The 226,803-nt window shown below is 60.9% G+C and carries 218 protein-coding genes and 2 tRNA genes (1 of these 220 running past the window's edge); 101 read left to right on the top strand and 119 right to left on the bottom strand.

Features of this window, described 5'->3' with window-relative positions; all coding sequences use genetic code 11:
• Positions 1-353, top strand: a 353-nt coding sequence (locus BW967_RS09305; RefSeq protein ID WP_139327821.1) for a transposase, incomplete at its 5' end; no start/stop codon positions are given.
• 243 nt (positions 354-596) lie between these two features.
• Here BW967_RS09305 and BW967_RS09300 read toward each other — a convergent pair.
• The 5 genes from BW967_RS09300 to BW967_RS09280 are packed head-to-tail and all read right to left on the bottom strand — an operon-like array spanning position 597 to position 5,480.
• Positions 597-896, bottom strand: a complete 300-nt coding sequence (locus tag BW967_RS09300) for a PAAR domain-containing protein (RefSeq protein ID WP_076484775.1) — start codon at positions 894-896, stop codon at positions 597-599.
• Positions 896-1,681, bottom strand: coding sequence for a PoNe immunity protein domain-containing protein (locus BW967_RS09295; RefSeq protein ID WP_076484774.1), 786 nt, complete (start codon positions 1,679-1,681; stop codon positions 896-898). The genes BW967_RS09300 and BW967_RS09295 overlap by 1 nt, the downstream gene beginning before the upstream one ends.
• Positions 1,678-3,024 carry a hypothetical protein gene (locus BW967_RS09290; protein WP_076484773.1) on the bottom strand — a complete coding sequence of 449 codons (1,347 nt, stop codon included), beginning with the start codon at positions 3,022-3,024 and terminating at the stop codon, positions 1,678-1,680. The genes BW967_RS09295 and BW967_RS09290 overlap by 4 nt, the downstream gene beginning before the upstream one ends.
• 3 nt (positions 3,025-3,027) lie before the next feature.
• Positions 3,028-3,405 (bottom strand): hypothetical protein, encoded by a 378-nt coding sequence (locus tag BW967_RS09285; RefSeq protein WP_076484772.1) that lies wholly within the window; start codon positions 3,403-3,405, stop codon positions 3,028-3,030.
• Between the two features lie 8 nt (positions 3,406-3,413).
• Positions 3,414-5,480, bottom strand: a complete 2,067-nt coding sequence (locus BW967_RS09280; RefSeq protein ID WP_076484771.1) for a type VI secretion system Vgr family protein — start codon at positions 5,478-5,480, stop codon at positions 3,414-3,416.
• A 413-nt stretch (positions 5,481-5,893) separates the two neighbouring features.
• Between BW967_RS09280 and BW967_RS09275 the strand changes: the two genes are divergently transcribed.
• From BW967_RS09275 to BW967_RS09250, 7 genes are all read left to right on the top strand, one after another.
• Positions 5,894-10,246, top strand: a complete 4,353-nt coding sequence (locus BW967_RS09275; RefSeq protein ID WP_076484770.1) for an NACHT domain-containing protein — start codon at positions 5,894-5,896, stop codon at positions 10,244-10,246.
• Positions 10,237-11,634: a hypothetical protein gene (locus BW967_RS09270; protein ID WP_076484769.1), complete on the top strand. Its 1,398-nt coding sequence runs from the start codon at positions 10,237-10,239 to the stop codon at positions 11,632-11,634. The genes BW967_RS09275 and BW967_RS09270 overlap by 10 nt, the downstream gene beginning before the upstream one ends.
• Positions 11,635-12,130: 496 nt before the next feature.
• Complete coding sequence (gene rsgA / locus BW967_RS09265; RefSeq protein WP_076484768.1) at positions 12,131-13,165, top strand: ribosome small subunit-dependent GTPase A; 1,035 nt, start codon at positions 12,131-12,133, stop codon at positions 13,163-13,165.
• 357 nt (positions 13,166-13,522) lie between these two features.
• Entirely contained in the window at positions 13,523-14,866 is a 1,344-nt protein-coding gene (locus tag BW967_RS09260; RefSeq protein ID WP_175610436.1) for a calcium-binding protein, read from the top strand.
• A gap of 51 nt (positions 14,867-14,917) precedes the next feature.
• On the top strand, positions 14,918-15,091 hold the full coding sequence (locus BW967_RS18710; protein WP_175610435.1) for a hypothetical protein: 174 nt from the start codon (positions 14,918-14,920) through the stop codon (positions 15,089-15,091).
• Between the two features lie 74 nt (positions 15,092-15,165).
• Complete coding sequence (locus BW967_RS09255; RefSeq protein ID WP_139327820.1) at positions 15,166-16,197, top strand: phosphoenolpyruvate carboxykinase (ATP); 1,032 nt, start codon at positions 15,166-15,168, stop codon at positions 16,195-16,197.
• Positions 16,198-16,205: 8 nt separating this feature from the next.
• Positions 16,206-17,351, top strand: coding sequence for a nucleotidyltransferase family protein (locus BW967_RS09250; protein WP_083952079.1), 1,146 nt, complete (start codon positions 16,206-16,208; stop codon positions 17,349-17,351).
• Positions 17,352-17,938: 587 nt separating this feature from the next.
• Here BW967_RS09250 and BW967_RS09245 read toward each other — a convergent pair.
• The 3 genes from BW967_RS09245 to BW967_RS09235 are packed head-to-tail and all read right to left on the bottom strand — an operon-like array spanning position 17,939 to position 18,830.
• A complete protein-coding gene (locus BW967_RS09245) occupies positions 17,939-18,295 on the bottom strand; it encodes a hypothetical protein (RefSeq protein ID WP_139327819.1) in 357 nt (118 codons plus the stop codon).
• Positions 18,250-18,525 carry a hypothetical protein gene (locus tag BW967_RS09240; protein ID WP_076484763.1) on the bottom strand — a complete coding sequence of 92 codons (276 nt, stop codon included), beginning with the start codon at positions 18,523-18,525 and terminating at the stop codon, positions 18,250-18,252. The genes BW967_RS09245 and BW967_RS09240 overlap by 46 nt, the downstream gene beginning before the upstream one ends.
• Positions 18,522-18,830 (bottom strand): hypothetical protein, encoded by a 309-nt coding sequence (locus BW967_RS09235; RefSeq protein ID WP_139327818.1) that lies wholly within the window; start codon positions 18,828-18,830, stop codon positions 18,522-18,524. Before BW967_RS09235 ends, BW967_RS09240 begins: the two co-directional genes overlap by 4 nt.
• Before the next feature lie 36 nt (positions 18,831-18,866).
• Between BW967_RS09235 and BW967_RS09230 the strand changes: the two genes are divergently transcribed.
• From BW967_RS09230 to BW967_RS09210, 6 genes are read left to right on the top strand one after another with little or no spacing between them, the layout of a single operon-like run.
• The gene (locus BW967_RS09230; protein ID WP_076484761.1) at positions 18,867-19,376 is read left to right on the top strand and encodes a hypothetical protein; all 510 of its coding nucleotides are present in this window, start codon (positions 18,867-18,869) and stop codon (positions 19,374-19,376) included.
• On the top strand, positions 19,369-19,662 hold the full coding sequence (locus tag BW967_RS09225) for a DUF2312 domain-containing protein (RefSeq protein WP_076484760.1): 294 nt from the start codon (positions 19,369-19,371) through the stop codon (positions 19,660-19,662). Before BW967_RS09230 ends, BW967_RS09225 begins: the two co-directional genes overlap by 8 nt.
• Positions 19,662-19,853, top strand: a complete 192-nt coding sequence (locus BW967_RS09220; protein ID WP_076484759.1) for a hypothetical protein — start codon at positions 19,662-19,664, stop codon at positions 19,851-19,853. The genes BW967_RS09225 and BW967_RS09220 overlap by 1 nt, the downstream gene beginning before the upstream one ends.
• Positions 19,850-20,047 carry a hypothetical protein gene (locus BW967_RS09215; protein WP_076484758.1) on the top strand — a complete coding sequence of 66 codons (198 nt, stop codon included), beginning with the start codon at positions 19,850-19,852 and terminating at the stop codon, positions 20,045-20,047. Before BW967_RS09220 ends, BW967_RS09215 begins: the two co-directional genes overlap by 4 nt.
• A 12-nt stretch (positions 20,048-20,059) precedes the next feature.
• On the top strand, positions 20,060-20,806 hold the full coding sequence (locus BW967_RS18940; protein WP_245826497.1) for a hypothetical protein: 747 nt from the start codon (positions 20,060-20,062) through the stop codon (positions 20,804-20,806).
• A gap of 47 nt (positions 20,807-20,853) precedes the next feature.
• On the top strand, positions 20,854-21,708 hold the full coding sequence (locus BW967_RS09210) for a tyrosine-type recombinase/integrase (protein ID WP_245826496.1): 855 nt from the start codon (positions 20,854-20,856) through the stop codon (positions 21,706-21,708).
• Between the two features lie 55 nt (positions 21,709-21,763).
• Here the strand turns inward: BW967_RS09210 and BW967_RS09205 are convergent.
• The 9 genes from BW967_RS09205 to BW967_RS09165 all read right to left on the bottom strand — a co-directional run bounded on the left by BW967_RS09205 (position 21,764) and on the right by BW967_RS09165 (position 29,524).
• Positions 21,764-21,840 (bottom strand) — tRNA-Arg (locus tag BW967_RS09205).
• A gap of 88 nt (positions 21,841-21,928) precedes the next feature.
• Complete coding sequence (locus BW967_RS09200) at positions 21,929-23,149, bottom strand: cysteine desulfurase (RefSeq protein WP_076484756.1); 1,221 nt, start codon at positions 23,147-23,149, stop codon at positions 21,929-21,931.
• 12 nt (positions 23,150-23,161) lie between these two features.
• The gene (locus BW967_RS09195; RefSeq protein ID WP_076484755.1) at positions 23,162-23,752 is read right to left on the bottom strand and encodes a YIP1 family protein; all 591 of its coding nucleotides are present in this window, start codon (positions 23,750-23,752) and stop codon (positions 23,162-23,164) included.
• Positions 23,749-24,252: a hypothetical protein gene (locus BW967_RS09190; RefSeq protein ID WP_076484754.1), complete on the bottom strand. Its 504-nt coding sequence runs from the start codon at positions 24,250-24,252 to the stop codon at positions 23,749-23,751. Before BW967_RS09190 ends, BW967_RS09195 begins: the two co-directional genes overlap by 4 nt.
• 10 nt (positions 24,253-24,262) lie before the next feature.
• Positions 24,263-25,525: a Fe-S cluster assembly protein SufD gene (gene sufD / locus BW967_RS09185; protein ID WP_076484753.1), complete on the bottom strand. Its 1,263-nt coding sequence runs from the start codon at positions 25,523-25,525 to the stop codon at positions 24,263-24,265.
• Entirely contained in the window at positions 25,525-26,295 is a 771-nt protein-coding gene (gene sufC / locus BW967_RS09180) for a Fe-S cluster assembly ATPase SufC (RefSeq protein ID WP_076484752.1), read from the bottom strand. The genes sufD and sufC overlap by 1 nt, the downstream gene beginning before the upstream one ends.
• Before the next feature lie 69 nt (positions 26,296-26,364).
• A complete protein-coding gene (gene sufB, locus BW967_RS09175; protein ID WP_076484751.1) occupies positions 26,365-27,879 on the bottom strand; it encodes a Fe-S cluster assembly protein SufB in 1,515 nt (504 codons plus the stop codon).
• A gap of 28 nt (positions 27,880-27,907) precedes the next feature.
• Positions 27,908-28,984, bottom strand: coding sequence for a cysteine desulfurase family protein (locus BW967_RS09170; RefSeq protein ID WP_076484750.1), 1,077 nt, complete (start codon positions 28,982-28,984; stop codon positions 27,908-27,910).
• Positions 28,985-29,065: 81 nt separating this feature from the next.
• Positions 29,066-29,524 (bottom strand): Fe-S cluster assembly transcriptional regulator IscR, encoded by a 459-nt coding sequence (locus BW967_RS09165; protein ID WP_076484749.1) that lies wholly within the window; start codon positions 29,522-29,524, stop codon positions 29,066-29,068.
• A gap of 238 nt (positions 29,525-29,762) precedes the next feature.
• On the opposite strand from BW967_RS09165, the gene BW967_RS09160 reads away from it, so the two are divergent.
• From BW967_RS09160 to BW967_RS09145, 4 genes are all read left to right on the top strand, one after another.
• On the top strand, positions 29,763-30,422 hold the full coding sequence (locus BW967_RS09160) for an alpha/beta hydrolase (RefSeq protein WP_076484748.1): 660 nt from the start codon (positions 29,763-29,765) through the stop codon (positions 30,420-30,422).
• Position 30,423: 1 nt separating this feature from the next.
• On the top strand, positions 30,424-30,651 hold the full coding sequence (locus BW967_RS09155) for a hypothetical protein (protein ID WP_076484747.1): 228 nt from the start codon (positions 30,424-30,426) through the stop codon (positions 30,649-30,651).
• Positions 30,648-31,244 carry an HD domain-containing protein gene (locus tag BW967_RS09150; protein WP_076484746.1) on the top strand — a complete coding sequence of 199 codons (597 nt, stop codon included), beginning with the start codon at positions 30,648-30,650 and terminating at the stop codon, positions 31,242-31,244. The genes BW967_RS09155 and BW967_RS09150 overlap by 4 nt, the downstream gene beginning before the upstream one ends.
• An 85-nt stretch (positions 31,245-31,329) precedes the next feature.
• Entirely contained in the window at positions 31,330-32,544 is a 1,215-nt protein-coding gene (locus BW967_RS09145) for an NADP-dependent isocitrate dehydrogenase (protein ID WP_076484745.1), read from the top strand.
• 70 nt (positions 32,545-32,614) lie between these two features.
• On the opposite strand, the gene BW967_RS09140 is transcribed toward BW967_RS09145, so the two are convergent.
• Positions 32,615-32,851: a hypothetical protein gene (locus BW967_RS09140; RefSeq protein WP_076484744.1), complete on the bottom strand. Its 237-nt coding sequence runs from the start codon at positions 32,849-32,851 to the stop codon at positions 32,615-32,617.
• A gap of 422 nt (positions 32,852-33,273) precedes the next feature.
• Here BW967_RS09140 and BW967_RS09135 point away from each other — a divergent pair, with 422 nt between their 5' ends.
• The 4 genes from BW967_RS09135 (at position 33,274) to typA (ending at position 36,782) form a co-directional block, all read left to right on the top strand.
• Positions 33,274-33,891, top strand: coding sequence for a YitT family protein (locus tag BW967_RS09135; RefSeq protein WP_076484743.1), 618 nt, complete (start codon positions 33,274-33,276; stop codon positions 33,889-33,891).
• A 51-nt stretch (positions 33,892-33,942) separates the two neighbouring features.
• Complete coding sequence (locus BW967_RS09130) at positions 33,943-34,560, top strand: YitT family protein (protein WP_076484742.1); 618 nt, start codon at positions 33,943-33,945, stop codon at positions 34,558-34,560.
• On the top strand, positions 34,557-34,889 hold the full coding sequence (locus BW967_RS09125; protein WP_076484741.1) for an SMR family transporter: 333 nt from the start codon (positions 34,557-34,559) through the stop codon (positions 34,887-34,889). Before BW967_RS09130 ends, BW967_RS09125 begins: the two co-directional genes overlap by 4 nt.
• Before the next feature lie 72 nt (positions 34,890-34,961).
• Positions 34,962-36,782: a translational GTPase TypA gene (gene typA, locus BW967_RS09120; protein WP_076484740.1), complete on the top strand. Its 1,821-nt coding sequence runs from the start codon at positions 34,962-34,964 to the stop codon at positions 36,780-36,782.
• A 132-nt stretch (positions 36,783-36,914) separates the two neighbouring features.
• Here typA and BW967_RS09115 read toward each other — a convergent pair whose 3' ends face one another.
• The 4 genes from BW967_RS09115 to BW967_RS09095 all read right to left on the bottom strand — a co-directional run bounded on the left by BW967_RS09115 (position 36,915) and on the right by BW967_RS09095 (position 41,328).
• Positions 36,915-37,991 carry an ABC transporter ATP-binding protein gene (locus BW967_RS09115; RefSeq protein WP_076484811.1) on the bottom strand — a complete coding sequence of 359 codons (1,077 nt, stop codon included), beginning with the start codon at positions 37,989-37,991 and terminating at the stop codon, positions 36,915-36,917.
• 50 nt (positions 37,992-38,041) lie between these two features.
• Entirely contained in the window at positions 38,042-38,848 is an 807-nt protein-coding gene (locus BW967_RS09110; protein ID WP_076484739.1) for an ABC transporter permease, read from the bottom strand.
• Positions 38,845-39,726 carry an ABC transporter permease gene (locus tag BW967_RS09105; RefSeq protein WP_076484738.1) on the bottom strand — a complete coding sequence of 294 codons (882 nt, stop codon included), beginning with the start codon at positions 39,724-39,726 and terminating at the stop codon, positions 38,845-38,847. Before BW967_RS09105 ends, BW967_RS09110 begins: the two co-directional genes overlap by 4 nt.
• Before the next feature lie 192 nt (positions 39,727-39,918).
• Positions 39,919-41,328: an aminotransferase-like domain-containing protein gene (locus tag BW967_RS09095; protein WP_076484736.1), complete on the bottom strand. Its 1,410-nt coding sequence runs from the start codon at positions 41,326-41,328 to the stop codon at positions 39,919-39,921.
• A gap of 98 nt (positions 41,329-41,426) precedes the next feature.
• Here BW967_RS09095 and BW967_RS09090 point away from each other — a divergent pair, with 98 nt between their 5' ends.
• Positions 41,427-41,657, top strand: a complete 231-nt coding sequence (locus tag BW967_RS09090) for a DUF1127 domain-containing protein (RefSeq protein ID WP_076484735.1) — start codon at positions 41,427-41,429, stop codon at positions 41,655-41,657.
• Between the two features lie 96 nt (positions 41,658-41,753).
• Here BW967_RS09090 and BW967_RS09085 read toward each other — a convergent pair whose 3' ends face one another.
• From BW967_RS09085 to BW967_RS09050, 5 genes are all read right to left on the bottom strand, one after another.
• Positions 41,754-42,005, bottom strand: a complete 252-nt coding sequence (locus tag BW967_RS09085; protein WP_076484734.1) for a hypothetical protein — start codon at positions 42,003-42,005, stop codon at positions 41,754-41,756.
• 115 nt (positions 42,006-42,120) lie between these two features.
• Entirely contained in the window at positions 42,121-43,995 is a 1,875-nt protein-coding gene (locus tag BW967_RS09080; protein ID WP_076484733.1) for a Hint domain-containing protein, read from the bottom strand.
• Positions 43,996-44,157: 162 nt separating this feature from the next.
• A complete protein-coding gene (locus BW967_RS09075) occupies positions 44,158-44,913 on the bottom strand; it encodes a Hint domain-containing protein (RefSeq protein WP_076484732.1) in 756 nt (251 codons plus the stop codon).
• Between the two features lie 254 nt (positions 44,914-45,167).
• Positions 45,168-50,336, bottom strand: a complete 5,169-nt coding sequence (locus tag BW967_RS18380) for an Ig-like domain-containing protein (protein WP_083952077.1) — start codon at positions 50,334-50,336, stop codon at positions 45,168-45,170.
• Between the two features lie 927 nt (positions 50,337-51,263).
• Positions 51,264-52,430, bottom strand: a complete 1,167-nt coding sequence (locus tag BW967_RS09050; RefSeq protein ID WP_076484808.1) for a nucleotide sugar dehydrogenase — start codon at positions 52,428-52,430, stop codon at positions 51,264-51,266.
• Between the two features lie 154 nt (positions 52,431-52,584).
• Between BW967_RS09050 and BW967_RS09045 the strand changes: the two genes are divergently transcribed.
• Positions 52,585-52,851, top strand: a complete 267-nt coding sequence (locus tag BW967_RS09045) for a spike base protein, RCAP_Rcc01079 family (RefSeq protein WP_083952089.1) — start codon at positions 52,585-52,587, stop codon at positions 52,849-52,851.
• Positions 52,852-52,860: 9 nt separating this feature from the next.
• On the opposite strand, the gene BW967_RS09040 is transcribed toward BW967_RS09045, so the two are convergent.
• Positions 52,861-53,877: a helix-turn-helix transcriptional regulator gene (locus BW967_RS09040; protein ID WP_076484729.1), complete on the bottom strand. Its 1,017-nt coding sequence runs from the start codon at positions 53,875-53,877 to the stop codon at positions 52,861-52,863.
• A 92-nt stretch (positions 53,878-53,969) separates the two neighbouring features.
• Here BW967_RS09040 and cysD point away from each other — a divergent pair, with 92 nt between their 5' ends.
• Positions 53,970-54,869 carry a sulfate adenylyltransferase subunit CysD gene (cysD, locus tag BW967_RS09035; RefSeq protein ID WP_076484728.1) on the top strand — a complete coding sequence of 300 codons (900 nt, stop codon included), beginning with the start codon at positions 53,970-53,972 and terminating at the stop codon, positions 54,867-54,869.
• 46 nt (positions 54,870-54,915) lie between these two features.
• The gene (gene cysN, locus BW967_RS09030) at positions 54,916-56,817 is read left to right on the top strand and encodes a sulfate adenylyltransferase subunit CysN (protein ID WP_076484727.1); all 1,902 of its coding nucleotides are present in this window, start codon (positions 54,916-54,918) and stop codon (positions 56,815-56,817) included.
• Positions 56,818-57,304: 487 nt separating this feature from the next.
• On the opposite strand, the gene BW967_RS19025 is transcribed toward cysN, so the two are convergent.
• Together BW967_RS19025 and BW967_RS09020 are read right to left on the bottom strand one after the other, a co-directional pair.
• Positions 57,305-57,742, bottom strand: coding sequence for a calcium-binding protein (locus tag BW967_RS19025; RefSeq protein ID WP_076484726.1), 438 nt, complete (start codon positions 57,740-57,742; stop codon positions 57,305-57,307).
• Between the two features lie 664 nt (positions 57,743-58,406).
• A complete protein-coding gene (locus BW967_RS09020) occupies positions 58,407-59,312 on the bottom strand; it encodes a delta-class carbonic anhydrase (RefSeq protein ID WP_076484725.1) in 906 nt (301 codons plus the stop codon).
• Positions 59,313-60,206: 894 nt separating this feature from the next.
• On the opposite strand from BW967_RS09020, the gene BW967_RS09010 reads away from it, so the two are divergent.
• The 10 genes from BW967_RS09010 to BW967_RS08965 all read left to right on the top strand — a co-directional run bounded on the left by BW967_RS09010 (position 60,207) and on the right by BW967_RS08965 (position 73,945).
• Positions 60,207-62,309, top strand: coding sequence for a YjbH domain-containing protein (locus tag BW967_RS09010; RefSeq protein WP_076484723.1), 2,103 nt, complete (start codon positions 60,207-60,209; stop codon positions 62,307-62,309).
• A gap of 11 nt (positions 62,310-62,320) precedes the next feature.
• Positions 62,321-62,983: a YjbF family lipoprotein gene (locus tag BW967_RS09005; RefSeq protein WP_076484722.1), complete on the top strand. Its 663-nt coding sequence runs from the start codon at positions 62,321-62,323 to the stop codon at positions 62,981-62,983.
• A 167-nt stretch (positions 62,984-63,150) separates the two neighbouring features.
• Positions 63,151-64,551, top strand: a complete 1,401-nt coding sequence (locus tag BW967_RS09000; protein ID WP_076484721.1) for a phosphomannomutase — start codon at positions 63,151-63,153, stop codon at positions 64,549-64,551.
• Positions 64,552-64,608: 57 nt separating this feature from the next.
• Positions 64,609-66,042 carry a mannose-1-phosphate guanylyltransferase/mannose-6-phosphate isomerase gene (locus BW967_RS08995; protein WP_076484720.1) on the top strand — a complete coding sequence of 478 codons (1,434 nt, stop codon included), beginning with the start codon at positions 64,609-64,611 and terminating at the stop codon, positions 66,040-66,042.
• A 68-nt stretch (positions 66,043-66,110) separates the two neighbouring features.
• Positions 66,111-67,256 (top strand): glycosyltransferase, encoded by a 1,146-nt coding sequence (locus BW967_RS08990; RefSeq protein ID WP_076484719.1) that lies wholly within the window; start codon positions 66,111-66,113, stop codon positions 67,254-67,256.
• Between the two features lie 303 nt (positions 67,257-67,559).
• Positions 67,560-68,564 (top strand): nitroreductase family protein, encoded by a 1,005-nt coding sequence (locus BW967_RS08985; protein ID WP_108188625.1) that lies wholly within the window; start codon positions 67,560-67,562, stop codon positions 68,562-68,564.
• 85 nt (positions 68,565-68,649) lie between these two features.
• Positions 68,650-70,116, top strand: a complete 1,467-nt coding sequence (locus BW967_RS08980; RefSeq protein WP_076484717.1) for a lipopolysaccharide biosynthesis protein — start codon at positions 68,650-68,652, stop codon at positions 70,114-70,116.
• A 4-nt stretch (positions 70,117-70,120) separates the two neighbouring features.
• Complete coding sequence (locus tag BW967_RS08975) at positions 70,121-71,275, top strand: glycosyltransferase (RefSeq protein WP_083952072.1); 1,155 nt, start codon at positions 70,121-70,123, stop codon at positions 71,273-71,275.
• The gene (locus BW967_RS08970; RefSeq protein ID WP_083952070.1) at positions 71,272-72,390 is read left to right on the top strand and encodes a polysaccharide pyruvyl transferase family protein; all 1,119 of its coding nucleotides are present in this window, start codon (positions 71,272-71,274) and stop codon (positions 72,388-72,390) included. The genes BW967_RS08975 and BW967_RS08970 overlap by 4 nt, the downstream gene beginning before the upstream one ends.
• A gap of 178 nt (positions 72,391-72,568) precedes the next feature.
• On the top strand, positions 72,569-73,945 hold the full coding sequence (locus BW967_RS08965; protein ID WP_139327815.1) for a hypothetical protein: 1,377 nt from the start codon (positions 72,569-72,571) through the stop codon (positions 73,943-73,945).
• Between the two features lie 107 nt (positions 73,946-74,052).
• Here BW967_RS08965 and BW967_RS08960 read toward each other — a convergent pair whose 3' ends face one another.
• From BW967_RS08960 to BW967_RS19095, 38 genes are all read right to left on the bottom strand, one after another.
• Positions 74,053-74,952 (bottom strand): glycosyltransferase family A protein, encoded by a 900-nt coding sequence (locus tag BW967_RS08960; protein WP_076484714.1) that lies wholly within the window; start codon positions 74,950-74,952, stop codon positions 74,053-74,055.
• Between the two features lie 49 nt (positions 74,953-75,001).
• Entirely contained in the window at positions 75,002-76,093 is a 1,092-nt protein-coding gene (locus tag BW967_RS08955) for a glycosyltransferase family 4 protein (protein ID WP_083952068.1), read from the bottom strand.
• 259 nt (positions 76,094-76,352) lie between these two features.
• Positions 76,353-78,446: an acyltransferase family protein gene (locus BW967_RS08950; RefSeq protein ID WP_076484712.1), complete on the bottom strand. Its 2,094-nt coding sequence runs from the start codon at positions 78,444-78,446 to the stop codon at positions 76,353-76,355.
• 316 nt (positions 78,447-78,762) lie between these two features.
• Complete coding sequence (locus BW967_RS08945; protein ID WP_139327814.1) at positions 78,763-79,077, bottom strand: hypothetical protein; 315 nt, start codon at positions 79,075-79,077, stop codon at positions 78,763-78,765.
• On the bottom strand, positions 79,074-79,349 hold the full coding sequence (locus BW967_RS08940) for a hypothetical protein (RefSeq protein WP_076484710.1): 276 nt from the start codon (positions 79,347-79,349) through the stop codon (positions 79,074-79,076). Before BW967_RS08940 ends, BW967_RS08945 begins: the two co-directional genes overlap by 4 nt.
• Positions 79,346-80,488 carry a phage head spike fiber domain-containing protein gene (locus BW967_RS08935; protein WP_076484709.1) on the bottom strand — a complete coding sequence of 381 codons (1,143 nt, stop codon included), beginning with the start codon at positions 80,486-80,488 and terminating at the stop codon, positions 79,346-79,348. Before BW967_RS08935 ends, BW967_RS08940 begins: the two co-directional genes overlap by 4 nt.
• Positions 80,485-80,805: a hypothetical protein gene (locus tag BW967_RS08930; protein ID WP_139327813.1), complete on the bottom strand. Its 321-nt coding sequence runs from the start codon at positions 80,803-80,805 to the stop codon at positions 80,485-80,487. Before BW967_RS08930 ends, BW967_RS08935 begins: the two co-directional genes overlap by 4 nt.
• Positions 80,796-81,062 (bottom strand): spike base protein, RCAP_Rcc01079 family, encoded by a 267-nt coding sequence (locus tag BW967_RS08925; protein WP_076484707.1) that lies wholly within the window; start codon positions 81,060-81,062, stop codon positions 80,796-80,798. The genes BW967_RS08930 and BW967_RS08925 overlap by 10 nt, the downstream gene beginning before the upstream one ends.
• 11 nt (positions 81,063-81,073) lie before the next feature.
• Complete coding sequence (locus BW967_RS08920) at positions 81,074-81,277, bottom strand: hypothetical protein (protein ID WP_076484706.1); 204 nt, start codon at positions 81,275-81,277, stop codon at positions 81,074-81,076.
• A gap of 13 nt (positions 81,278-81,290) precedes the next feature.
• Complete coding sequence (locus tag BW967_RS08915) at positions 81,291-81,974, bottom strand: NlpC/P60 family protein (RefSeq protein ID WP_076484705.1); 684 nt, start codon at positions 81,972-81,974, stop codon at positions 81,291-81,293.
• 1 nt (position 81,975) lies between these two features.
• Positions 81,976-82,296, bottom strand: a complete 321-nt coding sequence (locus BW967_RS08910; RefSeq protein WP_076484704.1) for a phage holin family protein — start codon at positions 82,294-82,296, stop codon at positions 81,976-81,978.
• A gap of 51 nt (positions 82,297-82,347) precedes the next feature.
• Complete coding sequence (locus tag BW967_RS08905; protein WP_139327812.1) at positions 82,348-83,322, bottom strand: hypothetical protein; 975 nt, start codon at positions 83,320-83,322, stop codon at positions 82,348-82,350.
• A 7-nt stretch (positions 83,323-83,329) separates the two neighbouring features.
• A complete protein-coding gene (locus BW967_RS08900) occupies positions 83,330-85,093 on the bottom strand; it encodes a phage tail protein (protein ID WP_076484702.1) in 1,764 nt (587 codons plus the stop codon).
• A 3-nt stretch (positions 85,094-85,096) separates the two neighbouring features.
• Positions 85,097-85,576 (bottom strand): DUF6950 family protein, encoded by a 480-nt coding sequence (locus tag BW967_RS08895; protein ID WP_076484701.1) that lies wholly within the window; start codon positions 85,574-85,576, stop codon positions 85,097-85,099.
• Positions 85,561-86,187 (bottom strand): hypothetical protein, encoded by a 627-nt coding sequence (locus tag BW967_RS08890; protein ID WP_076484700.1) that lies wholly within the window; start codon positions 86,185-86,187, stop codon positions 85,561-85,563. Before BW967_RS08890 ends, BW967_RS08895 begins: the two co-directional genes overlap by 16 nt.
• 1 nt (position 86,188) lies before the next feature.
• On the bottom strand, positions 86,189-86,818 hold the full coding sequence (locus BW967_RS08885; RefSeq protein WP_076484699.1) for a hypothetical protein: 630 nt from the start codon (positions 86,816-86,818) through the stop codon (positions 86,189-86,191).
• Positions 86,818-89,031, bottom strand: coding sequence for a phage tail tape measure protein (locus BW967_RS08880; RefSeq protein WP_076484698.1), 2,214 nt, complete (start codon positions 89,029-89,031; stop codon positions 86,818-86,820). Before BW967_RS08880 ends, BW967_RS08885 begins: the two co-directional genes overlap by 1 nt.
• Positions 89,028-89,378 (bottom strand): hypothetical protein, encoded by a 351-nt coding sequence (locus BW967_RS08875; protein WP_076484697.1) that lies wholly within the window; start codon positions 89,376-89,378, stop codon positions 89,028-89,030. Before BW967_RS08875 ends, BW967_RS08880 begins: the two co-directional genes overlap by 4 nt.
• 35 nt (positions 89,379-89,413) lie before the next feature.
• Positions 89,414-89,764 carry a hypothetical protein gene (locus BW967_RS08870; protein WP_076484696.1) on the bottom strand — a complete coding sequence of 117 codons (351 nt, stop codon included), beginning with the start codon at positions 89,762-89,764 and terminating at the stop codon, positions 89,414-89,416.
• Positions 89,761-90,183, bottom strand: a complete 423-nt coding sequence (locus BW967_RS08865; protein ID WP_076484695.1) for a phage tail protein — start codon at positions 90,181-90,183, stop codon at positions 89,761-89,763. The genes BW967_RS08870 and BW967_RS08865 overlap by 4 nt, the downstream gene beginning before the upstream one ends.
• Positions 90,184-90,223: 40 nt before the next feature.
• Complete coding sequence (locus BW967_RS08860; RefSeq protein ID WP_076484694.1) at positions 90,224-90,637, bottom strand: hypothetical protein; 414 nt, start codon at positions 90,635-90,637, stop codon at positions 90,224-90,226.
• Complete coding sequence (locus BW967_RS08855) at positions 90,634-90,957, bottom strand: head-tail joining protein (RefSeq protein ID WP_076484693.1); 324 nt, start codon at positions 90,955-90,957, stop codon at positions 90,634-90,636. The genes BW967_RS08860 and BW967_RS08855 overlap by 4 nt, the downstream gene beginning before the upstream one ends.
• Positions 90,957-91,289 (bottom strand): DUF2190 family protein, encoded by a 333-nt coding sequence (locus BW967_RS08850; RefSeq protein WP_076484692.1) that lies wholly within the window; start codon positions 91,287-91,289, stop codon positions 90,957-90,959. The genes BW967_RS08855 and BW967_RS08850 overlap by 1 nt, the downstream gene beginning before the upstream one ends.
• Positions 91,290-91,364: 75 nt before the next feature.
• Positions 91,365-93,617: a head maturation protease, ClpP-related gene (locus tag BW967_RS08845; protein WP_076484691.1), complete on the bottom strand. Its 2,253-nt coding sequence runs from the start codon at positions 93,615-93,617 to the stop codon at positions 91,365-91,367.
• The gene (locus BW967_RS08840) at positions 93,598-95,058 is read right to left on the bottom strand and encodes a phage portal protein (protein WP_076484690.1); all 1,461 of its coding nucleotides are present in this window, start codon (positions 95,056-95,058) and stop codon (positions 93,598-93,600) included. The genes BW967_RS08845 and BW967_RS08840 overlap by 20 nt, the downstream gene beginning before the upstream one ends.
• Entirely contained in the window at positions 95,058-95,264 is a 207-nt protein-coding gene (locus BW967_RS08835; RefSeq protein ID WP_076484689.1) for a phage head-tail joining protein, read from the bottom strand. The genes BW967_RS08840 and BW967_RS08835 overlap by 1 nt, the downstream gene beginning before the upstream one ends.
• Before the next feature lie 4 nt (positions 95,265-95,268).
• Positions 95,269-97,332 carry a phage terminase large subunit family protein gene (locus BW967_RS08830; RefSeq protein WP_076484688.1) on the bottom strand — a complete coding sequence of 688 codons (2,064 nt, stop codon included), beginning with the start codon at positions 97,330-97,332 and terminating at the stop codon, positions 95,269-95,271.
• Positions 97,332-97,979, bottom strand: a complete 648-nt coding sequence (locus tag BW967_RS08825; protein ID WP_076484687.1) for a hypothetical protein — start codon at positions 97,977-97,979, stop codon at positions 97,332-97,334. Before BW967_RS08825 ends, BW967_RS08830 begins: the two co-directional genes overlap by 1 nt.
• Positions 97,980-98,119: 140 nt before the next feature.
• Positions 98,120-98,821 (bottom strand): hypothetical protein, encoded by a 702-nt coding sequence (locus BW967_RS08820; protein ID WP_083952066.1) that lies wholly within the window; start codon positions 98,819-98,821, stop codon positions 98,120-98,122.
• Between the two features lie 108 nt (positions 98,822-98,929).
• Complete coding sequence (locus tag BW967_RS08815) at positions 98,930-99,688, bottom strand: hypothetical protein (RefSeq protein ID WP_076484686.1); 759 nt, start codon at positions 99,686-99,688, stop codon at positions 98,930-98,932.
• Complete coding sequence (locus BW967_RS08810; protein ID WP_076484685.1) at positions 99,688-100,272, bottom strand: hypothetical protein; 585 nt, start codon at positions 100,270-100,272, stop codon at positions 99,688-99,690. The genes BW967_RS08815 and BW967_RS08810 overlap by 1 nt, the downstream gene beginning before the upstream one ends.
• A gap of 179 nt (positions 100,273-100,451) precedes the next feature.
• Positions 100,452-101,057 (bottom strand): SPFH domain-containing protein, encoded by a 606-nt coding sequence (locus tag BW967_RS08805; RefSeq protein WP_076484684.1) that lies wholly within the window; start codon positions 101,055-101,057, stop codon positions 100,452-100,454.
• The gene (locus BW967_RS08800; RefSeq protein ID WP_076484683.1) at positions 101,048-101,527 is read right to left on the bottom strand and encodes a helix-turn-helix domain-containing protein; all 480 of its coding nucleotides are present in this window, start codon (positions 101,525-101,527) and stop codon (positions 101,048-101,050) included. The genes BW967_RS08805 and BW967_RS08800 overlap by 10 nt, the downstream gene beginning before the upstream one ends.
• Positions 101,524-102,018: a DUF1937 family protein gene (locus BW967_RS08795; RefSeq protein WP_076484682.1), complete on the bottom strand. Its 495-nt coding sequence runs from the start codon at positions 102,016-102,018 to the stop codon at positions 101,524-101,526. Before BW967_RS08795 ends, BW967_RS08800 begins: the two co-directional genes overlap by 4 nt.
• A gap of 12 nt (positions 102,019-102,030) precedes the next feature.
• Positions 102,031-103,161, bottom strand: a complete 1,131-nt coding sequence (locus BW967_RS08790; RefSeq protein WP_083952064.1) for a hypothetical protein — start codon at positions 103,159-103,161, stop codon at positions 102,031-102,033.
• Positions 103,161-103,403 (bottom strand): hypothetical protein, encoded by a 243-nt coding sequence (locus tag BW967_RS08785; RefSeq protein ID WP_108188623.1) that lies wholly within the window; start codon positions 103,401-103,403, stop codon positions 103,161-103,163. Before BW967_RS08785 ends, BW967_RS08790 begins: the two co-directional genes overlap by 1 nt.
• 54 nt (positions 103,404-103,457) lie before the next feature.
• Positions 103,458-103,919, bottom strand: coding sequence for a hypothetical protein (locus BW967_RS08780; protein ID WP_076484679.1), 462 nt, complete (start codon positions 103,917-103,919; stop codon positions 103,458-103,460).
• A complete protein-coding gene (locus BW967_RS19095) occupies positions 103,916-104,206 on the bottom strand; it encodes a carph-isopro domain-containing protein (RefSeq protein WP_373455191.1) in 291 nt (96 codons plus the stop codon). The genes BW967_RS08780 and BW967_RS19095 overlap by 4 nt, the downstream gene beginning before the upstream one ends.
• Positions 104,207-104,353: 147 nt before the next feature.
• Here BW967_RS19095 and BW967_RS19090 point away from each other — a divergent pair, with 147 nt between their 5' ends.
• From BW967_RS19090 to BW967_RS08745, 6 genes are all read left to right on the top strand, one after another.
• On the top strand, positions 104,354-104,635 hold the full coding sequence (locus BW967_RS19090) for a helix-turn-helix domain-containing protein (RefSeq protein ID WP_076484677.1): 282 nt from the start codon (positions 104,354-104,356) through the stop codon (positions 104,633-104,635).
• Between the two features lie 382 nt (positions 104,636-105,017).
• On the top strand, positions 105,018-105,302 hold the full coding sequence (locus tag BW967_RS08765) for a hypothetical protein (protein ID WP_076484676.1): 285 nt from the start codon (positions 105,018-105,020) through the stop codon (positions 105,300-105,302).
• Positions 105,303-105,373: 71 nt separating this feature from the next.
• Positions 105,374-105,667, top strand: a complete 294-nt coding sequence (locus BW967_RS08760; protein ID WP_076484675.1) for a DUF2312 domain-containing protein — start codon at positions 105,374-105,376, stop codon at positions 105,665-105,667.
• Positions 105,667-105,867, top strand: coding sequence for a hypothetical protein (locus BW967_RS08755; RefSeq protein ID WP_076484674.1), 201 nt, complete (start codon positions 105,667-105,669; stop codon positions 105,865-105,867). Before BW967_RS08760 ends, BW967_RS08755 begins: the two co-directional genes overlap by 1 nt.
• Before the next feature lie 13 nt (positions 105,868-105,880).
• Entirely contained in the window at positions 105,881-106,093 is a 213-nt protein-coding gene (locus BW967_RS08750) for a hypothetical protein (protein ID WP_076484673.1), read from the top strand.
• A gap of 182 nt (positions 106,094-106,275) precedes the next feature.
• Positions 106,276-107,127 (top strand): tyrosine-type recombinase/integrase, encoded by an 852-nt coding sequence (locus BW967_RS08745; protein ID WP_175610433.1) that lies wholly within the window; start codon positions 106,276-106,278, stop codon positions 107,125-107,127.
• Between the two features lie 83 nt (positions 107,128-107,210).
• On the opposite strand, the gene BW967_RS08740 is transcribed toward BW967_RS08745, so the two are convergent.
• Positions 107,211-107,294, bottom strand: a tRNA-Leu gene (locus BW967_RS08740).
• A gap of 123 nt (positions 107,295-107,417) precedes the next feature.
• On the opposite strand from BW967_RS08740, the gene BW967_RS08735 reads away from it, so the two are divergent.
• From BW967_RS08735 to gluQRS, 6 genes are all read left to right on the top strand, one after another.
• Entirely contained in the window at positions 107,418-107,996 is a 579-nt protein-coding gene (locus BW967_RS08735) for a YqaA family protein (RefSeq protein ID WP_076484671.1), read from the top strand.
• Complete coding sequence (locus BW967_RS08730) at positions 107,996-108,478, top strand: disulfide bond formation protein B (protein ID WP_076484670.1); 483 nt, start codon at positions 107,996-107,998, stop codon at positions 108,476-108,478. Before BW967_RS08735 ends, BW967_RS08730 begins: the two co-directional genes overlap by 1 nt.
• Positions 108,479-108,697: 219 nt before the next feature.
• Entirely contained in the window at positions 108,698-111,409 is a 2,712-nt protein-coding gene (gyrA, locus tag BW967_RS08725; RefSeq protein WP_076484805.1) for a DNA gyrase subunit A, read from the top strand.
• Between the two features lie 111 nt (positions 111,410-111,520).
• On the top strand, positions 111,521-111,871 hold the full coding sequence (locus BW967_RS08720; protein ID WP_076484669.1) for a DUF6614 family protein: 351 nt from the start codon (positions 111,521-111,523) through the stop codon (positions 111,869-111,871).
• A 41-nt stretch (positions 111,872-111,912) separates the two neighbouring features.
• Entirely contained in the window at positions 111,913-113,256 is a 1,344-nt protein-coding gene (trmFO, locus tag BW967_RS08715) for a methylenetetrahydrofolate--tRNA-(uracil(54)-C(5))-methyltransferase (FADH(2)-oxidizing) TrmFO (protein WP_076484668.1), read from the top strand.
• Positions 113,253-114,089, top strand: a complete 837-nt coding sequence (gene gluQRS, locus BW967_RS08710; RefSeq protein ID WP_076484667.1) for a tRNA glutamyl-Q(34) synthetase GluQRS — start codon at positions 113,253-113,255, stop codon at positions 114,087-114,089. Before trmFO ends, gluQRS begins: the two co-directional genes overlap by 4 nt.
• A 73-nt stretch (positions 114,090-114,162) precedes the next feature.
• Here gluQRS and hisI read toward each other — a convergent pair whose 3' ends face one another.
• Positions 114,163-114,525 carry a phosphoribosyl-AMP cyclohydrolase gene (gene hisI, locus BW967_RS08705; RefSeq protein ID WP_076484666.1) on the bottom strand — a complete coding sequence of 121 codons (363 nt, stop codon included), beginning with the start codon at positions 114,523-114,525 and terminating at the stop codon, positions 114,163-114,165.
• Between the two features lie 68 nt (positions 114,526-114,593).
• Here hisI and BW967_RS08700 point away from each other — a divergent pair, with 68 nt between their 5' ends.
• Both BW967_RS08700 and BW967_RS08695 read left to right on the top strand, forming a co-directional pair.
• On the top strand, positions 114,594-115,025 hold the full coding sequence (locus BW967_RS08700) for an iron-sulfur cluster assembly scaffold protein (RefSeq protein ID WP_076484665.1): 432 nt from the start codon (positions 114,594-114,596) through the stop codon (positions 115,023-115,025).
• Between the two features lie 62 nt (positions 115,026-115,087).
• Positions 115,088-116,497, top strand: a complete 1,410-nt coding sequence (locus tag BW967_RS08695) for a methyl-accepting chemotaxis protein (protein WP_076484804.1) — start codon at positions 115,088-115,090, stop codon at positions 116,495-116,497.
• Positions 116,498-116,685: 188 nt separating this feature from the next.
• Here the strand turns inward: BW967_RS08695 and BW967_RS19020 are convergent, their stop codons facing one another.
• The 5 genes from BW967_RS19020 to sciP all read right to left on the bottom strand — a co-directional run bounded on the left by BW967_RS19020 (position 116,686) and on the right by sciP (position 122,267).
• Complete coding sequence (locus tag BW967_RS19020) at positions 116,686-116,808, bottom strand: hypothetical protein (RefSeq protein ID WP_258223571.1); 123 nt, start codon at positions 116,806-116,808, stop codon at positions 116,686-116,688.
• 72 nt (positions 116,809-116,880) lie between these two features.
• Positions 116,881-118,974 (bottom strand): ATP-dependent DNA helicase RecG, encoded by a 2,094-nt coding sequence (recG, locus tag BW967_RS08690; protein WP_076484664.1) that lies wholly within the window; start codon positions 118,972-118,974, stop codon positions 116,881-116,883.
• Positions 118,971-121,091, bottom strand: coding sequence for an NAD-dependent DNA ligase LigA (ligA, locus tag BW967_RS08685; RefSeq protein WP_076484663.1), 2,121 nt, complete (start codon positions 121,089-121,091; stop codon positions 118,971-118,973). Before ligA ends, recG begins: the two co-directional genes overlap by 4 nt.
• Before the next feature lie 88 nt (positions 121,092-121,179).
• Positions 121,180-121,893: a response regulator transcription factor CtrA gene (gene ctrA, locus BW967_RS08680; RefSeq protein WP_076484662.1), complete on the bottom strand. Its 714-nt coding sequence runs from the start codon at positions 121,891-121,893 to the stop codon at positions 121,180-121,182.
• Between the two features lie 95 nt (positions 121,894-121,988).
• Positions 121,989-122,267 carry a CtrA inhibitor SciP gene (gene sciP, locus BW967_RS08675; protein ID WP_076484661.1) on the bottom strand — a complete coding sequence of 93 codons (279 nt, stop codon included), beginning with the start codon at positions 122,265-122,267 and terminating at the stop codon, positions 121,989-121,991.
• A gap of 128 nt (positions 122,268-122,395) precedes the next feature.
• Between sciP and mnmA the strand changes: the two genes are divergently transcribed.
• Positions 122,396-123,556, top strand: a complete 1,161-nt coding sequence (gene mnmA / locus BW967_RS08670; RefSeq protein WP_076484660.1) for a tRNA 2-thiouridine(34) synthase MnmA — start codon at positions 122,396-122,398, stop codon at positions 123,554-123,556.
• Positions 123,523-124,095 carry an SH3 domain-containing protein gene (locus BW967_RS08665; RefSeq protein WP_108188621.1) on the top strand — a complete coding sequence of 191 codons (573 nt, stop codon included), beginning with the start codon at positions 123,523-123,525 and terminating at the stop codon, positions 124,093-124,095. Before mnmA ends, BW967_RS08665 begins: the two co-directional genes overlap by 34 nt.
• 49 nt (positions 124,096-124,144) lie before the next feature.
• On the opposite strand, the gene BW967_RS08660 is transcribed toward BW967_RS08665, so the two are convergent.
• Positions 124,145-124,597: a DNA polymerase III subunit chi gene (locus BW967_RS08660; protein ID WP_076484658.1), complete on the bottom strand. Its 453-nt coding sequence runs from the start codon at positions 124,595-124,597 to the stop codon at positions 124,145-124,147.
• 1 nt (position 124,598) lies between these two features.
• The gene (locus tag BW967_RS08655; RefSeq protein WP_076484657.1) at positions 124,599-126,065 is read right to left on the bottom strand and encodes a leucyl aminopeptidase; all 1,467 of its coding nucleotides are present in this window, start codon (positions 126,063-126,065) and stop codon (positions 124,599-124,601) included.
• A 162-nt stretch (positions 126,066-126,227) separates the two neighbouring features.
• Here BW967_RS08655 and lptF point away from each other — a divergent pair, with 162 nt between their 5' ends.
• Genes lptF through BW967_RS08620 form a run of 7 tightly spaced genes read left to right on the top strand, consistent with a single transcriptional unit; the run spans position 126,228 to position 134,489 of the window.
• Complete coding sequence (lptF, locus tag BW967_RS08650; RefSeq protein WP_076484803.1) at positions 126,228-127,364, top strand: LPS export ABC transporter permease LptF; 1,137 nt, start codon at positions 126,228-126,230, stop codon at positions 127,362-127,364.
• Positions 127,361-128,461, top strand: a complete 1,101-nt coding sequence (lptG, locus tag BW967_RS08645; RefSeq protein WP_076484656.1) for an LPS export ABC transporter permease LptG — start codon at positions 127,361-127,363, stop codon at positions 128,459-128,461. The genes lptF and lptG overlap by 4 nt, the downstream gene beginning before the upstream one ends.
• Entirely contained in the window at positions 128,458-130,656 is a 2,199-nt protein-coding gene (locus tag BW967_RS08640) for an LPS-assembly protein LptD (RefSeq protein ID WP_245826494.1), read from the top strand. The genes lptG and BW967_RS08640 overlap by 4 nt, the downstream gene beginning before the upstream one ends.
• 43 nt (positions 130,657-130,699) lie before the next feature.
• The gene (locus BW967_RS08635; protein WP_076484655.1) at positions 130,700-131,941 is read left to right on the top strand and encodes a peptidylprolyl isomerase; all 1,242 of its coding nucleotides are present in this window, start codon (positions 130,700-130,702) and stop codon (positions 131,939-131,941) included.
• A complete protein-coding gene (gene pdxA, locus BW967_RS08630) occupies positions 131,938-132,936 on the top strand; it encodes a 4-hydroxythreonine-4-phosphate dehydrogenase PdxA (RefSeq protein ID WP_076484654.1) in 999 nt (332 codons plus the stop codon). Before BW967_RS08635 ends, pdxA begins: the two co-directional genes overlap by 4 nt.
• A gap of 39 nt (positions 132,937-132,975) precedes the next feature.
• Entirely contained in the window at positions 132,976-133,818 is an 843-nt protein-coding gene (rsmA, locus tag BW967_RS08625) for a 16S rRNA (adenine(1518)-N(6)/adenine(1519)-N(6))-dimethyltransferase RsmA (protein WP_076484653.1), read from the top strand.
• Entirely contained in the window at positions 133,818-134,489 is a 672-nt protein-coding gene (locus tag BW967_RS08620) for a glutathione S-transferase family protein (RefSeq protein WP_076484652.1), read from the top strand. Before rsmA ends, BW967_RS08620 begins: the two co-directional genes overlap by 1 nt.
• Before the next feature lie 54 nt (positions 134,490-134,543).
• Here BW967_RS08620 and BW967_RS08615 read toward each other — a convergent pair whose 3' ends face one another.
• From BW967_RS08615 to BW967_RS08595, 5 genes are all read right to left on the bottom strand, one after another.
• Positions 134,544-135,371, bottom strand: coding sequence for a DUF4167 domain-containing protein (locus BW967_RS08615; RefSeq protein ID WP_076484651.1), 828 nt, complete (start codon positions 135,369-135,371; stop codon positions 134,544-134,546).
• A gap of 289 nt (positions 135,372-135,660) precedes the next feature.
• Positions 135,661-136,491: a peptide chain release factor N(5)-glutamine methyltransferase gene (prmC, locus tag BW967_RS08610; RefSeq protein ID WP_076484650.1), complete on the bottom strand. Its 831-nt coding sequence runs from the start codon at positions 136,489-136,491 to the stop codon at positions 135,661-135,663.
• On the bottom strand, positions 136,488-137,543 hold the full coding sequence (gene prfA / locus BW967_RS08605; protein ID WP_076484649.1) for a peptide chain release factor 1: 1,056 nt from the start codon (positions 137,541-137,543) through the stop codon (positions 136,488-136,490). Before prfA ends, prmC begins: the two co-directional genes overlap by 4 nt.
• 90 nt (positions 137,544-137,633) lie before the next feature.
• On the bottom strand, positions 137,634-139,004 hold the full coding sequence (locus BW967_RS08600; RefSeq protein WP_076484648.1) for a hypothetical protein: 1,371 nt from the start codon (positions 139,002-139,004) through the stop codon (positions 137,634-137,636).
• A 1-nt stretch (position 139,005) separates the two neighbouring features.
• Positions 139,006-139,851 carry a glycosyltransferase family 32 protein gene (locus BW967_RS08595; RefSeq protein WP_076484647.1) on the bottom strand — a complete coding sequence of 282 codons (846 nt, stop codon included), beginning with the start codon at positions 139,849-139,851 and terminating at the stop codon, positions 139,006-139,008.
• A gap of 149 nt (positions 139,852-140,000) precedes the next feature.
• Here BW967_RS08595 and BW967_RS08590 point away from each other — a divergent pair, with 149 nt between their 5' ends.
• The 4 genes from BW967_RS08590 to BW967_RS08575 all read left to right on the top strand — a co-directional run bounded on the left by BW967_RS08590 (position 140,001) and on the right by BW967_RS08575 (position 145,526).
• On the top strand, positions 140,001-142,325 hold the full coding sequence (locus tag BW967_RS08590; protein WP_083952058.1) for a glycosyltransferase family 2 protein: 2,325 nt from the start codon (positions 140,001-140,003) through the stop codon (positions 142,323-142,325).
• 14 nt (positions 142,326-142,339) lie between these two features.
• Entirely contained in the window at positions 142,340-143,401 is a 1,062-nt protein-coding gene (locus BW967_RS08585; protein WP_076484646.1) for a glycosyltransferase family 2 protein, read from the top strand.
• A 199-nt stretch (positions 143,402-143,600) separates the two neighbouring features.
• A complete protein-coding gene (locus tag BW967_RS08580) occupies positions 143,601-144,536 on the top strand; it encodes a hypothetical protein (RefSeq protein ID WP_076484800.1) in 936 nt (311 codons plus the stop codon).
• Between the two features lie 126 nt (positions 144,537-144,662).
• On the top strand, positions 144,663-145,526 hold the full coding sequence (locus BW967_RS08575) for a hypothetical protein (RefSeq protein WP_076484645.1): 864 nt from the start codon (positions 144,663-144,665) through the stop codon (positions 145,524-145,526).
• Positions 145,527-145,596: 70 nt separating this feature from the next.
• On the opposite strand, the gene BW967_RS08570 is transcribed toward BW967_RS08575, so the two are convergent.
• Both BW967_RS08570 and BW967_RS08565 read right to left on the bottom strand, forming a co-directional pair.
• Positions 145,597-146,001, bottom strand: a complete 405-nt coding sequence (locus BW967_RS08570) for a cell division protein ZapA (RefSeq protein WP_076484644.1) — start codon at positions 145,999-146,001, stop codon at positions 145,597-145,599.
• Complete coding sequence (locus BW967_RS08565; protein ID WP_076484643.1) at positions 145,994-146,611, bottom strand: hypothetical protein; 618 nt, start codon at positions 146,609-146,611, stop codon at positions 145,994-145,996. Before BW967_RS08565 ends, BW967_RS08570 begins: the two co-directional genes overlap by 8 nt.
• Before the next feature lie 244 nt (positions 146,612-146,855).
• Between BW967_RS08565 and tkt the strand changes: the two genes are divergently transcribed.
• Positions 146,856-148,874, top strand: a complete 2,019-nt coding sequence (tkt, locus tag BW967_RS08555; RefSeq protein WP_076484641.1) for a transketolase — start codon at positions 146,856-146,858, stop codon at positions 148,872-148,874.
• Between the two features lie 17 nt (positions 148,875-148,891).
• A complete protein-coding gene (locus BW967_RS08550) occupies positions 148,892-149,860 on the top strand; it encodes a DMT family transporter (protein ID WP_245826487.1) in 969 nt (322 codons plus the stop codon).
• Here BW967_RS08550 and BW967_RS08545 read toward each other — a convergent pair.
• A complete protein-coding gene (locus BW967_RS08545; protein ID WP_245826486.1) occupies positions 149,841-150,755 on the bottom strand; it encodes a DUF1223 domain-containing protein in 915 nt (304 codons plus the stop codon). The two genes, BW967_RS08550 and BW967_RS08545, sit on opposite strands and share 20 nt — an antisense overlap.
• A 229-nt stretch (positions 150,756-150,984) precedes the next feature.
• On the opposite strand from BW967_RS08545, the gene acnA reads away from it, so the two are divergent.
• Complete coding sequence (gene acnA / locus BW967_RS08540; RefSeq protein WP_076484640.1) at positions 150,985-153,738, top strand: aconitate hydratase AcnA; 2,754 nt, start codon at positions 150,985-150,987, stop codon at positions 153,736-153,738.
• A 115-nt stretch (positions 153,739-153,853) separates the two neighbouring features.
• Entirely contained in the window at positions 153,854-154,162 is a 309-nt protein-coding gene (locus tag BW967_RS08535; protein WP_076484639.1) for a TM2 domain-containing protein, read from the top strand.
• Here BW967_RS08535 and BW967_RS08530 read toward each other — a convergent pair whose 3' ends face one another.
• The 3 genes from BW967_RS08530 to BW967_RS08520 all read right to left on the bottom strand — a co-directional run bounded on the left by BW967_RS08530 (position 154,163) and on the right by BW967_RS08520 (position 157,890).
• Complete coding sequence (locus BW967_RS08530) at positions 154,163-154,597, bottom strand: EamA family transporter (RefSeq protein WP_076484638.1); 435 nt, start codon at positions 154,595-154,597, stop codon at positions 154,163-154,165. It abuts the gene before it with no gap.
• Positions 154,598-154,623: 26 nt separating this feature from the next.
• Positions 154,624-157,224: a bifunctional lysylphosphatidylglycerol flippase/synthetase MprF gene (mprF, locus tag BW967_RS08525; RefSeq protein ID WP_076484637.1), complete on the bottom strand. Its 2,601-nt coding sequence runs from the start codon at positions 157,222-157,224 to the stop codon at positions 154,624-154,626.
• A gap of 249 nt (positions 157,225-157,473) precedes the next feature.
• Positions 157,474-157,890 carry a DUF6314 family protein gene (locus tag BW967_RS08520; protein WP_076484636.1) on the bottom strand — a complete coding sequence of 139 codons (417 nt, stop codon included), beginning with the start codon at positions 157,888-157,890 and terminating at the stop codon, positions 157,474-157,476.
• Between the two features lie 87 nt (positions 157,891-157,977).
• On the opposite strand from BW967_RS08520, the gene purB reads away from it, so the two are divergent.
• The 5 genes from purB (at position 157,978) to BW967_RS08500 (ending at position 162,408) form a co-directional block, all read left to right on the top strand.
• Positions 157,978-159,282: an adenylosuccinate lyase gene (gene purB, locus BW967_RS08515; RefSeq protein WP_076484635.1), complete on the top strand. Its 1,305-nt coding sequence runs from the start codon at positions 157,978-157,980 to the stop codon at positions 159,280-159,282.
• A gap of 315 nt (positions 159,283-159,597) precedes the next feature.
• Positions 159,598-160,653, top strand: coding sequence for a flagellar motor switch protein FliG (locus BW967_RS08510; protein ID WP_076484634.1), 1,056 nt, complete (start codon positions 159,598-159,600; stop codon positions 160,651-160,653).
• 87 nt (positions 160,654-160,740) lie between these two features.
• Positions 160,741-160,884 carry a hypothetical protein gene (locus tag BW967_RS18705; protein WP_175610431.1) on the top strand — a complete coding sequence of 48 codons (144 nt, stop codon included), beginning with the start codon at positions 160,741-160,743 and terminating at the stop codon, positions 160,882-160,884.
• A 145-nt stretch (positions 160,885-161,029) separates the two neighbouring features.
• The gene (gap, locus tag BW967_RS08505) at positions 161,030-162,034 is read left to right on the top strand and encodes a type I glyceraldehyde-3-phosphate dehydrogenase (RefSeq protein ID WP_076484797.1); all 1,005 of its coding nucleotides are present in this window, start codon (positions 161,030-161,032) and stop codon (positions 162,032-162,034) included.
• Between the two features lie 209 nt (positions 162,035-162,243).
• Positions 162,244-162,408 (top strand): DUF1127 domain-containing protein, encoded by a 165-nt coding sequence (locus BW967_RS08500; RefSeq protein WP_217696379.1) that lies wholly within the window; start codon positions 162,244-162,246, stop codon positions 162,406-162,408.
• Between the two features lie 148 nt (positions 162,409-162,556).
• Here the strand turns inward: BW967_RS08500 and BW967_RS08495 are convergent, their stop codons facing one another.
• On the bottom strand, positions 162,557-163,549 hold the full coding sequence (locus BW967_RS08495; RefSeq protein WP_076484632.1) for an SLAC1 anion channel family protein: 993 nt from the start codon (positions 163,547-163,549) through the stop codon (positions 162,557-162,559).
• 325 nt (positions 163,550-163,874) lie between these two features.
• Here BW967_RS08495 and BW967_RS08490 point away from each other — a divergent pair, with 325 nt between their 5' ends.
• Together BW967_RS08490 and BW967_RS18700 are read left to right on the top strand one after the other, a co-directional pair.
• A complete protein-coding gene (locus BW967_RS08490; protein WP_076484631.1) occupies positions 163,875-164,396 on the top strand; it encodes an RrF2 family transcriptional regulator in 522 nt (173 codons plus the stop codon).
• 243 nt (positions 164,397-164,639) lie between these two features.
• On the top strand, positions 164,640-164,801 hold the full coding sequence (locus BW967_RS18700; protein ID WP_175610430.1) for a hypothetical protein: 162 nt from the start codon (positions 164,640-164,642) through the stop codon (positions 164,799-164,801).
• 262 nt (positions 164,802-165,063) lie between these two features.
• Here BW967_RS18700 and ndk read toward each other — a convergent pair whose 3' ends face one another.
• Positions 165,064-165,486: a nucleoside-diphosphate kinase gene (gene ndk, locus BW967_RS08485; RefSeq protein WP_076484630.1), complete on the bottom strand. Its 423-nt coding sequence runs from the start codon at positions 165,484-165,486 to the stop codon at positions 165,064-165,066.
• Positions 165,487-165,744: 258 nt separating this feature from the next.
• Between ndk and BW967_RS08480 the strand changes: the two genes are divergently transcribed.
• Positions 165,745-167,610: an ABC-F family ATP-binding cassette domain-containing protein gene (locus tag BW967_RS08480; RefSeq protein ID WP_076484796.1), complete on the top strand. Its 1,866-nt coding sequence runs from the start codon at positions 165,745-165,747 to the stop codon at positions 167,608-167,610.
• Positions 167,611-167,625: 15 nt separating this feature from the next.
• Here BW967_RS08480 and BW967_RS08475 read toward each other — a convergent pair whose 3' ends face one another.
• The gene (locus tag BW967_RS08475; RefSeq protein ID WP_139327810.1) at positions 167,626-168,369 is read right to left on the bottom strand and encodes a hypothetical protein; all 744 of its coding nucleotides are present in this window, start codon (positions 168,367-168,369) and stop codon (positions 167,626-167,628) included.
• Between the two features lie 228 nt (positions 168,370-168,597).
• Between BW967_RS08475 and BW967_RS08470 the strand changes: the two genes are divergently transcribed.
• From BW967_RS08470 to BW967_RS08450, 5 genes are all read left to right on the top strand, one after another.
• Positions 168,598-169,533: a nucleoside hydrolase gene (locus tag BW967_RS08470; RefSeq protein WP_076484628.1), complete on the top strand. Its 936-nt coding sequence runs from the start codon at positions 168,598-168,600 to the stop codon at positions 169,531-169,533.
• A 36-nt stretch (positions 169,534-169,569) separates the two neighbouring features.
• Positions 169,570-170,991, top strand: coding sequence for a protein adenylyltransferase SelO (locus BW967_RS08465; RefSeq protein ID WP_076484627.1), 1,422 nt, complete (start codon positions 169,570-169,572; stop codon positions 170,989-170,991).
• Positions 170,992-171,060: 69 nt separating this feature from the next.
• Complete coding sequence (locus BW967_RS08460) at positions 171,061-171,957, top strand: DMT family transporter (RefSeq protein WP_076484626.1); 897 nt, start codon at positions 171,061-171,063, stop codon at positions 171,955-171,957.
• A gap of 108 nt (positions 171,958-172,065) precedes the next feature.
• A complete protein-coding gene (eno, locus tag BW967_RS08455; RefSeq protein ID WP_076484625.1) occupies positions 172,066-173,340 on the top strand; it encodes a phosphopyruvate hydratase in 1,275 nt (424 codons plus the stop codon).
• A 97-nt stretch (positions 173,341-173,437) separates the two neighbouring features.
• On the top strand, positions 173,438-173,878 hold the full coding sequence (locus tag BW967_RS08450) for a cupin domain-containing protein (protein ID WP_076484624.1): 441 nt from the start codon (positions 173,438-173,440) through the stop codon (positions 173,876-173,878).
• On the opposite strand, the gene BW967_RS08445 is transcribed toward BW967_RS08450, so the two are convergent.
• From BW967_RS08445 to BW967_RS08435, 3 genes are all read right to left on the bottom strand, one after another.
• A complete protein-coding gene (locus tag BW967_RS08445) occupies positions 173,879-174,148 on the bottom strand; it encodes a DUF2798 domain-containing protein (RefSeq protein ID WP_076484623.1) in 270 nt (89 codons plus the stop codon).
• A 106-nt stretch (positions 174,149-174,254) separates the two neighbouring features.
• Positions 174,255-174,716 (bottom strand): DUF4405 domain-containing protein, encoded by a 462-nt coding sequence (locus tag BW967_RS08440; RefSeq protein ID WP_076484622.1) that lies wholly within the window; start codon positions 174,714-174,716, stop codon positions 174,255-174,257.
• A gap of 51 nt (positions 174,717-174,767) precedes the next feature.
• The gene (locus tag BW967_RS08435) at positions 174,768-175,895 is read right to left on the bottom strand and encodes an anhydro-N-acetylmuramic acid kinase (RefSeq protein ID WP_076484621.1); all 1,128 of its coding nucleotides are present in this window, start codon (positions 175,893-175,895) and stop codon (positions 174,768-174,770) included.
• Between the two features lie 59 nt (positions 175,896-175,954).
• Between BW967_RS08435 and tyrS the strand changes: the two genes are divergently transcribed.
• Positions 175,955-177,205, top strand: coding sequence for a tyrosine--tRNA ligase (gene tyrS, locus BW967_RS08430; RefSeq protein WP_076484620.1), 1,251 nt, complete (start codon positions 175,955-175,957; stop codon positions 177,203-177,205).
• A gap of 145 nt (positions 177,206-177,350) precedes the next feature.
• Here the strand turns inward: tyrS and BW967_RS08425 are convergent, their stop codons facing one another.
• Positions 177,351-177,932, bottom strand: coding sequence for a peptidylprolyl isomerase (locus BW967_RS08425; protein ID WP_076484619.1), 582 nt, complete (start codon positions 177,930-177,932; stop codon positions 177,351-177,353).
• Positions 177,925-178,431, bottom strand: a complete 507-nt coding sequence (locus BW967_RS08420) for a peptidylprolyl isomerase (RefSeq protein WP_076484618.1) — start codon at positions 178,429-178,431, stop codon at positions 177,925-177,927. The genes BW967_RS08425 and BW967_RS08420 overlap by 8 nt, the downstream gene beginning before the upstream one ends.
• A gap of 806 nt (positions 178,432-179,237) precedes the next feature.
• On the opposite strand from BW967_RS08420, the gene BW967_RS08415 reads away from it, so the two are divergent.
• A complete protein-coding gene (locus BW967_RS08415) occupies positions 179,238-180,428 on the top strand; it encodes a phosphoglycerate kinase (RefSeq protein WP_076484617.1) in 1,191 nt (396 codons plus the stop codon).
• A 69-nt stretch (positions 180,429-180,497) separates the two neighbouring features.
• Here the strand turns inward: BW967_RS08415 and BW967_RS08410 are convergent, their stop codons facing one another.
• Entirely contained in the window at positions 180,498-182,249 is a 1,752-nt protein-coding gene (locus tag BW967_RS08410; RefSeq protein ID WP_108188620.1) for a PHA/PHB synthase family protein, read from the bottom strand.
• A gap of 104 nt (positions 182,250-182,353) precedes the next feature.
• Positions 182,354-182,710 (bottom strand): phasin family protein, encoded by a 357-nt coding sequence (locus BW967_RS08405; RefSeq protein WP_175610429.1) that lies wholly within the window; start codon positions 182,708-182,710, stop codon positions 182,354-182,356.
• A 212-nt stretch (positions 182,711-182,922) separates the two neighbouring features.
• On the opposite strand from BW967_RS08405, the gene BW967_RS08400 reads away from it, so the two are divergent.
• The 6 genes from BW967_RS08400 to BW967_RS08375 are packed head-to-tail and all read left to right on the top strand — an operon-like array spanning position 182,923 to position 192,149.
• On the top strand, positions 182,923-186,366 hold the full coding sequence (locus BW967_RS08400; RefSeq protein ID WP_076484615.1) for a transglutaminase family protein: 3,444 nt from the start codon (positions 182,923-182,925) through the stop codon (positions 186,364-186,366).
• A gap of 18 nt (positions 186,367-186,384) precedes the next feature.
• Positions 186,385-188,796, top strand: coding sequence for a circularly permuted type 2 ATP-grasp protein (locus tag BW967_RS08395; RefSeq protein ID WP_076484614.1), 2,412 nt, complete (start codon positions 186,385-186,387; stop codon positions 188,794-188,796).
• Between the two features lie 5 nt (positions 188,797-188,801).
• Positions 188,802-189,683 (top strand): transglutaminase family protein, encoded by an 882-nt coding sequence (locus tag BW967_RS08390; RefSeq protein WP_076484613.1) that lies wholly within the window; start codon positions 188,802-188,804, stop codon positions 189,681-189,683.
• Entirely contained in the window at positions 189,683-190,405 is a 723-nt protein-coding gene (locus tag BW967_RS08385) for a 5-oxoprolinase subunit B family protein (protein ID WP_076484612.1), read from the top strand. The genes BW967_RS08390 and BW967_RS08385 overlap by 1 nt, the downstream gene beginning before the upstream one ends.
• Positions 190,402-191,415: a 5-oxoprolinase subunit C family protein gene (locus BW967_RS08380; RefSeq protein WP_076484611.1), complete on the top strand. Its 1,014-nt coding sequence runs from the start codon at positions 190,402-190,404 to the stop codon at positions 191,413-191,415. The genes BW967_RS08385 and BW967_RS08380 overlap by 4 nt, the downstream gene beginning before the upstream one ends.
• Positions 191,412-192,149: a LamB/YcsF family protein gene (locus tag BW967_RS08375; RefSeq protein ID WP_076484610.1), complete on the top strand. Its 738-nt coding sequence runs from the start codon at positions 191,412-191,414 to the stop codon at positions 192,147-192,149. Before BW967_RS08380 ends, BW967_RS08375 begins: the two co-directional genes overlap by 4 nt.
• On the opposite strand, the gene lpxB is transcribed toward BW967_RS08375, so the two are convergent.
• The 13 genes from lpxB to pyrH all read right to left on the bottom strand — a co-directional run bounded on the left by lpxB (position 192,146) and on the right by pyrH (position 204,446).
• On the bottom strand, positions 192,146-193,294 hold the full coding sequence (gene lpxB / locus BW967_RS08370; protein ID WP_076484795.1) for a lipid-A-disaccharide synthase: 1,149 nt from the start codon (positions 193,292-193,294) through the stop codon (positions 192,146-192,148). The two genes, BW967_RS08375 and lpxB, sit on opposite strands and share 4 nt — an antisense overlap.
• Positions 193,291-194,115, bottom strand: coding sequence for an LpxI family protein (locus tag BW967_RS08365; protein WP_076484609.1), 825 nt, complete (start codon positions 194,113-194,115; stop codon positions 193,291-193,293). The genes lpxB and BW967_RS08365 overlap by 4 nt, the downstream gene beginning before the upstream one ends.
• The gene (lpxA, locus tag BW967_RS08360; protein ID WP_076484608.1) at positions 194,112-194,906 is read right to left on the bottom strand and encodes an acyl-ACP--UDP-N-acetylglucosamine O-acyltransferase; all 795 of its coding nucleotides are present in this window, start codon (positions 194,904-194,906) and stop codon (positions 194,112-194,114) included. The genes BW967_RS08365 and lpxA overlap by 4 nt, the downstream gene beginning before the upstream one ends.
• Positions 194,907-194,908: 2 nt before the next feature.
• Positions 194,909-195,370: a 3-hydroxyacyl-ACP dehydratase FabZ gene (gene fabZ / locus BW967_RS08355; RefSeq protein ID WP_076484607.1), complete on the bottom strand. Its 462-nt coding sequence runs from the start codon at positions 195,368-195,370 to the stop codon at positions 194,909-194,911.
• Between the two features lie 82 nt (positions 195,371-195,452).
• On the bottom strand, positions 195,453-196,142 hold the full coding sequence (locus BW967_RS08350) for an OmpH/Skp family outer membrane protein (protein WP_083952054.1): 690 nt from the start codon (positions 196,140-196,142) through the stop codon (positions 195,453-195,455).
• A gap of 7 nt (positions 196,143-196,149) precedes the next feature.
• Complete coding sequence (bamA, locus tag BW967_RS08345) at positions 196,150-198,546, bottom strand: outer membrane protein assembly factor BamA (protein ID WP_083952052.1); 2,397 nt, start codon at positions 198,544-198,546, stop codon at positions 196,150-196,152.
• Between the two features lie 119 nt (positions 198,547-198,665).
• Positions 198,666-198,839 carry a hypothetical protein gene (locus tag BW967_RS18695; protein WP_170952682.1) on the bottom strand — a complete coding sequence of 58 codons (174 nt, stop codon included), beginning with the start codon at positions 198,837-198,839 and terminating at the stop codon, positions 198,666-198,668.
• A gap of 120 nt (positions 198,840-198,959) precedes the next feature.
• On the bottom strand, positions 198,960-200,297 hold the full coding sequence (gene rseP, locus BW967_RS08340; RefSeq protein WP_076484605.1) for an RIP metalloprotease RseP: 1,338 nt from the start codon (positions 200,295-200,297) through the stop codon (positions 198,960-198,962).
• Positions 200,298-200,300: 3 nt separating this feature from the next.
• Positions 200,301-201,473: a 1-deoxy-D-xylulose-5-phosphate reductoisomerase gene (gene dxr, locus BW967_RS08335; protein WP_076484604.1), complete on the bottom strand. Its 1,173-nt coding sequence runs from the start codon at positions 201,471-201,473 to the stop codon at positions 200,301-200,303.
• Positions 201,474-201,476: 3 nt separating this feature from the next.
• Positions 201,477-202,268, bottom strand: coding sequence for a phosphatidate cytidylyltransferase (locus BW967_RS08330; protein WP_076484603.1), 792 nt, complete (start codon positions 202,266-202,268; stop codon positions 201,477-201,479).
• Complete coding sequence (gene uppS, locus BW967_RS08325; protein WP_076484602.1) at positions 202,265-203,017, bottom strand: polyprenyl diphosphate synthase; 753 nt, start codon at positions 203,015-203,017, stop codon at positions 202,265-202,267. The genes BW967_RS08330 and uppS overlap by 4 nt, the downstream gene beginning before the upstream one ends.
• Before the next feature lie 20 nt (positions 203,018-203,037).
• Complete coding sequence (gene frr / locus BW967_RS08320; protein ID WP_076484601.1) at positions 203,038-203,601, bottom strand: ribosome recycling factor; 564 nt, start codon at positions 203,599-203,601, stop codon at positions 203,038-203,040.
• Positions 203,602-203,711: 110 nt separating this feature from the next.
• The gene (gene pyrH / locus BW967_RS08315; RefSeq protein WP_076484600.1) at positions 203,712-204,446 is read right to left on the bottom strand and encodes a UMP kinase; all 735 of its coding nucleotides are present in this window, start codon (positions 204,444-204,446) and stop codon (positions 203,712-203,714) included.
• Positions 204,447-204,544: 98 nt separating this feature from the next.
• On the opposite strand from pyrH, the gene miaA reads away from it, so the two are divergent.
• From miaA to BW967_RS08300, 3 genes are all read left to right on the top strand, one after another.
• Positions 204,545-205,435, top strand: coding sequence for a tRNA (adenosine(37)-N6)-dimethylallyltransferase MiaA (gene miaA, locus BW967_RS08310; RefSeq protein ID WP_076484599.1), 891 nt, complete (start codon positions 204,545-204,547; stop codon positions 205,433-205,435).
• A gap of 92 nt (positions 205,436-205,527) precedes the next feature.
• Complete coding sequence (locus tag BW967_RS08305) at positions 205,528-206,439, top strand: AraC family transcriptional regulator (RefSeq protein ID WP_245826485.1); 912 nt, start codon at positions 205,528-205,530, stop codon at positions 206,437-206,439.
• Between the two features lie 108 nt (positions 206,440-206,547).
• The gene (locus BW967_RS08300) at positions 206,548-207,099 is read left to right on the top strand and encodes a TIGR00645 family protein (protein WP_076484598.1); all 552 of its coding nucleotides are present in this window, start codon (positions 206,548-206,550) and stop codon (positions 207,097-207,099) included.
• Positions 207,100-207,172: 73 nt separating this feature from the next.
• Here the strand turns inward: BW967_RS08300 and BW967_RS08295 are convergent, their stop codons facing one another.
• Both BW967_RS08295 and adh read right to left on the bottom strand, forming a co-directional pair.
• Complete coding sequence (locus BW967_RS08295; RefSeq protein ID WP_076484597.1) at positions 207,173-209,404, bottom strand: methyl-accepting chemotaxis protein; 2,232 nt, start codon at positions 209,402-209,404, stop codon at positions 207,173-207,175.
• A 160-nt stretch (positions 209,405-209,564) separates the two neighbouring features.
• Positions 209,565-211,091: an aldehyde dehydrogenase gene (gene adh / locus BW967_RS08290; protein ID WP_175610428.1), complete on the bottom strand. Its 1,527-nt coding sequence runs from the start codon at positions 211,089-211,091 to the stop codon at positions 209,565-209,567.
• 313 nt (positions 211,092-211,404) lie between these two features.
• On the opposite strand from adh, the gene BW967_RS08285 reads away from it, so the two are divergent.
• Positions 211,405-211,830: a DUF1284 domain-containing protein gene (locus BW967_RS08285; RefSeq protein ID WP_076484596.1), complete on the top strand. Its 426-nt coding sequence runs from the start codon at positions 211,405-211,407 to the stop codon at positions 211,828-211,830.
• Between the two features lie 37 nt (positions 211,831-211,867).
• On the opposite strand, the gene BW967_RS08280 is transcribed toward BW967_RS08285, so the two are convergent.
• The 3 genes from BW967_RS08280 to BW967_RS08270 form a co-directional block, all read right to left on the bottom strand.
• Positions 211,868-212,845, bottom strand: a complete 978-nt coding sequence (locus BW967_RS08280; protein WP_076484595.1) for a GAF domain-containing protein — start codon at positions 212,843-212,845, stop codon at positions 211,868-211,870.
• A 99-nt stretch (positions 212,846-212,944) separates the two neighbouring features.
• The gene (locus BW967_RS08275; RefSeq protein ID WP_076484594.1) at positions 212,945-213,688 is read right to left on the bottom strand and encodes an RlmE family RNA methyltransferase; all 744 of its coding nucleotides are present in this window, start codon (positions 213,686-213,688) and stop codon (positions 212,945-212,947) included.
• Positions 213,685-214,815 (bottom strand): Ppx/GppA phosphatase family protein, encoded by a 1,131-nt coding sequence (locus tag BW967_RS08270; RefSeq protein WP_076484791.1) that lies wholly within the window; start codon positions 214,813-214,815, stop codon positions 213,685-213,687. Before BW967_RS08270 ends, BW967_RS08275 begins: the two co-directional genes overlap by 4 nt.
• A 433-nt stretch (positions 214,816-215,248) precedes the next feature.
• On the opposite strand from BW967_RS08270, the gene BW967_RS08265 reads away from it, so the two are divergent.
• The 9 genes from BW967_RS08265 (at position 215,249) to BW967_RS08220 (ending at position 223,624) form a co-directional block, all read left to right on the top strand.
• Entirely contained in the window at positions 215,249-215,572 is a 324-nt protein-coding gene (locus tag BW967_RS08265) for a virulence factor (RefSeq protein WP_076484593.1), read from the top strand.
• 11 nt (positions 215,573-215,583) lie between these two features.
• On the top strand, positions 215,584-216,474 hold the full coding sequence (locus BW967_RS08260) for a methylenetetrahydrofolate reductase (RefSeq protein ID WP_076484592.1): 891 nt from the start codon (positions 215,584-215,586) through the stop codon (positions 216,472-216,474).
• 2 nt (positions 216,475-216,476) lie between these two features.
• Complete coding sequence (locus BW967_RS08255) at positions 216,477-217,448, top strand: methyltetrahydrofolate cobalamin methyltransferase (RefSeq protein WP_076484591.1); 972 nt, start codon at positions 216,477-216,479, stop codon at positions 217,446-217,448.
• 428 nt (positions 217,449-217,876) lie between these two features.
• Entirely contained in the window at positions 217,877-219,355 is a 1,479-nt protein-coding gene (locus tag BW967_RS08245) for a DUF2927 domain-containing protein (protein WP_245826484.1), read from the top strand.
• Between the two features lie 45 nt (positions 219,356-219,400).
• Positions 219,401-220,582 carry a vWA domain-containing protein gene (locus BW967_RS08240; protein WP_076484589.1) on the top strand — a complete coding sequence of 394 codons (1,182 nt, stop codon included), beginning with the start codon at positions 219,401-219,403 and terminating at the stop codon, positions 220,580-220,582.
• Positions 220,583-220,587: 5 nt separating this feature from the next.
• A complete protein-coding gene (locus tag BW967_RS08235) occupies positions 220,588-220,953 on the top strand; it encodes a hypothetical protein (RefSeq protein WP_139327809.1) in 366 nt (121 codons plus the stop codon).
• A complete protein-coding gene (locus tag BW967_RS08230) occupies positions 220,950-221,585 on the top strand; it encodes a DedA family protein (protein ID WP_083952049.1) in 636 nt (211 codons plus the stop codon). Before BW967_RS08235 ends, BW967_RS08230 begins: the two co-directional genes overlap by 4 nt.
• Positions 221,586-221,624: 39 nt before the next feature.
• Positions 221,625-222,311 (top strand): M48 family metallopeptidase, encoded by a 687-nt coding sequence (locus tag BW967_RS08225; protein ID WP_076484788.1) that lies wholly within the window; start codon positions 221,625-221,627, stop codon positions 222,309-222,311.
• 65 nt (positions 222,312-222,376) lie between these two features.
• Positions 222,377-223,624, top strand: a complete 1,248-nt coding sequence (locus tag BW967_RS08220; RefSeq protein ID WP_076484587.1) for a hypothetical protein — start codon at positions 222,377-222,379, stop codon at positions 223,622-223,624.
• Positions 223,625-223,775: 151 nt separating this feature from the next.
• On the opposite strand, the gene BW967_RS08215 is transcribed toward BW967_RS08220, so the two are convergent.
• The 3 genes from BW967_RS08215 to BW967_RS08205 form a co-directional block, all read right to left on the bottom strand.
• Entirely contained in the window at positions 223,776-225,245 is a 1,470-nt protein-coding gene (locus BW967_RS08215) for a carboxypeptidase M32 (RefSeq protein WP_076484586.1), read from the bottom strand.
• Positions 225,245-226,474, bottom strand: a complete 1,230-nt coding sequence (locus BW967_RS08210) for a COX15/CtaA family protein (RefSeq protein ID WP_076484585.1) — start codon at positions 226,472-226,474, stop codon at positions 225,245-225,247. The genes BW967_RS08215 and BW967_RS08210 overlap by 1 nt, the downstream gene beginning before the upstream one ends.
• A gap of 79 nt (positions 226,475-226,553) precedes the next feature.
• Positions 226,554-226,803 carry the final stretch of a hypothetical protein gene (locus BW967_RS08205; protein ID WP_076484584.1) on the bottom strand. Its footprint extends 461 nt past the window's final position, so 250 of the gene's 711 nt are visible here — the last part of the coding sequence; its start codon lies beyond the right edge, outside the window; its stop codon occupies positions 226,554-226,556.

Here is a 226,803-nt window from a genome sequence, read left to right as displayed (position 1 = left end):
CCGGCGGGCGCAAGAAATACCGCTGCCTGAAAGCAACCTGCCAAGCCTGCCCATCGAAGGAGATTTGCTGTCCGAAAGCCGATGCGCGATACGTCACGCGCGAGCCCCATGAAGAGGCGCGCGATTTCGCCAGAGAGTGCCGCAAGACCAAGGCCTACAAGGTGTCGCGCGACAAACGTAAGAAGGTCGAGATGCTCTTCGCCCACCTGAAACGCATCCTCGGCCTGACCCGGCTGCGGCTGCGCGGGCCAAACGGCGCCAAGGACGAATTCCTCCTCGCCGCCATCGCCCAGAACCTCCGGAAACTCGCGAAGCTACGCCCTCAATGCGCAATGCAGGAGGCCGCAGCTTGAGTTGAACGGCCAGATAGCCACCTGATGGTGGTCGGACGGGCGATAGCCCGGACGACCCGGCGTTGCCGGAGAGACCCGTGCCGTGAAATCGGCGATTTCGACCGACTTTTTCAACACTATCCGCCCCTTGCGAAGGCGACGGCCTGACCAACGCGGTCGGCCCAAAGCAGTCGATCGGACAGCGAGACCGGAATCGTCGAAGCAGCCGTTGACGCACCCCGCAGCATAGATCCGTGCGGTCTTTCACCCCCCAAAGAAAACATCGCCGGAACCCGCTGCGGCCGAACCGCCGCAGCCGATCGCATCGCCCACGCGGCCTGCCGGTTTGCCGTTAATGAAGACCGTTCCAGAGCCGCCGGAGAGGCTGCGCGGGTGTGGGGGCGCAGGGCAAACACCGCAGGCGTGTGGGGCGTAGGCATCGCCTTGCCGCACCGCGCCGATGCCGTTTACGAAGACATCGCCCGAAGCGCCGATGGCCGGTGTCGGCGGGAAATGGCAACCATGGCCGGAGCCGGTGTCGCCAAGGCGGGTTGCGGCCGCCATCAGGCGATCCCCCGGCAGCCACGCGCCCAGTCGGCCCAGTCGGCGGGATAGTGGGGATGGTCGCGGAAACTGCGGTCGTCTATGCCGAACACCACTGCCGCCGCAGCCGCCTCAAGGCACCAGTAACCGACATAAGTGCTGTTCGGGCCAAGATCTTCGGCCCGCGTCGATTGCGCGGCCAGTTCCGAGGCCATCTCCTTGTACCAGCCCTCGAGAAATCTTTTCAGATGATGCGGGCGGGCGAAATCGGGTTCCTCCGGGTCGATCGCTAGCCACAATTCCCGATAGGCTTCAGGCCAATGCACCGGACTTTGCGGCGCAACCTCGCCAAGGCCCAACTGACGGCGGAAGGCCGACCAGATCCGGTCATAGCCGCCGTAGTCGCGCTTGGTCAGGTCGAACCTGTCGAGCGCGTCGAAGAAGGCCCGCATCTCCAAGGGACTGGCGCAGCAAAGAACGAGCATGGAGATGTATCGATGGATGACGCTTGTGCCCATCCACGCGATGCCGTCGGGCATCTCGGTGCCGAACCGCGCGACCATCTCGGGAAACAGGTGCCCGACCCCGCGCAGACCAGGGGCCACAACTTCGGGCATCGGGGCGCCAGCTGAGTAGAGGCACAACGATGTTTCGAACAAGGCCTTAAGAAGGGGAGTTCCATCCGTCCCACCAGTTTGCGGACCTGTGGGTGGATTGTTGTAGCTATCTTCGAACGCCTCGATATCCTCGTATTGATAAGCCAAGGCCTGAACCCAGAACTCCGGAGTCGCCAGCGTATCTCTCATTGTTTTCTCCATGTCGGCGTGGAAGCTGGCATGCCATCTTTATCAAGCCAGACTTCCGTAACATTTCCATTCTTGTCAACTTTCAGAAGAACTGGGTCATACTTTCCTTGCTGAAGGGCTCGCATGTCGGCACGGCTCAGACCTGCTTTGCCCAAGCGTTCTTCGATCCATTGTTTCGACATCTGCAGGACATCATCCTTGGTCGTCCCCTGCTTCGCACCCAACGCCTTCGCATCCGAGACGATATAGCGCGGCGGCGGCCCCGGATCACGGTAAATTGCGTCGATTCGGTTCGGGCCGGTGAAGGGGCTGTCCATCGTTGTCGACGGCCCGTTGATCTTTTCCCAGCCTTGCTCCGTCGCGTAACGATCAGCCGTCGTTTCTCCCCAACGCCCCGTGTAAACGTTGTCTCGCCGCGGCATGTCGGAAACACGGGTCCAGTTGCCGTCGCGATCCTGAATTATCGCTTCCCCATCCGCCGCGCGGCGCACGCCTTTCGGGTCGACCGGGTCGCGGTAACTGCCGTCGGGGTGCTCATCCTGACGGCGCGCTTTGGCTTCTGCAGCTTCTTTGGTACGTTTTTCCTTGAGTAGATCGTCGGCGGACTTGTCTGGAATTTCGCGGTTTGTATCGTGCTCCAGGCTCCCGAAATGGTTGTCGTCTGGTTTGCCATATTTAGCTTCAAGCGCCTCCTTGGTAAAAGTGCGCTCCAGCTTGCCGCCGCCCGCCGTGGTCGCGCGGACGACGACACTGCCGTCTTTCAGGCGCGACACGACGAACTTCATGCTCTTCAGGGCCTTGGCTGTAACACCGGCGATTCCGGCGCCGATCGCAAGCTCGCCCAGAAAGAACGTGCCATCGACCCCAAGCGTGGCGAAGCCGTAAAGCATGCCACATTGCGTAAAACGGCGTTTGAACTCCTCGTAGATGTTCATCAGGCTATCGGCGATTGCGGCGTAAAGCTCCTCCTGCGACGCCTGCCATTCATCAACTGCGTCTATGCCCAGTTGACGGTGACGCTCTGCTTCAATTGGGTCGCCGAACCATTTTTCCTTCAGGAACTCGTAAGTCTGATAGATTGCTTCGCCGCGTGGAGCCCCTAGATATCGGCCAAGCGCGCTCCCGCGGAGTTCCGCGAAAAGCTGTTCTCGAGCGGCCTTATCGGTAGCCAGCGTGTATAGCATCTCGGCGACGGCGACATATTCGTAGAACTTGTCCGCAGTATAAGAGGCGACAGAGCAACTGTTGTCGGTATGGGCATTGTCGGTCAGATCCAGCCCTGCGCCGGGGCTGGATCCTGCGCTAGTCAGCGCGCCCTGTCCGCTCAGAGGAGACCCGCCCACGCCCTACCTGCGATTTAGCTCGAATGTCGTGCGATCGCCGGGTGTGAAGAACGCACGCATAATCTTTGGCGCGAGGTCGGAATGCTCGGGGGCCAGACCGAGCGACGGTGACGAAAAAGTGCCGAGTGCCAGACCCGCGACTGAGGTCCCCGCCAATTGCGTGATGCGCTGCAGTTCCTCATCCTCTTCCTTACCCAAAAGGGTTACTTTGACCAGTTGCGCCATGAGCTCGAGGCGCGCCGTAGGAGCGATATCCACCTCCGAGGTCTTGCGCGCTGGCTTGATCCCACACTCGCGCCAGAAGGTCGCGCGGAGCCTGTCGCGGATCGCAACGTTTTCCGCTTCCGCGGCATACCATTCCCCAGAGAGCAACTTGAGCATCTCGCCCCTCAGTTCAGATCGATACGGCCAGCCTTCATCGACACGCTGCCAGACTGCGTAACTTTGAAATCCTTGCCTTCGAGGCGAATGGTTCCGTCGCGCTCGAGCACCAGTTTGGACGCGCCGCAGACGATCTCGTATTTGTGGCCGACGACAGTAACTTTGGTCTGACCAACTTCTTCCCATGATCCAACCGCCACCGTCTCGTTCTTCACGCCGCCAACCGAGAGCTGATATCCGCCGCCAATCGTCGAGGCTTTCGCGGCACCGACGATCTCGGTCGAACTCACCATCACCGTCTCGGCCTTGTTCTTGGCGACACCGATGATCAGGTTGCCCTCGCCCATGTTCAGCGCATCGGGCAGGCCAAGCTTGTCGGTCAAATTGCCGATCGCCCCGGTAAATTTCTGAAACGCCGAGGTGACCATCGATTGCAATTTATTGGGTCCCACCATCAACGTCATATTGCCGCCGATCACCTCGTGGTGATTGTTGCCAACCTCAACTGACTTGTTGTGACCGACGCTTTCTGACTGGTTGCGATCAACCCGCTTGGCGCGGTTGTTTTCGACATGCAATTCCATGTCCTTCTCAGCATGGACGTAGATCTTCTCGCGGTCGTTCTCATCTTCGAAGCTGATCTCGTTGAACCCGCTGCCCTTATGCGTGTTCGAGCGCCAAACCGCCTTGGTCTTGTTGGCGGGCAGGTCGTAAGGGGGCATGTTTGCCCCATTGTAGACGCAACCGGTGACGAGCGGCTGATCCGGGTCGCCGTCGAGGAATTCGACCAGAACCTCCATGCCGATGCGGGGGATCACCATGCCGCCCCAACCGCTGCCCCCCCAGTTTTGAGACACACGACAGCGCATCGAGTAAGCCGCCTCGATGTCCCACTGGAACTGCACCAAGATGCGGCCATATTCGTCGCAATCGATCTCGCCTTCGCCCACCACCTTGGCCGTTTGCGGGCCGCGCACATCGGCGCGGGTGGTTTTGAGTTCGGGCAGCATCGGCGCACTAGAGGGCATCAACACATATTGCCCAGAATAGGCGAAACCATCGCCTTCCGTGCCCCCTGTGCCGTAATTATCCGATGTGTAGGAATGGGTTGCGCTTAGGCACAGATATTCCGCGCCAGTCCCCGGCACCGCATCGCCCGCCAGCGTGACCCGCGTCCCTGCTGCGAGCGCCGGGATATCCCCCTCGGCCTCAAACCGCCTGTCTTGGCCGCGTTCGCGTTGTGCCCCAAGTCGTGCAAGAACGCGGCCTCGGCCTTGATCAAGGTAATCGCCCGGCCAATCATAGCTTTCGATCTGGCCTTGGGCATAGGCCGCATCGCCCGTCGCATGCGTGACCATCGCGGCATTCGGCGTCTTGAAATTGTAGTCCGTGAGCTTGATCGCCCCTGTCGTCACGCGCTGCGCCGGACGCCACGCCCAGAAATGCTCCACCTCTTCTTGGTGGTGCCCCTCATCAGGGTGGTAGGGGTGGGGGCCGATGTTCGGATGGCTTTCCACCATATCCGAAAGCACCAGTGCGTGCGCCCCCTCAACATGCTGGAAATGATATGAAATACCGTGCCGCTCTAGCATCCGAGAGACAAAGGCAAAATCGCTTTCACGGAACTGCACGGTATATTCGAGCACGGGGTAGCTGCCGGAAAGCTGCACCTCAAACGCGCCCACCGCGGCATGGTCCGAAAGCACTTCAGAGACGATCTCGACCACGGTCTTGTTGTGAAAAATCCGCTGATTGCGGCGCAAGGTGGCCAGAAAGAACCAAGGCTGCAGCCGCAGGCTATAACGCTGCCCGCTTTCGCCGGCGCCCAACCAGCGTGCCTCCGTCACGATGCCATCAAAGGCACGCTCCCCGCCCGTGGTTTCCAGCGTCACAGTGGCATGGGTGCCGATCAGCGCATCAAAGTCGATATCGCTGCTCGCTGCTAAGCAATCGACTGTAAAATCAAACAGATCACTCAACCGCTCGACGCCGGAAAAGCGCTGCAAAACCAAAACATCTTGGCCCAAAACCGTGGACAGGCGGCCCATCCGGGCCTCTTGGGAAAGCTGGGCCATGCAATGCACTCGTAAGATCAGATGGCGCAAACCTACCCAAAAGGGCAGGTCAGGCAAGGGGGAAACTGCCGCAGTTGGTTGGCACGCGCATGACAGGCAGGTATGTGCCGAGGCGGGGCTGCTTCGATGACAGGCGAGAGGCCGCATCGGTTCTCCCAAACCGCCGCTTTCGCGGATTGCTGCGGATGCTATGCCGCAACGTCAAGGTCCGGAATCCGCCCCTCACGTTGGTCCTGCCTCGCAGACATGGTCGGCCCATACCGGTCATTCGTGGAAGTCGCAGAAAATGACTGGTCTTGAGTCCGGGGCGCATGCAACAGAAAAGTCTATTGTCTTGGAATGCGGGTGATATCTATACAATTAGTCGAGCATGCTGGGCGTTGAAACAAGACCCAGTTCAGAGAGCATGAAGCATGGGTCACAACTACAAACCAACCGCAATCACAAGAGTTGGCTTCGCATACCAGGACTTGGTTGCCGCAGAGACACTGCTTGACTTCTATCGTAACCCCCAAAAATATTCATGGGTGCAGGTAGAAGCATCCGACGAGTCATTCCGGGCCGTGGATGACGTGGTTGCGTGCTTGGCTGACGGGCGCTTCGAAGTTACACAAGTAAAATTCGCTGTTGACCCGAACAACCCAAAGACAGCCCTCGATTGGGAATGGCTCCTAGCGGCGAAGCCCACAGGAAGATCTCTACTTCAGCACTGGGCCGCACCAGTCTTGAAGATTTTGGATGATGGTTTGCTGGCAAATGCCCGCCTGAAGACGGATCGAAAACCGGATGCGGAGTTCTATAAATCTTTGAAGGGCAGCCGTGTCGTTTATTCGAAAATTCCTTTAACAATTCGCACGCGAATTATTGCACAGCTTGGATCGACTGCAGGCGCTCAAAAGTTCTTTAAAAATTTTGATTTCATTCACTCACAGCCCATACTTGAGGATCTTGAAGCTACTCTCTGGGCGCGTATAGCATCTGACACGGACAGCGCTGGCTGGGCATTGTTCCAGAAACAGCTCCAACTTTGGGCGACACAAAAAAATTGGCCGGGCCCTGACGGGCGTATCCGTTATATCCATCTCCAGCAAGCTTTTTCTCCCGAAAGAGCCAGGCCCCTTCCCCAAGATTTCACCGTGCCAGAAGACTACTGCGTGCCGGACGAGAGCTTTTCTGACGATTTCTTTTTGCGGGTACTCAATGACGATGGCGTCACGGTTCTTTGGGCCCCTCCGGGGCGTGGGAAAAGTACTTTTCTCAGCCACTTTAAGTCGAAACTCGATGCTAAAAAGGTTGTGTGTATACGGCACCACTACTTCCTTAGCCTCGATGACCGATCTGAGGGAAGGTTCCACTTCCAAGCTATTGCACGTTCGCTAGAAGCCCAACTTCAAGAGGCGATGCCTGACTTGAGAGTGCGGCGGAATAGTACTTTGGGCGAAACGATTGAACAAGCGGCCCGGAAAGTCGTCGCGGAAGGAAGGCGCCTTATCGTGATCATCGACGGACTCGATCACGTCTGGCGAGAAGGCCGTGATCGTGAGCACGCCGAAGAACTCTTTAACGCGCTTATCCCCGTCGTACCGGGTACCCATCTGGTAGTTGGGACCCAGAAGATTGCGGAAAAGGACCTTCCAACAAGGATGCTGGTTGCTGCGCCTATGGAAGGCTGGGTCGAGCTTCCTCTCATGAACCGCGCTGCTGTTGAAGGCTGGATTGCAACACAACACCGCGCAGGAAGGCTGAATCTCTTCCGCTGGCCTCACCAATCGAAAGCGAAGGCGCTCGCAGCGGTTTCTGATGCTTTCTTCGGCATATCCAAGGGCTTGCCTCTGCATCTGATTTATTCATTCGAGGCCGTTGCCCGTGCTGGCAATGAAGTGACGCCAGACCTCGTTCGAGCGCAGCCGGCCTGTCCCAGTGGAGACATCCGGGATTACTACGCAGGGCTAATGTTGCAGCTTTCTCCACGCGGGAAGGCAATTCTGCACGTCCTAGCTGGTCTCGACTTCAGTCCGCCGCCATTTGCGCTCAACAACTGCTTCGGCGTGGACGATCAGAGCATCTTGGGGCTGGCGGAGATCGGTCATCTCCTCGATTTTCGAGAGATGGAAGTGCGTCCATTTCACGGTAGCTTGTTCGCCTTTCTTCGAGATGACCCCAGTCACTATTCAACTTTTATGGCCAACAGCGCGCCGACTTTGGCATGGCTGGAAACAGAAGCGCCTCCCTACTGGCGAGAGGCGTGGCTATGGATCACTCAGGCAACACGCGGGAACGCACAAAACCTAATCAAGGGACCTTCCCGTGAGTGGGCGCTGTCCTTCGTCACCGCGGGGTATCCGATCGACCGCTTGATCAATGTATTGAATCATGCCGAACAAGCCGCTTTCGAAGTATTCGATTTGGCAAGCGTCGCGCGTCACCGACTTGTAAAGATGCGTGCGATAAATGCCGATGAGCTGCAGCACGATGAACTAGCCCAAGTTTGGTATGTTGCGGCCGCTTTAAGTGGCGATATTTTTGTCCCGGCCGTCCTTCGAGCCGACCTGAGTAACTTGCCAGCCTCACTAATCCCGGCGCTCGTCCATATGACCCATAAGAGTCAGCGAGGTGCGCTTGTCGACCGAGCTGTTGAGGAGCTTAATGGACGCATCACCCAAAATCGTCACGACGAATACATCAGCAATGACCAGCAAGGCGATTTTGCTCGGGCTGTGGTTGCAGTCCTTGCTGCAAGCAAGAATAACGAGGTCGCTCGGGTGCTGCGTTTCGCGCGCGGTTCCGGTCAAGCGGACTCTATCCTTGCCGCTTTCGCTCAAAGCGCGCGCCTTGTCGGAAATGTAGGTTCCGTCTTCGAAGCGGGTAAGAGTTTCACTGGCGTCGAGTTTGACCGCGAGCTATTTGCGTGCCTGTGTCTCGAAGGCCTGTCGCCTGCTAGCCCAACTCCGTTGAAGGCAGGAAAGCACCCCGCTATTCGCTGCTTGGGCATCGCCAAAGGAGACGCAGTAAAAGGAAGCAACTCCGGCAAAGATCTGTCCGCGCTCTTTGCAGGCGCGGACGGCCCGGCTGATCGCCACCAGACAGATATTCGAGGAATCGTCTACAATAATTTCATGTCCGCACTTGCGGCTGCTCTGGCAGGAAAGCCAACAAAAAGCTGGGTAAAGATCCCGGATCATGCATCGGAAAGCTGGCTTGCGGGTGCAGTACGTGCGTTTGAAAAACTCGCGCAACGCATCGCTGCACACTGGGCCAACACGAAGCGTTGGCCAACTCTCGGTGACGTATTCAGTTGGTATGATGGGCAACCTTGCTACGAGCGAGGTTATGACGCTCAAAGCCGTTTCATTGCCGTGCGCCTTGCGCTTATCGACGCCGCCTTCGATCTTTGCCTCATAGGTCGAGGGCTTGATGCTGCGTATCAAATCGACGACGCGGTTTTTTCTGAGGCGCGTACATCAGCCTTCTGGCTCAACGAACTTTGGCTGGAAAAGCTCACAACACGCCGGATATCATTGCATGACCCAGCTAGCGCTGAGACGTTCGTTGCGACTTACATGGACGAACTTGCTCGAACCGTGACCGAGTTCAACGAGCGAGCTTCCATGTTCGGCAAGCTGGCTCTTGCCGCGCACGACCACAACAAACCTCAGCTCGCAGCTCAGGCTCTGAGACAAGCTGTCGATTGTTTGTTTGGGTATGGCTGGCGGAAGGATGCCTTCGCCGACGATGTTCTTACCGCGTTGGAAATGATGATCGAAGCAGGGGATCAGGACGCCAAGCAAACCCTCTTGGCTCTAGCTGGCGCGTTTCACCGCATCACCGACTACACCGACGGCGACGGAACAAACCATATCCGCAGCGAATATTACACCGCTGTAGCAAGGCATTTTCCTGAACGTATCGCGCCCATGCTGAACGATCTAATCAGGGCTGAGGACTGGCGTTATGCCGAAGATTTGTACAATGAGCTTCCCTCTCTCCCTTTGGCCCAGAGCGTAGAAGGCGTTGCACTTTTTTCCACCTTTATCATGCCTAACGAACGGATCGCCGTAGAGAAAGCTAACCTAGCGTTGGACATAGCGACGACTCTCCGCCATAAAGTCGGGCCCAACGTCAAACACGTTCGCAAGGCAGATCGATACGCCACCGAGAGCCATCAGAATTCGGAAAAGGAAAATGCGGAAGCTCCTAAACCTGGCGATTTTCCTCCGGGAAAGTTTTCGGAGCTGATTGCTGAGCGTAGACGTCTAAGTCTTTTCGATATTTCTAGATCGACCGTCACTGAATGGCTTAATTATTGGGATGCTAAGGGGCGGGGTGTGGCGGCGCTGGCCGATTTGGAGGCTGGGCTGTCCGAACCACGACTTCATTTAGAGATCGAAAGCGGCCTTGATACCGCGGCTGAAATTGCGGCGAAGCTTCACGGTCGCAGCGAAGCATTCAAGTGGTTGGTGCGGGCCCACATCGCACGCTATGGCTGGCAAAGGTATCTCACAAGCAAGGACGAGGCGGAAGCTCGGCTCGAGCTTGTCGCTCGCGACCACAGGGCGCGTTGGAAAGACTTCGTCCGCGAGACCAGCAAACCCGCGCTCAACCTTCGAGAAAGTAGAAACGGATTGGTAATCGGCTTCACGCGGCTTATCTATTTCCTCACCCAGGTTGGCGAACTTGAACTCGCCAAAGCCCATACCAAAGCGCTGGTCGACACTTTCATGGCGGAGATTGCGCAGCAGCCACTGGACAAACCTTCATGGGCTTAGCGGTGCATACAATTGATATCTTGCTTACTCGGCTTCTATGGCCTGTGCCCCGCGTTAGGCTGGAAGCTGCCAGAGCTCTAGCGGAGCTTATCAAGGGTGGTGATCGCAATGCCGCCGAGCGCTTGCTGGTGTGGATCTGCCAGAAGAAGCTTGAAAGTGAAGTGATCCTTGGCCTCAATATCATCGAGGCTTTCAACTTGGGTGCCTATTTCGCATTTAATGAGGTGCGGAATTCCGTGAATGCCGCGTCACACCTATCTGACTGGCTTATGAAGGCAAACTTTGCCGAAGCCGATAGGCTTTTTCGATTCAGATACGCTTACGCTCCTCCAAAGAGAGCGGAGTTGCCGGAGGCGGTGCGCCGTTCGTTTTCGGCCTTCAATGGCGTGCCGCAAATGTTTCATTCTCACCTTTCCCATCTGGAGGAACAATCGGGACTGCCCTTCTGTAAGCGATGGCAACATGAGTGGGAGTGGCTGCAAGCAGGGGAATTTCGGAGCCAGGGCAACCCTTCCTACTTCTTCCAGGGCAACCCTGAGATAACCGGGCAGCTCGACTTCGCTGATCGTGAGACCTACGTTTCGGCATATCTGCGGACGCTCTCCTTTGCCGCTTCCGAATGGGGGCTACCTCACTCGATAGCTGAGCAACATTCGCGTGCGGCCCTAACCTTGAATCGCGGCCTCGCCGAGGTTGCGCCAGTAGACCGGCCCGGATGGTCGGATGGCATTCTGCTCGGCGAGCGTGACCCCAAGTCGGTTGCATCAGCCATTTGGGCCGCGGCTTCTTCAAGTGCCGCTCCGGGTCAAATGCTCGCGGCTCTGCGCGCCGTCGAGGTGGGCGAAACCGGCTATGCGGTGTTCGAGTTTGATGTTGTAACAGGCAGCGCCGCTGCCCTAGCAAGTCCAGACGAGCCTGATGATTGTCGATGGTCTTATCTGGCTAATCCAGCTCGCTACGAAGGCGGCTTCTATTCCAGTCCAGATATCGGTTTTAAGCCGAAGCCAAGAAGGCTTTGCGGCAAAGCTATAACGCTTGATGTTGGGCGCGCCTTAGTGGACCTCGTTCCGCATGTACACCTACCTTCGCCTCACGCCGATCAGCCAAGATCGGAGATTGCCTGCCTTGAAAGCGGAATCGAAATGCAGGCTGGTGGATCGCCTATCGCCTTCTGGGAGCACTGGTATAGTGATTGGGAACCCGCGTGCCCTCGTGGAGCGCATAATCTAGTTGGCTACAGGACCACTGTGAAGCGCGATTGCGTGGAGGCGTTTTGCGAACGTAACTCTCTTAAAACCGCTGTATGGTGCAGCGTGAAATCAGGCACACAGCAATACCGCTACACAGAGTTTCGAGATCGGCAAGAAGGATTCTGGATCGAGATTTAATCCATAGAGAAATTTGCCCTTAACCAGCCATTTGCACGTGCTTCAGTGAACTTCCGCTTCCCGCCCCTCGCGACGGCGATGAGTTGATCGACGTGCTCGGCTCTGAGCCGTTGGTCACATCCTGATGTGCCTTTTCTTGAAGCGGTGACAACCACTCGCCTCAGCAAGGCGCTTGATTAGCCCTTTACTGTCGATCTTGCGGGGCGCAGCGTGGCCTGTTCCCCGAACTACAGGGCGGATATCTACCGGAGGGAATGCGTAATTTCTGTGCCGCGATGGTCACAACTTGCCAAACCTTACGCCATGCTCTGGCAGACTCGGCCGCCCCGTTGTAAATGGGGGCTTCACGCAGCACAGGAGGGGTTTTTGTCGGATCTTGCGCACCTCCGGGCCGGGGCTGTCTGAGCGGCTCTTCCGCCTCCGCCGCATCCCCTGCCCGCCCCTGAATGCCATCGGCGCCTTTGCGCCCGTCTTTCAGTGTCCTGCGAGGATCACCATGACCGATACCACCCCACTCGCCAGCCTTGGCTGGGCGCCCGACTTTCTGCGTCAACTCACGCTTGACGAGCTGTCCACCCTTTCCCCCTGCCGCATCTCGGCGGTGCATCGCGCCCGTCTCGAGGCGCTTGGCGCCACCGGCCCGCTGTCGCTGAGCCCGGCGCCGGGGCTTTGCACCGCCGAAATCGCGGTGGGCGACTGGGCCCTGTACGACGGAACCCGCCTTGTGCGCCTGCTTGAGCGCCGCGCCACCCTTGCGCGGCGCGCCGCCGGCACCGGGGCGGCGCGGCAACTGATCGCCGCCAATGTCGACACGCTGTTCCTCACCACCTCGTGCAACGCCGATTTCAACCCGGCGCGGATCGAGCGCTATCTGGCGCTCGCCCGCGCCTCGGGCGTAACCCCGGTGATCGTGCTGACCAAGGCCGATGAAAGTCCCGAGCCCGAGGCGTGGCAGGCACGGGCCGAGGCAGTCGACCGGCGCGTCGCGGTGGTGGCGCTTGATGCGCGCGCGCCGGGGGAGCGGCTTGCCGATTGGGCGCGCGCGGGGCAGACGGTGGCGCTTTTGGGCTCGTCGGGCGTGGGCAAGACCACGCTGGCCAATGCGCTGACCGGCGAGGCACAGGCCACCGCGCCGATCCGCGCGGACGATGCGAAGGGGCGCCACACCACCACCGGGCGGCATCTGCGCGCGCTGGTCTCGGGCGGCTGGCTGATCGATACGCCCGGCATGCGCGAATTGCGGCTGAGCGGCGCCGAGGCGGGGATTGCCGCCACCTTCGACGATCTCGACACGCTGGCGCGGGCGTGCCGGTTTCACGATTGCACGCATCAGACCGAGCCGGGCTGCGCGGTGCAGGGTGCGATTGCGGCGGGGGCGGTCGATCCGGCGCGGCTTCTGCGCTGGCAAAAGCTACAACGCGAGGACCGGATCAATTCCGAAACACTGGCCGAGACCCATGCCCGCGACCGCGCCTTTGACCGCATGAAGCGCGGCGTGCTGCGCGAGAAATCCCGGCTTCGCGGAGAATGAACAGGCGGGCGGCCCCGCCTATCCCGGGGCCGTCACCGAAATCTGCGATCGCCGCCGATTGATACCTGCACTCGATCGAAAGGGTAACTCAGGACGCGACCAAAGTGCGCATAAAGACGCGAACGCAGCAATCGATGCGCCCAATAGACTCCTTGAGTTGATTGGCTTAATCCGTGCCACAACTAAAGATTGACTCCAATGCAGCCTCGCTGCAAATTCATAAAATGTTTACCTGAGTCTCAGGCAAAACGTCGGGTTTTAAGAGGTTGTCCTGTCTTTGTCGGGGCAATTTGTTTTGTTTACTTGATCAGATGCCTCTTAGTGGGGGTCTGACATATGTCGGCTGGAGTATTAAATATGGCGTTTTTTACGATTCAGGGGCGCTTCAGCTCTAGAGGATATGCAATAAATGAGTGGACAGGCGAGTTAGTTTCCATCGAGGGAATGAGTGGATCCTCATGGGTTTATACTGACCTTGACTTGATCGGCAGTTCGGAAAATGAAGTTTTCGCCTATGATCTCACCCTCGGCCAAACCACATTGGCGCGGTTTGATGGGGTTACTTTTTTCGATCTCGCTGGCGGCGATGACATCTTGACGTTGACGATCGATCCCGCACATAGGGGGCTTTACGGATTAGCCGATGCATTCGCGTATGATTTGGACGTAACCGCCTATGGCGGAGCAGGAAACGATCGCCTTTGGCTTGGCATCGGCAATGACACAGTCTATGGCGAAGATGCGAATGCAGCCGCAATCGTCGCCGATATCGGCACATATGTCGCGGCTTACCCAGATGAAATCTACGCCGGCGACGGAAATGACGCTATTTATGGCGACTACGGCGTATTATCTCTTTCTGCCTCGTCGCTGTCATATATCGCTCTGATCATGACGGGTTCCGATGAGCTTTACGGCGGGACCGGAAATGACACGATTTATGGTGATGCCGGCGCATTTAGCGATCTAGATGTAGATGTCGACGTGATTTCAACGGGGAATGATAGAATCTTTGGAGGGGCCGATGATGACCTCATCTATGGAGACAGTGGCACGGGAAATGCTCTAAATGTCTATATAGGCACTCTTGTGTTCGGAAATGACACGCTATCCGGCGACGATGGCAATGATACCATCATTGGCGACAGTGCTGAAGCCTTTCGTAACCACGTTGGCACAATAAATTTTGGAGATGACTCGATTTCAGGTGGTGCAGGCGCGGATCTCATCATCGGAGATTCTGCTAAGGGTCTTAATCAAAATAAGATCGATATAACCTTTGGAGATGACACTCTCCTTGGTGGCAGCGGGAATGACACGATCTGGGGAGATAGCAACAAGGCTGATCTGCGCGGAGTATATGGTGGCAACGATGTCATTGATGGCGGCGAGGGAGATGACATCCTGTACGGGGACGTAAAGGCTCCTTCTGACCTGACGGATGGCGCCGATATTTTTGTCTTTTCAGGCGCAAATGGTCATGACACCATCATGGATTTTGATAGCTCCGATTTGATCGATTTGCGCGCTTACAATCTGACTTGGTCCGAAGTTGAAGGTGCGATTTCTGGTTCGGTTAGGCTGGGCAGCGTGATTAATCTCGAACTCATTACCGATGGTCTTGGAGGGAGCATCACCGTTGATGGAGCTTGGGTGGCGCGCGTGGGAACGCTTCTAAGTGCTGATGACTTCTTATTTTAAGCACTTCGCCACAGTCTTTTAAAAATGTCACGAAAAGAGGGAGACAAGTATATGAAAACTAATACTGAAAATACAGAAGTCGAAGGCCCGTCGGATCCAGAACGGCGTGCTGCAGTGGCGCGGCTGGTGAAGTTGACCTCAACTGCTGCCGCTGCGGGCATGATTGCGGTGATTGCCACTCCGAAAAGCGCCAAAGCCTCGGCTTCTGATTCGACTAACTGGTAATAAAAACGTTACTCGAATTTAACTTCGAGGTCCGGAATGTCTTTCGGGCGATACAAACGTAATGGTGATGTTCTGTGAAAGCTTATTTCGCTGACCATTTGGTGCTGCAAGAACCAGATAATGGGCGGATATGGGCGCTCGGCAAAGAGACTATGCCCGCGCTAGTTGAGGCGCCAGAAGATGTGATGCTGGAAGCGCTTTCACAGCTTCCAGCAGACCCTTTGGATGAGTGCATCTATACCGCAAGCCGCAATTGGTCTTTGTCACTTGATCCCGCCTGTCTCGACATGACGGTCTCTTTCGGAACCCGGATCGTCCGAGTGCGCTGCTGGCACAGGGTCCTGTCTCTCGCCTTAGGGGATATGCTCTCTCCCTATAGCGTTGAGGGGAGAGCAGAAACGACGTTAGATCTTTTGGTCGAAGACGGGAAAAGCGCTCTTTTCAAAGACGGTCAATTCATTTTGGAGGTTCGACGCGTGAGTTGGTCTCCGATCATCCGGCTTTTGGCCAAGGAACTTAACGGGAATATAAATGTCGCCGCAGTGCTGCACGCTGCGGCGGTTTTTTTTCCGGGGTTTGGGACGGTTCTGCTTACTGCTCCAACGGGTGCCGGAAAGACCACTCTGACCTGCGGTCTGATTTCTATCGGCGGTCGTTTGCTTGCTGAAGACGCGACGCCGATTGAGAGGGGTACAGGTCTAGCTTGGCCATGCCCGCTCCCATTGAGCCTGAAATCGGGAAGTTGGCAGATCGTTTCCGAAATTCTCGGTGCTGATCTGTCAGATCTTCCGATAAGAGGTGTGGGCTCCCGACGGATTCGGTTCCTTCCGAGTCCAAAAGATATCGACCTGAACATGGGCTACCCTGTCCGAATGATTCTTTTTCCCCAATGGTCGAAGGGCGAAAATAGCAAGGTTCGGCGGCTGGATCCCATGCAGGCCTTGAGCCGATTGCAAGATTGCGGAACTTGGCCTGTTGATGACGCCAAGAATCTTCCGGATTTTCTTGAATGGCTGGAGCCGCTGCCTTGCTTTTCGTTGTCATATGGGACGACTAATGGCGGGCTGCAAATCATCAAATCTCTTATGCAGTTGCGCGGAGATTAATCAATCAAATGCAACATACAAAATTCACTTCGAAAGTTTCCTTTGAAGATGGACTGCCTAGCCACGCCAGAGTTTTTCGAAATCTGTGTATTTTGGTGCGGTGCGCCTTAGATGATCAACTCTGCCCAGAGCACCCGTTAGATCAAAAATTTGATGAAAAAATTTCCATTCTTGCCGCGATACACCATGTGACCCCACTGCTTGGGCGACTGTCTGAACGAGACAATGCGTCCCACTTCGCCTCTAAATCATTGCTTGATTACTTCCAGTTCATTCGTTCGGAAAACTGCAAGAGAAACGCCGGATTGAAGCAAGATCTGCTTGAGGTCATTTCGAATCTTAATTCTATGGGTATTCATCCGCTCTTGTTCAAGGGTGCCGCGCATCTCACGCAAGGCTTTTATGGAAACATCGCGGATAGGTATATGCTGGACCTAGATATACTGGTACCCAAAAGCCGTACTCTTGAAGCATGCGATATGCTGCGAAAGCTTGGCTACAAGGATACACAAGAGGCCGGCATAAATATGCATATTGGGAAACATGCGCCGGGCATGCGAAGAGACGAAACTTTGGTAGAAATCCACTGGCACGTTTATAACAAAGAGTTGCAGGGGGATTTGCATCTGCCTTCAGGCGTGCAAAGATCGGCAATTTATCGCGACTCTGAAGTATTTTTTCATACCCTTGACGATGAAGACGCCGTTTTTCATTTCATTTGGCATTCTCAAGTCGCGCATCGCCGCTATGTCGCTGGCAGAATTGATTTAATGAGCCTTGTCGAGCTACGCATGCTGGCTGAGACTTTTGGCTGCGCAGTGATCGAGCATGTGGTCCATAATGCGGAAAAGCATGGCTTTTCTCACGCTTTTCGAGGGATGGTCGCAGCCGCAAATAATTACGTCGGCAGCGACATTAGCATTGAAGAAGACCGGAAAGCAAACGCATATCTTCTGCGGATTAACTTCAATCAACTTTTTCCTTGGGCTGCTTTTATCGCTGCGATTTTGCGTGAGAACCTTAATAGGGTGCGCGTCAATTTGGGAAATCGTCATATCATCTCTCGATACCCTGGCAGGCTTTTTCAAAAAGACTTTTACACTAACAGGCTGAAAGACTTCAGAAAAATATTGTATACAACAACAATGAAGTGATCTTTGTTATTAGTATTAAAAACCCATCGAGAAGATGTTTTGGACATTTTGGGGTCGTGAAAAATGAAACGAAGGCAACGCTTTAGCCGTAGACCTGCCTCCGGTCGTCCCTCAGTCATAACGAGAGTCCTTGGGTTGATAGTGGTCGGTTTCGGGTTGGGCAAGCGTACGTCGGAAAGAACGGTCGATAACGTGGTGATCTGCGCGAAATGCGCGGACTGCAGGGCGCGCGGTGATCATGATGTGCGGCTGTCGTGGTGTATTGAGGATGGCTGAGCATTTTCGCTGCCTAGGCAAAATGGTCAAAACCCCGGCCAGCTTTCACTGACCGGGACAAACCTCGCCAATGACAAGGGGATGAATTGGTTTTCGATATGTGAATCCCCATAGCGGCAATGGTGGGTTTTCCCCACTATTCCCTACTCCCAGCCCCCTCCCCCACCGCGACCAACTTCGCGTTCGCACAGAGCCGCCCTGCCCTTTCCGCAGCGGCGGCGCGCATCAACCTCTGCTCGGTATCCGGCACCCCACCGGTCCAGCCCGCACAAGGCGCGAGATCGAGCCCGGCCAGCGGCGGCGGCGCGGGGTCAGCGCCACAGGCGGCCAGCAGCAGTGCGCAGGTAATCGCTAAGCGGCGCATCGCCCCCCTCCATTTGTTCGAGCTGGTGATCGAGCGCGGCCGCTTCCTCTCGCAGCCGCGCTTGGGTTTCGTCTGACCGGCGCCGGATCTCGGCCGCTTCGGCATAGGCCGCCACCCTGCCCTGCGCGGCCGCCAGATCGGCCCGCGTGGCGGCAAGGTCAGCGCGCAGGCGGGTGTAATGTCCCCAAGCCAGCGCGCCGCCGAGTGCTGCGGCGATGGCGAGCCAAAGCCACCACAGCCGCAGCATCGCGCGCAAGGTCATGTCGCCAGCACCGCGAAGGGCGTCACCGGATAAACCCGCCACGGGTCCAGCTCCGGCGGGCAAGTTCCCATCGGGCAGACGCAGTTGACGTGATAGCCCGGCACCGCCGCGATGATCGGCAGGCCCTCGTCGTCAACTTCGCCCGTGGCCTCGCTCACCGGCATCGGGCATGGGTTGAGGATCTCCAGCCCGGGATAGCGCGGGGTTTCCCCATCGACTTCATAAAGAGCGGCCAGCGCTTCGGCTTCATCGGTAAAGGTCAGGTAGATCATGCCGTCACCTCGATCAGCTGGGCTTCGGTCAGAAGGCCGGGGTAGAGGAGGATGCTTTCGAGCAAGAGGCGGCGTGCACGCCACGCCCCCAAGCCGTCCGAGGCCATCCAAATGCGAGCGCCGATTGGCTCTGCTGGGCCATCAGAAAACTGACCCAATCGGGCGACACCATCGACGCGATGCGCGCCGAACTGCTCACCGCCGCACTGCGCCGCAAAACCGCGCAAAACCAGCCTGCCATCTAACACCCATTCGCGCGGTGGTCGCGCGGATGCGGGCGGGGTCTCCGCGGTTCCGATTGCCACTCCGCCCGCCATTCTCTCTCCCAAAGGAGCCAGACCATGGCCCACGACCAAGCCAACATGCCTGATTGTCCCCAACAATGGCACTGGTATGCCAGCACGGACGGCGAAACCTATCCCATCGGCCCCTGCACCAGCCGTGAGGCCGTTCTGACAGCTGCGGTGGGGCATGACAGTTTCGAAGCCCCTAGTGGCGACACCCCGGTCGCAACGATCTACGTTATCGAGGCCCGAAGGCGCGATTTGCGGATCGCCGACTTCATCGCCACCGAACAGGTTTTGGAACTAATCGAGGAAGCCCCGCCCAATTTTCTGGACCTCCACGAAGACGATGAAGGTCCATTCTTCGATGCGACCGAAGTGCAGCGAGCCGATCTGCTCGCCCGCCTCCGCCAAACATGTGACGACTGGCAAGCCGCTCATGGTTTGACCTTCACCACGAGAACCTTCGCCGAGGTCCGCCACGCGGAGCGGTTGCAGATCGCGCCATCGCCTGGGAACGAAACAAAAGACCTAAGCGGTCTTCGTGCGGGGAAAGCCCATGCTTGATCAAACGCCGATGAAGGAAACCCAAGCTGACAAAGACGTGCGCGATCGCGTTTACAACGTCGCCGCCGAGGAACTGCGCCAGTTCATCGAACAATACGAACATCTGGACGCCGAGAAGAAAGACATCACCGAGCAGCAGAAAGACGTGATGGCCGAGGCCAAGGCGCGCGGCTACGACACCAAGGTGATGAAGAAGATCATCGCCTTGCGCAAACGCGACAAGAACGACGTCACCGAAGAAGAGGCGATCATGGATATCTATAAAGCCGCGTTGGGGATGGTGTGATGCTGGACGCTGCCAAAACCCGCCTCGCCACCGCCGCCGATGAAGCCGCCGAAGCGCTGGCCCACGCCCATCGACACACGCCTTTCGGGCTCTTGCGCGCGGAACGTGCCGAGATCATCCGGCGCGTCGCCGTTCGGTTTGCGGTCGATCCGGGAAAGCTGGCCGAGAAGTTGAAAGGCGGTGCGGCATGACCCTCACCATCGGCATTGCCCTCATAACGCTAGGCGCTCTCGGCCTCGCCTTCATCTTTCACTTCGCCGAAGCCGCCGAGGAAGAGGAAACCAACGGCTTTGGCCTCGCCATCGCCGCCACGATCCTGCCGATCCTCTACGCCTCAAGCGCGATCATCTGCGTTGGCGTGGCGATGGCGCTCAACCTGATCTGACGGGAGGCTGCGATGGCTGACCAGAGTGCCACTATCACTGTCGACGGAAAGCGCCTCTACTGGCCCTGCCTCACGCGCAGCGGCATGATCAAGCTGCGCAAGGCTGAGCTGATCGAGATCCTCGCCGCGATCCGGACCGCGACGGGCAAGCGCGCGCGCTCGATCGACGCGGGCAAGGCAGCCATCATGGATGCCATCGAAGCCGAAAAGCGTGCCTATTGGGAGGCGCGCGGCCAAACATATGATGATGCGCCAGCACAAGCGGCCGAGGAAGTATCGCCGAAGGATCGCATTCATGCCGGACCGTCGCGCACCGGCGAACAGCTGCAGCGCCTTGGCTCTACCGCCGACGAGGCGAATGCATGGCTCGCCACGCTCCCAATGCCCCCCTACCGCGAGATGAGGAGGCCCCCCATGACCAAGCATGACCTCATGACCATTGACGCCGCCGCCGCCGAGCTCGGGGTGCCGCGCGCAAGCCTACGCACCGCTGCAGAGCAGCACGGCTATCTCGTGCGCATGGGCAGAGCTATACGCATCGAAAAGGCCAGCCTTGGGGAGTTGATCCAAAAATGCCGAGACCAGCAAAAGGCCCACGCCTCCACAAATTCGCGCACCGCCCGCACTGGTATATCCGAGACACCGGATGCCCAGATCAATCAACGGGCTGTGTCAGCCGCGCAGAAGCTGAAAAAGCCCTCGCCGCCTACATCGCGACAAAGGGGCGCCACAGTGCTGCCGCTGAACCACACGAGATAACCGTCTCCGAGATCCTGACGATCTATGCTGAAGAATATGCTCCAAGCGTGGCAGCCCCAGAGCGTATTGGCTACGCGATCGAGGCGCTCTTGCCATTCTGGGGCCCGCTCAAAGTAGCACATATCAAAGGGGAAACTTGTCGCCGATATGCCAAGACCCGGCGCACGACCTTTGGCTGCCCGGACGGCGAAAGCCGCCCCGTCGCGCCAGATACGGTAAGACGCGAACTGGGCACGCTGCAGGCTGCACTGAACTATTGCCATCATGAGGGGCACATCCTCTCGGCCCCTGCAGTGACAATGCCACCGAAATCAGCGCCGCGGGAAAGATATCTGACCCGGTCTGAAGCCGCCAAACTGATCTGGCACGCTTATCGTGGCCACAAGGCCAGCCACATCGCCCGCTTCATCCTGATCGGCCTTTACTCCGGTACCCGTAAAGACGCGCTGCTGCGGATGGGCTTCGCGCCAAACACTGTTGGCGGCTGGTTCGACCTCGAAAACGGTATCATGTACCGCATGGGTGAAGGCGAGCGGACGACCAACAAGCGCCGCAGCCCTGCCCCGATCCCGCGCAAACTGCTCGCCCACCTCAAGCGCTGGCACAAATCCGGCGCCGTGTGGGCTGTCGAATACCAGGGCGCCCGGGTTGGCGACATCAAGCGCGGCTTCGCCAAAGCCGTTGCGTCGGCAGAACTGAAAGGCGTCACGCCCCACACGCTCAAACACACAGCAATCACATGGGCACTGCAAGGTGGCGCGGATAAATGGCATGTTGCCGGGTTCTTCTCGACCTCAATCGAGACCATCGAGCGGGTCTATGGCCACCATGCCCCGGATCATATGGAATCGGCCCGCGCCGCGCTCGATGGCATGTCAAGAGCCGCAAACCGTTACAAGTAACAGATACAGGCCCGACGAGGCGGATAAAGTGCGCGATGCAAGCTATTGAATTGATTGGCGCACCCGACAGGATTCGAACCTGTGACCCCTGCCTTCGGAGGGCAGTACTCTATCCAGCTGAGCTACGGGTGCAGCTTGCGTGGGTGATAGCCGGAAAATTTGGGGGCTGCAACCGCTCTGTGCAGCCCACCAATGATTTCGCGCGCGATTTGTTTGCGCCTTAGCCCAGAAGATCGTGGCACAGTTCAAGCGCGGAAACGAGCGCATCCACCTCGGCGCGGGTGTTGTACATCGCAAAAGAGGCGCGCGCGGTGGCCGAAAGCCCCAAGTGCTGCATCAGCGGCATGGCACAATGGCTGCCGGCCCGCACCGCCACGCCGCGCTGGTCCAAAATCGTTGAAATATCATGGGCATGGGCCGCGCCATCAAGCGTGAAGGAAAAGATCGCGCCTTTGTCCTTCGCCTGCCCCTGCACCTGCAGCCAGTTGAGCCCAAAGAGCTTTTCTTCCGCATAGGCGCGCAAGTCGGCCTCGTGCCGGGCCACGTTTTCCATGCCGATCTGCATCAGGTATTCAAGCGCCACACCCAGCCCGATTTGCTGCACGATCCCCGGCGTGCCCGCCTCAAACCGCATCGGCGGTTTGGCATAGGTGACGGTGTCGCGGGTGACCGTGTCGATCATATCGCCGCCGCCCAAGAAGGGGCGCATCTCTTCCATCCGGTCACGCTTGATATAGATCGCGCCCGACCCGCTTGGCCCGTAAAGCTTGTGCCCGGTGATCGCGTAGAAATCACAGCCAATATCGGCGACATCCACCGGCCCATGCACCGAGCCTTGCGAGCCATCGACCAGAACCGGAACGCCCTTTTCGCGCGCGCCGGTGCAAATGGTTTTCACATCCACCGCCGTGCCGAGCACGTTCGACATTTGCGTGATCGCCACCAGCTTCGTGCGCGGGCCAATCGCCTCCAGCACCTTTTCAGCGGGCAGGCTGCCATCGGGCTCAATCTCGACCCATTTCAGCACCACACCTTGGCGTTCGCGCAGAAAATGCCACGGCACGATATTGGCATGGTGCTCCATGATCGAGAGCACGATCTCATCGCCCGGTTGCAAACGCGGCGCGGCCCAAGCGTAGGAGACAAGGTTGATCCCCTCGGTCGAGCCCGTGGTGAAGACGATCTCTTCTTCATCGGGGGCGTTGAGGAACTTCGCCACCGTGCCCCGCACCGCCTCATACCGCTCGGTCGAGATATTCGAAAGCGTGTGCAAACCCCTGTGCACATTGGCATAATCTTCGCGATACATCTGATCCATCGCGTCGATCACACACAAAGGCTTTTGCGCCGAGGCCCCATTGTCGAGATAGACCAGCGGCTTTCCATGCACCTGCCGCGACAGGATCGGAAAATCGGCGCGGATCTTTTCGACATCGAACATCGGCAAGCCCTTTCAGCTTTCGGTCATGAATGGCGGCGTAAGGCCAAGCGATAGAAACACAGAGCCCAGCATCACCGCCGAGCCAAATAAGACGGCCAGAACCCCTGCCCCGGTCAGCCACATATTGGTGAACCCATGCAGCGCGGCAGTAAATTGGATCAAGAGCCAGATCATCAGCACGAAGATGGTCAGCGTCATCAAAACGCCAATCACCGGGAACAGCGTCAGCACCACCACCTGCACCGCTTGCGCGCCCACCAAGATCGCCTGGATCCAGATGATCACCGCAAAGGCGCCCGCAAAATTGCCCTGCCCACCGAATTGGCGGCCAAAGATCGTCAGCGCGGCCGCCGCGTAAAGCATCAGCCCCGCTTGCACGAGCCCAAGCCGGACCGGCGAAGCGGTCGGGCCAAGGTCGATGCCCGTCACGAGCGAAAACAAAATCTCGCCCAAGGCGCCCAAAGCGGCCCCCGAGGTGATCACCGCCGCCAGTGCCAGCCACCGTGCGGAGGCGGTATTCAGCAGGCTCTGCACCATTTGCGTGGCCGCTGTCGGGTTGGACAGGCTCAGTCGCACCAGCGCAAGATAGGCCGAAAAGGTCATTCTGGGGTCCCGGTTTGCACCGGCTCAAACTGGGTCACTTTAATCCCCATGCCCCAAAAGAGCACAAAGACCGCAAAGACGATCCCGCCGATCACATTGGCTTGCAGTCCCGGACCAATCATCCCGGTGACCAGCCCTTGCAGCAACATCAAAGGCGAGACCGAAAGCAGCGCCCAGAACAGCGCAAGCCGCCCGCCATAACCATCGCCGCGCCCACCGACGAGCCGCAAGGCTTGGGTGACAAGCCAAGCCAGCAAGTAGATGAAGGGCGTCACCGCCGCCAAGGCCATTGCCGTGCCCAGCATCAACCCGGCCATTGGCACATCGGGGTTTTCAAACTGCTGCCGGGCAAGGCGCGGCCATTGTGCCGTGAAGATCACGATCATGGCCGCGACAAGCAGGGTGAAAAGCCGTGGTTCAGACCGTGCGCGGGAAAAGTGTTGCCGCACCACCTTGCGGGGGCTGCGGTAGCTGCGCCAGATATCGTCCACGGCGGCCATAAGGCGCTCCTTAGCTGCGGTGCCGCGCCAGCCAATCTTCGAGCCGGGCGACGATTTCCTCTTTCAGCGCCTCATCCTCGATCTCGTCGATCGCATCGGCAAGGAAGCTCAACACCAACAGGCCCTTGGCTTCCTCTTCCGGCACGCCGCGCGAGCGCAGATAAAACAGCGCCGTGTCGTCAATGGCCCCGGTCGTGGAGCCATGCGAGCACTTCACGTCATCGGCATAAATCTCGAGTTCGGGCTTGGCAAGGAACTGGCTGTCCTCATCCAGCAAGAGCGACTGGCTGATTTGATAGCCATCGGTCTTTTGCGCGCCGGGTTTGACCCAGATTTTGCCTTGAAACGTGCCCAAGGCCCCGTTTTTGAGCACTTTTTTGAAGACTTGGCGGCTTTCACCGCGCAGCGCCCCATGCGTCACAAAGACCGTGTCGTCGTGGTGAAATTTGCCGTCTTTGCCATCGCCAAGCGCGGCACCGGCAATGTGCGCGACCGCATCATCGCCCACCATGTCGATATAGGCTTCGTTGCGGGTGAGTTGGCCATTCACGGTCAGCGTAAAGCTTTTGAACAAAGCCTCAGCGGCCACGCGCGCAAAGATATGCGTCACGGCTCGGCGGTCCTGTTCGGCCCCTTGCACACGGATGTGGTGGAACCGCGCGCCTTTGGCGACATCCACTTCCATCGCTTTGTTGAAGCGCGCCCCAGCCGGGCCGGTTTCCAAAATGGTGAGTTCTGCGCCCTCTTCCATCTTGATCAGATGGTGCAACACCGGGTCGGAAACCTCTGATTTGTGGACATAAACCAGATTGATGGCTTTTTCGGCCTGTGCCGTAACACGGATCAAAAGCCCATCCGAGGCCTGCGCGGTATTGAGCGCGGCAAAGGGGCGTTTCACCGGGTTTTGGCCCGCCGCTTCGAGCGCGCCATAAAGACCCGTCGCCCAAGCGGGCTCCGAGGCCGCAAGGCGCGAGATTTCCACCCCGCCCATCGCCAGATCGTCTGAGGCTTCGGCATCAAAGACGCCATCCACAAACACGACCTTAAGGCTGTCCACCTCGGCAAACAGCGGCGCTTCTGCCTCGCCCGGCGCGGCCGGGGTTGCGGTTTCGGCGTTAAACGGGGTCGGGTCGGTCCAGCGCCAGTATTCATCGCGCCGACCGGGCAGGCCCATCGCGGCCAGCCGATCCGCCGCCGCTTGGCGGCCCGCATCAAAGCCCGGCCCGGCGGGCTGCGCCGCAAGCCGCGCGCTCAAAGCTTCGCTCGCCGCCATCACTTCGCCTCCGTCAGCCCATGCGCCGCGAGGATCTCGGCATAGCCGTTCTTCTCGACTTCCAGCGCCAGCTCCGGCCCGCCGGTTTGCAAAATGCGGCCATCGGCCATGATATGCACGACATCGGGTTTGATGTGATCGAGCAGGCGTTGGTAGTGGGTGATCACCAAGAAGCTGCGGTCGGGCGAGCGCAGCGCGTTCACGCCATCGGCCACAAGACGCATCGCATCCACATCGAGCCCGGAGTCGGTTTCATCAAGGATGCACATCTTCGGCTCAAGCATCGCCATTTGCAGAATCTCGTTGCGCTTTTTCTCACCGCCCGAGAAGCCAACGTTCACCGGACGCTTGAGCATATCGGCGTCGATCTTCAGCGTTTTCGCTTTCGCGCGCACCAGCTTGAGGAATTCGCCTGCCGAAAGCTCTTCTTCGCCGCGCGCTTTGCGTTGCGCGTTGAGCGCGGTGCGCAGGAAAGTCATGTTGCCGACGCCCGGGATCTCCACCGGATATTGGAACGCCAAGAAGAGGCCCGCCGCTGCACGCTCTTCGGGCTCAAGGTCGAGCAATTCGGTATCGCCCAGCTTAGCCGAGCCATCGGTCACTTCATAGCCATCGCGACCCGAAAGCACATAGCTCATGGTGGATTTGCCAGAGCCGTTCGGCCCCATGATTGCATGCACTTTGCCTGTTTCGACCGTCAGGTTCATCCCCTTCAGGATCACCTTGTCCTCGTCTTCAAGTTTGACGTGCAGGTTCTTGATTTCAAGCATATTTTTGTCCTTGGGGTCAGCGGTGCGCAGGCCGCGCGCAGGAAAGGGAAAAGAATTGGGTGGCGGACATCAGCCCACCGACCCTTCAAGCGAAATGGCAACGAGCGATTGGGCTTCCATGGCAAATTCCATCGGCAGCGCCTGCAACACGTCGCGGCAGAAACCGTTCACAACCAGCGCCACGGCCTCTTCTTCGCCCACGCCACGCGCACGGCAGTAGAAGAGTTGATCGTCATCGACCTTGGAGGTGGTCGCCTCGTGTTCGACTCGCGAGGAGTTATTCTTCACCTCGATGTAAGGCACGGTGTGGGCGCCGCATTTATCGCCAATCAGCAAGCTGTCGCATTGCGTGTAGTTGCGCGAGTTTTTGGCGCGCGGGTGCATCGACACAAGGCCGCGATAGGTGTTTTGCGCTTGGCCTGCCGAGATGCCCTTGGACACAATCCGCGAACGGGTGTTTTTGCCAAGGTGCACCATTTTGGTGCCGGTGTCGGCTTGCTGGTAGTTGTTGGCAATCGCGATCGAGTAAAACTCGCCCGAGCTGTCATCGCCGCGCAAGATGCATGAAGGGTATTTCCAGGTGATCGCAGAGCCGGTTTCCACCTGCGTCCACATCACCTTGGCGCGCGGCTCACGGCAATCGGCGCGTTTGGTGACAAAGTTGTAGATCCCGCCTTTGCCTTCCTCGTCGCCGGGGAACCAGTTTTGCACCGTGGAATATTTCACCTCGGCATCTTCCAAGATGACAATTTCCACAACGGCGGCATGGAGTTGCGCGGTATCACGCTTCGGTGCGGTGCAGCCTTCAAGGTAGCTGACATAAGCGCCCTTGTCGCAGACGATCAGCGTGCGCTCAAACTGCCCGGTGTTTTCCGCGTTGATGCGGAAATAGGTGGAAAGCTCCATCGGGCAGCGGGTGCCCGGCGGCACATAAACGAACGAGCCATCCGAGAAACAGGCGCTGTTGAGCGTGGCAAAGTAGTTGTCGGTTTGCGGCACCACCGAGCCAAGGTATTTCTTGACGAGTTCCGGATGCTCTTTGATCGCTTCCGAAATCGAGCAGAAGATCACGCCCGCTTCGGCCAGCTTTTCCTTAAAGGTCGTGCCAACAGAGACGCTATCAAACACCGCATCCACGGCGACCTGACGTTCTTCAAGATTGATATTCTCGGCCCCTTCAACGCCCGCAAGGATCATCTGTTCCTTCAGCGGAATGCCGAGTTTTTCGTAAGTTGCGAGCAGCTTGGGGTCCACCTCGTCCAGCGACTTCGGCTTTTCCACCATGCTCTTGGGGCGCGCATAATAATACAGGTCTTGGTAGTCGATCTTCGGCAGATCAAGCAAAGCCCATTCCGGCTCTTTCATCTCGACCCAGCGCGCATAAGCCTGAAGCCGCCATTCCAGCATCCATTCCGGCTCGTCGTTCTTTTGCGAAATCAGACGCACGATCTCTTCGGAAATGCCTTTAGGGGCATATTCCATTTCGATCTCGGTCTCCCACCCATATTTGTAGGAGCCCATGTTCTGGACGGTTTCGACCGTTTCGCGGTCCACGCCCTCGCGGATGTCCGTTTCCTGCGTCACCTTCGTTCCCTCTCCGCCTTTGCCCGCGTCAGCGCCTGCCGCGGTGCTTTTGATAGGCTGCGCGCCATGTCTCGGCAAAGCGCAGCACCTCGTCCCGTGTCACTCCCGGACCCAACGATATGCGTATCGCCGAACCCGCATCTTCTTCGCCCCATCCCATCGCGCGCAGCACGCGACTTGCGCGCACCTTGCCCGAAGAACAGGCCGAGCCCGCCGAGATCGCAATGCCTGCAAGGTCCATCCGCATCACCTGCGTCTCGCCCTTCCAGCCCGGCGCGACCACCGAAAGCGTGTTGGGCAGAACCTCCAGCGGTCCCTCACCCGTCGCTTTACACTCTAGCGGCGTCTCCCACCCGGGAAAATAGACTTCTTTCGTCGGGAATTCCAGAGCCTCTTTTAGAATATTTCTAATCTCGGCGATTTCCGCCCACATTCCTTGGGCCAAATCGGACGCCGCAGCCTGTGCAGCAGCGCCGAAACCAACGATTCCGATCAAGTTTTCAGTGCCCGCGCGCCGCCCCATCTCTTGCCCGCCGCCTTTCAGCTGCGCTGCAATTTCCGTGCCACGCTTTACCACCAAGGCCCCAATTCCCTTCGGTCCGCCCAATTTATGGGCGGAAATAAAACCGCAAGTCACGCCCAGCCAGTTGAAGGCAAAGGGAATCTTACCAAAAGCTTGGGTCAGATCCGCCGCCCAAAGCCCCTCGGGCAGCACCTGAATCACCCCGGTTTCGGAATTGGCGAGTTGCAGCGCGGCGCTTGCAGGGTCGCTCACTGTCACCCGGCCCCAACCATCCACGCTGAGCCGATTGTCGCACCATGCCGAAACGGCATCATGTTCGACCTCTGCGCAAGCGACGCCCCGGCCCGCAAGCGCGAGCGCGGCGGCTTCGGTCGCGCCAGAGGTAAAGATGATATCCGCCCCCTCGGCCCCAAGCGCCGCTGCGATCTGCGCGCGGGCGGTTTCAATCGCCGCTTTCGCTGCGCGCCCTTCGGCATGCACCGACGACGGGTTGCCGGTGATCTCCATCGCCGCAACCATCGCCGCGCGCGCCTCGGCGCGCAGCGGGGTTGTGGCATTCCAGTCTAGGTAAAGTCGTGTCATTTCCGCCCGGGCGCGTGGCGCGCATCAAGGAACCTTTTGATCCTTGTCCGAGAAATTGCGCAGCGTTGCAACCTTGCGGGTTTACTCGTCCACAACCGAAAACAGGTTCGGCACCGCCGGGCAGGGTTTGAGCGTGTTTTTCACCACATCTTCCAAGGTGGTCTGATGCAAAAACACAAAAACCTGCGCCGAGAGGCTTTCCCACAAACGGTTGGCGAGCGATTGCGCGCGGCTCCCCGACACACCGCCCGAGGCCCCTGCCCCCACATGCAAAGCCGAGACCGTTTCATCCACCGCCTCAAACACTTCTGAGATACGGATATCCGCAGGCGCTTTGGCGAGTTTGTAGCCGCCACCCGGCCCCCGCACCGAGGCCACAAGCCCCGCGCGCCGCAGCCGCACAAAAAGCTGCTCGAGATAGGGCAGCGAAATATCTTGTCGTTTGGAGATTTCGGCGAGCGAGGTCATCTGCGCAGGGCCGATCGTTGCCAGATCGGCCAGCGCCACCATCGCGTAACGCCCTTTGGTCGAAAGTTTCATCCGCTATCTCCTGCGCGCCCCTTTTTGCAGCCGATATTCCCGCCACAGTTGCGCCACACAACGCAAGGGAAAATGGGCGAAGCATTGACGCCGCGCCCCGGGCCGCTTAACTCGGGGTCATCCGAATGCCCGGCATTGTGCCGGGTTGGTTTCGTCCTAGGGTTTTGGTCTTTCTGCGTCAAGTTTTCGCAAAGCCCAACCCCGGGGGCCGAAACGGCAAAAGCCCAAGCGAGTGAGCATGCCCGAAGTTATTTTTCCCGGTCCCGAAGGTCGCCTTGAAGGTCGCTACCACCCGCAGCCTGCCCCCGATGCGCCGATCGCGATTTTCCTGCATCCCGATCCGCAATACGGCGGCACCATGAACAACCGGGTTGTTTACAACCTGCATTACGCGTTTCACAAAATCGGCTTCACGGTGTTGCGGTTCAACTTCCGTGGCGTGGGCCGCAGCCAAGGCGAGTACGATCAGGGCATTGGCGAGTTGTCCGATGCCGCCTCGGCGCTCGATTACCTGCAAGCGATGAACCCGAACTCCAAGCATTGCTGGGTCGCGGGCTTCTCGTTTGGCGCGTGGATCGGCATGCAGCTTTTGATGCGCCGCCCCGAGATAACTGGTTTCATCTCGGTCGCGCCGCCTGCGAATATGTATGACTTTTCGTTCCTCGCGCCCTGCCCGTCTTCGGGGCTGATCATCAACGGCACCGCCGACCGCGTGGCCCCGCCCAAAGACACGCATACGCTCGTTGCCAAACTGCGCGAGCAAAAGGGCATCACCATCACCCACGAAGAGATCGAAGGCGCCGATCACTTCTTCAAAGATGATGAGGCGCATATGAAGCCGATGATCGAGACGGTGCAATCTTACGTGAAGCGCCGCCTGACCGAGGGTTCGCGTTAAGATGGCGCTGATCGACGAGTTGGCCGAGGCACTGGCCACCGAGGTGATGGAGGCCCAGAAAGCTCTGGGCCCCAAAGCCGACCGGTTGTTCATGGAAGTGGGCAATCACATCGGCACCTCGTCGCCCTCGTTCCAAGAAGCCTTCATGACGGCCTGCCGTCTGCACATGGCCGCTGAGCGCGGGCGCGATTTCTTTGAAGCGCGGCTAAAGACGCTGCGCGAGGAATGACCGACCGGCTGGAGCAACAATTCGCCTTCCTGCGCGAGGTGGAAAAGCTCAAATCGGTGACCCGCGCGACGCCGATCCATGATGCCTCCCGGCCCGAAAACTCTGCCGAACATAGCTGGACGCTAGCGCTTTACGCGCTGGTGCTGGCCGATCAAGCCGCGCCGGGGGTCGATGCGCTCCGCGCCGTGAAAATGCTGCTTATCCACGACATTGTCGAAATTGACGTGGGCGATGTGCCGATCCATTCGGCAGGCGGCACGGCACATAGCTCCGCCGATATTCAAGCCGCCGAACTTACAGCGGCGACGCGCATTTTTAGCCTTCTTCCCAAAGACATGGCTGACGAATTTCAAGCGCTCTGGGAAGAGTTTGAAGCGGCTGAGACACCGACCGCGATCTATGCCAAATCGCTCGACCGCGCGCAGCCAGTGCTGCTCAACCACCAATCGGGCGGCGGGTCGTGGATTGATTATGACGTGACATGGGACCAGCTAGAGACCCGCGTCGGCTCCAAAATCGCGCGCGGCCTTCCCGGCGTTTGGGACTGGGTCAAAACCCGCATTCGGCCTTGGTTCGCCGATCGCGGGCTTTAGCGGTATACAACCGCATACAAGACTAGCCAAGCCAAACAGAAGCGGTTAAAAGACGGGCAACGAGTCACCAACCCGTGAGGCCCTTATGACCAAGATCAAGGTAGACAATCCCATCGTCGAGATGGACGGCGACGAGATGACCCGGATCATCTGGGATTTCATCAAGAAGAAACTGATCCTGCCCTATCTCGATATCGATCTGCTCTACTATGATCTGGGCATCGAAGAGCGTGACCGCACCAACGACCAAATCACCATCGATTCCGCGATGAAGACGAAAGAGGTTGGCGTTGCGGTGAAATGCGCCACCATCACGCCCGACGAAGCCCGTGTGGAAGAGTTTGGCCTCAAGCAAATGTGGCGCTCGCCCAACGGCACGATCCGCAACATCCTTGGCGGCGTGATCTTCCGCGAGCCGATCATCTGCAAAAACGTGCCGCGCCTGGTGCCGGGCTGGACCCAGCCGATCGTGGTTGGCCGTCACGCCTTTGGCGACCAATATCGCGCCACCGACTTCCTGTTCCCGAGCAAAGGCAAGCTGACGATGAAATTCGTTGGCGAAGATGGCACCGTGATCGAGCGCGACGTGTTCGACGCCCCGGCTGCGGGCGTGGCGATGGGCATGTATAACCTTGATCAGTCGATCATCGACTTCGCCCGTTCGTCGATGAACTATGGCTTGCTCAAAGGCTGGCCGGTGTACCTGTCGACCAAGAACACCATCCTCAAAGCCTATGACGGCCGCTTCAAAGACCTGTTCCAGAAGGTCTACGAGGAAGAGTTCGAGGCCGAATTCAAAAAAGCCGGTATCCATTACGAGCACCGCCTGATTGATGACATGGTCGCCTCGGCGCTGAAATGGTCGGGCGGCTATATCTGGGCGTGCAAAAACTACGATGGCGACGTGCAGTCGGATACCGTGGCGCAAGGCTTTGGCTCGCTTGGTCTGATGACCTCGGTGCTGATGACGCCCGATGGGAAAACGGTTGAGGCCGAAGCCGCGCACGGCACCGTGACGCGTCACTACCGCCAGCACCAAGCCGGCAAAGAGACCTCCACCAACTCGATCGCCTCGATCTTTGCCTGGACGGGCGGCCTGAAGCACCGTGCGAAACTCGATGGCAATGAAGCGCTGGCGAACTTTGCCGCGACGCTTGAAAAAGTCTGCGTGCAGACCGTCGAAGACGGGTTCATGACCAAAGACCTCGCGCTCTTGGTTGGCCCCGATCAGAAATGGCTCACCACAATGGGCTATCTCGAAAAGGTCGACGAATATCTGAACAAAGCGCTCGCGGGCTAAGCGGCCCACCGCGCACACAAAGAAAGGGCCGGGGTTTCCCGGCCCTTTTCAATTGGTTAGAGACAAAACTTCACCAGCCGAAATGGGTCCAATGCGGCATCGGCGGTGAATGCCCCCGCGGCGGCAAGCCGATGTCGCGCCGCATATGGTCATCAAGCTCCGCGAATTTTTCGGCCAAGGGCGGGCGCGCGCGTGGCCGCATCAGCGCCGCCAAAGCCGCCAAAACCACGCGGCGCGCCCCATGCAGGGCGATCAAAGTTTCAAGATGGAGATGGAGCGCAAGCTCCGGATCATCGGTCCGTGTCATAGATTTCCCGGTCGAAACCGGCCTCTGGTTGGGGTTGGAAAAGACCGGACCCGGCCAAGGGCCTGCGCAGCACGCGGGAAATTGGGAAAGATCCGGTCAAAGGTCAGACGATTGGTGCCAAGGCACCGGGGTTCTTGCGGGGTTTAGGCGCGTGCGCGCGAATAAACGCCTGCTGGGACGGTCTGGGCCGCCCAAGTCTTAAACCCACCGGTTCGGAGAGTGGTCGTAACGTTGGTCATGATCCGCCCTCCTTGTCTGAAATTGCCGGATGCCCGTAAAAATGCATGGCAAAGGGATTCGGGCCAGCAAAATGTCCTTTGCCGCGCAAAGCCCCGCAGGCCGTGGCGCGCGGGCCACAGGCGGATGATAGCGCTGCAACAGCCCCTCTTGCCCCTTTTTCATACCCGTGCCAGAAGCGCGCCATGATGACACCTGACGCCCCTCCCGCCGCCCGCCACAGCCCCCTTGACGATGCGCAAGGGCTGGTGTCTGGCACCATGCTCACCGCGCTTTCGGTGGTGTTCTTGCACGGCTCGGGGCTGTTTACGGGCCAAATCGCGGGGCTGTCGCTGGTGCTGAGCTACATCACCGGCTGGACCTTTGGCGCGATCTTCTTTTGCCTCAACCTGCCGTTTTACTGGCTCGCCTTCCGGCGCATGGGGCTAAAGTTCACGCTCAAAACCTTCATCGCCATTGCGCTGATGTCGGGCTTTTCGCTGCTGGCACCGCATCTCATCGATTTCGCCTCGCTCAATATCGCTGCGGCGGCGGTGCTGTCGGGGGTGATTTCGGGCGCGGGGCTTTTGATGCTGTTTCGCCACGGCGCCAGCCTTGGCGGCGTGGGCATTGTGGCGCTTTATCTGCAAGACAAGACCGGGTTCAAAGCGGGCAAGACCCAAGTCATCTTCGATTGCGGCGTGTTTTTGCTCGCTGTCTTCGTGCTGCCCTTCGATAAGGTTTTGTGGTCGCTTTTGGGCGCAATGGTGCTGAATGCCATTATTCTCATCAACCACCGCCGTGATCGCTACGTGGCAAGCTGACCTTCCTTTAGTGTTCTTGACGGAATGTCGCATCAGGCCTATATTTAGGTCATGAGTGTTGACGCAAATGTCCCGCCCCGCCGTTACACGTTTTTCGAGGACATTCAGGGCCTCGTGATTGCCTCCGCGCAGGCTGCGCTTGGCATCCACCTGTTGCGCGCCGCCGGGCTGGTGACGGGCGGCACGGCGGGGATGGCGCTCATTCTGTCTTACGCGACAGGCTGGAACTTCTCGGCGCTGTTCTTTGGGCTCAACATCCCGTTTTATGCGCTCGCTTGGTGGGCGCGCGGTCCGATCTTTTGCTTCAAATCGCTCGCCACGGTGACGCTGGTGTCGTTGATGGCCGAGGCGCTCAAACCCTTCGTCGTGCTCCAAAGCATCCACCCCGCAGCGGCGGCGCTTTTGTTTGGCGCGGCGGCGGGCGTTGGGCTTTTGGGGCTCTTCCGTCACTCCGGGTCTTTGGGCGGCGTGTCGATTGTCGCGCTCATTTTGCAAGATAAACTTGGCTGGCGCGCCGGATATGTGCAACTTGGACACGACCTGTGTCTGTTTGCCTTTGCGGTTTGGCTTTTGCCGCTCGACCGGGTGGGTTGGTCCCTTCTGGGGGCATTGGTTTTGAACTTTGTGATTGCATTTAACCACCGAAGGGATTGGTACATCGTCTCATGATCAAGACTTATCTCCTTTTAATCATTGCGGTTTTGTTTGAAATCTTTGGCTCCAACTGCCTGCAAGCATCGCAACAATTCACCCGGTTCTGGCCGACCGTGGGCGTGATCATCAGCTTTGGTTTTGCGTTTTGGTTCTTTACTTTGGTGCTGCGTGAACTGCCGCTTGGCATCACCTATGCGCTTTGGTCCGGGCTTGGAATCATTCTCATCGCCCTGTCCGGGTGGCTGATTTTTGGCCAAAAACTTGATCTTCCCGCCGTTTTCGGCATCGGTCTGATCCTTTCGGGCATCCTTGTCATAAACCTGTTTTCGTCTGCCAGCCATTGAGGGCGCGCTTAACGCTGGCCAAACGGGTGCTTTTCGCTTATGCGGCACTCAAATCTCGAACAGGCGGACCCCATGGACATTCGCAATATTGCGATCATCGCACACGTTGACCACGGCAAGACCACTCTTGTCGACAAGCTCCTGAGCCAATCAGGTGCTTTCCGTGAAAACCAAGCCATTGCCGAACGGGCGATGGACAGCAACGATATTGAGCGCGAACGCGGTATCACCATCTTGGCCAAATGTACCTCGGTTGAATGGAAAGGCACGCGCATCAACATCGTCGACACCCCCGGCCACGCCGACTTTGGCGGCGAAGTGGAGCGCATCCTGTCGATGGTCGATGGCGTTTGCTTGCTGGTCGACGCCGCCGAAGGGCCGATGCCGCAAACCAAGTTTGTGACCTCGAAAGCGCTGGCGCTGGGGCTCAAGCCGATTGTCGTGCTCAACAAGGTCGACAAACCCGCCGCCGACCCGGAAAACGCGCTGAACGAAGTGTTCGACCTCTTTGCCAACCTTGGCGCGACCGACGAGCAGCTTGATTTCCCGCATGTCTATGCGTCGGGCATTGGTGGCTGGGCGGATCTGGAACTGGATGGCCCGCGCCAAGACCTTTCGGCGCTGTTTGATTTGATCCTCAAGCATGTTGAGCCGCCGAAACAAGAATTCCGCGCTGACGAGCCGTTCCAAATGCTGGCAACGACGCTTTCGGCCGACCCGTTCATTGGCCGCATTCTGACGGGGCGTGTGGAAGCGGGCCGCTTGAAAGTGGGCGATACGCTGAAAGCGCTGAGCCGCACCGGTGAACGGATTGAGCAATTCCGCTGCACCAAGATCCTCGCCTTCCGTGGCCTGACGCAGCAGCCGATTGACGTGGCCGAAGCGGGCGACATTGTCACCATCGCGGGCATGACCAAAGCCACCGTGGCCGATACGCTCTGCGCGCTCGACATCGAAGCGCCGATCCCGGCCCAGCCGATCGACCCGCCGACGATCTCGGTCACCTTTGGCATCAACGACAGCCCCTTGGCCGGCAAAGACGGCAATAAGGTGCAATCGCGCGTGATCCGCGAGCGTCTGATGAAAGAGGCCGAGGTAAACGTGGCGATCCGCGTCGAAGACACGCCGGGCGGCGAGGCTTTCGTGGTCTCGGGTCGGGGCGAACTTCAAATGGGCGTGCTGATCGAAAACATGCGCCGCGAAGGCTTTGAGCTTTCCATCTCGCGCCCGCGCGTGATCTTCCGTGAGGAAAACGGCGAGCGGATGGAGCCGATTGAAGAAGTCATCGTCGATGTGGATGATGAATATTCCGGCGCGGTGATCGAAAAGCTGACCGGCCCGCGCAAAGGCGATCTGGTCGAGATGCGCCCGGCGGGCCATGGCAAGACCCGGATCGTCGCCCATGTGCCCTCGCGCGGGCTCATTGGCTACCAAGGCGAGTTCATGACCGACACGCGCGGCAACGGCGTCTTGAACCGCATCTTCCACGGCTGGGCCGCCTATAAAGGCCCGATCGCGGGCCGTCGCCAAGGCGTGCTGATCTCGATGGAGAACGGCGTTTCGGTAGCCTATGCGCTGTGGAACCTGGAAGAGCGCGGTAAGCTCTTCATCGGTGCGCAAGAGCAGGTCTATCAAGGCATGATCATTGGCGAGCATTCGCGCGACAACGATCTTGAGGTGAACCCGCTCAAAGGCAAGAAGCTGACGAACGTGCGCGCCTCGGGCACCGATGAAGCCGTGCGGCTGACGCCCCCGGTGCGGATGAGCCTTGAAGAGGCCATCGCCTATATCGACGATGATGAGCTTGTGGAAGTGACGCCGAAAATCGTGCGCCTGCGCAAGCGCCTGCTGGATCCGCATGAGCGCAAACGCGCCGCGCGCACCGAAGGCTAAGAGGAAGAAGGGGGGCGCTGCCCCCCTCTTTTGTGCGTACCGCACAAAATTCACGCCCCGGGATATTTGCACAAAGTCGAAGGGCGCCCGTTTAGAGCGCCCTTTTGCAGTGCGGTGAACCGCCCTGCCCTTTTAGCGGAAAAGCACCAGCGCGCCGGGCGACCACGCCACGCGGGTGCGGGTGCCCACATCGAGCACCTCGCGGCCAAAGACGTTGCGCATGGAAATCCGCACCGGCTTTTCCACGCCATCGAGCTTCACGTCGTAATAGGTCATGTCGCCGTAATAGACGACCTCATCAATCACGCCCGGCGCTTCGCGGTCGGTCGCGGTTTGGCCTTCATACAAGATTGTCAGCGTTTCGGGGCGGAAGCCCACCGCCGCAGGCTCGCCCGTGGGGATGGCCTGTGCTTGATCGTCGGTGATATCCACCGGGCCAAGCCCCGCGACCTCCAATTGTACATGGCCATTGCCCTCGCCCAGCACCGTCGCGGGCAGGAAGTTCATCACACCGATGAAATCCGCCACCCGGCGCGAGGCGGGGCGCCGATACAGCGTTTCGGGGTCAGCCAGTTGTGCGATCTCGCCTTCAAACATCACTGCGATCCGGTCTGACATGACGAGCGCTTCTTCTTGGTCATGGGTGACCAGAACGAAGGTGATGCCCACTTCACGTTGCAGCTTGATCAGTTCAACCTGCATCTGCTCGCGGATCTTTTTATCCAGCGCGGAAAGCGGCTCATCAAGGAGCAGCACCTTGGGCTTGAGGATCAGCGCGCGGGCCAAAGCCACGCGTTGGCGTTGCCCGCCCGAAAGCGCATGGGCCGCGCGGGCGCCATAGCCCTTCAGCCCCACCATTTCGAGCGCCTGTTCCACCGCTTGCGCCTTTTCCGCCGCCGGGCGCGGGTCGCGGCGCAGGCCAAAGCCCACGTTTTCGCCCACCGTCAAATGCGGGAAAATCGCGTAGGATTGGAACACCATATTGGTGGGGCGTTTGTTCGGCGGCACATCTTCCATATGCTTGCCGTCGATCAGCACAGCGCCGGATGAAATGTCTTCAAACCCCGCAATTGTGCGCAGGAGGGTGGTCTTGCCACAGCCAGAGGGGCCAAGAAGCGAGAAGAACTCACCCTCGCGGATCACCGCAGAAATGCCGCGCAGCGCGTGGTAATCGCCGTAATATTTGTGCACTTGATCGAATTCGATCATCTTGCGGCGGCTTTCGAGCGGCGCGGGCGCGGCTTTCGGGGCGGGTTGGTTCACAGGAAACCTCCGGTATCTTTGGCGCCGGTTTTCGCAAGACCGCGACGGCGGAAATATTCGGCCAAGGTGAGCAAGATGACTGAGGCGAGCACCAAGACAGTGCCAAGTGCCATGATCATCGGGATTTGTTTTGGGAAGCGCAGCTGCGAGTAAATATAGGTCGGCAGCGTCACCTGCTCGCCCGCGAGGAAGAAGGCGATGATGAACTCATCCAAAGAGATGGTGAAAGCCATCAGCGCCGAGGAAATGATGCCCGGTGTAACCAGCGGCAAAATGATCAGCCGGAAGGTGGACCATTTCGTCTCTCCCAGATCATAGGCCGCTTCTTCGAGCGATTGATCGAGCGTTGAAAAGGCCGCGTTCAGCACCGCAATCGCATAGGGCGTGGCAATCAGCACATGGCCCAAGATCACGGTGAAAATGGAGAGCGTCATCCCCATGCCCAAAAGCACGACGAGCAAAGACACCGCCACGATGATCTCGGGCAGCACCAGCGGCAGCATGATCAGCCCCATCACCCCCGCTTTGCCTGCGTAATGGTAGCGAGTGGCCGAGCGGGCAGCGAAAATGCCAAGCGTCGTGGACAGGATCGCGGTCGAAAGTGCGATGATCAGCGAATTCACCAGCGCACGGCCCAGCGTGTCATTCGAGGCCATTTGCCCAAACCACTCAAGCGTGAAGCCCTTGAGCGGGAAGGCAATCACCGTGCCGTCATTGAAGGCAAAGACCGGCAAAAGCAGGATCGGTGCATAAAGGAAAAGCAGATAGAGGAGCGCGTAGAGCCGCAGGCCAGAGAATTTCATTTCGGCCCCCTCAGAAAGCGGCGGTTGAGGAAAAGGAAGATCAGCGAAATCGCCGCCACGACGAACATCGAGGAAACCGCAATCGCAGAGCCAAGAGGCTTATTGTCGATCTTCAGCATATCCATCTGGATCATATTGGCGACCATGGGCAACTTGCCGCCGCCGATGATGACGGGGGTGACGTAATCGCCAATCGTCGGGATGAAGACAATCATCACCGCGCCAATCACGCCGGGCATCGCCAAGGGTAACGTCACGCGCCAAAAGGTCATCAAACGGCTTTCGCCAAGGTCTTGGCCTGCCTCCAAAAGCGAGCGGTCGATTTTCTCAAGGCTCACAAAGATCGGCAAAATCGCGAAGGGCGCGTAGGCATGGGCGAGCGTGATCGCAATCGCGCCGATGGTGTTGAGCATTTGCAGCGGGTCATCGGTGATGCCGAGCCCCATCAGCACCGAGTTGATCACCCCATTGTAGCCAAGGATCACTTTCCACTGAAACACCCGGATCAGATAGGAGGTCCAAAACGGGATCGTGATCAAAAATAGCCAGCGCGATTTATTGGCCGCAGGCACATTGAACGAGATGAAATAGGCAATCGGGAACGCCAGCACCACGGTGACAAAGGTCACGATCGCCGACACCGTCACCGAGCGCAGCAAGATCGCGCGAAAGATCGGGTCGCTCCACGCCTCGATATAGTTGGCGGTGGTGAATTCGTGGATCACCTCCAGATAGCCATCCTTGAAGAAGGAATAGGCAAAGATGATCACCAGCGGCGCCGCCAGCAGCAGCACGGCATAGATCAGCGTGGGGCTGACCATCAAATAGCCATTGGCCGTTTCTGAACGCGCCAGCCGCCGCAAGGGGGATGCCGACATGAAATTCTCCCTCTGGCCCGAAGGCACGCGCTGCAGGCAAATGCGCGCAGCTTTGGCCAAATTTGCACAGGCCATCGGCAGAGAAAAGGGGGGGCGGTGCGCGCGCGGGCAGGCAAACGCAGCCACAAGCGGCAAATGCCAAAGATTTGTGCAGCCCGCCCAAGCGGCTCAACTAGGGCGCGAATTTGCGGCCTAGACGGGCAGATCGCCGGGCGGATTCTTGAGCAGATCGCGCAGCTTGGCGATGGCGCGCATCAAACGTTCCTCCGGCACCCCGCCCGAAAGGGCAAGCCGCACGGCATTCGGTGCATGGCCATCATAGAGCACATATTCATCGGCCGAGCGCACCAGCACCCCTTCCGCCTCTGCCACGCGGGCGAAGGTGGAGGCACGCCAGCCAAAGGGAAGCCGCAGCCAGATGAAGCTCAACCCCGGTTGCCAAGCGATGTCATGGCCCTCAAGCGCTTCGACCACCATTTGCAGACGGCGGCTCATCACCTCTTGCGCATCATGGCGCAACCGCATCGCCTCGCCGCTTTTAAAAAGCCGGGTGATGATATCGGTCACCGGGCGCGGCAGGCCAAAGAAGCTGTGCTGCGCGGTGAGCCGCCCCGCCTCGCCCATCCCCTCGGGCGCGATGACAATGCCAAAGCGCATCCCCGCCGAGATGGTTTTCGAAAGCGAGGTCACATGCCAGGTGCGTTCCGGCGCGATAGCGCGCAACGCATCCAGCCCGGACACCGGCGCGGTGTAGCAATCATCCTCGATGATTTGCAGATCGTGGCGCCGCGCCACCTCGGCAATGGCGTGGCGGCGTTCGTTCGACATCCGCGCCGTGGTCGGGTTTTGCGCATCGGGCGTGACACAGACCACCTGCCCGCCATAGCGGCGGCACGCGGCATCCAGCGCCTCAGGGATCATGCCTTCGTCGTCAAGCTTCACCGCCACCACCTCGGCACGCGTGAGCCGCGCGGCATGACGAAAGCCGGGGTAAGCCAGTTCCTCGCAGAGCACCACGGGCCGGTCACCGCGCAAGCAGCATTGCAGCACAATGTTGATGCCGTTTTGCCCGCCATGCGTCAGCACCAGATCATCGGCGTCGATCATATGCTCCAGCGAGCAGTTCGAGAACCAGTCAAGCGCCGCCACCCGGCAATAGCGGTCGCGCCGCAGGCCGGGATATTCCAGATAATGCTCGCCCAGTTCCTCGGCCGCGCCGACCATCGCTTGCGACAACGCTTGCGACTGCCCCACATCGGGCAATTGCGGCGAGCGCAGGTCGATCAGCCCGTCATCGGCGGGGTCAGAGAGCGGTTGTTGATAAAGCGATTCGGTCGGACCAAGACGACGTGATTGTTTTGATACAAATGTTCCGCGTCCGACGGCGGCTTCCAAAAGCCCCTCTTGCGTCGCCAATTGATAGGCGCGCGCCACCGTTCCGGGCGTAACCCCTAGTTTCCACGCCAAGTCTCGGACTGTGGGCAGCCGCGAACCGGGCGCCAAATCGCCGCGACGCACGCCATCACGCAGCGCGCGCACCAGCGCCAAATACTTCGGACCCGACTGAACGGGCAGGTCTGGCTTCCAACTTGTATCAGTCACAATGTTTCTCTCGCGCGGATTGTGCGGATTTTGTAGGGTATCAATACCAGCAAAGGCTGGATTGTATCAATACAGAACTTCGTCCTGAAAGGTGTCCCATGTCGGGTCTGTCTACCGCCGCCGCCCTGTCGTATCCGAGCCTCACGCTGTCGCACCGCCCCGCTGCGTTGCGCCCCGGCGCTGCCGTTTTGCGATTGGTTCTGGACTGGATGACCCTGCGCACCACGGCCCGCGCGATGGACCGTTTGGATGACCACATGCGCCGCGATATCGGTCTGGGCGAACGGCTTGAGCCGCCGACCCTGCCCCATACGTTCGCGGGCTTCTGATCTGCTTCTTTCCCGAGTGCCGCTTCCCCCTGTCGCGGCCTCTTCCTTAGGCCGGATGTGCGCATCCGGCCTTTTTTGTTTTTCGAAATCTGAAAATCAGCCTGCGATCGCCTCAATCGCAATCGAGCGTTTGCGCAATTCGGCATAGAGCGCGGGCAAAACCCGAACTTCGCGGCGCGCATGGGCCAAAGCCTCGGTCAGGCTGCCTTCATTGGCCGCCCCCTGCACCCGCCACACAAGGCGGCGCGCCACGCCATCGTCATAGACGATTTCGGTTACGCCCTTGCGACGGCGCAACGCAATGAAATCAAACCCGCTGTCGGGGCGGGAGAAGCCGGAATATGCCATGATACTGCCCGAGGTTTTTATTGGTATCGGTTAACGAGCAGATGCGCCGAAACCATGCCCCGGTCAAGACACGCACGCGTGAGACATCTTTTGCGTGGCGGGTGTTACCAAAAGATCAGGCCGCCAGCAGAACGCGCACCTCATGCGGCTTGAGCGAAAGCCGCGCGGCCGCCCATTGTCCGCGCCGATGCGCCTGCCGCAATTGCGGAAAAAGTTCAAAAAGCTCATCGCGTTGCGGCGTTTCCAGCCCGGCAAGCGTGTGATCGCCCGGCTGGAAGCTTTCGGTCCAAGCCCCATCGGCGCGGATGATTTCATGCGCGTCGAACATCAGGTGCAAATAGGTGATGGCGCTGCGCGTTGCACGGGTGATCCCGGGCAGGCCGACCATGTGCAGCGCGGCGGCCAAAACCTCGCCCTCGCCAAACAAAAGCTCGGCGCGGGTGCCCGAAATCAACATCCGGTGTTGCGGGCTGACCAGCATATCCGCCTCGGGCAGACCCTCACCAAGCGCGCCTTGGGCAATCTGCACCGGTTGCAATTGTGGCCGTGCGGCCAGCGCATGGGCCCCAAGCGCCCGCCGCCCGATCCAGCGGATCGGCTGATAGCCATTGTCGCGCGTCAGCACCCTGTCGCCCAGATTGAGCCGCTCCACCGGCACAAGCCCGCGCTTTGTTTCGATCCGGGTGCCCGGTGTGAAGCAGGGCACATATTGAATGTTTTCAATATTTTCAAAGGTGGTCGTGGTGCCATTGGCCCACAGGATCGTGCCCGATTCCGGATCGTTTTCATTATAAACAATGGTCGCGCCGGTATCGCGCTCAAGGATCAGAACATCGGTATCGGTATCGCCCGCATCCTCAGAGCCGATGACCGTGGTGTTCTCATTGGCATGAACATAGATCGTGTCAGACCCTGCCCCGCCATTGATCGTGGCCGAACCGGTGCCCGCATCAAGGTAGTCATCCCCCGCGCCACCATTCAGCGTGTCATCGCCAGCACCGCCCAAAACGGTGTCATTGCCGTCGCCACCATCAAGGCTGTCGTCGCCCTCGCCGCCATCGACGAGGTCGTTGCCCCAGCCGCCCAGCACGGTGTCATTCCCCGTGCCGCCGTACAGGCTGTCATCGGCGCCAGCGCCATCAATATAATCGTTGCCGCCGTTGCCGTAGAAGACGTTGGTGAAAGCGTATTCGCTGTCAGAGTAATCCGCGAGGTCAAAGCCAATCAGCGTGTCGTCATAGTCGGAGCCATAGATGCCATCTATGCCCCCGAGCGTATCGCCTTGAGCGTCGCCCCCCGTGCCCGAGCCGCTGGCCAAGTTGACGTTCACCCCGGCGTCGGAGTCGGTGTAATCGACATAATCCATGCCGGTGCCGCCATCGAGCTGGTCGGCCCCTGCCCCGCCGTTCAGCGTGTCGTCACCCGCGCCGCCATAAAGCGTATCATTGCCGGCCCCGCCATCAAGCATGTTGGCGCTCGAATTCCCCGTGAGCGCGTTATTGCCGCCATTGCCGATGACATTTTCAAAATTGCGGACGACCGTGCCAAAGGCGATGGTCGTGGAAGAGCCATCGTCATTCAACGTGATCCCGGAATTCAGCGTGTCGGGAAAGTTTTCCATCGACAGCGTGTCGTTGCCGCTGCCGCCATCAAGCGTGTCGGCATTGCCAGTGTAAAACCAGCCAAGGGTCGCGAAATCGTCGCCGTCTTCGAGATAGACCGCATCGGTGCCGGCGCTTTGCGCCTCATTCGTGCCGCCGAGCCAAACATCATTGCCCGCGCCGCCGTAAATGGTGTTGTAGCCAGACCCGCCCGAAAGCGTATCTGCGCCATCGCCGCCGTAAATCAGATCATTGCCGGTGCCGCCGTCGATCAGGTCATCGCCACCCGCCCCGTTGAGCGTGTCGTTGCCGTCATTGCCATAGATCTGATCACTGCCCGCGGTGCCAGTGTAAGAGTTGTTTCGCGAGCTGCCGTTATAAGTTGCCATAGTCTTCTCTGCAGAGGCCGATGTGATGGCCGTCACAGAGAGAATGCCCGCCTGGCATGGCAGATTAAGGCCGCGTTAACGACAATAAAGCTGCGAGATTGTGGCGAAGAAAAGGCTATTGCAACCTAAGGGCGCGTTGAAATGTCGCGGTTTATAAGGAGGTTACGCGGCAGAGCCAACTTTGGCGAAAGGGCGCGCCGCTTCATAGGAAGCGCTTTCACCGCCTTGCAAATCCGGCAACGCAGCAAGCGCGGATTGCCGCCCGTCATCATCCAAAGCGGCCAGATTTCGTGTCGTGGGCAGGAAGGTTTCCGACCAGCAGCCATCCGACAGAACCAATTCATGTTTGTCGAAAAGAAGCTGCCAATACTCAATGCTGCTGCAAATCTCGGTGGTGATCCCCGGACGCCCAACCATATCGCGCGCCATTGTCAGTCGTTCACCGCCCTCGCCTTCGCCGGATTTGCTGGTCAGGAAATGGTGGTTCGGCGAAACGACCATATCGCGCTCCGGCAATCCATTCCCCAGCGCGCCAGCCGCAATGCGCACCGGGCGCAGCAGCGGGTTCAGCCCGAGATCTTTCCAGCCAAAGGTCCGTTTCCCGACCCAGCGCAACTCTTGCATGCCGTGATCGCGGGTGATCACGCGCAGGCCGGGGGTCAGAGACCCGACCTGCACGAGACCAGACCCGGTGGCGACCAATGATTGCGCGGTGAAACAGGGAATCGATCCCAGCACCTGCGCAATATCGGCGGCGAATAGCTGCTGACCTGCTCCGTTGCGCGCCTCAAGGCGCCCGGAAATGCCGTCGTAGCACCCGAAGCACAAACGCATCTCGACGACTGAGACCCCCTCAGCGCCGGCTTGCGCCGTGTTCGTTCCGCGCAATGCGGCAGATATTTCGTCTTCAGCAGCCATTCCACACGTCCTGTCCGGCGATTGCCCGGAAACTTCAGAACGCCCCCGGGTAAAAGGATAATGCAGAACACCGCTTTAAGAAAGATTAACTGCCTCATTTTTGCCCCAAAAGGCAAAAACTGACCGTTTCTCGCCATGAAACAGACGAGATTGAGCCATACCCCGGCCCTCACGATCACAGTTTCGCCGCAAGACGCCCGGAGCTTCTGCCCCGGGCGCCCCACAGCCCCCACTGACTTGCGTCAGCCCCTGACTTAGCCCCGCAGCAGCGCGGCTTCGTGTTTCTTCAGCGTTTTGCGCGCTGCCGTGTAGTGGTCGATCCCTTCGCGGGTTTTGAGTTCCGGGAAGAGTTCAAAGATTTCCGAGCGTTGGGCATTGCCCATGCCGCCCAGCGTTTGATCGCCCGGCTGGAAGCTCTCGGTCCAGGCGCCATTGGCCAGAACCACTTCGTGACGGTCGAACATGAAGTGGATGTAGCTGGTGCCAAGCGTTTCCACCGGTTTCACGCCCGCATTGTCGACCAAGTGCTTGGCCGCGACCAGAACTTCGTGCTCTTCAAAGTAGAGCGCGGTGCGTTCATTGGCGACCAGCATCCGGTGGTTCGGCGAGACCAGCATGTCTTGCTCGGGCAGCCCGTTGCCAAGGCTGCCCGCCTTGATCAACACCGGGCGCAGATGCGGCGCAGCGATCAGCTCGGCGCGGCTCATGTCGCGGCGGCCAACCCAACGGATTTCCTGAATGCCGTTGTCACGGGTCAGGATCTTGTCGCCTTCGCGCAACTCTTCCACCCGGCGTTCGCCGCGCGGCGTTGCCACCATCGTGCCCGGCGTAAAGCAGGGGATCACGTTCTCGATGTTGCGGAAGGTCAGCGTGCCGGTGACATTGCCGTTGCTATCGAGGAAGTTGACGGTGCCGTTTTCGTCGTTCGTCGGATCGTAAAGAACGTCAAACGGGCCCGCGCCGCGCAGATCGAGCGTATCCCAGTCGTCGCCGCCTTCGTTGCCGTCGATGAAGTCGTTGTTGCCATCGGCAGCGGTGCGCACTTCGAACCAGTCACGATCATCGCCGCCCAGAAGCGTATCGACGCCGTCACCGCCCGAAAGCGTGTCATTGCCCGCGCCGCCGTCCAGCAGGTCTTGGCCCTGCCCGCCGGTCAGCACATCGTCGCCATCCTCGCCGTAAAGACGATCATCACCGTCGCCGCCATCGAGCGTATCATTGCCGTCGCCGCCGTAAAGCGTGTCTTGGCCATTGCCGCCCGAGAGGCTGTCATCGCCCGCATCGCCGTTCAGAAGGTCTTCGCCTTCGCCGCCGATCAGCGTGTCGTCGCCCTCACCGCCCGAAAGCGTGTCGGAAGATTGGCCGCCATCCAGCAGGTCATTGCCATCACCGCCTTCAAGCGTGTCATTGCCGTCGCCGCCTTCCAGCGTATCGGCACCCTCCTCGCCCAAAAGGCTGTCGTTGCCATTGCCGCCTTGGACGGAGTCGTCGCCCGCGCCAGACCAAACGGTGTCATCGCCTTCGCCCGCCAGCACGGTGTCATCACCCGCCCCGGCCAACACGCGATCATCATTGGCCGCGTCGCCCGGCAAGATCGCATCGGCGTGGTCGATCATGTCGCCTTCGGGGTCGCCGGTGTAATTGTAGTCGATCAGATCGGCGCCGTCGGTGCCCTCAACCCAGCCATCACCTTCGTCATAGATGATGTTCTCGATATTGGTGAAGTCGAGCGTGCCAAGCACGTTGCCATCGGTATCGAGGAAGCTGACGGTGCCGTTTTCCGGGTTCGTCGGATCATAAGCGATCGACACCGGGCCCGCGCCGGTAAGGTCGAGCGTGTCATAGTCCACGCCGCCCTCGTTGCCATCGATCACATCACCAATACCCTCATTCGCAGAGCCAACCAAGAAGGTGTCTTGGTCATCGCCGCCCATCAGATAGTCGGCACCCGCACCGCCGATGATCGTGTCATCGCCTTCATCACCGGCAATCGTGTCTTCGTCGATGCCGCCATCAAGGTAGTCGTTGCCCGCACCGCCCGCGATCTGGTCGTCATCATCTTCGCCATAGACAACGTCATCGCCGTCGCCCGCGCTGATGACATCGCGGCCATTGTTTTGCACAAGGTCGGTATCATCGGGGATGTTGATCGCATCGGGGTAGCTCGGACCAAGGCCACCATAGATGGTGTCATTGCCCGCGCCGCCTTCGACCCAGTCATCGCCTTCGCCTGCGGTGATCAGATCATTGCCGTCGCCGCCCAGGATGGTGTCGCGGTCAACGCCCGCATCGATCACATCATTGCCGTCGCCGCCCAAGATGTAATCGGCATCATCGCCGGTCAGGATCGTGTCATTGCCCGCGCCGCCCGAGACCGTATCCATATCATCGGTCGGATCGGTGTCAGAGGGGTAGAGCCCCGGATAGCCGATGTCGGGCGAGGCTACGGAATTGCGGGTGTTGATGTAATCATCGCCATCGCCGCCATCGACCGCATCACTGCCCGCGCCGGTGGTGATCGAGTCATGGCCCGCGCCGCCATAAACGATGTCATCGCCGCCAACGCCGCTGATCGTGTCGTTGCCGTCACCGCCAAGCAGGCTGTCATCGCCGACGCCGCCAATCAGGCTATCGTCGCCAAGACCACCTTCAAGCGTGTCATCGCCCACGCCGCCGCGCAGCGTGTCATTGCCAGCTTCGCCGAGCAGGCTGTCGTTGCCGACATCCCCTTCGACCGAGTCATCCCCTTCGCCAGCCCAGACGGTATCATCGCCCTCGCCCGCCAAAACGGTGTCATTGCCCGCACCGGCCAGAACGCGGTCGTCATTGGGTTCGTCATCGCCCAAGATCGCGTCGCCGTGGTCGATCAAGTCGCCTTCCGGGTCGCCGGTGTAGTCATAGTCGATCAGATCGGCATCATCGGTGCCATCGACATAGCCATCTTGCGGCGGCGGGGTGTAAAGCACCGTCACCTGCACGGTCGCGGTATCGGTGCCGCCTTGGCCGTCCGAGATTTCGTAGCTGATCGTCGTGTTGCCCGAGAAACCGGTCGTCGGCGTGAGGGTCAATTCGCCCGTCGTCGGGTCAATCGTCACGGTGCCATCGGGGCTCGAGGCCGAGGTCACGGTAAGCGGATCGCCATCCACATCGGTGTCGTTGTCGAGCACCGAAATGACAATCTGCGTGCTCGCGTCGCCGATGGCCATATCGTCATTTGCCACCGGGTCATCGTTCACCGGGGTCACCGTCACCGCGACTTCGGCGGTATCGGTCGCCCCATCGGGATCTTTTACGGTGTAGGTAATCGTGTCGGCGCCATTGTAATTGGCGTCCGGCGTGTAGGTAAGATTGCCCGAGGCATCAAAGCTGACGGTGCCATGCTGCGCGCTGGCCGAGATGATTTCGAGCGTGTCGCCATCGGGATCGCTGTCATTGGCGAGCACGTTGATCGACTTGGTCGTGTCTTCGGCCAAAGTCAGCGTATCATCCGACGCTTCGGGCGCATGGTTCACATCATCGCCGCGAATTTCTTCGATCTCGGTGAAATCGAGCGTGCCGGTGACATTGCCATCGCTGTCGAGGAACTCAACGGTGCCATCGGTGCCGTTGCCATTGCTGTCGGTCGTTTGATTGACCACGCGCCAGTCACCTTGGCCGGTGATGTCGAGCACGTCCCAATCGTCGCCGCCCGCGCCACCATCAACGGTGTCGCCCGTCGCGCCATAGATCACGTCGCGATCATCGCCGCCGGAAAGCACGTCATCGCCTTCGCCGCCGGTGATGATGTCATCACCACCTTGGCCAAGGATCGTGTCATCCCCATCGCCGCCCAAAAGCGTATCATCACCCGCGATTTCATCGTCTTCAGCCGAAACGGTGGTGCAGGTCAGATCGGTCAGCGTGATGGCTTGGTCAGTATCGCCACCATTGTCATAGTCGATCTCGATCCGGGCCACATCGCCCGAGATATGCACCAAGACCGAGCCCGTCTCGCTGGTGGTCGAAAGCGAACCGTTATCGACATCTTGGCCGGTGACGGTGTTGCCCGAAACGGTTTGGCTGCCGCCGACCTCATAGGTGACGTCCAGCAGATTGCCATCGGCATCATAGGCGCGGACGGTGACGATATCTTCGTGGTAATCCGAGCTATTGCCGATATCGACGTCGTTGATGCGGAAGGTCACATCGGTGACCGCCGAGGCGTAATCTTCATCGGTAGAGGCAAAGGTCAGCGTGGTGGTCGATGTGTTGTCGATGCCACCTTCGCCGCCGCAGCCGTAAAGCCGCAGACCGCCGGTGCCTTCGAGCCCGTCACCCGCTTCGACATATTGCGCGCCGGTATAAGAGGTTGCCGTTGCCCCGTAATCTTGCGCGGTGAAGTCGAAAGTGACAGAGACGCCGCCCATATCATAGGACGAACCATCGACGATCGTGCCGCAGTTTTCGTTGAACTGCTGCCAATCGACGGTCAGCGCTTTCGCGGGGGCAGCCGTGGCCAATTCGCCATCGCCCTCAATGTAATCATCGCCCGCGCCGCCTTCAATGCTGTCATCATCGGCGCCGCCGTAAAGGCTGTCGTCCGAGCCAAGACCCATGATCGTGTCATCGCCCGCACCGCCGTAAAAGACGTTGGTATAGGTATCGGCGGGGTTGGTGCCTTGGTGATCGAAGCCCACGAGGCTGTCGGCATAATCGGTGCCGATCACGCCATCCACGCCGCTGGAGATCACATCGCCCGCCGCATCGCCGCCCGAAAGCGCACCGGTGCTGAGGTTGACGCTCACGCCCGAGGTAGAGGCGGAATAGTCGATCATATCGAGGCCGGTGCCACCGGTGAAGGTGTCATTGCCCGCGCCACCCACAAAGGTGTCATCGCCCGCGCCGCCAACAAGATTGTCGTCGCCTGCGCCGCCGTCGATCAGGTCGTTGCCATCTTCGCCGTAAACGGTGTCATTGCCCGCACCCGAGAGAATGGTGTCATTGCCAGCCCCCGCAACCACGACATCATCATTATCGCAGGTGGCATTGTCGTTATGGTCGATTTTGTCGCCTTCCGGATCACCGGTATAGGCGTAGTCGATCAGGTCATCGTCGGCGGTGCCTTCAACGATGTAGTCCCGCGGAGGTTCTTCGACAGTGATACGCACGGTGGCGGTGTCATAGCCGCCATGGCCATCGGTCACGGTGTAGGAGATGGACGCCGCGCCGGTGAAATTCGTGCTGGGGGTAAAGGTAAGCGTGCCGTCAGAATTGACGGTGACAGTCCCTTGGTCAGAGGTGGGCGTGCCACAGATCGAAAGCTTGTCGCAGTTCGGATCGGTATCATTGGCCAAGACATTGATCGTCACAGAAGTATTGTAAGCCGTTGTCGCGCAATCATCCCGCGCCGTCGGATCAGAATTAAACAAATTGAACAACGTCATAGCAGCCTCTCCTTAAACCGCCTGCGGACCACTGGCCCACGCGCCTATCTTTCGAGCGGCGCGCCTTGGCAGCGCCAGCGATACCCAGCGACAGGTCACAGACCCGCCAACGAACTTCACGCATGCGACAAGGATTGTAGGACGACTGAGGATGCACGAACCAAGCCGCCCAAAAGGCGGTTTTCCCTAAGTCTCGGTTCGTAAATGTGACGAGATCGCAGATCATCTCGCCGACAGCAGCACCACACAACCTTCCCACACATCCTTTCGGATGGCGCACACACATTTGGCCGCCCCCACGGCCAGAAGCCCCCCAGTCGGGCTATCCAATAGATACCAAGCGTCGCAGGCCCTTGGAACGGGAATTTGCCCAAATCTCGCCAAGATTTCGCCGCGCGCTTTCCGCAAGCGCAGTTGTTTCGCCCCAAAAGCGCCGCGATGCCTGCGCGATTGTTTCAGGCTACCGCATCAGAGGTGCGAAAAATTCCCTGAAAAGTTTAATGTTTACGTTGGATTAACCAGAGCAATCGGGCGAAAGCGATTGTTGACGGGGGGCAAGAACGGGCTCAGCGTTTCCATTTTGGCGACAATCTCGCCGTGGCGCAGTTTCCGTTTTCGCATCAATCTTGCGCCCGGAAGCAAACAATTGGGCAGGGTTAATTGTTCCTTGTTTGACGCCAAAATGACCTTTTGCGCATTTTTGTTCGTCACTGCACCGGATGTGAGCCGAATCACTTTTCGGTAACTAAGTTGGGAAGATAGGCCCCACACGGGGAACTGAGCGGGGGCTCCGCGCGAGTGCCGGGAAATTCCAGAGGCCGCATCGTCGCACCAAAAGACGACGGCCCGACCCCATCAAAAGGGCCGAGCCGACGTGCCAGATTTGGCGTTTTTGATATGCGTTCGCCGCTGTGGCTGTTTGAGAGATCAATCCGCGCCAAACAGATCGCGCGAGAAAATCTTCGAGCGCACGTCTTCCAGCTCCTCAACAATCCGGTTTGCTATGATCAGGTCGGCCTCGGCCTTGAAGGCCTCAAGGTCACGCAGCACGCGTGAACCGAAGAATTGATCCTCTTCCAGCGCGGGTTCGAAAACGATCACCTCGATCCCCTTCGCCTTGATCCGCTTCATGATGCCTTGCACCGCGCTGTGGCGGAAATTGTCTGAGCCGGCTTTCATCACAAGCCGGTAGACGCCGACCACCTTCGGCCGACGGGCAATGATCTGATCGGACAGGAAGTCTTTACGGGTGCGGTTCGCATCCACAATCGCGGCAATCAGGTTTTGCGGCACTTCCGAATAGTTTGCCAAAAGCTGCTTGGTATCTTTGGGCAGACAGTAGCCGCCATAGCCGAAGGAAGGGTTGTTGTAATGGCTGCCGATCCGCGGATCGAGGCCGACACCTTCGATGATTTGGCGCGTATCCATGCCGCGCGCCATCGCATAGCTGTCGAGTTCGTTGAAGAACGCGACCCGCATCGCAAGGAAGGTATTGGCGAAAAGCTTGATGGCTTCGGCCTCTGCGGGGTCGGTAAAGAGCACGGGCACATCTTTTCCAATCGCGCCTTCACGCAAAAGCTCAGCAAAGACCTTTGCCCGTTCCGAGCGTTCCCCCACGATGATCCGAGACGGGTGCAGGTTGTCGTAAAGTGCGCGGCCCTCGCGCAGAAATTCCGGGCTGAAGATCACCTGTTCGGTGTTCATCTCGGCGCGGATGCGCTCAATAAAGCCGACCGGAATGGTGGATTTGACGACGATCGTCGCGCTGAGGTTCAGCGCAATCACCTGCGCGATCACGGCTTCAACGCTTGATGTGTCAAAGTAGTTTGTGACCGGATCGTAATTCGTGGGCGTGGCGATGATCACGAAATCGGCGTCCGAATAGGCCGCCGTTGCATCCAAGGTCGCGGTCAGGTTGAGGTTGCCGCGCGCAAGATAATCTTCAAGTTCAGCGTCGATGATCGGGCAGCGCCCCGCATTGACGGCGTCCACCCGGTCGGCGGAAACATCGACCGCCATGACCTGATGGTGTTGCGCAAGCAAAACCGCATTCGACAGCCCCACATAGCCAAGCCCTGCAACAGCAATTTTCATCATCTATCCTTGCCGTTTTATCGCTCTCTTCGTAGCGGATGCGACTGGCCGCGCCAAGTGGTCCTTGCCGGGCGAAGGCAGCGCACGGCTCCCTAACGGGGCGTTGACGCTGATCAGGGAGAGTTTCGCGCATTCCGATGGAAAGGGAAGCATGATGACAGATCCGTTTAAAGCGCAAGATGTCGGCCTTGAAGGGCCAAGCCTTGGGGCTGCGGTGATCACCCCCAATGATACCGTGGATTTGGCGCGGCCAGTGCGGGCAGTGACGATTGGCACAACAGGCGGCACAATCCGCTATACCCATGCGCGGACCGGGGAAATTTGCACGACCGGGCCGCTCCCTCTTGGGCAGCATTCGGTCTGGGCGCGCCGCATTTGGGCCACCGGCACAAGTGCGACAGGGCTGACGGGTTGGGTGTAACTTCGCGGCCTAAGCTATTAAAAAGACGCCACTACTGAGGATATGCCGAACAAGTGCGGGCTGGCCAGAAACCCCAAGCCGGGCGAAGATCGCTTTCGAGCAACTGCGCGCGGTTTGTTCGGTCCAGCCCAAATCTTGCGCCGCATCGCGCAGGCTTTGCCCATCACAAAGCCGCGCGGCGAGCCGCGCTTCGCTTGGGGTCAGACCAAAATGTGTGGCCAATCTGGCTGGATCAATGGACCGAAGCTGCGGCGCGTGGCGCAACGCAGCGCGCAGCCCCCCTGCCGAGCTTTGCACATCGCGTTGCAAGACCATTTCAATCAGCGGCTCATGGGACAACAGAACCGACTGCGGGCGACCATGGGCAAGACAGGCAGAGAGCGCCGCACGATAGGCCGACGCAAGCGCCGGGTCAGAAGGCTCAAACCGGCGCCGCGTTGCGAAAGGCAAACCCGCTTCTTCCGCAAGGTCTTTGGCAAGCGGGGAGAGATGGGTAATGACGCCGCCACTGTCGATCAAAAGCCAGCCCGCGCCCAAAAGCTGCGCGGTTTGCGCATTGAGTGCGGCAAGGCTTCGCTCTTCCTCAAGCGCGGCCCAGATTGAAACCGCTTGGGCCAGATACCCCGCGACCAGATCGAGGCTTTGCCCGTCAATGGCGCGAAAATCCGATTTCTCGGCCCCGCGAAACAAGCTCAAAACCGCCTGCATGTTGGGGCCACTGCGCACTTTGATCAGACGTAAAAAGCCGCTCTCAGCCGCTTCGCCCAGCACCTCGCTTTGCTCATAGACGCGCTGAAACCGCAAGGGCTCAAGCGCCTCTGGCGCGATATTTGGCGCTTGGCCTACCGACCATGAGCGCCGCTGTGCCCGCCCCTGCGCAAGACACAAAGACACGCCATCCGCCCGCGCCAGATCGCTTAACCGCGCCAAAAACGGCTGCCATTGGCCCCTTTCCGGCCCCTCCGAAGCGGCGGCGCAGGAAAAAAGTGTATTCAAAAGGCGGGTTTGGTCGTCAACGTAGAACATTTTCAAGATATACCCCCCAAATGGGGGGTTCGCCAAGGCCGCAGATTGATAAGGCTTGGGAAAACCCTGGAAACGACGATCTGGTAGTGCCCATGAAAACGCTGACGCATCTGCAACGCCTCGAAGCCGAGAGCATCCACATTCTGCGCGAGGTGGTGGCGGAAGCCGAAAACCCCGTGATGCTTTATTCGGTCGGCAAAGACAGTGCGGTGATGCTGCATCTGGCGAAGAAGGCGTTTTATCCTTCGCCGCCGCCCTTCCCGCTGTTGCATGTCGATACGACGTGGAAGTTCAAAGACATGTATGCGTTGCGCGACAAAGCTGCGAAAGCCGCCGGGATGGAGCTTTTGGTCTACCAAAACCCCGAGGCGCTGGAACGTGGCATCAACCCGTTCGATCACGGTGCGCTGCACACCGATATGTGGAAGACCGAAGGTCTGAAACAGGCGCTCGACAAATACGGGTTCGATGTGGCTTTTGGCGGCGCACGCCGCGATGAAGAGAAAAGCCGCGCCAAGGAACGCGTTTTTTCGTTCCGCTCGGCCAATCACCGTTGGGACCCAAAGAACCAACGCCCCGAACTTTGGCGCCTTTACAACGCCCGTAAGGCGAAGGGTGAAAGCGTGCGGGTGTTCCCGATCTCGAACTGGACCGAGCTTGATATCTGGCAATATATCCACCTTGAAGGCATTGAAATCGTGCCGCTTTACTTCTCGGCCCCGCGTCCGACAGTGGAGCGTGACGGGCTGATTTTGATGGTGGATGATGAGCGCTTCCCGCTGCGCGACGGTGAAACCCCGCAAATGCGCTCGGTGCGGTTCCGCACGCTGGGTTGCTACCCTCTCACCGGCGCCGTTGAAAGCGATGCGAAAACCCTGCCTGAGGTCATTCAGGAAATGCTGCTGACCACCACATCTGAGCGTCAGGGCCGTGCGATCGACCACGATCAAGCCGCCTCGATGGAGAAGAAGAAGCAAGAAGGCTACTTCTGAGCCCCTGCCCGCCCCTCCTGCGCCAAGATCACAACGGACCCGTGACATGACCGACCCGATTTACAAAACCGACGCCCTGATTGCCGAAGATATCGACGCCTACCTTGAAGCGCACCAGCACAAAACCATGCTGCGTTTCATCACCTGCGGCTCGGTCGATGATGGCAAATCCACCCTGATTGGGCGGCTGCTTTATGACAGCAAGATGATCTTTGAAGACCAGCTTGCGACGCTTGAGGCCGACAGCAAACGCGTCGGCACCCAAGGCGGAAACATTGATTTCGCGCTTTTGGTCGATGGCCTCGCGGCGGAGCGCGAACAGGGCATCACCATTGATGTCGCCTATCGCTTCTTTGCCACCGAGCGGCGTAAGTTCATCGTTGCCGATACCCCCGGTCACGAGCAATATACCCGCAACATGGTCACCGGCGCCTCGACCGCCGATTTGGCCGTGATCTTGATTGATGCGCGCAAAGGCGTGCTGACGCAGACCCGCCGTCACAGCTATTTGGTGAACCTGCTGGGCATTCGTCACGTCGTGCTGGCGATCAACAAGATGGATCTGGTCGATTACGACGAGGACATCTTCAACAAGATCGTCGCCGATTACGACAGCTTCGCCCGCGGCATCGGAATTTCGAAGTTCACGCCGATCCCGATCTCGGGGCTTGCGGGGGACAACATCCTTGGGCCGAGCGATAATACCCTTTGGTATCAAGGCCCTTCGCTCTTGCCGCATCTTGAAGAGGTCGAACTCGACAGCGCCTCGGACCAACGCCGCGCCTTCCGGATGCCGGTGCAATGGGTGAACCGCCCCAATCTGGATTTCCGCGGTTTCTCGGGGCTTGTCGCCTCGGGCACTGTGGCGCCGGGCGATCAGGTGCGGGTGCTGCCCTCGGGCAAAACCTCGGAAGTGGCGCGGATTGTGACGCTTGATGGCGACCGTGACGAGGCGGTGGCCGGTGAAAGCATCACGCTGACACTGAAAGACGAGATCGACTGCTCGCGCGGGCAGGTGATTGTGGCAGCACAATCGCCGCTGGAAGTGGCGGATCAGTTTGAGACCACGCTTGTGTGGATGGATGATAGCTCACTCGTACCGGGGCGCGCCTATTGGCTGAAAATCGGCGCGCAGACGGTTTCGGCAACGGTGCATCAGCCGAAATACGAAGTGGATGTGAACACCCAAGACCATCTGGCGGCGAAGACGCTGGATCTGAATGCGATCGGGGTCGCCAATGTGACGACCGACCGCGAGATCCCTTTTGCGCCCTATAGCGAGAACCGCGATCTGGGGGGCTTCATCCTAATCGACAAGCTGACCAATCGCACGGTTGCGGCGGGCATGATCCATTTTGCGCTGCGTCGGGCGAGCAACATCCATTGGCAAGCGCTGGAAATTGGCCGCGAAGCCCATGCTTCGATGAAGAACCAAAAGCCTGCCGTGGTTTGGCTGACGGGGCTTTCGGGCTCTGGCAAATCGACCATCGCCAATGTGCTGGAAAAGAAACTTGCGCGGATGAACCGCCACACCTTCTTGCTGGATGGTGACAACGTCCGCCACGGGCTGAACAAAGACCTTGGCTTCACCGAGGCCGACCGGGTGGAAAACATCCGCCGCGTGGGCGAAGTGGCGAAGTTGATGACCGATGCGGGGTTGATTGTGATCACCGCCTTCATCTCGCCCTTCCGGGCCGAACGGGACATGGTGCGCTCGATGATGCAGCCGGGCGAGTTTGTTGAGGTGTTTGTGGATACGCCGCTGGAAGTGGCCGAAGAGCGTGATGTCAAAGGGCTTTATGCCAAAGCGCGCGCGGGGCAGTTGAAAAACTTCACCGGCATCGACAGCCCCTACGAGGCGCCCGACAATGCCGAGCTGCGCATCGACACCACGACGATGACCGCAGAGGAAGCGGCCGATGCGATCATTGATCGGCTGATCCCGTAAGCGCATAAGCGACGAACGCCCCCGCTTGGTTCTGGTTAGACCAAGCGGGGGCTTTTTTGTGCCGTGTGGGGGAAGGTCATCTTTGTGACGGCGGCGAGAATGTCGCCGAAAGTCATGGGGCACACTCAAGAGATACAACCCTGAGGTGATTCGTCATTTCGGGGTTTATCAGCCTTTAAAAGTTAACACGCCTGTGTGTTGTCCAACTATTAACTAACTTTCATAGCGGAACTGTTCATCTCGGCCACAAAAGGTAAACGTGTGCGGATAACTTTATAGATTATTCCGATCTTGCAGCCGAATGCGCCTAGGTGCGCCATGGTCTATCGACTAAGATGAATAAACTATTAATACGTCCGCTAGACGTTAAGAAATACCACGTATCGGCACGAAAACACCACGCATCTTGATGACAGGTGGAGTGTAATGGGTCTGTCTGCGCATTTTTTTGTCGCCTTTGTTGCGAGTTTAATGGTTGCGCTGGCAATCATATTGACCCAACGTTTTCATGGGCATCTGACCCATGACGACCATGCGGGAGTGCAAAAACTCCACAAGGTCCCCACGCCACGCATTGGTGGTCTTCCATTGTTTGTTGGTGCGGTTTGCGGCTGAAGTCGGGGCAGTCTGCATTGTAGCAATCTGTCGTTCTCAGGCTAAGCCGATCATCCTCCGTAAAGTCCGTGATCAGCGTGTGCGTATTTTCTGCATCGCCCCATAGCTGGAAGATGTCGCTTCCAGAGCCGCCTTTCAAAATATCGTCGCCGTTCCCGAAATGCAGTATGTCATCCCCATCGCCGCCGAAGAGTAGATCGTCCCCTGCACCGCCGTTGAGCGTATCGTTTCCGTCGAGTCCGTAGAGGATATCATCCGCTGCGCTACCTATGAGCATGTTGTCGAATGCATCGCCATTTAAAACCGCCATTTTTGCCACCCTTTCACAAATTATTAATACCATTTGAGTCCGGGCAGCGCTTCCTCTGCCACCAAATGCCCGGCTGCACGGCTACGCGCGCCATGGTCGCCAAAACTGAAACGCACATCAAGTATTTTTCAACCTAGCCGGGTACTATGGCCATCCAAAAGCACGCAATGAGGGAAGGCTTTACCCGCCACAATTCACGGGCTTTCGCCGCAGCAACTACGTAGGCATGGCAGGTGATCTAAAGCGACCATCTAAGTTTAAAGTACTCGGCGGCGTATTGCTGGCGCCGCGATAGGCCATTGAAGACAGGCGCTATTTAAAACGATCCACAAAAGGTTAATGCGACGATTAATGGAAGCTACAAACACAGGAGGCCATTATTGCCTCCCAAAATTTGTCGAAGCCATCGTGACTGAAAGCCCCTCAGAGCCGAACAAAAAGGAGAGCGGGACGGCTTTCGTCATCTAAGCGCACGCCCTGCAAAACGAGCGGATCGAAGGCCTCAGATCGCCTATAAATAGGCGTCAACCAACACCGCAAGCCTATGTGCCGCGTGTACGGTGCGGGGCGATTCGGCTTATTGGCGCGGTTGCGGCCTCAAACAGGCCGCACATAAAAACACTGTCAGGCCCCTGTCTCGAGGCCTGACAGCTTATACCTTCGTTCAGTTGATCTTCGACAAAAGCGCGGGCTCTTCCACCAGCGTCCGCACGCCATGCGCGTGGTCTTCATCGAATGGGTTGTCGGCAAGCCAGGCACCGACCGAGGCAATCGACACTTTGGTCACCTTCGGATGCACGCTCCAGGTCACCTGGAAAGGCGAGCCCTTCTCATTATAGGTCGGCCCGGTGGTCGAGCCGTCATAGGTGATGGGCTCGCCCGCTCCGGCCGGCACTTTCGGCGCCTGCCATTTACCACCAACACGGGTGACGGTGTTCAACTCCGTCAGATCGGCGGCGCTGTCATCATTGACGACAACATAGACATAGGCTTCCACCCGCAATTGCGGGTTGCCCACGGCTTCGCTCAGGCACGACCCCAAGGTTGGGCCGGGCTTCACCTCGGCGCTCGAATAGACATAATGGATTTCGATCGTATCCCCGGGTTCGAGCGCGCCATGCTCGGTAGCCCCCACCGCATGAGCGTAGGGCGCAAGCTCGGCGTCCGAAAGCATGCCATCATAGATATAGCCACTGCCATACCCTGCCCCGTCGCCATTGCCTGCATAGGTGGTGAACTCACCGCCCCGATGTTCTGCGCCTTCATGGAAGTGAATGTTGCACAGGTTCATCTCTGCGGAAGGCGGGGCCGCGGCAAAATCGATCGGGTTGGTGCCTTCGGTGAACGACAGATCGCGCGGCGCTTGCGGGCCGAAGCCCCGACCAACCGTCGCTGCGTAAAGCGCATCACGCTGCGCGGCAATTACGTCATCGCCCACCGCCCCATGGCTAGCCATCGCACCATGCTCGGCCGAAGCGGCCTCGCCGTGGCTTTCCGCGAAAGCGCCCGTGGCGCCGATCATCATCACAAATGACGTGCTCAAAGTGAGCGCCGTAGTCAGTTTACGCATACAAGGGTCCTCCGCAGATATACTTGGTGCGGAGTATTTTATTCGCCGCCATTTCCGTCAAGGTTCTATGGTGCACAGTTTTGCCAAAATGAGCATCTTTGTTAGAACGTGCTGTAGAATTTGTTAAAAGGTGTGGGGCGTATACCCTTTAGGCGCAAGCGGCGCAACCTTTAGCGCACCCTCTTAAATCATTTCATAAATTTTAAAAGATTTAGCGGCGGGATTAATGAATATTAATGAAAACGCATGTCGCGTATCATTTCAGTTATCGCAAACTGTCCGCCACAAGCAGTGGCTGAGGTGACAGCATTTTGGAATCTTGTCTTCGCGCACTGAACTGCACTGATCGGCTCCGGATAAGCGGCAGTGTCAGATGCGGCTGTTGGAGACGAGAAAGGGAGACGCCGCTGGTGCGCTGGCAGACGTGATCATGCCAATACTCTCCGACCCAACGTAGGTTCCTCTTAGCATAGGTTTTTGAATTTTTTGGAAGTCCCACTACCGCCAAGTACTTGGGCGAATTTTGTCCCAAGGACAAAACGCGAACGCAGGGTGAACGTGGGAAACGGGGAATCCGCGCCCGAACGGGGTTCTGCTTGCCATGAAGGTGCCGCGACCTCCAAATAGCACCGCTCACGGCGCTTGGTAAGCGCGAACAGAACCAGACCGACCGCCGTCACCCTCAATGACTTCGGGCCCGATTTGGGGGCGATCAGAGGAAAGGGGAACACCCCCCACTCCATCTCGTGTTGCACTCTGGCATCCCTCTCCGAAAATCTTCGAAACCTTGCGCACGAGCCTTGCGCGCGCTCCTTGAGCATGAGACCAAGTGGCTTAACAATCGCGCTATGCGTATCTTGTCCTCATCATTGAAAAAAAGCAGCGATATCCCGAATGCAACGGAAGTATTTAAAAAGTGCGCTGCAGTCTGTTGCGGCATTCTGTTTTTTTGCGCCAGGCGTAATTGCGCAAGCAGATGGACTTTCGACCTATGGTTCTCCTGGGCTGCTAGACATGCCGAGCGCGACCACCTCTGCCGACGGGACACTCAATTGGACCACCTCATTGATGGACGGTCATACGCGCAACAGTCTGCACTTTCAGATTACGCCGCGACTGTCTGGGGTGTTTCGCTATTCTATATTGCGCAACTATTTCGGCGCGGGCCGAGACCTCTACGACCGCAGCTTTGACCTCCATTATCTTCTTAGCGAAGAGCAGCAGCATATTCCGGCACTTGCTTTTGGCTTGCGCGACTTTGGCGGCACAGGTGTATTTCAGGGAGAGTATTTTGTTGCATCAAAACACTTTAGAGAAAACCGCTTGTCTCTCTCGTTGGGATTGGGCTGGGGGCGACTGGCTTCTTTCGGCGGCTTTTCGAACCCTCTGGGCGCAATCAGTCCGAAGTTTCGTACCAGACCTGGCCCGATCAGTAATATAAACGAGACAGGTCGTGTCGCGCTTAATAGTTTCTTCCGGGGTGATGCTGCTTTTTTTGGTGGAGTAGAGTACCAAGCCAACGACCGCACACGACTGGTTTTGGAATATTCCTCTGACGCCTATCCGACAGAAGCTAGGCGCATGGGCTTCAAGCATCGCACCCCGATCAATGTCGGGGTCAATTATCGCTACAATGACCATCTGACGATGAACGCGGCGGTGATTGGGGGCGCGCAGGCGGAACTCGGCTTCACCTATATGCTCGACCCGCGCGCGCCGCGGGCGCCTGGGGGGACCGAGCGTCCCGCACCTGTCTTGATGCCGCAAGCGGAGATTGCAGCCCTAGGCTGGTCACTAGAGGATTTGGGCGCAAGTAATACACGGCTTGACGCCGCATTGCGCCGCCAGAAACTCGATTTGCAAAGCTATGCGCAAAGCGGCAGCACGGCGCAGATCGTGATGCAGAACCCGAGTTATCGGGCCGAGGCTGAAGCTTTGGGGCGCGCGGCCCGCGAGATGGCAAATACGCTGCCGACGGAGATCGATACTTTTGAGATCACCCTTGCCAAGGGCGGTATGCCGACCTCGCGCACGGTGATCCGCCGCGCCGATCTGCACGAGCTGGAGCACGCCTGGGACGGCAGTTGGCAGAGCTTCGTGCGTGCCGATATTTCGGATGCGCCTGACAGGCTCCCCCCCGCGCCCGGGGTCTATCCGCGGCTTGGTTGGGATATTTTGCCTTACTTCCGATCGTCGCTTTTTGACCCCGACGATCCGGTGCGTATGGATGTCGGGCTGGCGGCGAGCGCTTCTTACAAAATCGCGCCCGGCTTCTCGCTCAATGCCGTGGTTCGGCAAAAAGTCATTGGCACCCTCGATCAATCCACCCGGATTTCGAATTCTATTCTGCCGCATGTGCGCTCGGATGCCCCGCTTTACGATAAGCTTCAGGGCCCCGAGATCACGCTGCTGACCGCCGATTACCTGTTCCGTCCGGGGAACAACCTTTATGGGCGTGTATCGGCTGGCATTTTTGAGCAAATGTATGGCGGGGTCTCGAGTGAAATCTTGTGGTACCCGCAAGGCAGCCGCCTCGCACTGGGAGCAGAAATGAACTACGTGGCACAGCGCGAACCGGGATCGCGCATGGGCTTCACAGATTATCGTATCGCCACGGGCCATGCCTCGGCCTATTACGATTTCGGCAACAGCTACCGGGGCCAGCTTGATGTGGGCCGCTATCTTGCGGGTGATTGGGGCGGCACCCTGACCATTTCCCGGGAATTCGATAACGGCTTCAGAATTGGCGCTTTCATGACGCTGACCGATGTTCCCTTCGACGACTTCGGCGAAGGCTCTTTCGACAAGGGGATCAGCTTCACAATCCCGCTCGACTGGATCACGGGCGAACCGACCCGAACGGGCTTCTCTCAAACAATTCGCCCGATTTTGCGTGATGGCGGAGCCCGGGTGGGCATCGCACATCGGCTTTACGAAGAGGTTCGCAGCAGCAATGCGAGCGACCTTGAACACGGTTGGGGCAAGTTCTGGAGATGAGACCGTTCCTTATGCTCAAAGCGCTTCTCCCCGCAGTGGCGATTGCCGCCAGCCTGGCGGCCTGTTCGTCTGATCCGCAAACCCAGCAAATTATCAAAGGCGCGATCCCGTTTCAGAAAAGGGCGCCTGCCACAGCGAACCCTCTTTTCTTGGCCGCCTACGAGGCCGACGCGCCCGGCGTGGCGGCGGTTACAGAGCAAAACACGAGCGCGATCGCTGTTTTGCTGCGGCAGGCTCGTTCCGATGTTAGCGGCGTTGACACGATGATTGCCGCTGACGGATCGCAACTGATGCTCAAGAGCGGTGTTTTGGTCGGAACCCGGGGCTTCGGGAACGATCTGATGGCGGCCGAGGTCTCTGAGAGCACCGCCTTGATCCAGTCTGTTGGCTCTGGCGTTGCCACGCGACTGATGACCTTCATCAATGGAAATGACAACACCGAGACGCGCGCCTTCAAATGCGACGTCTATCCCGGAGGGACGGATAGCGTGTTCGTCGGCGACACGCCGGTCTCAACGCGCATGGTGACCGAGCACTGCCGCGGCGGGTATGCTGAGTTTTTCAACTACTATTGGGTTGTACCGCATCGCGGCGAGATCGTTCAGTCAACCCAATGGGCAAGCCCCCTGACTGGCAAGTTGTCCTTGCGTAAGGTCCCGAGCGTCCGCAATTAAAAAGATCCCGCTTGAGCCCAAAACTTGGGCTTTAGTCGATCAGCTTCATGAGTGATGGCTCTTTCGAAGAGTGTCGTAAAACTTTTCACAACTGCGGCTAATCACGGTATCGACACCTCGCCTTTCGCTGGCCTAGAGAAGATGCGAAGAGGACCAAGGAGCGTTTCATGGCCCCCAAATTTGGTACAAGCGGTTTGCGCGGTCTGGTGGCCGAACTGACCCCTGAATTGATCAGCGACCATGTCTCGGCCTTTGTTTCGGCCTGCCCGACCGGAACTGGGCTTTTCGTCGGAGAAGATCTGCGCCCTTCCTCGCAGCGCATTGCCGCGGTCGTGATCGCGGCTGCACGGGATGCGGGTCTAAATGTTACCTATTGTGGCGCGCTGCCGACCCCGGCGCTTGCGCAGATCGCCATGTCGGCGGGCGCGGCGGCGGTCATGGTGACGGGAAGCCACATTCCTGCGGACCGAAACGGGCTCAAGTTCTACCTCCCCTCGGGTGAGATTTCCAAAGCCGATGAGGCTGCAATCTTAGCGAATCTCGGTCATGCGCCCGAAACCGCAACCCGAGGCACCTTGCGCTATTACGCGGAGGCGGGTGCTGATTATATTTCGCGCTATCGCCAAGCCTTCGGCGGTGCCGCGTTAGCTGGTTTGCGCCTTGGTCTTTACGAGCATTCCTCCGTGGCGCGCGACCTATTGCACCACATCCTCCTTTCCTTGGGGGCAGAGGTCGTGCGGCTTGCCCGCTCGGACGTTTTCATTCCTGTCGATACTGAGGCGGTCGATCCGACCACACGAGAACAGCTGGCGGAATGGTGCGCTACGTATCGGCTGGATGCGGTGCTCTCGACAGATGGTGACGCAGATCGTCCGATGCTGACCGATGCGACAGGCCAGGTGATCGCGGGGGACGTGCTGGGCGTACTCACCTCGATGGCTCTAGGCGCAAAGGTGATCTGCACGCCGGTTTCGTCCAATTCGATGGTGGATATGGTCCACGACTTCACCGCGGTGACGCGCACGAAGATCGGCTCACCCTTTGTCATTGCTGCGATGGAGGAAGCCTTGACACAAGAACCCGGTGCAAAAGTTGTCGGGTTCGAGGCGAATGGCGGCTTTCTCCTTGGCTTCGCGGCAGAGGGCCCAGCAGGCGCCCTGCCTGCACTAATGACCCGCGACGCGGTTTTGCCGATTGTCGCACCGCTGTCTCTCGCCCGCGCCAAAGGTCAGGGCCTAGCGGAGCTAGTCGCCACCCTGCCCGCCCGCGCCACAGCCTCCGACCGGTTGACAGAAACCCCAACCGAAGCCAGCGCGGCTTTCCTCGCGCACCTGTCCAAAGATGCCAGCGTCCGGGCGGAATTTCTTGCACCGTTTGGCCAAGAACAGACGCTCGATCGCATGGACGGGCTGCGGATGACGCTTGCTGATGGCAACGTTCTTCATCTTCGCCCTTCCGGCAATGCACCGGAATTTCGCATCTACACCGAGGCAGAAACCCTTGACGCTGCGGCAATTTTGCTCGAACAGGCGATGAACACGATCAGGATAAAGTTGCGCGGCTTTTGAAATTGCCGCAGCGCAGCATTTATGTTTCGATACGAACCCGTACGAGGGAGCTTTTTGATGATCTATCCGACAATCCTTTGCGGGGGTTCTGGAACGCGGCTTTGGCCGCTTTCGCGCAAGAGCTACCCTAAGCAATTTGCCCCCCTACTGGGCGATCAGACGCTGTTTCAAGCATCTGCGCTGCGGTTGCGCGGGGATGAATTTGCGTCCCCCGTGGTGCTAACGAACAGCGATTTTCGTTTCATTGTCACGGAGCAATTGTCTGAAATCGGCATTGATCCGGGCGCGATACTGATCGAGCCTGAAGGGCGCAACACCGCGCCGGCTGTTTTGGCAGCTGCGCTTCACCTGATGGCAACCGACCCCGATGCGGTTTTGCTTGTCGCGCCCTCAGATCATGCGATCCCCGATGCAGCAGCCTTCCGTGCTGCCGTGGAGCGCGGACTTGCGGCTGTCGCGGCGGGGCAAATCGTTACCTTCGGGATCACGCCGTCGCGCCCGGAAACGGGCTATGGATACCTTGAGCTTTCCGCACAGCCGGACACTAGCGGTGCACCTATCGCGCTTACCCGCTTCGTTGAAAAGCCCGATTTGGCCCGGGCCGAGGCGATGCTTGCCGCTGGTAACTTCCTTTGGAACGCTGGGATATTCCTGTTCCGCGCCGCCGATATGGTCGCCGCATTCGAAGCCTATGCCCCAGAGGTATTGGCCCCTGTTCGCGCCGCGGTCGAGAACGCACACACTGATCTTGGCTTCCTGCGCCTTGACCCGACGGCTTGGGCTAAGGCGCCCGATATTTCGCTTGATTATGCAGTCATGGAACGAGCCACGAACCTTGCCGCCGTGCCCTTCAGCGAAGAATGGTCGGACTTGGGTGGCTGGGACGCCGTGTGGGCAGCGCAAGCGCAAGATGAAGCTGGGGTTGCGACATCGAGCGGCGCCACCGCGATCGACTGCGAGGAAAGCTTGCTTCGCTCTGAAAGCGACGGCGTGGAACTCGTTGGAATCGGGCTAAAAAACGTGATCGCCGTGGCGATGAACGATGCTGTTCTGGTGGCAGACATGTCACGCGCGCAGGATGTAAAAAAGGCGGTTGATGCGCTAAAAGTGCGTAAAGCGCCGCAGGCGGTACAATTTCCCAAAGACCATCGTCCCTGGGGCTGGTTTGAGACACTAGCACTTGCCGACCGGTTTCAGGTAAAGCGCATCGTCGTGCATCCCGGCGCGGCGCTCAGCCTGCAAAGCCACCACCACCGCTCGGAGCACTGGATCGTTGTTCAGGGCACGGCGAAAGTCACGATTGACGACAAGGTGCAACTGGTTACCGAAAACCAATCCGTCTACATCCCGCTCGGGGCGGTCCACCGGATGGAAAACCCCGGCAAGGTGCCGATGGTGCTGATTGAGGTGCAAACCGGGTCCTATTTGGGCGAGGATGACATCATTCGCTACGACGACGTCTACGCGCGAGGACAAGGAGCGAAGGGGTGAGAAAAGCCGTTTCCGGTCTTTCAATTCACCCGTGACACGTTGAGTGCGGATCCACCAAGGTATTTCAAATGTCAGATGTCCAAGCTGATCTGGATGTAGCAATTGTCCACGACTGGTTCCCGACCATCGCGGGCGGAGAGAAAGTTGTCAAAGAGATTATGCACTGCTTTCCCAAGTCGGAGATCTATACCGTCTTCGACTTCTTGTCAGATGAGGAAAGAAGGAGTTTCTTTGGTGACAGACCCGTTCACGTCAGCGACCTGAACCGTCTCCCCGGAGTTGAACGGTATTATCGCTATCTGTTGCTACAAGCCACACGCGCAATCGAGGCGCTTGATGTTACACGCCATGAGGCTGTGATCTCATCTTCAGCTGCACTCTCGAAGGGCGTGATCACAGGGCCGGAGCAAAAGCACTTCGCCTATATTCACTCCCCAGCGCGCTATGCATGGGATCTTACCCATGAGTACATGTTGTCACTTAACGGATTCGCGGCATCTCTAAAACGGGCGCTTGCTCGCGAGATGATGCATCGCTTTCGCATTTGGGACATGCGGACCGTCGCGCAAGTCGATTACATGATCGCCAATTCGTATTTTATCAAGAAACGAATCTGGAAAACTTATCGACGTAATGCCGATGTGATTTATCCGCCCGTTGATACCGATGCTTTTACAAAATCAGAGGCCCCCCGAGGGGATTTCTTTTTCACCGCGTCCCGCATGGTGCCCTACAAAAACATTCATCTGATCGTCGAGGCATTTTCGCAGCGCCCCGACCTCAAACTCATCGTCTGTGGCGATGGACCGGAGATGGGGCGTATCAAGGCGATGGCAAAAGGCAATGTAGAATTTCTCGGACATGCGCCCTTTGAGGTTATGCGCGATCACATGCAACGCGCGCGGGCCTTTGTGTTTGCTGCAAAAGAAGATTTTGGGATCGTCCCCGTTGAGGCCCAGGCCTGTGGCACGCCCGTGATCGCGTTGGGACAGGGAGGAACGGCCGAAACCGTGCGCGGCCTAGATCATGCAGCGCCGACCGGGGTGCATTTCCATACACAGACAACGGTAGACCTGCTTATCGCGGTTTCACAGTTCGAAGCAGTGGAAACTGAGCTGCGGTCGGAGACGATCGTGGCCCATGCGAAAGCGTTTGGCTCAGACCGTTTCCGTGGGGAACTTACCTCTTATATCCAGGAGCGCTTGCCCGGTTGAGGACCTGGCACGTGGAGGCGGGTTTTGTAATGAAAAATCGGATAGCAATCGTCATGTCACTGCAATCATGGAGGCGGGACATTTATTAGTGTCAGCTTTGGTGTCGACTATCACCCAACTCCATCCAAAACAAAATCATCGCGGCGCATGAGCTAGAATGAGCCTATACCTTGTCTGTCATATCGCAACAACCTTCGATCGGTACTGTCGTGGACAGCGGCCGCTGTGTATGCTGCGGGTCCTGCACCCTTGTCACTTTCGCGGAAGTAGTGTGTCCAGCCCCATCAAATTAGAGGATTTGTCTTGAGCATTTTAAAAAAACTCGCGACCCGTTTGCCTCCAGCTCCCAAAGCGTTTTTGCGCGCGGGCCATAATTCTCTTCGCACCCTGCGAAATAGCTTTTACGCGACTTATCGCTTCTTGCGCAACTCTTCGACGGTCAGGTCGGCTTTGGACCGGGACCTGTTGTCCGCTGTCATCTACAAACAATTTCATGCCGTGGAGAAGGGGTTGGCCCTGCCACAACCGCGACCCGGCTTCGGAGCAGAGGCAATCAACAATCTGATGGGACACATTACTCATTACGAGACCTCCTTCGGCCCTGACACGACCTCGGCAAATGCGCGCGCAGCCCTTAAGCAATATGTCGCCTTCAACCACGGCCTTGGCGTCGATGTTCATGCGCTCGAGGCCTTTCTGGCGAAGGCGCCCAACGGCACGCCCGAAGGTGAGGGAGGCGCCATCAAGCTTCAACGCGGGGATCTGTTTCCTGTGCCGCAGGATACAGCCATTGAATTTCTGCGTAGCCGGAGGACGCTTCGCAATTTCACTGGCGAAGCCATCCCACAGGCAGTGCTTGAAGATATCTACGCCGTGGCGAGCCGGGCGCCCTCCGTATGCAACAGACAAGCCGGGGGAGTGTATTTCGCGACCGGCCGCGCCCAGATTGATCATGCGTTGTCGTTCCAGAATGGCAACCGTGGCTTTGGCGAAAAGATCGGAGCCCTTGCCATCGTTACCGCCGATCAGCGTGCGTTTACCTCTCCCGGGGAATTGCATCAGGACTACGTCGACGGTGGTATTTTCGCAATGTCGCTACTTCTGGCGGCTCATGCAAAGCAATTGGGTGGGTGCATGCTCAACTGGAGTGTCGACGCCGGGCGAGACAGGTCTCTGCGCCTCGCCTTAGGCATTCCAGAATACGAAACGATCATCACTATGATAGGGTTCGGCGTTCCAACCGAGCAGTTCAGCATTGCGCTTTCTCCGCGCGTCCCAGCGGAGGCCCGTCTACATTGGCTCGACTGATCCATAAGGACGTCGCCAGTAATCCGGCCGAAACCGAAGGTGGGATCGGCAGCCTCGCGGTGCAGGTTTCGGCGGGGGGCGGGGAATGCTGAAGCACAAGGTAGCAAGAGGGGCAGCACATCTCGGCCTGTTCCAGCTTGTAGGAAAGGTGCTGGACGTGGTGTCCGTGGTCGTGCTGGCGCGGATACTGGTTCCCGAGGATTTTGGGGTCGTCGCGCTGGCCTCTTCGGCGATGCTAATCGCAGCAGCCGTGACCGAATTGTCGGCGATAGACGTGCTGGTTCAGCGCAAAGAGATCGACGAAGCGGATGTTGATGCCGCCTTCACGCTTAACATCCTGCGCGGTAGTTTAGTACTACTTGCAATTATCGCTTTAGCCTTGCCTTTGGCATGGATTTATAACGACATGCGAGTGGCTCATGCAATTATGGTCCTTGCGAGTGTCCCCTTCCTCAACAGCCTTCAAAGCCCGGCGTTGGTGCACACATTGCGGCAGGTCAATTATGGCCCAACCGCCAGAATCATGCTTTACGGAAAACTCGGTGGAAACATCCTTTCGATCACCCTAGCACTAATTTGGCCATCTTTCTGGGCGCTGGTAATCGGATTGGTCGCCACTTCCGCGATTTCGACTGTCTGGTCCTATCGGCTGTGCCCCTATTGGCCGCGTATTCGCTTTGCCGGGACCAAGAGTATATTGGGATTCGCCGGTTGGGTAACGGCTTCGCGCATCGTCTTTACCCTAAACCAACAGGGTGACCGTTTTTTCGTCGGGTATATCCTGGGCAAGGCGCTGCTCGGTCAGTATACGATGGGGAGCGTCATCTCATCAATGGCAACCTATGCGCTCGCCACCCCGGCAATGCGGCCGATTTTCGCCGCGATGTCGCGACTGGAGGGGGATAGCGAAAGGATGCGACGGGCATATCTGCAAAGCCAGCAGGCGCTGATGCTACTGATCTTACCCATCGGCATTGGCCTAGCGACCGTGGCGACGGAAATCGTCCCCCTGCTACTTGGTAATGGTTGGGACATGGTTGTTCTCGCGATCTGGTGGCTTTCGCCGGTCATCGCACTGCAGATGATGTCTATCCCAGTCCAAGCCCTGTCAATGGCGAATGGGAAGCCACGCCTGCTTACCCTGCGTGAGACTATAGCCTTAGCGCTGCGGCTGCCGGCGACCCTGATCGCGGCCTGGGGGTTCGGTTTTCTTGGCGCGCTGGTGGCCCGTTCGCTGACCGGCCTCGCCGTCATTGTCATGAACCTGTTCATCGCGCGATCGATGATCCAGGTCGGGGTGATGCGGCAGATCTTCGGCTGCTGGCGCAGCCTCGTCAGCGCTGCGGTGATGGCGGCGGCCGTTGTGCTGCTTGGCCAGGCGTTTGCCGCCCCACCGGTCTTTGCAATGCAGATCCTGCGGCTGGCCGGGCTGATCATCGCCGGCCTGACCCTTTACGGCGGCGTGCATCTGGGCTTTTGGATCCTGGCGGGCCGTCCGGACGGGGCCGAGGCCTTCGTGCTGGGCATGCTCCGACGCCGAGGAAAGGACTGAGAGGATGAGCGATACCCCCGCAGACATGCCGGCGCGCCGCCCCCGGGCCTTCGTGCTTCTAGCGCGCGGCTTCGGGGCCACGGCCTGGCGCGCGCGTTTCGAGAGCGGAGCCCTGATCGGCATGAACGAGCCTTTGGCCTATGGCTACTTCCATGCCGCAGATCAGGGGATCGACGTAACTTATGGCGAGGATCTACCCGAAGGGCGGTTGTCGCGGCTCTTGCGGCTGGGCATCCGCGCCGTGACCGGGTTCGATTTCCTTCATGCCTGGCGGCAGCGCGACCAGATCGCCTGCGCCGACATCGTCTGGACCCATACGGAAAGCCAGAGCCTCGCCGTCGGTGCCGTCTGGCGGCTGTTGCCGAGGGTTCGGCGGCCGCGGCTCCTGTTGCAACAGATCTGGCTGATCGACCGCTGGCCCGGGTTCAGCCCGTTGCGTCGGTGGGTCTATCGCTGGCTTCTCGCCCCGGCCGATGTGTTGACCTTCCATTCGCCACTGAACACCGAGCTTGCGCGCGAAATCTTTCCCGAACACCGTTGCGAGCTGGTGCGTTTCGGCATCGCCGCGGACCAGAAGACGCCCCCCCGGCTGATCCGTTCGGGCGGCGTGTTGCGGGTCTTGGCGCTGGGCAGCGATCGTCACCGCGACTGGGCCACGCTGATCGACGCCGTCGAGGGTTGCGCAGATCTGCACCTGACCATCGTGTCGGGAACGATCCCGGCGCATCTTCTGGCCGGAAAACCTAATGTCGCGCGCGCGAAGATCACCCGTAACGAGGATCTTTTCGCCTGCTATGCGCAGGCCGACGTGGTCGCGCTGAGCCTGAAGCCGAACCTGCATGTCTCGGGATCGACGGTGTCGCAGGAGGCAGCGGTGATGGGGGTTCCAGCGGTGATCTCGGATGTGGGCGGGCTGCGCGCCTATTTCGACGACAGCTGCGTGACCTATGTGCCGCCCGGTGATGCCGCGGCGCTGCGCGCGGCGCTGCGCGCCCAGGCCACTGATCCTGAGGCCGCCCGGCAGCGCGCGCTTCGCGCCCAGGCGCAGATGTCGGCCGAGGGGCTCAGCTCGCGCGCCTTCGCCCGCGACCACGCTAGGTTGAGCATAGACATTATCTGCGAAACCAGATCATTCCACGATGGAAATATTGACAGATGAATCCAAGGAGAGAGTTAGTCATGGGGAGACGGATCGGCCTTTTGACATTGCCACTTCACGCTAATTTTGGAGGGATAATCCAAGCCGTATCGCTCAGCGCTGCGCTCCGCGAGCGGGGACACAAGGTATTCCTCTTGGATCGTCGAAGACCGGCGCATCATTGGCAGCGGCTGGTCATGCGAGTTCTAGCCGTGCTCCCGGGACAGAATATTGGCGGATTCCGAGCGCGGAGTCGTATGCTGGGATTACACCGAAACTTCATCGAATCGCATATCGACGGGCGCAGTGGCATTTGCCGTAGTTCCGCCGAGATGCGTCGCGCTACGGCATCTCTGAAACTCGACGCTGTGGTCGTAGGGAGTGATCAGGTCTGGCGGCTGGCCTACATGCACCCAGACGCCGTGGCGGATTACTTCCTTGGCTTCATTGCCGACAAGCCTACGCGCCGGATCGCCTATGCGGCCTCGTTCGGCGTGGGAAGCTGGGACTATCCCGACCGCACGGAGGAAATCGCCCCGCTTCTGGCCAAGTTCGACGCGGTTTCGGTGCGCGAAACGTCGGGGATGACGATTTGCGACGCGGTCTTCGGGCGTGGTGATGTCGCGCATGTACTCGACCCGACGCTGCTGATCGAGCCGGCATTCCATCACCGCCTATGTTCGGATATTCCCGTTGCATCCTGCCCGGACGGTCCGCGCACGGCCTTTTTCTACATGCTTGACAATCCCGACATCCGAACGGCCGCGCTGAGCGCGCTCGGACCCGATTATGCCGCCGCGGAGCTTACGCTGAACGACGGCCACACGGTTACCCTCCCGCAATGGGTAAGTCGCTTCCGTGACGCGGATTTCGTCGTAACTGACTCGTTCCATGGCACTGTATTTGCCATCATCTTCCGCAAGCCCTTTCTTTCCGTCGTCAATCATGGGCGCGGAGCCGACCGCTTTACCTCGCTGCTCGGTCAGCTGGGGCTAGAGGACAGGCTGATCTCGCAGGCCAATTCTATTGACATCAGCGCACTGATTGCGCAGTCGATTGACTATGACGATATCCACCGGCGGCTGGACGATCTGCGACGGCACTCTGCGGCGTTTTTGGAAAAGGCGCTAGCGTGACCCGGGGTCCGGCACAAATCCAAATGCGCGAGCAATGCCGTCTCCGGCACTCTGCGGATGCCCCCCAGAGCCGAGGAGGGCAATGCCGTGATCTCTTGGCCGCGGCTGGTGCCGTTGCGCGGGCGATGGTAGCGTCCCGCGCAAGTGATGTCCTTTCTTCGAACTTTCAGGGAAATTCATGCGGCGCACGTTGACAGCACTCGGGTTCCTGAGCCTCTTCGGTCTTGTCGCAGCCCTGCTTGTCGTAATCGCATACGGTTACGGAAGACGGGCCAACTTCACGGGCGTGGACACACTCTCGGCGGTTTTTCTGGTAAGCGTCGCCGCTACCTATTGCCTGATCGTCCTGATGTGGCGCAAGGCCGGTATGATGGAGGCGGTGAACGCGTATTTCTTCCTTTTCCCCATCGGTGTGGTGTCACTCTATCAATGCGCGTGGGATAGGTTCCCATGGTGGTACATCCACACCCGGGATAATATGCTCTATGCGAACATGCTGGCCGTTGCGGTAATCATGTTATTTCTTGCGGGGAATCTCCTAGGACAGGGTCGGCCCTTCGAACTTCCCTCGCGATCGGTCGCAAATCGGCAGATCCTGTTTTCGAAATTCACCTTCGTGCTTTCATTCTTACTGCTGACCGGCGTAAATGCCTGGCCCCGCCTGTTGACCCCGCGCTTTGAAAAGGCCGGTATACCGCTGGAAGGGATCAGCGGCCAGATCAGCTATGTCGCACAGGATATCGCCCTTTGCGCGATGATCGTCCTGATCGTGGCGCGACGGGCCCCCCTTCATCGAGAGCAGATCAGCAAGACCTTCTATTATATGGCAGGTTTCTATACCTTCTTGATTTTCAATCCGATCGGCAATATCCGCAGCGTCTTCATAGGATACGCGCTGTCCTGCCTTTGCGCCATTCTTTACGGCTGGTCGATCTCAGGCAAGGCAAAAGGAATATTCATCACCGTCCTGATGGCCGGGAACTTCTTGCTGTTCCCCGCGGTGAAATCCTTCGGTGCCGGGCTGGCGGAAGGATGGGGGGGGTTCATCAAGACCTTCAACAAGTTCGGAAACAACCTTTTCTCCGCCGATTTCGATGTCCCCCAGATGACCGCGAATGGGGTCGCGTATGTCACCCGTTTCGGGCACACGCCGCTGGAATATATCGTCGGTTTCTTCCTTTTCTTCATTCCGCGCAGCATCTGGCACGACAAGCCGACCGGCACGCCGTTTTACATCATGGACAGCCTGAACTATTCTTTCCTCAACCTGAGCTACCCCTATTATCTCGATCTATGGTCAAGCGGGGGCTATCTGTTGACGGTGATTGGGGTGGTTTTTGTCGGCTTTTTCATCATGCGTGTCGGCGAATCCGCACGGCGCGCTGAAATGAACGGCACCCTCAACATGAGCATGGTGATGTATTCGCTTGTCGCCGGTTTCGCCCCGATCATGCTTCGCGGCTCAGTCAATGGCAGCATCGCCTTCTACGGCATCGCCTTCTATTGGGTCGCGGTGACGCTGTTCGTCTCGCGCCTCACGATCCGGCGAAGCTAGAACCGGAGGCGCCATGAAATTCACCGAGCCATTTTCCCTCGATCTGGACTTTTGAGGATCATCGCTGCGCTGGCCATCTCTGCCGGTCATGCCGATTGCTAGCCGTCTCAAAGCTCACGGATGCGACCTGGCGTCACACGGCCGCGCAGGATGTCCCACAGAGCCAGCCAGTTGCCGGCGACGCGGCCGCGGCGATCGACCCAGGGCTCGGGGCGGAAGACCTTGGCATGATTGGCAAGGAAATTACGTAGCATCTGCACATGGGCTTTCTTTCGTGAGATCGTGCCCTTGCGCAGCATGTAAATCGGGTTGCACATCTGGCTATACCCGTATTTTCGGCCATTCCGTTCCCGGCCTCGCTTTTCCGCGCAGTGCACGCCCTGGAAGGCACTGGTCTGTACCTGCGGAGCGGCAATGCGACCTCCAAAATCCTGGTCCTCCATCCACGCGTAGAGGGGTAATGCCTCGTCGAAGCGCACGTCCCGGATCAATTCGGCACGATAGACCATGTTGCAGCCGTAAAGACCGGGCAGACGTGCGAGAATCTCGAACGGCCGGGCCGCGCCCACCCCATCCTCGGCTGCATCCGCGGCATCGACGAGCCGGACTGCCTCTTGCGGTGTAATACCAGGTCCGAGGTTCCCGTCCGCAAGAACCAGTCCCTCGGCACCTCCGACATCTGGGTTTTCATCGAAGAACTGCGCCATCCGTTCCAGTGAATAACGCGAGGGAACGAAATCATCGTCATAGAAGACTACCAGCTCGATTTCCGGCGCGACAATATCCAGCGCCCGGTTGCGCTGGACACAGGCACCGCGAGGCCCGAAGATTCGCTGGACAAGAAAGGGCATTTTGACTTCAGGGGGGGCATCAGCCTCACTCTCCATGGAGAAAATGACCTGCCGCGGAAGGAGCGTCTGAAGCGCCAGCCGATCCAGTAGTACAGCCAAGTTGTCAGGTCTGCCAAGTGAAGCCGTGACAATCGCGATATTTTGGATTTTGCTCATTTGTTATTCCTTCGGATATGCGCGCGGGACCCGCCTGGACCACACCGCATCATGCCCTCAAAAGCGTAGCCAGAGTCGCCGCTGACGCCGCCCAAGTGAACCGAGCGGCGCGCGCACGGCCCTTCGTTGCCATATCCTCCCGCAGATCGGGGTCCACCGCGATCCGCTCCATCGCCGCGGTCCAGCCCCCCCTGTCCTGCGGGTCGACCGACAGGACCGCGTCGCCACAGACCTCGGGAACCGCCCCGCCAGTAGTCGCCACCACGGGGCAGCCGCAGAGCATCGCCTCGACCGGCGGCAGGCCAAAGCCCTCGGTCAGCGAGGGGAAGACCAGCGCCATCGCGCCTTCGTAAAGCGCCCGCAACTCGGCGTCGCTAACCCGGCCGATCAGCCGGGTGCCCGGTCCGGCCTCAAGCCCGGCATCGGCAAAGATCTTCGCATTCAGACCGCCCGCGACGATCAGCTCGGGCGCCCCCGGCCCCCGCGCGGCGGCGGCCTCAAGCAGCATCTTCAGGTTCTTGTGCGGCGCAAGACTGCCGATGGCCAGAAAATATCCCCCGCGGCTCAGCCCGAAACGGTCCAGCGCCGCGGGATCGGGCGCGATTCCCAGAATGTGGTCGGCCCCGTTCGGCACCACCTGCGCCTTGCCCGCGGGGGCGACCCCGACCGCTTCAAGACGGCGGCGCGACTGCGCGGAGACAGTCAGCAGAAATCGCGCCCGCCGCGCCAGAACCGGCAAAAGAACCTTGTAGGCCAGACGGAACGCGGGTGAATAGCTTTGCGGCGCGTCCCAGACCTGCGCGTCATGGATCATCACCGCCTGATTGCGACAGACGATTGGCCCCGTCGAACACAGGCTGAGCAACAGGTCCGCCCCCACGGCGAATGGCAGTTCCAGCTGTTCCCAGGCATGGCCCTTCAGGCGCCCGAACGGCACCAGTTCGATGCGGTCGCGAAGCGCGGGGTTCGGTAGGTCGTGCAACCAGTCGAGATGCAGTTTTTCCGCTCTGGGATGCACCAGCCGCAATCGCCCGATGTCGTCGCGGTCCGCCAAGGCTGTCAGCAAGGCGATCGCCACGCGATCGACGCCGGAGAGTGACCGGGTGAGAAAGCGCGCATTGACTACAATGTCTTTTTTCATCAACCCCTCGTGACCAAGTGAAATCGTGTCAGAACCAAACTAACTATCCCTGAAATACTGGTCGTGGAAAGCGTCAGGAACAGATAGCCGCCCCAAAAACGATTAGCCACCAGTCGGTACAGAGCCCGTGCACGATTTAACGTAATAAATGGTCAAATTTTTATGACCTCCATCAGCTTTTACAGCGAATCGATGCGCACGAAGTTATAGGTCGAAGGCCCGCGTTCGTTACAAGTTGATCATAGCGTGTATGCACCGACTATCTCGACATAGTCTGTTCCAAAACGGGCGAGAGAAGCGCGGAAGTCGCCCTCGTCAGGTGGGCAAGGTCCACTCGAACAACAAGGCCCGATGCGAAGACGGGACAGCGATCATCGAGGCAGAACCATGATCTGGTAGAAACATAATTCGCATTTGAGAAACTATCTGTCGCCGCGCGTTCCGAGTCAGATTTGAGTTTGTGACGCTGCGAAATCGTTCCGATACAGTGGCCAGGCGTCGAATAACGCCCCGCGCATTCAAGCGGACTTTCGCCCCAAGGAGGGTTCTCCAGGACGACGATCTGTGCGACATTGGAAAGTTTCGAAAAGGTCCGTTTTGCTCCCTCCTGCCATGCTTTTGCTGCTTCCGGCATCGGCAGGCCGGTATAGGTCAATGCGGATTCAGACGCGGAAAGGAAAACGATTTCCGGCTTCATTTCGCGAAGCAGGGCAAAAAGTTCGGCCCTGCGTTGCCGGCACGCGGCGGTGAAGGCCGGGCTTCCGGAGGCATCGCTCACATCAACGTCAAACAGCGAACAGTTTGAAAAGGTTATTGCCGTGACATCCCAGCCCTTCGCGCGCGCCACGCCATCGATCATAGGTACCCAGCTTGCGGCAACGGAATCGCCGACAACGAAGACGGAAGTGTTGCCATACGTGACGCGGCAGGTCTTCCATGGGCCCTCGGACATCGGTGACATACGGCAGGTAGTCATGGATTCGGCGAACTGGTTTTCGGACATTGTCGCCAATTGCTCGCTGATCTCCGGCGGCCAAGCCTTCGCCGCTAGGGCGATGCGGATATCGGCTTCGCGCTGCTCCACCGATGCCAGCGGTGCGGATTCGAACTGATGGAAGCCGGTTAGACGCGTCAGCCAAGGGTTCGCCGAGCGCACAGCACCGGGCCCGTAGAGTTGCGCCAAGGCGAACACGGTGATCGCCACAAGTGCCGAGAGGCTGACTGAAAGCTCGACTTTAAATGGCCACTTCCTTCGGCCCCCTGCTTGCAGGAACCGGCTTTCCAGAACGGCACGCTCGACGTAGAGATAGGACAGCCACGACAGGACCAGCATGATCGGCAGTGTCGCGAGCTTGATCTGCCACGTTTCTCCGAACTGCTTCGAGAAGACCAGCACCGGAAAGTGCCAAAGGTATAGGCTATAGGAAACCTTGCCCAGCCACTGCGAAAGCGCGTTACCAAGCAGGCTGAGCCTTCCAACAGGCGCATTCGCCCAGACCACCGCCATCGCGCCAATGACCGATAGGCCAACCGTCGGAACCGGGATCATCCAAGCTGGGGAGACGACGATGGCAGACAGGATGATCACACTGGCCCCGGTGATCGAGACCGCCCGGCGCATCTTCACAAAGGTCTGACGTTCTGCACCGGCTTGCTTTGCTTCGTAGATGGCCAATAACGCTCCGGCCAAAAGTTCCCATGCCCGCGCCCCAGTTTCGAAATAGGCCGATGTAGGCGCGGAGAGCGTATTCCAAAGACCCCACGCAAGGCTCGCGACAATAAGGGCGATAACCGAAAGAAACATGGCCTTGCGCGAAGGCATGAGGCTGGCCAACCCCAGAAGAAGCAGTGGCCAAATAGTGTAGAACTGCTCTTCGATCGACAGAGACCAGTAGTGTTGGAATGGAGACACAGCTGCCTGCTGTTGCAGGTAGTCGGTTCCGATCGCCATGAAATGGAAATTCGATACGAAAAGCATCGCGCTGAGAGCATCTAGCGAGGCCTGAATTGCCCTCGGCGGGAACCAAAGCAAGAACGAGACGATCACCGTTGCGACCGCGACGACGAAAGCTACTGGGAAGATCCGCCGAACGCGCCGGAGGTAAAAGTCGCGGAAGGACAGGGTGCCGGTGGTCTCAACCTCGCGCAGAATATGCGCTGAAATGAGGTACCCAGAGATGACATAGAAAACGTCCACCCCCATGAAGCCGCCAGTCGGCCAAGCGAAGGCATGATCCAACACGACAAGCACGACAGCGATGGCGCGCAAACCCTGTATGTCGAGCCGAAACCCGGACAAGGGTTTCCCCTCCTTAATTCCTGCGTGTGAATTGAATCCGCTTTGTAAATGCATCCAGAAAACTCTCACGTTGTTACGTCCGCACGGGGGGTACCGCGGCACTATTGGACAGGTGTAGAGCGTGTGGAGAACGCGCTAAGCTGATTCCACGACTGATGCAATGCCTTACTGTAGTAAGGTTGCGCCCCCTTTAAATAGTTAGGGATCAGCAAAATTCCGCCACCCCACCGCCATCAACTTCGCATTCGCACAGAGCCGCCCTGCCCTTTCCGCAGCTGCCGCGCGCATCAACCTCTGCTCGGTATCCGGCACGCCACCGGTCCAACCCGCGCAAGGCGTCAGATCGAGCCCCGCCAGTGGCGGCGCGGGGTCAGCGCCACAGGCGGCCAGCAGCAGTGCGCAGATAATCGCTAAGCGGCGCATCGCCCCCCTCCATTTGTTCGAGCTGGTGATCGAGCGCGGCGGCTTCCTCTCGCAGCCGCGTCTGTTCTTCATCCGACCGGCGCCGGATCTCGGCCGCTTCTGCATAGGCGGTGACCATGCCCTGCGCGGCCACCAGATCGGACCGCGTGGCGGCGAGGTCAGCGCGCAGGCGGGCGTAATGCCCCCACGCCAGCGCGCCGCCGAGCGCTGCGGCAATGGCGAGCCAAAGCCACCAGAGCCGCAGCATCGCGCGTAGGGTCATGTCGCCAGCACCGCAAAGGGCGTCACCGGATAGACCCGCCACGGGTCCAGTTCCGGCGAGCAAGTTCCCAACGGGCAGACGCAGTTGACGTGATAGCCCGGCACCGCCGCGCTGATCGCCGCGCCTTCGGCATCCACCGCGCCCGTGGCTTCGCTCACCGGCATCGGGCACGGGTTGAGGATTTCCAGCCCGGGATAGCGCGGGGTTTCCCCATCGGTTTCATAAAGAGCGGCCAGCGCTTCGGCCTCATCGGCAAAGGTCAGGTAGATCATGCCGTCACCTCGATCAGTTGAGCCTCGTTCAGAAGGCTGGGGTAGATGAGGACGCTTTCGAGCAAGAGGCGGGCGGGGCGTCCTCCTGCTATCGAGTTCCCACCTAAACGCAGGTACAGTGGTGTGGCGTAGCTGACACTGGAATCCAGCGCACCAACAACGCCGTTTCGGGCGGCTCGGAAGTGGTTCTCGCCGAGAGCAAAGGCCATCGCGAAAACTTCGCGAAGCTGTGGACCATCGGAGACAAGAAAGGCGGCTTGGTACTCACCATCGTCGTACACTTCTCCCCGGAAACTGCTCGTTGGTTTGTTCCACAAGAAATCCTGCCTTGTGACGTCACTGCCAGCATCAAGTTGGACGACACGATCATAGTCCCCCAGCACCGCATCCATCCGCCCCTTGACGACAATTGAATAGCCATCGCCCAGATAGAACCCGCTGAGATCAATCGGGGCGACAATATCTGCGGCGCGGGTGACGGCGGCAGTTGTGGTGGGGATGTAGCTTGTTGCGCCGGAGCCTTGCTCAAGTTGAGCGCCGGAGAATGTTGCGGAGCGGATTCCGGTCCCTACGGTCCCGCTATACACGCTGAACCCGTAAGTCCCGGCAGTTGAGACGGTCCCGCTGACCGAAACCCGTGCCCATCCGTTGCCAAGGACGGTGAACGTGTAGCCCGTAACCCCGGCCGACTTAGTCGAAAGCTCCCCGGTAGTGACGTCGATATGTGCATACATACCCAAGGTGTCAGACCCGAAGCGCCAGACCGTCGCTCCGCTGACCCATTTAACGAACATGCTGAACGTAATGGCACCGACTGCGGCAGCGAAGCCTTTGTAGACCCCCATATTGGTGGCCGAACCATCATAAGTGATCGTGATTGCGGTTGCTGTGCCGAGAATATCCTCTACACCAGTAGTGATCGTCGCGGCACCGTTGTTGTTGATCCACGATGCCAGCGGGGTGTCTACAAGGTTCGTCGCGCTACTCTCCAACAACAGCGCCTTTTTCCCTGTCGAGAAGTCAAAGCGCGGCACATCGACCGCGGCGGTTTTGATCAAACCGTCAGCGCCCAGATAGGTCCCAACGCTGGCCCGTGTCAGGGTAATAAGATCGGCAAAAGATTTCGTTTGCAGGCTCATGCCGCATACCTTTCGTTTGAGAAGTCCAAGATCAGAACTGGCGTTGCTGGCAGGAACGGCGGCTCTTTCCACCAATCCACATCTGCCAGATACGTCTCGCGGGCGAAGTCGAGCACGAGACAGGGCGGATCATCGCCAGAGGTGTAGGAGGGATACCACCAGGTCTCATCCGCGACGTAGACCGCGTTTCTAAAGTCCAGCACGAGGCAGGGCTGCAGATCGCCGACGCGGTAACTTGGCCGCGCCGCCACCAAACCTCCGCCGATGCTGACGAGCCCAAGCCCGCCAAGTCCCATCAGCCCCATCATCACTGCCACCCCGTGAGGCCCTCGGCCGTGGTGCCGGTGTCCCAGATGCGCCGCGCCCAGATCGAGTGCTGACCGATCGGCAGCTCGCCGGTGGTGCAGATCGCGCCGGTCCTGGCATGGGTGTAGCGCACCGTGCCGCCATTCACGCCGATGGTGACGGCGCGCACCGGCACCGCCAGATCTTCGGTGTCGCTCGGCACGATCGGCGCCGCCCCCAGGGAGGGGCCATTGATGCCGGGGTCATGGAATGCAAACGGATCAGACATAATCGGCCCCCCTATTTCTTGCCCCAGAGCGCCATCACGCCCCCGGAGGCGAGGAGCGCGCCGACAAACACGCCCGCCAGCGTCTCGATGTTGATCGAGAGAATGCCGGTCGCGGCGTCATAGCTGAGCCCCCAACCCGCCCAAGCCGCGGGCATCGCGGCGAGAAGCGACGAGAGCGCGTAAAACACCACGCGCGCCCAAACGATATTTTCCATGATCAGCCTCCTTTCAGGCTTCGTTGTGCGAGAGCGGCCCGCTTGACGCGGAAAGCTCGATGGGTTTTCCGGTGACGGGGAGAGCGTCTGGCCAGCGCGCCGAGAGCAGACGCGCCTTCGCGATCCGCGTGACGCTCACCGCATTCGATTGATTGCCGCCGAGCACGTGATAGGCGCCGGCCTCCTCGCCCCAGTAAAAGCCGACATGCCCCTGCCAACCCGCGCGCGACCCACGCCAAAAGGTCAGAACGGAGCCAAAGACCGGCGCACAGGCCTTGCCAAAGCCGCCCCAGGCGCGCGCGCCAAGCGGATTGTCGGGCAACACCTCTCCGGGCAGCGCCGAGCGAATGCAGGTCGCCACAAACGCCCCGCACCAGGGGATCTCGCGCGGGTCGATCCAGTTGACGGCTTTATCGAACCACGCCTTCAGCCGTGCCGTGTCGCGGGCCTCATGAATGCCGAGCATCCGGGACGCCTCGGCCATCCAGGGAATATCGGCGCGCGCACGTTGCTGCGCCCCGCCCATCAGCGCGGCCTCGGTGAGCGGGCCAAAATAGGGCCGCGGATTAAGCCCGACACTGCGCTTGAACGCGGTGATCGCGGCATCGGTTTTGGGGCCACGCACCCCGTCGATATAGCCCGGGTCAAACCCAAGCGCCTTCAGCCGCTCCTGCACGGCCCGCCAATTGGTGGTCATTTCACACCCCTTTGCCTTTGATAAAAATCCGTGTCAGCACGGCCTCGGCGCCGCGCGGGCCGAGATAGGCAAGTGCCGCCACCACGCCTGTGCTCACCGTGCGATCGAGCCCGAAGTAAGAGGCGACCGCCTCGCCAATGATCGCCATGCCAATGGCAATCGGCAGCTCCCACAAAAGCTCGCGGCCAAAGAACCGCCGCCGCCCGGAACGCACCTCGGTGCTGTGCCACATCAAGCGCCCCGCAAAAGCCGCCGCCGCTGTCGTGATCGCACCCCCAAAGAGCGCGTCGGCCACCTCAATGAGGCCACGCGTTTCGTTCATTCCTGTCCCCTTTTTGTCTCGGGTTTTTCCTCGCGTTTTTCGCGGGTGAGATCAGCGCCGTTCCATCCATTGGCCGGGGCTGTAAGACGTCAGCACGCGGTAATAATTGCCCGGCGGGATCGTCACATTGATGTTCATCGCCTCAACCGTGCCGCTCCAGGCGATCGGCTGCCAGCTCACACCATCCTCAGAGATCTCGAAGTTGCGCCCCGTGCCCACAGACAGCCGGGTGTTGATATCGAGCGGATGGCCGGTGTCGTTTTGATAGGCCGTCCCCGCCACGCGCGCGGCCGAGACATCTTGCCATTTGGCAGTGGTGCCGGTTTGCGCGGCAATCGCCGCCACCAGATCCGCGAGATCAAGAAGCGCCATCTCCCCCAGTTCAAGCGCCGCGCGCCCCTCGGCCACCGTCCCGGTCAAAACCGCCGCGCCAGAGGGGGACGGCGTGACGATCTCGCCCGTTTCCGCAAGCCCGCTCAAAAACGCATTGATCGGCTGGAACTTCGCCGGATCAAAGGTCGCCGCCGCCGTGGCGCTGAGATCAGCTTCTCGCGCCTTTTGATCGGCGATCTGCGCGGATTGATCCGCGGAAAGCGCACTGCCCGCCGCACTTGCGGCCGCCGCCTGCGCCTGGGCAAGCGCGCCGGGCAGATCGGGCTCGACCACATCGCCCGCCGCTAAAAGATCGGCAAAGACGAGATCACCAGAGCCAGAGGGCGCCGCGACGCGATAGGTGACCTTCTCAAGCGCCCCATCGGCCGCGCTGCGCGCCTCGATCGTCAGATCATAGGTGAGCGCGGGATAGGCTGCGCCCTCTTCCACCACATAGCGCTCGCCAAGCGCGGGCACCCAAAGCGCAAAATCCACAATCCCTTCGGTGATATAGCTCACCGCCGCAAAGGGCAGCACCAGCGTGCCGGCTTCGCGGTCCCAGCCGCGCAGCCGACAAGTGATCTTGCCCGCGCTTGGCGCCCCCCCATTGGGCAAAAGTGCAGGGCCGGTGACCCGGCGCGTCGTGAGTGTCATGGCATCCTCATCCGTCGTAATCGGCCACATCGACCTCGCGCAGCGTCACCGCCACGCAAAGCCCTGCGGTTTTTTGGCAAGAGTCAATCAAGAAGGGCTTCGCCGCATAGCCATGGCGCGCCGAGGTCCAGCTGATCATGTCGAGCGGCTCGAGCGGATAGGCCATCGGCGGCAATTGGAATTGGTGCTGGCGCATGCGCCGATAATCGGCGAGCTGCGCGCGCATCAACCGCTGCACCTGATCGGCATAAGGCGCCGCCGGATAGCTCACCGAGGTCGGCAGATACATCGGCACCCAGAGAAGTGCGCCGGTTTCATCTGGGGTCCACTGGCCATCGCCGGCATTGGGCCCAGTGCTCTCTGCCACCACCTCCGCCGCATCCTTATTGGCCCATTTCTCAGATGGGTCGGGATAGGTGGCCGAAAGCGCATTGAAGGTTTCGCTCACGGGCACGAAGGGGCGCGTGCTTTGCCCCGCGGTGATCACGATATCCTCATCCGTGATTGCCAAAATCGCCGCCCCGGGCAGATCGACCAAGGGCTTGAGCATCCCGCCCACCTCGGCAAAGCGCATATTGGCCGCGCGCCCGATCTCTTCGAGCACCCCCAGCGGTTCCATATCGACCGTGATCTCGGCGCCAACCCGATAGGCGGGCTCGGTGCCGCCATCTTCGCGCGCCACCGCCGCATCGCAAGCCGCCATCGCCGCCGCCCATTCGGCAAAGGGCAGCCGCCAAGGCGCCAGATTGCGCCCGCCGAAGATCCATTCGGAGCGATAATAAATCCCGCGCGCGATGTTATAGGCGATCACCGCCGCATTGCTGGTGGGCGCATAGGTGGACCGATCCCCCCAGCGATGCGCGCCAGTTCCCCCCGCCGTGCTGTCAAGGCGCGGGTCATAAAGCGGCAGCGGCGCAAGCTCCCACAGAAAGGCAGGGTAAGAGCCGCGGCTGTCATCATCATAGCGCGTCACCACCACGGCATAAGATTTGCCGGTGCCAATGTGATCTTCGGTCCAAGGATACTCCGGATCGGCGCCAAAGAGATGCACCAAGAACGGATCGGCCGCGCTTTGCGTGCCATCATAAAACCGCAGGCAAATCCGGTTGCCGGGCGCGTAAAAGCCAAATTCGCTCGTATACCCGTCATCGGCCGCGTTCGTGAGCCAGCGCCCGACATAGATAAACTGCGCCGTGTCGGTATCGGGCGCAGGCCCCTCAGGCCCCGGCCCACCCGCCAATTCTCCCACCGAGCCCGGATCGAGAGCAACCCAGGCCCCATAAGTGACCTCGCCGGTCTGGCTGTTCGTTGTTTTGGACCGCTTGCGCACCGGCAGCCAGGCATGCCCGGTTTCCTCATCCCATGCGCCCTCTTCATCATCGACCCAAAGCCCGGCCAAATCCTGCGGCAGGCAAGAGACCTCGATCACCTCGGCGATGAAGCGCGTATCCTTGCCCCAGTTCGCGATATATTTGCGTTTGCCGCCCGTGGCATAGTCCCCCACCACGAAGCCAAGCGGCTTGTCATCGCCAAGCTGCACCTCGAAGGTGACATCGATCTCCTGGCGCGGGGTTTTCATCAGCGCCTTTTGCAGCGCGCCCGCCAAGAGATTGAGCCCAAGCCCAACGGTGATCTGCGCCAAAGCCGCCGAGGCCGCCGCCCCAAAGGCGCCAAAGACATTCACCGCAAGCCAACCGGTCACCACATCCGCGCGTGCAGGATCGGCCCCGAACGCGATCAGCGCCGTGGAGAGAAAGAGGATCTTCCGCATGGGCTATTCCTCGGTCCCGACCGCAAACGCCCGCGCAGCCGCCGCGCGTTCACGACCGGCCTCAAACGCCCGCGTGGCGGCCGCGCGCTCGCGCACACCAAGCCCCGCCTCGGTCAGCACCAAAAGCGTGCCGCCATTCACCACCGCCAGCGCGCCGATCTCGCCCTCCTCGATAAGCGCAATATCGCCCAGTTGGGCCTCGGAGGGATGGATTTCGGGCAGCAGATCGGCCACCGCATCGCCCAGGCAGGTATAACCCGCCCGGCGCAGCGCCAAAGCCGCCCCCGCCGCCGTGCGATAGCCGCCCCAATCACCGCGCAGATCGACCCCGGTGATCGCCTCAACGACGCCCGCGGCAAGCCCAAGCGCGCAATCGCGCTGCCCCCAGGCAAAGGGTTCCGCCCGGTGGCGCTCGATCTCGGCCGACATCCGCGCGCGCCACCCGCGCGGCCGCGTCAGGTGCTGGGTCAGGTTTTGTACCATTGAATCGTCCTTGCCCCGATGAGCGCCGCCGCCTCGCAAAACCGATCCGTGGCCGCGCGCCGCTTTTGATGCGCGTCCGAAGATTTTGCAGGCGAGCTCATGCCAAGCTGCGTCATGATTTCTGAGCGGATGGAGAGCGCGATCCCGCCCTCGCCGCCCGCCGCCGGCGTCGAGAGCGGGCCATCATCGACAATCCCCACCCATTGCAATTGCGGCGCCGAGGTAAAAGCCCCGCCCGTCATCGTCGTCGCGTGGATCTCGACATAGGCGAGCCGCAGATCGAGCCCCTGCCCCGGATCGGACAGGAGGTCCCGCACCGGATCGGCGATGGCGCTCAGCGCCACCGAGACCGCATTGTCGGTGAGATCGGCCACATAGCGCAGCCCCTCAACGGTGAAACCACAGCCACCGATGTAATCGCGCCGCTGCGCCGCCCCGCCCGGATGGGCCACCTCGATCGAGATCTCTTCGGCCCCCGACCAAAGCCCGATCGGCACCGCCGCGCCGCTCTCACGATCACGCCCGACGATCCAGACAAAATGCACCGGCACAAGTCCGGCCTCAGGCGCCGCCGCAAGGCTCGCCGCAAAAGACGCATCGAGGAATTGCATCTCAGACCTTTTGCAAAAGCGTCAGGGAGGCGCTGCGCGCAAGCCGCCCAGGTGCCACGGTGAAGGGCGTGTAACTCTCGACCATCATTTTGAGATGCGGCACCGCCATCTCAACGGATGCCCCCGGCCCCACGCCAAAAGGCACATAGGGATAGACCGCCAGAGGAGCGAGCGTGCCCGCCGCATCAGCCGCGCCCTCTTCGACAAAGCTCGCAAACCAGATCCGATCCGCGCCGTGGGCCACAGAAAGCCGATCCCCCACCGCCACCGGATAGCCAGGCGGCAGGCCTTGCAATGCGATCGCGGTGCGATCTGCCGAGACGCCCGCCACCGTGACCGCGCCCCCAGGGACACCCCCAGAGGCCGGATGATAGGAAGGATCGGCCCAAAGAAAGCTCTTCGCCATCCCAGAAAGCGCATGGATCTTCGCATCGACCGCCCGCGCCTCGGGGGCAAGCCGGGTCACCAGCGGCACCGTCGCGGTCCAAAGCGGCGGGGCAAGCTGGCTGGACCACACCTGCCCGCGCGCCGTGCCCGAGGTTTCGTCAAAGCGGCGCAGCGTGAGCGCGATCGGCCCCGCGCGCAGTTTTGCGCTCAGATCTTCAAGAGGATAAGGGAAGCTCAACGCCATCAGGACCGCTTTCTTGGATTGATCGAGATCGCCTGCACCCGGTCCGGCAAGCCTTTGTCATAAGCCGCAATCCCCGAGGCCGCCTCGCGCTGCGCCACTTGCTTGACGTAAAGATTGCCACTCTCATCAAAGCCCACAGTCACATGCATCTGCACCGCGCCGCCTGCGCTTCCGCCCAAGCCCTGCGCGGCGACCCCAAGCTTGCCATCAGAGCCCCGCACCAAGGGCATGATCGCCTCAGGCCCCGCCTCGCCCATCACCCCAAGGCCCGAGCGCAGCCCAAAGACCGTCGCGCGGTCAATCACCCCGCCGGTGGCGAACTTCTTCACGCCGCCCGCAAAGACCCCGCCCTTGGCATTTGGAGAAAGCCCCGAGCCAATCATCCCCAAAAGCCCGCCGCCCCAAGAGGTCATGCCCAAAAGCCCCATCATCCCCTTGGAGAATTGCACCTTGGCGATCTCCATCAGGAGGTTCGCAAGCGCTGCCTTCGCCGCATCGGCACCCTCAAGGATCGCACCAAAGAAGTCCGACATCGCATCTTCGCCGCGCTTGGCGTTGCTTTGCATCGTCTTTAGTTCGTCATTGGCATCGACATAGGCCGCAACGAGCGTGTTGATATGGGCCACCATCTCGGGCGTGACCTCGATGCCGGCCTTTTGCGCCGCAGTCAGGATCTTCTGACGCTCCGCGATGATCTTCAATGCTCGGCCCAAATCACGCCCCGCCCCGGTGATCTCTTCGATCGCCGCAATCTGCTGGCGCGCGGCATCGGTGCCGCCGATCAGACTATCGATCGCCGCCTCATAGGCATTCGCCCGCCCCTTGCTGCCGCCCCCTTTGGCTGCCCGCGCCGCCTCGGCTTCTTCCTTGCGCCAGGCGAGAAGCCGCTGGCGGTATTCCTCAGTGGCCACCGCCGCGCCCACAAAGGCCCGCCGCTGCGCCTCGATCTGCGCCGTCACCTCGGGCGGGGCCTCGATCGGCAGGCCGGTCTCCTTGTCGATCGGCAGCTTGATGGTGGCATCGAACTGTTCGCGCGCAAGCGCCGCCGCGCCCCCCATCGGATCATCGCGGAAGTCGTAATGGATCTGCGCCTGGCGCAGGCTCGAGACCCCCTGCATCGCAAGGTTCATCGCATTGGTGACCGCGCGGCCAAGTTCATCGGCAAGGCGACGCGCTTCATTCGCCGCAGGCGCAATCGCGCCCGCAATATCCGCAGCCGCCGCGCGCAAAGCCGCGTCTTCGACATTCAAGAGCTGCTCAACAAGTTTTAGGGCCTCTTCATTGGCCCCATCCATATTGCCAAGCACCTCCGAGAGCCGATCGCGCAATTCAGCCGCGGCCGCCGCCTGATCGCGCGGCCCCTCGGCATCGCGCAGCCGCAGCATCGCGGCGATAAGCTGGCCCGCCGCCTCTTCGGTCGCGCCAAACATCTTTTGCACGGCATTGAGATCGGCTTGATAGTTTTGCGAGCGTGCCATGAACTCATCGAGCGCGAGCGCGCGATCTTGCATCGCCTCGGTCATATTGCCCGACATCTCGGCCTTGGCGAGCGCCTCGATCTCGGCGCGCGCCGCGCGCAGCTGCACCCCGAAGGCTTCCCAGTCTTCCGCCGATTTGCCCGCCAAATCGCCAAGCTGCACCTTGCCGATCATCTCGGCGGCCGCGTTTAATTCGCGCGCGAGGTTCACCCGGGCAAGCTCGCGCTGGATCTCGAGCATCTGCCGCGCTTGGGCAACCTGTTCGGGGCCAAATTGCTCCATCAGATCAAAGCGCGATTGCTGCGCGGCTTTGGTGGCTGATTGCAATTCATCGAGCGCTTTTGAGAGCCGCTTCATCTGCTCTTCAGCGGCCTTCGCATCCTCGGCCGCGCCCAAAAACGCCGCCCCAATGCCAATGAAGAGCGGCGCCAAAACCCCGGCCGCCACGCCCACGAGACCCAAGCCCCCCAGCAATTGCGGCAGCTGCATCGAGAGCGCGCGCGTCATGCTGGTGCCCCCCGAGACCTGGGTGATGATGTCTTGCACCTGGAAGCCGACATTCGCGAGCGCGGCCTTGGTGCTGTTCGACATCGCCAAAGCGGCACTGCCAGAGCTTCGAAACGATCCATTCAGATCATTGAGGCTGCCGCGAGAGGCCGTCACACCCTTTTTGAACTCGCTCACATCAAGGCGCATTTTTGCTGTGAGGTCTTGTAGTTGCGCCACGTTCTTCACTCCAACTCTGCGCTCATAGGCGCCTCTGCCGGCGCCCCCATTTTGCCAAGCGCCTCGGCAAGGCTGATCTGTTCGATCTGCGCGCCCGCCCGCGCCAGAACGCCGCCCAAAGCCTCTTCGGGCAAGCGCGTCTCGGCCCCGCGCACCGCCGCCACCCAGCTGCGATACGCCTCTTCGCCAAGAAGCGATCCGGCGCGCGTGGCCTCGGCGTGGTGCAAAAGCACCTGCCTGCGGCGCTCTTCTGCGCCGCGCATCCAGCGCCGATAGGCGCGCAAAGTGAGGCGCCAAAACTGCGCCTCCTCAAAGCCTGCGGCGACAAACGCCACCGCCAGGCGCTCGATCGTCAAAGCCTTGCCCGGGCGCGCGGCCGCACCCGGGGCGGTTACTTTCCCCCGCCGCTCTCCCCCGCGCCCTCTTCCTCCTCTTCCTCTTCGCCCGTTTCCGGCTCGGCCAGAAAGCTTGCAAGCGCCGCGCGGAACGCGAGGCGCCCTGCCTTCACCATCTTGCCGGCCGCGCGCAGATCGATCTGCGGATGCTGATCGCGCAAGGCCGCCCAGAGAAAGGCGCGCTGCTCGACCGCGGTGAGCGGCACATCGAGGCTGCGATCGAGCCGCGCAAAGGCATTTTCGCCGATCTGATCTTCAAAATCGGCCAAAGCATTGAAGTCGATGACCAGCCGATAATCCGCGCCTTTGAAGGTGAAGGCGGCCTCTCCCTCCCCGCGCCGGCTCATGCCACCACCTCGGCCATCACGCGGATCGTGAGCTCGCCCTGCATCGGGCCTTTCACCGGCATCGAGCCCACCCATTTCTTGACATAGCCTTGCCAGATCCGCGGCGTCGCCGCGCCTTTGGGGGTGATTTCCACCAAGATCAGCTCGCCGCGCGCGCGGTAAAGATCGGTGAGCAGCACATCTTCCGCGTCTTCAGGGACATAGTCTTTGGTGAGCGTAAAATCGGCCGCCGGAAACAGGCCGGGGATGTTTTCTTCGGTATTGCCGGGGCTATCGTGGCCCGTCACATCCTCATCGGGCGGGGTTTGATCGGGGTGGCTAAAATCCTTCAGCCCGCTCAATTGCGTCCAAGTGGGCGTGGCGCCCCGGCCAATACGCACCTTGGAGCCATGCCCCAGCTTCACGCCAGTGCTTGCCATCTCGTGTTCTCCTTATGGGTGGGGGGTGTCGCGGCCGGCGTTAAACGTCGGCCCAATAAGTGACGGTGAAGGTCAAAGTGAGCGTGCCGACGCGCTTGCCGCCATCGCCCTCCGCACGGGTTTCTGTCTGGACCAAAAGGCAGGAGCGGTTTTCCGCGGCGACGGCTGCAATCACCAAGGGCGCAATCAGATCACCCTGATCATCGAGCACATCCTCGATCTCCGCGCCGCCCAAGAGCTTCAGCACCACAACCAGCGTCGGATCACATTGATCGAGATCGTGCCCGATCCGGTCTTGGCGCTCGATGGGCGTCGCCACCCCATAGGCGGGCAGGCTCTCGGCATCGACGCTTTGCACCCAGGCCGAGATCTGCGTCGCCTCAGCGAGGCCAGGCGCCGCCGCCAGCGCGGCTTTTGCCGCCGCGCGGATCTCTTTGCGCTCTGCCCCGCTCATGAGACGGGCTCAAGTTCATAAAGCACAAAGGCATCTGAAGCGGGTGAGCCCGTGCCGATTTGCGCGAGCACCTGAAAGACCCGCCCATCGGCGAGCGCGATCTGATCGCCGCGCTTCACGCCCGAGAGGAGATCGCGCGGCACGCGCCAGCTCGGCGCCTCGATCAGCACATCTTGGCCGTGCTCCCCGGTGATCGTGATCGGTTCCTCGCGGAAGATCGATTGCACCACCACCGCCGCGCCAGATTTGGGCTGATAGGTGACGGGAGCGCCAAAGACATCGCCCAGCATCCCCGCCATGCCCTCAAAGAGCGAAGACATCAGCGCGCAGCGCCATCGAGGAGCACCACGCCCGTGGCTGAAGGGTTTTCGGCGGCGGCAAGCGCCACGCCGATGAGCGTGTTGCTCGTCGCGGTCGAGGTCACAGCCCCCGTTGCCGTGTCGTGATAGAGCTTTTGCCCGACCGTCCAAGCCTGCGCGGAGACTTTGGGCAGCGTGAAGACACCCCGGCGCACCAGCACCACCTCTTCCCCGCTCGCCGCATCGCCTTGCGCCACCCCCACAAGCCCGCCGATCTTGACCAGGCTGCCCGAGGTCAGATTGGCCGCCGCCGTCACCGTCACATGCTCGCCCGGCTGAATGTAATTTTGCATCGTCTCTCTCCTAAAGGGTCCAAAACGACGAAGGGCGCCCCAAGGCGCCCGTTCGTCAAATCATGTCAGAGCGGGTTATTGGCCCGCGTTTTTGTAAGCCCCGCGGAATTCCACCGCCGCCGCGCCGAAGATGTGGCGCGCATCCATCACCACCGCATCGGGGTTCATCCCCTCGCGGGTCTGCACCGTCGGCGCGTTATAGCCCTCAAGATAGGCGTGCTGGATCGGCGGCAGATCCGACGAGATCAGATACCAGGCGGTGTCCGAGCCCCCGGCCGAGGCGCCGAGGTTGCCCACCACGATCGGATCCAGCGAGGCTTTGAACGGGTTCACAGAGCCATCGGCCGTGGGCGCGGTTGCGGCTTTGAACTGCAGCGCGACGAGCTCGAGGGCGGGCGGCACGAGCAGCCGGTTCGGTTCGATCTGCAAAAAGTCATCCTTATCGATCGAGCCAAAGGCGCGCTGTTCCCACATCGCCTTGCGCCCCGCCGCGATGCTGGTCACATTGATCGCCGCCGCCGCGCTTGCAAGGTTGCCGTGATCAGCATGGAAGAGCGCCTTGCCGTCGGATTTGAGCTTCGCATTGGTGCGGAAGAGCGACCACACCATCGAGGCTTCCATCGTGCGCGCCGCCATCGCAAATTCGCCCGGAATGCGCTGGAACGCCCCCATATCGTCATTCACAATCGCCTCAAAGGTGATGGTGATCGTGCGGCCCCGGCGTTCGACCTTCAGACCTTCGGCCTCATCCTTCAGCGTCGCGGCTTGGTATTCGCCGTTCTCTTGCACTTTCTTCAGCGAGAAGTCCCCGCCAAAGCGCGCCGCATGGATCTCGCGGAAGTCGCTCGCCGAGATCGGCGCGCCGCACACACTTTGCCAATTCGCCGCGCGGCGATTGTAAGCGGCCAGAAGCGAGCGGTTCATCACCTCGGTGGTGATATAGGCAAAATCCGAGATGCCATAAGCCCCGCCCATCATCGTCGTCGCCCGCATCCCCGCCCGGATCGCCTCGGCATCGTTATAGCCACGCCGCGGCCCCGCGAGATCCATCGCAAGGCGGCGCATCCGCAGCCCCGCATAATCCCGCGCCGGACCCTCGCTTTGCCCCATCAGCGCGCCGATCATCCCTTCCATGCGGGTTTCGGTCTCATCACGGGTGATGCTGACGCTCGACCCCGCCCCGCCCGAGCGCCCAGCCGGTTCAGCCGCCGCCATCACCGCCATAAAACGCGCGCCCGCCGCCTGCGCCGAGGTGCCATCATCAATCAACGCATCGACCTCGGCTTGCGTCAGCCGCCCAGAGGCCACAAAAGGCGCCGCCATATCGCGAATGCCGCGCACCCGCGCGCGCTCTTGCGCAATCGCCTCCGCCGGGTTTGCCGCCATCACGGGCGGCGCGCCCGGATCGGCCTGCATCGCAGGCGGGCCCGCCACAGGGGTCGGCGTCACGGCCGGATTTGCCGCCATCACGGGCGGCGCGCCCGGATCGGCCTGCATCGCAGGCGGGCCCGCCACAGGGGTCGGCGTCACGGCCGGATTTGCCGCCGGGGTTGCCGCCGGGGTCTGGGCCGGGGCGGCCGGGGTGTCGTCTTCCATCTTCGTCTCCTTCATATCGGCCGCCGGGGCCAGGGTGCCGCGCGCGGCGGCGATTGCGGAACGGGGCTCTGCGCCCGGTTCCGGTTTTTGCGTCAATCTCATGCGCAGATGCTGGCCCGCCGCAGCAAAGGCGGCTTTTGCCCCCGCCAGCGTGGCGATCATGCTTTGAGAGCGAGAGGGTTCTTCCTCGATCACCGCATCGGCAAAGCCCGCGGCCACCGCCTCTTCGGGCCCGTACCAGGTCTCGGTTTTCATAAGCGCGCGGGCCTCATCGGGGGTGATGCCGGCCGCCGCCGCGTAAACCGTGGCCACCACCGAGGCGAGCGCGCCCGTCGCATCGGCCTGCCGGCGCATCTCTTCCTCAGTGCCCCAGCACGAGCCCGAAGGATCATGGATCATCAGCATCGAGCCCGCCGACATCAGCCGCTCCGCCCCCGCCATGAACAAAAACGAGGCTGCCGAGGCCGCGATCCCCTCAACGATGATCCGACACCCGCCGGGATGCCCCGCCAGCATCGCGCGGATCTGCTCGCCCGCATACACATGCCCGCCCATCGAATTGAGCCGGATCGTCACACGGCCTTCGCCAAGTTCTGCGAGCGCCTCGCGCACCATGCGTGGGGTGAAGAACACGTCTTCGTCAAACATGTAGACCGCCCATTCGTCGGAAAGCACATCCCCATTCAGGATGATCTCGCCGTGGACGATCAGATCACGGCCGGTCTTCGGCATTCTCTTTCTCCTCTGTCTTGGTGCCACTCGCGCCTTGGGGGAATTTCGGCAGGGTCGGCGCGAGATTGGCCGCCGCGTCCTTTTCTTGATCCTCCGCACGCTCGGCGCGGATGCGATCGGGATCACGGCCCAATTCGCGCTGCGTGCTCTGGCGGCTGTTCAACCCGGCCTCGATCTCCTCGATCATCGCCGGAACCTCTTTTGTCGGATCGATCAAGATGCGCCGCGGCGGCGTCCAATGCAGGCTAAAGGCGAGATGCCCAAGACCGATGAGGCGCAGCCCGTCGCGGAACCAGCGCTCCAGCCCCACCCCCAACTGGCCAATCATCATGCTGCGCTGCCACATGCGGATCAGCCGATCCATCTCATTGCGGCCCATCCGCCCCGAGGAGAAGTTGACGTTCTTCAAATCGCCCGCGAGCGATTCATAGGTCACCCCCAAGCCCACCGCGACCGCCTGCAAGCCGCGGCGCATGAACTCGTCATAGCCATCAACCACGGGCGGATTGGTGAACTGCGCCTTCGCCCCTTCGGGCAGTTCGACCATTGCGCCTGGCGCCAGTTCCTCAAGCCCTGCCCCGGCCTGCGCGGGACGCTGCACCCCATCGGGATATTCGATCACCGCCGCCATCAGCGCGGCCATCTTTTGTTTCAGGATCTGGCCTTCCTGGTAATCGCTGAGCTCGCCCAGCGTCATCATCACCGGCGCAAGCCACGGCACCCCGCGCAGCTGGCCCGGGCGATCAAAGCGGCGCACATGGATGATATCGCTCCAATGCACCCGCGTTGTGGTGGGCGCTTTGCGATTGCGCACAGCACCCGGGTGCTCCGAGAGAATGTGATAGGCCTCGATCGCGCCGGTGGGCCCGTATTCAATCCCCTCCTCCACCAGGTTCTGGCCCCAGCTTTGCACATTCGTATCGAGCAAATCGACCTCGATGAGCTCGACCTGATAAGGCAGCGGCAGCCCGGCATTAAAGCGCGTGTTGCGCATGCGCCGGCGCAGCAACACCTCGCCATCGCTAAAGACCGCCGACATCACGATCTGCTGCAGCTCGAGCAAATCATATTCGCCAAGCGCATCCATCGCGGGCGTCAAAAGATGCGCGCGCAAGATCTCCTCGATCTGCGCTTTCGCCGCCTCCTCAGCGACGATCGAGGGCATGATCCCCTCGCCCACCACATTCGCCACCACGACATCGCGCCCGCGCATCGCATAAGGACGGTTGCGGATCATATCGCGGCTCAAATTGCGCAGCCGCGCCCGCGCTCCAAAAGCCGCCGCATCCGCCGCCGTGCCTGGGCTTTTCCAGCCATAGCTGCGCCGCCCCCGCGAGGCCGCGTCATAGTTCATCACCGTCGCCGTGCGCGCCCGCGCCATCACCCGGCGCGCCCCGGCCACCGGGTTGAAGTAGTTCACCACCGCATCGATCGGGTTCATCAAAGCCCCCGCGTGCTGCGCGGATAAGACACCCGCGCCACACCCGCCGCCAGGCCCGCAAGCTCTGCTTCCATGATCCGGATGCGCTTGAGCATGTCATTGCCGCTCGCAAAGCCGATCTCCTCGCCGCTTGCGAGCCGCAGCTTCAGCGCGCCCTTGGCGTAATTCGCCTTGGCTTTGTCGATGTCGGATTGCGTCCAAGCCATCGCCCTATCTCCTCAGATATTTGATCCCGCGCCCGCCAAGGCCCTTCGTCGGTCGATCCGCTTCCAAAGGCGGCGCCTGTTCGGGGGGCGCCGCAGCTTCGGTCGCCGTCCCCCCTGCCGCTGCCACCGCCTCTTCGGGCACCACCGCCACCGCAGATGCGAACAAATCGCCCTGCGGTTCTTGCGCCGGGCTGCCGCGCTCGAGATCGAGCACATCCCAGGCCGCCTCAGGCATATAGGTCCATGTTTTGAACCGCGCGCCCGCCTCGGCATAAAGCATCGTATCAAGCGCCTCGTTGCGCCGCCCGGCCTCGGCAATGATCCACCGGCTCGTCATCGCGCCCGAGCTCGAACGTTTCAGAACCCGCACCTCAGAGGTCACCTGCCGGTAATATTCATCGCCAAGACCCGCCGCGAAGGCGCAATGCCCGCGCTCAGCCGGATCGGTTTTCTCAAGCCAGCCGTAAAAATCCGCCTTCAGCTGGCTCACCCCAACGATGAAGCCCTGCTTGCGCTTGCGCCGCGCCATCCGATCCGAGCGCTTGTCAAACTCCATGCGCTTGAGCGCCGGGGCCACCCCGCTGGTCGCCCCCTTGATCACGATCACCCGCGTGTAAGGATGGCGCAACGCCCAGTCCCAGACATCTTCCGTATAAGCCCCGCCATCGATCGCCAGCACATCAAGCCCAATCCGCAGCCCCGCCGTGGTGCGCCAAGTGGCTTTGAGCAGCTGATCGAGCGCGCGCCGCCCCTCATCGGTGCTGATGTGATGCGGGATCACCTGGTAATCGATCACCCGGCGCCGATAATTGCGCCCAAAGGCCACGATATGCACCTCGAGCCGATCGCCCTGACAATCGACCCCCGCCGACAAGATCAGCCCTTCAGCGGGCAAGATGCCGCGCTGCAACGGCGCGGCCTCCGCCTCGGCGCGCTCCACCCGGTCGCGCAGCTTTTCCCAATCAGGGCCCTTGCTCGCCTGTTCATAGGGCAGACCCAGCACATCGTTGAAGAAGGTCTGCTCGGTCTGGGCGTCAATCACGCCCTCGCCCATCTTTTCTTCGCCGTCGTGGCTCAGCTCCAGCCCGCCGGTCCAGCCCATAACTTGCGCATATTCCACCGCAATCGAGGCCCAATCGCGTTGCGGCACATAGGCCCGCCACAGATGGAACCCCGGATGATCGCCCGCGGGGTTGTGTTCCACCCAATCCCCCGCCGCGACCATCGCCAGCTTGTCCTTATGCTCGATCCGGCACCCGCAGGCCTCGCAGACAAAATGCGCCGCCTGCAGTTGCTCCGGGTCGAGCTGCTTTTTGAAGTTCTCCCAAGTGAGCGGCGCGCGGGTACCGCAATGCGGGCACGGCACATGGTAGTAATTCTGCGTCGAGCGCCCAAACGCCCGGCTCACCCGGCAGGTGCCAAGGATCTGCGGCGTTGAGACCCGCACGATCTTGGCATCTTCAAAGCTCGACGCCCGGCTCACCGCCAGCATTTCTGGATCGCCCTTCGGCGTCATCTCGAACTTCGAGACATCGTCCATCAGAACCAATTTGCGCGTCGTGCCGGCCAAATCATCGGGCGAGCCCGCGCTCACCACCTTCAGCGTGCCATCGCGGCGCACCGTTTCTTGGTTGTGCAGCGTATCGGTCTGCTCGCCCCGCCCATCGCCAAAGATCGACACAAGCGAGGGCGCTTGGCGGCGCAGCGGCATCCATTTGGTGCGCACCCATTCGGTCGCGGCCGAAGTGGTCGGATGCACCACCAAACTGTCGAGCGGGCCATATTCATGCCAGGCCGCCACCGTCGGATTGACGATCGAGACCGTCTTGCCCCATTGCGCCGAGCCCCGGATCGTCACCTCCCGCGCCGGATGCTCGGGCGAGAGCACCTCATGGATCTTGCGCAAAAACGGAAACCGCTCGATCCGGAACGGCCCCGGAAAGGCCGAACGCTCATCAAACTCGATATTCTCCTCGCACCAGCGCGTGATATCGGGCGGCGGCGGCGGCACCATCGCTTGGGCGATGCCCCGCAGGATCGCCGCTTGCGCCGAGCTTAAAAACCCCATCAGACGCTCGCGTCACGCTCGGCTTCGGTCATCGGCACGCCCTCAGCTTCCGCCGCCAGCGCCTCGGCGCGATCGCCGCGATGCGTGCGCCATTGGGTCAAGAGAAGCCGGCGCACCTCCCGGGCATCGAGGCTGAACGCATCGGCCAAAGCCCGCGCCGCATCGCGCAGCGCCACTTCAAACTGGCCCACCTCGCGCGCAAGAAGCCGGGCCGCCTCCCGCTCCGCCGCCTCCGCCAAAACCCATTTGCCCTCATCGCGTTCATTGTCGCGCCGCTTGCGCCTGGCATCTTGTTCGGCGCTTTCAATCTTCGCGAGCTCATAGCGGTCCGGATCATTCGGCGGCAAAACCCCGTCCCGCACCGGCCCCGCGGCTTTGCGTGGCGCGGGCGCATCAAAGTCGAGTTCCGCTTCAGGCGTGCTCCCCGTCTCTGCGCGCAGCGCCTTCTTCGTCGCGGCGCCATTGCCGAGCATCTGCCCCGGATCGAGACGCTGGCGCAGCGCGATCTTCGCCTTCGTCAGATCGAACCGCCGATCGCGCCCCGCGCCGGTAAAGCAGCCATCGAGCTTGCCTTCCGACACAAGCTGCGACACCCGCGCCCGCGACAGCCCAAGTTCGGCCGCAAGTTGCGCCCCGCTCAAATGCATCCCCACCCCTTCCGTTAAGCCCCCTTTCAGAGGTGTGTTAAGCCGCCCTCGTTAAGGCTTCCTCCGATGTTAAGCGGCACAAAACCATCGGGGTGCGAATTACCCGTGCGGCCCGGGGGCCCAGGAAGGACCCAAACCCCCTATCGGGCCGTCCGAACCGCCTCGGCGAGCCGCCGATCGAGATGCACCGGCAGCCGGTACCGCCAGATCTCCGCCACGCCCTCATAAAAGCCAAGCTGCGGCGAATAACTCGGCAGCGCATCGAGGATATGCAGCACGCGGTTGACCTCGCCATCGGCCTTGCGCCGATAGATGCCCGTGCCCTCAACGAAGTAGCTCGCCCGCGCCTTCGCCCGCTTCCCTGAAGCCTTCGTCGTGTTCGCCGTCCTGTCGCGTTGCGCCGAAAGCGCCGAAAGCACTTGGTTGCGCTCGCCGCTCGACCAGTTGCCGTAACTGTCCAGCCGCGCCTTCGCCGCCGGCACAACCGCCGCAATGATCCCATCATAGGCCAGATGCGTTTTCAAAAGCCCCTCGACGCCCGTGCTCGGGCGCTGCCCACCGGCCTCTTGCACCTTGAGATAGTGACGCCGCCCCATCGAGGGACGCTCTTTCACCTGTGCCTCAAGGTTCGACGTCTTCGCCCGCCAGACCATGAACGCGTTCTTGGTCCAGCGCGTCGGGCGATCAAACACCACCTCCATGCGGTCTTGCATGTGCTTGAGCGCATCCGCCGCCGTGTCATTGAGCGCCCGCGCCCCCGCAAAAGGCAGCTGTGCGCGCTCCAGATTGGTCAGCTGTCGAAACAGCGCCTGATCGTCGAGGGTGAACGCGTTCTTCGCCACCTGTCCCCCCAAACGCAAAGTGCCCCGGGTTTCCCCGAGGCACAGCTATAGATGATGCCAAGGACTGTGCATCCGGATTGTTTAAGCGTCAAGCCCCTTTGTTCAGCTTCACGCCATTCGATCGAGTGCCCGCCCCAACTGCGCATGCAGCACGTCCCAGTTCAGCCGGTTCACGGACCATCCACGTGCCTTTAAACATTGAGAGATTGTCATGCCACGCAGTGTCACCAGCTGCACCAAATCAAGGCAGGTGATCACACGCCCTTTGGCTGAGGCACGCCTTGGAGCCAGCGCCACCCCTGCCCCAATCGCCCGTTCCATTGCCGCAATTACCCGCCCCTCGTGAATCACCGCATCGAGGTAGTCCCCGCTGCCCGATCCGCCGCCAGATCCGGCCGCCAGCGCCTCAACCGAGGCACAGCGCATCCCCACCGCGCCATGCCGTTCCACCAGATCCGCATAGCGCCGCCCCGCCGCCACCTGCCGCGCGGTAAAAAGCGGTTGATACGCCTCGCCCCGCTTGCGCTTGGCTTGCCGTTCCATCACGTCAAACGCATCCGCCGCCCGCGCCGCATCCCGGCCCCGGTAGCCCACATGCGTGACCTCAAACCCCTCCGCCCCCTTCGGCGTCACCGCAATCGGCGCAAAGCGCACCGTCGCCCCGCGCGCAGGCGCTGCGATGATCTCAGGCCCACAGCTTGCCGGCACCGCAGCCGCTGCCTTGCGCCGCGCCACCCGATCTTCATCCGTGGTGAAGGGCTCGGGCAGGCCAAAGATCCGCGCGAGCTGCGTCACCGTCGCCCGCTTTGCCGCCACCGCCCGCGCCACCGCCGCCTCAAATTCCGCCCCGTTCGTCTCGATCGCCATCACGCCGCCCCTTCATGGCGCGCCATGGCGGCAATATCGCGGCACTTCGCCTCCGCCATCTTGCGCAACTCCCGCCAGCGCAGCGCCTCAGGCGGTTGCTCCCGCCCCGTCGCCATCCGCTCTTCCAAGATCGTCAACCGCCGCAGCGCCTCCGCCCCGGCCTCGCGCAGCCCCTTCACCACAAAGGGCGTGGGCCAGCGCCGGTTCTTGCGCAGATCCGCCAACAGTTCCGGCCCCCAGCCCTCGGCAATCGCCCCCAGCCCCAAAGCATGCGAGAAGACCGCCCGCATCAAGGGCGAGGCACTGTCTTCGGGCGGCTGGATCTGTGCCGCCCATTCCAAGATCATATTGGCAATCGGCAGCCGGTCCTTGTCCTTGCCCGCTGGCGCCGCCGCCACCTGCTCTTCAAGCGCCGCCAAGCTTTGCGGGCTCATATAGGCGAGCCGCTCGCACAGATCCTCAACCATCGCCTCATATTGCGCCCGCGTCAGGCTCACAGGCTTTGCCAGCCCGCGCCGCTCAAGCGGCGCGATCAGCAAATCCTTCACACGGCGTGCCCCCGCCAACTGCTCTGCGCTATCCATTTTGCCTCCTTTCTCAGCATCCCACGGCACCGCTTGGCCCGCCCTGCGTCACGTAAGCGTCTGTCTTGTCTTATCTTCTCTTGTCTTCTCTACTCTGTGCAGAACTGTCACAAACTGTCCGTGACAGTCACAAACTGTCACGCGTGACACTCGCGGACAGTCACAGGACAGTCACAGCCTCAAAGCCAGCGCTCCTTCTTGGCATGCAGCAAAGCCGCCGCGTAAGAATGCGCCGCCCGCCGCCCGCGCACATTGGCGAGCATCCAAGCATCCATCCGCTCGATCAGCAGATCATCCGACACCACCCCTTCTGTAAGACCCAAATCCATCAGCCCCTGGCGCAGCCGCTCGCGCCGCTTGCGCTCCGCCGCCGCCTCCCGCGAGAGCTCGCGCGCATCGCGCCGCGCCAGCGCATCGCGCACCTGTTCAAGCACCACCGGATGCATCAGCCGCACTTCATCGTCGCACAGGCACAGCTGCCAGCCCCGCAGCGGGCCAAATTCCTGCGTGCGCAACTCCTGCACGCGGCGCCGATCCACCCGCAGCATCACCGCCAATTCGTCATCATCATTGGGCAATGTGCCAATCGGGCTTTCGGTCTGGCACATGTCAAAAAGCGCCCGCATCATGCCCTGCGCTTCCCAGCTGGCCAGCCGAAAGCTGCGCGAGGAAAGCCAGCGATGGTAATGCCACTTCACAAAAGCATGCGCATCAAGCCGCTCTTCCCGGCCAATCGGATAATGTTCCAGCTGGACCTCTTTGCCCGCCACCGCCGTCAACCGCATCGCACCACCTCACGATCGGCAGAGGGGCCCGTCAGATCCTGCGCGCCGCGCTGAAGAAGATGGCTCACCGTGCTGCGGTCGCGGCGCAAAAACCGCGCGATCCGCGCCACATCATAGCCCGCCGCGCGCATGCGCCCTGCCACCTCGGCGCGGGCATCGACCAGCGCCGCGTCCCGGCACGTCCCCCAAAGCGCCTCAAGCGTCAGCCCGCGCCGCGTCGCCACCCGCAGCGCAATCGCGCGCATCGAGCCCGCGCCGCGCTCGGCATGGATAAAGGTCACAATGGTGATCGGCGCCGGCCGCGCCCCCGTCATCGCAAGATAGCCCCCAAAGGCCTTCACCGCCTCACCCGCCGTGCAATCGCACGCCGCCAAAGCCGCCTCCCAAAGCGCCACATCCTCCGCGCTGACAGGGCCACACATCGCCAAAAACGACTGGATCACCGCCCTCAGACCCGGATCGGCGCTCATGTGTTCCCCCCATAGATAAAGACAGGCATGTTGCGGCGCACCGCCTCCGTCACTTCGGCAAAGACGCCCTCGGACTCGTCCCAGCCCGGGATCGCGGGCACCACCACCAGGCGGGCCGCCGCAAACATCGGCCGGCACCACGCGGTCCAAAACACACGATCAAGCGGATTGACCTTCGGCCCGGGCGCCCCCGCCTGCGCATGCAGCCCTTCCGCCGCCTGCACGATCGGCGAAACCGCCGTCACGCCAACCCGCGCGAGACGCAGCCCCTCCCGCGCGGCAAGCAGCGACAGCGTCACCGATTTATCGTAATTCCACCGCCCATTGAGCATCACCTTGCGCGTGTAAGGCGTGGCCAGATAGGCAAGCCCCGCCGCGTGCTGCGCCACCACCTCAGGCGTCGCGCGCAGATGCACCAAGGGCGAGAACGGCCCGTTCGGCGTCAAGATCTCGGCCCAATCAAGCGGAGGACGCGGGCAAGCGGCGTGCATGTCTACCCCGCCTTATTCCGCGCCGGCTTCGGCCCGCGCGCGCAGCACCTGCAAAAGCTGCGCTTGCATGTCTGGCGTGACGCGGCGGTTCCCCTTGCGGTCCACCGCATCGGGCGTCATGCCAATGAACCGCGCGCGGCAATCCTTCACCGCATGGCCGCATTGATCGGCGGTGAGCTCCGCCGGCTGACCCAGCGCAATGCCTTCAACGAGCGCCAGATCCTCTTCAGGCGTCCAGCCGCATTTCGGGCCAGAGATCGCCGCCAGTTGATCCTCAAGTTCGCGCCACCAAAGCGGGCGCGGAGCGGCCTCAGTCGCGCGCACCGGCGCCACCTGCAACCGCCCGCCAGAGGGTTTGGAAGAATCCCCGGCCCCGCCCGCGTCCGGGGCCGGTTTGGACACCGCAGGCGCGGCATCCGGAGCAGCGTGTGGCACTCCTCCCTTGGGGCCATTTCTCGAGATCGGCGTCCCTTTAACCGACCCCGCGATCGCGGGCCCACTGGTATTTTGCTCTCGCGCGGCCAGCCGCGTCAACTTTTGTTTCGTCCCCCCAACCGGGCGATTCAGCGCGCCCGCGATCTTCTCAATCGTCCAGCCCTCGCGCCGCATCCGCAGCGCCCGCGTCTCTTCTTCTGGGGTCCAAAGCCCCACCTTCCCCCCGACCGGGGTCGCTTCGGGGGCAACCTCGGTCGGGGTCTGCGGCGGGTTCGGGAAGGGGTCCGCCGCAGCGGCCGCCACCGGAGACGTGGCGGCAGGGAGGTCCATCGGCGCAGGCGGCGGGGCGGCCTGCGCGCCCCCGCCGCCCACTTCGGCCTTGGCCGGGGCCCCAGCGCCCGACTTGACCGCATCATCCTTCAGCCCAACAAACCGCTCGAACGCGGCTTGATCTTCAATCTCAGAGAGAGGCGTGTCCGGATCGATGAGCTCGAATTCCGGCACCTCGCCACAAACGCAGGCGAGCGGCGCGGTGGGCATACGCCATTGCGTGGTGATCACCGCAACCTCGCCCGGCGTCAGGTCAAAGCGGATCACAAGCCCATCGGCTTGCGTCATCGCCTCGAGCAATTGCCCCGCCTTAGCCAACTGATCGAGCCGCGTCCGCAAGCCCACCAGGTCCGTCAAAGTCATATCGCTCAGATCCATCACGCTTCCCTCCGCGTTTGCGCCGCCTCAACCACATCGGCGAGCGCACGCAGCTCGCCCGCCATCCGATCGGTGGCAAAATCATTCATCAGTGCGCCCAGTTCATCGGCGGGCCCAAACCGGCCCCAAATCACCTGCACCGCGCCTTCCGCCTCCAAGACCGAGGCCACGCAATCGCCCACCGGCAAATCGGTGCGCCGTGTCACGGTCAGCGGTGTTGCGCGTTTGCGTCCCTGCGCCATTGCAGCCCTCCGAAAAAAAGGCGCGGCAGGCATTCAGCTCCGCCGCGCCGGCAATCATTTGCGCGCCTCCAACAGTTCCAGGTTGATCCGGAGAAGTTGCTCTGTGGCCTCAGTGACCTCTCTGGCCTCGGCAACCTCCTTCAGCGCGGCTTCATGCGCCTCAATCGTGCCCTCGCAATGCGCTTCCACCGAGGCAATCGCGGCCTCGCTGCACTCGCGGCTCATCTCTTTGACGCTCGCAAGGATCGAGATCGCGCGGCGGGTGCGGCGCGCCGCGTCGACCGAGGCCATGCCGTCGATCCGGTCGCTCACCGTGGTGATGCCAAGCGCGTGCTGCGCCGCCAGCATGTCGCTGATCCACCATTCCGCTGAACCGCTCATCTTCTTGCTGATCGTGCTGATCACCTGCGGCTTGCCGGTGAACGCCTCAAAAGCCGCAGCATAGGCATCCAGCCCGCCGATACGGCGCACCAGATTGCGCATGATGTGATGGATTTGCTCGATGTCGCCGTTCATATTTTGCCCAACCCGAAAACTGTCTTTCCTTCCCCCGTTGGCTGCGCTGCCGCATGGTTTTCGCCATGGAACAATCCGCAGCCAACGCCAGCACAGCCAGCAACCGAATCGACGGCCTCACGCTTCGGGGTGATTTCAACACGCGCCCTGAACAGGTCGTCTGGCGTGACGCGCTTTCCGCGCTTATTGGCGGCCTTGATGATGGCAGCATCATACTTTGCTGGGATACTTCCGCGATCACGCCACGAAACAACCGTGGTGTACTTCTGCCCAAGGTCTCGGGCCATGTCGGCCACCGTGGGCCAGATGGTGAAAATCTCTCGCATTGCGCAAAACTACGCAATCTGCGAAGTTTGCGCAATACGCAATCGTTCAATCGCGGCTTACGCGAATTGCGTGGTAATTATGGCGGAACCGAGGAAAGAGGCTCCGCCATGCTAAAAGACGACGACAGCCGCGAAGCTGTAGCCGCTCGCCTTGAACGGATCAGAGAGTTTCTTAATTACTCAAAACGCGAGTTTGCCGTGAAAGCCGGCATATCCGAGCAGACCTACAACGGCTACTCGAGCGCATCGCGCCCCATCTCTATGGAGTCCGCGAAGAAGTTCCGAAAGACTTACGGACTACCACTCGACTTCATTCTTTTTGGGTCGACCGGGGAACTTCCGATGCGCTACCTACCAGCGCTACAGGGAAATGGCGCTCAACAAGATTAACTATCTGCGGAGCGCGCGCCAACAACACCGCGGCGGCTGATCGAGGCAAGCCATCCACCAGATCAGCCCAAAAATCGGCACTCACGCCAGTCTGCCGGCGGGCCGTTACAACTTTTTCAATCAATGAATCTGGCGCATTAGCCATCGCATCCCCCTGCAAAGATTCAGACGCAATTCACGACGCCCCCACCATGTCAAGCGCAGCGTATCTCCCTGGACAGGCGGAGAATGTCGCACCAATGCACTCGCACAACCAAAGCCCCCACTCAACTAAGATTGCGTAATAATTGCTTCGCAAAATGCGTAACTTTTTTATTGTAACTACGCATTTTGTGAAGTAGCGTTTCCTCCGCAGGCCACTACGGCCACGGAGGAAACGCCCATGTGGGTCAAGGACAACACTCAAGCGATCCGATCCTGCGCGCGCCGAAGGACTGCCGCCACTCACGCGCGGCGCGGTGAGCCCCGCTTCCTGCATTTACGGGATGGACTCACCGCGCCGCATCAGCGCCCGCTATCGGTTGCGGCGTTCATCGCACTGACAATCGTCACGCTGGTGCTGGCCAACGCCGCCCTGCGTACCGCGCTGGAACTGCGCACGATGCTCGATCCGAAATTCTGCGCCCCGGCCAATGCCGCCGCGCCCCTCTTTCCTGAGTGCCGCTGAAACCCGGGCACGCTCACTGGCCCGGATGCGGCATCAATTCCGCGTCCGGGTCTTTTTCAAAGGTCACCCCAATGCTTGATCAAACGCCGATGAAGGAAACCCAAGCCGACAAGGACGTGCGCGATCGCGTTTACAACGTCGCCGCCGAGGAGCTGCGCCAGTTCATCGAACAATACGAACATCTGGACGCCGAGAAGAAAGACATCACCGAACAGCAGAAAGACGTGATGGCCGAGGCCAAGGCGCGCGGCTACGACACCAAGGTGATGAAGAAGATCATCGCCTTGCGCAAGCGCGACAAGAACGACGTCGCCGAAGAAGAGGCGATCATGGATATCTATAAAGCCGCGTTGGGGATGGTGTGATGCTGGACGCTGCCATTGGCATTGCCCTTGTCACGCTTGGCGCCCTCGGCCTCGCCTTCATCTTTCACTTCGCCGATGCCGCCGAGGAAGAAGAAACCAACGGCCTCGGCGTCGCCATCGCCGCCACGATCCTGCCGATCCTCTACGCCTCAAGCGCGATCATCTGCGTTGGCGTGGCGATGGCGTTCAACCTGATCTGACGGGAGGCGGCCCATGGGCAGGCATGATCTGCGAATCCTTTATGCCACAGACCGCACTGCGGCGAAGCTGCTGGACATGAAGCCGGCCGAGTTTCGGGATCTTGTGGAGGTGGGCGCGCTTCCGGCCCCGCTTAAGATCGGCACGTTTGAGCGATGGTCGATCGAAGAGATCAATGCCATCGTGCAGGGCACCAAGCCAAAGCCAACCGAGGAATTTGAGCTGTGAAACGCTCCCTGAAACCTTACGTGCAAATCAAAACGGTTGGCGGCAAGACGCGCGCCTATTACCGCATGACTTGGCTTCAAGATGGCAAGCGCCGCGAGAAGTTCATCCCCCTCCCGTCCGACATTGATTCTGCCGAATTTGACCGGGCCTATTGGGCGATCCGTTCGGGCACGAGCCCCGCATTGAAGAAGCCAGAAAAAGACACCTGGGCGGATCTGATCCGCGCCTATCGCACACACCCAAAGTTCACCCGGCTCGCCACATCAACCAAGCGCGCCTATGACCGCATCCTCAACGAGATCGCCGAGAAGAACGCCGACAAGCCGGTGCGCAGCCTCACCCGCGCCCAGGTGCGCGCGATCCACGCCAAATATGTGGACACCCCGCGCCGTGCGGATTGGATGGTGCAAATCATCAGCCTTCTTCTTAACTTCGCCCGACAGACACTTGATTGGAAAGTGGAAAACGTCGCCGAAGGAATTGAGCTTTACGGCAAGCAGCGCGAATTCGAGCCTTGGCCGGATTGGATGATCAGCAAGCTCGAAACCGCTCCCGCGAACGTGCGCACCGTAGCGGAATTGATCCTTGGAACTGGGCAACGCCCCAACGCCGCCATCAACATGCGTCACGATGATTTTCACGGCGAATGGATGGATGTGCTCGACGAGAAGACCGATACGCGGATCGAGGTCTACAGCCCGCCGAGCTTGCGCGCCTTCCTCGCCAGCCAGCCTAAGCGCGGCGCCCACATCCTCGCCAAGAATCTCACCGAACCGCTCGGCTATTCCGCTGTGGAAAAAGCCTTCCGCGCATGGCGCGCATCGCTGGGCGAGAAGGCGCGGCCTTTCACACTGCACGGGCTGCGCAAGCTGGCCATCATTCGATTGGCAGAGGCGGGCTGCACCGATGCGCAGATCCAATCGATTACGAACCAGACGCCGGAAATGATCGCTTATTACCGCGCACGCGCCAGCAGAAAACGGCTCTCAAAGGCCGCAATTACGCTCGTGGAACGGAACAAGTCCGAAACATGAACGTGGGAACTCGGGTTGGGAATTGGAAAAACCCGCTTGAAAGAACGATTCGACCAAGGCCATTTTATCGTTTAGTTTCAAGCTGGTGCCCGAGGCGAGACTCGAACTCGCACGCCTCTCGGCGGAGGATTTTGAATCCCCTGCGTCTACCATTCCACCACTCGGGCCAGCGATACGCATTTAGCGGGCTGTGGCGGCGCTTGCAAGAGGCAATGCACAGAAACCCGACGCGGCTGTGACTTGACGTGCTCCTCGCATCGGGCGAGACAACAAAAAACCGGGGGGCCGTGATGATCCGTAAGCTTTATGACTGGACGATGCGACAGGCCGAAGGCCGGTATGCCTATTGGGTTCTGGCTGTCGTGGCCTTCGTGGAAAGCTCGGTCTTTCCGATCCCGCCCGATGTGCTCATCATCCCGATGGTGTTGGCCGCGCGGCACCATGCATGGCGGATTGCGTTGGTCGCCACCGCGGCTTCGGTCGCAGGGGGGATGCTGGGCTATCTGATCGGCTACGGCTTTATGGATGCCATCGGCCAGCCGATTCTAGAATTTTACGGCAAGGCCGACAAATTCGATGAGCTTGCCACGCGGTTCAACGAGATGGGCGGCTGGGCCGTGCTGATCGCGGGGGTGACGCCCTTCCCCTACAAGGTCATCACCATCTTTTCAGGCGCCACGCATCTTGATCTGTGGCTTTTCGCTGGCGTGTCGGTTCTGGCGCGGGCATTGCGGTTCTTCGTGCTTGCCGCACTGTTGTGGAAATTTGGCGCACCGATCCGCGCCTTCATCGAACGCTGGCTTGGCCTGTTGTTCACCGCTTTCGTTGTGCTGCTGATTGGCGGCTTCTATGCGCTGAGGTTCCTGTGATGCCCCCTGCCCTTTCCCCGCGTGTGCTGGTTGCTTTGGCCACCCTTGGCTCGACCGGCATTTTGGCGGGCGCGCTTTTGTTCCAAGCGATTGGCTATGCGCCGTGCGAGTTGTGCATCTTGCAGCGCTGGCCGCATCTGGCCGCGGCAATCTTGGGGGCCGCGCTTTTGGCACTGCGGTTGCCGAGGGTGCTGAACCTGCTTGGCATGGCGATCATGCTCGTCTCAACAAGCTTTGGCCTCTATCACTCCGGCGTGGAGCGCAAGATCTTTGCGGGGCCCGATAGCTGCACCTCGAACCCGATTGAGGCGCTGTCGGCGGCGGATCTTTTGGCGCAAATCCAGCAAGCCCCGGTGGTGCGCTGCGATGAGATCGTTTGGGATCTGTTTGGCGTAACGATGCCGAACTTCAACGCGCTCTTCTCGCTCGCCTTTGCCGGGCTGTGGCTGATGGCCTTTCTCAGCGCGCGCAAGGCCCGCTGAGGGCGTATTTCGCGCGGATTTCCACAGAAAACGGCGGCAAGTCTTGCCTGCCGCGCGCTTGCCGATTGCACCCCAGCCTTGGGATGCGTTATAAAGCAGCACAACAAAATCTAGAAGAAGAAGACCCGCGTGACCGATACTCCCGACAGCTCGGATACCCTTGGCGAAACCCCGGAACGGCCCAGCCATTCGGGCCCCGTGGTCTCCATCGCCGAGGAGATGAAGACCGCCTATCTCGATTACGCGATGAGCGTGATCGTGTCGCGTGCGATCCCCGATCTGCGCGATGGGCTCAAGCCTGTGCACCGGCGCATCCTTTATGCGATGCATGAAACCGGCAACACGCATGACAAGCCCTATCGCAAATCGGCCCGCCCCGTTGGCGATGTGATGGGGAAATACCATCCCCACGGTGACGCGGCGATTTATGACGCGCTTGTGCGGATGGCGCAGGACTTCTCGATGAGCCTGCCGCTCTTGGATGGGCAGGGCAACTTCGGCTCGATGGATGGCGATAGCGCGGCGGCCATGCGCTACACCGAGGTGCGGATGGACAAACCCTCCGCCTTCCTGCTGAGCGATATCGAAAAAGACACGGTCGATTTCCAAGACAACTATGACGGCAAAGACCGCGAGCCGACGGTGCTGCCCGCGCGCTTCCCGAACATGCTCGTCAATGGCGCGGGCGGGATTGCCGTTGGCATGGCGACCAACATCCCGCCGCATAACCTTGGCGAGGTCGTCGATGCCACGCTGGCGCTGATCGACACCCCCGATATGTCGACCGAGGCGCTGATGGACATCGTCCCCGGCCCCGACTTCCCGACCGGTGCGCAGATCATGGGGCGCGGTGGCGCCCGCAAAGCCTACCTCGAGGGGCGCGGCTCGGTAATCATCCGCGCGAAAACGCGCGTCGAGGAAATCCGCAAGGATCGCTACGCCATTGTCGTGGATGAAATCCCCTATCAGGTGAACAAGGCCGCGATGATCGAGAAGATCGCTGACCTTGTGCGCGAAAAGCGGCTTGAGGGGATTTCGGGCATCGCGGATGAGAGCGACCGCGTTGGCGTGCGGGTGGTGATTGAGCTTAAGCGCGACGCCACCCCCGATGTGGTGCTCAACCAGCTTTACCGTTTCACACAGCTGCAAACCTCGTTTGGTTGCAACATGCTGGCGCTGAACGGTGGCCGGCCTGAGCAACTCACGCTGCGCGATTTCCTCACGCATTTCATCAGCTTCCGCGAAGAAGTTGTAGCGCGCCGGACGGCCTATGAGCTGCGCAAAGCGCGCGAACGTAGCCATATTCTGTGCGGTCTGGCCGTTGCGGTTTCGAACGTCGACGAGGTTGTCGCCACGATCCGCGCCTCGAAAGACCCGGCAGAGGCGCGCGAAAAGCTGATGACGCGGCGCTGGCCCGCGCATGACATTTTGGAATACCTCAAGCTGATCGACGATCCGCTGCATCCGGTGAATGACGACGGCACCTATAACCTGTCGGAAATTCAGGCCCGCGCGATCTTGGATCTGCGCCTGCAACGCCTCACCGCGATGGGCGTGCAAGAGGTCACAGACGAACTGGCCGAACTCGCCGGGAAAATCCGCGAATATCTGGCCATCTTAGCGTCGCGCGAGCGGATCATGAGCATCATCTCGGAAGAGCTGCGCGAGGTGAAAGCGCAATTCGCCGTGCCACGCCGCACCGAGATTGTGGATTGGGCGGGCGATCTGGACGATGAAGACCTGATCGAACGCGAAGATATGGTGGTGACCATCACCTCGGGCGGCTACATCAAACGCACGCCTTTGGCCGAGTTCCGCGCGCAACGTCGCGGCGGCAAAGGTCTGTCGTCGATGGCCACCAAAGAAGATGACGTGGTGACCACACTGTTTGTGGCCAACACCCATACCCAGCTTTTGTTCTTCACCACAGATGGCATGGTCTATTCGCTCAAATGCTGGCGCCTGCCGCTCGCTGGGCGGACCTCCAAGGGCAAGGCGATCATCAACATCTTGCCGATCCCGCAGGGTGTTTCCATTGCCTCGCTGATGCCGGTCGATGCGCCGGAAGAAGAATGGGACAATTACCAAGTCTTCTTCGCCACCTCTGAAGGCGATGTGCGCCGCAACGCGCTGAGCGATTTCGCCAAGGTGATGCGCAACGGCAAACGCGCGATGGAACTGCCCGAAGGGGTGACGCTGGTCGATACCCGCATGTGCACCGAGGACGACGACATCATGCTGGTGATGGCGGGCGGGCGGGCGATCCGCTTCCCGGTCACCGAAGTGCGCGTGTTCAAGGGCCGGTCTTCCACTGGGGTGCGCGGCGTGCGTTTGGCCTCGGGTGATAAGGTCGTTTCGATGTCGGTCATTCGCCACTTTGACGCCGAGCCGTGGGAGCGCGAAGCCTTTGTCAAACGCTTCCGTGCCGAGCTTGGCAGCGAGGGCGAGGAAGAGACCGAGGTGGAAACCGATGAAGACACGGTTGAGGCCGAAGGCACCCTGCCCGATGCGCGCTATGCCGAAATGCTCGAAGCGCAGAACCTCATTTTGACCATCACCGCCAAAGGCTTGGGCAAAATTTCGTCGTCACACAGCTACCCGGTGCGCGGGCGTGGCGGCCAAGGTGTCACGGCGTTTGAGAAATCCATGCGCGGCGGCCCGCTTGTGGCGTCGTTCCCGGTGGAACCGAGTGACCAGATCATGCTCGCCACCTCGACCGGGCAATCCATCCGTTGCCCCGTGGCGGGGATCTCCTTCCGCTCGCGTTCGGCCGGTGGGGTGAAGGTCTTCAACACCGGCAAGGATGAAGAGGTCGTTTCGGTCGCGCGTGTGGCTGACACCGGCGAGGATGAGGCTGTGGAAGCAGCAGAAACCGCCGAGGCCACCACCGCTGCGCCGGAAGCCCCGCAAACGCCCGAAACCCAGGCTTAAAAGCGGGCGTAAGCTTTTCGGGCGGGGGCCACGGCCCCTGCCCATTTTCTTTGCGATTAAGGCTTTCTCAAAGCCTTTGTGCTTTCGTGCTGTTACCTACGGGAGGACAGCATGAACCTTTACCACTGCATGATCGAACTTAAGAGTGACGCGAAGGCCCTCGCCTTTGCCGCTTCGGTCGAACAATGGATGGGGGAGCTGAAGGCGCTCAACCTAATCGGCGGCTGGCGTCTGATGCGGCGCAAGCTGGGCCTCGCCAGCACGATGCATGAAGCGTTTTTGCTGGAGATCGAGGTTGAAGACCTTGCCGCGCTTGAGCGGGCCTTTCAGGCGGTTGCGGGCCTCGATGAAACCGAGATGCGCCATTACGAGCTGATGCACGGCATGATCGCCTCTTACACGGTGGGCGTTTACCGCCCCTTCCCGGACCCGGAACGCCGCGAACGTGTTGCGCTGATCTGAGCGGGCTTTCCTTTTGGGGCGCGGCGCCCTAAATCGGCGCCATGACACAGACACTTCATATCATCGGTGCGGGCCTTGCGGGCTCAGAGGCGGCATGGCAAGCGGCTCAGGCGGGCGTACCCGTGGTGCTGCATGAGATGCGCCCGAAAGTGGGAACCTTTGCGCATCGCTCGGGCGATTGCGCGGAGATGGTTTGCTCCAACTCCTTCCGCTCAGATGATGATGAGCGCAATGCCGTGGGGCTTTTGCATTGGGAAATGCGCGCCGCGGGCGGGCTGATCATGCAAACGGCAGACCGTCACGCCCTGCCCGCAGGTGGCGCTTTGGCGGTGGATCGCGACGCATTTTCGGGCGCGGTCACCGCTGCTTTGCGCGCGCATCCGCTGATTTCCTTTTCCGAAGAAGAAGTGACCGAGCTGCCCCAAGACGGGCATTGGATTGTGGCGACCGGGCCGCTGACCTCGGGCAATTTGGCCGAAAGCATCCGCACGGTAACGGGCGCGGAAAGCCTCGCCTTTTTCGATGCCATCGCGCCGATCGTTCATGCCGAAACGATTGATATGGACATTGCCTGGCGGCAAAGCCGCTACGACAAGGGCGAAACCGAGGAAGAGCAAAAGGCCTATATCAACTGCCCGATGAACCGGGAGGAATATGAGGCCTTCATCGACGCGCTTTTGGCCGCCGAGAAGACCGAGTTTCATGAGGGCGAGACGGCGGGCTATTTTGATGGTTGCTTGCCGATTGAGGTGATGGCGGAACGCGGGCGCGAAACGCTGCGCCACGGGCCGATGAAGCCGGTGGGGCTAACCAATCCGCATGACCCGGCCACCAAATCCTACGCCGTGGTACAACTGCGCCGCGACAATGCTTTGGGCACACTTTACAACATCGTCGGCTTCCAAACCAAGATGAAGTATGGCGCGCAAACCACTGTTTTTAAAATGATCCCCGGCCTGCAGAACGCGTCGTTTGCGCGGCTTGGGGGCATTCACCGCAACACCTTTCTCAACTCGCCGACGCTGCTTGATGACCAGATGCGGCTGCGCCAACGCCCGAACCTGCGCTTTGCGGGCCAAGTGACGGGCGTGGAAGGCTATGTCGAAAGCGCGGCGATGGGGCTTTTGGCAGGCCGGATGGCCGCCGCCGAGATCAAGGGACAAACCCTGCCGCCGCCCAGTTATGAAACGGCGATGGGCGCGCTTGTGAACCACATCACGGGCGGGGCCGAGGCGAAAACCTTCCAGCCGATGAATGTGAACTTTGGCCTCTTCCCGCCGCTTGATGCCGCGCGCGGGGGCCGCAAAGGCCGCAAAGACCGCTACAAGGGCTATACCGACCGCGCTAAGGAGCAATTCACGGCGTGGCTTGCCGCGCAGGCATGATCACCCGCTTCGCGCCCTCGCCCACCGGCCCGCTGCATCTGGGCCATGCCTATGCTGCGCTTGTGGCGCATGACATGGCGCGGGCGGCGGGTGGTGCGTTTTTGCTGCGGATCGAAGATATTGACCGGGCACGGTCCAAACCCGAATGGGAAGCGCAGATTTATGACGATCTGCGCTGGCTGGGGATCAGCTGGGATGGCGAGGTGATGCGCCAATCCGACCGCCTGCCCGCCTATCGCGCCACGCTTGAAAAGCTTTGGGCGGACGGCCTTCTTTACGCCTGCCATTGCACAAGGCGCGATATCGAGGCCGCCGTTACCGCCCCGCAAGAAGGCGCGCCGCTTGGCCCCGATGGGATCATCTATCCCGGGACTTGCAGGCTCAAAGGCGCGCCCAAACCCGGTGAGCCCTTGCCCAAGGCCGCGCTGCGCCTGCGAATGGATTTGGCGGCATGTACTTGTTCTTTTGAAGAAACCGGCCCCGCGCATCGCGGCACGCATCCCATCACCCCCGCGCAGATGACGAACACTGTGGGCGATGTGGTGCTGGCGCGGCGCGAGATGGGCACCTCGTATCACCTTGCCGTGGTGCTCGATGATGCTGCCCAAGGCATCACCCATGTGACACGCGGCGAAGATCTGTTTGAGGCAACCCAGATCCATGTCACGCTGCAACAGCTGCTTGGCCTGCCGGTGCCGATCTACCACCACCACGGGCTGATCCGCGATGACCAAGGCAAACGCCTCGCCAAACGCGATGACGCCCGCGCACTTTCCAAATACCGCGCCGAGGGCGCATCCCCCGCCGATATCCGTCGCCTCGTGGGTCTTTAAACCATCGAAGCGCTTATCCTTCGACTTGGCTTAAATATCCCGGGGGTCTGGGGGGCAGCGCCCCCAGCCTTGGTCAATCTTCCATCGGGTCCATGATCTCGACCTCTTCGCCCTCTCGCACCGCCGTGTAAAAGCACGAGCGGCGGTTGGTGTGGCAGGCCGGGCCAATCTGATCGACCAGCATCAACAAGCAATCCCGGTCGCAATCGACGCGTAATTCGACCAGCTTTTGCAAATGGCCCGAGCTTTCGCCCTTGGCCCAAAAGCTCTGCCGCGAGCGGCTCCAATAGGTCACCTGACCGCTCGCCAGCGTGCGCGCAAGGCTTTCGGCATTCATCCATGCCATCATCAGCACCTCGCCCGTCGCGTGATCTTGCGCAATCGCCGGGATCAGCCCATTCGCGTCATATTTCAGGCTGGCTGTGTCGAAACCCATGCTTTCCTCCCACTCGGTTGCGCTCTATCTACCGCTCTGAGACGTCAAGGAAAAGCCCGGGGGCCGTGATGAGCGAGAGCGATCTTTTTAAACTCTATGCTGACCGGGTGCTGGCCTTGGCTGCCGATATTCCGCTCACCGACCCGATTGATGCGCCCAGCCATGAGGCGACCGCGCGCGCGCCGCTGTGCGGCTCCAACATCGCGGTGGCGCTGCGACTGGAGGATGGCAAAATCACCGCTTTTAGCCAAAGGGTGCATGCCTGCGCGCTCGGCCAAGCCTCGGCTTCGATTTTTGCCGCCCAAGTGATTGGGCGCACCGAAAAGGAGGTGCAGGCCCTGCGCGATGCTTTGGCCGCAATGCTGCAAGGCGGCCCGGTACCCGGTGCGCCTTTTGCGGACTATGAGGTTTTGCAAGCCGCGCGCGATTACCCCAACCGCCATGCCTCGATTTTGCTCGCCCCGGATGCCACGTTAAAAGCCCTGCGTGGGGCTGGCTAAACGGCCTTAACACTTGTGCAAGGCCCCCATGCGATTGTGGTGTGACCTTGCGCGAGCCTTCAATGACACAGAGCCTAAATCCCCGAACCGACGACGCCCAAACAGCGGCGCGGATCAACCGCATTGCGGCAGATGCTGTCTTGCTTGGCCGCGATGTGGCCGAAGTGGCAGGCGCGCTGGATGCTTTAGAACAGCATATTGACGCGCAGATGAGCCTCTTGCAGACCGCGCGCTCCGCCGCCGAAACGGTGCAAGATGCCAATACCCGCGTGCTGGATGGCGCAGACCGCGTCAGCCGCTCGGCCGATGTAACGCTGGATCTGGTCGAGGGCACGGTGGCGCAATTGCGCGAAACCGGGGCGCATGCGCAAACCATTGCCGCTTGGGTGCGCGCCGCGATTGCGCGGATGGAAGAAATCAACACCACGCTGATCAAGGTGCAATCGGAAAACGCCGAGATTAAATCTGTTGCAAAACAGGTCAACATCTTGGCGATCAACGCAAAAATCGAGGCGGCGCGGGCAGGCGATTCCGGCAAGGGCTTTGCCGTTGTAGCCGAGGCGATCAACGAACTTTCGCGCAAAACGGCTGCTGCTGCCGATGGAATTGGCACCGCCGTTGGTGGGTTAAGCACCTCCGTTGGGGCGCTCCATGATGAAGCAGGCGCAATCTCGCAAGATGCCAATGCGGTGCTGACAGGTGCTGCGGGCACAGATACCGCGCTTGGCCGGATGGTCGAAGGGCTGAAACAAACCCGCGAAGCGGTGAGTGAAATCACCGCACGCGCGGGCGAGGTGAACGCCGCCAATGGCCGCTTTGCCCCCGCCTTTCGCGACATGGCGGATGGCATGACCAGCACCTCCGCCGAGGTGCATCAGGCGGCGCAAAAAACGCAGGCGCTGATTCTTGCGGGGGAGACCATCGTACAAGAAGCGGTGGAACTGGGTGGTGCCACCACCGACGATGCCTTTATTCGTGCGGCGCAAGGCGCGGCGGCAGAGATTGGCCAAATCTTCGAATCGGCGATCCAACGCGGGCAGATCGCCGCCTCGTCTTTGTTTGACAGCCGCTACACGGCCATTCCCGGCACCGATCCGGCGCAGGTTATGGCACCTTTCACCAATTTTACGGATTCTGTTTTGCCCGAGGTTCAGGAACGAATGCTCGGCCTATCGCAGGATGTCGTGTTCTGCGCGGCGGTGGATCGCAATGGCTATCTGCCGACCCACAACCTGAAATTCTCGCAACCGCAAAGCGTGGACCCGGTTTGGAACGCCGCCAATTGCCGGAACCGGCGGATTTTCAACGACCGAGTTGGCCTGCGCGCCGGGCAATCCACCGCGCCGTTCTTGCTGCAAATCTACCGTCGCGACATGGGCGGCGGGGAATTTGCGCTGATGAAAGACCTTTCTGCACCGATCTTTGTGAATGGCAAACATTGGGGCGGGCTGCGGCTGGCCTATCGGATGTAAGCACCCTGCCCTAACGCACCGAACCCAAACAAAAAAACGCCGCCATCAGGGATGGCGGCGCAGGTATGCGCTTTTGGGTAAAACCTTGGGACAGGCAGCCGCGAAGCTTGGGACAGTCGGCGGCAAAAGCGCGAGGCAGTGAACGGTTGGCCGAAACATCCGACCGAAGAGGCAATCTTGCGAAAAGCTTAGAACAGGCCGGGCAGAAACAGCACCGCGCCAAAGGTGATGCACAGTGACAGCGCACCCAAAGTATCTTGCACGATCTCGGTGGTTTTACGGTCGGCGAAGGCGTTCAGGGCGTGGCGCATGTGTCTCTCCTTTCGTGTTGCCCATTTGTTCTCATGTTCTCCCCGCATCGTCAAGAACATTTTGCGAACATCCTACCCAACCTCAATCAGGCGGATCGCCCGGTCCTGCTCAGTCAGCCACAAAAGCGCCCGCGCCGCTTGGCCGCGTGGGCTTTCCAGGCCGGGATCTTTTTCCAGCAACAACCGCGCATCTTGCTGTGCGAGTGCCATCAACCCGGCTTGATGTTCCAGATCGGCAATGCGGAAGCGCGGCAGGCCCGATTGCGCCGTGCCGATCACATCGCCCGCGCCGCGAATGGCCAAATCTTCCTCGGCAATGCGAAACCCATCTTCGCTGTCGCGCAAAATCGCCAGCCGCCGCTCGCCGCCCTCAGAGAGCGGCGCTTGATAAAGCATCAGGCAGGTGGATTTTGCCGCCCCGCGCCCCACACGCCCGCGCAATTGGTGCAGCTGCGCAAGGCCAAAGGTCTCGGCCCGCTCAATCACCATGATCGAGGCATTGGGCACGTTCACCCCGACCTCAATCACCGTGGTCGCCACCAACACCCGCGTGCGCCCCGCGACAAAATCCGCCATCGCGGCATCTTTTTCGCTGGGCGGAAGTTGGCCATGCACCAGCCCCACCACGCCCTCGCCCAAAGCGGCCCGCAACGCAATGAAGCGTTCTTGCGCCGAGGCAAGGTCCACCCGCTCGCTTTCCTCCACCAAGGGGCAGACCCAATAGGCCTGCCGCCCCTCGGCCACCGCCTTTTTCAGATGCTCCACCACCTCAGAAATCCGCGTGGTGGAAACCAACGCGGTTTGCACCGGCTGGCGACCGGGTGGTTTTTCATCGAGCAAGCTCACATCCATATCGCCATATTGCGCAAGCGCGAGCGAACGCGGGATCGGCGTTGCCGTCATCACCAGCACATCGGCCATATCGCCCTTGGCCCCCAATTCTTGGCGTTGGTTCACCCCAAAGCGGTGCTGCTCATCAATGATGACCAGTCGAAGGTCTTGAAAGAAAACATCCTTTTGAAAAACCGCATGGGTGCCGAGCAGGATTTGGATCCGCCCCTCCACAAGGTCGGCAAGTTTCTTGGCGCGCTCGGCTCCCTTGTCGCGGCCCGTCAGCACCGCCATATGCACGCCCGCAGCCGCAGCCAAATCGGCCAAGCCCTCATAATGCTGGCGCGCCAAAATTTCGGTGGGCGCCATCAACACGCCCTGCCCGCCGGCCTCAACGGCATTCATCAGCGCCAAGAACGCCACCAGCGTTTTGCCCGCGCCCACATCGCCTTGCAAAAGCCGGTTCATCCGGCGCGGTTCGGCCATATCGGCAGCAATCTCTTGGCTTGCCCGAAACTGCGCGCCAGTGGGCTTAAAAGGAAGCGATGCCAGCACCTTACGCGCCAAAGCTCCACTGCCTTTGGTGACGCGTCCCTTGGGGTGGCGAGCTTCGCGCCGCGCAAGTGCGAGCGTCATTTGATGCGCGAAAAGCTCATCATAGGCGAGCCGCAAGCGCGCGGGCGCCATTGGCACGGTGTCGGCCTGCGTTTCGGGGCGGTGCGCGGCGCGCAAAGCCACAGCCCAATCGGGCCATTTCTCGCGCACTTTCAAAGCCGGGTCGATCCATTCCGCAAGCTCAGGCAAACGCGCCAGCGCCCCTTCGGACGCCTTTGCCATCACCTTTTGCGTGATGCCCGCAGTAAGCGGGTAAACCGGCTCAAACCGTGGCAGTTGATCTGCCTCGTCGAGCGGGAGAATATGATCCGGGTGGACCATTTGCACAGTGTTGTCAAAGAGTTCGAGCTTTCCCGAAACAAGACGACACTCCCCCACAGGCAGGATTTTTTGCAAATAATCCCCGCGCGCATGAAAGAAGACGAGCGCGAAATCCACCCCATCGCCATCGCGCACCAGCACCCGCGTTGGGCCAGAGCGATTGCGCGAGGCGTGATGCGAAATCACCTCCACCTTGAGCGTGCAAATAAGCGGCGGCACCACCTCGCGCAGGCTGGCCACGGGGCGGCGATCCACCAGCGCTTGCGGCAGCGTAAAGAGCACATCGCGCGGGCGCGTGATGCCAAGGTTTTCAAGGTTTTTCGCGGTTTTCGCGCCAATACCGGGCAGGGTTTCCACCTCGGCAAAAAGCGGGAACAGCGCGGCGGGGCGGCCCGTCATGTTGCGCCAATCATCGAAAGCCAGGTGTCTTCGTCGATCACCTTCACCCCCAGATCGGCGGCTTTCTTGGCTTTGGAGCCCGCGCCCGGCCCCGCCACCAAGATATTGGTTTTGGCCGAAACCGAGCCCGCGACCTTGGCCCCCAAAGCCTCTGCCCGTGCCTTCGCCTCGGCCCGCGTCATACGCTCCAACGTGCCGGTAAAGACGACGGTGAGGCCCGAAACCGGGCTTTCAGATGAAGGCGGGGTGGCATCTTGCACATCGAGATGCGCGGCGAGCCGCAAGATCGCGTCACGTTCGGGTCCATCGTGGAAGGAAGACACGACCGAACGCCCCAAGGTTTCGCCGACACCATCAATGCTGAGAAGCTCCTCCCATTCGGGGCCAACGAAGTTACTCGCCGCGCTCATCGCCGCCACAAACCGATCCCAGCTGAGGTAATGCGTGGCTAGAAGCTGAGCCGAACTTTCCCCCACATGGCGGATCCCAAGCGCAAAGATCAATTTGGCAAGCGGAATGGCGCGCTTTTCCGCGATCGCGTCAAAAAGGTTTTGCGCGGATTTCTCGCCCCAGCCATCACGGTTTTTGAGCTGTTGCAGGCCAGACCCGAAGCGTTCTTGCAAGGTGAAGATGTCGGCGGGTTCTTTCACCCAACCGTCTTTGTAAAACGCCTCGACCTGCTTGGCGCCCAAGCCTTCAATGTCAAACGCGGCACGAGAGACGAAATGCTTCAACTTCTCCACTGCCTGCGCGGGGCAAATGAGGCCGCCGGTGCAGCGGCGCACGGCATCGCCCTCTTCTCGAATCGCTTCCGAGCCACATTCGGGGCAAAGATGCGGGAAGGTGTAAGGCTCCGCCCCCGGGGCGCGGCGCGCCAGATCCACATCTGCCACCTTTGGGATCACATCGCCCGCACGGTAGACCTGCACCCAATCGCCCTCGCGAATATCTTTCCCACCGCGAATTTCTTCGCCCTTGGAATCGCGACCGGCGATGTAATCTTCGTTGTGCAGCGTCGCGTTCGAGACAACAACGCCGCCCACGGTGACGGGCGTCAGACGCGCCACGGGCGACAAAGCCCCGGTGCGGCCCACCTGAATCTCGATTTTCTCCAGCCGCGTCCAAGCCAGTTCGGCGGGGAATTTATGCGCCAAGGCCCAGCGGGGCGTGGTGGAGCGGAAGCCAAGCCGCGCTTGCAGGGCAAGGTCATTGGCTTTGTAAACCACCCCGTCGATATCATACCCAAGCGTCGCCCGCTGCGCCTCGATCGCGCGGTAATGGGCGAGCATTTCGGGCAGGCTTTCGCAAAGCTTTGTGAGCGGATTTGTTTGAAACCCCAGTGCCTTAAGGCGCTCAATTGAGCCAAATTGCGTCGCTGCCAAAGGCTCCGACAACACTCCCCACGCATAGGCGAAGAAGCGCAAAGGCCGCGCGGCGGTGATGCGGGCATCCAACTGGCGCAAAGACCCGGCGGCAGCATTGCGCGGGTTGGCAAAGGCTTTGTCGCCCTTTTCCAACTGGCGCGCGTTCAACGCGGCGAAATCTTCGTGGCTCATGTAAACCTCGCCACGCACTTCCAACACTTCGGGCGCGCCAGTCAGCTTTTGCGGGATATCGGCAATGGTGCGCGCGTTTTCGGTGACGTTTTCACCCACCGCGCCATCGCCACGCGTGGCCGCCTGCACCAAAACCCCGTTTTCATACCGCAATGAGAGCGAAAGCCCGTCGATCTTGGGTTCTGCCGTGCAGGGCAAAGGGGACTCCGCCGCAAGGCCCAGATAGCTGCGCATCCGCTCAACAAAATCGGCGATATCTTCATCGGAAAAGCCATTGCCAAGGCTGAGCATCCGCACGGCATGGGGCACTTTGCCAAAGCCATCGGCAGGCGCGGCGCCCACTTGTTGGGTCGGGCTATCAACGCGCGCCAAATCCGGGAAACGCGCCTCAATCGCGGCCAAACGGCGCTTGAGCACATCATATTCCGCATCCGAAATCACGGGCGCGTCTTCGGTGTGATAGGCTTTATTCGCCGCGTCCAGATGTGCGACGAGGCCGGGCAGTTCTGCCTCGGCCTCAGCGCGGCTTAGCCGCTCAACGTCTTGATGCGCGTCGCTCATGTGATCCCCCGTGAAACTGCCCCTGATTTAGGGGCAGCCGCGGGATGCGTCCAGAGAAAGGCGGAGAATTACGAACGCGGTCGGGCGATCAGGCGCTGGCCGCGATGCGACGGTCCATATCGCCCTGATCAGGGTCCCGCAGAACATAGCCCCGGCCCCAAACGGTTTCGATATAGTTCTCACCACCGGTGACTTCGGCAAGCTTTTTGCGCAGCTTACAGATGAAGACGTCGATGATCTTCAGTTCCGGCTCATCCATGCCCCCGTAGAGGTGGTTGAGGAACATTTCCTTGGTCAGTGTCGTGCCTTTGCGCAGGCTCAGAAGCTCAAGCATCTGATATTCTTTGCCCGTCAGGTGCACCGGCTTGCCTGCCACTTCGACCGTTTTCGCATCGAGGTTCACCGAGATTTTCCCGGTGCGAATGATCGATTGCGAGTGGCCTTTCGAGCGACGGATGATCGCATGAATACGGGCCACCAGCTCTTCACGATGGAAGGGCTTGGTCATGTAATCATCAGCCCCGAACCCGAAGCCTTTGATTTTATTCTCGGTGTCATCCGCCCCGGTCAGAATCAGGATCGGCGTGTCAACCCGCGCCAGACGCAGCTGCCGCAGAACCTCAAGCCCGTTCATATCGGGCAGGTTCAGGTCCAGCAGAATCAGGTCATAGTCATATAGCTTCGCAAGATCGATGCCTTCCTCCCCAAGGTCTGTGCAATAGACATTGAGGTTGGCATGAGTCAGCATCAGTTCAATGCTGCGCGACGTGGTTGGATCGTCTTCGACCAACAAAATCCGCATCCTGGGTTCTCCGCATTAATCCCTCGATCACTTTTGACCTTGGCAGCAAATGGTTAACGCCCAGTTACTCTCACATATTTTATCCAGAATGCAACCTAAAGTTGTCTATATTTCTGGATTGCCGTGACCTTGAGACCCGCAATTCCGTGTTTTTTCACGGCATCGGTCCAAATGTCGAACTCTTCATCCGACAGACCATACCGCTCTAACACTTCAGAGCGCGTAATCAACCCAAAGGTGACCGCTTGCACGATCGTTGCTTTACGCGACGCCACCCAACGGCGCGTTTCTTTCGGCGGCAGGTCAGCGCGGGTCAAAATTGTGCCATCGGGCAGAGTGACCGCGCGCGGACCGTCGACTTTTTTCAGATACATGGGCTCACCCCCAACTTCCTTGATGCGCTGCAGTCTGCGCGGGCGGGGCTTAACGCTGGGTTTAGGTCGGGCTTGAGAAAGGATCGCATTTTCCTATATTTCGTCAGTCTGGTTAAAGGACTGTTTGCATGCCGAAAGATCTGGAACTGAATTCGCTGGGCCTGCCCAAGGCTCCGGCTGATACCCGCGTCGTGGTGGCGATGTCGGGAGGCGTCGACAGTTCGGTCGTGGCCGCGATGCTCAAAGACGAGGGCTATGACGTGGTCGGCGTCACGCTCCAGCTTTATGATCATGGGGCAGCCCTTGCCAAGAAGGGGGCCTGCTGTGCGGGACAAGATATTCATGACGCGCGCCGAGTGGCGGAAGCGATGGGTTTCCCCCACTATGTCCTTGATTATGAAAACACTTTCCGCGAAGCGGTGATCGAGGAATTCGCCGATGCTTACTTGGCTGGCGCAACGCCCGTGCCCTGCATTCGCTGCAATGAGCGCGTGAAATTCAAAGATCTTTTGGAAACCGCGCGCGATCTTGATGCCGATTGCATGGCGACGGGCCATTACATTCAGCGCAAGATCGGCGCGAACGGGGCCGAGCTTCACGCCGCCGCAGATGCCGCGCGCGACCAAAGTTATTTCCTGTTTTCAACCACGCAAGAGCAGCTCGACTTCTTAAGATTCCCGCTCGGCCATCTGCCGTCGAAGGCAGAAACCCGTAAACTTGCAGCGAAATACGGTTTGGTTGTCGCCGACAAACCCGACAGCCAAGACATTTGTTTCGTGCCTTCGGGCAATTATGCCTCTGTCATCGAGAAGTTGCGCCCCGGCGCAGCAGAGCCCGGAGAGATTGTCGACCTTGAAGGCAAGGTGCTTGGCACACATCGCGGGGTGATTCACTACACGATTGGGCAACGCCGGGGCTTGGGCATTGGCGGGCTCGGTGACAATCCGCTTTATGTCGTGCGGCTGGAACCCGATACGCATCGGGTGATCGTGGGGCCGAAATCGGCGCTCTCGACCGCCGTAGTGCCCGTGCGCGAAATCAACTGGCTGGGCGATGCGCCGTTTGACAGCCAACCCGAATGGCATGTGGCGGTGCGAATCCGCTCGACCCGGGCGCCGCGCCCGGCCATCATTCGCCCGATCAGCGCGACCGAAGCCGAGGTGGAATTGATGGAACCCGAAGAAGGGGTTTCCCCCGGTCAGGCTTGCGTCTTTTATGATCCAGACAGCAGCCGCATTTTCGGGGGAGGATGGATATGGAAAGGTTCGTCGGAGCAGCCCTTGCGCTAAGCCTTTGGGCGAGCGCCGCCGCAGCGGGGCCACTACATGTATGTAGCCTCAACGCTTGGACGACCGACCCGGACCCGGCGGGGCTGAATGTGCGCACCGGGCCGGGCACGCAATATCCGATCATTGCAGTGCTGCCCCCGGTGCAACGCTATGGGCGTCAGATGACGCTCGGCACCGAAGTGAGCATCACCGGCGCGAAAGATGGCTGGACGCGAATCGAGGCAGCTTGGTTTGACGATTACGGCATGGGCGGCGATGACCACGCGCCGGTGCAACAGTTGTTTTCCGGCGAGGGCTGGGTCTCGGGGCGGCTGGTGAGCCTGTTGCTCAACCGCGACCGACTATTTGCCGAACCCTCCCGCGCCGCCCCGGTGGTGGCGCTCTTTGATGAGATCGGGATGGGGGCCGATGCAGTCGAGGTCACGCGACTGCGCGACTGCTTGGGCGATTTCGTGAAGATCGAGGGCAATTACGCGGGGCAGAAAGTGGCGGGCTGGGCCGATTGGACCTGCGCCAATCAGGTGACCACCTGCCCGTGAGGATCTGAGCCCCAACATTAATGAGCGGCGCGCTCAGACCGAAAGGCGTCTACTTCTCGGCCTTCTTCTGCCAGCGCCCGTCTTCTTCGGCCCAATATTGCGCTTGCACGCCTGCGCCCGTCAGCGCGCGCCATTGATCGCGCGCCACCTGCACGGCGGGTTCGCTTCGCCCGTCAAACAAGATCCAAACGCGCTCGAGCGCGGCGACCTCTTCGGGGGTGACGGGCGCGCCTTCCAAAGTCATCACCGCTTGGCGGCCTTGGCTTTGCGGCGCGGTGGTCAGCAAAACGGGCTGCAAATCATCATGCGGCCCGCCTGCCATGCCATGTGGGAGAAAGTCCTCCTCTGCCCCGAGCCAGAGTTTTTGGTCAAACCAATCCATCCGCGCCGGGTCTTGGCCGCGCAATTCCACCCGCCACCCCTGCCCCAAAGCGCGGGTCAAAAGGTTGGTCACAACCACCTCAATCGGCGATTGCGTGACATGGTAGAAAAGCGCGGGCATCTTAGCTTTCGTATTTGTTGCGGATCAGCCGGTCGAGCGTCATCACGCCCCAACCCGTCGCACCTTTGGGGGCGAGCGTGGTTTCACCGGGCGGCAGCGCGACACCGGCAATATCAATATGGCACCACGGCACATCGTCTTGCACGAAGCGCTTGAGGAAGGCGGCGGCGGTGATCGAGCCGCCCCAACGCCCGCCGGTGTTTTTGATATCGGCCAACCGCGATTTGATCAGCGGATCATAAGCGGGCGTCAGCGGCATCGGCCAGACCCCCTCGCCCACTTGCTTGGCGGCTTCGAGCACATTGCCCGAAAGCTTTTCATCATTGGTGAAAAGCCCGGCATGTTCATGGCCCAAAGCGACGATGATCGCGCCCGTCAGCGTGGCAAGGTCGATCACTGCCGCCGGTTGGAACCGATCTTGCGCATACCAAAGCGCATCGGCCAGCACCATCCGCCCCTCGGCATCGGTGTTGATCACCTCGATCGTGTCGCCCTTGAGGCTTTTGACAATATCGCCGGGGCGCTGCGCGCGGCCATCGGGCATGTTTTCGACAAGCCCGACAATGCCGACTACATTGGCGCGGGCCTTGCGCAGCGCGAGCGTGCGCATCACGCCCGAAACCACAGCCGCCCCGCCCATATCCATCGTCATCTCTTCCATGCCCGCCGCGGGCTTGATCGAGATGCCGCCCGTGTCAAAGCACACACCTTTGCCCACCAGAGCGAGCGGCGCGGCATCGGCCTCCCCGCCGTTCCAGCGCATCACCACGACTTTAGACGGGCTTTCCGAGCCCTGCCCCACGGCCAAAAGCGCGCGGAAGCCAAGCTGCTCAAGCTCGTCTTCATCAAGGATTTCCACCTCAAGGCCCAACTCATGCATCGCCGCCAGACGCGCAGCAAAGTCATCGGTGGTGAGGATATTGGCCGGTTCATTGACCAGATCGCGGGTGAAGAAAACGCCTTCGGCCAAAGCCGCATGCGGGGCAGCTTCCGCCGCAACCGCCTCGGGGTTCGTGACCATCAGCGTCACCGGGCCGAAAGGTTTCTTTTCTTCGCTATGATAGTCAAAGCGATAGGCTCGCAGCGCCAAACCAAACGCAATCGCGGCTGCGCGCGGATGGTTTTCCGCCACGATCAGCGCGCCCTTTTCAGTCAGGCGCTTGGCAACGCAAGCCCCCGCCTTTTGCGCATCGGCCTCGGCCGCTTTTTTGTCGAGCTTGATGAGCGCAAGCGACTCGCAGGCCAGCCCGCCCGGAAAGCCCAGATCAAGCGCATCCCCCGCGCCCAGCTTTTCCCAGCTTTCCGACGCCAAGGCCCGGCCCACGGCGCCACGCGTCAAACGATCAAGCTTGCGCCCCATCGGGCCAAGTTTACCCTCGGCAGGGACGATCAGCGCAAGCCGACCTTCGCGGGCGGCCAGAGCATCGGCATCGGGAGCTTCGAAACGGAGGGCGACGGGGTGGATCATGGCATTCCCTGCATCAATCTTCGGTTTGCGCTAAAGCCTAGAGCCTGAAACGCCGCTTGTATAGCGCTCGCCCCAAGTTTGGCCGAATGCGCCCACAGCCGGGGCTTTCCCCGGCCCGCATCCCGCGCTAGAGAGAGTGAAACATCCGGGGGGATGAAGGATTTGAAACGACTGGACCGATATCTTCTGTCCCAGCTCATGGCGCTCTTTGGCTTTTTTGCGCTGGTGCTGGTGTCGGTCTATTGGATCAACCGTGCGGTGCTGCTGTTTGACAAGCTGATTGCCGACGGACAGACCGCTTGGGTCGTGCTCGAATTCACGGCACTCACCCTGCCAAACGCGATCCGTCTTGTGCTGCCGGTCGCGGCTTTCGCCGCCACGCTTTACGCGATCAACCGGCTTTCAGGCGAATCTGAGCTTGTGGTGATGCAATCTGCGGGCGCCAGCCCGTGGCGGCTCGCCCGCCCGGTGGCGATGTTTGGGCTGATCGTGGCGCTGATGATGCTCGTTTTGGTGCATGTGCTCGTGCCCGCGTCGAAATCGCGCCTTGATGCGCGCCAAGCGCAGGTTTCGCAGGATCTGACGGCAAAATTCCTGACCGAGGGCAGCTTTGAAAGCCCCGCACCGGGGCTGACGCTGTATATTCGGCAAATCTCTGAGCTTGGCGAATTGCTGGATCTGTTCCTTTATGATGCCCGCTCGCCGGGGCTCGAAACGATCTATACGGCAGAAAAGGCGCTGATCGTGCCCGCCGAGGCGGGGCCGAAACTTGTCATGTTTGATGGCGTGGCACAGACGCTGCGCAAGCGCGATATGTCGCTTGCCCAGACCCGTTTTGCCAATTTCACCTATGATCTGGCCTCCGCGCTGGGGCCAAATCGCGGCTTCACGCCTAATCTGGATACGGTGCCCAGTTGGAACCTGATCGCGCCGACGCCCGCGCTTTTGTCCGTGACCGGATCGACGGAAGCTGAAGCCCGGCTGGAGCTTCACGACCGTTTGGCGCAGCCGTTGATGGCCCCTGTCGCCGCGCTTCTTGCTGCGGCGGCGATGTTCTTGGGTGGGTTTTCGCGCTTTGGGCTTTGGCCGCAAATCGCAGGCGCCTTGGTCGGCCTGATCGGGTTGCAGACGCTTGTCAATGTCGCCACGTCGGCGACCCGCGCCAATCCAGAGCTTTGGGCGCTCGTTTATGTGCCGCCGCTGATTGGGCTTGTGGCGGGATGTGCGCTTTTGTGGTGGGCCGGGCGCCCGCATCCGCACCGCTCTCGCCGCGCCCCCCAAGCGGAGAGCACGGCATGACGCTTTCGCTTTACATCGCGCAGCGCTTTTTGCGCGCACTTGGGATTGTTGCGGGCGCCTTTGCTGGCGTGCTGTTTTTGATCGAGATCGTCGAGAAAATCCGCTCGATCAGTGCCGAGCAAGGCGGGCTGGCCGATGCCGCCACGCTTGCCGCACTGAGCCTGCCGAAAACGCTCTATTCGATCTTTCCGCTGATCACTGTTCTGGCCGCGGTGGTGCTGTTCTTGGGGCTTGCGCGTTCGTCAGAGCTGGTTGTGATCCGCGCAGCGGGCCGTTCGGCGCTCCGCATGCTGATGGCCCCGGTGATGGTGGCGCTTTTGCTGGGCGTGGTTTTGGTGATGGTCGGCAATCCGATCGTTTCGGCAACAACGCAGCGCGCCGAAGAAATTGAAGGCCAGATGCGGGCCGAAGGAACGCAGACGATCTCTGTCAGCCGTGAAGGGATCTGGATGCGCCAAGGCACCGCCGATGGCGGGCAGGCGGTCATTCATGCGCTGCGCGGCAACACCGATGCCACCGCGCTTTATGATGTGACTTTCCTTGTTTTTGATGCGGAGCGCGGCCCGATCCGCCGGCTTGATGCGGCTTCGGCACAGCTTGGCCCCGGCGCTTGGGATTTGCGCGACGCGAAAGACTGGCCCTTGGGCACCTCCACCAACCCGGAGCGCGACGCGACGCATCACGACCAGCTTTTGCTGCCCTCGACCCTGACCGCGAAAAGCATTGCCGATAGTTTCGATGCCCCCTCGGCCGTGCCGATCTGGGAATTGCCTAGCTTCATTTCGGCCTTGGAAGAGGCGGGCTTTTCCGCAAGGCGCCATTTGGTCTGGTTGCAGGCAGAACTGTCGCAACCGCTGATGATGGCGGCGATGGTGCTTCTTGCGGCGGGGTTCACCATGCGCCATGCGCGCTTTGGTGGCACCGGCGGGCGCGTTTTGATGGCGCTTTTGGCGGGGCTTTCGGTTTTCTTCTTGCGCAATATGGCGCAGGTTCTGGGCGATAACGGGCAGATTCCCCCGGCCTTGGCCGGATGGGCTCCGCCCGCAATCGCCGCGATGCTGGCGCTGGCTTGGCTCTTGCAACAGGAGGAAGGATGATGGCCCGCGTGCCCTCTTGGACCCGGACCACCGCAGCGCTTGCGCTGATCGGGATGACCGCCTCTTTCGCGCCACTGCATGCGCAAGATTTGCCCGCCATTCCACCTGCAACGGCGCCGGTTTCCGATGCCGCCACGCTTCTGGCCGACCGCATTCGTCTTAATGCCTCGAACGAGATCATCGCAGAAGGCAATGTGGAGGTTTACTGGCACGAGCATCGCCTGTCCGCGACGCGCCTTGTCTATGACCAAGCCAAAGACCTTCTGACCATTGAAGGCCCCATTCGCATGGTCGAACCGGGCGCAACCGGATCGGTGATCGTGGCCGACCAAGCCGAACTGAGCCGGGATCTGCAAAACGGGGTGATGCTTGGCGCGCGTATGGTGCTGTCGCGCGAGTTACAACTCGCCGCCAATAGCCTAGAGCGCCAAGATGGCAACCGCACCATTTTGCGCCAAGTGGTGGCCTCCTCGTGCCGCATTTGCGCCAATGACCCCACACCGCTTTGGGAAATCCGCGCCCGCACGATCACTCATGAACAAGCGCAGCAAAAGCTGATCTTTGACCAAGCGCAGTTCCGCGCCATGGGCGTGCCGCTTTTGTGGCTGCCAAAACTGCGCATGCCCGACCCGACGGTGGAGCGGATGAGCGGCTTCTTGCAGCCCGAATTCCGCACCACCTCGCTACTCGGACCCGGGTTGAAGGTGCCCTATTTCATCACCCTTGGCCCCTCGGCGGACCTGACCGTTACGCCCTATTTTGCAAGCGGCCACACCAGCACGCTGGGGCTGCGCTACCGCCGCGCGCTCGATTGGGGGGCCTACCAGATCGAAGGCGCCGTGAGCCGAGATTCGATCCGCCCCGGCGAAACGCGCGGCTATTTGTTTGCCGATGGCCAATTTGCGCTGCGCAATGATTTCAAGCTGAGCTTCCAACTGCGCACGGTGTCGGACCAATCCTATCTGCTCAATTACGACGTATCCGATGATGACCGGCTTTGGTCTGGCCTGACGCTGCAACGCGTGCGCGCCGATGAGGTGGTCTGGGCGCGCGTCGGCAACACCTACAGTCTGCGCGACGGCGAGAGCAACACGACCGAGCCGATGCTGTCAGGCGATGCAAGCTGGACCAAAGTGTTTCACCCGAACACGATTGGTGGCGAGTTGACCTTTACCACAGGGCTGCACGCGCATCTGCGCGGTTCAAGCGAGGAGCTTGATCTCGACGGCGATGGCATGGCCGATGGCCGCGATATGCTGCGGCTTTCGGCTGTGGCGGACTGGCGGCGCAATTGGCTGTTGGGCGGGGGGCTTATCGGTGCGGTTGAAGGGCAACTGGCCTTTGACAGTGTCGCCGTGCAAGAAGATGACCAGTTCAGCGGCAATCATCTGCGCAGCCTGCCCTCCATCGGTGTGGAATTGCGCTGGCCGTGGGTTGCCAGTTCCGGCCGCGCCGCACAGGTCATCGAGCCGGTGGTGCAGCTGATCTGGGCGGGCAAAAACGTCAAAGACCTGCCCAATGAAGACAGCTGGCTCACCGAATATGACGAGGGTAATTTGTTCTCGCTCTCGCGCTACCCCGGCGCCGATCTGCGCGAGCAAGGCGCGCGCGCAAACCTTGGCCTGAGCTGGACCCGGCACGATGCCTCGGGCTGGTCTTTGGGGCTTACCGCGGGGCGGATTTATCGGCTGGATGATCTCGGCCAATTCCCTGCGGGTTCCGGCCTTTCGGGCAAGCGCTCGGACTGGTTGCTTGCCACGCATCTGAGCACGGCAGGCGGCTTGCTGCTTTCGAACCGCGCGCTTTTTGACGAAGATTTCGACTTCGCACGCGATGAATTGCGCATGGCATACTTTGGGGACAGCACACAATTCGCGGCGGGCTATCTGTGGATGGAAGCCACGCCCGCCAATGTCAAAACCTCGGAATTGCTGCTGGAATCCGGGTGGGATTGGACCCCCGGCTGGCGCTCCACCTTCTCGACGCGCTACGATCTGACGGTGGACCGCGCCGCGCGCGCCGCATTCGGGCTGCAATATGCCAACGAATGCGTCACCGTCGATCTTTCTCTCTCGCGTCGGTTCACTTCCTCCACTAGTGTGGAGCCCGAAACCGACTTCGGCCTTTCGGTGCAGCTTGCGGGCTTTGGCGCGCAAAGCAGAACCGATGGGCCGACACGGGTCTGCAGACGCTAAATGCGCCGCGGCCACCACGCATGACGAATGGAAGACGGAACGGATGAAACGGCATTTCTCCTTGCTTCTCGCACCCCTGCTGGCCCTCTCGCTGGTGACGGGCGCGGCCCCGATGGCACAGGCGCAATCTTCGCAATTCGCCCCAGTGATCCGCGTCAACAACCTTGGCATCACCGGCTATGAAATCGCGCAACGCACGCGCTTCATGGAGCTGTTGGGCGCCAAAGGCGATATCCGCAAACAAGCCGAAGATGCGCTGATTGAAGACCGTCTGCGGATGTGGAAAGCCCGCGCCGATGGCATCTCGCTGGCACCGGGTGCGGTGCAACAGGGCATGAGCGAATTTGCCGCCCGCGCAAACCTCACGGCGGAAGAATTCGTCAAGGCGTTGGGCGAAGCCGGGGTGGATGCCCAAACCTATCGCGATTTTGTGGCCGCCGGGATGATTTGGCGCGAAGTGGTGAAAGCGCATTTCGCGGGCCGCATTCAAGCGACCGATGCCGATGTCGCGCGCGCGCTGGCGCTTGAGACGCCAAAAGCGGAAATGACGCAAGTGCTGCTCTCGGAAGTGATCGTCCGCGTGGGTGGTGGCGGTGAAGCCGAAGCCATGGCAAAAGCCCGCCGCGCCTCGGCCGCTCGCACGGAAGCAGAATTTGCTGAGGTGGCGCGGGAGATTTCTTCGTCGACCAGCTCGCGAAAAGGTGGTCAGCTTGACTGGATGCCGATCGAGGGGCTGCCCGCCGAAGTGCGCGGGGCGGTGATGAACCTGCGTCCGGGCCGCACCACAGCGCCGCTGTCGATGCCGAATGCTGTCGCGGTGTTCTTCATGCGCGGGATTGATGAAGGTGGTGATGTTGCGCCGGGCGAGCAAGCCGTGGGCTATGCGACGCTGCTTTTGGGCGCCACCGGGGCGGAAGAAACTGCAAGCCTCGCCGCCAAAGTCGCGGCGGATGCCAATACCTGCGATGATCTCTATTCCGTCGCGCGCGACCTGCCCGCAGAACGTTTGGAACGTGTTGAAGGCGCGCGTCGCGGCGAATTGCCCGCCGATGTTGCTGCGGCCGTGTCCCGGCTTGATGCCGGGGAAACCAAGGTGCTGCGCCGTGGCCCGAATGACGTGCTGGTGATGCTGTGCGACCGTGGCCGTGCCATCAACACCGCTTTGGGCGAAACCGGACCGTCGACCGATGCCGTTCGCAACCAGATCGTGAACCAACGCGTCGCCGTGATGGCGGATGCGCTGCTTGACGAGTTGAAAGCCGAAGCCGTGATCGTGCGGCCATGAGCAGATCAACCGCCGAAGCCCCGGTGATCTTGAGTTGTGGCGACCCGGCAGGCGTTGGCCCCGAACTCGCCGTGAAAGCCTGGGAAGCGCTTGGTGCCGCCCTGCCCTTTGTCTGGATTGGCGATCCCGCGCATTTGCCCCGTGGCACAAAAATGCGCGAAATCGACCATCCTGCAGAGGCGATGACCCAAGCGGGCAACGGGCTTTGCGTGCTGCCTCATGCCTTCCCCAGCGCGGCGCTGCCGGGCGAGCCAAACTTGGAAAATGCGCAAGCCGTGATTGATGTGATCGCGCGAGGGGTGGCCTTGGTGATGCGTGGCGAAGGGCTGGCGCTGACCACCGCGCCGATCAACAAACGCGTGCTCAAAGACGGGGCCGGGTTTAGCTTCCCCGGCCATACCGAATATCTTGCGCATCTCGCTGGCGGCGCGAAAGTGGTGATGATGCTCGCCTCTGAGCGCGTCACCCCGCCCTGCCGCGTGGTGCCCGCCACCATTCATATTGCGTTGCGCGATGTGCCCACGGCCTTTACCCCCGATCTTCTGCGCGAGACGGTGCGGATCACCTCTGAGGGGTTGCGCCGCGATTTTGGTTTGGAAAATCCGCGCCTTGCCGTGGCAGGCCTCAACCCCCATGCGGGCGAAGGCGGCGCGATGGGCCGCGAGGAAATGGAGTGGATCGGCGCCGTGGTCGAAAGCCTGCGCAAAGAAGGCTATGCCGTCACCGGCCCGCTGCCGCCCGATACGATGTTCCACCCCGCCGCACGGGCGCGCTATGACGGGGCGATCTGCGCCTATCACGACCAAGCACTGATCCCGATCAAGACGCTTGATTTTGATGGCGGTGTGAATGTGACCTTGGGGCTGCCGTTCGTGCGCACCTCGCCCGATCATGGCACGGCCTATGATATTGCGGGCACCGGCAAGGCCAGCCCCGCCAGCTTGATTTCAGCGCTGAAGATGGCGCAAAAAATGGGCTTGGCGCGGCGCGGCTAAGGCCCGCGCGACGGAAAGCAGAAGAAAAGGAACCGGCTGATGGCGGCGATTGACGGGCTACCGCCCCTGCGCGAGGTGATTGCCACGCATGAGTTGGTGGCGAAGAAATCGCTCGGCCAGAACTTTCTGTTGGACCTCAACCTCACCGCGAAAATCGCGCGCTGTGCGGGCGATCTGTCGGGCTGCGATGTGCTGGAGGTTGGCCCCGGCCCCGGCGGGCTGACGCGGGGCCTTTTGGCCGAGGGCGCGCGCAAGGTGCTGGCAGTGGAAAAAGACAGCCGCTGCCTGCCTGCGCTGGCCGAGATTGCCGCGCATTACCCCGATCGGCTCGAGGTGCTGCAAGGCGATGCCTTGGCGGTGGATGTGACGGCCCATCTGCGCACGCCTTACAAAATTGCTGCGAACCTTCCCTATAATGTGGGGACCGAGCTTTTGGTGCGCTGGCTCACGCCGCCCACATGGCCCCCCGCATGGGACAGCCTGACGCTGATGTTCCAAAAAGAAGTCGCGCAGCGCATCACCGCCAAGGTGGGCGACAATCATTATGGGCGGCTGGCGATTTTGGCGCAGTGGCGCACCGATGCAAAAATCGTCATGCATCTGCCACCGGAGGCGTTTCAACCCGCGCCCAAGGTCCATTCGGCCGTGGTGCATCTCAAAGCGCTGCCCGCGCCCCGGTTTGAGGCCGATGCCAAGGTGCTGGAGCGCGTGGTCGCTGCGGGCTTCAACCAACGCCGCAAGATGCTTCGTGCCTCGCTCAAAGGCGTGCACCCACGTATTGAGGCAATGCTAGAAGAGGCAGGCATCGCCCCCACCGAACGCGCCGAACGGGTGAGCCTTGAAAAATTCTGCACCCTCGCTCGGCTTTTGGCGCGCGGCTGATGCTGGTGCTGCATTACGCCCCCGACAATGCCAGCCTGATCGTGCGCCTTGCACTCGAGGAGGCAAGGCTGGGCTACACCACCGCGCTTGTCGACCGATCCACCCATGCGCAGCAAAGTGCCGCTTTCCGCGCGCTCAACCCGGCCGGGCGGATCCCGGTGCTCGTCACCCCCGAGGGGCCGCTGGCCGAGACCGGGGCGATCTTGCTGTGGCTCAGCGAACAGGCGCCGCAGCTTGCGCCTGCGGTGCCGCGCGGGCTGTTCCTGCAATGGCTGTTTTTCCTGTCGAACACCGCCCATCCGGAAATGCGGGCGCTGTTCTACCCCCATCTTTACGCCGACGAGGCGGGCCGGGAGACCCATCTTGCCCATACCCGCACGCGCTTTACCGCCGCGCTGCGGCTGATCGAGGCCGCCTGCGCCGAGCGGCCGGCGCTTTTTGCCGCGCCCTCGGTGCTGGGCGCCTATGTGGTCGCGTTTCTGCGCTGGTCGGTGCTTTACGCGCGTCCCGAGGGCTGGTTTGCGCTCGCCGATTACCCCGCCGTCGCGGCGATGGCGCGGGACTGGGAGGGGCGCAACTCGGTGGCGGCGCTGTGCCGGGCCGAGGGCATGGCCCCCGCCCCCTTCACCGCGCCCGCGCCGCCCGACCCGCCCGAGGGCGTGGCGCTTTGAACTGAAAACCGCGCCCAAATCGGGCGCGGCGCGGTTATTACTGAAAAGCTTGGCTTATTCTGCCGCAGGTGCCTCTGGCGGGGCGTCGGGCGCGGTTTTCTTCGCGCGCGGCGCACGCGGCTTGGGCGCGGCGCCTTCGGCCTTCGGTTTGCGCGGTGCACGCGGACGCGACGTCTTGGCCGGTTTGGCCTCAGTCGTCTCATTCTCGCTTGCCTCGGCGCTTTCAGCCGGCGCTTCGGGCGCGGCAGGAGCCTCAGCATGCGCTTCCACCGGGGCGGCCTCAGGGGCCACACGACGGTTGCGCGGTGCGGAGCGCGGCGCTTCCGGCGCCGCCGATTGGCGCGCCTCGGGCGTTTCCACAAGACCCGAGCCTTCTTCGGTCACGCTTTCCGGCGCGGCAAAGAAATCGGGCATCATCACCGGAGCGCCGTCATAGCGCGGCTGCTCGCCCGTGCCTTGCGCAGCGACTTGATCGCGCTCGCCACGGTCACGGTTGCCCTGTTGGCCGCCTTGACCACCCTCGTTTTGGTTGCGCGGGTTGCCGTTCTGGCCATTGTTTTGGCCGTTATTCTGGCCGCCGTTTTGACCGTTGTTGTTTTGGAAGTTGCGCTGACGCTCTTCCTGTTCACGGGCCAATTCGCGCTGCGCTTCGCCCAGCATGCGCGTGTAATGCTCGGCATGCTGCAAGAAGTTTTGCTCGGCCACGCGGTCGTTGCCCAACTGCGCGTCACGGGCCAGCGCCAGATATTTCTCAATGATCTGCTGCGGCGTGCCGCGCACCTTGCCTTCGGGGCCGGAGCTGTCGAAGACACGGTTGATGACATTGCCGATGCTGCGCTGACGGTTCGACTTGTTGCGCGAACGGGACTTGGAGGATCTCATGAGCCTGCGTCTGTTGGGCCCTTTAGGGCGGTGGTCTGGGCCGGGAACCTTGGAACGGGAGCCCGCCATCGGAGCAAGCCGCAGCCTGCGCTGCATTGACCGGATCCGAGGTGTAAGCTGAAGTCGTGCGGTGCGCGAAAGCGCCCCGGGCACAGCGCTGAGTAAACACTTCACGACAAAGCGTGCAAGACGGAAATTGCGTAAAACGGTTAAAAGGCGGCTGATTTATACTTTTAGGCGAGTTCCGGCCGACCCTAAACGCGTTTTGATCGGCGCGGAACTGCGCATTTTAGGGGCGGTGCGCCAAAACGACGCGGTCCCGATAGCCCAGATCGGGGCGCACTTCGCGCACCTCAAAGCCCTGCGCGGTCAGCATCGCACTGACCGCCGCCGCTTGCGTTGGGCCAATTTCGAGCGCCAGCCGCCCGCCAGGGTTGAGCCGGGCAAAGGCCCCAAAGGCAATGGCACGATAAGCCCCCAGCCCGTCACCGCCGGGCGTGAGCGCTTGATGCGGCTCCCAATCGCGCACTTCGGGCGCAAGATGGGTCATTTCCTCTTCGGTGATATAGGGAGGGTTCGAAACGATCAGATCAAACCGCCCCTCGACCCCATGAAACCAATCGCCATGCACGAAGGCGGCGCGATCCGTCAGGCTTAGCCGGGCGGCATTTTCTTTGGCCACGGTCAAAGCCGCTTCCGAAATATCGGTGCCCACGCCTTTGGCCTCGGGGCGATCCGCAAGCAGGCTTAGCAAAACACAGCCGGTGCCAGTGCCAAGGTCAAGCACGCGCGCAAAGGGCTCTTCCAGCGCGACTTCCACCAAAAGCTCGGTTTCGGGGCGCGGATCGAGCGTGTCGCGAGTGACGCGAAACTCATGCTTCCAAAAAGCGCGATGCCCGGTGATTTGCGCCACCGGTTGGCGCGCTTCGCGCATCGCAAGATATTTCAGATATTCTTTGTGGGTCTCTTCTGGCAGCTCTTGATGGACAGAGAGATAAAGCCGCTCGGCGGGCACGGCCATCGCATGCGCGAGAAGGCGGCGCGCATCGGTGGAGGCGCCTTCGATCCCTGCGCCTTCCAGCTGGCGCGTCCCCAGCATAAGCGCGATCTGTACCATCATCCGTCCATCTCCGCGAGTTTTTCTGCTTGGTCATGCGCCACAAGCGCGTCGATCACCTCGCCCAAATCGCCCGCCATTATCTGCGGCAGTGCGTAGAGGGTAAGGTTGATGCGGTGGTCCGTCATCCGCCCTTGCGGGAAGTTGTAGGTGCGGATGCGTTCAGAGCGGTCCCCCGAGCCCACTTGCGCGCGGCGGCTATCGGCGCGTTCCGTGGCAAGGCGTTCGCGTTCCATCTCGTAAAGCCGCGCGCGCAGCACCGCCATGGCGATGGCGCGGTTTTGGTGTTGGCTTTTCTCGGATGAGGTCACCACGATGCCGCTTGGCAAATGCGTGATGCGCACCGCGGAGTCCGTTGTGTTGACGTGCTGCCCCCCCGCACCAGAGGATCGCATCGTATCAATGCGGATGTCGGTGGCGGGGATATCAATATCGACCTCTTCCGCCTCCGGCAGCACCGCGACCGTCGCCGCCGAGGTGTGAATGCGCCCGCCCGCTTCTGTTTCCGGCACACGCTGCACGCGGTGCACACCGGATTCGTATTTCAGCCGGGCAAAAACGCCCTCGCCTTCAATCCGGGCCATGCCTTCTTTGAGGCCGCCCAGTTCGGTGGGCGTGAACTCCAGCCGCTCAAACCGCCAGCCCATTTTTTCGCTATGGCGTTCATACATGCGCCAAAGGTCATGGGCGAAAAGCGCGGCTTCCTCGCCGCCCGTGCCGGGGCGGATTTCCAAAATCGCGGGCCGGGCATCGGCGGCATCTTTGGGCAGCAGCGCAATGCGCAGCGCCTGTTCCATTTCCGGGATGCGGGCCTTGAGGCGCGGCAGTTCTTCCTCGGCCAAATCGCGCATCTCAGGATCGGCGAGCCAGCCTTCGGCCTCGACCAGATCATCAAGCGCGGTGCGATAGGCCGAAATCTCCTCTACTACCGGGCGCAAATCGGAATATTCACGCGACAGCGCCGCGATCTCGCCGGGGGCAAGCGCGGAATTGAGTTTTGCCTCAAGAAATTCAAAGCGCGCCGTGATCTGCGCAAGTTTATCGAGCGGAACCATGCCTTCATCTGACCGAGTGAAGCGCCCCGGTCAAGGGCGGGGCGGAACACGGCTTTGGGAAATGGACGAATTGGCGAGCACTCACCGCGCTCATGACCGCAACTGCATCATCGCCAACCGGATCGGGCGATTGTCGCCGCGCGCAAGCACCCATTCTCCCAAGCGGCGCGCAAGATCCTCATGGCCGCGTTTCAGCGCACGTTGGAACAATTCCCGCTGATAGCGCGGGAAATCGTGGCGCGCGCGCAAACGCCGATAGAAATCGGCCTTGGTCAACGTCCCATCCAAGGCGCCCAAAATGATCGGGCTTAAAATCCCCATCTGGTTGAGGGTCGAGCCCAAGCGGTGCCCCATCAAGGGGGCGCGCAGTTTCATGACATTCGGGGCCTCGAAACGCGCCGCATGAGCCGCATCAAGCGGCTCATAGGGATCATAGAAAATAACCACCCGCCGCGCCGCCTGCGAAACGATCGCCGCATCGCCGTATTTGCCCGAGAAATCTGCGTCCCAAACGACTTTGTAACGGGTTTCAAACGGGACGACCGAGCGGTCCACAGTTGATTGCGGCGAGATTGCCACCACATCCGCCCCCGGACAGGCGGCGGAAAAAGCGGCTGCCGCATAGCCCCCCATCGAGGCGCCATAAAAGACAACATGGTCAAATTGCGCGAAGAACCCCTCCGCCGCGAGCCGATCGAACTCCTCGCTCACCCACGGGTCGCGATACCACGTCCAGCCGCCCGCCATCACGCCCAGCATCGACCAGCCTTGCTTTTCGATGAACTCAAACCCCCAAGGGCGGCGGGTTTCACGCCGGACCATCGCAATATCAAGGTTGTCGAACGTGACCACCAACGTGCGCCCGCGCGGGATATAGAGAAAGCTATGCGCGCCATTTGCCGTGAAAAAACCGTCGCTTCCGGCAAGGTCTTGCGCAATCTCGGCCCACATGGAATCCGACGTGGGAGGGGGCGGCTCTGGGGTATAGCGCACCCGCATCACCGCTTTGCCAGCGCGCTCCCCCAGTTCGGCCAAAATTTCGGTTTCGCCGCTTTCCCTCAGAAACGGGAAGCTGCCGGAGCCTTTGCGAATATCAATCAACATCCGGCTTTCGGCATGCAGGGCACGCTCCAACACCGGGGCAAGATGCTTGACCTTGTGGCAATCGCCCCAGCCCTTCAGGTTCAAGAGCAAATCTACCGGGCGCAGATCACGCGCCCGATGCACCACACGGACCCGATCCGCTGGAATTTCAGCCGCCTCAAGCGCCGCCAAATATTCGGCCACCCAGGCCGAAGGCTGCGCGGGCCAATCGCCGTTTTCGGCCATGTCGATCAAGGTGATGTCACAATCCCAAAGCGCCTGCGCGGCGATCACCTCGGCCTGCGCACCGCCGCCCAAATCCGCAAGGCTTTCGACACGAGAAAGCCCAGCCTCATTCGCAATCTCTGAAGCGCGCATGTTAGTCTTCCGTGCTAGCGGCAGGACGGCGCAACGGCGCGGCAGCCATGTCGATGCCATGCTTCTTGATCAATTGCCCGATCAGCGAGCGGGGCCGCGCCACACCGTCAAACTTTTCGTTCAACCGCGAACGCATCCGCCGTCCGTAAAAGTGGATCGAATAGGTATCGGGCTTGATATGGGTTTTCCAATCATACCCCGGGCGCAGCATCAAAGCGCGGTCCGAATATTCAAACGGATAAAGCGTCCAGATCGGCATCGCATGACGCACCTCCCCGGTTTCTTTCAGGAAATGCGTGATCGCGTGCGGCCCCCAAACGCCCCACGGCATATCGCCAGCATGAACGGGGGTTCCGGCGGCTTTCTTCTCTTCCAACTCGCGCTCATAGCGTTCGCCATACCAGCTTGGGATCGCATATTCGTCAGTGGTGAACTCCAAAAGCCGATGCAAAGTCTCGCTGTCTTGCGGCAAACCCAGCACACCGCCATTGATCCCCTCGGCACTTTCCCAAGCGTAAAAATGCCCGGTCTCGGTTTCAAAGGGTTTCACGCAATAAGCGTCGGTATCGGCCCAGATCGTGCGATCATTTTTTGCCAGCAGGTGATAGCGGAACAAGTCCGAATGGAGCGCAGGGCTATTGGTGCGCCCATGCCGCAAGAAATTGTCTTGCGAAAGCACCTCATTGGCATCCGCCATTTCGATCCCGTCGGGGGCATTGTCGATCGGCTCGTAGGAATAGAGCTTCACGTGATGGCCCGCGTCGATGAAAGACTTCAGGCACAACTGCTCAAGATAGCTGAGTGACCCACCAATCCACAGAGCCGCGATCTGATACTCATGTGCCATGCGCGCCCTCACCCCATCTGTTTTCGCAAATCCCTCTAATTGCTGCATCTATTCACAAAGCGGAAAGCCCCGCAAATGCCTTTTCATCGCCCGCGCACATTTGCCTCGTGGCGGGGCTATGCTAGGAAGAACAAAACAAGGGGGCAGGAATGGCACAGCCAAAAGGGCAAATCTTGGCGCAGGAGATGGCGGGCGATGCATCCGTAGCGCCGCGCTTGCTGGAGGCTGTGGCTTGGCCGGAAACGCATGAGGGGCGGCCGGTGCGTGCGCTGCGGCTCTTTTTTGCGAACCCTTCGCGGGCGGGCCATGTGCCCACACAACCTGCAGGCTGCATCACCGTTTTGGAGCGGCGCGAGGTTTCGGGCGGGTTGATGGTGGTGGCCCGCGCCGAGGCAGACGGCCCGCTGCAGGTTGCGATTTGTGCCGAGCCCGAGGGCCCGGTCGAAATCGTGCCCGTTCACCCGGCGGCCCCCAGCCAAGACCTGTTTGCCGGGCTCAACTGCCTTTTGGCGCAACGGCTCGAAGAAAGCGCCGAGACGGTGGTGGATTGGCTGTCGTGGCATCATGATTACCACGGCGCGCAGGCGGCACTGGTGATTGATCGCTCGCCCCCAGATACGGCCGCACTCCGCGGGGAGGCTTTCGCCAAAGCAATCCGCAAAGGGTTGGCGGCGCGCGAGCTTGACATGGTGGTGGTGGTGCAAACCGCCCCCCTGCCCCTTGGCAAACCCGCCACCGGCCCCGAAAGCCATCCGTTTCTGGCGCCCGATGCGCCGGGGAAGGACCGAATGGACCTGCCCGCCCATGACCCTTGGCGCGCGCCTTTGGGGCAAGGTCTGGTTTATGAGGCGGCCAAATGGCGTTACCTTGCACGCGCCCGCGCAGTGCTGACGCTTGATGTGACCGACCTTTTGGCGCCGCGCCCGAATGGCAAGCCCTCGGCCTTTGATGCCTGCACCACGGCGCGCTCTGGCGTGGTGCTTTTGGTCGGGCGGCGCATCTATCCGTGGCGCGTGCGCACCGGCCATCCTGAGAAATTCTCCGACCATATCTGCCGCCAGTTCGATGCGCGGCGCGGCATTGCGCGTTGGGGCGTGGCGCCGGAAAAGGCGGGGCTGGAGGCCACATGGCGCGCGGTGCGGGTGTCTTATGCCAAGCCCGACCCGAACACGATCTACCCGTTTTGGCGCGCCATGGGTCTACGCGTGCCGGGACGTGCGGCCTCTGAACTGGCGCCCAAAACCTCGCTGATTGAAGACCCGCAGCTTTTGGACTTGGCGACACAAGTCTGGGGCGCAAAGCCCATTCGCCCGCCGATCTCCGCCCCCAAAGCCGCGCCCAAAGCCGCGGTGGATGCGGGGCGCACTTGCATCGTGACCACGATGAAAAACGAGGGCCCGTTTATCCTCGAATGGATCGCCTATCACCGCGCCATCGGTGTGGATGATTTTCTGATCTACACCAATGATTGCAGCGACGGCACCGATACGATGCTCGACATGCTCGAGCGCAAGGGCATTTGCCAACACCGCGAAAACCCGTTCCGTACGATGGATCTCAAGCCGCAACATGCCGCGCTGCAAGCAGCGGAAAGCGAACCGCTCATTCAAAACGCGGGCTGGTCGATTTGCATGGATGTGGATGAGTTCATCGACATCAAAATCGGCGATGGCACTTTGCGCGCGCTTTATGAGGCGATGGGCGAAGCGAATATGATCTCGCTCACGTGGCGGCTGTTTGGAAATGGCGATGTGCATGAATATGAAGACAAATTCCTGCTCGAGCAATTCACCCGTTGCGCACCCGAAATTGTCCGCAAGCCGCATCAGGCTTGGGGGTTCAAAACGCTTTTCCGCAATATCGACATTTATAAAAAACTCGGCGTGCACCGCCCCAAGGGGCTGATCCCGGATCTGTGGGACCAAGTGAAATGGCTCAACGGGTCGGGCAAGCCGATGCCGAAAGAGATGTTCCGCAATGGCTGGCGCTCGACGCTGGAAACCTATGGCTATGATTGGGTGCAACTCAACCACTATGCCGTGCGCTCTGCCGAAAGCTTTTTGGTCAAGCGCGACCGGGGCCGGGTGAACCATGTCGATCGCGACCAAGGGCTGAACTACTGGTTTCGGATGAACCATAATACGGTCGAGGACCACTCGATCCAGCGGATGCTCCCGAAGCTGCAAGCGGAATGGGATCGGCTGATGGCAGACCCAGAGATCAAGGCCGCGCATGACTATTCAGTTGCCGCGCACCGGGCCAAAATCACCGAATTGCGCGCGACAGAGAACTATGAGCGGTTCTATGGTGAGCTGTGCTCTGAGCGGTTCGAAAAGCTCTCGCGGCTGCTGCATCATTTTGGCTCGGCGGTCTTCAATGCGGGGCCGGGTGTCGTGCCCGAAGACCTGCATCTGCGCGATCTGCCGCCCAATTTCTTTTTCACCGTTGAACACAGCGGGGAGGCAGAACATTGACCCCCAAGCCGCCAATGCGGGCGCTGGCCATTTTGACGGTGAAGAACGAGGCAGCCTTTTTGCTTGAATGGCTGGCCCATCACCGCGCTGTGGGGTTTACGGATTTTCTGGTCTTTTCCAATGATTGCACCGATGGCACCGATGCAATGTTGGAGCGGTTGCAGGCGCTGGGCCTGATCACCCATGTGCCCAACCCCGGCCCTTGGGCCGAGGGGCCGCAATGGGCCGCGCTCAAGGCGGCCGATAAGCACTCGTTAAAAGCGCAGGCCGATTGGGTGCTGTTTTGTGACATTGACGAATTCGTCAATATCCATGTGGGCGATGGCACTCTTTCGGCACTTCTGAATGCCCTGCCCGAGGCCACGGCGGTTGCACTGACTTGGCGGATGTTTGGCAATTGCGGCGTCGTGGATTACGCGGACCGTTTGGTGACCGAACAATTCCCCCGCGCCGCGCCTGCGGGCATGATTTGGCCGTGGCGTGCGGGGCTGATGAAAACGCTGTTTCGCAATGATGGCACCTATCGCAAGCTGGGCGTGCATCGCCCACGCGCGCCGAATGAGAGCAAACTCGCCCATGCGCGCTGGTTTGATGGCGCGGGCCGCGAATTGCCCGAGCTTTACCGCAAATCGCGCCTTTTCACGCCCTTGGGCGAAAACCCCTATGGGCTCGTGCAACTCAACCATTACGCCTTGGGCGCGATGCAATCTTACGTGCTTAAATGCGACCGGGGCCGGGCCAATCGCGAGGCCTCAACCTTCGATATAAGCTATTGGGTGGAGCGCAATTTCTGCACCGAGGAAGACCGCTCCATCGCCCGCTATGCCCCCGCTGTGGCCGAGGGGTTGGCCGAACTGCGCACCGACGCCGAATTGGACCGCTTGCACCGCGCGGGCGTGGCATGGCGGCAGGCGCGGTTTATGGAATTGATGGCCGAAGAACCCTATCGCGCGCTTTTCGGGCGGCTGATGCTCACCCCGCCTTCACGCCCCCTGCCCCCCCCTTTGGCGGCGCGCATGCGGGCCTTAGGGCTGGCGGCGGCACAGGCGCAAAGCGACTCTGCGCCGAAAAGCTGACGCTGCGGAAGCGCCAATTCGGAAACAATGGCTCCGCTTTGGCGCGACCGATGCTAAAACACTGACAATGCGCTGCATTTCCTTGTAAAACCCGCATTTCCGCCGCCAACACGTAGTGCTAGATTAACCTTATGAGGCCAAGGCTCGCTTTCAGCAGCAGGAGGCCCAATTGGACGGCGCACAAACGGAACATAAACCCATGCGGGATCTCGATGACAGCGGCTGGCTGGACCGGATCGAAGATCTGGGCGAGCTTGAAGGATATTTTGAGCCGCTCGGGCAATCGCATGCGGCGCTGTTTGCGGATCGCGGCCCGGTCCTGCTTGTGAGTTTTGAAACCCGTGCCACGATCCGTGCGCGCACCGATGATCAATTGCCGCTGGGCTTTGCCTTGGCCGAGGCCGCGGATCATTCGAGCCTCACGCTGATTGCCACCGAAGAAAGCTGGTTTCGCGACCCGGCGGTCTACGCTTATTTCGACCGCTTGGTGGATGAAGCCTTCTTTGAAGATTTCGACCGCGTGGTGTTTTACGGCGCGGGCAGCTGTGGCTATGCCGCCGCCGCCTATTCGGTCGCGGCTCCGGGTGCAACAGTGGTGACGCTGGCCCCGCAAGCCACGCTTGATGCCCGTCTGGCGGGCTGGGATGACCGTTTCAGCCGCAAGCGTCGGCTCGATTTCGTGTCGCGCTATGGCTATGCACCCGACATGCTGGATGGCGCCGGGCAAGGCTATGTGATCTTTGATCCGCGCCAATCGCTTGATGCGATGCATGCAGCGCTGATGGCGCGCCCGCAGATCACGCTTTTGCCCTGCCGGGGGCTTGGCGCGCGGGTCGAAACCGCGCTTTATGAAATGGACGTGCTGGAACCGCTCATAACGCATGCCTGTGCGGGCAGCCTTGATGAGGCGACGTTCTGGCGGCTTTACCGCGCGCGTCGCAATGCGCTGCGCTACTTGCGTGGGCTGACCAATACGCTGGCGCAAATGCACCGCACCTTTCTTGAGGCGCTGGCCTGCCGCAATGTGGTGGCGCGTCTGGGCGGGCCGCGGTTCCGCAACCGGCTCACCGTTTTGGAAGCGGAGTTGGAAGCGCAAGGCCAACCGCTGCCAAAAGCCCTGCACGAGCGCGTCTGAGCCTATTCGAGGCCCCAGAACGCCCAAATCCCCCGAAAACATTGACAGGGCGCCGCACTGTGGCACCCTGAACCTATCTGAATTGCCTGCCAATCCGTTTCGCGCCCGCAGACCATGGAGGACCCCATGCGTTACCGTGCCAAACTTCGCAGCCTGCTGATTGTGGCAAGCCTTGCGCTCTGCGCCCCGGCGCTGGCCCAAACAGACCCAACACCTCCGACCAGCGCCCCGGTGGTGGCGTCAGAGACCGCCGCACCAGAAACACCCGCACCTGCGGCAAGCCCGGTTCCGGCAGCCGAGCTTGATACCGCTGCGCTGGCCGCAGAACTTGCCCGTGTCCTTGCCTTGGTGATTTTGATCGAGAGCGCGATGGCGGCGCTGTTCCGCTGGCGCGCCTATCGCATCTTGTTCAATGGCCGCGCGCTCAAAACGCCGATCATGTTTGCCGTGGGTTGGTTGGTCGTCACGCGCTTTGATTACGATATCGTCGCGCGGATGCTGGAAATTGCCTATCCCGGCTCAGAAACGCTCCGCTCCAGCAGTCTTTCGCAAATACTTTCGGCGATGGTCATTGCGGGCGGCTCCAGCGGAATTGCGGATATTTTCCACCGCATGGGGCTACGCACCCCGATTGCCGAGGAAACCCGCGCCAAGGTGAAAAGCGAAACCGAGGCTTGGCTCGCCATCTTGATCGACCGCAAAGAGGCCGTGGGCGATATTCAGGTGGGGCTGCGAAAGCTCACCACCATGCAACAAGTTCCGATTGCGGGCACCGTAGGCGAGCGCAGCTTTGGCGAGCGGTTCCGCAATGCCTTCGGCCTGATCAGGCTGCGGTTCCCACGCGAGGAAGGCCAAATTGTCAGCGCGAATATCGATTACGAAATTACGCTGCATTACGCGACAACGCTCGGCGGGCCACTGAGCGAAACCAAATCCATGAAAGCGGCTTTTGCGCCCGGTGCACTGGTGGATCTGCGGCTCACCGCCTGAAACGCAACAGGCCGCAACGCGAGGCTGCGGCCTGAGCGCGCCCCGATATAAGGGGCAAAATTCACATGGCTTAGCCCTCGGCTTCTGCCGGAACCTCGGTCGCCGTTTCTTCGACCTTATCGGCCAAAGCCTCGGCCCGCGCGGCAATTTCGGCCAAAGTATCGGTCACAGTTGCCGGGATCACCGGTACTTCAACGCGCTGCGGGTTCGCTTTCGCCGCCGCTAGGGCCGCCTCAAGCTCCGCCACCCGCTCGCGCAATTGGCGCATTGTATCTTCGGTGCCTGCGGCCTTATCGGCGAGCATCAGCCCCGCCATAAGCAGCATCCGCGCCTCGGGGATGCGCCCCAATTGGCCTGCCAGAACAGAAGCCTCCGCATCCAGCATCGCGGCAGCGGCTTGTAGAAAATGCTCCTCGCCCTCTTGGCAAGACACGTCAAAATCCCGACCGCCGATGGTTACACGCAAATCAGCCATGTTCGGCACCCTCCGGCTGTTTGGTTCCTGCAGGCGCCTTGGCATGGGCGGCGACAATCGGTTCCAGCCCGGCCAAAATCTCGGCGAGTTCCGCCATCTCCCACGCCCGCGCCGCGCGCAACGCCTCAAGCTCGGCCTGCATCGCGCGGTTGACGGTTTGGGCATTCACTTGCCCGCCCGCATTCACCATCGCACGGTTCACATCGGTCAGTTCCGCATTGGCGCGTTTGAGCCGGTTCGCCTCGGCCTGCACGGCCTCAAGCGCTTTGGTGGCTTGCGCCAAGCGGCGCTCCAGCGCAGCCAAGGTGGTTTCTTGCTTTTCCCGGATCGCCCGGACCCGCTCGGTCAATTGAATATTGGCGGCGCGTTCCGCCTCAAGCGCGGCCTTTTCGGCGGCCAGCGCCGTGCGCTCCACCGCCAATTCCGCCTCCAAAGCCTCGATCCGGGTGGTGTCTTCGATCACCACGGGTTCTGGCGGCGGGGGTGGTTCTTGCACCACCGGCGGCGCAGCCAAAGCGGCAGCGCGCTGATCCGACAGCACTTCTACCCCGCGGCCGATCCGCTCGAGCGCATAGGAAATGCGGCGCTCATATTCTGCCAGTTCGGTCATTCTCTGCCTCGCCTCTTACCCTTGTCGTCTTGGACGCACCGCTTTTTCAGCCTGCGGTTTGCCCGACGGCACAGTTTGCAACCGCGGCGAATCGCGATTGCCCCTGTTTCATCCATCAGTTTATCCGCTGCGACAATCTTCTCCCACCCTTTTACCTCAAGCACTTGGGGCCCGCGCTTGATCTTGCCCCGATCCCTGCTATCACGGAGGCCAACCATCCCGTTCCAGCAAAAGGACGCCCCTCATGGATATCGCCGCGCTGCGCGACGCCAACCCCGAGCACTGGAAGCTTGCCACAGCCATCCGCACCCTTGCCATTGATGCGGTGCAAGCGGCGAATTCGGGCCACCCCGGCATGCCGATGGGCATGGCCGACGTGGCCACGGTGCTCTATCGCAACCACCTGAAATTTGACGCCAAAGCCCCGAACTGGGCGGACCGTGACCGGTTCGTGCTGTCGGCGGGCCACGGCTCGATGCTGCTTTACGCGCTGCTTTACCTCACTGGCTATGAGCAAGCCACGCTGGAAGAAGTGAAGAACTTCCGCCAATGGGGCGCGCGCATGGCGGGCCACCCGGAATATGGCCACCTTGAAGGTGTGGAAACCACCACCGGCCCGCTCGGCCAAGGGATTTCCACCGCTGTTGGCATGGCGATTGCCGAAAAATCCATGAAAGCGCGCTTTGGCAAAAGCGTCGTCGATCACAAAATCTGGGTGATCGCGGGCGATGGTTGTTTGATGGAGGGCATCAGCCAAGAGGCGATCGGTCTGGCGGGCAAGCAAGAGCTCGACAACCTGATCGTGCTTTGGGACAACAACAACATCACCATTGATGGCCGCGTCACCGTGTCGGACAAAACCGATCAGCGCGCGCGCTTTGCGGCTTCGGGCTGGGAAGTGCTGAGCTGTGACGGCCATGACCCGGCCGATATCGACCGCGCTTTGACTGAAGCGAAAAAAGCCAAAGGCCCGGTTCTGGTCGATTGCAAAACCATCATCGGGTTTGGCTCGCCCAACAAAGCCGACAGCTATTCTGTCCACGGCGCGCCGCTTGGCGCCGATGAAATCGCCGCGACCCGCGAAGTTTACGGCTGGAACTATGGCCCGTTTGAAATCCCTGCCGATGTGAAAGCGGACTGGGAAGCGATTGGCGCCAAAGGCGCTGCCGAGCACGCCGAATGGGCCGCCCGGCTCGATGCGCTTTCGGCGAGCAAAAAAGCCGAGTTTGAGCGGCAAATGTCGCGCGGCGTGCCGAAAAAGCTCGCCTCCGCGATCCGCGCTTTCAAGAAAGCCAATTCGGAAGCCGCGCCGAAAGTCGCAACCCGTAAAGCCAGCGAAATGGTGCTCGGTGCGATCAACCCGGTGGTGCCCGAAACCATTGGCGGCTCGGCCGACCTCACCGGCTCGAACCTGACCAAAACCAGCGATATTTCGGACTTCATGCCCGATAACCGCAAGGGCCGTTACATGCGCTACGGCATTCGCGAACATGCGATGGCGGCGGCGATGAACGGCATGTATCTGCATGGCGGCGTGCGCCCCTATGGCGGCACCTTCTTCTGCTTCACCGACTATGCGCGCGGTGCGATGCGGCTTTCGTCGCTGATGGGGGTGCCTGCGGTTTACGTCATGACCCACGACTCCATTGGCTTGGGCGAAGACGGCCCGACCCACCAGCCGGTCGAGCATCTTGCGATTTGCCGCGCGACGCCCAACACTTGGACCTTCCGCCCGGCGGATGTGATCGAAACCGCGGAAGCTTGGGAATTGGCGCTGTCGTCGGAAAGCACGCCGTCGGTTCTGGCGCTCAGCCGTCAAAACCTGCCCACCCTGCGCACCACGCACAGCCAGAAAAACCTTTCGGCCCAAGGCGCTTATGTGATCGCCGAGGCTGAGGGCAAACGCCAAGCCATCATCATGGCGACGGGGTCTGAGGTGGAGATCGCACTCAAAGCCCGCGACATCTTGCAAGGCGAAGCGATTGGCACCCGTGTTGTTTCGATGCCCTGCATGGAACTGTTTGCGGCCCAACCCGAAGCGTATCGCCGCAAAATCCTGCCGCCCGGTGCGGTGCGTGTCGCCGTGGAAGCGGCGATCCGTCAACCGTGGGATCGTTGGCTTTTGGGCGAGCGCGGCACCGAGAAGAAAGCCGCCTTTGTCGGCATGGAAGGCTTTGGCGCCTCCGCCCCGGCCGATCGTCTTTACAGCGAATTTGGCATCACCGCGGAAGCCGTCGCCGAAAAGGTGAAAGCGCTGCTGTGAGCGACAGGGACGACCTGATGAAGACTGATACCGGGGGGCCGAACGCGGCCCCCCATTCTATTGCACCCGCCGATCTGGCGGGGGCCGACATGCCTGCCCCACCTCTGCCAGAACCTGAAAAATCGTTGATTGGCAAAGGGATCGGGCTTCTTCTTATCGCGCTTTTGTTCTTCACTTTGATGGATGTAGCAGCGAAGAAGCTCGGCCAAAGCTATGCGCCCGCGATGGTGATCTGGGCGCGGTTCGCAGTGAACCTCGCACTGGTTTCACTGATCTTTCGCGGGTCATTTCTCAAACATGCGCGCTCGCGCCAGCCGGGGCTACAGCTTTTGCGCGGCGCGTTTCAAATGGCGACGGTGGCGCTGTTCTTCCTCGCCATCCGCTCGATTGGGCTGGCCGAGGCCGCAGCCCTTACCGACCTGAACCCCGTGCTGATCACCCTTGGGGCGGCGCTGTTCTTGGGCGAGAAAATCGGGCCGCGCCGAGTGGCAGGGATTTTTGTCTCCTTCCTTGGCGCGCTGATTATCTTGCGCCCCGGCGCGGGGGTGATGGACCCGGCCGCGCTTTTTGCGCTCGCCGCGGCTTTCACCTATGCGGGCGGCGCGCTGATGACCCGCGTGGTGCGCCATGACAGCACCGCCACGTCGGTCATCTGGTCCGCGGGCGTGGGCACGGCGCTGTCATCGCTCGCCCTGCCCTTTTTCTGGCAAGAGGTGGCCCCCGTTGATCTGCCGCTTTTCATTGCGGTGGGCGCGCTTGGGGCGGCGGGGCAAGCCGCACTGATCGTCGCCTTTCGCCATGCCCCTGCGGGGGTTTTGGCGCCTTACGGTTACCTTGGGCTCGTGCTGTCGTCGCTTTGGGGCTGGATCTTTTTCGCGCAATTGCCCGACCTCTACACCGTCGCAGGGGCTGCGGTGATTGTGCTCGCGGGCATTTGGGTTTGGAATGCGGAGCGCCGCGCAGCGCTTAACGCAGCCGCGCGGTAGACAAGATCGGCCCCGGCAACGGCGCGGCTTTGCCCGGCAGCGCCGTTTGCACGATCACCACCGCAGGCTCGGTCCCCTCGATCTGCGCATTAAGCCGCAACGGCGCGCGGCCATCCCATTCGGCGACCGCATGCCATGCCGTCACCACATTGGCGAAATCAAGCACTTTGCCCGCGTTTTCGCCGCGCAGAATTTCCACCTGTGCTTGCGGCACATAGCGCACGATCTGCACCACGCTCGGGCGGTCGAGCGCGCGGCCAACGGGCGCAAGATCAATCACATATTGGCCGGGGGCTTCCCCTTCTGCCACCGCCAGCGCGACGCGCGGCGGCTCGGCAGCCTCAGCGGAGATCATCCGCTCCAACGTACCAGCGGCGGGCGCGGTCAGTGATTGCTCGCCCCCCACGATCACTTGCGGCGTATAGAGCGTGCGCTCGCCCGCAGCGCGCACATACCCCTTTTGCCGCGCGGTAAAGGCGGGCTGGGCAAAGGGATCTTCCCAACCCAGATAATCCCAGTAATCGACATGCAGAGAGAGCGCGACCACATCGGGCCGGTTCGCCACTTGCGCCAAAAGCTGATCCGCCGGCGGGCAAGCCGAACAGCCTTGCGAGGTGAAAAGCTCCACCACCACCGGCGCGGGCTTGAGCTTGGCCGAAGGCGCGATCAACGTATTGACCACGGCAGGCTGCGCCCCTTGCGGACCAATCGCGCGATCCAGCGCACGGTTCAGACTCTCGATTAAAGACGATCCGGGCATCGCCCCGGGGGCCGGACGCGCACCAAGACCTTGCGGGCTGCCCGCAGCGCCCTCTTGCGCCTGCACCGGCGCGGCAGCCATAAGGCCAAGAAGGATCGCTCCTCCGATCGTGGCGCCAAGTTTCGCCCGTGCCATGTTGCCTCGTTTCGTTTCGTCCGTTTGTCCTAAAAGCAACGCGCCGCAAAAGCCAATCAAGGTTTTGCGATGTGCGCTGCAAATGTCGCACCCCAGCGCGTGACCCGGTCGCGCTGCGACATTTCAGTGTGCAACGGTATACAAAAAATGCGCGCGCCCCCTTGATCGACTCCGCGCCTTGGGGCACATACCGATCAAGACATAGTTTACAGCCACGGGAGGCCCCCAGATGACCGTTGTCACCGGCAAGGATACCGCCAAGACCCGCCGCCAGCTTAGCGTCGGCGATGCGAGCTACGCCTATTACTCGATCCCCGCCGCGCAAGAAGCCGGTCTGGGCGACTTCTCCAAGCTGCCCGCCGCGCTGAAGGTCGTGCTCGAAAACCTGCTGCGCTTTGAAGATGGCGGCTTCTCGGTCTCGGTCGAGGATATCAAAGCTTTTGGCGATTGGGCGAAGATGGGCGGCAAAAATCCGCGCGAAATCGCTTACCGCCCGGCGCGCGTCTTGATGCAAGACTTCACCGGCGTGCCCGCCGTGGTCGACCTCGCCGCGATGCGCGATGGCATTAAAGCCCTTGGCGGCGATGCGAAAAAGATCAACCCGCTGGTTCCGGTCGATCTGGTCATCGACCACTCGGTGATGATCGACGAATTCGGCACCCCGCGCGCGTTCCAGCGCAACGTGGAGCTGGAATATCAGCGCAACATGGAGCGCTATCAATTCCTCAAATGGGGCCAAGGCGCGTTTGAAAACTTCCGCGTTGTGCCGCCGGGCACCGGTATCTGCCACCAAGTAAACGTGGAATACCTCGCCCAAACCGTTTGGACCGACAAAGACCAAAACGGCGAAATGGTCGCCTACCCGGATACGCTCGTGGGCACCGACAGCCACACCACCATGGTCAACGGCATGGCCGTTCTGGGCTGGGGCGTGGGCGGGATCGAGGCCGAAGCCGCGATGCTGGGCCAGCCCGTCTCGATGCTGATCCCGGAAGTGGTTGGCTTCAAACTGACTGGCGCGCTGCGTGAAGGCTGCACCGGCACCGACCTCGTGCTCAAAGTCGTGCAAATGCTGCGCAAACACGGCGTGGTGGGCAAATTCGTCGAGTTCTATGGCGAGGGCCTTGATAAACTGCCGCTCGCGCAGCGCTCGACCATTGCCAACATGGCGCCCGAATACGGCGCGACCTGCGGCTTCTTCCCGATCGACGATGAAACGCTGCGCTATCTGAGCCAGACCGGCCGTTCGGAAGAGCGTATCGCGCTGGTGGAAGCTTACGCGAAAGAAAACGGTTTCTGGCGCGATGCCGATTATGCGCCGATCTACTCCTCGACGCTCGAACTCGACATGTCGAGCATCGTTCCGGCGATCTCTGGCCCGAAACGCCCGCAAGATTATCTGCCGCTGACCGATGCGAAATCGACCTTTGCGAAGATCGTGGCCGATTACCGTGGCGTCGACATGACCTCGGAAGGCAAAGAAATGGCCGCCGAGGGGGGCTTGGCGGTTGCGCCGAAAACCGGGCTGAAATCGGTTCCGGTCGAAGGCAAAGACTACGAAGTGGGCGACGGTTCGGTGGTGATCGCCTCGATCACCTCGTGCACCAATACATCGAACCCCTATGTGCTGATTGGGGCGGGCCTTGTGGCACGCAAAGCCCGCGCGCTTGGCCTTTCGCCGAAGCCTTGGGTGAAAACCTCGCTCGCGCCTGGGTCGCAGGTCGTTGAAGAATATCTCAAAGCCGCCGGTCTTCAGGAAGATCTGGATGCGATGGGCTTCAATATCGTCGGCTTTGGCTGCACCACCTGCATCGGCAACTCCGGCCCGCTCGGCACGCCGGAAATCTCCAAAGCGATCAACGACAATGACCTTGTTGCCGCCTCGGTGCTGTCGGGGAACCGCAACTTCGAAGGCCGGATCAGCCCGGATGTGCGCGCGAACTTCCTCGCCTCGCCGCCGCTCGTCGTTGCCTATTCGCTCGCGGGTTCGTTGAATGTCGATCTGTCGTCTGAACCGCTGGGCGAAACGCCTGATGGCAAGCCGGTCTATCTCAAAGACATCTGGCCGACCGATGCGGAAATTGCTGATCTGGTGGAGAAATGCGTCACCCGTGAAGCCTTCATCGCGAAATACGCCGATGTGTTCAAAGGCGATGCGAACTGGCAAGGCGTGAAAACCACCGAGGGCGAAACCTACGATTGGCCCGCCGCTTCGACCTACATTCAAAACCCGCCCTATTTCCAAGGCATGGCCAAGGAACCTGGCACGATCTCGAATGTGGTGGATGCGCGCGTGCTGGCGGTTCTGGGCGATATGATCACCACCGACCACATCTCCCCGGCGGGTTCGTTCAAACCCTCCACCCCGGCAGGCAAATACCTGACCGAGCGCCAAGTGCAGCCGAAAGACTTCAACAGCTACGGTTCGCGCCGCGGCAACCACGAAGTCATGATGCGCGGCACCTTCGCCAACATCCGTATCAAAAACGAGATGCTGGATGGCGTTGAAGGCGGCTTCACCAAAGGCCCGGATGGCGCGCAAACCACGATCTACGACGCGTCGATGGATTACCAAGCCGCGGGCACCCCGCTCGTGATCTTTGGCGGCATCGAATATGGTGCGGGCTCCAGCCGTGACTGGGCGGCCAAAGGCACCAACCTGCTCGGCGTCAAAGCCGTGGTGGCCGAAAGCTTTGAACGGATCCACCGTTCGAACCTGATCGGCATGGGCGTCATCCCGTTTGAGTTCACCGAAGGTGCGAGCCGCAAATCGCTCGGCCTGACCGGCGATGAGGTGGTGACGATTGAGGGGCTGGAAGGCGATATCAAACCGCTTTCGCTCGTGCCCTGCACGATCAAACGCGCCGACGGCACCGAGACCAAGATCATGCTGAAAAGCCGGATCGATACCGAGGTCGAGATCGAATATCTCAAAAACGGCGGCGTGCTGCATTACGTGCTGCGCAACCTTGCCAAAAGCTAAGGCTTACCGATTGAGACCCGAAAGGCCCCGCACTGCGGGGCCTTTTTCATTTGGGTGTGACCCTTGTAAGGCGCTGCCCGCCACCCCATCTCATTTCCATGTAAAGGAGGTTTACATGACCGACCGCGCCCTTTGGATTGAACAACGCATTGCCAATGATGGCCCCTCGACCCTTGTCGCCTATTTGCTGTGGTTCTTCCTTGGCTTCTTTGGCGTGCACCGGTTCTATTTGGGACGCTGGTTTTCGGGGCTGATGCAGCTTGTACTGTTTGGCATCGGCTCTGCGCTCACCTTCATTTTGGTGGGCTATATTCCGCTTGCGCTCGTGGGGCTGTGGTGGGCGCTCGATGCGCTGCTGATCCCCGGCATGATCGCCACAGACCGCGCGGTGATGCGCTATCGGTTGATGAACGGTTGGGACTGATCAGCCAAGCGCCACAAGCGCCGCGCCAAGCCCAATGAGCGCCACGCCCGCCCAAGCAAGGGGGGAAAGCATCTCCCCCAAAAACGTGGCGGCAAAGACCGCGACCAGCACGACCGAAAGTTTATCCACCGGGGCCACCCGCGCCGCATCGCCCAAAGACAGCGCGCGAAAGTAGCATAGCCACGAAGCCCCTGTGGCGAGCCCCGACAAGATAAGAAACAGCGCCGCGCGGCCGGGAATTTCTGTGAGGCCGCGCAGCTTGCCCGCCAGCGCCACCAGCGCGCCCAGCACCACCGCCACCACCAAAGTGCGCAGCCATGTGGCGAGGTCGCTATCCACCTGTGCCACGCCTGCTTTCGCAAAAACGGCTGTCAGCGCCGCAAACACCGCAGAGAGCAACGCCCAGAAAAGCCAGCTTGAAACAATCGCCTGCATCACGCCTCCTTCGGGCGCGCACGCCCTTATTTGCGTTTCAAAAGCCCGCGCGGCCCGCCCGAGATCAACATGGTGACATCGGCCATCGCCACCATCGGCGACACGCCGACCGGCAGCGCAATGTAGCGCGGGCGCCATTCGGGGTTGAACTTTGCCTTGAAGGCGCGCAGCCCCTCAAAATTATAGAACGCGCCCCCGTGGCGGAACATCAGCGCGCCAAACCGGCTCCAAAGCCGTGCGGTGCGCCGGGCGCTAAGCCCCGCCAGAGGGGCCATGCCAAGGCTAAACTCCTGCGCGCCCTGCGCTTGATAATGCGCGATGAGCGAGAGGAACAAAAACTCGATCATGCCCGAAGCATCCTCGGGGCGGTAGCGCATCAAATCCACCGCCACGCGCTGGCCGCTGCCCGGTGCCATGATCGAGGCAAAGGCGATGGCCTTACCCGCGCGGCGCACCACGGCAATCGGGAAATGGCGCAGATAGATCGGATCAAACCGCCCCACCGAGAAGCTTTTCTCATGGCCGACTTTATCGCCTAGCCATGCATCAGAGATTGGGCGCAACTCCTCGATCAACTCCGGCGCATGGGGCGGTTGCAACACCTCTACGTCCAGCCCCTCGCGTTGCGCTTTGTTAAACGCCGCGCGCATGGATTTGAACCGCGCGCCAGAGAGCGTGAAGGTCGAAAGGTTCACCACCGCTTCTTCGCCAACCTTATGCGCAGCAAGGCCCATCTCGATCATCCGCGGCAATTGCCGTTCTGAGATTTCGTAAAACACCGGGCGGCAATTGGCCTGCTGCGCGGCTTCGACAAAATCCCAGCCCAAATCATCAAAATAGCGCAAATCGCCCACCGGGTCGCCCATCGCGATCCAGCTTTTGCGGCGGCGCGCAAACATCAAGAAAGCCGAGCCATCGCCCGAGAAGGTCAGCTCTTTATCCCCCGCAAGCGCAAGGCAGGCAGTCGGATCGGATTGCGCGTCGATCACCTTGCGGGCCATCTGCAACGCCTCTCCGGGCGTGCGCGGGCTGCGCTTGGCGAGCGGTTGCAGCGCCAGATAGGTGGTGAAGATCACCAAGATAGCCGAACCCACCAGCCCCGCCCGCAACGAACGCGGGGTATTGGCGTTTTGCGCAAAATCAACCCAAAGGCTGTGTGAATAGGGCGTGGCGGCATGGACAAAGATGAAAAAGAGAGCGACCGCGATGATCACGGCGGTGACCATGGCGATCCACGCCGGGCCAAGCACGCCTTCGGTGATTTTCGCTTCGCGATAAAACTCACGCCGGAACGGCCACATCAAAAGCGCGCCAGCGGCGAGAAGGGTCGCGCTTTCAATATCAAAGTTGTTGAGCAGAACGGCAACAATGCCGCCGCCAATCGCCGCGATGGTGAGCCAAAATGCTCCCGCAACGCGCCGGATCAACCCATGCGAGAGGATGAGCAAAACCGCCCCGGCGACCGAGGAGACAAGCGTGCCACCCTCCAGCAAGATCGCACCGACAAGGTCGTCATTATCGTGCAGCGTCGGCACCGAAGGCCAAAGCGCCAGCGCCAAAAGATAGGCGCCCAAGCCAAAGGCCCATGCCCCCGAAAGCCAAGGCACCATCCCCGCCACGGCGTTGAAGGCCGGGCGCATCGGGTCCGAAATTTCACCAAAGAGCCGGACCGCCCAGCCCCCCGCCAAACGCGCCTCGTTGAGCGAAACGATGACAAAGGCGAGCGCAAAGGGGATGAGGTAATAGATCAGGCGGAACATCAAAAGCGCCGCAGCGACATCGCCTACCGCCGTACCTGTGGGCATCGCCGCCATCACCACGGTTTCAAACACGCCAACCCCGCCCGGCACATGGCTCATCACGCCGACCATCGTGGCGGTGGCATAGATCGCGAGGAAGGTGACAAAATCCGGCGCGCCTTGAGGCAAGAGCACATAAAGGGTGAGCGCCGCCATCGTGCTGTCGAACAGCGCAACGACCATTTGCCCGGTCAAAATATGCGGGCGCGGCATCGAGATTTCATATTTGCCAAGCCGCAGCACCTTGCCCGAGATGCCTAAACCAAAGAGCAAAGCCACCGTCGCCAGCCCGCCAGAGAGCGCCAAAAGCCGCACCATCTCTTCGGAAAGCGGCAAGAGCCCGGTCAGCGCGGCGGGATGCAGCGCCAGCGCGAAAACACCCACAAGCGAAAGCCCCGTGCCCATGGCAATCGCGATATAAGAGGCCAGCGCCGCGACCTCAAAGGCGTTGAGCCCAAAGGCAGAATAGATCCGGTAGCGCACGGCACCGCCCGATAGCACCGAAATTCCGATTGTGTTGCCAAAGGCATAGCCCAAAAAGCCGCCCAAGGCGACGACCCGCAGCGGCAGCTTTTTCTCAAGGTATTTCAGCGCCCAGAAGTCATACCCAATCAATGCGGTATAGCCCAACGCCGTCGCGCCAAGGGCAATCGCAAAGATATGGTTCGGGGTGGCATTGATCTGCGCGATGATCTCATCAGCGCTGACCTCTTTGAGCAGATGTTGCAGCGCCCAAATGCCTAAACCGAACAGAGAAAAGCCCAGCAATACCGGACCGAGATGGCGCAGCTTACCCGGGCTTGCCGCACCGGCCTCGCGCTTGCTCATCGCGTTTCTCCCTGCCTTCGGTCTTCCTTGACCCTGAGTTACCGATTTTGGCCCAAGATACAACCTCCCTGCCCCGCTGCGGCGGCACAAGCGCGCTGCGGCAATGCAGCATCTGGGAGTTTGTGAGGAGGTCTGTAGTTTTGGACACGCTGCACCCCCAGAGCTATCGGGTACGAGAGCTAAGTCGCCATCCCTCGATCCGACCGGAGGCGCTCCGGGGGTGCCTCTGCCGGGCGGCAAAGAGCGGTGTCACGCGCGAGTGTAGCGCGAGATCATTTCATAATCCTTGAGCGGGCCTTTCACCCGCCAGATGGCCTGCCATTGCGGCCAATCTTTGAACTCATACTGGGCCCGGTAATCATCGGGGTCACACCAATGGGCCGCCGTATCCGCCCCCGAAGGGTCAAAACTGTGAAACGGCCGCCCGTCTTCAAAGAACACCTCAATCTGCGGCGGCGCCGGGCGCCAGTAATAGATCCGCGTGGCTTTGATCGGGGCATCCTCTCCTAATGTCAGATAGCCACTCTCTTCCCATTTCCAAGACCCATCTTGGCAAGGAATTAACGTGGCCGTACCCTCAAACGCCGCTTTTTGCCCGCCGAAGCGGTCATCAATGCTGCGGCTGATCTGCCAAGAGCCCTCAAAATCCGTAATTGCGCGCGTCATTCTTGCCTCGTCTTGCCGCATCCCTTGCCCAAAAGGCTGGCCCGGTCTATCAACCGCCCAACTCCGTCACAAGCAAGAGGCCTGTCCATGATCCCGCGCTATGCCCGCAAAGAGATGGTCGACATCTGGGAACCCGCCACCAAGTTCAAAATCTGGTATGAGATTGAGGCCCATGCCTGCGACGCGCAAGCCGCCCTTGGCGTGATCCCGAAAGCCAATGCCGAGGCCGTTTGGAAGGCCAAGGATGTTGAGTTTGATGTCGCCCGGATCGACGAGATCGAAGCGGTCACCAAACATGACGTGATCGCCTTCCTGACGCATTTGGCCGAGCATATCGGTTCGGAAGATGCGCGCTTCGTGCACCAAGGCATGACCTCGTCGGATGTGCTCGATACCACGCTCAACATCCAACTGGTGCGCACGGCGGATATTCTGCTTGCCGATATGGACCGTGTGCTGGCGGCGCTTAAAAAGCGCGCGCTCGAACACAAAGATACCGTCCGCATTGGCCGCAGCCACGGCATTCACGCGGAACCCACGACGATGGGCCTGACCTTCGCGCGCTTCTATGCCGAGATGGACCGCAACCGCGCCCGCCTCGCCAATGCCCGCGAAGAAGTGGCGACCGGCGCGATTTCGGGTGCCGTCGGCACCTTCGCCAACATCGACCCGAGCGTCGAAGAGCATGTCTGCGCGCAACTGGGCCTGAAGCCCGAGCCGATCTCGACCCAAGTCATCCCGCGTGACCGTCATGCGATGTTCTTTGCCACGCTGGGCGTGATCGCCTCGAGCATCGAAAACGTCGCCATCGAAATCCGCCACATGCAACGCACCGAGGTGCTGGAGGCCGAAGAGTTCTTCTCGAAAGGCCAAAAAGGCTCCTCGGCGATGCCGCACAAACGCAACCCGGTGCTCACCGAAAACCTGACCGGCCTTGCCCGCCTCGTGCGCATGTGCGTGGTGCCGGCGATGGAAAACGTCGCGCTGTGGCATGAGCGCGATATCTCGCACAGCTCGGTCGAGCGTGGCATTGGCCCCGATGCGACGATCACCCTTGATTTCGCGCTCAACCGCTTGGCCGGTGTGGTCGAAAACCTGGTGATCTACCCCGAGAACATGCTGCGCAACATGAACAAGTTCAAAGGCTTGGTCATGTCGCAACGGGTGCTTTTGGCGCTGACGCAAGCGGGCGTGAGCCGTGAAGACGCCTATCGCCTTGTGCAACGCAATGCGATGAAGGTCTGGGAACAAGGCGCTGACTTCAAAGAAGAGCTTCTGAAAGATGCAGAAGTGACTGCGGCGCTGAGCCCGACGGAAATTGAAGAGAAATTCGACCTTGGCTATCACACCAAACATGTCGACACGATCTTCAAACGGGTGTTTGGCGCCTAGGCCCACCCTTTAAGATGTGATTTGGTGCCGCGGGGCGATTCGGGTGACGCTTTCCCTTTGCAAGGGAGAGAAAGATGACACCGAAACACCTCGCGGCGCTTTTGCTTTTTCCCGCGTTGATTGTGGCGCCCCTAGCCGCCTCTGCGCAGGATTGCGCGGACCGTGCCAAGTTGACCTGTCCAGAAGGACAGCATTGGGATGAAAAGACAAAAAGCTGCGTAATTCCCTCAAGTTGAGAGGAAATGCCAAAGCGCCGATAACCGCCGCTTAACGGCTGACTGCGAGAGTGACCCGGAACAGAATTCGGAGTCGCGCGTGAACGCCATCGCCCCCCAATCGGCCCTCGGCCCGCTCACCCGCCCCGGTGCCTCGCGCCCGGTGCTGTCTCGTCGTCAAAAAGCGGCGGTCGTGGTGCAATTGCTGGCCACCGAAGGGCTGAAACTGCCGCTCGAAGAACTGACCGATGATCAGCAAACGCAACTGGCCGAAACGATTGCCGAATTGCGCCTGATCGACCGCGAAACGATGGTCGAGGTGATCGAAGAATTCTGCACCGAGTTGGAAGCTGTTGGCATCGCCTTCCCCGGCGGCATTGATGGCGCACTGAAACTGCTTGAGGGGCAGCTTTCGGCTTCGGCGGCAACCCGTTTGCGCCGGATGGCCTCGGGCACCTCGCGCGCCGATCCGTGGGAACGGATCACCGGGCTTTCGACCGATCTTTTGCTGCCGGTGCTGCAAGAAGAAAGTATCGAAGTTGGCGCGGTGATGCTGTCGAAGCTGACCGTCGCGCGCTCAGCGGAATTGCTATCAAAAGTGGCCTCTGAAAAGGCGCGCAAGCTGGCCTATGCGGTCTCGCTCACCGGCAATGTGGCCCCCGAAACCGTGCACCGGATCGGCACCGCGCTTGCCAGCCAACTCGATGCACAACCGGCCAAAGCTTTTGAAACCGGGCCGGTGGAGCGCGTCGGCGCGATCTTGAACTATTCTCCCGCAGCCACGCGCAATTCGGTGCTGGAAGGGCTGGACGAAGAAGACAAGATCTTTGCCGATCAAGTGCGCAAAGCGATCTTCACCTTCACCAATATCCCGAGCCGGATCGAAACCCGCGACATTCCCAAAATCCTGCGCGCGGTCGATCAGGCCAAGCTTATTGTCGCGCTGGCGGGTGCCAAAGGCGAAAACGAGAAATCGGCCGAGTTCATCTTGTCGAACATGTCGCAACGCATGGCGCAAAACCTGCGCGACGAGATCGCGAACCTCAAGAAACCGAAAGAAAAAGACATCGAAGAGGCGATGAACGAGATCGTCGGCGCCATTCGTGAACTCGAAGCCAATGGCGAGATCTTCCTTGTGGCCGAGGATGGCGAATAAGGCGCCGCCGCGCGCCTTTCCCCTGCCCCGCGCTTCGTCTATCGTCACCGCGCGCCGCCACGGCGCAGGGGGCGACGGGGGAGCTTTATGACCAACCAAATCGCTATCGGGCTTGCGGTGCTGGTGGTGCTGTTCTTTGGCGTGGATGCGGTGATGCTGCATGGTAGCGCCAGCTTATTTCTGGCCAAAGAGATGATGAAATTGACCGAATGGATGGCCTTCTGGCGTTGACGCTGCAGGCCAGTTTTGCATGCCCCCTTCAACTTCATGGAATCGCCTCTGAAAGCGCCTCAAAGCGCAGTCTTCTGTTGACCTTTTGCCCGTCATGTCGAAGGGTGCCCGCGGCCCTCAGAGATAGAGTCAAAAGGAGATGAAGATGGCGGTTAAGGTAGCGATCAACGGATTCGGTCGTATCGGGCGCAACGTGTTGCGGGCGATCATCGAATCGGGACGGACCGATATTGAAGTGGTTGCGATCAACGACCTCGGCCCGGTGGAAACCAACGCCCATCTGCTGCAATTTGATAGCGTGCATGGCAAATTCCCGGCCACTGTGACGACTGGCGAAGACTGGATCGACGTTGGCCGTGGCAAAATCAAAGTCACCGCGATCCGCAACCCGGCGGACCTGCCTTGGGGCGATGTTGATATCGCGATGGAATGCACGGGGATTTTCACCTCGAAAGAGAAATGCCAAGCCCACCTGCAAAGCGGCGTGAAGCGTGTGCTGATCTCGGCCCCCGGCGACGGCGCGGATAAAACCATCGTCTTCGGTGTGAACCACGAAACGCTGACCGCCGATGACATCGTCGTGTCGAACGCCTCGTGCACCACCAACTGCCTCAGCCCGGTCGCGAAAGTCCTCAACGATGCGATCGGCATCGAAAAAGGCTTCATGACCACGATCCACAGCTACACCGGCGACCAGCCGACGCTCGACACGATGCACAAAGACCTGTATCGCGCCCGCGCCGCCGCGCTTTCGATGATCCCGACCTCGACGGGTGCCGCGAAAGCCGTGGGCCTCGTGCTGCCGGAACTCAAAGGCAAACTCGACGGCGTTGCGATCCGCGTGCCGACCCCGAACGTCTCGGTTGTGGATCTGGTGTTTGAAGCCAAACGCGACACCACGGTGGAAGAAGTCAACGCCGCGATTGAAGCTGCCGCCGATGGCCCGCTCAAAGGCGTGCTGGGCTACACCAAGCTCAAAAACGTCTCGACCGACTTCAACCATGACCCCCATTCCTCGGTGTTCCACATGGATCAAACCAAGGTCATGGAAGGCAAAATGGTCCGCATCCTGTCGTGGTACGACAACGAATGGGGCTTCTCGAACCGCATGGCCGACACCGCCGTGGCGATGGGCAAGCTGATCAAATAATCTATGGGGCCATCCGCCCCGGCAGATGACCGAACCAAAGAGGGGCAGCTTTCGGGCTGCCCCTTTTGCATGGCGGGCTTGCGGTTGGGGCAACCATTGCAGGCGCCGCATCGCGGCAATGCCGGATCATCGGTTGTTGTGCTGGGCAAGAAAGCGCATGTTCCGGTCAGAAAAAGTGACCACATAAGCCAATGCCGAAAGCCGAACCGATGTCCGCCCTCTTCTCTCGCATGTTGTCTGCCGTCGAAAAACGCGCCCGCTACGCGCATACGCTGAATGAGATCGCCCGGCTCTCGCCGCGGCTGTGCTGCGACCTTGGCATCTGCCCGGAAGAGGCGCCGCAACTCGCGCATCGCGCGGTCTATGGCCACTGAGTTTTCGTTTCTCCACCACGCACGATAATAATCCCTGAACCACTCTCGACACCACCTGGGGGCCTGCGGGCCCCCTTTGTCGTTTCGGATAATGAAAAAGGCCCCCGCGCAAGTGGGGGCCTTTCCTGTGACAGCAGCAGAAGCGCGCTTATTCCGGCTTGCAAATTTCGCCGCGGACAATGCCCAAAAGCGTGCGCACAACTAGCCCGGCGATCAGCACGACCAACAGCCCCAAGAACCCCGTGCCCATATATTGGTGCACCATCGAATGGCTGAGTTCGGCGTAAAGCAGCGTCGCAATGGTCAGCGCCGCGACGGGGAAGCTGAGCGCCCAGAACGACATCGCAAAGGGCAGCCGCAGAATGCGCGGCAGTTGCACCGCCACCAGCGCAGCAAAGACATAGGCGAGCGAGAGCATGATATGCCCCATCGCATCGACCTCTGCCCCTTCGCCCATCGTCAAGCGCACCCAAGAGATAAAGGCCACCGCAGGCGGCGCGATCATGATCACCAGCGTCGGCTGCAACCGCCCCGGCAGCGGATCGTGGAACACCAGACGGTTGAAGACGAGAGTGAGCAAGATCACCCAAAACATCATGCCCGCCGAGAAGAAGAGCCAAGAAATCTCAGTAAAGCCAAGCTGCGCGCCAGCGACCGGCACGATCACGTTCCCAACCGCCGGGATGAACCATGCCGGGTTGAGGTGACCGTGCTGGAATGAGCGAGTGCCGATCCAGTTCGTCACCACGGCAATCGTCAAAATGCCTTGAAGCGTGGTGCCCACGCCCCAAAGCGCAAGCGCCGCAGGTTGCGATACGGTCATCAAGCCAATGGAGAGCAGCAGCATCGAAACCGAAATCGTCGGAAAGAACGACAGCCGGATCGGGTGATGCCATTCGGCATAAACCTCTTTCCAATGCGTCAGCGCCTTGGCGAGGTAGAACAGCGAAATCAGCACGAACGCTGTCGCCGTAACACCCAACATCACTTGGTAAGGCAGCGGCCCGAGCCCAAGCGGCTTTGCCGCCGCGCGCAGCGCCAGCGTCAGCCCGCCAAAGCCCATGGTGGTGGCGTAAAAGGTGATCGGAAAATGCGCCAACCGGCTTTCGGTATGCGGCGCGGCGGTGGGGGATGCTGTCATGCGAAGTCCTCGATGCCGTCAGCTGCGGGTCAACGTGTCAGGAAGTGGCAAGCCCGTCACGGGGCCCAAAATGGGGTGAACAGATGCAGCCGCGCAATCCCGCCTCCTGCCGCAGTGGGCTGTTCTGCCCCCGGGCGCAGAGCGCGGAAATCCGCCGCATCGCAGCGCCGTTATAACATTGCAATTCATGCATACAAGAAAAGAAGCATCGTTCAGACATATTGACGCAAGGACAGTGTTTCACTGTCTTTTGCCAATAACTCATGACATATCTCAATAAAGTATCTGCGACATGCCTTAAACCCCTCGGGAAATCGGAGCCAGCATGCGACTGACGACTCGGACCAACCTGGCGATGCGCACCCTGATGTTCTGTGCCGTGAACAGTGACAGGATCGTTCGCAAACATGAAATCGCCGAAGCCTGCAACGCCTCGGAAAACCACCTTGCGCAAGTTGTGAACACCTTGGCCCAACGTGGCTTTGTGGAAACGCAACGCGGGCGCTCAGGCGGGTTACGATTGGCGCGCGAAATGGACAGCATCGGTGTCGGCGAAGTGCTGCGCACCTTTGAGGCGTCCCTGCCCTTCGTCGAATGCTTTGACGCAGATACCAACTCTTGCCCGCTGGCAAATGCCTGCCGTTTCCGCGATGCGCTCGAGGCTGGGGTTGAGGCGTTCTACAGCGCAATGGACCGCCACACTTTGGGCGATATGGTGCGCGACAACGGTGCGCTCGAGCATCTGCTGCACATGTCCGGGCAGCCCCGCGTCTCGCTATGTGGCAGCCCCGCACGCAAGCGCAGCGATGAGTCGTCTGCGCAACCAGCGACCACGCCCGCCGAATAAGGCCGCTTCGGCCTGGTTGCGTTAAACCTGCAATTTGGTTAAACTTTTTAACCACCCTCGCTGATTTTGCGGGGGTTTTTCATGCCGATCCGTGACTTTTGCGCATCCCTCACAGGGTGTCACACGGCTGTCATTCATCGTGAATTGACCATGCTGTCAGTTCAGGCTACCTGCGTCATAGTGTCGCCACAATCCAGGCGCCCCGTGAGGGGGTAATGGCGACCAAGTTGACGAGGCAATGATATGCAAAACACGGTGCAAATGGGGATGAGCGCGGCCAGCCAGCAGCAGGAAGGCTTGCAAGTCCAGCAATCGGCGAAATCCACTTCGGTGCAGCAGCAAGGCTCTGCCACGAAGCCCACGCAACCGGGCATGACCCGGATCACCGACTGGGCCTCGATCTAAGTTTTGCGCAATGTGGTGCTGCGGGCCGCGTTGGCCCGCGCGACGGCCCTGCGCACCCCCTGCCCTGTTCTCGCCCCTCAGTGAGAGCGGATTTGCCGAAGCGGTCTTGCAAGACTCGGCAAACCAAACTCTTCTATGACCGCCATTTTATGGCCCACCGCTCCGACCCTGTCGGCGCGGTTTTTCTTTGCCTCGCAAGGGGCGCAAAAGAAAAGGGCCACCCATAAGGGCAGCCCTTAAACCTTAAGCATCGAAGATCGGATTAGCCGACCAGTTCGAGGCCCGAGAAGAAGAAGGCGATTTCCACCGCAGCGGTTTCCGGCGCATCCGAGCCATGGACCGAGTTTTCGCCAACCGAAAGGGCGAATTCTTTGCGGATGGTGCCGTCATCGGCGTTCGCCGGGTTGGTCGCGCCCATCACTTCACGGTTTTTGGCAATCGCGCCTTCGCCTTCGAGCACTTGCACAACAACCGGCTCGGACGCCATGAATTCGCACAGTTCGCCGTAGAAGGGGCGTTCTTTGTGGACTTCATAGAATTTGCCAGCTTGCTCGAGGCTCAGCTTGATGCGTTTTTGCGCGACGATGCGCAGACCGGCTTCCTCGAATTTGGCATTGATTTTGCCGGTGAGGTTGCGACGGGTGGCATCGGGTTTGATGATCGACAGCGTGCGTTCGATGGCCATGAGGGGAAGCCTCTCAGGTTGGGGACCGGGGTATTGATCCCACGGTCAGGAAAATCTCTGGCGCCTGCTAGCATGGGGCAACGAAGTTGAAAAGCCCCGCATGACTGCCGTTTTGGTCAAACCATGCGACAATTGCGCGAAAAAGATGCAATGCGGCAGCAACAAATGACCCTAACCCGGTTTTGCCCTTTGCGCCAAGCGACACAAGAGCCCACACCCGGCATTGACGCGCGCGCGCACCTCAGGCACAGCGCTTGCATGCTCACACTTGACGCCATCACCTATGCCATCGAAGGCCGCCCGCTGTTTGAAGGCGCCTCTGCCCGTATTCCCACCGGCCATAAAGTCGGCCTTGTTGGCGCCAATGGTGCCGGGAAGACCACGCTCTTTCGGTTGATCCGGGGCGAGATCGCACTGGAATCGGGTGAGATCACCCTGCCCGTCCGCGCCCGCATTGGCGGCGTCGCGCAAGAGGTGCCCTCGTCCTCCACCAGCCTGCTTAATACGGTGCTGGAAGCCGATACCGAACGCGCCAGCCTTTTGGCCGAAGCAGAAACCGCAACGGACCCGGCCCGCATTGCCGAGGTGCAAACGCGGCTTGCCGATATTGAGGCGTGGTCGGCCGAAGCCCGCGCCAGTGCCATTTTGCGCGGCCTTGGCTTTGATGCCGAAGCACAGCAGCGCCCCTGTTCCGATTTCTCGGGCGGCTGGCGGATGCGGGTGGCTTTGGCGGGCGTGCTGTTTGCCCAGCCCGATCTGCTTCTGCTCGACGAGCCGACGAACTACCTCGACCTTGAGGGCGCGCTTTGGCTGGAGCAGTACCTCACGCGCTACCCGCATACGGTGATTATCATCTCCCACGACCGCGGGCTTTTGAACCGCGCGGTGGGCTCGATCCTACATTTGGAAAACCGCAAGCTGACGCTGTGGAACGGGCCTTACGACCAATTCGCCCGCCAACGCGCGGCGGCGCGGGCCAACCTTGCGGCAGCGGCGAAGAAACAAGAGGCGCGGCGCGCGCATCTGCAAAGCTTCGTCGATCGCTTCAAAGCCAAGGCGACCAAGGCGGCGCAGGCGCAGGCGCGCGTGAAGATGCTCGAAAAGATGGAGCCGATCACCGCGCCCGAAGAGGCCGCGAAACAGGTTTTCACCTTCCCGACGCCCGAGCAACTTTCGCCCCCGATCATCACGCTTGATAGCGCGGCAGTTGGCTATGGCGGCAAGCCGATCCTGCGCCGCCTCAATCTGCGCATCGACCAAGATGACCGGATCGCGCTTTTGGGCCGCAATGGTGAGGGGAAATCGACGCTCTCCAAACTTTTGGCGGGCAAGCTTGAGGTCTGCGAGGGCCGGATTGCGCGGTCTTCCAAGCTGCGGATCGGCTATTTTGCGCAGCATCAGGTGGATGAGTTGGACCTTGGCGCGACGCCTTTGCTGCATCTGCAACGGCTGCGCCCCGAGGAGCACCCCTCGAAACTGCGCGCGCGGCTGGCGGGCTTTGGGCTTTTGGCCGATCAAGCGGAAACCGAAGTGGGCAAGCTTTCGGGCGGGCAAAAGGCGCGGCTTTCGCTGCTTTTGGCCACGCTTGATGCGCCGCATCTGCTCATTCTCGACGAACCGACGAACCACCTTGATATCGAAAGCCGCGAGGCGCTCGTTGAAGCACTCACCGCCTATTCGGGCGCAGTGATCTTGGTCAGCCACGACATGCACCTTTTGGGCCTTGTGGCGGACAGGCTTTGGCTGGTGAAGGGCGGGGCAGTTGCGCCCTATGCGGCGGATTTGGAAGCCTATCGCGCCGAACTTCTGGCCGGTGACCCGGACGACAAACCCGCCAAAGCCGCCGAAAAACCGACCAAGGAAAAACCCGCCCAACCCTCACGCGAGAAAATCTTGGCGCTGCGGGCCGAGGCGCGCAAATGCGAAGAGCGGGTGGAAAAGCTGACTGAGATGCTGGCCAAGCTGGATGAAAAGCTCGCCGACCCCGAGCTTTATGAAGCCTCTCGCGCAGTCGAGCGGGACAAGTGGCTTTTGAAACACGCCGAGGCGCGCGAAGCGATGGGGCGGGCCGAAGAATTGTGGATGGAAGCGCTCGAAGCGCTTGAGGTGGCGATGGCGGGCTAAGCCCGCCTGCCCCATTTATTGCGCAGCATTCGCGAAATCGAGCCCATCAAGGCCGATCCGCACATGCGGCATGGCCGCGAGACGCTCCATCTCGGTTGCGAAATGGCGGCGCATCTCAGCGCGATCCTCGGGCGCAAATTGCGCCAAAGGCGCGGGTTGCAGCGCATGTTGGTGTTGCTCGATCATCCGCATCACTTGTTTGGGCGGAACCTCGACCCCTTGACGATAGAGCCGTTGCAACATTGCAATGGCCGTATCCGGGATCACGTTTGACACCGGCTCAATCGCCGCCAGACCGGCATCGGGGACCAGCGCCGACAGCACCTGCGCGCTTGACACAGGCGCATGCAGAACCACCACCTCTTCGGGCGCGAAGGCGGCGATCAGATCTTCGACCACCTCGGCCCAACCGCGCTTGAAGCGACAAAATTTCGGGCCGAGCCCATCAAAATCGGGCATCACCCGGCGGATTGCCTGTTGGCGCCACAGCATCGGGTAAGCTTGATCAAGTGCCATCATCGGCACCACGATCCGCCCCACCGGGCCATCGAGCATTTCCGCCATCGCCCGCGCCCGCGCGCCCGCCAGCGGAAAGAAGCCCTTTAGCCCCGCGCCCGCACGCCCAAAGATCGCCTGATCGACGATCACGCCTGCCCCCTCCACGGGCCCCAGTGCCGCCATGCCATATCCCGCCGCGACCAGGCGCCCCTGCCCCTGTGCCAAAGAGCGCGCCACTGCGCTGCCCAGTGTGTCAAACATCGGGGGGATCAGAAAAAGATGTTGCGTCTGCATTAGGTGAGCCTGCCTGCTGCCGGCTTTGTACCGGCCTAATGAGGGTTTCCGGGAACACAAGAAGACACTGGAACGCGGCGCCTGCTCTGCGCCATTGAGAATTTGTTAACCATCAAATGTGGCACGTTTTGGGCGTGTTCATGGAATATGGACTTCTGCGGCGCAGCACTACATTTTGTGCCAAAAGGAGTGCCCATGACGCGAAAGATCATTATCGACACCGATCCCGGACAAGACGATGCCGTGGCCATTTTGTTGGCGCTGGCGAGCCCCGAGCTTGAGATTTTGGGGATCACCTGTGTGGCGGGGAACGTGCCGCTGGATCTGACCGCGCGCAATGCCCGGATCGTGTGCGAATTGGCCGGCCGCACCGAGATCAAGGTCTTTGCGGGCTGCGATAAGCCGATGGAGCGCGCGCTTGTCACCGCAGAATATGTGCATGGCAAAACCGGGCTGGATGGGATTTCGCTGCCACTGCCCAAGATGAAATTGCAAGAGCAACACGCGGTCGATTTCATCATTGAAACCCTGCGCAATGAGCCGCCCGGCACGGTGACGCTCTGCCCGCTTGGCCCGCTGACGAACATTGCGACGGCCTTCAATCAAGCGCCCGATATTGTCGAGCGTGTGGATGAGATCGTGCTGATGGGCGGTGGCTTCTTTGAAGGCGGCAACGTGACCCCCGCAGCCGAGTTCAATATTTACGTTGACCCACAAGCGGCTGATATTGTGTTTAAATCGGGCATCTCTATTGTCGTGATGCCGCTTGATGTCACTCATAAAGTGCTCACCACCCGCGCCCGGATCGAGGCGTTTCGCAACCTTGGCACGCCGGTTGGCCATGCCGTCGCCAGCTGGACAGATTTCTTTGAGCGCTTCGATATGGCGAAATATGGTGCCGATGGCGCGCCGCTGCATGACCCTTGCGTGATCGCCTATTTGATCGAGCCTGATCTCTTCACCGGGCGTCATATCAACGTGGCGATTGAGACGCAGTCCGAACTGACGATGGGCATGACCGTGGCCGATTGGTGGCGGGTGAGCCCGCGCAAACCGAATGCGATGTTCATGGGCGATGTCGATGCCAAAGGGTTTTACACGCTGCTGACGGAACGTCTTGCACGGCTTTGACCTTGAAAGAGCGCGGCCTTGCATCAGGTAAGGCCGATGCGCCTTCCATTTGACAATACCTACGCCCGCCTGCCCGAAAAATTCTATGCCGCGCTGCCGCCCAGCCCGGTGGCAGCCCCCGGCCCCGTTGCCGTGAACCAAGCCTTGGCCGCACGGCTGGGGCTGGATCTCGACGCGTTGCAAAGCGCCGAGGGCACGGCGATGTTCGCGGGCAATCTGGTGCCTGAAGGCGCAACGCCGATTGCTCAAGCCTATGCGGGGCATCAGTTTGGCGGCTTCGTGCCACAACTGGGCGATGGGCGCGCGATTTTGCTGGGCGAACTTGTCGCCCCCGATGGCGCGCGGTTTGACCTGACGCTGAAAGGTGCGGGCCGCACGCCGTTTTCGCGCGGCGGCGATGGCCGGGCCTGGCTTGGCCCGGTCTTGCGCGAATATGTGCTTTCAGAGGCGATGGCCGCACTGGGCCTGCCCACCACCCGCGCACTTGCCGCCGTCACCACCGGGCAAAACGTGTTTCGCGATGGGTTTCCGCGCCCCGGCGCGGTGATCGCACGCGTCGCCGCAAGCCATATCCGCGTCGGCACCTTTGAATATTTCGCCGCGCGTGGTGATGAAGAAGCACTTGCAACCCTTTGCCATTACACACTTTCGCGCCATTTCCCCGATGGCAAAACCGCGCGCGACCTGCTGGCCGCCGTCACCCAAGCGCAGGCAAAGCTCGTCGCGGGGTGGATGTCTTTCGGCTTCATCCATGGTGTGATGAACACTGACAATTGCGCGCTCTCGGGCGAGACGATCGACTACGGCCCCTGCGCCTTCGTGGATGAATACCACCCGAAAAAGGTGTTTTCCTCGATCGACGTGCGGGGCCGCTATGCCTATGCCAATCAGCCGCAAATCGCGCTTTGGAACCTCGCGCAGCTTGGCTCGTGCCTGTTGCCGCTGATGGGCAAGGGCGATGCAGCGGTAGAGCAAGCGCAAGCGGTGCTTGATGATTTCGCACCCGTCTATCAGGCCGAATGGCTCGCCCGCATGGGCCGCAAGATCGGGCTAGCCAGTGCCACGCAAGACGACCTGCCCTTGATCGAAAGCCTGCTGAACCGCATGGCGACCGAGGTGGCCGACTTTACCCGCACCTTCCGGGGGCTTAGCACCGGAACCGCACGGGAAGAATTTACTGAACCCCAAGCCTTTGACACTTGGGAGCCGGACTGGCGCGCGCGGCTGGAACGCGAGGCTGACCCGGCAGCGGTGATGGCTGCAGCCAACCCCGTGCGCATCCCCCGCAACCACCGGGTGGAAGACATGATCGCCGCCGCCGTGGAGGGTGATTTTGCGCCGTTCCACAGGCTCAACGCAGCCTTGGCAGCGCCCTTCACGCCCGACGACAGCTTTGCCGATTTGGAAGCCGCACCAAGCCATGACGAGCGTGTCACCCGCACCTTCTGCGGCACCTAAACGCGCGATCTTGTGGCGGATACAATCGCGCGCTTTACGCCGCCCGCGCGCTTTGGCAAAGCCCGGCGCATGAGCAATGGTGTCGAAAACTTCCGGGGTAGTCTTTTGATGGTGGCGGCAATGGCCGGTTTCGCCATGGAAGATTTGTTCGTCAAACGTCTGAGCCAGCATATGCCGGTCGGCGAGGTGCTGATGCTGATGGGCGTCGGCGGCACTTTGATCTTTGCCGCGCTGGCCTTGCGCAAGGGCGACCGGCTGTTTTCACGCGATCTGCTGGCACCCGCAGTTATTGGCCGCAATTTCGGCGAATTGGTGGGCACGCTCGCCTTTGTCTGCGCCATCGCCTTCACACCGCTGGCCGAGGCTTCGGCGATTTTGCAAGCCACACCGCTGGCCGTCACGCTCGGTGCGGCGCTGTTTTTGGGCGAACAAGTTGGCTGGCGGCGCTGGTCGGCGATTATGGTCGGTTTTCTGGGCGTGCTGGTGGTGATCCGCCCCGGCACCGAGGGGTTCTCGATCCTCTCCCTTTTCGCCGTCGTTGCGGTCGTGGGCTTGGCCGCGCGCGATGTGATTACCCGCCGCGTGCCGCGTTCGATCACCTCGATGCAGCTTGCCACCTATGGCTTTGCCACCTGCATTCCGGCAGGCGCGCTGCTGTTGCAATTCCAAGGTGCCTTCCTTGCGCCCAGCCTCACCGATTATGCCCAGCTTTGTGCAGCCCTAGTTTTTGGCACGGCGGGCTATTACGCGCTCATTGCTGCGATGCGGCTTGGCGAGGTCGCGGTGATCACCCCCTTCCGCTACACGCGGCTGATTTTTGCGCTGATCATCGGCTGGACCGTCTTTGCCGAAAAGCCCGATATATGGACGCTTGTCGGCGGTCTGATCATTGTTGGCTCGGGCCTTTATACGCTCGCGCGGGAACGTGCGCGCGCCCGCGCAGCGGCCGCCGCCGGAACCGTCTGAAAAACGCGTCACCTCGGGCGCTAACAGGTGAGTTATCGCTAACAACACCCTTTTCGCAGCGGCAGCATAGGTCTATAGAGGAGGCGATTTTTCAATCGGAGCACTCCTATGAGCACGATCATTGACATCCACGCGCGCGAAATCCTCGACAGCCGCGGCAACCCCACCGTTGAGGTTGACGTGACCCTCGAAGACGGCACGATGGGCCGCGCGGCGGTTCCCTCGGGCGCCTCGACCGGCGCGCATGAAGCGGTGGAGCGCCGCGACGGCGATAAATCGCGCTACATGGGCAAAGGCGTTCTGGAAGCCGTGATGGCGGTGAACGGCGAACTGGCCGAGAACCTTGTGGGTGAAGACGTCACCGATCAAGAAGCCATCGACAAGCTGATGATCGAACTCGACGGCACGCCGAACAAAGGCCGCCTTGGCGCGAACGCGATCTTGGGTGTCTCGCTCGCCTGTGCGAAAGCCGCTGCCGATTTCACCGCGCAACCGCTTTATCGTTACGTCGGCGGCACCTCCGCGCGCATCCTGCCGGTGCCGATGATGAACATCATCAACGGCGGCGAACATGCCGACAACCCGATCGACATCCAAGAATTCATGATCATGCCGGTCTCGGCGGGCAATATCCGCGACGCGGTGCGCATGGGGTCGGAAGTCTTCCACACCCTGAAAAAAGAGCTGTCGGCGGCGGGTCTTTCGACTGGTCTGGGCGATGAAGGCGGCTTTGCGCCGATGCTCGCCTCGACCCGCGATGCGCTCGATTTCATTCTGAAATCCATCGAAAAAGCTGGCTACAAACCGGGCGATGACATCTATCTGGCAATGGATTGCGCGTCGACCGAATATTACAAAGACGGCAAGTATGAGATGAAGGGCGAAGGCCTGAGCCTGACCTCGGAAGAAAACGTTGCCTATCTTGAAAAACTCTGCGGCGACTATCCGATCATCTCGATCGAAGATGGCTGCGCGGAAGATGACTGGGCGGGCTGGAAACTGCTGACCGACACGCTTGGCGGCAAAGTGCAGCTTGTGGGCGACGACCTCTTTGTGACCAACCCCGAGCGTCTGGCCCGTGGCATCAAAGAAGGCGTGGCCAACTCGATGCTGGTGAAAGTGAACCAAATCGGCTCGCTGTCGGAAACGCTCAAAGCCGTCGATATGGCGCATCGCGCGCGCTACACCAACGTCATGAGCCACCGTTCGGGCGAAACCGAAGATGCGACGATTGCGGACCTCGCCGTGGCGACGAACTGCGGCCAGATCAAAACCGGCTCGCTCGCGCGCTCGGACCGGCTCGCGAAATACAACCAGCTGATCCGTATCGAAGAAATGCTGGGTGAAACCGCCGAATACATGGGCCGTGGCATCCTGAAATAAGGGCCACTGCAAACCGATTTGAAAACCCCGCCGGGCCTGCGCCTTGGCGGGGTTTTCTTTTGCAAATGGACCGCTACTCTGGCGCAAAGGGGGGACTATGACCGAAGCCGATCAGATCATCCAAAAACTCAATCTTGCGCCCCATCCGGAGGGCGGCTGGTATCGCCAGACATGGATCGCGGAAGCGACCGGGGGCACCCGCCCGGCGGGCACCGCGATCTTGTTCTTGCTCAAGGCCGGGGAAAGCAGCCATTGGCACCGCGTCGATGCTGCCGAGATTTGGCACTATCACGCAGGCGCGCCGCTTGAGTTGCGCTTGGCCGAGACCGAGGCAGGCCCCGCAACCGCGCTTCGCCTTGGCCCCGATGTGCTCGCAGGCGACACTGTGCAAGGCATCGTGCCGCCGCATCACTGGCAAGCCGCGCGCACGCTGGGGGCGTGGACGCTCGTAAGCTGCACCGTCTCCCCCGCCTTCCGGTTTGAAGGGTTCGAGTTGGCCGCGCCGGGGTTTGATATCCCCGGTGAGGTTGTTCGGTGATCAGCCCTCGTTCAAACGCCGCGGGTGCAGCAGCCAAAACGACAGTTTGAACGCCAGCGGCCCCACGCCAAGCGACAGGATAAAGGCCACCGGCCAAGCCGTGAGCCAATCGCGCAGCCAAATCCAGCCCCAACCGGGCGCGAAATGGGTGCGCAGTGCCTCGGGCAGCACGGCAAAGAAAAAGGTCATCAACAGCGCCATCAGGCAGGAAATGAACACCTGTGCGACAATGATCGTGAGCTTTTCACGTTTCGGGTCCGGTTTTTGCATCTGTCTCCCTCGAATGCAGCGCCGTGGGATCGAGATCGACTAACTCCCGCTTGTGGGCGGTGACCGGGATAACCTGACCGGTCTTACGTTTTTCGGCTTGGGCCGTTTACGGGCGACGGTGGCCTTGGTCAAGGGGCGGCAGATCCCCCCAGAAGCTACGTTTGAAATAGTCTGACGTGTCAGTGAGCCAGTTGGCGGGCGGCAGATCGGCAATCGCCAAAGCGCTCAACGCGCCCACCAAAACAAGCGCCAGCCCCACCTCACGGCGGTGGCAAATTACGCGCGCACGGGCCGACCACAGCAGGTTGGTGATCACCGACCAATGCAGCCAGATGTGCCAGCCTGCGGCGAGCAGAAAGAACATCCCCAGCGTCAGGTGCAGGCTCTCCCATTGCGCGCGGCTCAGCCCCAAAAGCGTCCAATGGAGTTGTGTCGCAAGCCTGCCCGCCGGGGCCAAGGCAATAGCAAGGCCCGAAAGCGCCAACCCAAGGAAGGTGAAGCCCGCCAAAAACACAGCGGTTGCACGGTTGGAAAACGGCGGGCGCGGGGTGGAAGCAGAAGTCGTCATGGCATCCTCCTGTCATTCGCTTATGGAACGAAAGGCTGCGCCGTTTCCGTCTTATATTCCCTGCGGCTTGGAGACGCGGCCCCCGCCCACAAGCGCCGCAACGCCCGTGGTTGACGGGCCAGAGGTCGGCAAGCCGCGCGCCACCCGCACCGCCAAATAGGCAAAGGCCTGCGCCTCCAGCATATCGCCATCAAGCCCAAGGTCTTCCACAGGGGCCACAGCGCAGGGCAGCCGCCGCGCAAGCTCCGCCATCAAGGCCACGTTTAGCCGCCCGCCGCCTGCCACGTAAACCGCTGCTGGCGCAGTTGGGAAATGCTCAAACCCGCGCGCCACGGCAGCCGCAGCGCAAGCGGTGAGCGTGGCCGCGGCATCAGCGTCAGAGAGCGCCTCCACACCCGAGAGCGCTTGCGCAAAATCATTTCGGTCCAAAGATTTCGGCGGCACTTTTAAGAAATAGCTGTGGTTCAGAAAGCGCTCAACAAAGGCCTCATCCACCCGGCCCGCTTGCGCCAGTGCGCCACCTTCGTCATAGCCCTTCCCAAGCCGCGCCTGCATCAGATCATTGATCGGCGCATTGGCGGGCCCGGTGTCAAAGGCCAAACAGGCGCCTTTCACCTCTGGCCCCGCCGCGCGCGGGTCCACAAAGGTGACATTGCCGACACCGCCCAAATTCAAAAACACCAACGGCGCGGTGAGCCCCGCCCATGTCGCGCAGGCAAAATGGAAAAACGGCGCCAAAGGCGCACCCTGCCCGCCCAGTTCCACATCAGAGCTGCGGAAATCCCACACCACAGTGCGGCCCAACACTTCGGCCAGCAAATCGCCATCACCCGCCTGATGCGTGCGCGGCGCGCCCGTCAGCCCCAAAGGATCATGCGCCAGCGTTTGACCGTGAAAGCCCACCAATTCCGCCTCGGGGCAGCGCGCCAGCAAATCGCTTAGCACCTCGGCATGGGCGGTTTCCACCACCTCGGCGGCAGCCTCTACCCCCGGCGCACCGGGCCAAGCGCCCAAGGCCGTGTGAATCACCGCACGTTCCGCCGCGCTATAGGCCCGGTAAAGGGCGGGCCCAAAGTCGAGAATTTCCACCCCATCGGTGCGCAGCGCAGCCACATCCACCCCGTCAAGCGAGGTTCCCGACATTGCGCCAAGCGCCCAGACCGGCTGCGCCTTTAACATGGCTTCCCCTTTGGAGTTTCGGCCGATATACGCATGGCCAAGCCAAAGGAACAAGCACGATGACCTATCACCCGAAATCGGAATTCCTGCGCGTGATTATCGAGCGCGGATTCCTCGCCGATTGCACCGATTTGCAAGAACTCGACGCGGCGCTCGCGCGCGGCATGGTGACAGCCTATATCGGCTATGATGCCACCGCCGCGAGCTTGCATGTGGGGCATTTGCTCAACATCATGCTGCTGCGCTGGTTCCAAAAAACCGGCAACCGCCCGATCACCTTGATGGGCGGCGGCACCACGAAAGTGGGCGATCCGAGCTTCCGCTCCGAAGAACGCCCGCTGCTGACGCCCGAAAAGATCGATGAAAACATCGCGGGCATGCAGCGCGTCTTTGCGCGGTATTTGGACTATAGCGACAGCGGCAATGGCGCGATGATGCGCAACAATGCCGAATGGCTCGACGGGCTGAACTACCTCGAGTTCCTGCGCGATATCGGGCGGCATTTCTCGGTCAACCGGATGCTCAGCTTTGAATCGGTGAAGTCGCGACTTGATCGCGAGCAATCGCTCAGCTTCCTCGAATTCAACTACATGATCTTGCAAGCCTATGACTTCCTTGAACTCAACCGGCGCTATGAGTGCCTGTTGCAGATGGGCGGCTCGGATCAATGGGGCAATATCATCAACGGGATCGACCTCACGCGCCGTGTCTGCGACCGTGAGATTTACGGGCTGACGACGCCGCTTTTGACCACTTCGGATGGCCGCAAGATGGGCAAGAGCCAAGGCGGCGCGGTCTGGCTTTCGGGCGAGATGCTTTCGCCTTACGAATTCTGGCAGTTCTGGCGTAACACGACCGATGCCGATGTCGGCCGCTTCCTCAAGCTCTACACCGATCTGCCGGTGGAAGAATGCGAGCGCTTGGGCAAGCTCGAAGGGTCTGAGATCAATGGCGCGAAGATCATCCTCGCCAATGAGGTGACCACGCTCCTGCACGGGGCCGAGGCCGCCGCAGCCGCCGAGGCCACCGCGCGCGAAGTGTTTGAAAAGGGCGGCGTGGGCGATGACCTACCGACGCTGAACCTGCCCGCGGCTGAATTGGGCGAGGGCATCAGCTTGGCGCAGCTTGTGGTGCGCTCGGGGTTGGCGAAGACCGGCAAAGACGGCAAGCGGCTGATTGCCGAGGGCGGGCTGAAAGTGAATGACGAGACCTGCACCGATGCGGGGCGCATGTTCACCCCCGCCGATCTGGCAGAGCCGGTAAAACTGAGCGCGGGCAAAAAACGCCATGCGCTGGTGCAACTGGGCTAAAAACGACTGGGTAAGTGCGACGGGGGCGCTGCCCCCGCACCCCCGGGATATTTCGGGCAAGATGAAATGCAAAAGGGCGCTCCAATATGGGCGCCCTTTCTTTTTGGTTCAGGCCAAGAGGGGCCAAGCCCCCTTGCCGCCCGGTTTATTCGACCGTCGCAGTCACGATGTAATCGGGGTCTTCCACCAGCCCGTTGAGCTGCGGCGGGCCTTTCTTGATCGTATCAACGACCTCCATCCCCTCGATCACATGACCGACGATGGTGTATTGGCCATCCAGATGCGGCGCCGGTTCAAACATGATGAAGAACTGGCTGTTGGCGGAATTGGGGTCCGCCGAACGCGCCATGCCGACCATGCCACGGGTGAACGACCGGTTCGAGAATTCAGCCGGAAGATCGCCGTATTTCGAGCCGCCCATGCCCGCCATTTGAATATCGCCGCCCCGCTTACCGAACTGCACATCGCCCGTTTGCGCCATGAAACCGCCGATCACGCGGTGAAACACCACGTCATCATAGGCGTGCTCATTGGCCAATTGGGTGATCCGCTCCACATGCTGGGGCGCGACATCGGGCAGCAGGTCAATGACCACGCGGCCCGAGGTTTCGCCCCCGATTTCGAGCACGAGGTTCGGCCCCGGCCCATCGGGCGCGGTGGTGCCATCTTGCGCGAAAGCAGTGCTGGCCGCAAAGGCCAGCACACCAGCTGCGAGAAGCTTACGCATCCGCCGCCACCTTCACCGAGATCATGCGGTCCGGGCTTGCCGGCGGCTCGCCACGGGCGATTTTGTCGACATGCTCCATGCCCTCAATCACGCGGCCATAGACGGTGTATTGGCCGTTGAGGAAATGGTTGTCGGAGAAGTTGATGAAGAACTGGCTGTTGGCCGAGTTCGGGTTCATCGAACGCGCCGCCCCAAGGGTGCCACGATCATGCGGCAGTTTGGAGAATTCGGCTTTCAGATCAGGGTATTGCGACCCGCCCGTACCGGCGCGACGCGGGTTGTAGTCTTTTTCCATATTGGCGTGTTCAACATCGCCAGTTTGCGCCATGAACCCTTCGATCACGCGGTGGAAAGCGACGTTGTCATAGGCACCGTCGCGGGCAAGCTGTTTCATCCGCTCGCAATGGCCCGGCGCAACGTCGCTGAGCAGCTCAATCACCACGGGGCCATCTTTGAGGGTGATGATGATGGTGTTCTCGGGGTCTTTGATATCGGCCATGGGGCTCTCCTGATTGGTCTGGGCGCAACTTAAGCACTGTGCGCGCGGCTGAAAAGGGCAAAGCGTGGGTCGATTTTCACGACCGCATGGACAGTCCTCCGTCCCAACACCTCAATCCAAGCCGAACCATCAAACGCCAAAACAAGCATGACAATATGTCGCAGCCAAATCGAAATACCAGTAACTTTTGCGCAACAAACACACCCATATCATCTTGTTATCAAAGGGTAATATTCAATAACCGAGACCACCATGAAGTTAGCAAAGATTATGATTCTCCCATTAGTGGCAGTTTTAGGAGGCTGTGAGGCCACGACTGTTCCAGTCAAAAATGGGGTTACGTTTGACCGCTACGAGCGCGATACAGTTTTTTGTCAAGCGGAGTCTACCCGGCAGGTACCGACCAATACTCAAGTTTCTTGGGGCCCGTACACCGGCCTCTACTCAGTCGACACCAACACCCAAATTCGCGCGAAAACGAACGAGATATGCCTTCGAGACAAAGGCTACCAACTGGTTTCGATCCCCTATTGCTCCGGAGCTAACTTAAAAGCAGCGGATGCAGAATCCCGCACGCAACACCAACGTTCCGACGTTATGCGGGTGAACGAAAACAGCTGCTACGTGATCTCTTGGGAGGGCAACACGTATATTTACACACCGAAGTGACCTGACACCCTCTAACGAATGCGAAACGCCTCGCGTGAAGACCACGCGGGGCGTTGACGGGGGCTGCGCATCGGGGCAAGTTTGCGCCAGCCGCGGGTGGACGGCCCCCGCCACGCGCAGACATCAGGAGAATGACTATGGCTTGGAAAACGCTCGACGAGGTGGAACTGGCGGGCAAGGTCGCGCTGGTGCGCGTCGACATCAACGTGCCGGTGGAAAACGGCGTGGTGACCGATGCGACGCGGATCCTCAAGATCGTGCCGACGGTGAAAGACATCCTCGCCAAGGGCGGCAAACCCGTGCTGCTCGCGCACTTTGGCCGCCCGAAAGGCCAAGTGGTGCCGGAAATGAGCCTGCGCCCCTTGGTGCCGGAACTGGAAAAGGCGCTGGGTGCGCCGGTGAAATTTGCCGAAGACTGCATCGGTGGCCCGGCGAAAACCGCTGTCGCCGCGCTTGAAGCGGGCGAAGTGCTGCTTTTGGAAAACACCCGTTTCCATGCGGGCGAAGAGAAAAACGACCCGGAACTGAGCGCGGCCATGGCGGCACTCGGTGAGGTCTATGTGAACGATGCTTTCTCTGCGGCGCACCGTGCGCACAGCTCGACCGAAGGCGTGGCGCATATCTTGCCCTCGGCTGCGGGCCGTTTGATGGAAGCCGAACTCAAAGCGCTTGAAGCCGCGCTTGGGGCCCCGGTGCGCCCGGTCTGTGCCGTTGTGGGCGGCGCGAAAGTGTCGACCAAGCTCGACCTTCTGGGCAACCTTGTGAGCAAGGTCGATCACCTCGTCATCGGCGGCGGCATGGCCAACACCTTCTTGGTGGCGCAAGGCATCGACGTGGGCAAATCCTTGGCCGAACGTGAAATGGCCGAGACCGCGCGAGATATCTTGGAAAAAGCAAAAACCGCTGGCTGCGCGATCCACCTGCCGGTTGATGTGGTGGTGGCGCGCGAGTTCAAAGCCAATGCCGAAAACGAAACCGTGCCAAACACCGACTGCCCGAGCGATGCGATGATTTTGGACGCGGGTCCGAAATCGGTCGAAGAAATCGCCACTGTGTTCGAAGCCTCGAAAACGCTGATCTGGAACGGTCCGCTCGGGGCCTTTGAAATTGCGCCCTTCGATGCGGCCACGAATGCGGCGGCACAAAAGGCAGCGGAACTCACCCAAGATGGCAAGCTGACCTCGGTTGCGGGCGGCGGGGATACCGTGGCCGCACTCAATAAAGCCGGTGCCGCAGACGACTTCAGCTATATCTCCACAGCAGGCGGCGCCTTCCTTGAATGGATGGAAGGCAAAGAACTACCCGGCGTGGCTGCGCTGATGAAATAAGTTTGGCATCATGGCCAAACAGAAGGGCGGCCCCACGGGACCGCCCTTTTTTGTGTCTGCGATGGCGCCTTAGCGGCCGAGCACATAGCGCCCTGGGGCCGCGCCAAGGCTTTTGCCAAGCGCGGGGGGCGTGATTTCTTCGCCACCGCCTTTGGCGCGCAGCCATTCGCCCCAAGCGCCCCACCACGAACCCGCGACTTTTTCCACCGCACCGGCCCAATCTTCGGGGCCGGGATGCGGCTGGCCATGCACATGGGTGAGCAGCCGATATTTGGCGCGCGGGCTGCCGGGCGGCGCAACAATCCCGGTGTTATGCCCACCCGAAACCAGCGCGAAGCTCACCTCGCCCCCCATCAGCCATGTCAGTTTGAAGACCGAATGCCATGGCGCGATATGGTCGTTTTCGGTGGCCACGGCAAAAACCGGGCAGCGCACGTCGCGCAACATCACATGCGCGCCGCCCGCCTCCATCCGACCGTCAGCCAGATCATTGTTCAAGAACAGATGGCGCAGATATTCCGAATGCATCTTATAGGGCATCCGCGTCGCATCTTGCGACCAAGCCCCCAGCGCCGAGGCGGCATCGCGCTCACCCAGCATGTAATCATGCACCATCTTGGACCACACTAGGTCTTTCGATTTCAGCATCGAGAAGGTGCCCGCCATCGCGGATTTGTCCAAGAACCCCTCTTGCCACATCATATCTTCCAGAAGGGCAAGCTGGTCTTCATTGGTGAAGAGGCTCAATTCCCCCGCTTCGGTGAAATCCACCTGCGCGGCGAGCATGGTAAGCGAGGCAAGACGATCATCGCCATCCCGCGCCATCGCAGCGGCGGCCACCGAAAGGAGCGTGCCGCCCAAGCAATAGCCAAGCCCATGCACCTTCGGCGCACCGGTGATTTTGCCAATCGCATCGAGCGCCGCCATCACGCCCAATTCGCGGTAATCGTCAAACCCAAGATCTCGGTCGTTTTCTTCGGGATTTTTCCAGCTGATGCAGAAGACCGTAAAGCCCTGCTCCACGAGCCAGCCAATCAGGCTTTCGGGCGGCGTCAGATCAAGGATATAGTATTTCATGATCCACGCCGGCACGATCATCAGCGGCACCGGATGCACCTTATCGGTGACCGGGGTGTATTGGATCAGCTCAATCAACCGATTGCGGAACACCACCTTGCCGTCAGTCACGGCGACATTCTCGCCGGGGGTAAAGGCGGGGGCCTCTTCGTCATGGAAAAGCGCATGGCGCATGTCTTCGGCCATATGTTTCCAGCCGCGCACAAGGTTCTGCCCACCCTCTTCTTGGGTGCGGGCGATCAGTGCGGGGTTGGTGGCCAAAAAGTTCGAAGGCGACAGCATGTCGAGCATTTGCCGCCCGTAAAACTCCACCAATTGCTCGTGCTTTTTCTCAACGCCCGAAAGCCCGGTCGCGGTCTCTTGCCACCAAGCTTGCGTGGCCAAAAAGCCTTGGGCGTAAAGGGAATAGGGAAAAGTCAGCCAATCGGGGCTCGCAAAGCGGCGATCAGATTTGATCGGCTCCACACAAGCCTCGCCATCAAGCCGCCCGCCTTTCAACTGGCATTGCACCTCTGCCGCCAGTTTTTGCGCGCGCGCCATGGCGTTAAAGCCGACCTCGGCCTGTTTGCCCGGGCTCATCGCCATATGCGAGGCCCAATCTGCCCAAGCCAGCCACAGAGAGACTGGTGAAAGCCCCCCCTCTGCCTTGCCCATCAGAGCGTGAACCATACGGTCGAAACGACGGAAACCGGCTTCATCCAGTGCCGGTTCCGCCTCGGGGCGGATCTTTGCAGGGGCAGTCATGTCTTCCTCGTGAAACGGGCGGGCACGCCCGATATTTCGGGGGGCGGCGAACCGCCCGCCCCTTTCCTTTGCAAGACGTGAGAGCCCCTGTGGGGGAGCTTAGCTCAAGCCTTTTTGGCGACCATCGTCATGAGCGCCGCGCCCTCCTCGGTGGCGCTGCGCAAGGCCGTTTCGGCAATCTCTCCGGCATGCGAAGCCAGCTTAGTCGTTTCCACCGAATAATCGGTGAACAACCGGCTCCAAAAATCTTGCCAAAGCTTTGCCGCTTCGATCGGATCAGACGCCTCGGCCAATTCGCGAAGCATCGCCTTGTCCCGCTCGAACCGGGTTTTGATGAAATCGAGCATTTCGATATTTTGCCCGATCATCGCCTCGGCCATACGCGCTTGTGGTGCGAACATCATCGACCACGCATCCATCACCGAAGCTGTCGTCTCAGTCTTAGTGGGTGCCTTAACCATCGCAATTCCTCCCCTGGTGCGATGCCTTACGCTAGCACGTTTTTGCATTTGCAGCATCGCTTTTTACGTGTGCTCCGGCAAAAATGCTGCACTGCAGCGTTCAATTTTTAGGCACCTGCCCGAAATTCCACAGCCTAAAGATGAAAAGTGACGCTTTGACATGGCACCGACGCGTAGCCCGCCTAAAGTCGGGCCAAGGACAGGGGACTTTCATGGCGATCCACGCATCCATTCATCACCTTACACATTACACTTATGACCGCCCGGTGACATTGGGCCCGCAAATCATCCGGCTGCGCCCGGCACCGCATTCGCGCACGCGGGTGATTTCGCACAGCCTGAAGGTGAGCCCCGGCGGGCATTTTGTGAACCACCAGCAAGACCCCTATGGCAATTGGCTGGCGCGATTTGTGTTCCCCGAGCCGGTGACGGAATTCAAGATCGAGGTCGATCTGGTCGCTGATATGACGGTCTATAACCCGTTTGACTTCTTCTTGGAGGAAAGCGCCGAGCTTTGGCCCTTTGACTACCCTGAGGAGCTGCGCGAAGACCTGAGCATCTATCGCACGCCCGAACCCGAGGGCCCGCGGCTCGCGCAATTCATTGGCACGGTGGATTTTACCCAAACCCGCACGGTAGATTTTCTGGTCGCGCTGAATGCGCGCATCTCGAACGAGGTGAATTACACGATCCGCATGGAGCCGGGCGTACAAACACCTGATGAAACGCTGGAAAAAGCCTCTGGCTCGTGCCGTGATTCCTCTTGGCTTTTGGTACAGGTGTTGCGCCACTTGGGCTTTGCGGCGCGCTTTGTCTCGGGCTATCTGATCCAACTCGCCCCTGATGTGAAAGCGCTCGATGGCCCCTCTGGCACCGAGGTGGATTTCACCGATCTGCATGCTTGGGTTGAGGTGTTCCTGCCCGGCGCGGGCTGGGTGGGACTGGACCCGACCTCGGGCCTGCTGGCGGGGGAAAGCCATATTCCGCTGGCCGCCACGCCGCATTACCGCAATGCCGCGCCGATTGCGGGGGGCTTTTCCTCGGCGGGTGCGCCGGAGGTCGGCTTTGAGTTTGACATGCAGGTCAAACGCGTGGCCGAACACCCACGCATCACCAAGCCGTTTTCCGATGAGGCATGGGATCGGCTCAACACGCTTGGCCGCAAAGTCGATGAAACGCTTGCTGCAGGCGATGTGCGGCTCACGATGGGGGGCGAGCCCACTTTCGTCTCGGTGGATGATTTCCAATCGGCGGAATGGAACACAAAAGCGGTCGGGCCGCAAAAACGCGGCCTCGCCGATGATCTGATCCGCCGCTTGCGGCATCGCTTCGCGCCGGGCGGCTTTTTGCATTACGGCCAAGGCAAGTGGTATCCGGGCGAAAGCCTGCCGCGTTGGACCTTTTCGCTCTACTGGCGCCGCGATGGCCAGCCGGTCTGGCGCAACCCCGATTTGGTCGCGCACGAGGCCGCGCCCCAGCCCTTGGGGGCGAAGGAGGCCGGTCAATTCATGGCCACCTTTGCCGAGAAATTGGGCCTAGACCCGGCCTTTGCCCAACCTGCCTATGAAGATCCCGGCGAGTGGATCTTGAAAGAAGCGAACCTGCCGCCGAATGTCTCGCCGCAGAACTCAAAGCTGAAAAACCCAGAAGATCGCGCGCGTTACGCGAAGGTCTTCAACCGTGGCCTCACCGAACCCTCTGGCTATGTGTTGCCCATTCAGCCGATGTGGCAAGCCGCCGACAAGCCTGCGCGCTGGCGCTCGGAGCTGTGGAAACCCCGGCGCGGGCATATCTTCCTCATTCCCGGCGATAGCCCGGTGGGCTTCCGGCTGCCTTTAGGCGCGCTGCCCTATATTCCGCCTGCCGCCTACCCCTATGCTTACCCGGCGGACCCGACGGTGGAGCTGGCCCCCCTGCCCGATTTCCACGCCGCCGTGGCCGAGCGCCGCCGCGCGGTGCAGGCCGAAATTGACCGTTTGGCGCAAGAGGAAGCCGAGCGGGAGGCAATGCTGCCCCCTGTCACGCCCGGCCATGCGCAGGGGTCGATCCCCGGTGCGCCAGAGGCCGAACGCCAAGCAATGCAGCCGCAAGACACGCATCTGGGCGCGGGCACAGACCCATCGGGCGGCGCGGTGCGCACGGCGCTGACGCTGGAGCCGCGCGACGGAAAACTTTGCCTCTTCATGCCGCCTTGCGACACGCTGGAAGATTATCTGGATCTGATCGCCAGCGCCGAGGCGACGGCGGAAGAGTTGAACCTGCCCATTCATATCGAAGGCTACGCGCCGCCGCATGACCCGCGCCTCAACGTGATCCGCGTCGCCCCCGACCCCGGCGTGATCGAGGTGAACATCCACCCCGCGCATTCGTGGGAAGATTGCGTCGCCACCACCGAGGCGATTTATGAAGAGGCGCGCAATTCCCGCCTTGGCGCGGATAAATTCATGATTGATGGCCGCCATACCGGAACGGGGGGCGGCAACCATGTGGTTGTGGGGGGCGCAACGCCGAATGATAGCCCGTTCCTGCGCCGCCCCGATGTGCTGAAATCGCTGATACTGATTTGGCAGCGCCATCCTTGCCTGAGCTATCTGTTCTCGGGCCTGTTCATCGGCCCGACCTCCCAAGCCCCGCGCATTGATGAGGCGCGCCACGACACGCTTTATGAGCTGGAAATCGCGTTGTCGCAAATTGGCGATCCGGTGGGGGGTGGCCCGCTGCCGCCGCCGTGGCTGGTGGACCGGCTGCTACGCAACATGCTGATTGATGTGACCGGCAACACCCATCGCGCCGAGATTTGCATCGACAAGCTTTACTCCCCCGATGGCCCCACAGGGCGGCTCGGGCTCGTGGAGTTCCGTGGCTTTGAAATGCCGCCGCATCCGCGCATGAGCCTTGCCCAGCAACTGCTTCTCCGCGCGCTCATCGCGCGGTGCTGGAATGCGCCGGTGAAGGGCCGCCCCGTGCGTTGGGGCACAGTGCTGCATGACCGTTTCATGCTGCCGCATTACCTGTGGGAAGACCTGCTGAGCCTGCTTGCCGATCTGCGCCAGCATGGCTTTGACTTCGACCCGGTCTGGTTTGAGGCGCAATCTGAATTCCGCTTCCCCTTCTGCGGGCAGGTGGAGGCCGAGGGCGTGCATCTGGAACTGCGCCAAGCTTTAGAGCCTTGGCATGTGCTGGGCGAGACCGGCGCGATTGGCGGCACGGTGCGCTACACCGATAGCTCGGTTGAGCGGTTGCAGGTGAAACTGACCTCGCTGCACCAAGACCGTTACACCGTGATGTGCAACCAACGCCCGGTGCCGCTTGCGCGCACGCAAACCTCTGGCACTTCGGTCGCGGGGGTGCGGTTCAAAGCGTGGCAACCGCCCGCCGCTTTGCATCCTGTATTGCCGGTCAACACGCCCTTGGTCTTTGACATCTATGACACATGGACCGGGCGCGCTTTGGCGGGCTGCACCTATCACGTCGCGCATCCCGGTGGGCGCAATTATGACACCTTCCCCGTCAATGCCTATGAGGCTGAGGCACGGCGCTTGGCGCGGTTTGAACCATATGGCCATAGCGGTGGCAGTTATACCCCAGCCCCCGAGGTGCCACATCCGGAGTTTCCGTTGACGCTTGACCTGCGCCGCCCCATCGGGCTTGAGTGAGGCAAAAAGATGTGAGCCATGACCGCCAACCCCACCCCCAATCTGTTTGAGGCCTATCACCTTCGTCCGGGGGTGGCGGATGAACTGTTTGATGCCGCGGGCGAAATGCGCCCCGTGTGGCGCCGCTTTGTGGATCGTTTCGCACGGCTCTCCCCGGCCGAGGTCACGGCGAGGTTTGAACGCGCCGATCAATATCTGCGCGATGCCGGGGTGTTCTTTCGCCACTATTCGAACGAGCCGCTGAGCGAGCGCGCTTGGCCGCTCTCGCATATCCCGGTCATTTTGCATGAAAAGGAATGGGACACGATCTGCGCCGGGCTCACGCAACGCGCGGATTTGCTGGAAGCGGTGGTGGCCGATCTTTACGGCCCCGGCAAATTGGTCAGCGACGGCCATTTGCCCGCCGAACTGATTGCCGGCTCCAAACAATGGCTGCGCCCGATGGTGGGGGCGACCCCGCGCGGCGGGCATTACCTGCATGTGATCGCCTTTGAAATTGGCCGCTCGCCCGATGGCGGCTGGTTCGTGCTCGGCGATCGCACCAATGCGCCCTCTGGCGCGGGCTTCGCGCTGGAAAACCGCATGGCCACAGGCCGGATTTTCCCCGAACGGTTTCCACGCGCCCATATCCACCGCCTTGCGGGCTATTTCGGCGCCTTTCGTGCAGCGCTCGAACAAGTGGCCCAAGGCAGCGGCGGGCGCGAACGGGCGACGGCGATCCTGACCCCCGGCCCCTCGAACGACACCTATTACGAACATACCTATATCGCGCGCTATCTGGGCTTGCCGCTTTTGGAAGGCGAAGATCTTTTGGTGCAAGACGCGCAAGCAATGGTGCGCACCATCGAAGGCCCGCAGCCTTTGGGCGTTTTGTGGCGCCGCATTGACGCGACCTTCGCCGATCCGGTGGAGCTTGACGCCACCTCCCGTATCGGCACGCCGGGGCTGGTAGAGGCGGTGCGCGCGGGCAATCTGGCGATGGTCAATGCGCTGGGTTCGGGTGTGCTTGAGATGCGCGCCATGCTCGCCTTCATGCCGCGCATCTGTCAGGTGCTGACCGGCGGGCCGCTCAAGCTACCCAATATCGCGACTTGGTGGTGCGGCGGCGGGTCCGAGCGCGCCTATGTACGCGACAATGCCGAACACATGATGATCGGCTCGGCCTATGCCTGCGATCTGCCCTTTGATCTGGGCGCCACCACCGCGCTTGGCGGTGCGTTCCGGGGCTCGGCCCGCGCCTCGATTGCCGAATGGCTGGAGGCAGAAGGCAACATGCTGGTCGGCCAAGAGGCGGTGACGCTTTCGACCACGCCCGCATGGGTGGATACGGGCGAAGGCCAACACCGAATTGAGCCGCGCCCGATGACGGTACGGGTCTTTGCCGCGCGCGATGCCAATGGCCGTTGGATCTTTATGAAGGGCGGCTATGCCCGAATTGGCCGCTCGGGCGACACGACCGCGCTGGCCATGCAGCGCGGCGGTGCAGTGGCCGATGTCTGGGTGGTGGGCGACCGCCCGGTGCGCCAAGACACGCTGTTGCCGCGCCCCTCGCGCGGGGTGCGCCGCGCCTCGCCCGGTATTTTGCCCGCCCGTGCGGCGGATAACCTGTTCTGGCTCGGGCGCTATGTGGAACGCACCGAAGATGCGATCCGGCTGATCCGCGCCTATCATTTGCGCCTTGCCGCCACCGACAACACCGAAGATGCGCGGCTGCGACTGTTGCGGCACTTCCTTGAAGGCTATGGGATCGACCTGAAAGAGCCGGTGCCAAGCGCCTTGATTGACCGGCTTGAGGCCGCGCGGGCCTGCGCCTCTAAGGTGCGCGACCGTTTCTCGACCGATGGTTGGTCGGCGCTTGGAGATTTGGCGAAAACCGCGCGGCAAATGCACCAAACCGCGCAGCCGGGCGATGATTCCGCCCGCGCCATGTCGGTGCTGTTGCGCAAGATCACCGGGTTTTCTGGTCTTGTGCATGAAAATATGTATCGCTTCTCAGGGTGGACCTTCCTCAGCTTTGGTCGCGCGCTTGAACGTGCCGATGCGCTTTCCGCCGTGCTTGCCACCTTTGCCGACCCCGGTGCGCCAACCGGGGCGCTTGATATCGCGATTGAAGTGGGCGACAGCGTGATCACCCATCAGCGCCGCTACCGGATGGAGCGATCGCGCGACACGGTGGTGGACCTGCTTGCCCTTGATGGCGACAACCCACGCTCGCTTCTGTTCCAAGTGGGGCGGCTGCGCACTTTGGCCGCCGATCTGCCCTATGCACGCGAAAAGGGGCGCTTGGCGGCACTATCGCGGGCCATCGTGCCGGTCGAAAGCCTGCTTTCGGTGGCAAGCCCTGATGATATCACCACGGAACGGCTGATTGAGATGCGCGGCGAATTGGCCGATGTCTCAAACCTCGTTTCGCAACGCTATCTGCGGTGAGCCCCATGCGCTATGATATCCGCCTGAGCATTGATTACGCCTATGCCGCTCCCTCGGACCATTTGCGCAACCTGCTGCGGCTGTTGCCAGCCGAAATACCGGGGCGCCAGCGGGTCTGGACCCGGCGGCTCACCGTAACCCCTACCCCCGAAGAACGCCGTGACCTCCCGGATTTCTTTGGCAATTGGATGACCTCGGTGGCGTGGCATCACCCGGTGGCCGAGGCGCAATTTGAACTTAGCGCACGGGTGGACCGCTTGGCCGCGCCCGAACCACTGGATCTTTCGCCGCCACTGCATGACCTGCAAGCCGAGATCACCGCCGAGATGACGCTTTCGCCTGCGGCCCCGCATCACTTTCTGGGCGCCTCGCCGCGCGTGACCCCCTGTTCCGAAATCACCGCCTTTGCCCGCGCCGCCTGCCCGCGCAATGCCACGGCGGCCTCTGCCGTTGCCGCAATTGGCCACGCGCTTTACCACCGCATGACCTTTGATGCCGAGGCCACAACCGTTGACACGCCAATGCGCGAGGCTTTCGTGAACCGGCGCGGCGTGTGCCAAGATTTCACTCATGTGATGATTGCGGCTTTGCGCGGCATTGGCATTCCGGCGGGTTATGTCTCGGGCTTTTTGCGCACCTTCCCGCCGCCGGGCGAACCCCGGCTTGAAGGCGCGGATGCGATGCATGCTTGGGTACGCGCTTGGGCGGGCCGGGAAATGGGCTGGATCGAATATGACCCGACGAATGACCAACCGGCGGGCGAAGATTACATCACCGTCGCCGTCGGGCGCGATTATGATGATGTGGCCCCGGTGCGCGGGGCGTTGCGCTCGGCAGGTGGGGCCGATACCAGCCAATCGGTCGATGTGCTGCCGCTGGAAGATTGATGCCTGACACCCCCGAAATTCTGCCCCTCGGTCTCGATGGGGTGCTGGTGCGCTTTACGACCCAGTTTTCCGACGATGCAAACCTTGCCGCACAAGCTTTGGCCGCCGCACTTGAGGCCGATCCGCTGCCCGGACAATGCGAGGTTGCGCCGGGGCTTGGCTCTGTTTTGCTGCGTTTTCTGCGCAGCGAAACCGCGCGGGCGGACCTTGTGAGCGCGCTGCAAGAACGTCTCGCCGCCCCCGCGCCACGCCTGCCCGCGCCGCGGCATTTTCTGGTGCCCGCCTGCTTTGGCGGCACTGCTGGCCCGCAACTCATCGAGGTCGCACAACGGGCTGGGCGCAGCGAAACAGACATCATTTCAGAGCTTTGCAACATGGAGTTACGCGTGCTCGCCTTGGGCTTCGCCCCCGGCCAGCCCTATCTGGGGATGCTCCCGGCGCATTGGGACATGCCGCGCATGCCGGACCTCAGCCCCCAAGTCGCGCCGGGCACGATCACCACCGCGATCCGCCAGATCGTGCTTTTTGCCAAAACCTCCCCAACAGGCTGGCGCGCGCTTGGCCGCTGCGCTTTGCGCCCCTTTGCACCGGGGGCCGAAGACCCGTTTCTACTGCGCCCCGGTGATCGGCTGCGGTTCACAGAGGCGACTGAGGCGGAAATCAGCGCGCTTGAGGCCACGGGTGACCCGATGGGTGGCGCCATTCGGAGTTTTCCGAAATGACGAATGCGCTCGAAGTGCTTGCGGTCACGTCACAAATCACCGTCCAAGACCTCGGGCGGCCCGGTTTCACCGCGCTTGGCCTTTCCATCGGCGGGGCCGCAGATCGCCGCGCTTTATGGGAGGCAGCAGCGCTTCTGGACCATACCACCCCGCAAGCTTGTTTGGAAATGCCGCTCACCGGCGGACGGTTTCGCGCGACTTGCCCCACCCGCATCGCGCTGACCGGCGCACCGATGCGGGCAAGCCTTGCAGGCCGCGCGCTGCTTTGGAACGCAAGCCACACGTTAGCGCCGGGCGAGGTGCTGGAAATCGGCCCCGCAGAGGCGGGAATTTATGGCTACATCTCCTTTGCCGGTGGCATTGCCACGCCATTGCAACTCGGGGCGCGCGCGACGCTGGCAAGCGCCGGACTTGGCACGGTGGTGAACGCGGGCATGTGCCTCCCCCTCGGTCCCGACCCTGCGCCCGATACCCCCGCGCAGCGCCTGCCGCTTGAACCGCGTTTCCAAGGCGGCATCTTGCGCGTGATGCCGGGGCCACAGACAGAGTTGTTTGATGCAGCGACCCGCACCCGCGCCTTTGCCACCCCGTTTCGCGCAGGCGCTGGCAGCCGTCAAGGCGTGGCGCTGACGCATGAGGGCGCGCCCTTTGCCAGCCAAACGGCGGGGCTTTTATCGGATTTCATCACGCCGGGCGATGTGCAAACCACCGGCTCCGGCCAACCCACGATCTTGCTCGCGGACTGTCAAAGCATTGGCGGCTATCCGCGATTGGGCACGGTGATCCCCGCCGATCTGCCGATTGCCGCGCAAGCCCGCCCCGGCACGGCGCTGCGACTTGCCCCGGTCACGCTCGCAGAGGCAGAGGCGCTTTCGCCCGAAGAACCCGCCCTCCTTGCCCAGCTTCGCAAAGCGCTGCAACCGCTGATCCGTGACCCCCATGACATTGCCGATCTGCTCAGTTACCAACTGATCTCGGGCGTGGTGCGCGGCGATGAGGAGGATCTATGAACACCGATCTGAATGCCGATATGGGCGAAGGCGCGGGGGCGGACGATGCGCTTTGCGATGTGGTGACCTCGGCCAACATCTGCGCGGGGCTGCATGCGGGCGGGCCGCTTGAGATGGCGCGGGTGCTGCGGATGGCTGCGGACAAAGGCGTTGGGCTGGGCGTGCATCCGGGCTTTGACGACCGGGCGAATTTTGGCCGCACGCGGATGGCGCTGAGCGTGAACGAAATCACTGACCTCATCACCTATCAAACCGGGGCGATGCAGGCGGTGGCGCAGGCCAACGGGCTAAAGCTCAATCATTTCAAGCTGCACGGGGCGCTGGCCAATATGGCCTCCGAAGATGCCGCCCTTGCACGCACCTGCTACAAAGCCGCGCTCGACGTAGTGCCGGACCTGAAAATCATGGTGCTCGCCGCCACCGCGCAAGAAGCCGCAGCGCGCGAGATGGAGGCCGCTTGGGTGGGCGAGATTTTCGCCGACCGCACCTATAATGATGATGCGACGCTCATGGACCGCTCCCTGCCCGGCGCGGTGCTGCATGCCGCCGGCGCCGCCGCAGAGCGGATTTTGACGATGCTGCGCGCGGGCGCAATCATCGCCAAAAGCGGCCATCGGATCCCGGCGAAGATCGACACGATCTGCCTGCATGGAGATACTGCCGAAGCGCTGGAAATGGCGCGGGCCTTGCGCGCGCAATTGCAAGCGGCGGGAGTGACGCTCGCGCGGTTCTAACGGTTCAAAAACGCCAAAACAGAGCGCGCCGCGCGCAGCCCCGGTGGCTCGCCGCCCGCGCCAAGGCGCTGCATGGTGCGCTCCATCGCGTCTAGCTGCGCTTTGCGTTTGGTGGGGTTTTCGAGCAGTTCCAAAAGCGCGCCCGACATCGCGCCGGGCTTGCAGGCGGGGCCAAGGAATTCGGGCACGGCGCGGGTCTCAGACACGAGGTTGACCAGCGTCACCGTATCCACCCGCAAGAGCCGCGAGATAATATGCCACGACAGAAAATTGGCGTCATAGCCAATCACCATCGGTGTGCGGCTCGCGGCCAATTCGAGGCTGACGGTGCCAGAGGCCGCGAGCGCCAGATCCGCCGCAGCAAAGGCGGCGCGTTTGTCGGCCGTGGCCTCCACCACAATCGGCGCAACGGGCCAGCGCGCCGTCATATCGCGCACCAGTTTCGCCACGCCTTTGACCGTGGGCACCACAACGCGCAGCCCCGGTTCACGGTCACGCAGCCGCATCAGCGCCTCGTCAAAACGCGGGCCAAGGCGTTTGACCTCCCCCGCGCGCGAGCCGGGCAGGCACAGAGCTAAGGGCTGATCAGGGCCGATCATGAAGGTTTCGCGAAACTCGGCCGCCTCGGCCTCAGTGGCGCGGGGTTCTGCCACCACCGGATGGCCGACAAAATCGCAACTCATCCCGGCTGCGGTCATATAGGGCGGCTCAAAGGGCAAAAGGGCGAGCACATGGTCGATCACTTTCGCCATTTTGGTCGCGCGCTTTGGCCGCCATGCCCAGACAGAGGGCGCCACATAATGCACGGTTTTCTGCGCGGGATTGGCTTCTTTCACCAAATGCGCAACGCGCAGGCAAAAATCGGGGCTGTCGATGGTGATGAGCGCATCGGGGGCAAAGGCACTGACCGCCTGCGCGGTCTCGGCAATGCGGCGCTTCAAGGCGCGGTATTTGGGCAGCACTTCGGCAATGCCCATCACCGACAGCTCCTGCATCGGGAACAGGCTTGTCAGCCCCTCGGCCTCCATCTCCGGCCCGCCGATCCCGGCAAATTCCACGCCGGGCGCGAGGTCTTTCATCGCCGCCATCAGCGCAGCACCAAGCTTATCCCCCGAGGCTTCACCGGCGAGGAGGAACAGCTTCATGCGCTGCGGCCCCACAGGAATATGCCCGCCGCTTCGGCGGCTTGCACGGTGGCGTCTCGATCAATCAGCAAAACGCCGCCCGCTTCAAAGACGATGCCCGCCAAACCTGCGGCAGCGGCTTTGGCCACGGTGTTGGGGCCAATCGCGGGCAGGTCAATACGGCGGTCCTGGCCGGGTTTCGGCGCTTTGAAAAACACCCCGGTCTTGGCGCCCGGCGCAAGCGCGCGATGCGCGGCGACAAAATCGAGCATCGCATCGGTGCCGGGAAGCGCTTCAACTGCCAAACACAGCCCCCGCGCCACCACCGCGCCTTGTCCCACATCCACCGCGCCAAGGGCGGAAACGATCTCAGCCGCGCGTTCGGCATCGGCTCTGTCTTCCTCGGTCAGGGTGCCACAGATCAGCCCCTCAACCGGAACCAGATCAGGGCAGATCGCGTCCGCGCCAATCACCTCAAAGCCGAACTCTTCAAAGAGCCCGATCACTGCGCGAAGCGTGGCGTCATCCCCCGCCTGCATCGCGCCGACAAGGCGCGGCACCAAGGAAGCAGTGCGGGCGTCAAACATCTCGGGTTCAAGCTTAGGACGCTGCATCGCGCCCGCCAAGCACACCCGGGTGATGCCACGCTCGGCCAAAGCGTCAAACAAAGGCACCAGCCGCTCGACCCGGAAATGCAACACACCAATGCCCTTGACCGGCGCGGGCGCGCCTTCGGGCACACAAACGAGCATTTCGGGCGCTGCGGCCACAAGCCGGGCCGGCAGGCTGCCCTGCCCCGCAATCAGCGCGGTTTCCGCGCCAATAGCCCCCGCCCCGCTCATTGCGGCGTCAGGAAGCTGCGGTCCGACGGACCAAGGATGAAATCGAGCACTTCGCGCACCATGTCGCTCTCGCTGCCTTCGTCCGAAAGCTTGCGGGCTTGGTCACGGAAATTGCCCGCGCCCAGTTCGGTGAACATCGCACGCAGCGCGCTAATGTCGCTGCGCGCCACGCCGCGCCGCTTCAGCCCGACAAGGTTGAGCCCTTCAAGCGCAGCGCGTGGCCCAGCCACCAGCCCATGCGGGATCACATCAGCCGTCACCATCGACAAAGCGCCGATGATCGCCCCATGCCCGATGCGCACCCACTGGTGCACGCCCGACAACCCGCCGATGATCACATCATCTTCAAGCACGCAATGGCCCGCCACGGCGACGGAATTCACCAAAATCACCCGGTCGCCAATTTGCACATCATGCGCCACATGGCTGTTCGCCATGAAAAGCCCATCATCGCCCACTTTGGTGAGCCCGCCGCCGCCTTCTGTGCCGCAGTTCATCGTGACATATTCGCGGATACGGTTGCGCGCGCCAATTTCCAGCCGCGTTTCCTCGCCGCGATATTTCAGATCTTGCGGGATCTGGCCGAGCGAAGCGAAGGGAAAGACAACCGTTCCCTCGCCCACCGTAGTATTGCCCGCAATCACCACATGCGATTTCAGCTCAACATTCGCCGCAAGCTTCACCTGCGCGCCAATATGGCAAAACGGGCCAATTTTACAGCCCGGGCCGATGCTGGCACCTTCCTCGATCACCGCCGAGGGGTGGATACATGCCTGCGCGTCGCTGCTCATACTCAGCCTTTCAGATCCATCATCGCGGTGAATTCGGCGCTCGCGGCCAATTCACCCTCAACGAAGGATTCGCCCAAGAACTTCCAGACTTTGCCGCCACCGCGTTTCACTGTGACTTTCATTTCCAGCACATCGCCCGGCACCACCTTACGGCGGAATTTGCACGCATCAAGCGCCATGAAATAGGTGCCCAAGGGTTTGTCGATCACATTCATCGAAATGCCAACAACCACGGCCGCGGTTTGCGCCATCGCCTCGACGATCATCACACCGGGCATCACCGGCTCTTCCGGGAAGTGACCGGTGAATTGCGGTTCGTTGTTGGTGATGCACTTGATCCCGACCGCGCTTTCAAAGGGGACGATGTCGCGCACTTTATCGACCATCAAGAACGGGTAGCGATGCGGGATAATCCGCTTGATCAGGCTCAGATCGGCAGAGGTATAGGGTGCGGGGTCGCTCATCTTCGGTCCTTCCTGAAACGGGTCAGCCTTTTGGCTTTGCTAGCCTTGCCGGGCGCGGTTTTCAAGGCGCGCCGTCGCCACGTCAATTCCCAGAGGGGCGCGTAGTGTCGGGTAAGCTTGGGGGTTGCGGCATCGGCGCAGGCAGATCACCCAATGGGGCGGGTGTGTCTGGCAGGGACTGCGTCAAGCCGTCGCCCATGCGCGCATTGACCATATCGACCAGTTCATCGGTGATGTCAGCCGCCTCAAGCCCGCGAATGATCGCCCGCCGATCAAGCAGCACCACAGCCCCACGCGAGGCCAAAAACTCATCCATCAAAGGCGCAACGGTGGTGTAAAAAGCCTGCCGCTGGTTTTCAAAGCTTTGGCTCAACGCCTGAGATTTCGCGCGTTGCGCATTGCGGATCCCGGTCGCGCGTTCGTCAAAAGCATCGGCCTCGGCGCGAAAGGCCCCCGGGGCAAGCGAAGCACGACGATCCGTCAGCGATTTTTCCTCGGCGATCAGATCATCGGCGATACGGTTGTTTTCCGCCGTGAGCGCCGCAGATTCCGCAGCGAGTTCGGACATGATGCGTTTGCCCCAGAGCGTGCGCTCAAAAAGCCCTTCCACATCCATGGTCAGCACCGGAAGCGGCGCATGCGCCCCTGCCCCATCTTGCGCGGATACGGGCACAGCGATGGGAAGCAACAGCGCAACACCCAAAAGGCTCGCGCGCAAAAGGCCGGGGAGCCCCCCCGGCCTTGCAAAGATATGCGGACAAATGCCTCGCATGCGCCGCTCAGAACTTCGTCGAGATCGTCAGATCGAAGCTTTGCTCAAGGTCATAGTCTTCTTTCTGAAGCGCTTTCGAGAAGTTCAACCGCAGCGGGCCAAGCGCCGAATCCCAGAACACCGAGAAGCCGACCGCCGTGCGCAGATTGAAACCGTCATCAATCTCATTACCGCCTGTGGCCCCACCACCGGTGTTATCAAGCCCCCAGACCGAGCCCGCATCGAAGAAGAGGCCGCCATGAATGCCGTATTCCTCGGGAAGCCCCACGGGGAATTCGCTTTCAAGGCGCAGCGCAGCGAAATACTTGCCGCCCATCGCATCTTCGTTGTTGGCGGCATTATCACGCGGGCCATAGCCATAGCTTTCGAAGCCACGAATTTTGCCATTGCCCGAGAAGCGATCCAAGATCGTGAGCGCGGTGCCGCCACGTGCGGCAATCGCCCCACCTTCAAGCTCCGCCCGCAAGATCACGTCTTCATGGAAGACCTTCCTCTCTGCACGCAACAGCGCGGTGGTTTTAAGCGCTTCAACATCTCCCCCCAGACCATACAAATCTTGGCTCAGGCGGAAGGTGAAGCCGTAGCGCGGGTCGATCCCGGTGCGGCGCGTGTCATAGGTGTAGGTATAGCCGATGGCAGAGCTGTCGCGCTTACCTTCTTCTTGCTCAAGCGCCCAAGAAGACCAGTAGTTGTCATCGATATCCGCATCCGCCACAGCATCAGCTTGGCTCGTCACCCCGCTCAGCTCGTTGCTGGCCCAAGTGTAGCGCAATTCCAGCCGCGAGTTCCGCGCGATCGGGAATTCGATCGAGGGCGAAATCCCATACATCTTCGTGTCGAAGTCGGTGCTGTCGCTTTCCGACGTATTGTACCACAGCCGGATGCGGCCCTTCAGGTCGCGCCCAAGAAGATGCGGTTCGATGAAGTCGATCGAGTTGCTCTGGTTGTCAGCGGTCGTCCCGATCGAAACGCCCAGATATTGCCCGCGCCCAAGGAAGTTGCTTTCTTCCAACGAGGCGTTGACCCCGAAGCCTTGCGAGGCACCATAGCTCGCCCCGAAGCTCAGCGAACCAGTGGGCTGTTCCTCGACGTTCACGTCGACCACAACCTGATCGGCACTAGAGCCTTGGCGCGATTCGACATCCGCTTTCGAGAAGAACCCAAGCGCGCGGATACGTTCCGCCGAATTGCGAATTTCACGCGGGTTGAAGGGGTCCCCTTCGACCGTGTTGAACTCCCGCCGCACCACCGAGTCGAGCGTCGTGGTGTTGCCCTCAATATCAATGCGCTCAACAAAGACGCGCTGACCGCGCACCAGCGCGAATTCGACATTGAGCGTTTGCGTGCGCGGATCGCGCGTGATGCGCGGATCGACGCGGACGAAATTCGCGCCTTGGCGCAGCGCGACCTCTTCCATCCGGGTCACAGCATAGTCGAGAGCGGCCGGCGAATAGATCGCGCCATCGCGGATTTTGATCAGTCCTTCGAAATCCGCAGCATCCAGCTCGCTCACTTCAGAGACAACCGTGGTGGTGCCGAAGTGGTATTGCTGGCCCTCGCGGATGTTGAAGGTCATGAAGAACCCTTCGCGGTCGCGGGTCATTTCCGAAGAAACACCCGTCACTTCCACATCGGGGTAGCCACGCGAGCGGTAGAAATCGAGCAGCATCTGCCGGTCCAGCGCAACCCGGTCGGCCACGAAATTGTCGCGCTGAATAAGGCGGTGCAAAATGCCCGCTTGTTTCGTTCCCAGCACGTCGCGCAGGCGGCGATCGGAATAGGAGCGGTTGCCGGTAAAGGTGATGCGGTTCACCTCGGAAACGGCGCCTTCCTTGATCTCAAACACCACGTCGACGCGGTTGCCTGAGCGCTTGATCACTTTCGGATCGACGCGGACGTTCAAACGCCCCGCCTCGGCGTAGCCCTGCGCAATCGCCGCAGCATCCGCTTCAACCAAGGCAGGCGAGAAAATGCGACGCGGTTGCGTTTTCACGACCGTGGAGAGGATTTCGTCTTTGAGCGCTTTGTTGCCCTCAAAATCGACCACGTTCACCGTCGGGAATTCTTGCACCTTGATCGTCAGCGTCGCGCCGCGCGGGATCAGTTCAACGCTTTGGAAAAGCCCCGAGCCTTGAAGGCGCTGATAGGCATCGTTGAGCGCCCCGGCCCCAAGGCTTTGACCTTTGCCGATGGCCGCAAACCCAAGGATCGTTTCGGGTTCAACGCGCTCGTTGCCCTCGATCACGACCTTTTGGAAGGAATAGCTTTGCGCCAAGACCGGCGCGCCCACAAAGGCAATCGGCGCCGCAACGGCAAGGAAGGTGGTCGTCGCCAAAACCCGTGCGCGATGGCCAAGCCTGCGCGTTTTCGCCGTGGGTTTTGCGCCCTGCAGCCGGTTCGTCATCCCTTTACCCCGCCAGTGTCTTTGCAACATCTTGTTTGTGACTAGCGAGAAAGAACGGCCTTGTCAAAGCGACTGAGCGGCCAAGCGGCGATAGAGTGAAGCGCTGTGGGAAAGAGGTCTTAAAGCTGGTATGAGGCGGGCGCCATCGGGCCCATCATCTCATGCAATTGCACGCCGATCACGGCGGCCCCGGAAAGCGCGACCATGATCGCGGCGGGCATCAACAGACGGTCCAGCGTGAGATCCCACACCAGCGACAAGCCGCGATAACCTTCTGCCAGAACCATCGTCATGAGAGTGCTCCCTATCCGTCAGGATCGGGTTACCCCTCTATTGCGGCGCAAATGCGGCTGAATATGGCGAAAATGAGGCTTTTGCGCCGAGCCGAAAGGCCAAGCGCGAAAGCGTCTCTTTTAGCAAGAGATGTCGTTCCAAAGGCCAAAGGCCATCAGGCTCAGCACCAGCGCAAGACCGACCGAGACCATCATCGACATCACACGATCTGACGGCGGCTTGCCAGTGATGCCTTCCCACAGGTGGAACATCAAATGACCGCCATCCAGCACGGGAATCGGCATCAGGTTGATAAAGCCCACAGCGGTGGACAAAAGCGCGATAAACCAGATGAAATCGGCCAAGCCAGATTTGGCCGCCGCCGCCGACCCTTCGGCAATGCCAATCGCACCGCGCAGGTTACAGCTCGAGATATTGCCCAAGACCATATTCTCGATCGCCGAGACAGAGGCGGTGACGGTGCGCCAGGTCTGTTTGGTGCCGTTCACAAGCGCCTCGCCAACGCCGCCACGCTCGGTTTCGGGCGAAAAGCCCATCCCCGCCATCAGCCCGATCTTATAGTCGCTGGTAAAGCTGCCATCGGCTTGCGGAATGTCGATGATTTTGGGCGAAAGCGTGATGTTCAGGGTCTCGCTCGTGCCATCCTCGCCGGGGCGCCAGATTTGCAAATCCAGCGGCGCGCCTTTGGTGGCATCGACGGCGGCTACGATGTCTTCGAAGCGCCAAATCTCTTGCCCATTAATCGCGGTGATCACATCGCCCGCCAACAACCCCGCCTCATAGCCCGCCGATTGCGGTACCACCTGATCGGCACGCGGCGGCGCGATTTGCGGCCCTTCGACCTCCATATCCGCGCCATCGCGGTTGATGCGATAGGTCAGGAACGGCGCTTCGGGTGTGGAAATGTCCATCAACGCGCTGTAATCGGGCAGATCCACGCCTTCGATGGCGAGCACCGCATCACCGGGGCGCAGATCGCCCGAGCCATTCGGCAGCGCGACAATCTCGGCCACGCGCGGCGGCTCAACGGCCGTGCCCTGCCACCAGATCGCCGCCCCAAAGACGAAGATCGACAAGATGAAGTTGAATGCAGGGCCCGCCGCGACCGTGGCGGCACGCGCCCAAAGCGGAGCACCATGCATGGTTTGCCGCCGCTCGGCTGCGCTCAGCGCCGCCATCGCACCTTCGTCAGCGCCTGCGGACGCCGCATTGGCATCGCCCAGAAACTTCACATAGCCCCCCGCCGGGATCGCCGAAAGTTTCCAGACGGTGCCATGTTTGTCTTTGCGGCTGATCAGCGTCGGGCCAAAGCCGATCGAGAACGCCTCGGCCTTGATGCCGCAAATCCGGCCAATGATGTAATGGCCGTATTCATGCACCGTAACGATCACGGAAAGCGCAAGGATGAAGGCGATGATGGTGTAAAGCAGGTTGCCGAAATCGGGCAGGAATTCCAAGGGTCAGGTCCTCAGGCTCGGGATCATCTGGCGTGCAAGGGCGCGCGCCGTGGCGTCGGTCTCATAGACCATATCGAGATCGGAAAGCGGTTTGCCAAGGTCATGGCGCGCAGTCATTTCCGAAAGCACTTGGTCAACGAGCGTGGTCATGGCCAGAAAACCGATTTCTTCACCGATGAAGGCGTCCAATGCGGCTTCTTTCGCGGCGTTGAAAGCCGCGCCCGCCGTGCCGCCCATATCCATCGTTTCGCGCGCAAGCCGCAGCGCCGGGAAGCGCACCTCATCAGGCGCGCGGAAGGTGAGCGCAGCGATTTTGGCAAGGTCGAGCCGTTCCACCGGCAGATCTTCACGTTCGGGCCAGTTGAGCGCATAGCCAATCGCATGGCGCATATCGGGCGCGCCCAGATGCGCCATCAGCGCACCGTCTTTGAAGCCCACGAGCGCATGGATCAGCGATTCCGGATGCACGATGGTTTCGATCTTTTCCGGCGGCAGGCCAAAGAACTCTTTGGTTTCAATTAGCTCCATCGCCTTGTTGAACATTGAGGCACTGTCGATGGTGATGCGCTGCCCCATTGCCCAGTTCGGGTGGGTGGAGGCTTGCGCAACCGTCGCGTCTTTCAGCTTTTCGAGCGGCCAATCGCGGAATGCCCCGCCAGAGGCGGTGATGATCACCCGCTCCACCGCGGCCATATCCTCGCCCACCAAAGCTTGGAACACGGCAGAGTGTTCACTATCGACGGGCAAGATGCGCGCGCCGTGTTTTTTCGCCTCGGCCAGCAAAAGCGGCCCGGCGGTGACGAGCGATTCTTTGTTCGCAAGCGCGAGCGTCGTGCCTTGCGAGAGCGCGGCAAACCCCGGCGCCAAGCCCGCTGCGCCGACGATAGCGCTCATCACCCAATCAGCGGGACGCAGCGCGGCCTCGACCAAAGCCTGCGTGCCTGCGGCAACCTCGGTTCCCGTGCCCGCAAGCGCATCGCGCAATGCGGGTAGGCACTCTTCATGCGCGGTTACGGCCAGTTCGGCGTTGAATTGGCGCGCCTGCTCGGCAAGCAATTTCACATTGCGCCCACCCGACAGGGCCACCACCTGAAACGCGCCCGGACGGCGGGCGATCAGATCAAGCGTATTGACCCCGATCGAGCCGGTGGCCCCAAAAACCGAAACGCGTCGCATGACTTATCCTCCGAAAAAGTTCTGCGGCAATAGAGGATAGATCAGGAGCAGAATGGAAACTGCGCCAATCAGCGCATCAAAGCGATCCAGTAGCCCGCCATGCCCCGGAATAAGGTTGGAGCTGTCTTTCACACCCATGCGGCGCTTGATCGCGCTTTCGGCGATGTCGCCCATTTGGCCGGAAAAGGCGATAAGTGCAGAGAGCGGGATCAGCACCGCGCTGCCCATGCCAATCACCCAGAACAGCGCGCCGATCCCCGCCGCGCCGATCCAGCCCGCCACGGTGCCAGACCAGGTTTTTTTCGGCGAAAAGCGCGGCCAGAACTTTGGCCCGCCAAGCGCGCGGCCCGCAAAATAGCCCGCCACATCCGAGGCCACGACCACCGCCACGAGCCACAAAATCCCAAGCGCGCCAATCCAATGGTGCAACATGATCAACGCATAGCCCGTCGCCATGACAAAAAACGCGTAAGCGGCAAAAATCGGCTTGTCGCGGCGCGGCAGCAGCGTGCCCACGATCACCGGGAGCAAAAGCGCGATCCGGGTGATGGCATTGGGCACAAACAGCACCAAAAGCGTGAGCGCCCCAGCAAAAGCCGCCAGCGCTTTCGCATGCAGACCCGACACGCCCTCGGGTGTCGTCATCTGCGCCAATTCCCAGATCATCAGCGTGACGACCAGCGCGGCCAGAAGCCCAAAGACCACCCCGCCCCACCAAATCGCAAAGCCGCCCACGGCGACCATGGCGATCCCCGAAAGGGTGCGCGCGCGCAGATCGGACCAATTCGCACTCATGCTTTCACTCCGCCAAAACGCCGATCACGTGTGGCGAAATCGGCCAAAATTCCCGCCATCTTTTGCGGCGTGAAATCAGGCCAAAGCGTCGGCGTGAATTCATATTCGGAATAAGCCGCTTGCCACGGCAAGAAGTTGGAGGTCCGCGTCTCGCCCGAAGTGCGGATCACCAAATCCGGATCGGGCAACCCAGCGGTATCCAGATAGGCCTCAAGATCGGCTTCGGTGACGCTGTCCGGCGCACGACCCGCCGCGATTTCGGCCGCCAAAGCTGCGGCCGCGCGGCGCAATTCATCACGCCCGCCATAGTTGATGGCGACCGTCAGATTGAGCCGGCAATTGCCCGAGGTTCGCGCCTCGATCCCTTCCATCAGCGCGACCAGCTTCGGATCAAGCGGTTCACGGTTGCCGATGAAGCGCATCCGCACCCCTTCGGCAGAAAGCGCATCTGCCTCGCGCTGAATGTAGCGCGCGAACAGCGCCATCAGCCCCAGCACTTCCTCGGTCGAGCGCTTCCAGTTCTCGGTCGAAAAAGCATAGACCGTGAGGTATTTCACCCCAAGATCGGGGCAGGCCCGGGCGATTTCTTTCACCCGTTCTGCGCCCTTTCTATGGCCGACCAGCCGCGGCCAGCCGCGCTGTTTGGCCCAACGGCCGTTGCCATCCATAATGATGGCGACATGCGGCACCCCGTAATCGGTGATGCCGCCCCCGGTCGCTGGCTCAGAGCTGGGCTCGGTCGCGGCCATGAACTGCCTTTCCGCAGGTCTTAGACCTGCATGATCTCCGCTTGCTTGTCTTCAAGCGCCTTATCGACCAAGCCGATGTGCTTTTTGGTCAGATCTTCGATCTCGGATTCCCAGAATTTCTGGTCATCTTCCGACATGCCGTTGGATTTGGCCTTTTTCACCTGATCCATACCATCGCGGCGCACGTTGCGAATGGCGACACGGGCATGTTCGGCATATTGCGCGGCGACCTTGGTCAACTCGCGGCGGCGCTCTTCGTTCAGTTCCGGGATCGGCAGCATGATGATCGGCCCGTTGGTCTGCGGGTTGATGCCCAGACCAGATTCGCGGATCGCCTTTTCGACTTTGGCAATCAGGCCCTTATCCCAGACGTTTACGGTGACCATGCGCGGCTCGGGCACGTTGATCGTGCCAACTTGGTTGATCGGCGTCATCGAGCCATAGGCATCGACCATGATCGGCTCCACCATCGTGGCAGAGGCACGGCCGGTGCGCAGGGTGCCAAATTCATGTTTGAGCGCATGCATCGCCCCATCCATGCGGCGTTCAAGGTCATCGGTGTCGATTTCGATTTCTTCGGACATGGGTTCCCCCCGGGTCTTGTCAGTCTGTTTCTCTATAGTGGCACGGCGCGCGAATGGATAGGGGCCAAGCGCGCACACCCTGCCCCTGCGTCATCGCAATTTGCCCCAAATCACCCCTGAACGCGGGTATAGGTGCCTTTGCCAGCCAAAATGCCTTTAAAGCCGCCCGGCTCATCAAGCGGGAAGACGATGATCGGCAGGTTGTTATCGCGCGCAAGCGCAATTGCCGAAGCATCCATGACGCCAAGGTTCTTTTGCAAAACCTCGTCATAGCTGACGGTCTCGTAACGCTTCGCCTCAGGGTGCTTTTTCGGGTCCATGTCATAGACCCCATCAACCCCGTTTTTGCCCATGAAAATCGCTTCACAGGCCATTTCATTGGCGCGGAGCGTCGCCGCCGTATCGGTGGTGAAATAGGGGTTGCCGGTGCCCGCCGCAAACACGCAAATGCGTTTTTTTTCAAGGTGACGCACGGCGCGGCGACGAATGTAGGGCTCGCAGACCTGATCCATCGGAATCGCCGAAATCACTCTGGTGTGGATACCAAGCGCCTCAAGCTGGGCTTGCATCCCAAGCGCATTGAGCACCGTGGCCAGCATCCCCATGTAATCGGCGGTGGTGCGCTCCATCCCCTGCGCAGAGCCCGCAAGCCCGCGGAAGATGTTGCCGCCGCCAATCACCATGCAAATCTCGACGCCCATATCATGGACCGATTTCACTTCGCGCGCGATCCGGGCAACGGTCGGCGGATGCAGGCCGTAGCCTTGGTCCCCCATCAATGCCTCACCGGAAATCTTCAACAACACACGCTTGTATTTCACACTCGGCTCGGCAGCGTCGCTCATCGCGGTTCCTCGATCTGATCTCGGGTTGTCATTGCCGCGCAAAATGTCGCAAATGAGCGCCAGATACAACCCGCCGCGCGCGCCTGAGGGGGAGGCAAATGTTCGATCTTGCAACACTGCCCGCCGACCGCCCGGTGCTGATCGCGGGGCCGACCGCCAGCGGGAAATCGGCTTTAGCACTTGATATTGCAACGCAATCTGGCGGCGTTGTGGTGAATGCCGATGCGCTTCAGATCTGGAATTGCTGGCAAGTGCTCTCTGCGCGCCCCTCCGTAGAAGAAGAGGCCCGCGCGCCGCATTTGCTCTATGGGCACCTTGCGCCGGGGCAAGAATACTCCGTCGGGCATTGGCTGCGCGCGCTTGCGCCTATTCTTGCTGCCCATCGCGCGGGCACCGGGCCGCGACCGATCATCACGGGGGGCACGGGGCTTTATTTCACCGCGCTGACCGAGGGACTGGCCGAGATCCCCGCAACCCCGCCCGAAGTGCGCGAACTGGCCGATTCACGGCGCATGGCCGAGGGGCATGAGGGCATGCTATCCGAACTTGACCCCGCCACGGCTGCACGGGTCGATCCGCTGAACCCAATGCGCGTGCAGCGCGCGTGGGAGGTGATGCAGGCCACCGGGCGCGGTTTGGCCGCTTGGCAAGATGACACGCCCCCGCCCCTGCTGCCGCTCACCGACTGCGCCGCATTTGTGGTGCAGATGGACCGCGATACTTTGGCCGAGCGGATCGACCGGCGCTTTGATCTGATGATGGAGCATGGCGCACTAGACGAGGTCCGCGCGGTGCTGCCGATTTGGGACGAAACCGCCCTTTGGGCGCGCGCGATTGGGGCGCCGGAATTGGTGGCTTATTTGCGCGGCGAACTGGATTTGGACGAAGCGATCACCCGCGCCAAGGCCGCTTCGCGCCAATATGCCAAGCGCCAACGCACATGGTTTCGTGCTCGCATGAAAGACTGGCACAATATCCTGCGCGGCTAACAGAAACCCGCCGATCCCCTTAATTTTCGTTGCAATAACAAGCTGCTCGCCCCTATTCTTAAAGCGATTTCCGCTATTCGGATAGCTGCCCCGTGAAACTGTTCAACGCCCCTCCGTTGTCGCAAATGGCGACGCAGACCGCGCCCGCGCGACCTGATGACAAGCCCGCGTCCAAGGCGAGTTCTGCGCCCGCAAAACCGCGCACGACGCTGTTGCCCGAGGCGCCTTCGGCGCCGCGTGTGGTGCCGCTCGCGCGCCTCACCCAAGGCGGGCGCTGGCGGGTGGAGGCGATGCGCGCGCTTTCAGAACCCTATCTTTTGTGGTTCACCCGTGGTCAGGGCCGGATCACCATGGGTGGCGTCACACGCGGCTATGGTCCCTATACGGCGGCCTTCATCCCCGCAGGGGTCATGCACGCTTTTGAGGTCGGCTTGCAAACCCATGGCATGGCTGTCTTTTTTGGCCGCAATACGGATTTGGCGCTGCCCCATGCTGCGCAGCATTTGCGGATCCGTGATACCGCCGCGCAAGCCGAACTCACCGGGTTGATCGATTCCGTCACCCGCGAATTGGAAAGCGGGCGCCCCGGTGCAGACCGCGCGGCGAGCCATTATCTGGGGCTTTTGAGTGTGGTGATTGAGCGCCAAAGCGAAGCCCTGCCCGCCGAAACCCGACCCGCTGGCCCGACCCGGAAGCTGGTGGCGCGCTATTCTGCGCTTTTGGAGCGCGATTTCCGCACCGGTCATACGGTCAGCGATTATGCCGCGCAGCTAGGGGTCACGCCCACACACTTGACCCGCGCCTGCCGCGCCAATTGCGGCCGCGCAGCGTCGGAGCTTTTGCAAGAACGCCGCCTTTATGAGGCGCGCAGGCTGCTCTCGGAAACCCGTGCCCCGGTGAAAGAGATCGCGGAAACCTTGGGCTTCACCAGCCCCGCCTATTTCACCCGCGCCTTCCATAGCAAAATCGGCAAAACGCCCTCGCAGTTTCGTCGCGGCGGCTGACAAATAGCTTTGCTAAAGACAAATATCTTTGCATGGGGGCCCCTGATGCGTATCTAGACGCAAGACATTGCGTCCGGGCTTGGCCCGCGCTTTTTCAGGGGGAATTTCATGGAACGCGCAATTGAACGGGTGCTGTTTGCCAGTCGCTGGCTGATGGCGCCGATGTATTTGGGCCTTGTTACGGTCTTGGCGATCCTGCTTTGGGCCTTTGCGCTGGAGCTTTATCACTTTGCGCTGGAAGTCCCGCATCTCGATGTGGATCACGCGGTGATGGGGGCGCTGTCGCTGATTGACCTCAGCCTTGCGGCGAACCTTCTGCTCATCGTCATTTTCTCGGGCTATGAGAATTTCGTCTCGCGCATGGATACCGGCGATCACGAAGACCGGCCCGATTGGCAGGGCGAGGTCGACTTTTCAACGCTCAAGCTAAAATTGGTGGCCTCGATCGTGGCGATCTCGGGGATCCATCTGCTGAAGGTGTTCATGGATCTCGATAAATATCCGCAAGAAAAGATCATCTGGATGGTGGTGATCCATCTGGTGTTCGTGATCTCTGGCGTTCTTTTGGCGGCGATGGATTGGATCACGAACCACGCCAAAACACTGAAGAAAAACGCCAAATATCCGCCGGTCAAAAAAGGCGAAGACACCGCGCATTAAGCCTGCGCAGCGCATTGGCAAAAATCGAAAGGGGCGCCCAAGGGCGCCCCGTTTTCATCACAGACTGAGCAGATCAGGCTGCAGAGGCCGTGGCGGCACTTACCGCATCTTTCTTGAGATCGAAGGTCTCGACCGTCTGTTTAAGCTGCGTGCCTTCCATCGCCAGCGCCCGGCCCGATGCCGCCGTTTGATCGGTCATATTGGCCATATGCTGCGTGGTCTGATCAAGCTGCATCACCGCACCATTGATCTCGACGATGCCGCGCGCCTGCTCTTCAGCAGAAGAGGCGATCTCACCCATCCGCGCATGAATATCACGCACCGAGGTCAGAATATGATCGAGCGCCTCGCCGGTGCGGCCCACCAGCTTCACCCCGCCCTGCACCTGCGTGGTGGAAGTGGTGATCAGATCCGAGATTTCACGTGCCGCATCCGAGGCGCGCTGCGCCAGCGCCCGCACCTCAGAAGCCACGACCGCAAAGCCCCGTCCGGCTTCGCCCGCCCGCGCGGCCTCAACCCCTGCGTTCAGCGCCAAGAGATTGGTTTGGAAGGCAATCTCTTCGATCACATGGGTGATCCGCGAAATCGCCTCAGACGAGGTTTCAATCTCCGCCATCGCCGAGACCGCCTCTTTCACCACATTCGCGCCGTTTTCGGCATTGTCGCGAGCCGTATCTGCCATTTTGCGCGCGCTCACAGCCCCTTCCGCCGCCGAAGAGACCGAACTGGTCAATTCATTTAGCGCCGCAGCCGTTTCTTCCAAAGCTGCCGCGTTTTGCTCGGCATTATGCGACAACCGGGTCGAGGCATCGGCCAAACGCGCCGCCTCTTCATCCACCCGCACCGCGCTGTCATCAATATGCTGCATCGCCCCGCAAAGCTTTTCGAGCGCAGCATTGAAGTTTTGCCGCAGCACATCATAGTCGCCCGGCAGCGGGTCGTGGATGCGCGCGCAGATATGACCATCGGCCAAAGCCTGCAAGCCATGCGCCAAGGCGCTGACCACGCGTTCCTGATCGGCCAGCCGCGCTTGTGCCTCAACCGCCTGACGTTCGGCCTCTTCTTGCGCCGCGATCTCGCGTTGACGGCGGCGTTCGATCATCTCGGCTTCCGCCTGCTCGCGTTCCGCGCGAGCCGCTTCTTCTTGTGCGATGCGCGCAGCCTCAGCGGCTTTCAAAGCCGCCTCTTCTTCGGCAATCGTGGCCTGCATCCGGGCATTTTCTTGCAGATTGGCTTTGAACACCTGCAGCGCCTTGGCCATCGCGCCGATCTCATCATTGCGATTCAGCCCCTGCACTTCAACATTGGTATCGCCCTCGGCAATTGCCCGGGTCGTTTGCGACATCCGCGAAATGCAATTGACGATGCGGCTTCCGTAACCCCATGCAAAGGCGAAGGCAAAGGCCAGCGCCAACACAACAGAGACGCCCATCATTTTGATTTCGTTCGCTAAAAGCTGCGCGGCCAAATGGTTCTTGCCGGCAACCACATAAATCCCTGCAATCCCGCCAGAGAAATCTTTCACCGCGATGGCACGGCCAATATAGGCCTCGCCTTCGAAATCATGTTCGACATCCACCGAGCCGGTTTCCAGCACCTGCTTGATCTGCGCGCTGTCCAGCATTGGCGGTGCGCCGGTGGTATCTGCCGTGCGCTCGATCTTCGCCAAAGCTTCCCCGGTCGAGGCGGCCACATCCGCACTGGGCACCACATAATACTCGTACATCTTCCCGGTATTCGCGGCCATCTCGCCGAGGAATTTCACATCCATGTCAAAGCCCACCTCGACGGTGCCGACATGTTTGCCCTGCCAGCGCACCGAGGCGATGCCGCGTGCGCCCACACCGGCGACGCCACGCTCCAGCCCCATGACAGAGACTTCGTCGCGGTTGGCGTCCACCACGGTCTGGCGGAACGGGCTCAGATCATCGCCGCGCTTCGACAGCTTGTGCAGCCGAATAAGCGAGGTCGCAGGCGGAGTATGGAATTGCATCTGCTTGAGCCCGGTTTGGGCCACAAGATCATCATAGGCTTTCGCCAAAATCGCCTCGATCGCCATATCATCGCGGTTCGCGGCGGCTTCTTGCAGCGCGGGGATCGCGGCCAAAACCCGCGCCATAGACAGCGCTTCGGTTTCTTTACCAATCAACGCCAGACGCAGCGTTTCTTCATTTACGGCACGTTCATTGTCGTAAGCGGCTTCAAGCGTTTGCTGCCCTACAAGCACCATTCCGGCGGAGACAAGCAACACGCCGATCAATGCGGCAACGACAGGCAAAAGCAGGATCTGTTTGCGGAGGGACATACGAAAACTCCCGAACTCGGACGCCGGGAAGGCTAAGCAAACAAGCCTAAGAAGCGGTTTCCCTTGTTCAGAATGACAAGGCGATAATACGTGGCATTCGATGCAAATGAAAATGGCCGCCCCCGGGAAGGAGCGGCCAAAGCTGGGCGGATGGGAAGGATCAGAAGAAGCCCAGCTTGTTCGGGTTGTAGCTGACCAGCATGTTTTTGGTTTGCTGGTAGTGGTCGAGCATCATTTTGTGGGTTTCACGCCCGATGCCCGATTGTTTGTAGCCACCAAAGGCCGCGTGCGCCGGATAGGCGTGGTAGTTGTTCACCCAAACACGGCCCGCTTGGATATGGCGGCCAAAGCGGTAGCAGGTGTTGATGTCACGCGACCAGACGCCAGCACCAAGGCCATACATCGTGTCATTGGCGATATGCAGGGCTTCTTCTTCGTCTTTGAAGGTGGTCACAGAAACGACCGGCCCAAAGATCTCTTCTTGGAAGACCCGCATCTTGTTGTGGCCTTTGAGGATCGTCGGCTGGATGTAGAAGCCATTCGCCAGATCGCCGCCAAGGCTTGCCGCGTCGCCGCCGGTCAGCACTTCCGCGCCTTCTTCACGGCCAATCTTGAGGTAAGACATGATCTTGTCTTGCTGCTCTTGGCTCGCCTGCGCGCCGACCATGGTTTCCATCAAACGCGGGTCGCCCTGTTTGATCGCTTTCACGCGGGCAATGCAGCGCGCGATGAACTCTTCATAGATGTCTTCTTGCACAAGCGCGCGGCTCGGGCAGGTGCAAACCTCGCCTTGGTTGAAGGCAAAGAGCACGAAGCCTTCGACGGCTTTATCCAAGAAGGCATCGTCTTTCGCCATCACGTCGGAGAAGAAGATGTTGGGCGATTTGCCGCCAAGCTCCAGCGTCACCGGGATCAGGTTCTCGGTGGCGTATTGCATGATTTTGCGGCCAGTTTCGGTCGAGCCGGTGAAGGCGATTTTCGCGATCCGGTTCGAACGGGCAAGCGGCGCGCCAACATCGGGGCCCATGCCGTTGACGATGTTCAGAACACCGGCGGGCAGCAGGTCTTTGATCACGTCGATCAGCACCATGATCGCGGCGGGCGTTTGCTCGGCCGGTTTCATCACGATGCAGTTGCCAGCGGCGAGCGCCGGGGCAAGTTTCCACGCCGCCATCAGGATCGAGAAGTTCCACGGGATGATCTGGCCCACAACGCCGAGCGGCTCGTGGTAGTGGTAGGCGACGGTGTCGTTGTCGATTTCCGACATCGAGCCTTCTTGGCCCCGCAGCACGCCCGCAAAGTAGCGGAAATGGTCAACCGACAGCGGAATGTCAGCGGCGGTGGTTTCGCGGATCGGCTTGCCGTTGTCCCAAGTTTCGGCGGCAGCGAGCAGGTCGAGGTTTTCTTCCAGACGATCGGCGATTTTCAAGAGAACGTTGGAGCGATGCGCGGCCGAGGTGGTGCCCCAAGCTTCGCGGGCCGCATGGGCGGCATCCAGCGCCAGTTCCACATCTGCGGCACCCGAGCGGGCAACTTCACAGATTTTCTCGCCAGTGATCGGCGTGATGTTGTCGAAATACTGGCCCCCAACCGGCGGCGTCCATTTGCCCCCGATGAAGTTTTCGTAGCGCGGTTTGAAGGGCGACACCATCACCCCGTTGAACGCATGCGGCATGTCGTTGGCCATCTTATTCCTCCCTGATGGTCACCAGCTCCTCCCAGAGCCTGTTGATGGACTTACCTTGCGACAGCTTGCGCTTATTGCATAGCCGGTTTGTCCTGAGGTTATGCCTCACCTGTTTCAGGGGCGAGACAGGTGCAACTGCAGCATTAAGATTTTGGTAAAGGCGGCAGCTTGTCGCAGGCAGATCAGGAAACCGATCCGGTTGCAGCGCTGCGCCAACTGCGGTCATCTGGGCTACGGGGAATCACACGACGGACAGAAAAGCACGAAAAGCGATGCCCCAAACGCCCTCCCCTCTCCCCGCAAAGGCCCAAGCATGACGATCCGGCTCAGACCGCATCACCTTTTGTGCATGCTCAGCTATTCGGGCACCGGTTACACACCTGCCTTTACGGTGAATATGTCCGCCATCGTGCCGCGTCTTGGTGCAGGCGAAGAGATTGAGATCGTCACCGGCCCCGATGATATTTGCGCGCCATTGCTCGATGAGCCCGAACCGCATTGCCACGGCTGTAGCGTCACCGCACGCGATGCCGCCGCCGCGCGCGATGTGGGCGCCTTGCTGGGCATCGAAATCATGCCGGGGGCGACACTACATCTTACCGCAGAGCGCATCACCGCGCTGCGCGCGGCCTTTGCGTCCGATACGATCCGTGCCGCTTGCCGCGATTGCCAATGGGATAGTTTGTGCCGCGATGTGGCCGCTGCGGGCTTCGCCAATACGCCGTTGCACCCTGTATGAAACGCGCTGTGGGGTGCAACGCCCTGCCCGGCTGGCCTTAAACGCTCAGCCCGAGCGCTTTCGCTTTGCGGTAAAAGGTGGCGCGGCCAATGCCCAGATCGCGCGCTGCGGCAGAGACATTGCCGCCTGAGCGCGCGAGCGCGCGTGCCATCTCGGCCCGCTGCGCCTCGGCCAGCGCGCCTTGGCCGGTTTCCGACCGCGCGCCGAAAAGATCATTCGCGGGCAGCCGCCCAATCTGCGCTTCTTCAAGCCCCAAGTGCCGCCGCGCGGCGCGGGTTGCGCCAATCACCAGATCATCGCGGTCAAGCGCCAAAAGCATCACCCCTTGCGGTCCATCCTCCGCACCGCCGGTGGAAAGGATGCGCGCCCCTTCAAAGGAGGCACGGAAAAGATCGGATTCAATACGGCTCGCCGCATCTTGCACCGTGAGCCCCACAAGGCGGGCATAGCCCTCGGTCATATCTTCGCGCGCGGAAGAGACATCAATCACCCCCGCCAATTCGCCCTGCGCGCCAAAGACCGGCGCGCCCATGCAGGTGAGCCCGGTGTTATTGGCGCGGAAATGTTGGTCACGCCACACCGTCACCGCGCGCCCCTCGGCCAAGCAAGTGCCAATACCGTTCGTGCCCTCGCGGCCCTCGGACCAATCCGACCCCGGCGCAAGGTTGGAGCCGTGAAAAGCGGTCCGGTCGCCTTCGCGCATCCGTTCATCCAGCACGAATCCCTCGGCATCAGAGAGGAAGACCGCACAGCCCGCCTCACAAGCCGCGCGGGCCAAACGGTCGAGCACGGGCGTCGCCACTTGCAACAAAAGCCCCGCTGCCTCGCGCCGCAACGCCACCTCGGAAGCCGAGAGCCGCTCCCCGGCTTTGTGCACCGCCGGGTCAAGTTTGTGATGGATCATCGAGCGCCGCCAAGAGGCGGCAAAACCCGCCTGCCCCGCCGCACGCGGAGAGGAGACGACCGATTGCACGATCTCGGCATGATTGCGGCCCTGTGGCCGGGAATTGCGCATCGGAAAGCCTCCCCTCTTTTCGGTGCGACGAAATGGCAGGATAGGCGGTTTCGATGTTCGCGCAAGAGGTGCGACCTCTACGACTTTGGTCGCAAAAGGCTACTCACTCGCCCCCTCTTCATGGCGTTTGCCGCGAAAGCCTGTCGCCACAACGAATTTTTCGGAACTGTCCTTGCGGCTTGAAGGCGGCTTCACATTCACCACCTTGTCGAAATTCTTTTTCAAGACGGTCATCAGCCCCTGCTCGGCCCCGCCCGCCAGCACTTTGGCGACAAAGGTGCCGCCTTCATCCAGCACATCAAAGGCGAAATAGGCGGCATGCTCGCAAAGCGTAATGATGCGCAGGTGGTCCACCTGCTGGTTGCCCGAAGCGGCGGCGGCCATATCCGACATTACCACATCGGCATTGCCCCCAAGCCAGCCCTTCACCTTTTCATCGGCATCATCTTCCAAAAAGTCGAGCTGATGGATTTCGGCCCCGGCGATTGCATCCACTTCTTGCAGGTCAACGCCCAGCACGGTGCCGCGCTTCTTGCCCGATTTCTCGCCAAGCGCATTGACGCGTTTCACCGCGACTTGGCACCAACCGCCCGGTGCGCAGCCAAGATCGACCACCCGTGCGCCCGGCACAAGGAAGCGGAACTTTTCATCCAGCTCCAAAATCTTGAAGGCGGCGCGGCCGCGATAGCCCTCTTTCTTGGCGCGGATCACATAAGGATCGTTCAGTTGCCGCTCCAGCCAAAGGGTGGACGACAGCTTCCGCCCTTTTGCGGTTTTCACCCGCACCCGCAGATCGCGCTGTCCACGGCCCGAGGTGTTCTTGCCGGTCGGAGTTTTCGTCATTTCATTTCCCCTTCGATCGGCTTCATTTCTTCTAAGACGCCATCTTCGGCCATTTGTGCGTAAAGCAGCCCTTCGCGCAGGCCACGGTCCGCGACCGACATCCGGTCTGTGGGCCAAACCCGCATCAACGCCTGCAAGATCGCGGCCCCCGACATAATGAGCGTGTGCCGATCCCGCCCAATGCGCGGGTCCGCGCGCCGCCCATCCGGGCCTAAGTTCAAAAACGAGCGGATCACCGCATCAATCTCGCCCGAGGTCATGGTGAGCCCATCGACCCGGTTGCGATCATAGCGCTTGAGCCCAAGGTGGCAGGCGGCAACCGTGGTGACCGTGCCCGAGGTGCCAATCACCTGAAACCCGGCTTGCGGCGTGCCCGATGCATAGGGCGCGAAATCGGCCAGTTTCTCTTCGAAGAACCAAGACATCAGCGCAAACCGCGCGGCGTCATCTTCGACATCGCCGAATTGGTCTTTGAGCGTGGCCACCCCAAGCGGCACGGAAATCCAATCGACCACGCGGGCCGAGGGAATATCGCATTCGGGCTGCGAAAACCCGCCCGAGAGCCGCATGATCGAGCGCGGGCGGTCACACCACGGCACTTTGGAAATGTCGATCCAGACAAGCTCGGTCGACCCGCCGCCAATATCCACGACCAAAAGCTGCTCGGTCTCGGCCTTCACCAGCGAAGCACAAGAGATCACCGCGAGCCGCGCTTCCTCTTCTGGCGGAATGATCTCCAGCGGCAGATTGGTTTCGCGTCGCACGTAACGGATGAAGTCACGCGCATTGCCCGCCCGGCGGCAGGCCTCGGTCGCTACCAAGCGCATCCGCTTCACGCCATGGCTTTCGATCTTACGGCGGCAAATTTGCAGCGCTTGCACCGTCCGCGCCATAGATGAACGAGACAAGCGCCCAGAGGCTTCTAACCCTTGGCCGAGCTGGACAGCTTTCGAAAAGCTGTCGACCACCTGAAACTGATCCCCCTTCGGTCGGGCAATCAGCATCCGGCAACTATTGGTGCCGAGATCAAGCGCAGCATAAAGCTCGCCCGACTCGGCGGGGGTGGGTGCAGCGCGTTCGACCTTTTTCGGGATCGCGCCCGCAGCCCGAGGACGCCTGGGCGCCATCTTCACGCCCTCCGATTTCAAGTTATCCCCTAGGTAGCGCGGGGGGGAGGCAGGATCAAGCGCGCAGGTGACGATATGGTGACGATCGTCACATCGCCCCCGCAGCCCGATTTTGCCTGATTTTGTGAGCGGTTCGGTGATGCGCTGCGCAGCAAGAACGCGGGCGCACCGCGGCCCTGCCGTCCGCGCCGCGGCGCAATCAGCAAGAATGCGACCAAGTTTTAAGGCAAAACCCACGCTTCGGCCCCTGCTTCCTTGACCTTAACGGCAAGTGAGCAAGGCTCATCATCATCTTGCAGAATTCGAGGATGCGCAGCGATGCAACAGCCGGGTAAGGAAACGTGGCTGTGTCGCCAACTTTGCGAAAAATGTCGAAATCCGTCACCGGCGTCGTCGTTTTGACACGTATTGCTGGATCAAGAGGGAATCACACATGGCCGATATCACCATCGTCTTCTGGCGCGACATTCCAGCGCAGATCATTGTCGGCTCTGGCCGTCGGGGCGTTAAGAAACCGCTCCCCGAACGGTTTGAGCAAGCGATTGATCGCTGCGCGATGAAAGTGGGCGCAAAGGATAGCGATGCCTATCTTGCAGAATGGCGCAAGGTGATGATTGGCACCCGCGACGGATCGGATGCGGAAGCAGCCGAAGCCGAACTGGCGCGGGTTCTCTCCGACTACGATGCCGCGGCTTTGGCCCGGTTGATTGCCAATGACGGCTGGGCAAACGCCGCCCCACCCAGCCAGACAACCTGACGGAGAGAGACATGGCCCTTCTGAATTTCCGCCGCGACACCAGTGCGCCCACCAATGGCGCTGTGCCTGCTTTCCTCGAGGGGTTCTCGATGGAAGTGATGCCGCGCACCGCCGCGAAGATCCCGGACTTCCGCGAACTCCTGCCTGCGGGCACCCGCGTTTATGTTGCCCATATCGAAGGCACGCCGATCGAAGAAATGGTCGCCACGGTGAAGCGGCTGCGCGAAGAAGGCTTTGAGCCGATGCCGCACTTCCCCGCGCGCATCATGCGCGACGCGCTGCAACTGCGTGACTGGGTGGCGCGCTACAAAGGCGAAGCCGATGTGAAACAAGCGCTGCTGCTGGGCGGCGGGCCGACCACGCCGGTGGGCACGCTTGATAATGCAATGCAGCTTGTGGAAACCGGCGCGTTTGCGGGCTTTGAGCGGCTCCATTTCGCGGGCCACCCCGAAGGCAGCCGCGACATCGACCCCAAAGGTGGCGACAAAATGGTGATGCAAGCGCTGCATATGAAACAGCGTTTCGCTGACACCACCGACGCCGATTGCGCGATTGTCACCCAATTCGCCTTTGAAGCCGGTCCGATGATCGCTTGGGTGAACCGTCTGGCCGAAGAAGGCATCACCATGCCGGTGCATATTGGCATCGCGGGCCCGGCCAAGCTGCAAACGCTGATCAAATACGCCATCGCTTGCGGTGTTGGCCCCTCGCTCAAAGTGCTGCAAAAACGCGCCAAAGACGTGACCAAGCTGCTCGCGCCGCTGGAGCCGACCGAACTCTTGAAAGAACTGGCGAAGCATAAAGCCGCCAACCCCGCCTTCGGCATCGAAGCCGTGCATTTCTTCCCGCTCGGCGGTATCAAAACGAACGCGACCTGGATCGCAGATCAAGTGAAAGGCTGAAAATGACCCGCACCATTCTCGAGAGCAAGACGAAGACCGTCACCATCGGCTTCGACGAGCCCTTCTGCGTGATCGGCGAGCGTATCAACCCGACGGGCCGCAAAAAACTGGCCGCCGAGCTGGAGCTGGGCGATTTCACCACCGTCGAGAAAGATGCGCTGGAACAGGTGGCCTGTGGGGCGACCGTGCTCGACATCAACTCGGGCGCTGTCTTCTCCAACAAAATGGCCGAAGATCCGCGTTACGCCGACAACAACTTCGTTGAACCGCCGCTGATGCGCGACCTGATCACCCGCGTGCAAGCGATCACCGATGTGCCGCTGTGCATCGACAGTTCGGTGCCCGCCGCGCTTGAAGCCGGTCTGGAAGCCTGTGAGGGCCGCCCGCTGTTGAACTCCGTCACCGGGGAAGAAGAGCGTCTCGAACTCGTGCTGCCGCTCGTGAAAAAATACAACGTGCCGGTCGTGGCGATCTCGAACGACGACACCGGGATTTCGGAAGACCCCGATGTCCGCTTTGAAGTGGCGAAAAAGATCGTGCAGCGCGCGGCCGATTTCGGCATCCCGGCGCATGACATTGTGGTGGACCCGCTGGTGATGCCGGTGGGCGCAATGGCCTCGGCGGGCCGTCAGGTCTTCACGCTGGTGCAACGTCTGCGCACCGAGCTGGGCGTGAACACCACCTGCGGCGCTTCGAACATCTCCTTCGGTCTGCCGAACCGTCATGGCGTCAACGGGGCCTTCTTGCCGATGGCGATTGGCGCAGGCATGACCTCAGCGATCATGAACCCGGTGCGCAGCCAAGAGATGGAGGCGATCCGCGCCGCCAACTTGCTGATGGACCACGACGCCAACTCGATGGAGTGGATCAAACTCTCCAAAGTGCTGGACGCGATGAAAGAAGGCGCGACCTTTGCCGAGGCCTCGGCTGCTGCCGCGTCGGCCGGGGGCCGTGGACGTCGCCGCGCCCGCTAAAGCGCGCGTTACTCCAACGACTCGACCACCACAAAACGCCCCGGCTTTGCGCTGGGGCGTTTTCATTTTGCCCGCCAATGCCTGCGGCAAGGCCGGTAATGTTTCCGGCTTGCGCCGCGAAAAGCAAAAAAACGCGAGCATTTTCCATTATTTGCACGCTATGCGTGTTTCCAGATCAGAAACAACATGATCTTGATTCGGCGTTAATCTGCCCGGATCGGCTTGGTTTCCGAACGCTGCGTTTCCGCATCTGCACCAAAGCCCCGCGCGCTGCCCAATTGTGGCAACAATAAGGCGGGTGTTTGAAAGGTTAATGGCACCACATCTGGGGCCGCCTTATTAAAATCCCATTGCAACTCAAAGAATTACTGGTCGAAGTTACGGCGCTGTGCCTACAGTGGCCTACAAAACCTGGGATACGCACTGCCATGCGTTCGAATTGTCTGCCGTTCCGGGCGGATTCTGCGGCTGCCACCGCGGAATTCGTCCGGCCCCAGCGCTATGCGCTGCGGGCCTCTCATTCTATTGCCCGGTGCTCCGGGCTGATTGCCGCTGTGATGCTGGCGGGCTGTATGTCAGCCCCGCCCAGTATTGATGCGCCCACCACTCGGGCCTCAACGGCAGCCATCGACCTTCCCCTCGCTGATCCATCAGCGGGCGTGGATATGTCGTTGCCAGCGCAGCGCCCTGAAAGCCTGCCAAGCAATTCTGCCTTGGCGCGGGACTTCATGGAATTGAGCTTCTCGCTCGAATCCGGGCGCGCAATCCCGCAATTCTCGCGCTTTGAAGGGCCGATCACGGTCTCGCTCGGGGCGGGTGCGCCCGCAAGCGCACCGCGCGAATTGGCGCGGCTCGTGTCGCGGCTACGCGGCGAAGCCGGGGTTCCGATCTCGGTGGGGGCCTCGGCGCAAAACCACATTCAGATCGACTTCGTGCCGCGCAAACAAATGTCGCGCGAAGTGCCGAATGCGGCCTGTTTCGTGGTGCCCAATGTCAGCGGCTGGGACGATTACCGCGCCGCCCGTCGCACCGCACGGGGCGACTGGACACAGGTGAAGCAGCGCGTCTCAGCCACGGTTTTCATTCCGGCGGAAGCCACGCCCCAAGAGGTGCGCGACTGTCTGCATGAGGAAACCAGCCAAGCGCTTGGGCCGCTCAATGACCTCTACCGTCTGCCGAATTCGGTCTGGAACGATGACAACTTCCATACCGTGCTGACACGCTATGACATGATTCAACTGCGCGCGACTTATGCAGCCGAGTTGCATTCGGGCATGAGCGCGCCCGAGGTGCAGGCGAAGCTGCCCGCCGTCTTTGCGCGTCTCAACCCCGCAGGGGGCGCGGTGCGTGGTTTGCGCGATGACCCGACCCCGCGCGCCTATGTGTCTGCGGTGAACCGGGCGATTGGTCCGGGCAACACCGGGGCACGCCGCGCCGCCGCGATGAGCGCGATCAATTTGGCCGCCGCGCAAGGCTGGAACGATACCCGCGCCGCCTTTGGTTGGTTCGCGCTTGGCCGCCTGAGCGTGCAAAACGACCCGGAAACCGCGCTGAATGCCTTTGCCAAAGCCGGCAACATCTATCGCGCCACCCCGGGTGCGGGCATTCAATCGGCCCATGTCGATATGCAACTTGCGGCTTTCGCGCTTTCTGCCGGTCGTGCGCAAGATGCGATTGCACTGGTGAACCGGGCGATGACCCCGGCGCTGAGCGGCGAAAACGCGGCGCTGATGGCGACGCTCTATTTCATCCGCGCAGAAGCCTATGACACGCTCGGCAATCCGGCGCAGGCACAGCAAGCACGGGTCGACTCGGCGCAATGGGCGCGTTACGGTTTTGGCTCCGATGCTGCGGTGCGCGCTCGGGCCGCCGAAGTGGCGGCGCTGGCCCGCGCCGGGCGCGGCTGATCCGGCGCGCAAATCCCGCGCCGGGCAACTGGCGCGGGGGATGTGATGTTCTTACCCTTTTTTGAAAACCTCCGCGCGGCTGGCGTCCCCGTCAGCCCGCGCGAATATTTGGGCTTTCTGGAAGGGCTCGCGGCGGGCCTTTGCACCTATGATCTGGATGGTTTCTACTACTTCGCCCGCGCGGCGATGGTGAAAGATGAGCGTTTTCTAGACCGCTTCGATCAAGCTTTTTCGCAATCTTTCAAAGGGTTGGAGGCCATTCCTCAAGAAGCCATTCTTGATGCGCTTGATCTGCCCGAGGATTGGCTGCGCAAAATGGCCGAAAAGCACCTGTCTGAGGAAGAGAAAGCCCAGATCGAGGCTTTGGGCGGTTTTGAAAAGCTGATGGAGACGCTGCGCGAGCGGCTCAAAGAACAGCAAAAACGCCACCAAGGCGGCAATAAGTGGATTGGCACCGCTGGCACCTCCCCTTTTGGCGCTTATGGCTATAACCCCGAAGGCGTGCGCATCGGCCAAGCCGAAAGCCGCCACCGCCGCGCAGTCAAGGTCTGGGACAAACGCGAATTTCGTGATTTCGATGACCGGGTGGAACTGGGCACCCGCAACATCAAAGTGGCGCTCAAACGGCTGCGGCAATGGGCGCGCCACGGCGCCCATGAAGAACTGGACCTGCCGGGCACAATCCGCGCCTCCGCCGAAGCGGGCTATATCGACGTGAAAACCCGGCCGGAGCGGCATAATGCGGTCAAGGTCGTGCTCTTCCTCGATGTTGGCGGCTCGATGGATGACCATATCGCGCTGGTGGATGAGCTATTCTCCGCCGCGCGGGCCGAGTTCAAACACCTTGAACATTACTACTTCCACAACTGCCTCTATGAGGGCGTCTGGCGCGACAACCACCGCCGCTGGGGCGAGTTACTCCCAACATGGGAGGTGCTGCATCGCTACGGGCCAGATTACAAATGCATCTTTGTCGGCGATGCCTCGATGTCACCTTACGAAATCACCCATGTCGGCGGCGCGAATGAGCATTGGAACCCCGAACCCGGCACGCTTTGGCTGGAACGCGCAATGGAACAATGGCCCGATCACATCTGGCTCAACCCGGTGCCAGAGCGGCACTGGTCCTACACGATGTCGATTGGCATGATTGATCAGATCTTCGCGGGCCGCATGTTCCCGCTGACGCTGGAAGGGATCACCCGCGCGATGAAGGTGCTGGGATGAATGCGTTGCGCAGATTGTGGCGCGAACAACGCGGCGCGCTGATTGCCTTTGTGCTGGCCGCGCTCTTGGCGGCGTTTTTCGGTGGGCGGATTGTGGTGCGCACGCTTTATTGGGCAAACCCCGAACACCAGCACCAAGCGCCAGAGGGTTGGATGACCCCGGGCTATATCGCGCGCAGTTGGCATCTGCCTGTTGAACAGGTGGATGGTGTTTTGGGCATTGAAAACGGGCCCGAGCTTGTGGGCAAAGGCCCGCCCACGCTCGACCGGATTGCCCGCAAGATCAATGTCCCCCTGCCCGATCTGATCGCCCGTCTGGAAACCGGCCTGCCCGCGCTTGTCGCCGCAAAACAGGCGGACCCCGGCTCATGACCGATCTGACCGATTGGTTCTTGGCGGCGCTGCCCCTTTACGGGCCTTGGCTTGTGGGGCTGACCACGCTTCTCAGCTGTTTGGCGCTGCCCGTGCCCTCGTCTTTGATGATGATCGCTGCCGGGGCCTTTGTCGCCTCGGGGGATTTGGCGCTCGCCCCCGTGGCGCTGGCGGCTTTTGGCGGCGCGCTGATGGGCGACCAGATCGGCTATGTCATTGGCCGCAAGGCGGGGCATTTGCTGCCCGCACCGGGCTCGAAACGCGCGGCACTCATCACCGTCGCTTTGGAAAAGCTCGCGCAAAACGGCGCGGTGGCGGTGTTTCTCAGCCGTTGGCTCTTTTCCGCGCTTGGGCCTTGGGTGAACCTTGCTGCGGGCGCTTCGGGCTATGGCCACACGCGCTTTACGCTTGCCGATGTCGCGGGCGAGTTGGTCTGGGTCAGCGCCTATATCGGGCTCGGCATGGTCTTTGGCGCCAATCTTGATGCGGCCGCCGATCTGGCGGGCAACGTGCTTGGCTTGATCACGGCAGGCGCTGTGGCAATTGGGCTGGGGCTTTGGCTCGCCCGCACCCTGCGCCGCCCCGCCAAAGACAGTGATCAGGACCCAGCCCCCGCTACGACGGGGGATTGAACGGCCCGCACCCAACCCCATTTGTGAAACATGGTCCTATTGCTTCGCCTTCTTCCCTTCTTGCTGCTCATCGCGGGCGGCCTTGTGATGTGGCATTTCTCGGCCCGCGCGACGATGCGCAAACTCACAGCCGAGTCGCGCCCGCTTAATGACACGCGTCTTGCGCCCTATCTGGAGCGTCTGCGCACCGCGCTCGGGGTCGAACGGCTCCCGGTCTTTGTCTATGAAATCCCGCAAGTAAACGGGCTTGCAGCCCCCGATGGACGGGTATTCTTGACCGAGGGGTTCATGGAGCTTTATCGCGCGGGCAAGGTCAGCCCGGAGGAACTGACTTCGGTCATCGCGCATGAAATCGGTCATGTTGCGCGCGGCCACGCCAAGCGGCGGATGCTGGATTTCTCGGGCCAAAACCTGCTGCGCGTGCTGCTTGCGGGCGTTTTGGGGCGGTTCATCCCCTTCATTGGCCCGTGGATCGCCAATTTGATCACCGCCGCCGTGGCGGCGAAGCTAAGCCAGAAGGATGAATATGAGGCCGATGAATTCGCCTCCGCCCTTTTGATCAAGGCGGGCGTTGGTGCAGAGCCTCAGCTTAGCCTCTTTGAAAAGCTTGATGCGCTCACCGGCGCGCGCGCGGGCGCCACCCCTGCTTGGCTTCTCTCTCACCCCGCGACCGAGGCACGGATGCGCGCCATTCGCAGCAATGTTGCGCGCTGGAATGGGGCATAAGTCACAGCTTTGGCTTGGCTTTTTTGCTAGCGTGCCGAGATCAAAGCACGCAAGATAGGCCCCAAATGACCCAAGACGTTGCCAAGCGCCGGGTGTTCTACATCCCCGGTTATGACCCGATCCACCCGCGCCGCTACCGCGAGCTTTACCGCAAGGAAGGCCGCGCGCAGGCGCAGATTTCGGGCTATGATCTCACCCTTGCGCCCAAACGCGGCGGCGGCCCCTATGGCTGGCATGTGACCTCCACCCAAGACGGCGCCGCGGTCGAGGCCGATATCGAGGTGCTGATCTGGGCCGATATCGTGCGCGACAGCATGGCCAATTCGATCCCAGCGACGTACGGGCAATTGCTGCGCACCGCTTGGGCCTATATCGCCTCGGGCGCGCTGTTTCGGCTGATGCGGCTGCGCAAAGGCCCGGTGATTGCCGCGCTTTACCCGATTTTTGCGCTGATTTTGCAACTTCTTGTCGCGCTCGGCTTGGGCTTTGGCACCTATGCCGGGCTTGCGGCTTACTTGGGCTGGGCGGTCTCGCTCTTTTCCGTGCCCGGTCTGCTGCCGTTCTTTACCACCGGGGTCTCGGCCCTTGCGGGCTTGGGCGTTGTCTTCGGGCTCTTGCGCTGGTTTCGCAAAAAAGACGGCACCTTTTACGCCTATTACCTGATGCATGATTACGCCTTTACCGCGCGTTGGGGCGGCGCGAACCCGCCCGAACTTGAAGCCCGCATGGCGCAGTTTGGTGAGACCATCGCGCAAGCTTTGCAAGAGGATTGGGACGAGGTTTTGGTCGTCGGCCATTCCTCGGGCGCGCATCTGGCGGTGTCGATCTTGGCCGATCTTATCCGCGCGGGCCGCGTGCCGGCCGATGGCCCCGCGCTTGGGTTTCTCTCGCTCGGCCATGTGGTGCCGATGGTCAGCTACCTGCCCAAAGCGCATCGCCTGCGCGGTGATCTGGCCTATCTTTGCACGCGCGCGGAACTGGCTTGGGTCGATGTCACCGCGCCGGGCGATGGCTGCGCCTTTGCGCTTTGTGATCCGGTGCGCGTCTCGGGCGTGGGGCCTCAGGGGCAGCGCCATCCGCTGGTGCTCTCCGCCGCCTTCACGCAAACGCTCAGCCCCGCGCGCTGGAAGGAACTCCGTTGGCGCTTCTTCCGGCTGCATTTCCAATATCTTTGCGCCTTTGATCGCCCCAAGGCTTACGACTATTTCCGCGTCACCGCCGGATCCAAAACGCTCGCTGCGCGCTTTGCGGGGCTGAGCCACGCCAAAAGCCTGATCACCACAGCGGCCAACAAATTCACCTCGGTGGCATAAAAAAGGGGGCGCTGCCCCCTCTTTGCCCTAAGGGGCAAATTCACCTCAGGGATATTTTAGCAAAGTCGAAGATCAGGTGTCTTTGTCCTTCGACTTTGTCGAAATATCCCGGGGGTGTCCTGCAAGGACGGGGGCAGCGCCCCCTGCCCCGTTACAACCCGTAAATCGCGCTGAATTTCTCTTCGAGATACTCAAGCAGCGGCGCTTCAGAGGGCTCAAACCCGCAGGCATGGGCGATGGTTTCGCGCGGCGGGCGTAGGCCGCCATGCACTTGCAGCTTTTCACGCAGCCAATCCGTGGCGGGTTTTGCCGTGCCTTCGGCCAAGGCCGCGTCGATCCCGTCTACCTCGGACCGCATGGTTTTGTGCAGGCAGCCCGCATAGACATTGCCCAAGCTATAAGTCGGGAAATAGCCAAAGAGACCAACCGACCAATGCACATCTTGCAAGAACCCATGCGAGGGGCGGTCCACCTTCACGCCGAAATCGGCCTCAAAGCGGGTGTTCCACGCCTCTTCCAGATCGGCCACTTCCAGCTTTCCGGTGATCAGCGCGCGCTCCAGATCGAACCGCATCATGATATGCAGGTTGTAGTGCAGCTCATCCGCTTCGGTGCGGATGTAGCCCGGGCTCACCCGGTTCACGCAGGCATGGAAGCTCTCAGCATCGGCTACGCCAAAATCGCCAAAGCCCTCGACCATGCGCTGGTAAAGCCAACCGGTGAAGGCGGCAGAGCGGCCCAGCTGGTTTTCGTAAATCCGGCTTTGGCTTTCATGCACGCCCATCGACACACCACGCCCGAGCGGCGTGAAGGCATAGGCCGGGTCGATACCTTGTTCATAACACGCATGCCCCACCTCATGGATGGTGGAATAGAGGCAATTGAAGGGCTCGCTTTCCACCACGCGGGTGGTGATGCGCACATCACGCCCCGAGCCAGAAGAAAACGGATGCACCGCCAGATCAAGCCGGCCCGCCGTCCAATCATAGCCAAAGGCGGTGGCGCAAATCCGTGCCATGCGCAGTTGCGCAGCTTCTGGGAAGACCTGATCCATCGCTTTCGGTTGGCTGGCAACACCCAGCACCTTTTCCCGCAAGGCGACAATGCGCGGGCGCATCCGGTCAAACATCGCGCCAATTTGACGATGCGTCGCACCGGGTTCGTAATCTTCCATCAGCGCATCATAAAGATCGCCTTCGCTCAGACAGGCCGCCTCTTCGCGCTTCAGCGCCACAACCTGCGCGAGTGTGGGAAGGAAATGTGCCGGGTCTTCGGCGGCGCGCGCCTCGGCCCAGATACCTTGCGAAAGCGAGGTGAGCCGGGCCAGTTCGGTCGCCAGCCGCGCCGGAATGCGGCTCGCCCGGTTGTAGCTGCGCCCCGCAAGGTCAAGCACACGTGCCTCGACCTCGGTTGTGGCCTCAGACCGGGTCACCCAATCTTCAATGCGCGGGTCGGTGCGGCGCGCATGCAGCACCGATTCAAGTGCCGCAATTTCCTCGGCGCGTTGTTCGGTCGCCGCGCGCGGCATGATCGTTTCCTGATCCCAGCCCAAACGCTCCGCCACATAGCTCAGTGCCTCGGTCTCGCGCAGATGCGCGGTTAGTTCGGCATAGGCAGACATCACGACCTCCGGATGGATTGCACGCGCGGGTATCGCGCAAGGAAACGGGCACGGATCACAAAGAGCCACATCAGCACCACAACGCCCAGATGGGCGAGCGCCATTTCAAGCGCATCGCCGCGCAGACGCGTGAGCACGCCCAAAATGGCGGCGAGCGCGAGCCAGATAAAGGCCATCAAAAAGGCCGAGCGCGTCACCCCATGCACCGAGCGGCGCGACCGGACAAAGGCGACAATGCCCAGCACCAAAAGCAGATAGCCCGCGATGCGATGCATGAATTGCACGAGCCCTTGGTTTTCAAGGAAGTTGCGCCACACGGGCTCTAAGCTCAGCGCATCGGCGGGCAAGAAGGCCCCGCCCATCAGCGGCCAATCCATATAAACAGCGCCCGCGCCAAGCGCGGACACAAGCGCCCCCAGTAGCGTTTGCACAAAACCAAGGTGCATCACGCCAGAGGCAAGGCCCGTCAGCCCCGCTTCGCCTTGACGGCGGGCGGAGATCAACTCCGCCTCGCTGCGGCCGAGAAGCAGCGCATACCAAAGCGCAAAACCCGCGATCATCAGCGCCAGCCCCGCGCGCAGCGCCACAAGCACAGGCGCGGTGAGGAGGCTGCGCATTTGCTCAATCTGCGCGGCAGTGAAGGAAGCCGCCACCTGCGTATAGTGCGAAGCCTGCGCGATGTAGGGCGCAAGGGCCGAAGGCGCGGCCTCTGGTGCGGCTTCGGGAGCGGGGTCCGGGGTCGGGCTCGGCGGGGTGGCGGGCAGCATCACCATCGGCGGCATATCGCCCGCCTGCGGCAGAACAGAGACCTGCTCAGTGACAGCATCGCCTTGCAAAGCATTGTCGATATTTACAAAAAACCGATCATCTGACAGGACCGCCACGAGGCACAGCGCGCCAAGACCAAGACTGCGCAGACCCCAACCGCGCGGAAACTTCCGCCCTATGGCCAAGCCCAAAGCGCCCAAGAGCCACACACCCAGCAGAGCGGTGCCGCTATAAACCTGTGCTTCGGCCACAGGCTCGGGCAACGCAACTTGGTCGAGCCCCAGCATCACCAGCGCAAGCAGCACGAGCGTCGCCATCCAAAAGGCCACCGCCCCACGCGCCCCTTTGGGCCGGGCATCGATCATGCCGCCTTTTGGTGTGACGGGCATTTGCTTTGGCGTCTCGACCCCAACCTCTTCGAACAGGGCGCGGTTGGCTTTCTTCGACGGTTTCATCCCCATCGGGCGCTCCTACTTTGATCGTGCGCGAGACTAGGCCCCGCACGCCCAAGGGGCAAGGGGGCAGGCCCGCGCGCCTCCCTTAGGGCAATGGCTCTGCCGCGTCCAGCCGTGCCCAAAGCGCTGACGCACCACCGTTTTTGTCCATCCACATCAGCGTGGCGCAGGCCGCCTCGGCATAAATGTCGCGGTCCTGTCCCGCGAGTGGCCCCCAGATGAAGGGCGAAACCGGCAGGGTCGCGCGGGGCCGCTTCAGGCACCGCTCTGCGCCCTGCCCCGGCCCAAGGTAGCGTGGGTCATTCGACACGATCACCGCGACGCCCTCATCCATC

The organism is Rhodobacter aestuarii (genome assembly GCF_900156655.1).
Classification (GTDB): domain Bacteria; phylum Pseudomonadota; class Alphaproteobacteria; order Rhodobacterales; family Rhodobacteraceae; genus Rhodobacter; species Rhodobacter aestuarii.
The sequence above is the reverse complement of the archived record's forward strand: the minus strand, read 5'-3'. Positions and strand labels throughout refer to the sequence as shown.

What these genes read in the sequence shown, in the direction of transcription:
- BW967_RS09300 (WP_076484775.1), bottom strand. Translation starts at nt 896, where the DNA reads ATGGCGGCCGCAACCCGCCTTGGCGACACCGGCTCCGGCCATGGTTGC.
- BW967_RS09295 (WP_076484774.1), bottom strand. Translation starts at nt 1,681, where the DNA reads ATGAGAGATACGCTGGCGACTCCGGAGTTCTGGGTTCAGGCCTTGGCT.
- BW967_RS09285 (WP_076484772.1), bottom strand. Translation starts at nt 3,405, where the DNA reads ATGCTCAAGTTGCTCTCTGGGGAATGGTATGCCGCGGAAGCGGAAAAC.
- BW967_RS09280 (WP_076484771.1), bottom strand. Translation starts at nt 5,480, where the DNA reads ATGGCCCAGCTTTCCCAAGAGGCCCGGATGGGCCGCCTGTCCACGGTT.
- BW967_RS09275 (WP_076484770.1), top strand. Translation starts at nt 5,894, where the DNA reads ATGGGTCACAACTACAAACCAACCGCAATCACAAGAGTTGGCTTCGCA.
- BW967_RS09270 (WP_076484769.1), top strand. Translation starts at nt 10,237, where the DNA reads ATGGGCTTAGCGGTGCATACAATTGATATCTTGCTTACTCGGCTTCTA.
- rsgA (WP_076484768.1), top strand. Translation starts at nt 12,131, where the DNA reads ATGACCGATACCACCCCACTCGCCAGCCTTGGCTGGGCGCCCGACTTT.
- BW967_RS09260 (WP_175610436.1), top strand. Translation starts at nt 13,523, where the DNA reads ATGGCGTTTTTTACGATTCAGGGGCGCTTCAGCTCTAGAGGATATGCA.
- BW967_RS18710 (WP_175610435.1), top strand. Translation starts at nt 14,918, where the DNA reads ATGAAAACTAATACTGAAAATACAGAAGTCGAAGGCCCGTCGGATCCA.
- BW967_RS09250 (WP_083952079.1), top strand. Translation starts at nt 16,206, where the DNA reads ATGCAACATACAAAATTCACTTCGAAAGTTTCCTTTGAAGATGGACTG.
- BW967_RS09240 (WP_076484763.1), bottom strand. Translation starts at nt 18,525, where the DNA reads ATGATCTACCTGACCTTTACCGATGAAGCCGAAGCGCTGGCCGCTCTT.
- BW967_RS09230 (WP_076484761.1), top strand. Translation starts at nt 18,867, where the DNA reads ATGGCCCACGACCAAGCCAACATGCCTGATTGTCCCCAACAATGGCAC.
- BW967_RS09225 (WP_076484760.1), top strand. Translation starts at nt 19,369, where the DNA reads ATGCTTGATCAAACGCCGATGAAGGAAACCCAAGCTGACAAAGACGTG.
- BW967_RS09220 (WP_076484759.1), top strand. Translation starts at nt 19,662, where the DNA reads ATGCTGGACGCTGCCAAAACCCGCCTCGCCACCGCCGCCGATGAAGCC.
- BW967_RS09215 (WP_076484758.1), top strand. Translation starts at nt 19,850, where the DNA reads ATGACCCTCACCATCGGCATTGCCCTCATAACGCTAGGCGCTCTCGGC.
- BW967_RS18940 (WP_245826497.1), top strand. Translation starts at nt 20,060, where the DNA reads ATGGCTGACCAGAGTGCCACTATCACTGTCGACGGAAAGCGCCTCTAC.
- BW967_RS09200 (WP_076484756.1), bottom strand. Translation starts at nt 23,149, where the DNA reads ATGTTCGATGTCGAAAAGATCCGCGCCGATTTTCCGATCCTGTCGCGG.
- BW967_RS09195 (WP_076484755.1), bottom strand. Translation starts at nt 23,752, where the DNA reads ATGACCTTTTCGGCCTATCTTGCGCTGGTGCGACTGAGCCTGTCCAAC.
- BW967_RS09190 (WP_076484754.1), bottom strand. Translation starts at nt 24,252, where the DNA reads ATGGCCGCCGTGGACGATATCTGGCGCAGCTACCGCAGCCCCCGCAAG.
- sufD (WP_076484753.1), bottom strand. Translation starts at nt 25,525, where the DNA reads ATGGCGGCGAGCGAAGCTTTGAGCGCGCGGCTTGCGGCGCAGCCCGCC.
- sufC (WP_076484752.1), bottom strand. Translation starts at nt 26,295, where the DNA reads ATGCTTGAAATCAAGAACCTGCACGTCAAACTTGAAGACGAGGACAAG.
- BW967_RS09170 (WP_076484750.1), bottom strand. Translation starts at nt 28,984, where the DNA reads ATGACACGACTTTACCTAGACTGGAATGCCACAACCCCGCTGCGCGCC.
- BW967_RS09165 (WP_076484749.1), bottom strand. Translation starts at nt 29,524, where the DNA reads ATGAAACTTTCGACCAAAGGGCGTTACGCGATGGTGGCGCTGGCCGAT.
- BW967_RS09160 (WP_076484748.1), top strand. Translation starts at nt 29,763, where the DNA reads ATGCCCGAAGTTATTTTTCCCGGTCCCGAAGGTCGCCTTGAAGGTCGC.
- BW967_RS09155 (WP_076484747.1), top strand. Translation starts at nt 30,424, where the DNA reads ATGGCGCTGATCGACGAGTTGGCCGAGGCACTGGCCACCGAGGTGATG.
- BW967_RS09150 (WP_076484746.1), top strand. Translation starts at nt 30,648, where the DNA reads ATGACCGACCGGCTGGAGCAACAATTCGCCTTCCTGCGCGAGGTGGAA.
- BW967_RS09145 (WP_076484745.1), top strand. Translation starts at nt 31,330, where the DNA reads ATGACCAAGATCAAGGTAGACAATCCCATCGTCGAGATGGACGGCGAC.
- BW967_RS09140 (WP_076484744.1), bottom strand. Translation starts at nt 32,851, where the DNA reads ATGACACGGACCGATGATCCGGAGCTTGCGCTCCATCTCCATCTTGAA.
- BW967_RS09135 (WP_076484743.1), top strand. Translation starts at nt 33,274, where the DNA reads ATGATGACACCTGACGCCCCTCCCGCCGCCCGCCACAGCCCCCTTGAC.
- BW967_RS09130 (WP_076484742.1), top strand. Translation starts at nt 33,943, where the DNA reads ATGAGTGTTGACGCAAATGTCCCGCCCCGCCGTTACACGTTTTTCGAG.
- BW967_RS09125 (WP_076484741.1), top strand. Translation starts at nt 34,557, where the DNA reads ATGATCAAGACTTATCTCCTTTTAATCATTGCGGTTTTGTTTGAAATC.
- typA (WP_076484740.1), top strand. Translation starts at nt 34,962, where the DNA reads ATGGACATTCGCAATATTGCGATCATCGCACACGTTGACCACGGCAAG.
- BW967_RS09115 (WP_076484811.1), bottom strand. Translation starts at nt 37,991, where the DNA reads ATGATCGAATTCGATCAAGTGCACAAATATTACGGCGATTACCACGCG.
- BW967_RS09110 (WP_076484739.1), bottom strand. Translation starts at nt 38,848, where the DNA reads ATGAAATTCTCTGGCCTGCGGCTCTACGCGCTCCTCTATCTGCTTTTC.
- BW967_RS09105 (WP_076484738.1), bottom strand. Translation starts at nt 39,726, where the DNA reads ATGTCGGCATCCCCCTTGCGGCGGCTGGCGCGTTCAGAAACGGCCAAT.
- BW967_RS09090 (WP_076484735.1), top strand. Translation starts at nt 41,427, where the DNA reads ATGTCGGGTCTGTCTACCGCCGCCGCCCTGTCGTATCCGAGCCTCACG.
- BW967_RS09085 (WP_076484734.1), bottom strand. Translation starts at nt 42,005, where the DNA reads ATGGCATATTCCGGCTTCTCCCGCCCCGACAGCGGGTTTGATTTCATT.
- BW967_RS09080 (WP_076484733.1), bottom strand. Translation starts at nt 43,995, where the DNA reads ATGGCAACTTATAACGGCAGCTCGCGAAACAACTCTTACACTGGCACC.
- BW967_RS09075 (WP_076484732.1), bottom strand. Translation starts at nt 44,913, where the DNA reads ATGGCTGCTGAAGACGAAATATCTGCCGCATTGCGCGGAACGAACACG.
- BW967_RS18380 (WP_083952077.1), bottom strand. Translation starts at nt 50,336, where the DNA reads ATGACGTTGTTCAATTTGTTTAATTCTGATCCGACGGCGCGGGATGAT.
- BW967_RS09050 (WP_076484808.1), bottom strand. Translation starts at nt 52,430, where the DNA reads ATGAAAATTGCTGTTGCAGGGCTTGGCTATGTGGGGCTGTCGAATGCG.
- BW967_RS09045 (WP_083952089.1), top strand. Translation starts at nt 52,585, where the DNA reads ATGACAGATCCGTTTAAAGCGCAAGATGTCGGCCTTGAAGGGCCAAGC.
- BW967_RS09040 (WP_076484729.1), bottom strand. Translation starts at nt 53,877, where the DNA reads ATGTTCTACGTTGACGACCAAACCCGCCTTTTGAATACACTTTTTTCC.
- cysD (WP_076484728.1), top strand. Translation starts at nt 53,970, where the DNA reads ATGAAAACGCTGACGCATCTGCAACGCCTCGAAGCCGAGAGCATCCAC.
- cysN (WP_076484727.1), top strand. Translation starts at nt 54,916, where the DNA reads ATGACCGACCCGATTTACAAAACCGACGCCCTGATTGCCGAAGATATC.
- BW967_RS19025 (WP_076484726.1), bottom strand. Translation starts at nt 57,742, where the DNA reads ATGGCGGTTTTAAATGGCGATGCATTCGACAACATGCTCATAGGTAGC.
- BW967_RS09020 (WP_076484725.1), bottom strand. Translation starts at nt 59,312, where the DNA reads ATGCGTAAACTGACTACGGCGCTCACTTTGAGCACGTCATTTGTGATG.
- BW967_RS09010 (WP_076484723.1), top strand. Translation starts at nt 60,207, where the DNA reads ATGCAACGGAAGTATTTAAAAAGTGCGCTGCAGTCTGTTGCGGCATTC.
- BW967_RS09005 (WP_076484722.1), top strand. Translation starts at nt 62,321, where the DNA reads ATGCTCAAAGCGCTTCTCCCCGCAGTGGCGATTGCCGCCAGCCTGGCG.
- BW967_RS09000 (WP_076484721.1), top strand. Translation starts at nt 63,151, where the DNA reads ATGGCCCCCAAATTTGGTACAAGCGGTTTGCGCGGTCTGGTGGCCGAA.
- BW967_RS08995 (WP_076484720.1), top strand. Translation starts at nt 64,609, where the DNA reads ATGATCTATCCGACAATCCTTTGCGGGGGTTCTGGAACGCGGCTTTGG.
- BW967_RS08990 (WP_076484719.1), top strand. Translation starts at nt 66,111, where the DNA reads ATGTCAGATGTCCAAGCTGATCTGGATGTAGCAATTGTCCACGACTGG.
- BW967_RS08980 (WP_076484717.1), top strand. Translation starts at nt 68,650, where the DNA reads ATGCTGAAGCACAAGGTAGCAAGAGGGGCAGCACATCTCGGCCTGTTC.
- BW967_RS08975 (WP_083952072.1), top strand. Translation starts at nt 70,121, where the DNA reads ATGAGCGATACCCCCGCAGACATGCCGGCGCGCCGCCCCCGGGCCTTC.
- BW967_RS08970 (WP_083952070.1), top strand. Translation starts at nt 71,272, where the DNA reads ATGAATCCAAGGAGAGAGTTAGTCATGGGGAGACGGATCGGCCTTTTG.
- BW967_RS08965 (WP_139327815.1), top strand. Translation starts at nt 72,569, where the DNA reads ATGCGGCGCACGTTGACAGCACTCGGGTTCCTGAGCCTCTTCGGTCTT.
- BW967_RS08960 (WP_076484714.1), bottom strand. Translation starts at nt 74,952, where the DNA reads ATGAGCAAAATCCAAAATATCGCGATTGTCACGGCTTCACTTGGCAGA.
- BW967_RS08955 (WP_083952068.1), bottom strand. Translation starts at nt 76,093, where the DNA reads ATGAAAAAAGACATTGTAGTCAATGCGCGCTTTCTCACCCGGTCACTC.
- BW967_RS08950 (WP_076484712.1), bottom strand. Translation starts at nt 78,446, where the DNA reads ATGCATTTACAAAGCGGATTCAATTCACACGCAGGAATTAAGGAGGGG.
- BW967_RS08945 (WP_139327814.1), bottom strand. Translation starts at nt 79,077, where the DNA reads ATGACCCTACGCGCGATGCTGCGGCTCTGGTGGCTTTGGCTCGCCATT.
- BW967_RS08940 (WP_076484710.1), bottom strand. Translation starts at nt 79,349, where the DNA reads ATGATCTACCTGACCTTTGCCGATGAGGCCGAAGCGCTGGCCGCTCTT.
- BW967_RS08935 (WP_076484709.1), bottom strand. Translation starts at nt 80,488, where the DNA reads ATGAGCCTGCAAACGAAATCTTTTGCCGATCTTATTACCCTGACACGG.
- BW967_RS08925 (WP_076484707.1), bottom strand. Translation starts at nt 81,062, where the DNA reads ATGTCTGATCCGTTTGCATTCCATGACCCCGGCATCAATGGCCCCTCC.
- BW967_RS08920 (WP_076484706.1), bottom strand. Translation starts at nt 81,277, where the DNA reads ATGGAAAATATCGTTTGGGCGCGCGTGGTGTTTTACGCGCTCTCGTCG.
- BW967_RS08915 (WP_076484705.1), bottom strand. Translation starts at nt 81,974, where the DNA reads ATGACCACCAATTGGCGGGCCGTGCAGGAGCGGCTGAAGGCGCTTGGG.
- BW967_RS08910 (WP_076484704.1), bottom strand. Translation starts at nt 82,296, where the DNA reads ATGAACGAAACGCGTGGCCTCATTGAGGTGGCCGACGCGCTCTTTGGG.
- BW967_RS08905 (WP_139327812.1), bottom strand. Translation starts at nt 83,322, where the DNA reads ATGACACTCACGACGCGCCGGGTCACCGGCCCTGCACTTTTGCCCAAT.
- BW967_RS08900 (WP_076484702.1), bottom strand. Translation starts at nt 85,093, where the DNA reads ATGCGGAAGATCCTCTTTCTCTCCACGGCGCTGATCGCGTTCGGGGCC.
- BW967_RS08895 (WP_076484701.1), bottom strand. Translation starts at nt 85,576, where the DNA reads ATGGTACAAAACCTGACCCAGCACCTGACGCGGCCGCGCGGGTGGCGC.
- BW967_RS08890 (WP_076484700.1), bottom strand. Translation starts at nt 86,187, where the DNA reads ATGCAATTCCTCGATGCGTCTTTTGCGGCGAGCCTTGCGGCGGCGCCT.
- BW967_RS08885 (WP_076484699.1), bottom strand. Translation starts at nt 86,818, where the DNA reads ATGGCGTTGAGCTTCCCTTATCCTCTTGAAGATCTGAGCGCAAAACTG.
- BW967_RS08870 (WP_076484696.1), bottom strand. Translation starts at nt 89,764, where the DNA reads ATGAGCCGGCGCGGGGAGGGAGAGGCCGCCTTCACCTTCAAAGGCGCG.
- BW967_RS08865 (WP_076484695.1), bottom strand. Translation starts at nt 90,183, where the DNA reads ATGGCAAGCACTGGCGTGAAGCTGGGGCATGGCTCCAAGGTGCGTATT.
- BW967_RS08860 (WP_076484694.1), bottom strand. Translation starts at nt 90,637, where the DNA reads ATGAGCGGGGCAGAGCGCAAAGAGATCCGCGCGGCGGCAAAAGCCGCG.
- BW967_RS08855 (WP_076484693.1), bottom strand. Translation starts at nt 90,957, where the DNA reads ATGTCTTCGCTCTTTGAGGGCATGGCGGGGATGCTGGGCGATGTCTTT.
- BW967_RS08850 (WP_076484692.1), bottom strand. Translation starts at nt 91,289, where the DNA reads ATGCAAAATTACATTCAGCCGGGCGAGCATGTGACGGTGACGGCGGCG.
- BW967_RS08845 (WP_076484691.1), bottom strand. Translation starts at nt 93,617, where the DNA reads ATGCCGAAGACCGGCCGTGATCTGATCGTCCACGGCGAGATCATCCTG.
- BW967_RS08840 (WP_076484690.1), bottom strand. Translation starts at nt 95,058, where the DNA reads ATGAACCCGATCGATGCGGTGGTGAACTACTTCAACCCGGTGGCCGGG.
- BW967_RS08835 (WP_076484689.1), bottom strand. Translation starts at nt 95,264, where the DNA reads ATGGCTTGGACGCAATCCGACATCGACAAAGCCAAGGCGAATTACGCC.
- BW967_RS08830 (WP_076484688.1), bottom strand. Translation starts at nt 97,332, where the DNA reads ATGGGGTTTTTAAGCTCGGCGCAAGCGGCGATCCTGCGGGGCATCGCC.
- BW967_RS08825 (WP_076484687.1), bottom strand. Translation starts at nt 97,979, where the DNA reads ATGCATTTGAGCGGGGCGCAACTTGCGGCCGAACTTGGGCTGTCGCGG.
- BW967_RS08815 (WP_076484686.1), bottom strand. Translation starts at nt 99,688, where the DNA reads ATGGCGATCGAGACGAACGGGGCGGAATTTGAGGCGGCGGTGGCGCGG.
- BW967_RS08810 (WP_076484685.1), bottom strand. Translation starts at nt 100,272, where the DNA reads ATGGATAGCGCAGAGCAGTTGGCGGGGGCACGCCGTGTGAAGGATTTG.
- BW967_RS08805 (WP_076484684.1), bottom strand. Translation starts at nt 101,057, where the DNA reads ATGCGGTTGACGGCGGTGGCGGGCAAAGAGGTCCAGCTGGAACATTAT.
- BW967_RS08800 (WP_076484683.1), bottom strand. Translation starts at nt 101,527, where the DNA reads ATGAGCGCCGATCCGGGTCTGAGGGCGGTGATCCAGTCGTTTTTGGCG.
- BW967_RS08795 (WP_076484682.1), bottom strand. Translation starts at nt 102,018, where the DNA reads ATGCACGCCGCTTGCCCGCGTCCTCCGCTTGATTGGGCCGAGATCTTG.
- BW967_RS08790 (WP_083952064.1), bottom strand. Translation starts at nt 103,161, where the DNA reads ATGGATCTGAGCGATATGACTTTGACGGACCTGGTGGGCTTGCGGACG.
- BW967_RS08785 (WP_108188623.1), bottom strand. Translation starts at nt 103,403, where the DNA reads ATGGCGCAGGGACGCAAACGCGCAACACCGCTGACCGTGACACGGCGC.
- BW967_RS08780 (WP_076484679.1), bottom strand. Translation starts at nt 103,919, where the DNA reads ATGAACGGCGACATCGAGCAAATCCATCACATCATGCGCAATCTGGTG.
- BW967_RS19095 (WP_373455191.1), bottom strand. Translation starts at nt 104,206, where the DNA reads ATGGCCCGAGACCTTGGGCAGAAGTACACCACGGTTGTTTCGTGGCGT.
- BW967_RS19090 (WP_076484677.1), top strand. Translation starts at nt 104,354, where the DNA reads ATGCTAAAAGACGACGACAGCCGCGAAGCTGTAGCCGCTCGCCTTGAA.
- BW967_RS08765 (WP_076484676.1), top strand. Translation starts at nt 105,018, where the DNA reads ATGTGGGTCAAGGACAACACTCAAGCGATCCGATCCTGCGCGCGCCGA.
- BW967_RS08760 (WP_076484675.1), top strand. Translation starts at nt 105,374, where the DNA reads ATGCTTGATCAAACGCCGATGAAGGAAACCCAAGCCGACAAGGACGTG.
- BW967_RS08755 (WP_076484674.1), top strand. Translation starts at nt 105,667, where the DNA reads ATGCTGGACGCTGCCATTGGCATTGCCCTTGTCACGCTTGGCGCCCTC.
- BW967_RS08750 (WP_076484673.1), top strand. Translation starts at nt 105,881, where the DNA reads ATGGGCAGGCATGATCTGCGAATCCTTTATGCCACAGACCGCACTGCG.
- BW967_RS08735 (WP_076484671.1), top strand. Translation starts at nt 107,418, where the DNA reads ATGATCCGTAAGCTTTATGACTGGACGATGCGACAGGCCGAAGGCCGG.
- BW967_RS08730 (WP_076484670.1), top strand. Translation starts at nt 107,996, where the DNA reads ATGCCCCCTGCCCTTTCCCCGCGTGTGCTGGTTGCTTTGGCCACCCTT.
- gyrA (WP_076484805.1), top strand. Translation starts at nt 108,698, where the DNA reads ATGAAGACCGCCTATCTCGATTACGCGATGAGCGTGATCGTGTCGCGT.
- BW967_RS08720 (WP_076484669.1), top strand. Translation starts at nt 111,521, where the DNA reads ATGAACCTTTACCACTGCATGATCGAACTTAAGAGTGACGCGAAGGCC.
- trmFO (WP_076484668.1), top strand. Translation starts at nt 111,913, where the DNA reads ATGACACAGACACTTCATATCATCGGTGCGGGCCTTGCGGGCTCAGAG.
- gluQRS (WP_076484667.1), top strand. Translation starts at nt 113,253, where the DNA reads ATGATCACCCGCTTCGCGCCCTCGCCCACCGGCCCGCTGCATCTGGGC.
- hisI (WP_076484666.1), bottom strand. Translation starts at nt 114,525, where the DNA reads ATGGGTTTCGACACAGCCAGCCTGAAATATGACGCGAATGGGCTGATC.
- BW967_RS08700 (WP_076484665.1), top strand. Translation starts at nt 114,594, where the DNA reads ATGAGCGAGAGCGATCTTTTTAAACTCTATGCTGACCGGGTGCTGGCC.
- BW967_RS08695 (WP_076484804.1), top strand. Translation starts at nt 115,088, where the DNA reads ATGACACAGAGCCTAAATCCCCGAACCGACGACGCCCAAACAGCGGCG.
- BW967_RS19020 (WP_258223571.1), bottom strand. Translation starts at nt 116,808, where the DNA reads ATGCGCCACGCCCTGAACGCCTTCGCCGACCGTAAAACCACCGAGATC.
- recG (WP_076484664.1), bottom strand. Translation starts at nt 118,974, where the DNA reads ATGACGGGCCGCCCCGCCGCGCTGTTCCCGCTTTTTGCCGAGGTGGAA.
- ligA (WP_076484663.1), bottom strand. Translation starts at nt 121,091, where the DNA reads ATGAGCGACGCGCATCAAGACGTTGAGCGGCTAAGCCGCGCTGAGGCC.
- ctrA (WP_076484662.1), bottom strand. Translation starts at nt 121,893, where the DNA reads ATGCGGATTTTGTTGGTCGAAGACGATCCAACCACGTCGCGCAGCATT.
- sciP (WP_076484661.1), bottom strand. Translation starts at nt 122,267, where the DNA reads ATGTATCTGAAAAAAGTCGACGGTCCGCGCGCGGTCACTCTGCCCGAT.
- mnmA (WP_076484660.1), top strand. Translation starts at nt 122,396, where the DNA reads ATGCCGAAAGATCTGGAACTGAATTCGCTGGGCCTGCCCAAGGCTCCG.
- BW967_RS08665 (WP_108188621.1), top strand. Translation starts at nt 123,523, where the DNA reads ATGGAAAGGTTCGTCGGAGCAGCCCTTGCGCTAAGCCTTTGGGCGAGC.
- BW967_RS08660 (WP_076484658.1), bottom strand. Translation starts at nt 124,597, where the DNA reads ATGCCCGCGCTTTTCTACCATGTCACGCAATCGCCGATTGAGGTGGTT.
- BW967_RS08655 (WP_076484657.1), bottom strand. Translation starts at nt 126,065, where the DNA reads ATGATCCACCCCGTCGCCCTCCGTTTCGAAGCTCCCGATGCCGATGCT.
- lptG (WP_076484656.1), top strand. Translation starts at nt 127,361, where the DNA reads ATGACGCTTTCGCTTTACATCGCGCAGCGCTTTTTGCGCGCACTTGGG.
- BW967_RS08640 (WP_245826494.1), top strand. Translation starts at nt 128,458, where the DNA reads ATGATGGCCCGCGTGCCCTCTTGGACCCGGACCACCGCAGCGCTTGCG.
- BW967_RS08635 (WP_076484655.1), top strand. Translation starts at nt 130,700, where the DNA reads ATGAAACGGCATTTCTCCTTGCTTCTCGCACCCCTGCTGGCCCTCTCG.
- pdxA (WP_076484654.1), top strand. Translation starts at nt 131,938, where the DNA reads ATGAGCAGATCAACCGCCGAAGCCCCGGTGATCTTGAGTTGTGGCGAC.
- rsmA (WP_076484653.1), top strand. Translation starts at nt 132,976, where the DNA reads ATGGCGGCGATTGACGGGCTACCGCCCCTGCGCGAGGTGATTGCCACG.
- BW967_RS08620 (WP_076484652.1), top strand. Translation starts at nt 133,818, where the DNA reads ATGCTGGTGCTGCATTACGCCCCCGACAATGCCAGCCTGATCGTGCGC.
- BW967_RS08615 (WP_076484651.1), bottom strand. Translation starts at nt 135,371, where the DNA reads ATGAGATCCTCCAAGTCCCGTTCGCGCAACAAGTCGAACCGTCAGCGC.
- prmC (WP_076484650.1), bottom strand. Translation starts at nt 136,491, where the DNA reads ATGATGGTACAGATCGCGCTTATGCTGGGGACGCGCCAGCTGGAAGGC.
- prfA (WP_076484649.1), bottom strand. Translation starts at nt 137,543, where the DNA reads ATGGTTCCGCTCGATAAACTTGCGCAGATCACGGCGCGCTTTGAATTT.
- BW967_RS08600 (WP_076484648.1), bottom strand. Translation starts at nt 139,004, where the DNA reads ATGCGCGCTTCAGAGATTGCGAATGAGGCTGGGCTTTCTCGTGTCGAA.
- BW967_RS08595 (WP_076484647.1), bottom strand. Translation starts at nt 139,851, where the DNA reads ATGGCACATGAGTATCAGATCGCGGCTCTGTGGATTGGTGGGTCACTC.
- BW967_RS08590 (WP_083952058.1), top strand. Translation starts at nt 140,001, where the DNA reads ATGGCACAGCCAAAAGGGCAAATCTTGGCGCAGGAGATGGCGGGCGAT.
- BW967_RS08585 (WP_076484646.1), top strand. Translation starts at nt 142,340, where the DNA reads ATGCGGGCGCTGGCCATTTTGACGGTGAAGAACGAGGCAGCCTTTTTG.
- BW967_RS08580 (WP_076484800.1), top strand. Translation starts at nt 143,601, where the DNA reads ATGCGGGATCTCGATGACAGCGGCTGGCTGGACCGGATCGAAGATCTG.
- BW967_RS08575 (WP_076484645.1), top strand. Translation starts at nt 144,663, where the DNA reads ATGCGTTACCGTGCCAAACTTCGCAGCCTGCTGATTGTGGCAAGCCTT.
- BW967_RS08570 (WP_076484644.1), bottom strand. Translation starts at nt 146,001, where the DNA reads ATGGCTGATTTGCGTGTAACCATCGGCGGTCGGGATTTTGACGTGTCT.
- BW967_RS08565 (WP_076484643.1), bottom strand. Translation starts at nt 146,611, where the DNA reads ATGACCGAACTGGCAGAATATGAGCGCCGCATTTCCTATGCGCTCGAG.
- tkt (WP_076484641.1), top strand. Translation starts at nt 146,856, where the DNA reads ATGGATATCGCCGCGCTGCGCGACGCCAACCCCGAGCACTGGAAGCTT.
- BW967_RS08550 (WP_245826487.1), top strand. Translation starts at nt 148,892, where the DNA reads ATGAAGACTGATACCGGGGGGCCGAACGCGGCCCCCCATTCTATTGCA.
- BW967_RS08545 (WP_245826486.1), bottom strand. Translation starts at nt 150,755, where the DNA reads ATGGCACGGGCGAAACTTGGCGCCACGATCGGAGGAGCGATCCTTCTT.
- acnA (WP_076484640.1), top strand. Translation starts at nt 150,985, where the DNA reads ATGACCGTTGTCACCGGCAAGGATACCGCCAAGACCCGCCGCCAGCTT.
- BW967_RS08535 (WP_076484639.1), top strand. Translation starts at nt 153,854, where the DNA reads ATGACCGACCGCGCCCTTTGGATTGAACAACGCATTGCCAATGATGGC.
- BW967_RS08530 (WP_076484638.1), bottom strand. Translation starts at nt 154,597, where the DNA reads ATGCAGGCGATTGTTTCAAGCTGGCTTTTCTGGGCGTTGCTCTCTGCG.
- mprF (WP_076484637.1), bottom strand. Translation starts at nt 157,224, where the DNA reads ATGAGCAAGCGCGAGGCCGGTGCGGCAAGCCCGGGTAAGCTGCGCCAT.
- BW967_RS08520 (WP_076484636.1), bottom strand. Translation starts at nt 157,890, where the DNA reads ATGACGCGCGCAATTACGGATTTTGAGGGCTCTTGGCAGATCAGCCGC.
- purB (WP_076484635.1), top strand. Translation starts at nt 157,978, where the DNA reads ATGATCCCGCGCTATGCCCGCAAAGAGATGGTCGACATCTGGGAACCC.
- BW967_RS18705 (WP_175610431.1), top strand. Translation starts at nt 160,741, where the DNA reads ATGACCAACCAAATCGCTATCGGGCTTGCGGTGCTGGTGGTGCTGTTC.
- gap (WP_076484797.1), top strand. Translation starts at nt 161,030, where the DNA reads ATGGCGGTTAAGGTAGCGATCAACGGATTCGGTCGTATCGGGCGCAAC.
- BW967_RS08500 (WP_217696379.1), top strand. Translation starts at nt 162,244, where the DNA reads ATGTCCGCCCTCTTCTCTCGCATGTTGTCTGCCGTCGAAAAACGCGCC.
- BW967_RS08495 (WP_076484632.1), bottom strand. Translation starts at nt 163,549, where the DNA reads ATGACAGCATCCCCCACCGCCGCGCCGCATACCGAAAGCCGGTTGGCG.
- BW967_RS08490 (WP_076484631.1), top strand. Translation starts at nt 163,875, where the DNA reads ATGCGACTGACGACTCGGACCAACCTGGCGATGCGCACCCTGATGTTC.
- BW967_RS18700 (WP_175610430.1), top strand. Translation starts at nt 164,640, where the DNA reads ATGCAAAACACGGTGCAAATGGGGATGAGCGCGGCCAGCCAGCAGCAG.
- ndk (WP_076484630.1), bottom strand. Translation starts at nt 165,486, where the DNA reads ATGGCCATCGAACGCACGCTGTCGATCATCAAACCCGATGCCACCCGT.
- BW967_RS08480 (WP_076484796.1), top strand. Translation starts at nt 165,745, where the DNA reads ATGCTCACACTTGACGCCATCACCTATGCCATCGAAGGCCGCCCGCTG.
- BW967_RS08475 (WP_139327810.1), bottom strand. Translation starts at nt 168,369, where the DNA reads ATGTTTGACACACTGGGCAGCGCAGTGGCGCGCTCTTTGGCACAGGGG.
- BW967_RS08470 (WP_076484628.1), top strand. Translation starts at nt 168,598, where the DNA reads ATGACGCGAAAGATCATTATCGACACCGATCCCGGACAAGACGATGCC.
- BW967_RS08465 (WP_076484627.1), top strand. Translation starts at nt 169,570, where the DNA reads ATGCGCCTTCCATTTGACAATACCTACGCCCGCCTGCCCGAAAAATTC.
- BW967_RS08460 (WP_076484626.1), top strand. Translation starts at nt 171,061, where the DNA reads ATGAGCAATGGTGTCGAAAACTTCCGGGGTAGTCTTTTGATGGTGGCG.
- eno (WP_076484625.1), top strand. Translation starts at nt 172,066, where the DNA reads ATGAGCACGATCATTGACATCCACGCGCGCGAAATCCTCGACAGCCGC.
- BW967_RS08450 (WP_076484624.1), top strand. Translation starts at nt 173,438, where the DNA reads ATGACCGAAGCCGATCAGATCATCCAAAAACTCAATCTTGCGCCCCAT.
- BW967_RS08445 (WP_076484623.1), bottom strand. Translation starts at nt 174,148, where the DNA reads ATGCAAAAACCGGACCCGAAACGTGAAAAGCTCACGATCATTGTCGCA.
- BW967_RS08440 (WP_076484622.1), bottom strand. Translation starts at nt 174,716, where the DNA reads ATGACGACTTCTGCTTCCACCCCGCGCCCGCCGTTTTCCAACCGTGCA.
- BW967_RS08435 (WP_076484621.1), bottom strand. Translation starts at nt 175,895, where the DNA reads ATGTTAAAGGCGCAGCCGGTCTGGGCGCTTGGCGCAATGTCGGGAACC.
- tyrS (WP_076484620.1), top strand. Translation starts at nt 175,955, where the DNA reads ATGACCTATCACCCGAAATCGGAATTCCTGCGCGTGATTATCGAGCGC.
- BW967_RS08425 (WP_076484619.1), bottom strand. Translation starts at nt 177,932, where the DNA reads ATGCGTAAGCTTCTCGCAGCTGGTGTGCTGGCCTTTGCGGCCAGCACT.
- BW967_RS08420 (WP_076484618.1), bottom strand. Translation starts at nt 178,431, where the DNA reads ATGGCCGATATCAAAGACCCCGAGAACACCATCATCATCACCCTCAAA.
- BW967_RS08415 (WP_076484617.1), top strand. Translation starts at nt 179,238, where the DNA reads ATGGCTTGGAAAACGCTCGACGAGGTGGAACTGGCGGGCAAGGTCGCG.
- BW967_RS08410 (WP_108188620.1), bottom strand. Translation starts at nt 182,249, where the DNA reads ATGACTGCCCCTGCAAAGATCCGCCCCGAGGCGGAACCGGCACTGGAT.
- BW967_RS08405 (WP_175610429.1), bottom strand. Translation starts at nt 182,710, where the DNA reads ATGGTTAAGGCACCCACTAAGACTGAGACGACAGCTTCGGTGATGGAT.
- BW967_RS08400 (WP_076484615.1), top strand. Translation starts at nt 182,923, where the DNA reads ATGGCGATCCACGCATCCATTCATCACCTTACACATTACACTTATGAC.
- BW967_RS08395 (WP_076484614.1), top strand. Translation starts at nt 186,385, where the DNA reads ATGACCGCCAACCCCACCCCCAATCTGTTTGAGGCCTATCACCTTCGT.
- BW967_RS08390 (WP_076484613.1), top strand. Translation starts at nt 188,802, where the DNA reads ATGCGCTATGATATCCGCCTGAGCATTGATTACGCCTATGCCGCTCCC.
- BW967_RS08385 (WP_076484612.1), top strand. Translation starts at nt 189,683, where the DNA reads ATGCCTGACACCCCCGAAATTCTGCCCCTCGGTCTCGATGGGGTGCTG.
- BW967_RS08380 (WP_076484611.1), top strand. Translation starts at nt 190,402, where the DNA reads ATGACGAATGCGCTCGAAGTGCTTGCGGTCACGTCACAAATCACCGTC.
- BW967_RS08375 (WP_076484610.1), top strand. Translation starts at nt 191,412, where the DNA reads ATGAACACCGATCTGAATGCCGATATGGGCGAAGGCGCGGGGGCGGAC.
- lpxB (WP_076484795.1), bottom strand. Translation starts at nt 193,294, where the DNA reads ATGAAGCTGTTCCTCCTCGCCGGTGAAGCCTCGGGGGATAAGCTTGGT.
- BW967_RS08365 (WP_076484609.1), bottom strand. Translation starts at nt 194,115, where the DNA reads ATGAGCGGGGCGGGGGCTATTGGCGCGGAAACCGCGCTGATTGCGGGG.
- lpxA (WP_076484608.1), bottom strand. Translation starts at nt 194,906, where the DNA reads ATGAGCAGCGACGCGCAGGCATGTATCCACCCCTCGGCGGTGATCGAG.
- fabZ (WP_076484607.1), bottom strand. Translation starts at nt 195,370, where the DNA reads ATGAGCGACCCCGCACCCTATACCTCTGCCGATCTGAGCCTGATCAAG.
- BW967_RS08350 (WP_083952054.1), bottom strand. Translation starts at nt 196,142, where the DNA reads ATGCGAGGCATTTGTCCGCATATCTTTGCAAGGCCGGGGGGGCTCCCC.
- bamA (WP_083952052.1), bottom strand. Translation starts at nt 198,546, where the DNA reads ATGACGAACCGGCTGCAGGGCGCAAAACCCACGGCGAAAACGCGCAGG.
- BW967_RS18695 (WP_170952682.1), bottom strand. Translation starts at nt 198,839, where the DNA reads ATGACGATGGTTCTGGCAGAAGGTTATCGCGGCTTGTCGCTGGTGTGG.
- dxr (WP_076484604.1), bottom strand. Translation starts at nt 201,473, where the DNA reads ATGCGACGCGTTTCGGTTTTTGGGGCCACCGGCTCGATCGGGGTCAAT.
- BW967_RS08330 (WP_076484603.1), bottom strand. Translation starts at nt 202,268, where the DNA reads ATGAGTGCGAATTGGTCCGATCTGCGCGCGCGCACCCTTTCGGGGATC.
- uppS (WP_076484602.1), bottom strand. Translation starts at nt 203,017, where the DNA reads ATGGCCGCGACCGAGCCCAGCTCTGAGCCAGCGACCGGGGGCGGCATC.
- frr (WP_076484601.1), bottom strand. Translation starts at nt 203,601, where the DNA reads ATGTCCGAAGAAATCGAAATCGACACCGATGACCTTGAACGCCGCATG.
- pyrH (WP_076484600.1), bottom strand. Translation starts at nt 204,446, where the DNA reads ATGAGCGACGCTGCCGAGCCGAGTGTGAAATACAAGCGTGTGTTGTTG.
- miaA (WP_076484599.1), top strand. Translation starts at nt 204,545, where the DNA reads ATGTTCGATCTTGCAACACTGCCCGCCGACCGCCCGGTGCTGATCGCG.
- BW967_RS08300 (WP_076484598.1), top strand. Translation starts at nt 206,548, where the DNA reads ATGGAACGCGCAATTGAACGGGTGCTGTTTGCCAGTCGCTGGCTGATG.
- BW967_RS08295 (WP_076484597.1), bottom strand. Translation starts at nt 209,404, where the DNA reads ATGTCCCTCCGCAAACAGATCCTGCTTTTGCCTGTCGTTGCCGCATTG.
- adh (WP_175610428.1), bottom strand. Translation starts at nt 211,091, where the DNA reads ATGGCCAACGACATGCCGCATGCGTTCAACGGGGTGATGGTGTCGCCC.
- BW967_RS08285 (WP_076484596.1), top strand. Translation starts at nt 211,405, where the DNA reads ATGACGATCCGGCTCAGACCGCATCACCTTTTGTGCATGCTCAGCTAT.
- BW967_RS08280 (WP_076484595.1), bottom strand. Translation starts at nt 212,845, where the DNA reads ATGCGCAATTCCCGGCCACAGGGCCGCAATCATGCCGAGATCGTGCAA.
- BW967_RS08275 (WP_076484594.1), bottom strand. Translation starts at nt 213,688, where the DNA reads ATGACGAAAACTCCGACCGGCAAGAACACCTCGGGCCGTGGACAGCGC.
- BW967_RS08270 (WP_076484791.1), bottom strand. Translation starts at nt 214,815, where the DNA reads ATGGCGCCCAGGCGTCCTCGGGCTGCGGGCGCGATCCCGAAAAAGGTC.
- BW967_RS08265 (WP_076484593.1), top strand. Translation starts at nt 215,249, where the DNA reads ATGGCCGATATCACCATCGTCTTCTGGCGCGACATTCCAGCGCAGATC.
- BW967_RS08260 (WP_076484592.1), top strand. Translation starts at nt 215,584, where the DNA reads ATGGCCCTTCTGAATTTCCGCCGCGACACCAGTGCGCCCACCAATGGC.
- BW967_RS08255 (WP_076484591.1), top strand. Translation starts at nt 216,477, where the DNA reads ATGACCCGCACCATTCTCGAGAGCAAGACGAAGACCGTCACCATCGGC.
- BW967_RS08245 (WP_245826484.1), top strand. Translation starts at nt 217,877, where the DNA reads ATGCGTTCGAATTGTCTGCCGTTCCGGGCGGATTCTGCGGCTGCCACC.
- BW967_RS08240 (WP_076484589.1), top strand. Translation starts at nt 219,401, where the DNA reads ATGTTCTTACCCTTTTTTGAAAACCTCCGCGCGGCTGGCGTCCCCGTC.
- BW967_RS08230 (WP_083952049.1), top strand. Translation starts at nt 220,950, where the DNA reads ATGACCGATCTGACCGATTGGTTCTTGGCGGCGCTGCCCCTTTACGGG.
- BW967_RS08220 (WP_076484587.1), top strand. Translation starts at nt 222,377, where the DNA reads ATGACCCAAGACGTTGCCAAGCGCCGGGTGTTCTACATCCCCGGTTAT.
- BW967_RS08215 (WP_076484586.1), bottom strand. Translation starts at nt 225,245, where the DNA reads ATGTCTGCCTATGCCGAACTAACCGCGCATCTGCGCGAGACCGAGGCA.
- BW967_RS08210 (WP_076484585.1), bottom strand. Translation starts at nt 226,474, where the DNA reads ATGGGGATGAAACCGTCGAAGAAAGCCAACCGCGCCCTGTTCGAAGAG.